This is a genomic window from Jejuibacter sp. L23, assembly GCF_050815825.1.
Taxonomy (GTDB): domain Bacteria; phylum Pseudomonadota; class Gammaproteobacteria; order Enterobacterales; family Enterobacteriaceae; genus Jejubacter; species Jejubacter calystegiae.
This window is the reverse complement of the sequence record NZ_CP138199.1, coordinates 1,495,569-1,726,254: the sequence shown is the minus strand read 5'-3', so window position 1 is coordinate 1,726,254 and position 230,686 is coordinate 1,495,569. Positions and strand designations below refer to the sequence as shown.

Here is a 230,686-nt window from a genome sequence, read left to right as displayed (position 1 = left end):
TAGGCCAGCTTGCTGCCATCCGGCGACCAGGCCGGCGACATCAGCGGCTGAGCGGAGCGATGCACCACAAACTGGTTATAGCCGTCATAGTCGGAGACCCGCAGTTCGTAAGGGAACTGACCGCCGTTGGTCTGTACCACGTAAGCGATACGGGTGCGGAACGCCCCTTTAATGCCGATGAGCTTTTCAAAGACCTCATCGCTGGCGGTGTGCGCCGCATAACGCAGCCACTGCTTATTCACCTTATATGAGTTCTGAGCCAGTACCGTGCCCGGGGAGCCGCCGGTATCTACCAACTGATACGCAACGGTGTAGCCGCCATCCGGATTCGGTGTAACCTGCCCGACCACCACGGCATCAATACCCAGCGCGGACCAGGCCTGAGGCTGAACTTCCTGAGCAGAGCCCGGCTGCTGCGGCAGACGCGCGCGCTCCAGCGGATTAAATTTACCGCTGTTACGTAGATCCGCTGCCACGATCTCGCCGATGTCTTCCGGCGCGGCGCCCTGGCCGGCCCACTTAAATGGCGCAACGCCGATAGGACGCGCGGAGTCCACCCCCTGGGTGATCTCAATTCGAACTTCCGCGTGCAGGACGGCTGCCCACAGCATCAGAAAACTTAATGCGACTCGTAATGCCTGCTTCATCTTATCTCCCTTATCCGGGCCAGAAACCCACGATAATTTAGCAGAAGGTTAACAAACCGGTGTAGTGATAACGCTCAAATCCTGCGCTTTATCAGAAGGCGACGACAGCGTTCTGCTGATGTCGGATCTGGCGCATCCCCGAAGCCCTGCCCCGGGGATGCGCATCTGTCGCCACCTGAATTATGCAGGATGATATCCGCTTGCGCTGTCCTCAGGGCTTAAAGTCCAGCGGCGCGTTTTTAAATACCTCATAAACGGCCTGACTGGGTGGCTTAGGCATATGCGCCTGACGCGCCGCCGCTACGGCTGCACGGCACAACGCAGGATCCCCCCCCTCAGACTGCACATCCAGTAACAGCCCGTCTGGCGCCAGCTTCACGCGCAGCGTACAGGTCTTGCCGGCATACGAAGAGGCATCGTAAAACTTGCTCTCGATCGCTGACTTGATCTGCGCTGCATAGCTGTTGATCTCCGCGCCCGATGCGCCGTTATGCTTATTATTCCCCTGCCCGGCCGGCGCAGCATTATTTCCCTGCGCGCCGCCGCCGGTTTTCGGCGCATTCTTACTCGAGCTCAAATCGCCCAGTAGATCGTCCACGCCCTGCGCCGACGCGGCTTTTTCAGCAGCGGCTTTCTTCTCGGCGGCGGCCTTCGCTTTTTCCGCTGCGGCCTTCTTCGCGGCAGCGGCTTTTTCAGCCGCGGCTTTTTCGGCGGCGGCTTTCTTCGCTGCTTCCTGCTCGGCCTTACGTTCGGCTTCCTGCTGGGCTTTCTTCGCCGCCTCTTCCTGCGCCTTTTTCTGGGCCGCAGCCGCTTTTGCAGCTTCTTCTTCAGCCTGTTTCTTCGCTTTAGCCGCAGCCGCCTTCGCTTCTGCCTCGGCTTTCGCCTTTGCAGCGGCGGCGGCCTCTTCGGCCTGCTGTTTTTGCTGTTCAGCGCGCTTCGCCGCTTCCTCAGTCTCTTTCTGCTGCTCGCGGGCCTTTTCCTGCGCCTCCAGCCGCTCTTTCTCCAGCTGTTTCAGACGCGCCTGTTCAGCGGCCTGCTTTTGGCGCAGCTCTTCCGCCTGCTGCTGAGCCTGCTTTTCACGCTGCTCGCGAGCGCGGCGGGCGCTTGCCTGCTGCTGCTGTTCACGATTGTACTGCTGCACCACGGCACCGGGATCGACCATCACGGCATCGATAGCCCCTCCGCCGCCGCCTGCGGACTCATCGATATGTTCATCGAATGAACTCCAGATCAGCAGCGCAATCAGCAGAATATGCAGCACCACTGAAACGATAATCGCCCGCTTCAGCTTCGCATTTTCTTCGCTTGCCTTTGACACTCCAGGTTCCCCAAAACTGTTCGGTTAAGACAGCCGCTCATCAGATAGGCTGGGTCATTAACCCGACGGACTTAACACCTGCCTGATGCAGCAGATTCAAGGCCTTAATCACTTCGTCGTAAGGCACCTCTTTGGCGCCGCCAATCAGGAAGACCGTCTTCGGGTTTTCCTGCAGACGACGCTGCGCTTCCGCCGCCACCTGCTCTGAAGGCAGCTGATCCATACGATCTTTACCTACGACAATGCTGTATTGCCCGACGCCCGCCACCTCGACGATCACCGGCGGTTCGTCCTGGGTGCTGACTGTTTTCGAGTCGGTCGCATCCGGCAGATCCACCTCAACGCTCTGGGTGATGATCGGCGCCGTTGCCATAAAGATCAGTAACAGCACCAGCAATACATCCAGAAGTGGAACGATATTGATTTCAGACTTCAGCTCGCGCCGACGCCGTCCACGTATTCTGGCCATGGTTTACCCCTTGCTGCTTTCGCTGGTACTGAAAGCCTGACGGTGCAGGATGGCGGTGAACTCCTCCATAAAGTTGTCATAATTCAGTTCCAGCTTGTTCACCCGCTGGTTGAGACGGTTGTACGCCATCACGGCCGGGATCGCGGCGAACAAACCGATCGCGGTCGCGATCAGCGCTTCGGCGATACCCGGCGCCACCATCTGCAGGGTGGCCTGCTTCACGGCCCCCAGGGCGATAAAGGCATGCATAATCCCCCATACGGTACCAAACAGACCGATATATGGGCTGATAGAGCCTACGGTGCCAAGGAACGGAATATGGGTTTCCAGATTTTCCAGTTCACGGTTCATGGAGATACGCATGGCGCGCGACGCCCCTTCCACGACCGCTTCTGGCGCGTGGCTGTTGGCGCGATGCAGACGAGCGAACTCTTTAAAGCCGGAATAAAAAATCTGTTCGGAGCCCGCAAGATTGTCACGGCGCCCCTGGCTTTCCTGATAGAGCCGTGAAAGCTCAATACCGGACCAGAATTTGTCTTCAAAGGCTTCAGCTTCACGCGCCGCCGAATTCAGGATACGGGTGCGCTGGATAATGATTGCCCAGGAGGCAATGGAAAAACCAATCAAAATCAACATGATGAGTTTGACCAGCAGACTTGCTTTCAGAAACAAGTCGATGATATTCATGTCAGTCACTGCTTAAACTCCGCGACGATAGACTTGGGAAGCGCTCGGGGCTTCATAGTGGTTGGATCAACGCAAACGATCAGGACCTCAGCTTCATTCAGGGTTTTGCCGTCGGCGTTAACAATTTTCTGTGAGAATACGAGCGATGTGCCGCGCATGGAAACGATGTGGGTCTGAATCTCCAGCATATCGTCCAGTCGGGCGGGAGCCAGGTACTCCAGGTTCATTCTGCGCACAACAAAAGCCACCTGCTCTTCCAACAGCACCTGCTGACTAAAGTGGTGGTAGCGCAACATCTCGGTACGCGCTCGTTCATAAAAGGCAACGTAACTGGCATGGTAAACCATGCCACCGGCATCGGTGTCTTCGTAATAGACACGAACCGGCCATCGAAATAGCTCAACGTTCACTTTACATCCCGGTAATGCCAATAAACGTAGCTACTATACGCAAGCGGAACAGGGTTGGGAATGGGGGGAAGCCTGGGAAGCGTAAATATATTTATGGGCTGGTTACAGCCCATAAATGCGGCCTGAGGCCGCTTCACGAAAAGAAAAACGCAATGCCGATTAACAGCACGGGAAGTGCGATTATTGGACAAAAAACGCCCTTCCAGAGCGCCTTTTTCGGACGAAACCCTACTCCATGGATCACACCAGCACAGACGGCCCACATAAGCCCAAAGCCGTGCCAGATGGAAAGCGCACTGGTCTTCGCGGCAAACCGGGAAGGATCCCAGAAAATACAGCCTGCCAGAACCAGCGCCAGAAGCAGGGAAAGGGCCCGTAACGGGCCCCTGTCCATTATCGCGTAAAGTCGGGTAACGGCTGACTCAATCACGATTTTTCTTTAACGTCTTTTGAAGACTCGGCCTGCTCAATGGCCAGTGCGGTGACGATCCCAAAGGCACAGGCCAGCAGCGTCCCCAGAATCCATGCAAAATACCACATGCTTAACTCCTTACTCAGTACAGAGAGTTGCTGTTGCTTTCAATATGCTCTTTGGTGATGCGGCCGAACATCTTCCAGTAACACCAGCTGGTGTACAGCAGAATAATCGGGACAAACACGATAGCAACATAGGTCATCAGGTTCAGCGTCAGCTGGCTGGAAGTGGCATCCCACATTGTCAGGCTGGCGTTCATCATAATGCTGGACGGCATAATGAACGGGAACATGGCGATACCCGCGGTCAGAATTACACAGGCCAGCGTCAGAGAAGAGAACAGGAAGGCCCAGGCCCCTTTCTCCATGCGCGAGCACAGCACGGTCAACAGCGGCAGCACCACGCCCAGCGCCGGGATAGCCCACAGCGCAGGCATATTCTGGAAGTTCACCAGCCAGGCGCCGGCTTCGCGAGCCACTTCTTTGGTCAGCGGGTTAGAAGCCGCATGGGTATCGATGGTCGAGTTCACCACGTAACCGTCGATACCATAGACCACCCACACGCCTGCCAGGATGAAGCAGACCATCATCACCAGCGCGGTTACCTGCGCAGTCGTACGGGCGCGCAGGTGCAGCTCACCGGTGGTACGCATCTGCAGGTAGGTCGCCCCCTGAGTCAGGATCATTGCCACGCTGATAACGCCAGCTAACAGACCAAACGGATTCAGCAACTGGAAGAAGTTACCGGTGTAAGTCAGACGCAGGTATTCATCCACGCTGAAAGGCACGCCCTGCAGCAGGTTACCGAAGGCCACGCCAATCACCAGCGGCGGTACAAAGCTACCGATAAAGATGCCCCAGTCCCACATGTTGCGCCAGCCGTTGTCTTCAATCTTAGAACGGTAGTCAAAACCGACCGGACGGAAGAACAGAGAGGCCAGAACCAGAATCATCGCGACATAGAACCCGGAGAAGGCTGCGGCATAAACCATCGGCCAGGCGGCGAACAGCGCCCCCCCGGCGGTGATCAGCCATACCTGGTTACCATCCCAGTGCGGCGCGATGCTGTTAATCATCACGCGGCGCTCGGTATCGCTACGCCCCAGGAAACGGGTCAGCATGCCGACCCCCATGTCGAATCCATCGGTGACCGCAAAACCAATCAGCAGAATGCCGATCAGCAGCCACCAGATAAAACGTAATACTTCATAATCGATCATTTCTCGACTCCTGTCTTATCGTGCCGGCTGAGAGGCAGCGCTGGACTGTTCAAAGTGATAGCGTCCGGTTTTCAGGCTGCTCGGCCCAAGACGCGCAAATTTGAACATCAGGAACAGTTCAGCCACCAGGAACAGCGTATAGAGGCCGCAGATCAGCACCATGGAGAAGATCAGGTCGCCCGCGCTCAGGGTTGAGTGGGCCACCGCCGTCGGCAGTACCTCACCTATCGCCCAGGGTTGACGACCGTATTCCGCGACAAACCAGCCGGCTTCTACCGCTATCCAGGGCAGCGGCAGACCATAAAACGCGGCACGCAGTACCCATTTTTTCTCGCCCACGCGGTTACGCAGTACCGTCCAGAACGAGGCGGCAATGATTATCAGCAGCAGGAAGCCACAGGCCACCATGATACGGAAGGCGAAGTAGAGCGGCAGTACGCTGGGAATAGAGTCTTTGGTCGCCATCTGAATCTGCTCTTCCGTCGCGTCACTGACGTTTTCGGTATAGCGTTTCAGCAGCAGGCCGTAGCCCAGATCGTTTTTCACGGCGTTAAAGCGATCGCGCACGCCCTGGTCGGTAGAGCCGGCACGCAGCTCTTCCAGCAGCTTGTAGGCAGTCATCCCGTTACGGATACGTCCTTCATGCTGCTCCATCAGATCTTTCAGGCCAGTGACCTGCTTATCCACGGAGCGAGTAGCAATCAGGCCCAGCGCGTAAGGAATCTGAATCTGGAAGCGGTTTTCCTGCTTTTCCTGATCGGGGATGCCGAACAGTGTGAAGGCCGCTGGCGCAGGTTGAGTTTCCCATTCGGCTTCAATAGCAGCCAGTTTAGTCTTCTGCACGTCGCCCATTTCGTAACCAGATTCATCACCCAGCACGATAACCGACAGCACCGCAGCCATACCGAAGCTGGCGGCAATGGCGAAGGAGCGTTTAGCAAAAGCGAAATCGCGCCCTTTCAGCATGTACCAGGCGCTGATAGCCAGGACGAACATGGCGCCAGTGACATAGCCAGATGCAACGGTGTGAACGAATTTCACCTGTGCAACCGGGTTCAGCACCAGCTCGGAGAAGCTGACCATCTCCATGCGCATGGTTTCGAAGTTGAAGTCAGAGGCGATGGGGTTCTGCATCCAGCCGTTGGCGACCAGGATCCAGAGAGCGGAAAGGTTGGAGCCCAGCGCAACCAGCCAGGTGACCGCCATGTGCTGCACCTTGCCCAGCCGATCCCAGCCAAAGAAGAACAGCCCCACAAAAGTGGACTCAAGGAAGAAGGCCATCAGACCTTCGATTGCCAGCGGAGCGCCAAAGATGTCGCCCACATAGTGAGAGTAGTAGGACCAGTTGGTTCCGAACTGGAACTCCATGGTCAGACCGGTTGCAACCCCCAGAGCGAAGTTAATCCCGAATAACTTGCCCCAGAACTTGGTCATATCTTTATAGATTTGTTTGCCGGTCAGCACGTAGACCGTTTCCATGATGGCCAACAGGAACGCCATACCCAGCGTCAGCGGCACAAACAGGAAGTGGTACATCGCGGTCAAGGCAAACTGTAAGCGCGACAGTTCGACTATATCAAACATCTTGACTCCTTGCTCTTCGCATGAAGACTCCGAACGCAGCACACCGGATAGCCGGTACGCCACAACGCATGCCCCAATGGAAATACATTCGCTCCCTAACCCAAGGCGTCATCCATAGTGAAAAGGATAAGCGCCAGGAGAAAGTTTACAAATACGTTAAAAAAAATACCAAATAGATCCGCAATATATTACGCCGCAAAAACCTTACGATAAATAGGTTTTTGCTGGTAGAAATTTGCATTTCTCGACGGTGATCAATATATAGCGAATTTAACCGATAAGAGCCAGTTTGATCTGGCGCAAATACGACGTTTTTTTACTCCTTTGCAACGCCTTGTGCATTGATTTAGCGCAAATTATTTCACCACTGTTAACGCAAAACACATTTTTAATCCATGCGGTAAAATGAGTGTTAAATTTATGTTTCTTCGATACTGCGTTTCGGTTTCTGGAAATATCTGTAGAGCGCACGGAATGGGTTTATTTAACCTGAATTGCGGATTCACTTACTCGTGGATAATCATGAAAATTATAACGACTATCACAGTAATTTTTCTTTTTACTTCTCCTGATGTTTATTTATAACAATAAGCATACCTTTTGGCTTCATTTTCAATAACAAGCCATTAGCAAAACTCGGCTTTGTCCCCTCCCCTGTTGCGATCTTACCGGTCAGCAGCCATAAAAAAGGCCACCCAGAGGTGGCCAACCATGTCGAATTTTATCTTATTAGTAGAATAAATTACTGCGGTAGTACGGTTTTCAGCGCTTCGCCGATATCTGCCAGGCTACGAACAGTCTTCACGCCTGCGGCTTCCAGCGCGGCAAATTTCTCGTCAGCGGTACCTTTACCACCGGCGATGATCGCGCCCGCATGGCCCATGCGCTTGCCTTTTGGCGCGGTAACGCCAGCAATGTAGGCCACAACCGGTTTAGTGACGTTCTCTTTGATGTAAGCAGCGGCTTCTTCTTCCGCGCTGCCGCCGATCTCACCGATCATCACAATCGCTTCGGTCTGCGGATCGTCCTGAAACATTTTGAGAATATCGATAAAGCTGGAGCCCGGGATCGGATCGCCGCCGATACCGACGCAGGTAGACTGACCGAAGCCGTAGTCGGTGGTCTGCTTAACCGCTTCATAGGTCAGGGTACCGGAGCGGGAAACGATGCCCACTTTACCCGGCTGATGGATGTGGCCCGGCTGGATACCGATCTTGCACTCGCCCGGCGTGATAACGCCAGGGCAGTTCGGACCAATCATCCGTACGCCAGCTTCGTCCAGTTTTACCTTCACGGTCAGCATATCCAGAGTCGGAATACCTTCGGTGATGGTGATAATCAGTTTAATACCTGCATCAATGGCTTCCAGGATGGAATCTTTGCAGAACGGAGCCGGAACATAGATAACGGACGCGGTGGCGCCAGTCTGCTCTACCGCCTCACGCACGGTGTTAAACACCGGCAGGCCCAGATGGGTGGTGCCGCCTTTGCCCGGCGTTACGCCGCCGACCATCTGAGTACCGTATGCGATCGCCTGTTCGGAGTGGAAGGTACCCTGACTGCCGGTGAAGCCCTGGCAGATCACTTTGGTGTTTTTATCGATCAAAATGGACATTATTTCCCCTCCACAGCAGCGACAACCTGCTGCGCCGCATCGGTAAGACTGGTTGCTGCAATGATGTTCAGACCGCTTTCGGCCAGCTTCTGGGCGCCCAGGTCGGCATTGTTGCCTTCCAGACGTACTACAACCGGTACGCTCACGCCCACTTCGGCAACGGCGCCGATGATGCCGTCGGCGATCAGATCGCAACGGACGATACCGCCGAAGATGTTCACCAGAACGGCCTTCACATTGTCGTCAGACAGGATGATCTTAAAGGCTTCGGTAACGCGCTCTTTGGTCGCGCCGCCGCCGACATCCAGGAAGTTAGCCGGCTGACCGCCGTGCAGTTTCACGATGTCCATGGTGCCCATCGCCAGACCGGCGCCGTTTACCATGCAGCCGATGTTGCCATCCAGCGCCACGTAGTTCAGCTCCCACTGAGCCGCACGCGCTTCACGCTCGTCTTCCTGGCTCGGGTCATGCATTTCACGCAGTTCCGGCTGGCGGAACAGCGCATTGCTGTCAACGCCCAGTTTGCCATCAAGGCAGATCAGATCGCCCTGGGTGGTGATCACCAGCGGGTTGATCTCAACCAGCGCCAGATCGCGCTCCAGGAACAGCGTCGCCAGGCCCATGAAGATCTTGCTGAACTGCTGAACCTGCTTGCCTTCCAGACCCAGTTTAAAAGCCAGTTCGCGGCCCTGGTAAGGCATCGGACCGGTTAACGGATCCAGCGCCACTTTATGGATCAGGTGCGGCGTCTCTTCCGCCACTTTTTCGATCTCCACACCGCCTTCGGTAGAGGCCATAAAGACCACGCGACGGCTGCTGCGATCGACAACGGCGCCCAGGTACAGCTCTTTATCGATATCGGTCGCGCCTTCAACCAGGATCTGGTTAACCGGCTGGCCGTTAGCATCGGTCTGGTAGGTGACCAGATTTTTGCCCAGCCACTGCTCGGCAAAATTGCGAATATCTTCTTTGCTGTTAACCACTTTTACGCCGCCCGCTTTACCGCGACCGCCGGCGTGTACCTGACATTTAACGACCCACGGACCGGCACCAATTTTGGACGCCGCCTCTTCCGCTTCGCGCGGAGTGGTACAGGCATAACCCACCGGAGCCGGCAAGCCATACCGGGCAAACAGCTGTTTCGCCTGATATTCGTGTAAGTTCATGTGTTCTATCCATTAAGGCTAAGGAGCATTAGCGCTCGGAGTACTGAATACCGCCCCGTTCGCGGGGCGGCCTGTTACGGCGGGCGTCTTGCCCTTATACGTCCAGCAGCAGACGCGTCGGATCTTCCAGCATCTCTTTAATTGCGACCAGGAAGCCTACGGATTCACGGCCATCGATCTGACGGTGATCGTAGGAGAGCGCCAGATACATCATCGGCAGGATTTCGACCTGGCCGTTGACCGCCATCGGGCGTTCTTTAATGGCATGCATGCCCAGAATCGCGCTCTGAGGCGGGTTGATGATCGGCGTGGACATCAGGGAGCCGAATACCCCACCATTGGTGATGGTGAAGTTACCACCGGTCAGTTCGTCCACGGTCAGCTTGCCGTCACGCCCTTTCACCGCCAGCTCTTTAATGCGTTTTTCGATATCGGCCATGCCCAGCAGATCGACATCTTTCAGCACCGGCGTCACCAGACCACGCGGAGTGGAAACAGCGATGCTGACGTCAAAGTAGTTGTGGTAAACCACGTCTTCGCCGTCGATGGAAGCATTCACTTCCGGGTAACGCTTCAGCGCTTCCACTACTGCCTTAATATAGAAGGACATAAAGCCCAGACGCACGCCGTGACGCTTCTCGAAGACTTCGCCGTACTGCTTACGCAGGGTCATGATCGGCTTCATGTTCACTTCGTTGAAGGTGGTCAGCATCGCGGTGGAGTTTTTGGCTTCCAGCAGACGTTCGGCCACGCGCTTACGCAGGCGAGTCATCGGCACGCGCTTCTCGGAGCGGTTACCCAGCTGCGGCTGTGCGGCCGGCTGTTCTGCGGCCGCTTTGCTGCCGCCGGACTGCTGGGCCAGGTGCTTCTCGACATCTTCTTTGGTCAGACGACCGCCAACACCGCTCCCTTTAATGGCTGCGGCATCCAGGCTGTGCTCCGACAGCAGACGGCGAACCGCCGGGCTGAGCGCATCGTTGCTCTGCTCTTCCAGAGAGGCAGAGTGACGCTGAGCCGGGGTGGACTCTTTGGTGTCCGCTTTGGCGTTGCTCTCTTTACCGCCGCTGTCGCCTTCACGCAGGCGTCCCAGCGCCTGACGAGAGGTGACGGTCGCCCCCTCTTCTTCCAGGATGGCTTCCAGCACCCCGTCGGAAACGGCAGGCACTTCCAGCACGACTTTGTCGGTTTCAATTTCTACCAGCACTTCATCACGCTGGACGCTGTCCCCCGGCTGCTTGTGCCAGGTCGCCACGGTGGCGTCGGCAACAGACTCAGGAAGATCGGGAACAAGAATATCTACGCTACTCATTATTTATCCTTTGAATTAATCGACGTTCAGCGCGTCGTTGACCAGATCCTGTTGTTGTTTCTGGTGAACTGACATATATCCAACCGCAGGCGATGCCGATGCGGGGCGACCTGCATAACGCAGCGTGGCCTGTGACGGAATCGCTTCACGGAAGTGGTGTTGGCTACAGTACCAGGCGCCCTGGTTAAGCGGCTCTTCCTGACACCAGACAAAATCGCGTACGTGGGCGAACGGCTTCAGTACTTCCTGCACCACCTGGTGCGGGAACGGATAGAGCTGTTCGATGCGCACGATGGCAACATCTTTCTGATCGTTCTTGCGGCGCTGTTCCAGCAGGTCGTAATAGACCTTCCCGGAACAGAAGACAACGCGCTTAACGGCCTTCGGATCCAGCTCGTCAATTTCACCGATAGCCGGCTGGAAGGTGCCGTTGGCCAGCTCATCCAGGCTCGAAATCGCCAGCGGATGACGCAGCAGAGACTTGGGCGACATCACCACCAGCGGGCGGCGCATACCGCGCAGCGCCTGACGACGCAGCATGTGGTAGACCTGAGCCGGAGTGGAAGGCACGCAGACCTGCATGTTCTGCTCGGCGCAGAGCTGCAGATAGCGCTCCAGGCGAGCGGAGGAGTGTTCCGGCCCCTGACCTTCATAGCCGTGAGGCAGCAGCATCACCAGGCCACACATCCGGCCCCATTTCTGCTCGCCGGAGCTGATGAACTGGTCGATCACCACCTGGGCGCCGTTGGCGAAGTCGCCGAACTGGGCTTCCCAGATAGTCAGGGTGCGGGGCTCTGCGGTGGCATAGCCATATTCAAAGGCCAGAACCGCCTCTTCCGACAGCACCGAATCCCACACTTTGAAGTCACCCTGGCCGTTGTGAACGTGGGCCAGCGGGGTCCAGGTGGAGCCGTTAGTCTGATTGTGAATGACCGCATGACGGTGGAAGAAGGTCCCGCGACCGGAATCTTCACCGGAGATACGTACCGGAATGCCTTCATCCACCAGGGTGGCGTAGGCCAGGTTTTCCGCGGCGCCCCAGTCGAACGGCTTATCGCCGTTGGCCATGGACTGACGGTCGTTGTAGATTTTCGCTACCCGCGACTGCATCGCGATGGTGTCCGGCACGCTGCTGATGCGCTTAGCCAGCTCCTGCAAACGCTTCATCTCTACCTTGCTCGGGTAGTTTTCGTCCCACTCATGGTTCAGATACGGGGACCAGGTGAAGGAGTGCATATTCATCGGACGCCACTCGTCCACCACGCATTCGCCAGCATCCAGCTTATCGCGATAAACGTTGACCATTTCGGTGGCATCTTCCAGGGTGGCGATCTTCTGCTGCTCCAGACGATCGGCGTAGATCTTACGCGGCGTCGGGTGCTTTTTGATCTTTTGATACATCAGCGGCTGAGTCGCGCTCGGCTCATCGGCTTCGTTATGGCCGTGGCGGCGATAGCAGACCAGATCGATAAAGACGTCACGCTTAAAGGTGTTACGGAAATCCAGCGCCAGACGCGTTACGAAGGCGACCGCTTCCGGATCGTCAGCATTGACGTGGAAAATCGGCGCCTGAACCATCTTACCGATGTCGGTGCAGTACGGGGTGGAGCGCGCATCTTCAGGATTCGAGGTGGTAAAGCCCACCTGGTTGTTAATCACAATGCGTACCGTGCCGCCCACTTCATAACCGCGAGCCTTGGACATGTTCAGGGTCTCCTGAACCACGCCCTGACCGGTCACGGCCGCGTCGCCGTGGATGGTGATCGGCAGTACCTGATTGATGCCAGGCTGGTCCAGACGATCCAGACGCGCACGAACCGAACCAATCACCACCGGGCTGACGATCTCCAGGTGCGAGGGGTTAAAGGCCAGCGCCAGGTGAACCAGACCGCCTTCGGTCTCGACGTCGGAAGAGAAGCCCATATGGTACTTCACGTCACCGGTGCCGAGATGCTCTTTATGCTTGCCGGCAAACTCATCGAACAGATCCTGGGGCTTTTTACCCAGCACGTTGACCAGCACGTTCAGACGACCGCGGTGCGCCATGCCCAGCACCACTTCACGGGTGCCGCTCTTGCCTGCGTGACGAATCATATCCTTCAGCATCGGCACCAGGGCATCGCCCCCTTCCAGCGAGAAGCGCTTGGCTCCCGGGAATTTGGCGCCGAGGTAGCGCTCAAGGCCTTCGGCGGCAGTCAGTTCGCTCAGGAAAAGTTTCTTCTCTTCTTCGCTAAAGTTCGGCTGCCCGACCACCGACTCGATACGCTGCTGAATCCAGCGCTTCTCTTCGGTGTTGGTGATATGCATATACTCAGCGCCGATAGAGCCGCAGTAGGTCTGCTGCAGGGCTTCTATCAGATCGCCAAGCTTCATGGTCTCTTTGCCGATGGCAAAGGAGCCTACGTTAAAGCTTTCCTGGAAATCGGCGTCCGTGAGGTTGTGGAAAGCGGGGTCCAGATCCGGCACCTTGTCCTGTTTCCACAGGCCGAGCGGGTCAAGGTTCGCCTGCTGATGGCCACGGAAACGGTATGCGTTGATCAGCTGGAGAACCTTGACCTGCCTGGCGCCGGTATCGGGATCGGTAATCGAGGTGGAGGAGGTATAACGTGAGGCATCCTTCGCCAGACGACGGAAATAATCACGTGTTTTTGAATGAAATTGATCCGGTTTGGTTCCGCTGCCGGGAAGCTGCTGGAACATGGTACGCCATGCGACGTCCACTGAGTCAGGATCGGTTAAGTAGTCTTCATAGAGTTGCTCTATGTAGGACTGATTTGCGCCCGCCAGCCAGGAGGAGTCCAGCCAGGGCTTCATCGCGCCTTTCTGCATCGTGATCCCTTAAGCAATATTTTGCTTATTTCGCCGTGGATAACTACTACGCGCGCTCTCACACGCGTGACCCGCGATCCCTCTCTGCGAGCTTGAAACCTGGCTCGCGAAGGAACCTTTAAAAACTGTCTACGTGGCAGTTTTTAAAGGCTTCCTGAACTACCGGGGGCACTAGCCCCCGGTAGAAACCGTCAAGCGCTGCGCTGTAACAACATGGACTTAATATGGCCAATGGCACGCGTCGGGTTCAGTCCCTTAGGACATACGCTGACGCAGTTCATAATGCTGTGACAGCGGAATACGCTGAAAGCATCGCTCAGTCCTTCCAGACGGTTATCGGTTTCCGTATCGCGGCTGTCGATCAGGAAGCGATACGCGGCCAACAGGCCTGCCGGGCCGATAAATTTGTCCGGATTCCACCAGAAAGACGGACAGGAGGTCGAGCAGCAGGCGCACAAAATGCACTCATACAACCCATCCAGTTTTTCACGCTGATCGGGGCTCTGTAAATGCTCCCTGGCAGGTGGATTTGTTCCATTATTCAACAAGTAAGGCTTAATCTTCTCATATTGAGCGTAGAACTGCCCCATGTCTACCACCAGATCCCGAATAACCGGCAATCCAGGTAGCGGTCGGATCACAATTTTCTGTTTTCCATTGCCCAGCGCCGAAATTGGCGTGATACAGGCCAGACCATTCTTACCATTCATGTTCACGCCATCGGAGCCGCAGACCCCTTCACGGCAGGAACGACGGAATGACAGGGTCGGATCCTTCTCTTTCAGCTGAATTAGCGCATCCAGCAGCATCATGTCGCGCCCTTCTTCCGCCTCAAGAGTGAACTCCTGCATACGCGGCGCATCGTCAACGTCCGGGTTGTAACGATAGATAGAAAATTCGAGTTTCATCACCTTGCCTCCGCGATTAATAGGTACGTATTTTCGGCGGGAATGCCGGACGCAGTTTGGGTTCCATGTTGACCTTACGGCGCGTCATGGTCTCATTCTGCGGCTGGTACAAGGAGTGACACAGCCAGTTTTCATCATCGCGATCCGGATAGTCGAAGCGGCTATGGGCGCCGCGGCTCTCGGTACGGAAGTTGGCCGAATGTGCGGTGGCGTAAGCCGTTTCCATCAGGTTATCCAGCTCCAGGCACTCCATGCGCTGGGTGTTAAATTCGCTGGAGGTATCATCCAGACGGGCATTTTTCAGACGCTCGCGAATCTCTTTAAGCTCGGCCAGCCCTTTAGCCATCGCATCCCCTTCGCGGAACACCGAGAAGTTATGCTGCATGCAGGCCTGCAGCGCCTTACGGATCTGAACCGGATCCTCACCGCTGCGGGTGCTGTTCCAGCGGTTAAGACGTTCCAGCGAACCTTCCACGTCGGAGTCGCTGGCGTCGCGCAGGGCGCCCTGCTCTTCAATGGATTCGTGCAGATGCACACCCGCAGCACGACCGAAGACCACCAGGTCAAGCAGCGAGTTACCGCCCAGGCGGTTAGCACCGTGGACCGATACGCAGGCAATTTCACCTACGGCGAACAGACCAGGAATCACCACGTCTTCGCCCTTCTCGTTCACCGTCAACGCCTGGCCGGTGACTTTGGTCGGAATACCGCCCATCATGTAGTGGCAGGTTGGGATAACCGGAATCGGCTCTTTAACAGGGTCAACGTGGGCGAAGGTACGGGACAGCTCCAGGATACCCGGCAGGCGGGATTCAAGAACCTCTTTACCCAGGTGGTCGAGTTTCAGTTTGGCGTGCGGGCCCCACGGACCATCGCAGCCGCGACCTTCGCGGATTTCGATCATGATGGAGCGCGCCACCACGTCACGACCCGCCAGGTCTTTCGCATTGGGTGCGTAACGCTCCATAAAGCGTTCGCCGTGCTTGTTCAGCAGGTAGCCGCCTTCGCCGCGGCAGCCTTCGGTCACCAGAACACCGGCGCCGGCAATGCCCGTTGGGTGGAACTGCCACATTTCCATATCCTGAACCGGTACCCCGGCGCGGATAGCCATGCCCACGCCGTCGCCCGTATTGATATGCGCGTTGGTGGTGGACTGATAGATACGACCTGCGCCGCCGGTAGCCAGTACGGTGGCGCGGGCTTTAAAGTAAACCACTTCGCCGGTTTCCAGGCACAGAGCGGTACAGCCTACGACTGCGCCGTCCTGGTTCTTGACCAGATCCAGGGCATACCATTCGGAGAAGATGGTGGTGTGGTTCTTCAGGTTCTGCTGATACAGGGTATGCAGCAACGCATGGCCGGTACGGTCAGCGGCCGCCGCGGTACGGGCCGCCTGCTCACCGCCGAAGTCTTTCGACTGGCCGCCGAACGGGCGCTGGTAGATGCGTCCATCATCCAGGCGTGAAAACGGCAGTCCCATATGTTCGAGCTCCAGAATCGCTTCCGGGCCGGTCTTACACATATATTCAATGGCGTCCTGGTCACCGATATAGTCGGAGCCTTTTACCGTGTCGTACATGTGCCACTCCCAGTTATCTTCATGGGAGTTACCAAGGGCGACGGTGATGCCCCCCTGGGCGGAAACAGTATGGGAACGGGTAGGAAACACTTTCGACAGCAGGGCGCAGGTCTGCCCGCTTTGCGAAATCTGTAGCGCCGCGCGCATACCTGCGCCGCCTGCGCCAATAACAACAGCATCAAACTCTCTGACTGGCAATTTCATCACACACCCCACACCACAACGAATCCATAAATGACGTAAACCAGCAGCGCCACAACGATGGCCAGCTGCAGCACCAGACGCAGTGCCACGGGTTTAACGTAGTCGGTCAGTACCTGCCACATGCCAATCCAGGCATGGATCAATACCGAGAACAGCGCCAGAAGAGTAAAGACTTTGGTAAATCCGCTGCCGAAGAAGGCGGTCCAGGATTCCCAGGTCAGCTCACCGCTGGTGGCGAAGAAACCGATCATGTAGATGATGTAAAGGGCGATTACGATGGCGGTAGCACGTACCAGCAAAAAGTCATGTACCCCATTGCGACCCAATGCGGAAGCGTTGCTTACCATACGAGGACTCCTGCAAGAATTGAAAGCACGACGGTGATGATGAAGGAGACTCGCGCGGAGCTAACGCCCGCTTCCAGGGTCTCTTCCAGCCAGCCAAAATCCATCAGCATGTGGCGGATACCAACGACAACGTGGTAAGCCAGTGCGGTGAGGATGCCCCACATAATGAACTTGACGATGAAGCTATCCATGATTGAGGAGGCAACCAGGAAGCCTTCGGGCGAGGATAGCGACAACCCCAACAACCAGAGCAGGATACCGACGGCCACAAAGGTGATCACGCCGGAAACGCGGTGGAGGATGGAGGCTATAGCCGTTACGGGAAACCGGATCGTAGTCAGATCCAGATTAACAGGTCTTTGTTTTTTCACGGTTTTGCCCACATGCTGTTCTTATTGTTTCCTATCCTCCGGATTTCTGCAGGCGGGTCAGACAGCGCTCATTTTCTATAACTCTGCGTCATGCAAAACAACTGCGTCCAGATGTTAAATCGACGGGTTACTACGCTGGGTGGCTCGGGATAGCAGAGTGTTCCGGAGACCTGGCGGCAGTATAGGCCGTTCACATTATCATTACAATTAACACACATAATCTTTGGCACGTTTTGCCCCGAACAGTGATCCGCATCACGATTTTAACAATAACTTAAATTCACATCATCTAATTTGACAAATATTAAACAATATTGTTACATCCATGTGTGAGAAAGGCCGTATAATTCGTAAAAGTTATGGAGCCACTCTTTCACACGCATACAAGTTATGTAACAGTGTTCGCTATTGACCGAAGTCATCTGGCCCGGTATTAGTGGTACCAGGTATTAAGTATATGAATTGCTAACACACTGATTTATTGTAGTTTCATCTGTACCCTATGGTTGCCCGCTAGCCTCCTGGTGCTCTGTCCCCTGGTTTCCTCCACCGATACAGAGCTGCGCACCACACAACAAACTGGCAACATGTAAAATAGCTGTATGAAACCGAAATCAGACGCCGGCAGTTCTGTCAAAATAAGGCGCTAAGGAGACCGCAAATGGCTGATAAGAAAGCTACCCTCACCTATAATGGTGAAGCTGTTGAGCTGGACGTGCTACAAGGCACGCTCGGTCAGGATGTTATTGACGTCCGTACCATTGGTTCCAAAGGTGTATTCACTTTTGATCCCGGCTTTACCTCCACCGCATCCTGCGAATCCAAAATCACTTTTATCGACGGCGATGAAGGCATTCTTCTGCATCGCGGCTACCCGATCGACCAACTGGCGACCGAATCCAACTACCTGGAAGTGTGCTACATCCTGCTTTACGGCGAAAAACCGACCCAGGCAGAGTATGACGAGTTTAAAACCATCGTCACCCGTCACACTATGATTCACGAACAGATCACCCGTCTGTTCCACGGCTTCCGCCGTGACTCTCACCCAATGGCGGTGATGTGCGGCGTCACCGGCGCGCTGGCGGCCTTCTATCACGATGCCATGGACGTAAATATTCCGCGCCATCGTGAAATCGCCGCGTTCCGACTACTATCTAAAATGCCGACCATGGCCGCGATGTGTTACAAGTACTCCATCGGCCAACCCTTTGTTTATCCCCGTAATGACCTCTCCTACGCCGGCAACTTCCTCCACATGATGTTCTCCACTCCCTGTGAAGAGTACAAGGTGAATCCGGTACTGGAGCGCGCCATGGACAGGATCCTGATCCTGCATGCGGATCACGAGCAGAACGCCTCGACCTCGACGGTGCGTACCGCAGGCTCTTCCGGCGCGAACCCCTTTGCCTGTATCGCGGCGGGTATCGCCTCGCTGTGGGGACCGGCGCACGGCGGCGCCAACGAAGCCTGTCTGAAGATGCTGGAAGAGATCAACTCCAAAGAGCACATTCCGGAATTCGTACGTCGCGCCAAGGACAAAAACGACTCCTTCCGTCTGATGGGCTTTGGTCACCGGGTATATAAAAACTACGACCCACGCGCCACCGTGATGCGTGAAACCTGCCACGAAGTGCTCAACGAACTGGGCATGAAGGACGACCTGCTGGAAGTCGCCATGGAGCTGGAGCACATTGCGCTGAACGACCCCTACTTCATCGAGCGTAAGCTGTACCCCAACGTCGACTTCTACTCCGGTATCATCCTGAAGGCGATGGGCATCCCTTCTTCCATGTTCACCGTTATCTTCGCCATGGCACGTACCATCGGCTGGATCGCGCACTGGAGCGAGATGCACGACGACGGCATCAAAATCGCCCGTCCCCGCCAGCTGTACACCGGCTACCAGAGCCGCGACTTTAAATCCGACATCAAGCGATAATCTGACGTCCGGACACCAAAAAATTAATGGAGAGCGCCGAAGGGCCTCTCCGTTTTTATTAACCCCGATATCCCCACATCCAGACCCCCTCGATCCGGTTCGCAAAACAGACATCTCGACGCCATGACATATTGCGGGTTATTCCTTTTTAAGCGAAGGTGCCTGCTGCTAAACCACCGTTTTTAGATAACCCATATGTGCAACAGGAGTGCGAACGCATCGGTATATCAGGGAGCGATCATGGACAAAAATCAGGCGCAGCAACTACTTCAGACCGCACTGGCAGACCCAAATGCCCAATTTCGTGATGGTCAGTGGGAGGCGATCGATGCCTTAGTCAACCGGAATCACAAGCTATTGGTGGTGCAACGCACCGGCTGGGGGAAAAGTTCGGTGTATTTTATTAGTACCAAAATCTTTCGTGACAGGGGACTCGGCCCCACGATTATTATCTCTCCCCTACTGGCGCTAATGCGCAACCAGATCGAATCCGCGGCCCGTCTGGGCATTGTAGCGGAGACGATGAACTCCGCGAATACCGCAGACTGGCAGGCCGTAACCCAACGTATGCGGGATAATCAAATCGACTGTCTGCTGATTTCCCCTGAACGTCTGGCGAACGACACCTTTATTGAAACGGTATTACACCCTATCGCTGACCGCATCGCGCTGATGGTCATCGACGAAGCCCACTGCATTTCCGACTGGGGACATGATTTCCGCCCTGATTACCGGCGAATTGTCAGCATCCTGCGCCAGATGCCACCGGGGACTCCAGTGCTCGGGACAACGGCGACCGCCAACAACAGAGTGCTGGATGATATCAAAACGCAACTCGGTGATATCGCTATCCAACGGGGCTCGCTGTCTCGCGAAAGCCTTGCACTACAGACACTGATACTTCCCGATCAGGCATCACGTCTGGCATGGCTGGCCCAGGTGATTCCGGCTCTCCCCGGGACAGGTATTGTCTACACATTAACGGTCCGTGATACGGAGCAGGTTGCTGACTGGTTAAATAGTCGGGGGATTAATGCCCGTGCCTATCATGGCAGCATTGAGGCCGCAGGCTTCGAAAATAGCAGTATTTATCGCCAGCATCTTGAAGAGTTGCTGCTCAACAATCAGATAAAGGTTTTAGTCGCAACCACGGCTTTGGGCATGGGCTATGACAAACCGGACTTAAGTTTTGTCATTCACTACCAGGCGCCCGGCTCTATCATCGCATACTACCAACAGGTGGGACGTGCGGGGCGAGGTATCGATCGTGCGATCGGTATTTTGATGTCGGGTGTGGAAGATCGGGATATCCATGAGTTTTTCAGAGAGTCTGCGTTTCCATCACAGGAGCAGGTGAATGATATTCTTCATGCACTGGAAGAGAGTGACGGACTGACCCTCCGCGAAATTGAAGCACAAACTAACCTGAGTTTTAGTCAGATCGAAAAGGTGCTGAAGCTGTTAAGCGTAGAGAACCCTGCCCCCGTTCTCAAGGACCACCGTCGCTGGGTAAGGACGCCGGTACATTATCAAATGGATCATGCCCGTATCAGGCATCTCATCCAGCAACGGGCTGTGGAGTGGGCGGAAGTGCAAAACTACCTGACCGATGCGAACTGCAAAATGGCCTTTCTACGCCATGCCCTGGACGACCCGAATCCAACGCCTTGCGGAAAATGTTCAAGCTGTATGGGGAAACCCGTTATCAATCAGTCTCTTGAATCCAACCTGGTTCATCAGGCTGGCACATTTTTAAAGCGTGCTGAAATGGTCATAGAGCCCAAAGCCCAGGTTGCTGCCGGAGCCTTTGTGGAATATGGTTTTAAAGGTAACTTACCGCAATCATTACGGGCTCAGGAAGGCAGGGTATTATCCCGCTGGGGGGATGCCGGCTGGGGGCGAATCGTCGCACAGCATAAACGCGCCAGATACTTTGGTGAGGAGCTGGTAGAAGCGATGGCTGAAATGATCCAACAGCGCTGGCTGCCCAATCCCGCCCCACAGTGGGTGTGCTGCGTACCATCACGTCAGTATCCGGACCTGGTACCTGATTTTGCCCGGCGATTGGCCGCCCGTTTAGGACTCCCTTTTGTTGATGCTATCAGCAAAATCAAAGACAATCAGCCGCAGAAAAACCAGCAAAATCGCTTCCATCAATGCAGAAATCTGGATGGCGCCTTTGCGGTTAGCCAGAACTTACCTGAAACACCTGTTTTACTGATCGATGATATTATCGATTCCGGCTGGACGCTCGTCGTTATCTCAGCGTTATTGCAACAGGCAGGCAGCGGCGTTGTGTATCCCACTGCCCTTGCTCATTTTCGGTGAAAAACGCATGAATTTATCCCCCACAGCCCAGGCGACATTACTACTGACCAGCTATTTTTCTACGTCAGGTAGTGAAGATACCCGCCCGCTTTCGAATACCGAGTGGGGCCGGTTTGCCTTGTGGTTGAAAGAAAAGTCGACGACGCCCGCCGATTTACTGCTCTCTGAACCAAAAGCATTGCTCACCAGTTGGCACGATCCCCGGATCGGTGCGGATCGAATATTGCGATTATTGAGCCGGGGACACAGCCTGGCACTGGCTATAGAAAAATGGCAAAGGGCCGGTCTTTGGATTGTTACCCGTTCCGATCCTGAATATCCCGGGCGCTTAAAACAGCGGCTCAAAACAGACTCGCCGCCGGTACTGTTTGGATGTGGCAATAAGGCTCTGTTAAACGCCGGGGGGCTGGCGGTGATCGGTTCCCGAAATGCCAGTATTGCCGATCTCTCTTTTGCCGAACTAGTGGGCACCAAAGCCGCAGCCGAAGATACCGCTATCGTGTCAGGGGGGGCCCGCGGCGTTGATGAATCGGCAATGTCGGGGGCGATGCATCAGGGGGGGATTGTGATTGGGGTGCTGTCCGACGGCCTGTTAAAAGCAGCGACCAGTGTGAAATGGCGCAACGGGTTGATGAGCGGCAATCTGGTTCTGATATCGCCTTTTTATCCCGAAGATGGATTTAATGCCGGTAACGCCATGGCTCGCAATAAATATATCTACTGCCTGGCGGACAGTTCTTTGGTGATTCACGCCGGTAAAAAAGGGGGCACGCTAAACGGCGCGCAAGAGAATCTGAAAAAAGGCTGGGTCCCCTTATGGGTAAAACCCACCTCTGATGATACTACCGCCAATACAGAGCTTGTTGCTCAGGGAGGTCACTGGTGTGAATCAGATATCCAGCGTCTGATGCTGTCCAGCCTGTTCGAAAATACCCCAACCGGTAAGAAAGAAGAAAGACAGATCGATCTCTTTTCCCTGCACGAACAGCCTGAAATCTTCGCTGGCGGGATGGCGGAAAGCCGCCATGAACAGACCGACGAGAAGCCATTATCGCAGCAGATTGATTTCTACCAGTTGTTCATAACCGAACTGTACCGGCTTGCCGCAACCCCTGTAACGGTTGATTATCTGGTGGAACACACCGGGCTGCATAAATCGCAGATCAATGACTGGTTAAAACGGGCAACAGAGAGCGGTCTTATCAAAAAGCTCAGGCAGCCGGTACGCTATCAAATACAGTAGAAAAGCGCCCCCGGCGTTTTTTTATGGCTGACGTTCAGCGCTGACAGTGTGGACACCAGTAAAAAGGCCGCGATGAGAGCATTCCGCGCTCAATCAGGTTGCCGCAGCGTTCACAGGGCTCACCGTCGCGGTGAAACACCCGAAACCGGAAGGTGGCGCCGTGGTGTCGATTTTCATCCTCCCGTCCCCGGGTCTGGTACGACAGGCGCGGTATCGCCAGACAGGCCTGAGCCAGTTCGGTCAACTGGCTATCCGTGAGATCGACCGGGCGGTGCTGCGGAGCCAGCCGCACCTGCCACAGAATCTCGACCCTCAGATAGTTTCCCAGACCGGCCAGAAACGCCTGATCCAGCAGCAGCCCGCTCAACTGACGGCGGCAAAACGGCTTTGACAGCAGCCTGGCCTTCACCTGCTCCAGGGTCAACGTCATATCCAGCACGTCCGGCCCGACCCGTAATAAGAACGGGTGACGCGCCAGCCCCGCCTCATCGAGGATCTCGATATCCGAAGCGCTGTACAGCAGTATTGCCCGTCTGCTCGTTGCCAACCGTACCCGCAGACTGCGTTTACTCTCCTGCGGGAGAGCTCCCGCTTCGGCTACCCGCCAGACGCCATAGAGCTGGTTGTGCGAATAGAGCGTCAGTAGGTTGGAAAAATGGGTCAGCATCGCCTTACCGCGCGTTTCGATACGCTCGATGCGCTGACCGGTCAGAATAGATTCAAACGGCTTAAGGTGAGGAAAGGCGAACCAGACTTCCGTCAGCGGTTCGCCAAGAACGGCATGTTCCAGCCGATCCGCCGCACGACGGATCTCCGGCCCTTCAGGCATAACAAACTCCCTGCCCCGCTACTGCGCGTCTGCCTCCTGCTGCAGGCGCCATGCGAGTTGATCCAGATAAAGCCGCTGGTCATGGCGCGCTTTCAGCGCCTCTTCCAGCGTACACTGTACAAAATGGATGGGTTCCCCCAGACGGATCTGCGCCAGGTGGTACAGATCGGCTTCAATGATCGCAGCGATACGCGGATAGCCCCCCGTGGTCTGAGCGTCGTTCATCAGTACGATCGGTTGCCCATTATGCGGAACCTGGATCACGCCAGGTAGCAATCCGTGCGATAGCAGCTCCCGCTGTTCGGTTCGCGCCAGTACCTGTCCCTGGAGGCGATAGCCCATGCGGTTGCTCTGTGGGCTCAAATGCCAGGGCAGACGCCAGAAATCATCACGGGACTGTTCGCTGAACTCATGGTACTCAGGCCCAGGCAGCGCCCGAATTCGGTTGCCCCACAGCAGTTGCTTTACCCCGGCAGAGTCATGGAATTCATGGCGCGCATCGCCAATGGCAATCGCATCACCATCCGCCAGCTGGCGCCCCTTAAAACCACCGAAGCCTCCTTTCAGATCGGTGCTGCGTGATCCCATCACCTCGGGCACTTTCAGCCCCCCCGCCACCGCCAGATAGCTACGCATGCCATGGCGCGGCAATTTCAGCTCCAGACGCTGGCCGTTATGGTACGGCAGCCGCCAACCGGTCCAGACCGGGTGGCCATCCAGTACGGCATCGCAGTCAGCGCCGGTTAACGCAAACCAGCCGGCGCCGCGAAACTCAATCACGCAATTGCCGAGCGTGACCTCCAGACCAGCTGCATCACGGGAATTGCCCACCAGCGCATTGGCGATAATCATCGATGGCGTATCCAGCGCTCCGCTGCGGCTAACCCCGGCCAGCCGGTAACCGAAACGCCCGGTATCCTGCACCGTGGTCTGCATCCCGGCACGAATAATCTTTAGCACACGCCCTCCTTCTGTGGCACAAAGCGCACGTAGTCACCAGGGCTCAGCAGCGCTGGCGACTCGCGCTTAGGATCAAACAGCCTCAGGGAGGTCCGGCCAATCAGCTGCCAGCCCCCCGGCGTTGCCAGTGGATAGATACCGGTATGGCCGCCGCCAATGCCTACTGAACCGGCGGGCACCTCCAGTCGGGGGTCGGCCCGACGCGGTACCGCCAGCGCCTCCGACAGCCCCCCCAGATAGGGGAACCCTGGCTGAAAGCCCAGAAACCAGACCACATAATCCACCGAGGCGTGCATCTCCACGGTCTGAGACTCCGTCAGGCCTGCCTGGCTGGCGACCCAGGGGAGATCCGGCCCAAATTCGCCGCCATAGATAACCGGAATCTCTATTCGATTCGGCGTGGGCTCCAGCGCTTCGCTCTCTTCCCACCAGCGCTGTAAACGTTCGAGAGCATCCAGCACCATAGTCTGGGGATCGCGCAGGATAACGGTGATGTTATTCATGCCAGGGATGGCTTCAGTCACCTCCGGCATCGTCGCCAGGCGCTGCGCCAGGCTCCAGATTCGCTTTTGACTTTCCAGGGAGACCGGCGGCTCCAGTTCCAGAACCGCCGCACACTCCCCTAACAGATAACAGCGCGCTCTTTGCACATTTCCCTCTCTTGCAGAACTCAGGCAGGGTTAGGAATATCGACGAAAGTCACGTCGAGGTCGGTATTGGCCGACAGCCAGTCACCCAGAGCTCGCACGCCGCCGCGTTCGGTGGCGTGGTGGCCAGCCGCATAGAAGTGCAGCCCCTGTTCACGGGCAGAATGGATGGTCTGTTCGGATACTTCGCCGGTAATAAACGCATCCACACCAAAGCGGGCAGCGGCATCAATAAAGCCCTGACCGCCGCCGGTGCACCAGGCCACGCGCTGAATTTTTTCCGGCCCGGTATCACCGCACCACAGCGGCTTACGGCCGAGTCTGGCTTCCAGCCAGGAGGCCAGCTCCAGCCCGGGAACGGTCATATTCAGCTCCCCCCACGGCACCAGAGGTTCGATTTCACCTTTCACCTCAATGCCCAACAGCGCCGCAAGCTGCACGTTGTTACCCAGCTCCGGGTGTGCGTCCAGCGGCAGGTGCCAGCCATAAAGGTTGATATCGTTAGCCAGCAGGGTTTTCAGCCGGTTACGCTTCATGCCGCGAATCACCGGGTTTTCATTTTTCCAGAAGTAGCCGTGGTGTACGATCACCGCGTCCGCCTGCTGGCGCACGGCTTCATCAAGCAACGCCTGGCTGGCGGTAACGCCGGTGATCACTTTTTTCACCTCGTCGCGCCCTTCGACCTGCAGACCATTCGGCGCATAGTCGCTGAAGGCAGCGCTGTTCAGCTTCTCATTAATCAGCGTTTCCAGTTCAAAATTTTTCATCGTGATGACTCCTTGTTGCGGGCTGCCTGATACGCAGCGAGGGTCGTCTCGCGCGCCTGCTTATGATCAACGAGCGGGCGGGGATAATCCAGTACCATTCCTTGCTTATCCGCCCATTCCCAGGGCGCATGCAGCGCGCTGCCGGGCACGGCGTCGAGCGCCGGTAGCCAGTGGCGAACAAATGCGCCGCCGCGATCAAACTTCTGCCCCTGGGTCGTAGGATTAAAAATACGAAACCACGGCTGAGCATCGCATCCCGTAGAGGCCGCCCACTGCCATCCGCCATTATTAGAGGCCAGGTCGCCGTCGATCAACTGAGACATAAAATAGCGTTCTCCCTGGCGCCAGTCGATACGCAAATCCTTTATCAGAAAACTTGCCGCAATCATACGCAGGCGGTTATGCATCCAGCCTGTGGCGTTGAGCTGGCGCATCGCGGCATCCACAATCGGAAAGCCGGTTCTCCCTTCACACCAGGCCTGGAATCCCTGCGGATCGTCACGCCAGTCAATCGCCGCCGTCCAGGGAATCAGCGGCTGGTAGCGACTCATCTCCGGGCGCGCCACCATCACCTGGCGATAAAAATCCCGCCAGATGAGTTCTTTGAGCCAGACGGCGCCCGGGCCCCCTGTCAGCGCATCGGGGTGGTTTTCAAGGAGCTGCACCAGACACTGACGTGGCGACAGCGCCCCCACGGTAAGCCAGGGCGAAAGACGACTGGTGCCCGGTCGCGCCGGAAAGTCGCGCTGCGCATCATATTCTGCCGCAGGCTGATGGCAAAACGCCGCCAGCCGCGCCTGTGCAGCCACCTCTCCAACGGGAAAGTCCGCCTCCGATACCCTCTGTTCGGGATAGTCAAAATCCGGGATATCCGGCGCCCTCAACGGCGTACCGCAGGCCGATGGCGGCGCCACGCATTCGGGCAGCGCCTGGCTCAGACGACGAATCACCGCCCGGCTAAATGGGGTAAAGACCTGATATGACGTACCGCTCCCGGTGGTGACGCTGCCAGGCGCCAGCAGTACGCCGTCATCAAAACCCTGACACGTCACTTTGCCATCCAGCGCCCGCTCCAGTACCGCATCACGCCGTCGCTCATCCAGTTCGTACTGGTAGTGATAGAACAGCTCCGTCACCCGGTGCCGCTGACAGAACGCATCAATCCAGTCAACGCTGGCGCGGTAGTCCGGCACCACGGCAACCTGGAGCGGAATACCGAGTTCCGCCAGCGAACGCCCTAACGCCGCGACATGCTGGCGGATAAACCAGGCCTGGCGTGGTGCCATGGAATGCTGCTCCCACTGTTGCGGCGTCGCAAGATAGAGCGCAATAACGCGTGCGCCATCCCCGCGGCAGGCCGCCTTTAGCGCCGGATTATCGTGAATACGCAAGTCGCGGCGAAACCAGACCAGCCGGGTCGTCATGGCCGCCCTCCACTCAACTGAGCCAGCGCCGGGGGCAGCGGCTGCAGATAACGCTGCTGCGCCAGATACTCATCCGGGGAAAGCGCCAGATACTGTTGAATGAGCGCCACAGGCTCGGCAAGCGAGCGTCTCCCTTCCCGATAATCCAGAATCTGTTGCGTCAGCGCCTGACGCTGCGTCGCGTCTAACTTTCCCCTAAAATAGCCCTGCATATGCATCAGGGCATTGGTATGATCGCCCCGGCTCGCAGGTTGGGCCAGTAGCGCCATGAGTCGCTTGCGATACTCCACAAAAAACGCCTGTGGATCGCGCCAGCGGCTGAATCCGGCCACAAAGGGGCCGATTTCACGATACAGCGGCTGAGAGTGCGCCAGTAATAACAGCTTGTAGCGGCGATGGAATGCGGTTAACGCACCACTGCCGGTTCCCGCGGCCTGCAGCTGATTAAGTTCAGATAACGCCAGCACTCGTCGGCAAAAGTGCTCCCCCACCGCCGTCTGGGCTACCGCCGGAAGCCAGGGAATCTGAGCAGCGATCTGCTCTGCCTCCGCTGTGCTGGCGCTGATAAAACCGCACAGGGAGTCTGCCTGTTGCTGTAACCGATCCGGGCTCAGGCAAATAAAATGCAGCCCGGGTAGCCGAACGTCATATGACTCGTCATCCACGCCGATTAACATGATGTGATCCATCCCTTCTCCCAGGTGAGGATACCGTTAAGTGTAGCCAGCCCATGTCAGGCCGTTCGTTAACCCGCTTTTGCCATTACGTTCACAAAATCGCAACCTTTATCTTGTCCGGCGTCGATAAATTTGTTTGCATGTGCAAACAAATTATTAAGTCGATGAGAGGCGTTATGGCAAAGCAGCAGCAGGCAAGGGCCTTCCCGCTGGGGATTCATCTGGATGTCACCACCCGCCTGTGGCGTACCGCCATTGAGCGTGCACTCCCCTTTACCCATATCAACCGACCGCACTGGCTGGCGCTGAGTGCCATTGAAGAACTGGGCGACGGCTGCAATTTGAAAGCCATCGTCGGTCATCTGAATAGCGAAGTCTCCACCATCTCCCGGGCTCTGAAGTTTCTGGAACAGAATCAGCTGATCGTTCGCAGTAGCGGCGGCAAGGATCGCCGGGAAAAAGGCGTCTGTTTGACATCAGACGGCCGCGCTGTTCTGGCCCGACTCGACAGGGAAGCCGAACGCGTACGCCAGCAGCTGCTGGCAGAGATTCCGGCGGACGATCTCGACACCTTCTATCGGGTGCTCGGCGCCATCAAAGGCAATGCACTGACGCTTATCTACGGCCAGGCCGTACCCGAGGAGTTCCGTACTGCGGAGACCAGCGATGAGAAGAAAGGCTAAGTTGCTGACCTGCCTGCTCCTGCTCGCCGTCACGCTATCTGTCCGGGCAGAGCTTTCCCGTGAAGATAAGCAAGCGCTGATACACGGCGAATACCTGGCAAAAGCCGCCGACTGTGCCGGATGCCACCGGGGCAGTGAACCCGGCGCAGCCCCATACAGCGGCGGGCTGGCGATAGCAACACCGATGGGCGCCATCTTCTCTACCAATATCACGCCTTCCATACGCTACGGCATTGGCGCATGGAGCGAAGCCGAATTCCGTCAGGCGCTCACCGAAGGCCGCCGTCGGGACGGCGCCCTGCTCTGGCCCGCCATGCCATACAGCGCTTATAGCGGGATGTCTGAATCCGACCTCCATGCGCTGTGGATCTACTTTCGTTACGGCGTTGCGCCGGTAGAGCACTCTGCCCCCGAAACCCGGCTGGACTTTCCCTTCAACTGGCGTGGCGTGATGTGGATATGGAATCAGCGCTACCTGAAAGTCCCTGTCCCCATCGCCCCTGTCGTCACGCCAGAACAAAAGCGCGGCTATTACCTGGTCGAAGTGCTGGGCCACTGCTCCGCCTGTCATTCACCGCGTGACGCGCTACAGGGTGAAGTCAGCGACCATCGCTTCTCCGGCGCCAGCGTGGCCGGCTGGCACGCGCCCAATATCACGGCGGACCCCATCAGCGGCATCGGCGACTGGCGCGACGACGAACTTATGAACTACCTGCGCCACGGCCACGCCCCCGGCAAAGGCAGCGCCTCCGGAGGAATGGCGGAAGCCGTCAGCTACAGCCTGCGCTGGCTTAATGACGACGACCTGCGGGCGATGGTGAGCTATCTGCGCCTGATCCCGGCCCAACACGATGCCCGGGACCGGCAAGCCGCCTGGCGCTACGCCGGTAACGCCGATGCCCCCCTTAGCGCAAGCAGCCGGGCTGGTGAAACGCTGTGGAGGAGCGCCTGCACCATCTGCCACCGCGATGACGGTGCAGGATCCATGGAGGGTCGCTTCCCGACGCTGCGCCATAACACCACCAGCGGCGCCAACCGACCGGATAATCTGGTGATGACCATTCTGGAAGGCACCCGACGCCAGAACGGTCAGGCGGAAAGCGTTATGCCTGCTTTTGGTCACAAGCTGAATGACCAGCAGATCGCCGATTTAACCAACTACGTCCGCACCCGCTTCGGCCAGGGCGACCAGGCGCAACCGGTCAGCGCCGCCTTTGTTGCCCAACAGCGTGCAGGCGGAGAAAAACCGCTGCTGCTGCGTGCGCTCCCCTGGCTGACAGGGGGCATCGTCGCACTGGTCATCCTGATTACCGGCGGATGGCTGTGGCGCAGGACACAACGGGCCAGGGATCATCAGTGAGGTCAGCATGAAATTTATTCTGAATGGAAACGCCGTTAACTTCCAGGGTGAAACCGATACACCACTGTTATGGGTGATTCGGGAACATTTCCGGCTTACCGGCAGCAAGTTCGGCTGCGGTATTGGCGCCTGCGGAGCCTGTACCGTGCAGGTAGATGGCAAGGCGGTACGATCGTGCTGCTATCCGTTACGCCTGGTGGAAGGCTGCCACGTGGTCACCATCGAAGGACTGGGGGCGGAACGCCGTCATCCGGTGCAGCAGGCGTGGATTGACGAAGACGTTCCGCAGTGCGGTTACTGCCAGTCTGGCATGATTATGGCCGTCAGCGCCGCTCTGGCCCAGAAACCGCGACCAACAGAACAGCAGCTCATCCGCCAGATTAGCAACCTGTGCCGCTGTGCCACCTATCACCGCATTCGCGCTGCGGTTAAGCGTCTGACTCAGGAACCGGAGGTATAAGATGGCCCTTACCCGTCGCGAACTGCTGAAATACGGCGCCGCCGGTACCCTGTCGCTACTGCTGCCCATTGGCATCGGCGCCCGGGCCGCCGTGGTTTCTCAGGCTGCCACGCCGCCTGAACTGAACGAAATCAACGACTGGATCTGGGTTAGCCCCGATAATCAGGTCGTTATCGGCGTCTCTCAGTGTGAGGTCGGCCAGGGCATCTATACCGGTCTTGCCAGCGTGGTCGCCGCTGAAATGGATGCCGACTGGGAGCAGGTTAGCGTCCGTTTCGTCACCGGCCGTGACGCCTACCGGCAATCTTCCGGCGGAGAGCCTTTTCCTCAGCAGTTTGTCGCCGCATCAACCTCTATGACCCAGTTCTGGGAGCGTACCCGACTGGCTGGCGCCCAGGCTCGCGATCTGTTTATTCGCGCTGCGGCGCGTTACTGGCAGGTCGATGCCGCCACGCTGCGTACCCATAAGGCTGAGGTGCTGGACGACGCGCACCGGCGTCGGGTCACTTACGGGCAACTGATTCCACTGACCCGGGAACTGACGCTAAATCCCCGACCTCATTTGAAAAACCGCAGTGAAGAGCAGCAGACCGGTATGATCGGTACCGCCCTTTCCCGAGTCGATACGCCAGAAAAAGTGGACGGATCGGCACTCTTCGGTATCGACATCGCGCTCCCGGAGATGCTAACAGCCGTGCCCTGGATGGGCCCTTCGCTCAACGGCAAAGTAGGCGCCCTGCGCAACGAAACTGAGATTCGCGCCATGCCCGGCGTGGTGGATCTGATACTCAGCCGTCACTGGTCGACCATGAATATGGTAAAACGGGATCCGGACCTCTCCCCCAACACCGTACTGGTGGTGGCGAAAAGCTTCTGGCAGGCGAAAAAAGCGGCCGAAAAGCTGGATGTGGCGTGGATCTACAGCGAAAAAGACAACTTTTCCAGCCAGACCCTGAATGAGGATAACCAGCGGGCGCTGAACCGTAATCAACCGATTATCGCCACTGACCGCGGCGATGCGCCTGGCGCTATTGCTGCGGCCAGAGCGAGCGCATGCTACCACGAGGCGCGCTATCAAACCGAATATGTCACCCATGCCACCCTGGAGCCCTGTAACGGTACCAGCCTGGTTGAATCGGATCGGATCACGGTATGGGGGCCGTTTCAGGGACAGGATCTGACGCGTATCGTGCTGGCAAAAATGTTTGGTCTGAAACCGGAAGATGTCACGCTGAATAATACCCTACTCGGCGGCAGCTACGGACGGAAATATCTGCCCGATGCCGTGATGCATGCAGCGACGGCCTCGAAGGCGACCGGAAAACCGGTAAAGGTGATCTATCCCCGGGCTATCGATATTCGCCACGGCTATTACCGCCCCGGCGAACTGGCTCACTACCAGGCGGTCCTGAAGCCGGATGGCTACCCCCAGGCGCTACGCGCCCACTGCGTGGGGCACGGCCTGTTCGCCCAGCTGCATCAGCACCGGGTGGAAGAGCTCGGCGGCTGGGATGAAACCATGGTGGAGTGCCTGTACAACACTCGCTACTCCATTCCCGAGCTGCGGGTGGAAAATACCCTGGTACCACAGCCCATCTCACTGAGTTTTTTGCGCGGCGTTGGCAGTGTCGCCAGCCTGTTCTGCCTGGAAAGTTTTATCAGCGAACTGAGTGATAAAGCGGGCATTGATGAATATCAGTATCGCTACAACCTGTTGCATGAGGCGCCAGAGATGCAACGCGTCCTGAAAGCCACGGCAGACGCAGCCAACTGGTCGACGCCGCTGCCGGACAACCACTATCGCGGTCTGGCGGTTAATATCTGGGTGGCGCGCGACGAGGCTTTCGTCAGCTATGTGGCACTGGCGCTGGAAATTGCGGTTAACGGCAGCGACTACCAGGTCACGCGAGCGGTGTGCGGTATCGACTGCGGAAAAGTCATTAATCCCAACCTGATCCGCTGCAATATTGAGGGGGGAATCGGCTTTGCGCTGACCGGCGCCTGGTACAGCCATCTGCACTTTGAACAGGGCGGCGTGGTAGAAAGCAATTTTGATGATTACGGACTGCTGCAACTGCATGAAATGCCGGAGATTGAGGTGGTTATTCTGGAAAGCGATCGTCCGCCTCAGGGATGTGGCGAGGCCTCTACCGCCGTTGTGGCACCTGCGCTGGCCAGCGCGTTACGCAAAGCAACCGGTCGCCCGTGGCGTGAGTTGCCGCTACCGCGGCGGTTAAGCTCAACATAAGAAACACATTGATGATAAAACCCGTACGCCCATACAGCCACCGGCTGACGTTAATGATTAATAAAAATCGTGAGCAGCCAGTTCCGCCTGCTCCATCCATACCGGCTTGTCGCTGGTCTTCGACCAGTAGCGATGCAGCCAGCTATAGAAGCGGGCGCGATCTTTCCACAACAGCATTGCAGGCAGCGCCAGCAATCCAACAAGCACCGCCAGGGTACGTCGCAACAGAATTTTCCACACGGGATAACGTTTATACAGCGCCATTTTCCCTCCTCAATGAGCTGGCCGGGCGGAACGCCCGTATAAAAACGAAATGGTAACTGAGGAAAATAATACCGCGCCGGCTGAAAATTTACTACTCATCCGACCAGATAATCGTGCTGTTTTGCCGCTTATGCCGCTCAAAACGGTAATTTAGTTACAGAATAGTTAAAATAATACTAACTATAAGTAAATTCGCACCCGCCTGTTTTTATAGTTTTTTTACACGCCCCGCCCCGATTTTTGCACCTTCTTTGCGGCGTAACTCCTACTCTCACGGCACACCATAAAAAGCCACGGGAGGTGGAAGATGAGTCTGGGTGTTATTGCCGGCGTGATGCTGGTTCTGTTACTGCTGGGCTACCTGTTTTACGCCCTGATTAACGCGGAGGCATTCTGATGGCCGCCTCCGGATTGTTACTGATAGTTGGCTTTCTGGTGGTGCTGTTCGCTCTGGCACGACCATTGGGCCTGCTGCTGGCCCGGCTGATTGACGGGGAGCCGCTGCCGGTACTGGGAGCCATTGAGCGCCCACTCTGGCGGCTACTGGGCGATACTGACCGCGAAATGGACTGGCGCCGTTACCTGCTGGCGCTCCTGCTGTTTAACGGACTCGGGCTGGGACTGCTGTTCGCCATCCTGCTCGCCCAGGGCTCGCTGCCCCTGAATCCGCAGCATCTGGCGGGTCTGAGCTGGGATCTGGCCCTGAACACCGCCGTCAGTTTTGTCACCAATACCAACTGGCAAGCCTATGCGGGGGAAATCAGCCTGAGCGCCTTTAGCCAGATGGCGGGCCTTGCGGTACAGAACTTCCTGTCGGCTGCGACCGGCATCGCGGTGGCTTTCGCGCTCATTCGTGGACTGACCCGACGTAACGCCAGTGCGCTTGGCAACGCCTGGCGCGATCTGGTTCGCGTGACGCTGTGGGTCCTGTTGCCCATCGCGCTGATCATTGCGCTGGTCTTTATTCAACAGGGCGTCCCGCAAAATTTTTCCGCTTCGCAGCCCATAACCACCCTGGAAGGCCTGAAACAGATGCTGCCGATGGGGCCCGTCGCCTCTCAGGAAGCCATTAAAATGCTGGGCACCAACGGCGGCGGCTTCTTTAACGCCAACTCGGCCCATCCTTTCGAGAACCCCACGGCGCTGACCAACGCCATTCAGATGCTGGCCATTTTCCTGATACCCGCCGCGCTCTGTTTCGCCTTTGGCGAACAGTGCAACGATCGCCGCCAGGGGCGCACGTTGCTGTGGGCGATGACACTTATCTTCGCACTGTGCGCCGCTCTGGTGATGTGGAGCGAAGTTCAGGGTAACCCGCATCTGCTGGCGCTGGGCGCTGACAGTAGCCTGAATATGGAAGGCAAAGAGAGTCGCTTCGGCATCCTGGCCAGCAGCCTGTTCGCCACCGTCACTACCGCCGCCTCCTGCGGTGCGGTCAACGCCATGCACGACTCCTTTACCGCCCTGGGCGGCATGATCCCCATGTGGCTGATGCAGATTGGTGAAGTGGTGTTCGGCGGCGTCGGTTCTGGCCTGTACGGTATGCTGCTGTTTGTGCTGCTGGCGGTTTTTATCGCCGGATTAATGATTGGCCGCACCCCGGAATATCTGGGCAAGAAAATCGATGTCCCGGAGATGAAAATGACTGCGCTGGCAATTCTGGTCACCCCGGCCCTGGTGCTGGCGGGCAGCGCCCTGGCCATGATGACCGATGCCGGTCGCAGCGCCATGCTGAATCCCGGCCCTCACGGCTTCAGCGAAGTGCTCTACGCCCTGTCTTCGGCCTCAAACAATAACGGTAGCGCCTTCGCGGGTTTGAGCGCCAATACGCCGTTCTGGAACCTGCTGCTGGCGCTCTGCATGCTGCTGGGGCGCTTCGCCGTTATCGCGCCGGTGCTGGCAATTGCTGGCTCGCTGGCCCGCAAGCAGGCTCAGCCTGCCTCACCGGGGACCCTGCCCACTCACGGCCCCCTGTTTATTGGCTTGCTTATCGGCACTGTCCTGCTGGTAGGCGCCCTGACCTTTATTCCCGCCCTCGCCCTTGGGCCAGTGGCTGAACATCTTGCTCTACTGCACGACCTTCCGGAGAAACAGCTATGAGTCGTAAACAACTGGCGCTGCTGGAACCGGCGCTAACCCGCCAGGCCATCAAAGAGGCCCTGGTTAAACTGAATCCGGCCCTGCAGTGGCGCAACCCGGTGATGTTTGTGGTCTGGGTGGGAAGTCTGCTGACCACCCTACTGGCCGTCGCCATGGCAGCCGGACGCCTGCCCGGCGATGCGATCTTCACCGGCGCTATCAGCCTGTGGCTGTGGTTTACCGTGCTGTTCGCCAATATGGCCGAAGCGCTGGCGGAAGGACGCAGTAAAGCTCAGGCCAGCGCCCTGCGCGGCGTAAAAAAAACCGCCTTTGCAAAACGGCTACAGGCGCCCCGGCGCGATGCCGCTATCGATCATATCCCCTCGGCCGATCTGCGTAAGGGCGATGTGGTACTGGTGGAAGCCGGAGATATCATTCCCTGCGATGGCGAAGCGATAGCCGGTGGCGCCTCGGTGGATGAAAGCGCCATTACCGGCGAATCGGCACCGGTGATCCGAGAATCCGGCGGCGATTTCGCCTCGGTCACCGGCGGAACCCGCATTCTGTCGGACTGGCTGGTGATTCAGTGTAGCGTTAATCCGGGCGAAACCTTTCTCGACCGGATGATCGCCATGGTGGAAGGCGCCCAGCGTCGTAAAACCCCTAACGAAATCGCACTCACCATTCTGCTGGTGGCGCTGACCATTATTTTCCTGCTGGCGACCGCCACTCTGTGGCCCTTCTCGCTCTATGGCGGCACCGCGGTCAGCGTTACCGTGCTGGTGGCGCTGCTGGTTTGCCTGATCCCCACCACTATTGGCGGCCTGCTGTCGGCCATTGGGGTTGCCGGGATGAGCCGGATGCTGGGCGCCAACGTCATCGCCACCAGCGGACGGGCAGTAGAAGCCGCCGGGGATGTCGATGTGCTGCTGTTGGATAAAACCGGCACCATCACCCTGGGTAACCGCCAGGCCAGCGAATTTCTGCCAGCGCCTGGCGTGGAAGAGCGGGTCCTGGCCGATGCCGCCCAGCTTGCCTCGCTGGCGGACGAAACGCCGGAAGGGCGCAGCATTGTGGTGCTGGCCAAACAGCGCTTCAATCTGCGCGAGCGCGACCTGCAGAGCCTGCAGGCCACCTTCGTGCCCTTTACCGCCAGCACCCGTATGAGCGGCATCAACCTGCACAATCGCCTGATTCGTAAAGGCTCGGTGGATGCGATTCGCCGCCATATTGAAGCCAACGGCGGCCAGTTTCCGGGAGCTGTGGACAGCCTGGTTGAACAGGTGGCGCGTCTGGGCAGTACGCCGCTGCTGGTGGCCGAAGGCAACCAGGTTCTGGGGGTGATTGCCCTGAAAGATATCGTCAAGGGCGGTATTAAAGAGCGCTTCGCCCGGCTGAGGCAGATGGGCATCAAAACCGTGATGATCACCGGTGATAACAGCCTGACTGCCGCCGCCATCGCAGCTGAAGCCGGTGTCGATGACTTCCTGGCCGAAGCCACGCCGGAAGCGAAACTGGCGCTGATTCGCCAGTATCAGGCCGAAGGTCGACTGGTCGCCATGACCGGAGACGGCACCAACGACGCCCCCGCGCTGGCCCAGGCCGATGTGGCCGTGGCAATGAACTCCGGCACCCAGGCGGCCAAAGAGGCCGGTAATATGGTGGATCTTGACTCGAACCCCACCAAGCTTATCGAGGTGGTGCATATCGGCAAACAGATGCTGATGACCCGGGGATCCCTGACCACCTTTAGTATCGCCAATGACGTGGCAAAATATTTCGCCATCATCCCGGCGGCCTTTACCGTCACTTATCCGCAACTGAACGCTCTGAATGTGATGCACCTGCACTCCCCCGCTTCGGCGATCCTGAGCGCGGTGATCTTCAATGCGTTGATCATCATCTTTCTGATCCCGCTGGCGTTGAAGGGGGTGAGCTACCGGCCGCTGAGCGCCGCGGCCATGCTGCGCCGCAATCTTTGGCTCTACGGTCTGGGCGGACTGATCGCGCCCTTTATCGGTATCAAGCTTATCGACCTGCTGCTCACCCCCCTGCTTTAAGAGGACTCTCACATGGCTATTTTACGTCCCGCTATAATGACACTGCTGTTACTGACCATCGTAACCGGCGGGCTCTATCCGCTGGCGACCACGCTGCTCGGTCAGTGGTGGTTTCCCGCCCAGGCGGGCGGATCGCTGATAACCCGGGATGGCGAGGTGCGCGGTTCAGCGCTTATCGGTCAGCCATTCCATCAGGCCCGCTACTTTCAGGGGCGCCCCTCTGCGGGCAGCAGCGATCCCATGGCTTCAGGCGGCAGCAATCTGGCGCCGGGGAATCCCGAACTGGATAAACAGTTTGCAGAACGCATCGCGGCGCTACGGGCCGCTAACCCGGAGTCCAGCCGTCAGGTGCCGGTGGAACTGCTCACCGCGTCCGGGAGTGGCCTGGATGGACAGCTGAGCCCCGCCGCCGTAGCGTGGCAGATTCCGCGCGTCGCCAGAGAACGTGGCCTGACGGCTGAGCAACTCAGCCGCCTGGTGGCGGCGAACACCGAAACACCGCTTCCCGGCTTCCCCGGCCTGCCGGTGGTCAATATACTGAAGCTTAATCTGGCGCTGGACGCACTCAGGAGTAAGTAATGACAGAGGAACCCGGACGCCCCGATCCCGACAGGCTGCTGCAACAGGCGCAGCCCGGGCGTCGCGGTCGGCTGAAAATCTTCTTTGGCGCCTGCGCCGGGGTGGGCAAAACCTGGTCGATGCTTCAGGCAGCCCGCCGCCTGCGCGACGAAGGGCTGGATATTCTGGTGGGGGTAGTGGAAACCCACGGCCGTAAAGAGACCGCGGCCCTGGTGGAAGGGCTACCGGTTTTGCCCCCCAGGCGCATTCACCATCGGGATCGCACCCTGTGGGAGTTCGATCTCGACGCCGCGCTGGCCCGGGCTCCGGCCCTGATTCTGATGGATGAACTGGCCCACAGTAACGCTCCCGGCTCGCGTCATCCCCGACGCTGGCAGGATGTGGAAGAGCTGCTCGAAGCCGGGATCGATGTATTTACCACCGTTAACGTACAGCACCTGGAAAGCCTGAATGACGTGGTCAGCGGCGTTACCAGCATCCGGGTACGGGAGACCGTGCCGGATCCGATCTTCGACGGTGCCGACGAGGTGGTCCTGGTGGATCTGCCGCCGGACGATCTGCGCCAGCGCCTGCGGGAAGGCAAGGTTTATATCGCCGATCAGGCCGAACGGGCCATTGAAAACTTCTTCCGTAAGGGGAACCTGATCGCCCTGCGCGAGCTGGCGCTGCGCCGTACCGCTGACCGGGTAGATGAACAGATGCGCGCCTGGCGCGACCGTCAGGGCCAGGAGAAGGTGTGGCACACCCGCGACGCCATTCTGCTGTGTATCGGCAGCAGCGACGGCAATGAAAAGCTGGTGCGCACCGCCGCACGCCTGGCAGCCAAACTCGGCAGCGCCTGGCACGCGGTCTATGTCGAGACGCCACATCTGCATCGCCTGCCGGAACACCAGCGACGCGCCATTCTGCGGGCATTGCGCCTGGCCCAGGAGCTGGGCGCGGAAACCGCGACCCTTTCCGATCCGGAAGAGGAAAAAGCGGTAGTACGCTATGCCCGTCAGCATAATCTGGGCAAGATCCTGATTGGCCGCCGCAACGCTCACCGCCGCCCCGCCTGGCTGCGGCGTAGCTTTGCCGATCGTTTGGCTATGCGCGCACCGGATCTCGACCTGGTGGTGGTGGCGCTGGAAGAGTCCCCCCGAGCCGCCCTCCCCCGCTCGCCGGATCCGCGCAGCTTTGCGGAAAAATGGCGGGCACAGCTCCGCGGCTGTCTGGTGGCCGTTGCCCTGTGCGCGTTGATTACCCTGGTCGCCAGCCACTGGCTTGCCGGTTTCGATGCCGCAAACCTGGTCATGCTCTATCTGCTGGGCGTGGTGGTGGTGGCGCTGTTTTACGGACGCTGGCCTTCGGTGCTGGCCACCTTTATCAACGTTCTGAGTTTCGATCTCTTTTTTATCGCCCCTCAGGGAACGCTGGCGGTCTCCGACGTTCAGTACCTGTTAACCTTTGCGGTCATGCTAAGCGTGGGGCTGGTGATTGGTAATCTGACCGCGGGCGTGCGCTACCAGGCTCGGGTGGCCCGCTACCGCGAGCAGCGTACCCGCCATCTGTATGAGATTTCCAAAGCGCTGGCGATGACCCGTACCCCGGGAGAGATCGCCGCCACCAGCGCCCATTTTCTCAGCAGCAGCTTTGCCGCCCGTAGCCAGTTACTCACCCCGGATGATCAGGGGCGACTCCAGCCGCGCCACGGCGGTGATGGCATTAGCCACTGGGACGAAGCCATCGCCCGCTGGAGTTTCGAAAAGGGGCAACCGGCCGGTGCCGGGACCGACACGCTTCCCGGCGTTCCCTACCAGATTCTGCCTCTACGGGCGGCAGGCATCAGCCTGGGCGTGCTTATCATCGAACCCGCCAGCCCGCGCCAGTTGATGATTCCGGAACAGCAGCGGCTGCTGGAAACCTTCACGCTGTTGGTCACTAATGCGCTGGAGCGTCTGGCATTGAGCGCCAGAGAAGCCCAGGCGCGGCTGGCTTCCGAACGTGAACAGGTCCGCAATTCGCTGCTGGCCGCGCTTTCCCACGATCTGCGTACGCCGCTGACCGTGCTGTTCGGCCAGGCGGAAATTCTGACCCTGGACCTGGCCACTGAAGGCTCAAAACATGCCCCTCAGGCCAGCGAAATTCGTCAGCAGGTGCTGAACACCACCCGTCTGGTCAATAATCTGCTGGATATGGCGCGTATCCAGTCTGGCGGCTTTAATCTGAAGCGCGAGTGGCTGACCCTGGAAGAGGTGGTGGGTAGCGCGCTGCAGATGTCGCAACTGGCTATTGGCTGCCGACATATCGATGTCGAACTGGCGGACCCTCTCAGTTTGATCCACGTAGATGGCCCGCTGTTCGAACGGGTACTGATTAACCTGCTGGAAAATGCGACCAAATACGCAGGCCCCGATGCGCAGATCGGTATTCACGCCACCCGTCATCCGGATACCCTGACGCTGGAGGTCCGGGACAACGGGCCCGGGATTCCCCACGGGCAGGAACAGGCGATTTTTGATAAATTCGCCAGAGGAACCAAAGAGTCGGCCATTCCTGGCGTGGGGCTGGGCCTGGCTATCTGTCAGGCGATTGTCAGCGTCCATGACGGCACCATCTATGCGGAAAACCGCCCTCAGGGAGGCGCCAGTTTTCACTTAGAGTTGCCCCAGGAGCCCGCGCCGACGCTGGATGAACTGAGTGAGGCACTGTGATTAATCTGCTGGTTGTGGAAGATGAAAAAGCCATTCGCCGCTTTCTGCGCAGCGCGCTGGAAGATGAAGGGATACGGGTTCATGAAGCAGAGACGCTGCAGCGCGGTCTGATCGAGGCCGCTACCCGTAAGCCGGAATTGGTGATTCTGGACCTCGGCCTGCCGGACGGCGACGGAGTCGATTTTATTCGCGAAGTCCGCCAGTGGAGCGCCATGCCCATTATTGTACTGTCGGCACGCAGCGACGAGCAGGACAAGATCGCGGCGCTGGACGCCGGGGCCGACGACTATCTGTGCAAGCCCTTCGGCATTGGCGAGCTTCAGGCGCGCCTGCGGGTGGCGCTACGCCGCTGCGGTGGCGAGCAGCCCGCACCGGTCTGGCAGTTTACCGATATCCGCGTCGATCTGGCCGCCAGGCGTATCACCCGCGGCGATGCGGAGATTCACCTGACCCCCATCGAATTCCGGCTGCTGGCGACATTGCTGAATAACGAAGGCAAGGTACTCACCCAGCGCCAGTTGCTTAATCAGGTGTGGGGCCCTAACGCCGTGGAACACAGCCACTATCTGCGCATCTATATGGGGCACCTGCGCCAGAAGCTGGAGCAGGACCCGGCGCGCCCGCGCCATCTGCTGACCGAAACCGGTATCGGTTACCGGTTTATCTCCTGATGCCGTTCGGCGGCAAAATTCAGCGCCTGCTGACGTTTTTCTGCCGGTAGCGCCAGCAGATCCATCTGTCCTGCCCGTGGCGGCACCACCCCCAGCGGCGCCGCCACAAACATCCAGTTGATGGCGTGGAAAATACCGCGCCAGCCGTTGATGGCGTAGCTTTCCACATCCAGCAGGCGCGGCGTGCGCTCCTGCCAGCACTCACGCAGCGCGCGATAGCTTTCCGGATAAGGCGACTCAGATACCGCCTGCCACAGCGGCGTGTCGCGACGGGTGTTGTCGTAGTGCATCCGCAGGAAGTCGCGAATCCCCAGCCAGGACTGGAAGTTAGCCTGGTTAAATTCGCGGATCGTTTTATCAGAAATAATCCCCTGGCTGTGCACCAGTACCCGCTCAAAGCTGTACAACTGCTCCAGCATCTGACCAATAGAAGTGGCTTCCAGCGGCTCGACAAAACCGCTGGACAGACCCAATGCCATGACGTTGCCGACCCACACCTCTTCAAAGCAGCCGGGATCGAAACACAGAGTTTTATGGGGCGTGATGGCATAGCCCAGCCGCTGTTCGATCTCGGCAATTGCCTGCTGTTCGGAGATATGCTTGCTGCTAAAGACATAGCCAGCCCCCACCCTGTCGATCAGCGGGATCTGCCACATCCAGCCTGCATCCATGGTGATAGCCCGGGTCACCAGCATCGGGTTTTCATGGGGATGCGGCATATAAAAGGGAATGGCGGAATCCATCAGCAGGTAGTCGCTGAACGAGTGCCACTTGCCGCCCATGCTCTTGCCCAACACCTTGCGCGACAGGCCGCTGGCGTCGATCAGGAAATCAACGTCTATAGTGCGATTATCGGCGCAGCGCAGCATACGGGCATGGCCCTGCTGGTCGAAAACCACCTCTTCCACCACCGTATCCAGATGCATCACCCCACGCGACAGCGCCACCTTTTTCAGGTAGGTCGCCAGTTTGTAGCTGTCGAAGTGGAAGGAAGGAACAATATCCCCACCGTTGGCTTTCAGTAGCGCACTAGCCTGGTCCTGGGGCGTATTGGCTTTAATCAGCGGGCTGGCCGCCAGATAGCTTTCCAGCGGGATGTTCTGACCGATCATGGCCGAAAGGCAGGGATAGAAACCGCGCTCGCTCCAGCGTGAAACCGGCGTCTCCTGGGAGGCGAACAGGTGATAAAAGCGGTCGTCTTCGCCGCCGGTTCGCCAGCCTTCATAGCTGAATCCCCACTTCCATGCAGCACCGGTTTCGCGAACGAACTCATCGATATCAATCTGGTAGCGTTGCAGGGCGTTGATGAAATTAAGTAATCCGCCTTCCCCCACGCCGACAATGCCGATCGAAGAGGATTCAATGACCTGAATGTCCACCTTCGGGCTAAACAGCCTGCGCAGGGCAATGGCCGCGAACCAGCCAGCGGTTCCCCCACCAAGCACCACAATACGTTGGGGGGCGGGGCTACGTAAGTTCAGCATCTTATCTCTCCTTGAGAAAACGCCTTGGGATTATTCCTGGCCCCAGAAAATACCACTCCGGGATGGAACTGACGGTACCTTTTGAGCGATTTGCGGACAAAAAAAATCCACCTGCCAGGCAGATGGATTTTTTGTGAGACAGACAGCGATTATTTAGCGTCTTTCAGCACCTGGCTGACGATCTCTACAGCCTCTTTTTCAATCTGCTGACGATGCTCCGCGCCCTGGAAGCTTTCACAGTAAATCTTGTAGGCATCCTCGGTACCGGACGGGCGAGCGGCAAACCAGCCGTTATCGGTCATCACTTTCAGACCACCGATGGAGGCTCCGTTACCCGGCGCCGCGGTTAAACGCGCGGTAATAGGGTCACCCGCCAGGGTACTGGCGCTCACCATTTCCGGAGACAACTTCGACAGCGCCGCTTTCTGTGCTGAGGTGGCCGAAGCCTGTATACGGTTATAGCTCGGGGCGCCGAAGCGAGCCGCCAGTTCGTCATAGTGCTGCTGCGGGTTTTTACCGGTGACGGCGGTAATTTCCGCCGCCAGCAGACACATGATGATACCGTCTTTATCGGTGGACCACGGCGTGCCATCGAAGCGCAGGAACGATGCCCCGGCGCTCTCTTCACCACCAAAGCCGAAACTGCCGTCGTGCAGACCGTCCACGAACCACTTAAAACCGACCGGCACTTCCACCAGCTTGCGACCCAGGTCGTCGACCACCCGGTCGATCATCGCCGAGGAAACCAGCGTCTTACCAACGGCCACTTCGTTGCCCCACTGCGGACGGTGGCGGAACAGGTAGTTGATGGCCACGGCCAGATAGTGGTTAGGATTCATCAGGCCGACCGGCGTGACAATGCCGTGACGGTCATAGTCGGGATCGTTGGCGAAAGCCAGGTCGAACTTATCGCGAAGCGCCAGCAGCCCCGCCATGGCGCACTCCGAAGAGCAGTCCATACGGATAGCGCCGTCTTTATCAAGGTGCATAAAGCGGAAGGTCTGATCCACCTGATCGTTCACGATGGTGAGATCAAGTTGATAGTGTTCGGCGATGCGCTTCCAGTATTCAATACCAGAGCCGCCCAGAGGATCGACACCCAGCTTCAGGCCTGCTTTACGGATGGCATCCATATCTACGATGGTCGCCAGACCTTCGATAAACGGCTGTACCAGATCCAGCTCGCGCACCTGACCGCTGGCCCAGGCCTGATCAAGAGACTGGCGCTTCACGGACTTTAACCCTTCAGCCAGAAGCTGGTTGGCGCGATCTTCGATAACCTTCGTGACGTTGGTATCGGCCGGGCCGCCGTTGGGCGGATTATACTTGATACCGCCATCTTCCGGCGGGTTGTGAGACGGCGTGATCACAATGCCGTCCGCCTGAGAGCCCGCCTTCTTATTGTGCTCCAGAATGGCGTTAGACACCGCAGGCGTCGGCGTAAAGCCGTTATCCTGCTGAACAATGACCTCGACGCCGTTGGCGCTCAGCACTTCCAGAACCGAGATAAACGCCGGTTCAGAGAGCGCATGAGTATCTTTGCCCACATAGCAGGGGCCGGTAATGCCGTTAGCGGCACGGTTTTCCGCTATCGCCTGGGCAATGGCCAGAATGTGCGGCTCGTTGAAACTGTGACGGGCAGCGCTGCCGCGGTGGCCGGAAGTGCCAAATTTAACCGCATGTTCAGGATTGCCCGTTTCCGGCTTCAGCACGTAGTACTGCGCCGTCAACTGCGCGACATTAATCAGATCGCTCTGCTGTGCAGGTTGCCCTGCGCGTTCATGGTTAGCCATTGTCCTGATCCTTCTGACATCAGAGTTAGATGGTGCCGCAAACTTTCTCGATCAGCTCCGCGGGGAACTGCATGCTCTGCATAATATGTTCAATCATGCTGCATTTGCGGCCTGTATTGGTATTGGTAATCACCCAGTACGGCGTGCCGGGAACCGCTTTCGGCTTGGTCTGGTTGCCGCTCTTAAGCAGGGTGCGCTCATCAGTCGCGAAGTAAACGCGGGTGCGACCGTGCAGGGATTCTGTCGCTTCGACAAAGGCGGCGGCATCCAGAGAATAGAGCGTGGAGAGTACCAGCATAAAACGATTAACGGCCTTCTTCTGCTCGGCATACTCATCAGAGAGCAGCAGTTCACGCACCGCGCGTACGCGCTCGCGGGTGCCTTTCACCATCGGTTTCGGCTCCGCGCTGACGCTGGCCACAGGCGCCTGGGGTTTTGCTGAAGTGGTCTGTGCAGGCAGGGCGGCGGAAACTTTCAACATACGCCGCAAAATGTCGGACGCGCTCTCGCCAATGTGCAGGGTGTGGCTGGCAATATAGCGATACAGCTCGTCATCAACTTCAATCGTTTTCATCTTAATCCAGTGCAATATCTTTCTGAATACAAGTCGTTGGGATTATAAAGACAAATCTCAACAGCGGATAGCGTCAAACCAGGATAGCGGCAAAAGTCGGAATTAACCGGAAATTGCCACCGCACGGCAGAATGCCGAACATGATACCCTAACCAGACGAACTCAAAAAAAGAACTTTGCGATGAAACTCAATACCCGCCTGCAAACTGCACAATCCAGGGACGACCATGCGCCCGTCGTCCTGATTCACGGCCTGTTCGGCAGCCTGGACAATCTTGGGGTGCTGGGACGCTCTCTGGTGCAAGATCGCACGGTGCTGCAGCTCGATCTGCGCAATCACGGTCTCTCCCCGCGAAGCGATAGCATGACGTACAGGGAAATGGCGCAGGACGTGCTGGATACTCTGGACGACTGTCAGCTTGATAAAGTGACGCTGATCGGCCACTCCATGGGCGGTAAAGTGTCGATGGCGCTGAGCGCCCTGGCTCCGGAGCGCATCGAACAACTGGTGATGATTGATATTGCACCGGTGGCCTACCCGGTGCGCCGCCATGATGCCATCTTCGCCGCTGTGCGCGCAGTGACCGACAGTGGCGTTACCCGCCGCCACGATGCCGCGGCGATAATGCGCGAACACATCGAGGAAGAAGGCGTTATCCAGTTCCTGCTGAAATCCTTCGCCAGCGGCGAGTGGCGCTTCAATGTGCCGGTGCTCTGGGATCAGTACGACAATATCACCGGTTGGGAGCCCACGCCCCCCTGGCCGCACCCGGCGCTGTTTATCCGCGGCGGCGATTCACCTTATATTCAGGCTTCCTCACAGGCGGAGATTGCCGCACAGTTCCCCCAGGCCCGCGCGCACGTCATCGCCGGTGCCGGACACTGGGTCCACGCGGAAAAACCCCAGGCGGTACTGCGGGCCATTGATCGCTTCCTTACTTCTGATTAAAAACCCATCGTCCGGTCGCCAGATACGCTCCAGGCGTTGGCGCACCGGATGGCACTAATGTATGATGGCGCGCTGTAAAAATCCGCTCCCGTAGCCTTTTCCCTGTCCAGCAGCAGCAAATCATGGCAAAAGAACAAACGGACCGCACGACGCTCGATCTCTTTGCGAACGAGCGCCGCCCGGGTCGACCCAAAACCAATCCGCTGTCGCGTGACGAGCAACTGCGCATCAACAAGCGCAATCAGCTCAAACGTGACAAAGTCCGCGGCCTGAAGCGCGTTGAGCTCAAACTCAATGCCGAGGCGGTGGATGCGCTCAATGAGCTCGCCGATGCGCGTAACATCAGCCGCAGCGAGCTTATCGAAGAGATTCTGCTGAGCCAGCTCGCCCAGCTCCGGGGCTAAGACCGCCCCTTACGCCGTCAGGTATGTTGCATACTGTGCACCCTGCGGCGAATAGCGGTTTCCGCACTCGAAGGGCTTCTGCTATGATTGCCCTATCCGTGGGCATTACGCAGCCACCATACTTTTTTAGATTCAAGAGGTTACTTTACTCATGGCAATCGTAGGCATTTTTTTCGGCAGCGACACCGGCAATACCGAAAATATCGCAAAAATGATTCAGAAACAGCTCGGTAAAGAAGTTGCTGAGGTGCATGATATTGCTAAAAGCAGCAAAGAAGACCTGGAAGGCTTCGATATTCTGCTGCTTGGTATCCCGACCTGGTACTACGGTGAAGCACAGTGTGACTGGGACGACTTCTTCCCCACGCTGGAAGAGGTAGACTTCAACGGTAAGCTGGTTGCGCTGTTTGGCTGCGGCGATCAGGAAGACTATGCGGAATACTTCTGCGACGCGCTGGGTACCATTCGCGATATTATCGAACCGAACGGCGCCACCATCGTGGGTCACTGGCCGACCGAAAGTTACCACTTCGAAGCGTCGAAAGGGCTGGCCGATGATGACCACTTCCTGGGTCTGGCTATCGATGAAGACCGTCAGCCGGAGCTGACCAACGAGCGCGTTGAGAAATGGGTTAAGCAGATCTCTGAAGAGCTGCATCTTGATGAAATCATCAACGCCTGATGATAAGTTGTTGCGGCGCGATCTGCGCCGCATTAATAGATATAACCGATAGTAATAATTGATACATTTCCTTAACTTTGCCCCACTAAGTTGTACAATAAGCCCGGTAAATTGGGCATCGGTGCCGTATCTGGCATAATTTTTCCCACTTTTTTATTCACATTTTTGCAGGTTGAACGCGGTTTTCATTTACCCTTCACGGTTCTATAATGAGACGCATTCATCTTTTTCATGAATTCTATGCAGTGCTCCAGAGGAGCTAAGTCATTAAGCAACAGGACATATTCCGCATGACTGACAACAATACCGCATTAAAGAAGGCCGGCCTGAAAGTCACGCTTCCCCGGTTAAAAATCCTGGAAGTGTTACAGGAGCCTGAAAATCACCATGTCAGTGCGGAAGACTTGTACAAGCGACTGATCGATATGGGTGAAGAGATTGGTCTGGCCACGGTTTACCGCGTGCTGAACCAGTTCGACGATGCAGGCATTGTCACCCGTCACAACTTCGAAGGCGGAAAGTCTGTTTTTGAGCTGACGCAGCAGCATCATCACGATCACCTTATCTGCCTGGATTGCGGCAAGGTGATTGAATTCAGCGATGATTCTATTGAAACTCGTCAGCGCGAGATCGCCACCCGGCACAATATCCGCCTGACCAACCACAGCCTCTACCTGTACGGCCACTGCGCTGAAGGAGACTGTCGGGAAGACGATGGCGCCCATGAGGCCAGCAAGAAGTAAGCGAGTCTACGCCACAGCCAAAAAAAACCGGAGATCGCTCTCCGGTTTTTTGTATAGAGAATAAAACCCCGGCGCAGAGGCCGGGGTTTTACTTATGGCGATTCAGGCGCGCAATATTAGCCGCCCATTTTCGCCCAGGTATCACGCAGTCCAACGGTGCGGTTAAATACCGGCTTATCGGCGCTGCTGGTCAGCCCATCAAGACAGAAGTAGCCTTCACGTTCGAACTGGTACGCATTTTCCGGCTGTGCCGCCTTCAGGCTCTGCTCGCCGTAGCCCTGCTTCACCACCAGCGATTCTGGGTTAACGGTAGAAAGGAAATCCTCCGCCGAGCCCGGGTTCGCCACGCTGAACAGACGGTCATAGAGGCGGATTTCAATGGGCAATGCGTGAGCGGCGCTGACCCAGTGAATCACCCCTTTCACCTTGCGGCCATCGGCCGGATCTTTGCTCAGGGTATCAGCATCGTAGCTACAGCGAATCGCGGTGATATTGCCATCGGCGTCTTTTTCCACCTCTTCGGCTTTGATCACATAGGCGTTACGCAGACGTACCTCTTTGCCCAGCACCAGACGCTTATACTGCTTGTTCGCTTCTTCACGGAAGTCAGCGCGATCGATCCAGATTTCACCGCTGAAAGGCACCTCGCGGTTACCCATCTCCGGACGGTTCGGATGATTCGGCATGGTCACCATCTCGCTCTGCCCCTGCGGGTAGTTGGTGATGATAAGCTTAACCGGATCGATAACCGCCATCGCACGCGGCGCATTCTCATTCAGATCTTCGCGAATGCAGGCTTCCAGCGACGCCATCTCAACGGTGTTGTCCTGCTTGGTCACGCCGATACGTTTGCAGAATTCGCGGATAGAGGCCGCAGTGTAGCCACGGCGACGCAGACCGGAAATGGTCGGCATACGCGGATCGTTCCAGCCTTCCACTATCTTCTCGGTCACCAGCAGATTGAGTTTACGCTTGGACATAATGGCGTATTCCAGATTCAGGCGCGAAAACTCGTACTGACGCGGATGAGCCGGAATGGTGATATTGTCCAGCACCCAGTCATACAGGCGGCGGTTATCCTGGAATTCCAGGGTACACAGCGAATGGGTGATCCCTTCCAGCGCATCGGAAATGCAGTGGGTGAAATCATACATCGGGTAGATGCACCACTTATTGCCGGTCTGGTGATGATCGGCAAATTTAATGCGGTACAGCACCGGATCGCGCATCACCATAAACGGCGATGCCATATCGATCTTCGCACGCAGGCAGGCGGTGCCCTCGGCGAATTCACCGGCACGCATCTTTTCAAACAGCGCCAGGTTCTCTTCCACGCTGCGATCGCGATACGGGCTGTTCTTGCCCGGCTCGGTCAGAGTGCCGCGGTATTCACGAATTTGCTCCGGCGTCAGTTCATCAACGAAAGCCAGGCCTTTGTTGATCAGTTCGATGGCGTAGTGGTACAGCTGGTCGAAATAGTCAGAGGAGTAACGCACGTCACCCGCCCAGTGAAAGCCCAGCCACTCGACATCCTGCTTAATGGAGTCCACATACTCGATATCTTCTTTAACCGGGTTAGTGTCGTCGAAGCGCAGATTGCAGGTGCCCTGGTAATCCTGAGCGATGCCGAAGTTCAGGCAGATGGATTTCGCATGGCCGATATGCAGATAGCCGTTCGGCTCAGGAGGGAAACGCGTGCAAATGGTGGTGTGTTTGCCGCTGGCCAGATCCTCATCAATAATCTGGCGAATAAAGTTAGTTGGGCGGGCTTCAGCCTCACTCATCTCTTAATACCTCAAAGCGTTTTTAACTCGGTTAACGTGGAATGATCTTACAAGCCGTCGCCGGACACAACCCTTAGTTACAGAAATTCGCACAGCTTTGGCGCGGGAATAAAAAAACGGCCGGGTTCTCACCCGGCCGCTCTCAGAGATATCGTCCGACAGACGTTATTTCTTCGCTTTAATCTCGTACAGCGGGGTTTCGCCAGCCACCAGAGTACCGGTCGCTTTCACCACCAGACCGCTGTAGTCGTCGATGTTGCTGCAGACCACCGGGCTAATCATCGAGCGCGCATTGGCGTTCAGGAAGTCAAGATCCATCTCCAGCACCGGCTGACCGGCAGCAACAGAGGCCCCCTCTTCTACCAGACGCTTAAAGCCTTTACCTGCCAGCGCCACGGTATCGATACCCATGTGCACCACAATCTCAGCGCCGTCATCGGTCTCCAGGCAGAAAGCGTGGTTGGTATTAAAGATTTTCACCACGGTGCCTGCCGCCGGAGCCACGACCGTCTTATCGCTGGGCTTAATCGCTACGCCGTCGCCTACCGCTTTGCTGGCGAAGGCTTCGTCCGGCACCTCGTCCAGCGCCACCAGTTCGCCGCTAACCGGCGCCACCAGGGTCAACAGCGTCGGCAGGTCGTTGCGCACCGCCTGAGGCCTGGCCTGTGCGGCAGGCGCCGACTGAGCTGCGTCAGACTGTGAGGCTGCAACCGGTCCCGTGGTCTTCATGGCGTTGGCGATCTTCTCAGCTACAAAGCCAACGATGATCTGTACGCTGGTCTTGTTCAGGCGAATCACGCCGCTGGCGCCAAGGCGCTTAGCCAGTGCGTCATCCACCACCGCAGAATCTTTCACCGACAGACGCAGGCGAGTGATACAGGCATCGATACCGGTCAGGTTATCGGAACCCCCTACCGCTGCGATGTACTGACGAGCCAGTTCGGCGACGTCCTGCTTCTCACCGCCGCTGACATTGGTGTCCTGACCATCGGCTTCGCTACCGGCCACGGCCAGCTCGCGCCCCGGCGTCATCAGGTTAAATTTGGTGATGGTGAAGCGGAACACCAGATAGTAAATAACGAAGAACACCAGGCCCTGCGGAATCAGCATGTACCACTGCGTGGCCAGCGGGTTACGCGAAGAGAGCACCATATCCACCAGACCGGCGCTGAAACCGAAACCGGCAATCCAGTGCATGCTGGCGGCGATGAAAACAGAGATACCGGTCAGTGCGGCGTGAATCACGTACAGTACCGGCGCAACGAACATGAAGGAGAACTCCAGCGGCTCGGTGATACCGGTGAAGAAGGCGGCGAACGCCCCCGCCATCATGATACCCATCACCTTCGCTTTGTTTTCGGGGCGTGCGCACTGGTAAATCGCCAGCGCCGCACCAGGCAGACCGAACATCATGATCGGGAAGAAGCCCGCCTGATAGCGACCGGTGATACCCACAACCGCTTTACCCGCCTCGATAGACTGAGCGCCGCCCAGGAAGTTAGGAATATCGTTGATACCCGCGACATCGAACCAGAATACCGAGTTCAGCGCATGGTGCAGGCCTACCGGGATCAGCAGACGGTTAAAGAAAGCGTAAACCCCGGCGCCAATGGAACCCATTTTCTGGATATATTCGCCGAACTCCACCAGGCCGCCAAAGATCACCGGCCAGACGTACATCAGTACGAAGGCGACAGCAATCATCACGAAGGAGGTCAGAATCGGCACCAAACGGCGACCGCTAAAGAACGACAGCGCTTTCGGCAACTCCACGCCGCTGAAGCGGTTATACAGCTCAGCCGAGATGATACCCACCAGGATACCCACGAACTGATTATTAATTTTCGCGAAGGCGGCAGGAACTTCCGCTTCCGGGATGCTCTGGATCATGGAGACCGCGGCAGGTGAACAGAGCGTGGTCAAAACCAGAAAACCGACAAAGCCGGTCAGCGCCGCTGCACCGTCTTTATCTTTGGACATGCCGTATGCAACACCGATGGCGAACAGCACAGACATGTTATCTATGATGGCGGCACCGGACTTGATAAAGAAGGCAGCGAGCGCATTATCGCCCCCCCAGCCGACCGGATCGATCCAGTAACCGACACCCATAAGGATGGCGGCGGCGGGCAGCGTGGCCACCGGCACCATCAAAGCGCGCCCTACGCGCTGTAAGTAGCCTAGAATACTCACTTTATTCCCCCTAGAAGACCCCGAGTGAAGCCTCGTAACTCTTTTTATAGTGCGATCGGCCCGGGCTACGGGCTAATCCATACGGCAAATGTCATATCGCAGCAGAGTGTGTGGAAATTTAATTCGCTTCGCAAATTAAAACCCTGCTTTTTGTGAATTCAATCACCAAATTTCGTATCTTGCCTGGCATCTCTATGGCTATCTTATAAAACTTATTTTATTATGCAAAATATCAGGACGGATAAACGCCGCCGTGCGGCAAATCTGGGTTAATCTTTACTTCAGTATAAGCGGCAATCCGGCCAGCACGTTTAACTTAACTTTTATAGAGGTGAATGATGAGACTGATTCCCCTGACAACGGCTCAACAGGTCGGTAAATGGGCAGCCCGCCATATTGTAAACCGTATTAACGCCTTTAAGCCTACCGCAGACCGCCCTTTCGTTCTGGGTCTGCCGACTGGCGGCACGCCGCTGGAAGCCTACAAGGCGCTGGTGGAACTTTATAACGCAGGTGAAGTTAGCTTCAAACACGTCGTTACCTTCAATATGGACGAGTACGTCGGCCTGCCGAAAGAGCATCCGGAAAGCTACCATAGCTTCATGCACCGTAATTTCTTTGACCACGTCGATATCCCGGCGGAAAATATCAATCTGCTGGACGGTAATGCGCCAGACGTTGATGAAGAGTGCCGCAATTACGAAGAGAAAATCCGTGCCTACGGCAAAATCCATCTGTTTATGGGCGGCGTGGGTAACGACGGCCATATCGCCTTTAACGAACCGGCCTCTTCGCTGGCTTCCCGCACCCGTATCAAAACTCTGACCCATGATACCCGGGTCGCCAACTCCCGCTTCTTTGGCGGCGATGTCAATCAGGTTCCGAAATACGCTCTGACCGTTGGCGTAGGTACCCTACTGGACGCTGAAGAGGTGATGATCCTGGTGCTGGGCCACGTCAAGGCGCAAGCGCTGCAGGCTGCAGTCGAAGGCAACGTAAACCATATGTGGACCATCAGCTGCCTGCAATTGCATCCGAAAGCGGTTATCGTCTGCGACGAGCCTTCTACCATGGAGCTGAAGGTCAAAACGCTGAAGTACTTCAACGAGCTGGAAGCTGAAAGTATTAAAGGTCTTTAAGTCATATCTATTCCGGGGGTAACTATGTATGCACTAACCCATGGCCGTATCTTTACCGGTCACGACGTTCTGGACGACCATGCGATTATCATCGCGGACGGTTTCATTGACCGCATCTGTCCGCAGGCAGAGCTGCCGCAGGATATCGCCACGCGCAATATGGGTGGTGCCATTATCGCCCCGGGATTTATTGACGTTCAGCTAAACGGCTGCGGCGGCGTCATGTTTAACGACACCGCCGACGCGGTAAGCGTGGAAACCCTGGAAATCATGCAGAAGGCCAACGAGCGCTCCGGCTGTACCAGCTTCCTGCCGACGCTTATCACCTCCAGCGATGAGTTAATGATGCATGCGGTTAACGTGATGCGTGAATACCTCGACAAGCATCAGAACCAGGCGTTGGGGCTGCATCTGGAAGGTCCGTGGTTGAGTCTGGTGAAGAAAGGGACCCACAACCCTGAGTATATTCGCAAGCCGGATCCCAGCCTGGTGAACTTCCTGTGCCAGAATGCCGACGTCATTACCAAAATCACCCTCGCCCCGGAAGAGGTCGATCCGGCCGTGATTCGCCAACTGGTGGATGCCGGTATCCGCGTTTCCGCTGGCCACTCTAACGCCACCTGGCAGGAAGCGAAGCGCGGCTTCCGCGCGGGCATCAGCTTCGCAACTCACCTGTATAACGCCATGCCTTATATTACCGGTCGTGAACCGGGCCTGACCGGTGCCATTTTCGACGATCCGGATCTGTACTGCGGGGTTATCGCTGACGGGCTGCACGTCAGTTACGCCAACGTTCGCACTGCGAAAAAACTGAAAGGCGAAAAGCTGTGCCTGGTGACCGATGCCACCGCAGCGGCAGGTTCCGATATTGACCAGTTCATTTTTGCTGGTAAAACAATATACTACCGGAATGAACTGTGCGTGGATGAGAACGGAACCCTGAGCGGCTCGGCGCTGACTATGATCGAAGGGGTGCGTAATCTGGTGGAGCATGTCAACATCGCGCTGGATGAAGCCCTGCGTATGGCAACGCTCTACCCCGCCAGGGCCATGGGCGTGGCGGACCGTCTGGGCACACTGGAAGCGGGCAAGGTAGCAAACCTGACCGCGTTCAGCCGCGACTTTAAAATTATCAAGACCATCGTTAACGGAGACGAGGTCTCAATCGGATAAACGGGTATGACGACTGGCGGACAAGCGCAAATAGGTAATGTTGATCTGGTCAAACAGCTTAACGGAGCGGCGGTTTACCGTCTGATCGATCAACAGGGGCCGATATCGCGCATCCAGATCGCCGAGCTAAGCCAGCTTGCCCCCGCCAGCGTCACCAAAATCACCCGCCAGCTGATCGAGCGCGGTTTAATTAAAGAGGTCGATCAGCAGGCATCCACCGGCGGACGCCGGGCTATCTCCATCGTTACCGAGACCCGCGGCTTTCAAGCCATCGGCGTGCGTCTTGGCCGTTACGACGCAACCCTGACGCTTTTCGATCTCAGCGCCAGGGCGCTGGAAGAACGTCATTATCCATTGCCGGAACGACGTCAGGATGCGCTTGAAATCGCCCTGCTGGCGGCTATTGAAGATTTTATTAGCCACTGTCAGCGCAAGATTCGCGAACTGATTGCGATCTCCGTGATTCTGCCTGGCCTGGTGGATCCTGAAAGCGGCGTGGTGCGCTATATGCCCCATATCGAGGTCGATGACTGGCCGCTGGTGGAAAAACTGGAACAGCGCTTCGGCTTTGCCTGCTTCGTGGGGCATGACATTCGCAGCCTGGCGCTGGCGGAGCACTACTTCGGCGCCACCCGGGACTGCGAAGATTCTATTCTGGTGCGCGTCCATCGCGGTACCGGGGCCGGTATTCTTTCCGGCGGACAGATCTTTATTGGCCGCAACGGCAATGTCGGTGAAATTGGCCATATTCAGGTCGATCCGCTGGGCGAACGCTGCCACTGTGGCAACTTCGGCTGCCTGGAAACCATTGCCGCTAACGCAGCCATCGAGCAACGGGTACGGCAGTTGCTTTCCCAGGGCTACCAGAGCCGACTGGACCCGGACAACTGCCGAATCCAGGATATTTGCCGTGCCGCCAACCGCGGCGACCCGCTGGCCAGCGAGGTGCTGGAGCAGGTTGGACGCCATCTGGGCAAGGCTATCGCCATTGCCATTAATCTGTTTAATCCCCAAAAGGTCGTGATCGCCGGCGAAGTGATGGAGGCGGAGAAAATCCTGCTGCCTGCCATTGACCGCTGCGTCAATACTCAGGTGCTGGAAGCCTTTCGCCGCAATCTGCCGGTCGTCCGCTCCCATCTTGATGACCGTTCAGCCATCGGCGCCTTCGCTCTGGTAAAGCGCGCTATGCTTAACGGAGCACTCCTGCAGCGACTGCTGGAAGAGTAACCCCGGACCATGACGGCGGCGCGGGATTTTACTTCCGGATAACGCCGCCGCTGGTTACCATAGCGATTCAGGCCCAGGCCATCTTCCGTAAATCATCCGACTGACTATGACGATAAAAAATGTAATTTGCGATATCGACGGCGTGCTGATGCACGATAACGTCGCCGTTCCAGGCGCCGCGCAGTTTCTGTCCGGACTGCTGGAAAAAGAGATTCCGGTGGTGCTGCTCACTAACTATCCGTCCCAGACCGGTCAGGATCTCGCTAACCGTTTTGCCTCTGCGGGCGTTGATGTGCCGGATAGCCTGTTCTATACCTCCGCCATGGCCACCGCAGATTTCCTGCGCCGCCAGGAGGGGAAAAAGGCCTATGTGGTGGGCGAAGGCGCTTTGATTCACGAGCTGTATAAAGCGGGTTTTACCATTACTGATATCAACCCCGACTTTGTTATCGTCGGCGAAACCCGCTCCTACAACTGGGATATGATGCATAAGGCGGCCTGGTTTGTAGCGAACGGCGCGCGCTTTATCGCTACCAACCCGGATACCCACGGCCACGGTATGGTGCCGGCCTGCGGCGCGCTGTGCGCTGGTATTGAGAAGATCTCCGGGCGTAAACCTTTTTATGTCGGTAAACCCAGTCCGTGGATTATCCGCGCCGCCCTGAACAAAATGCAGGCCCACTCCGAAGATACGGTGATCGTCGGTGACAATCTGCGCACCGACATTCTTGCCGGTTTTCAGGCGGGGTTGCAGACCATTCTGGTGCTGTCCGGCGTTTCAGCGTTGAACGATATTGACGATATGCCGTTCCGCCCCACCTGGATTTACCCCTCCGTCGCAGAGATCGACGTTATCTGATCGGCAACGCGCCTTAACCGGCGCGTCCTTCCATTCAATAAAAAAGCATAAAAATTGCCGATTCGTTAATAATCGCGTGTAAAAGATAGCCATTTTTTACTATTCGGCAAGGACCATTGATTTTTTCAATATCTGACCGGTAATTCGCTTGCCAGGACACCGTATTCTGGGGCATTGTCCTTACCATGACAGGCAGTAACAGCGGTAATAAAACAACGCAACCGCTGCTCGCTTTAGCACAACAGCATCTGTGACGGAGAAGGTTATGTGTTCGATTTTTGGTATTCTGGATATTAAAACTGACGCGGGTGAGCTGCGTAAAAAGGCGCTGGAGATGTCGCGCCTGATGCGCCATCGTGGCCCCGACTGGTCCGGCGTTTATGCCAGTGACCGCGCTATTCTCGCCCATGAACGCCTCTCCATTGTCGACGTTAACGCCGGTGCCCAGCCTTTATATAACGAAAATCAAACCCATGCGCTGGCGGTTAACGGTGAAATCTACAACCACCAGGCCCTGCGCGCCGAATACGGCGATCGCTACGCATTCCAGACTGGCTCTGACTGCGAAGTCATTCTTGCCCTGTATCAGGAAAAAGGTCCGGCATTTCTTGACGAGCTACAGGGAATGTTCGCCTTTGCCCTGTATGACAGCGAGCAGGACGCTTATCTGATTGGCCGCGACCATATCGGCATCATCCCTCTTTATATGGGGCATGATGAACACGGTAACCTGTATGTCGCTTCTGAAATGAAAGCGCTGGTACCGGTGTGCCGCACGATTAAAGAGTTCCCGGCGGGCAGCTATCTGTGGAGCAAAGACGGCGAGATCCGCCGCTACTACCAGCGCGACTGGTTCGAGTTCGACGCGGTTAAAGACAACGCAACCGATAAGAACGCCCTTCGTCAGGCGCTGGAAGAGGCGGTGAAAAGCCACCTGATGTCGGATGTCCCCTACGGCGTGCTGCTTTCCGGCGGTCTCGACTCCTCGATTATTTCCGCTGTCACCAAGAAGTTCGCCGCACGCCGGGTGGAAGATCAGGAGCGCAGCGAAGCCTGGTGGCCTCAGCTTCACTCCTTCGCAGTTGGCCTGGAAGGCTCTCCGGATCTGAAAGCCGCTCAGGAGGTCGCTAACCACCTGGGTACCGTACACCACGAAATCCACTTTACGGTGCAGGAAGGGCTGGATGCGATCCGTGATGTTATCTACCACATCGAAACTTACGATGTGACCACCATTCGTGCCTCTACCCCGATGTATCTGATGTCGCGTAAGATCAAAGCGATGGGCATTAAAATGGTACTGTCCGGAGAGGGTTCCGACGAAGTGTTTGGCGGTTACCTTTACTTCCACAAGGCGCCGAACGAGCGTGAATTCCACGAAGAGACAGTGCGTAAACTGCTGGCGCTGCATATGTTCGACTGCGCCCGCGCCAACAAGGCGATGTCCGCCTGGGGCGTTGAGGCACGCGTACCTTTCCTGGACAAGAAGTTCCTGGATGTGGCGATGCGCCTTAACCCTCGCGATAAAATGTGCGGCAACGGCAAAATGGAAAAGCATATTCTGCGTGAATGCTTCGAATCCTACCTGCCGGCGAGCGTCGCATGGCGCCAGAAAGAGCAGTTCTCAGACGGCGTGGGCTACAGCTGGATCGACAGCCTGAAAGAGGTGGCGGCTCAGCAGATTACCGATCAGCAGATGGAGACCGCCCACTTCCGCTTCCCGTATAACACGCCCGGCTCTAAAGAAGGCTATCTGTACCGGGAGATCTTCGAAGAGCTGTTCCCGCTGCCCAGCGCCGCCGAATGCGTGCCTGGAGGCCCCTCGGTGGCCTGCTCTTCGGCCAAAGCCATCGAGTGGGACGAAACCTTTAAGTCGATGAACGATCCTTCTGGCCGTGCCGTAGGGGTTCATCAGGATGCCTACAAGTAATCGCCTGAAGTAAAACTGCAAAAAGCGGGCCACCAGCGCCCGCTTTTTTGATCATCTCTTACGGACAGATTACCCTTAACATCATCGGGATAAGTGGAGAAATAGCCTGTTTTTGCCGATTATTAAAGCAAGCTGTTCATAAGCCAGTCAAACGGAACGCCAGAGCCACTTTTCGACAAAAAAGGTGTTGACGCTACGGGGCCCAATACGCATAATGCGCCCCGCAACGCCGATAAGGTAACGCGAAAAGATGGCTACGTAGCTCAGTTGGTTAGAGCACATCACTCATAATGATGGGGTCACAGGTTCGAATCCCGTCGTAGCCACCATAATTTTGCGGGAGTGGCGAAATTGGTAGACGCACCAGATTTAGGTTCTGGCGCCGCAAGGTGTGCGAGTTCAAGTCTCGCCTCCCGCACCATTTATTTTCGTGGCGTTGTCAGGTGGGGTATCGCCAAGCGGTAAGGCACCGGTTTTTGATACCGGCATTCCCTGGTTCGAATCCAGGTACCCCAGCCATTTTTTATGATAAACGCAGTTGTTTTGCGGTTATCTGAAGAGAAGACACTATTGGGGTGTCGCCAGGCTGTAAGCAGTGGATCTGAGTTCAGCATCAGGCACCAACAATCAGTTAAGCAAAGACACTATTGGGGTGTCGCCAAGCGGTAAGGCACTGGATTCTGATTCCAGCATTCCGGGGTTCGAATCCCTGCACCCCAGCCAACTTTCTTTTAAGTTGGTCTGCGCTAAAATCTATGGCTACGTAGCTCAGTTGGTTAGAGCACATCACTCATAATGATGGGGTCACAGGTTCGAATCCCGTCGTAGCCACCATATTTTTAGAGTACTGCCCGGCAGATTTAATCGCAGCGCGCGGTAACGGAAAAGACTATTGGGGTATCGCCAAGCGGTAAGGCACTGGATTCTGATTCCAGCATTCCGAGGTTCGAATCCTCGTACCCCAGCCAAATTTTAGAAAGACACTGTTGGGGTGTCGCCAGGCTGTAAGCAGTGGATCTGAGTTCAGCATCAGGCACCAACAATCAGTTAAGCAAAGACACTATTGGGGTGTCGCCAAGCGGTAAGGCACTGGATTCTGATTCCAGCATTCCGGGGTTCGAATCCCTGCACCCCAGCCAATAAAATGAGAAGCCCGCGCAAGCGGGCTTTTTCATATCTGCAATTCCCATAACCCAAAAACCCGCCAGCGCGGGTTTTCTCTGTTTACAGACCCAGGGCGTATTTCAGCGCCTGTCGCTTAGCCACTCCGGCGCGATCCGCCGCCATCAATCCCAGATTACGTATGACGCGTAGCGGCCCAAGATTGTTGCTGAATCCGGCGTAGAACAGATCCATACCGCTCTGCATCGCCAGGTTATCCAGACGCCTGCGGTTCTGGTAGCGTTTTAGCACATCGTAGTCGCTCCACGCCTCGCCGCGCTCGCGGGCATTGCCCAGCACCTCCAGCAAGGCTTCAGCATCGCGATAGCCCAGATTTACCCCCTGCCCTGCCAGCGGATGAATGGTATGGGCCGCATCCCCTACCAGCGCCACGCCAGGTTGAACGTATCGGAGCGCATGGCGGCGCACCAGCGGGAAGCTACCGCTGGCCTGCGGCGTCACTTCGCCGAGCCGGGACGGGAAAGCCTGATGGATCTCCGGGGCAAGCTGCGGCATCGTCATCGCCTGCAACTGGCGAATCCGTGACGGTGAGTCGTACCACACCAGCGATGCCCAGTCATCAAACAACGGCAGGAAAGCGTGCGGGCCATTAGGGGTAAAATGCTGCCAGGTGCAATCCCCCGGCGCCTGCTCGCAACGGGCGGTAATCAGCATACAGGACTGGGGATACTGCCAACCCTGTATGCCAATACCACTCCATTCCCGAACCCGGGAATGGGCGCCGTCGGCACCTATCACCAGTTGTGCGGTCATCTGCTGGCCGTCATCAAAGCAAAGTCGGGTCTGGCCCTGCTCGCGCGTCATACTGCTCAGCCGCCCGGGGCAGATAATCTGTACCCCGGAATGGACCTGCAACGCCTGCCACAGCGCCAGCTGCAACACCCGGTTTTCCACCATATAGCCCAGTTCCGACAGCTTCAGCTCCGCGGCATCAAAGGTCACATGGGCGCTCTCCCACTCCCAGGTTTCCAGCCGCCGCCAGGGGTGACAACGCATCGCCTGTACCGCACGCCAGACGCCCAGCGATTTCAGCAACCGCACCGAAGCGCAGCTAATCGCCGAAATCCGCACATCGGGCGCACTGCCTGCCTCAAAGGGCGCTGGCGCTTCATGCTCGATCAGCGTGACGGAAAATCCGCGCTGCGCCAGGCCCAGCGCAACCGCGGCGCCCACCATGCCTCCGCCGACAACGGCGACTTCAGTTGGTTGAATTGTCATCGTCATATATCCTTAAACCACGAATCCCTCAAGTCTACCTGATTTTTGGGTGGCGCGCGGCAGGCTCGCTCCACTGGTCACGAAGGCGTCAAAGCATTACAATACGCGCCCTGCATTTCCGGCATTAACTGAAGCAATATGGCAAGCCAATGACAAAAAAACTGCATATCAAAACCTGGGGCTGTCAGATGAACGAGTACGATTCATCTAAGATGGCCTCCCTGCTGAACTCCACCCACGGCTTTACGTTAACCGACGTGGCGGAAGAGGCGGATGTTCTGCTGCTGAATACCTGTTCGATCCGCGAAAAAGCACAGGAGAAGGTTTTCCATCAGTTAGGTCGCTGGAAAACATTAAAGGAAAAGAATCCCGAGCTGATTATCGGCGTCGGCGGCTGCGTGGCCTCACAGGAAGGTGAACACATTCGCGGTCGCGCCCACTATGTGGACATTATCTTCGGGCCGCAGACGCTACACCGCCTGCCGGAAATGATCAACCGGGTTGCCGGCGATCGTAGCCCGGTGGTAGATGTTAGCTTCCCGGAGATCGAGAAATTCGACCGCCTGCCGGAGCCGCGCGCCGAAGGGCCGACCGCCTTCGTTTCCATTATGGAAGGCTGCAACAAGTACTGCACCTACTGCGTAGTGCCTTATACCCGTGGCGAAGAAGTCAGCCGCCCGTGCGACGACATCCTGTTCGAAATTGCCCAGTTGGCGGCTCAGGGCGTACGTGAAGTGAACCTGCTCGGCCAGAACGTGAACGCATACCGGGGCCCCACGTTCGACGATGGCGTATGTTCCTTCGCCGAACTGCTGCGCCTGGTGGCGGCCATCGACGGTATCGATCGCATCCGCTTTACCACCAGCCACCCGATTGAGTTCACCGATGACATTATCGAGGTGTACCGCGACACGCCGGAGCTGGTGAGCTTCCTGCATCTGCCGGTGCAGAGCGGCGCTGACCGGGTGCTGAACATGATGGGCCGTACCCACACCGCGCTGGAATATAAGGCGATTATCCGCAAGCTGCGCGCCGCGCGACCGGATATTCAGATCAGTTCCGACTTTATCGTCGGTTTCCCGGGCGAAACCGACCAGGACTTCGAACAGACCATGAAGCTGATTGCCGACGTCAACTTCGACATGAGCTTTAGCTTTATCTTCTCTGCCCGTCCAGGCACACCGGCCGCCGATATGGTGGATGACGTACCGGAAGAAGAGAAAAAACAGCGTCTCTATATTCTGCAGGAGCGTATTAACCAGCAGGCCATGGCCTGGAGTCGCCGTATGCTCGGCACAGTACAGCGTATTCTGGTGGAGGGGACTTCCCGCAAGAACATCATGGAGCTGTCAGGACGCACCGAAAATAACCGCGTGGTTAACTTTGAAGGCAGCCCGGATATGATCGGCAAATTCGTCGACGTGGAAATCACCGATGTCTTCCCTAACTCCCTGCGCGGTAAAGTAGTACGTACCGAAGAGGAGATGGGACTGCGAGTGGTCGAGTCGCCGGAATCGGTAATTGCCCGTACCCGTAAAGAGGATGAACTCGGCGTGGGTACTTACCAGCCATAATCCCCTTCGCTGCCGGAGCGCTATTGCACGCTTCGGCAGCATTCTCACTACCACCCCTTGCATTCTGAAGCCGTCACCCAAATATCATTTTCGGTGCTTGCGCCATGGGTTTACGCCGTGAATAATTCCGGTATAGCCTGACGTCAGGCATTTATTTACCCTAACCGGCCCTGTGCTCCGTAAGAGGAAAATCTTGAATATCGAAACACGTGAAATCACGCTGGAGCCGGCGGACAACGCCCGTCTGCTGAGCCTGTGTGGCCCCTTTGATGACAATATTAAACAGCTGGAGCGTCGGCTGGGCATTGAGATCAACCGCCGCGACAGTCACTTCAAACTGACCGGACGCGCCCTGTGCGTCAATGCCGCCGCCGACATTCTGCGCCATCTGTACGTAGATACGGCCCCCATGCGCGGCCAGATTCAGGATATCGATCCGGAACAGATCCATCTTGCGATCAAAGAGTTCCGGGTACTTGAACAGGCCGCAGAAAGCGTGCCGGAGTACGGTAAGGCGGTTAATATCAAGACCAAACGCGGCGTGATTAAACCGCGAACCCCTAACCAGGCGCAGTACATCGCCAATATTCTGGATCATGATATTACCTTCGGTATCGGCCCGGCCGGTACAGGTAAAACCTATCTGGCGGTTGCAGCCGCAGTGGATGCCCTGGAGCGCCAGGAAATCCGCCGTATTCTGCTGACCCGCCCGGCGGTAGAAGCAGGCGAAAAGTTGGGCTTCCTGCCTGGCGATCTAAGCCAGAAGGTGGACCCTTATCTGCGCCCGCTGTACGACGCCCTGTTTGAAATGCTGGGCTTCGAGAAGGTCGAAAAGCTTATCGAGCGTAACGTGATTGAAGTTGCTCCCCTCGCCTATATGCGCGGACGTACGCTGAACGATGCCTTTATCATCCTTGACGAGAGCCAGAACACCACCATCGAACAGATGAAAATGTTCCTGACCCGCATCGGCTTTAACTCTAAAGCTGTCATTACCGGTGACGTCACCCAGATAGACCTGCCGCGTAACGCCAAATCGGGCCTGCGCCATGCCGTTGAGGTACTGTCGGACGTCAACGAGTTAAGCTTCAACTTCCTCCACAGCGAAGATGTGGTTCGCCACCCGGTGGTTGCCCGTATCGTCAATGCCTATGAGGCCTGGGACGAAGCCGAACAAAAGCGTAAAGCCGCCCTCGCTGCCGAGCGCAAACGCGAAGCTCAGGAAGCCCACGGTCCCCAGGAGAATTCATGAGTCAGGTCATTCTCGATCTCCAGATCGCCTGTGAGGATACCGCCGGACTGCCCACGGAAGAACAGATCCAGCGCTGGCTTGATGCCGCCATCCTGCCCGCCCAGCCGGAAGCCGAAGTTACGGTCAGGCTGGTAGACGAAGCGGAAAGCCACGAGCTGAATCTGACGTACCGCGGTAAGGATAAATCGACCAACGTGCTCTCATTCCCCTTCGAGGCGCCGCCCGGTATCGAACTGCCGCTGCTGGGCGATCTGGTCATTTGTCGCCAGGTTGTCGAACGCGAAGCGCAGGAGCAGGCGGTGACCCGGGAGGCCCACTGGGCCCATATGGTGGTGCACGGCAGCCTGCACCTGCTGGGTTACGACCATATCGAAGATGATGAAGCCGAAGAGATGGAGTCTCTGGAGACAGAGATAATGCTTGCCCTCGGCTACGGCGATCCGTACATTTCCGAGAAAGAATAGCAATAACCATGATGCCGCATCACCGATGCGGCAACTCATTAACTAACACGAGAAACCAATCCATACGCCATGAGCGACGACAATTCACACAGTAGTGACACATCCGGTAAAAAGGGCTTCTTCTCTCTGATTCTGAGCCAGCTGTTCCACGGCGAGCCCAAAAACCGCGATGAATTACTCACGCTAATCCGTGATTCCGAACAGAATGAGCTTATCGACCAGGATACCCGCGATATGCTCGAAGGGGTGATGGATATCGCCGACCAGCGGGTCCGCGACATCATGATTCCCCGTTCACAGATGATTACCCTGAAGCGTAACCAGAGTCTGGACGAATGCCTCGATGTCATTATCGAATCCGCCCACTCCCGCTTCCCGGTGATCAGCGAAGATAAGGATCACATTGAAGGGATACTGATGGCTAAGGATCTGCTGCCCTTTATGCGCAGCGACGCCGAGCCATTTAGCATGGAGAAAGTGTTGCGTCCGGCGGTGGTCGTGCCGGAAAGCAAGCGGGTCGACCGCATGCTCAAGGAGTTTCGCCAGCAGCGCTATCATATGGCCATCGTTATCGATGAATTTGGCGGCGTCTCCGGCCTGGTAACCATTGAAGACATTCTGGAGCTTATCGTCGGCGAGATCGAAGACGAATACGACGAGGAAGAGGATATCGATTTCCGTCAGCTCAGCCGCCACACCTGGACGGTACGCGCTCTGGCGCCGATTGAAGACTTTAACGAAACCTTCGGTACGCACTTCAGCGATGAAGAGGTCGATACCATTGGCGGTCTGGTGATGCAGGCCTTCGGCCATCTTCCGGCCCGTGGCGAAACCATTGAGATTGATGGTTATCAGTTTAAAGTCGCCATGGCGGACAGCCGCCGGATTATTCAGGTACACGTCAGGATCCCGGACGATTCCCCCGAGCCGAAAGTAGAAGAGTAATCGCATGGAGCTAAGCTCACTGTTGCAACGCCAGCGCATACGCCTGCTGCTGGCGCTGATTTTCGGGGCCAGCGGCACGCTGGCCTTTTCTCCTTATGATTTCTGGCCCGCCGCCCTGCTCTCTCTGGTGGCACTTCAGGGGCTCACCTTTAATCGCCGACCGTTACAGAGCGCCGCCATCGGCTTTTGCTGGGGGCTGGGGCTGTTCGGCACCGGTATTAACTGGGTCTACGTTAGCATCGCGCAGTTTGGCGGTATGCCCGGGCCGATTAACGTTCTGCTGGTGGTTTTGCTGGCGGCGTACCTCTCGCTTTATACCGGCCTGTTCGCTGGATTGCTGAATCGCCTGTGGCCGAAAACGAGCTGGTGGCGCGTGGCCATCGCCGCACCGGCTCTCTGGCAGGTCACCGAATTCCTGCGCGGCTGGGTGCTAACCGGCTTCCCGTGGCTGCAATTTGGCTACAGCCAGATAGATGGGCCGCTAAAAGGCGTTGCCCCAATACTGGGCGTAGAAGCCATTAACTTCCTGCTAATGGCCATTGCCGGCCTGGTTGCTTACGCCATCGCGCAGCGTCAATGGCGTCCGGCGTTGATAGCCCTGCTGTTACTGGCGTTGCCCTGGCCGCTGCGTTATATCCAGTGGGATCAGCCCCAAAACGATCGCCGCCTGACCGTAAGCCTGGTGCAGGGCAATATTCCGCAGTCTATGAAGTGGAATGAAGATCAGTTGCTGAACACCCTGCGTATTTACCTCGAACAGACTCGTCCGCATCTGGGTAAATCGCAGTTGATAATCTGGCCCGAATCGGCAGTGCCCGATCTGGAAATTAACCAGCAGCGCTTCCTGAAAGAGCTGGACGGCCTGCTGAGCCAGAATGACAGCTCGCTGATTACCGGTATCGTCGATGCCCGGCTTAACGGCCACAATCGCTACGACACCTACAACACCATCATCACCATGGGGGCCGACAATCCCTACCGTTACGACAGCACCAATCGTTACAACAAGAACCACCTTGTCCCGTTTGGCGAATTCGTTCCGCTGGAGTCGATTCTGCGCCCGCTGGCCCCGTTCTTCGATCTGCCGATGTCTTCATTCAGTCGTGGTCCTTACCACCAGCCGCAGCTTAGCGCCCATGGCATGAAACTGACGGCGGCCATCTGCTACGAAATCATTCTGGGCCAGCAGGTCCGGGATAACTTCCGCCCGGATACCGACTATCTGCTAACCATTTCGAACGATGCCTGGTTCGGCCATTCCATCGGCCCCTGGCAGCACTTCCAGATGGCGCGGATGCGCGCGCTGGAACTGGCGCGCCCGCTGCTGCGCAGCACCAATAACGGAATTACCGCAGTGATTGCCCCCAACGGCGACGTGCAGTCAATGATCCCGCAGTTTACCCGCGAGGTGCTGACCACCCAGGTGACTCCGACCCGCGGCATGACACCTTACGCCCGCTTCGGCGGCTGGCCGGTCTGGATCCTGACGCTGTTAGCCGGCGCTCTGGCCAGCGTTCTGGCTCGTAAACACCGTTAATCCCCTTCCCCCTCCGCCCGGAGGGGGGCTCCATCATTTCTGGCACAGCAGTTGCAACAGATAACGTTGTCTGGCCCGGGCATCCTCCTGGACTGATGCGCCTGATGTTCTGTTGCACCGCAACAGGCACCTGTCGTGTGCAACCCAGGTTTATCGCCCCGGAATGGTGCGGCGCATCTCGCAAAATCCAAACGATTTGATAGCAAATTTTTTACATTAGGCCAGACTGACAAGCAGTGGCGAGAAAGTAATCGCCTGATTTTGCAGCACGCACAACAAAACCAAAAAAACAGCACACAACCGACTGGTATTCACGCCAATGCTTTACAACGAGTATTCCGGCGAGCCAATAAAGGAGTTGATATGCAATTACGTAAGCTGACCGCAGCAATGATGATCGTGGGAATGGGTGCCGGGTTAACCTCGGTGGCTCAGGCCGCCCCGGAAAGCGCCACTCTGGCGAAAATCGACAAGAACGGCGTTATCGTGGTGGGGCACCGGGAATCCTCCGTTCCCTTCTCTTACTACGACGGCCAGCAAAAGGTGGTGGGTTACTCTCAGGACTACTCCAACGCCATTGTGGAAGCGATTAAAAAGAAACTGAATAAGCCGGACCTGCAGGTCAAACTGATTCCCATTACCTCTCAGAACCGGATACCGCTGCTGCAAAACGGCACCTACGATTTCGAATGCGGCTCCACTACCAATAATCTGGAACGTCAGAAGCAGGCCGCCTTCTCGGATACCATCTTTATCGTCGGCACCCGGTTATTAACCAAAAAAGGCAGCGATATTAAAGATTTTGCCGACCTGAAAGATAAAAGCGTGGTCGTGACATCGGGAACCACTTCGGAAGTGCTGTTACACAAGCTGAACGACGACAAAAAGATGGATATGCGCATTATCAGCGCCAAAGACCACGGCGACTCCTTCCGCACGCTGGAAAGCGGTCGTGCTTACGCCTTTATGATGGATGACGCGCTACTGGCCGGAGAGCGGGCGAAAGCCAAAAAACCAGATAGCTGGGAAATTGTCGGCACCCCGCAGTCAAAAGAAGCTTACGGCTGCATGATGCGTAAAGAAGATCCCGAATTTAAACAGCTGGTTGACGATACCATCGCTCAGGCACAGACTTCCGGTGAGGCCGCGAAATGGTTCGACAAATGGTTTAAAAACCCTATTCCTCCCAAGAATCTTAACCTGAACTTCGATCTCTCCGAAGATATGCAGACCCTGTTTAAATCACCCAACGACAAGGCTCTCGATTAAAAAAACCCATGCATCGCGGGAATAATAAGGGCGGCGCTGCGTCGCCCAATGATTGACGAGGACAGAAGCCGGACAGACAGGCCCCGCCCGGACGTTCCCCGGGCGGGGAGAAAACAACAGGCTTCTCATCAATCTTAGGGGTAGCGCTGCTGCCCCCTTTCTTCGGAGTTAACTATGTCTATAGACTGGAACTGGGGGATCTTTCTACAGTCCGCCCCGTTCGGCAACACCACCTATCTGGGCTGGATCTGGAGCGGTTTCCAGGTCACCGTGGCCCTTTCGATTTGTTCGTGGATTATCGCCTTCCTGGTCGGATCTTTCTTCGGCATTCTACGTACTCTGCCCAGCCGACTGCTGTCGGGCATCGGCACCTGCTATGTAGAACTGTTCCGTAACGTCCCGCTTATCGTACAGTTTTTTACCTGGTATCTGGTGGTGCCGGAACTGCTGCCGCCGGACCTCGGGATGTGGTTTAAGGCCGATCTCGATCCCGACAAGCAGTTTTTTATCTCCTCAGTACTCTGCCTGGGGCTGTTTACCGCCGCCCGCGTCTGCGAACAGGTGCGTGCCGCAATCCAGTCCCTGCCTCGGGGACAAAAAAACGCCGCGCTGGCCATGGGGCTCACGCTGCCCCAGGCCTACCGCCACGTTCTTCTGCCCAACGCCTACCGGGTCATTGTTCCGCCCATGACCTCGGAAATGATGAACCTGGTGAAAAATTCCGCTATCGCCTCGACCATTGGTCTGGCCGATATGGCGTCTCAGGCCGGTAAGCTGCTGGACTATTCGGCCCACGCCTGGGAGTCGTTTACCGCCATCACCCTTGCCTATGTGCTGATCAACGCCGTGATTATGCTGGTGATGCATCTGCTGGAGCGCAAAGTGCGCTTGCCTGGCAATATGGGAGGGAAATAAGCCATGTATGAATTTGACTGGAGCTCTATTGGCCCCTCCCTGCCATGGCTGCTCAACGGGATGGTCATCACTCTGAAGATCACCGTGATAGCCATTATTGTCGGTATCATCTGGGGCACCCTGCTGGCGGTCATGCGTCTGTCGAGTTTTAAACCCCTGAGCTGGTTTGCCAGTAGCTACGTTAACGTCTTCCGTTCGATTCCGCTGGTGATGGTGCTGCTCTGGTTCTATCTGATCGTCCCCGGCTTCCTGCAGCGGGTGTTGGGGCTCTCTCCGCAGACCGATATCCGACTGATCTCCGCCATGGTGGCCTTTTCTCTGTTCGAAGCCGCCTACTATTCGGAGATTATTCGCGCCGGGATCCAGAGCGTCTCTCGCGGCCAGTCCCATGCCGCGCTGGCGCTGGGTATGACTCACTGGCAGTCGATGCAACTGATTATTCTGCCTCAGGCCTTTCGGGCCATGGTGCCGCTGCTGCTGACCCAGGGCATCGTTCTGTTCCAGGATACCTCGCTGGTTTATGTCCTGAGCCTGGCGGACTTCTTCCGCACCGCCACCACCATCGGCGAACGCGACGGTACTCAGGTGGAGATGATTCTGTTCGCTGGCGGTGTCTACTTTATTATTAGCCTTAGCGCCTCGCTGCTGGTCAGCTGGCTGAAAAAAAGGACCGTTTCATGATTTCCCTGAAAAATGTTTCTAAATGGTATGGCCACTTTCAGGTTCTGACCGACTGCTCCACGATCGTTCAAAAGGGCGAAGTGGTGGTGGTCTGCGGCCCCTCCGGCTCCGGAAAATCCACGCTGATTAAGACCGTGAACGGCCTGGAGCCAGTACAGAAAGGCGAGATTGTGGTTAACGGCACCCAGGTCAACAGCAAGCGCACCAATCTGGCTCAGTTGCGCGCGCATGTGGGTATGGTGTTTCAACATTTCGAGCTGTTTCCCCATCTGACCATTATCGAAAACCTGACCCTGGCCCAGGTCAAAGTCCTGAAACGCGGGAAAGCGGAAGCCCGCCAGAAAGGCGAAAAACTGCTGGAACGGGTAGGACTCACCGCGCATGCCAGTAAATATCCGGCCCAGCTTTCCGGCGGCCAGCAGCAGCGTGTGGCTATCGCCCGGGCGCTGTGTATGGATCCTGTCGCTATGCTGTTCGACGAACCAACATCGGCGCTGGATCCGGAGATGATCAACGAAGTGCTGGATGTCATGGTCGAGCTGGCCCAGGAAGGCATGACCATGATGGTGGTCACTCACGAAATGGGCTTCGCCCGTAAGGTGGCGAATCGGGTCATCTTTATGGATGAAGGAAAGATCGTGGAAGACGCGCCGAAGGATGCCTTCTTCGATAATCCCAAATCACCACGCGCCCGGGATTTTCTGGATAAGATTCTGCACTGATGGGCTAAAAAAGCCGACCTCACCCGTCGGCTTTTTTACGTCTGAAACACGCTTACGGCTCAAACGGCTGGCGCTGGAACTGGTTATGGCCGCACTTCGGACATACCGGCAGCACCTCCGGTGTATAAAACGCCAGCCGGTGATGGCATTTCTCGCACACCAGATTCCCTAACCCAACCACCTCTCCGCTGTGATACACGCCGTGGTGGCTCAGATCCTTAAACACTTCGCGCCACTCCAGTTGGGTTTTATCGGTGATATCCGCCAGCTCCTGCCACAGGCTCTCTTTAATCACCCGGGCGAAGACGCTTTCCTCTTCTTCCTGCTGGCTCTCCTGATAGCTCAGGGCAAACTCTTCCAGATCGCGGCGTACCGCACGCGTTATCTCATCGATTTCGTTACGGGTCAGTTCCCCCGCTTCGGTAATTTTTTTATGCGCATCCCTAACCAACGCATCGATATCCCTCTCGCCGTTACGCAGTCGTTCGCTGAGCGTGGAGAGCAGTTCACGGTAGTACTGAGCCACCTTGTTCATCGCATTCCCTCCGAAAATCGGTAACATCATGGAGCCGCAGGCATCCCGGCCCCTTACGCTTAACTATAGCTACTGCCTGATAATAGACGCTAATTCCGCCGTGCTGTGTTATCCAGACCACGGGTCGTGTAAATTACGGTAAGGGAGCGGAGAACTGCGGGATTTGCCGCCGTCTGGCGCTTAAGTACTGTTGTAGCGCTTTGCGATAGGCTATGCTATCGCCTGCCCAAAAACTTTAGTTAACGCTACCTTATGTAGCGGTGTATTCATCACAGGATTACAGGCTGCCATGCAAGAGCAATATCGCCCGGAAGAGATAGAGTCAAATGTCCAGCGCCTCTGGCAAGAGAAGCGCACCTTTGAAGTAAAAGAAGACGAGAGCAAAGAGAAGTATTACTGCCTGTCGATGCTTCCCTATCCTTCTGGTCGACTACATATGGGCCATGTCCGTAACTACACCATCGGTGACGTTATCGCCCGCTATCAGCGTATGTTGGGCAAAAATGTCCTGCAGCCTATTGGCTGGGACGCATTTGGTCTGCCTGCCGAAGGCGCCGCGGTCAAAAACAATACCGCACCGGCCCCCTGGACCTACGACAACATCGATTACATGAAGAACCAGCTGAAAATGCTGGGCTTTGGCTATGACTGGAGCCGCGAACTGGCGACCTGTAAGCCGGAATATTATCGCTGGGAGCAGAAATTCTTCACCGAGCTCTATAAAAAAGGGCTGGTGTACAAGAAAACCTCCGCAGTGAACTGGTGCCCGAACGATCAAACCGTTCTGGCCAACGAGCAGGTCATCGACGGCTGCTGCTGGCGCTGCGACACCAAAGTCGAGCGCAAAGAGATTCCTCAGTGGTTCATTAAAATCACCGACTACGCCGAAGAGCTGCTCAACGACCTGGACACGCTGGATCACTGGCCGGACACCGTTAAAACCATGCAGCGCAACTGGATCGGTCGTTCCGAAGGGGTGGAGATCACCTTTGACGTAGAGAACAGCGACCAGAAACTGACGGTCTATACCACGCGCCCCGACACCTTTATGGGCGCCACTTACCTGGCGGTAGCTGCGGGCCATCCGCTGGCGGCCCAGGCTGCGCTGAACAACCCGGATCTGAACGCCTTTATCGACGAATGCCGCAACACCAAAGTGGCGGAAGCCGAAATGGCGACCATGGAGAAGAAAGGCGTCGCCACTGGCTTTAACGCCATCCACCCGCTGACCGGTGAGTCAGTTCCGGTGTGGGTTGCCAACTTCGTGCTGATGGAATATGGCACCGGCGCCGTAATGGCGGTTCCCGGCCACGATCAGCGCGACTGGGAATTCGCCACCAAATATAACCTGCCGATCAAAGCGGTGATTCTCGATAAGGATGGCAACGCGCCGGATCTGAGCGCCGCGGCGATGACCGAGAAAGGGGTGCTGTTCAACTCAGGCGAGTTCGACGGTCTCTCCTTCGAAGCCGGATTTAACGCCATTGCCGATGCCCTGGCCGCGAAAGGCGTGGGCGAGCGTAAGGTCAATTACCGCCTGCGCGACTGGGGCGTTTCGCGCCAGCGTTACTGGGGTGCGCCGATCCCAATGGTCACTCTGGAAGATGGCACCGTTATGCCGACGCCGGACGAACAACTGCCGGTTGTACTGCCGGAAGATGTGGTCATGGACGGCATCACCAGCCCCATCAAAGCCGATCCCAACTGGGCGAAGACCACCGTTGAGGGTCAGCCTGCGCTGCGTGAAACAGATACCTTCGACACCTTTATGGAGTCCTCCTGGTACTATGCGCGCTATACCTGCCCGCAGTACGACAAAGGTATGCTGGACTCCGAGGCCGCCAACTACTGGCTGCCGGTCGACATCTATGTCGGCGGTATCGAACACGCCATTATGCACTTGCTCTACTTCCGCTTCTTCCACAAGCTGATGCGCGATGCAGGCATGGTGAACTCTAACGAACCTGCGAAACAGCTGCTGTGTCAGGGCATGGTGCTGGCAGACGCCTTCTGGTACACCGGCAACAACGGCGAGCGTATCTGGGTTTCGCCGGTTGATGCCATTGTCGAGCGCGACGAAAAAGGGCGTATTGTTAAAGCCACCGATGCTGAAGGCCATGAACTGGTCTACGCCGGTATGAGCAAGATGTCCAAGTCCAAGAACAACGGCATCGACCCGCAGGTCATGGTAGAGCGCTACGGCGCAGATACCGTGCGCCTGTTTATGATGTTCGCGGCCCCGGCGGAAATGACCCTCGAATGGCAGGAATCCGGCGTTGAAGGGGCTAACCGCTTCCTGAAGCGCGTCTGGAAACTGGCCTGGGAGCACGCGCAGAAAGGCGCTGCTCCGGCGCTTAACGTCGAAACCCTGAACGAAGATCAGAAGGCGCTGCGCCGCGATCTGCACAAAACCATCGCCAAAGTGACCGACGATATCGGCCGCCGTCAGACCTTCAATACCGCTATTGCAGCGATTATGGAGCTGATGAACAAACTGGCAAAAGCGCCGCAGCAAGAAGATCAGGATCGCGCACTGATGCACGAAGCGCTGATCGCCGTGGTGCGGATGCTCTATCCGTTCACCCCACATGTCTGCTTCACTCTGTGGCAACAGCTTGGCGGCGAAGGCGATATCGACAACGCTCCCTGGCCGCAGGCTGATGAGAAAGCGATGGTCGAAGACACTCGCCTGGTCGTGGTGCAGGTTAACGGCAAAGTTCGCGGTAAAATTACCGTTCCGGCAGACGCCACCGAAGATCAGGTGCGTGAACGTGCGGGGCAGGAGCATCTGGTGGCCAAGTATCTTACCGGCGTCACCATTCGCAAAGTCATTTACATACCGGGCAAATTGCTGAACCTGGTGGTTGGCTAAGCACAGCAGGAGGAAGCGTGCGCTATCTGTTCACTCTGTTAGTCAGTCTGGCGGTGCTGGTCACCGCCGGGTGTGGTTTTCATCTGCGCAGCACCACCCAGGTGCCGCATCAGCTACACACCCTGATCCTCGATTCCAGCGATCCATACGGACCGTTGACCCGTGCGGTGCGCAACCAGTTGCGCCTGAACGGCGTTGAGATCGTTGATAAGGACCCGCTGCGTCAGGATGTCCCGTCGCTGCGACTGGGCGGCGCCAGCATCGGTCAGGATACCGCATCCGTCTTCCAGGACGGGCGTACCGCGGAATACCAGATGATTATGACGGTAAGTGCCCACGTGCTGATCCCGGGTCACGATATCTACCCGATCAGTACCAAGGTCTATCGCTCCTTCTTCGACAACCCGCAGGCCGCACTGGCCAAGGATGCCGAACAGGAGATGATTATCAAAGAGATGTACGATCGTGCCGCGGAACAGCTGGTACGTAAGCTGGTTTCGGTACACGTCGCCGACGTACAACGAACCGAAGAGGCCCAGGAGACTGCCAAACCCGATGAAGCCGCTGACGCCACAGAGAACAGCAGCAACGGCGAACGCGTCTCCAGCACCCTGATTCCTGCCGGTAACTGATGTTAAAACTCTGGCCGGAACAGCTCCGCGCGCAGCTCAATGAAGGGCTGCGCGCGGCTTATCTGCTACTGGGAAACGACCCCCTACTGCTTCAGGAGAGTCAGGACGCGGTGCGCCATGTCGCCGTGGAGCATGACTTTACCGAACATCACAGCGTGGCAATCGATGCCTCTACCGACTGGCAGGCGCTATTTGCGCTAAGTCAGGAACTGAGCCTGTTCGCCAGCCGCCAGACCCTGCTGTTACAGCTTCCGGACAACGGCCCCAATGCCGCCATCGCCGGACATCTGGAAAAGCTGACAGGGCTGTTACATGACGATTTGCTGCTGATTGTGCGCGGCAACCGCCTGACCCGCGTTCAGGAAAATGCCGCCTGGTATAACGCCCTGAGCAAAAACGCAGTGCAGGTCAACTGCCAGACCCCAGAACAGGCCCAGCTACCGCGCTGGGTCGCCAGCCGGGCCCGGCAGATGAATCTTAGCCCTGATGAAGCGGCTATCCAGTTACTGTGTTACTGCTATGAAGGCAACCTGCTGGCGCTGAATCAGGCGTTGGAGCGCCTGTCGCTGCTGTGGCCGGACGGAAAACTGACGCTTCCTCGTATAGAACAGGCCGTCAACGATGCCGCCCACTTTACCCCCTTTCACTGGGTGGATGCCCTGCTGGCGGGAAAAAGCACCCGGGCGCTGCATATTTTGCAGCAGCTACGACTGGAGGCGAGCGAGCCGGTAATTCTGGTGCGCTCGATACAGCGCGAACTGCTGCAACTGGTCAACCTGAAACGTCAGTCAGCCCAAACCCCGCTGCGTACGCTATTCGATCAACAGCGGGTCTGGCAGAATCGTCGGCCGCTGATTAGCGAGGCGCTTAATCGCCTCAGCGCGGAACAGCTGTGGCAGGCCGTACGTCTGCTGAACCAGATAGAGCTCACCATCAAACAGGATTTCGGTCAGTCCGTATGGGCCGAGCTGGAAAGCCTTTCCCTGCTGCTTTGTCATAACCGGTTGCCGGATCTTTTTATCCATGACTGATTTGTATGCGGTATATGGCGGTACTTTCGACCCTATCCACTACGGTCATCTGCGACCGGTAGAGGCGCTTGCCGGGATAGTCGGGCTAAAGCAGGTCATCATTATGCCCAATAATGTGCCGCCCCATCGTCCTCAGCCCGAGGCAAGCAGCGCTCAACGCCGCGATATGGTGCAACTCGCCATCCGCAACCGCCCGCTGTTCCGGCTTGATGAACGCGAGCTACAGCGCACAACGCCGTCCTGGACCGTGGAAACGCTGGAAGCATTAAGAGACGAACTGGGCCCTCAGCGGCCGCTGGCCTTTATTATCGGTCAGGACTCCCTGCTCGGGCTCCCCGGCTGGCATCGTTATGAATCACTGATGAACCTGTGCCATCTGCTGGTGTGCCGCCGCCCGGGCTATGCGCCGGAGATGCCGAACGCCAGCCACCAGTCCTGGCTTAACCGCCATCTGACCCACAGTGTCGACGAACTGCACCAGCTTCCCGCAGGCCGCATTTTTATGGCCGATACGCCGCTATGGGACATCTCCGCCACCGAGATTCGTCAGCACCTGGCCGCGCGTCGCGACTGCGAAACGCTTATCCCCGCACCGGTGCTGGACTACATCAACCAGGCGGGACTCTACCGCTAACGGCCTGGGGCCATTGACACCGCCTCTCAGGCTGTTATTCTCCGCAGCCATACTGCGCCCATCGCGGCGTCTTTGATATTGTTTTACAAAAATGGCGATGCAATCACCCGCTGCCGATGGGATGATAGCCCACGCAGGCATTCGTCGCGCCCGGCGCACGATAAACGACGGGGTTGATTGCGGCTGACTCAAGGGGAAAAACTTGCAGGGTAAAGTACTTCAGGATTTTGTTATCGACAAAATCGACGATCTTAAAGGCCAGGATATTATTGCTCTGGACGTCCAGGGAAAATCCAGTATCACCGACTGCATGATCATCTGTACCGGTACTTCCAACCGTCACGTGGTCTCCATTGCCGATCACGTCGTTCAGGCCTCTCGCGAAGCCGGACTGATGCCGCTTGGCGTTGAAGGTGAAAATGCCGCTGACTGGGTGGTGGTCGACCTGGGCGATGTGATCGTCCACGTTATGCAGGAAGAGAGCCGTCGCCTGTACGAGCTTGAAAAGCTCTGGAGCTGACGAGTGAAGTTACAGTTGGTCGCCGTTGGCACCAAAATGCCCGATTGGGTACAAACCGGTTTTAACGAATATCTGCGCCGCTTTCCTAAAGATTTACCGTTTGAGCTGCTGGAGATCCCGGCGGGTAAACGCGGAAAGAACGCGGATATTCGTCGTATTCAGGATAAAGAAGGCGAACTGATGCTCGAAAGCATCGGTAAGGGGAATCGTATCGTCACGCTCGATATTCCCGGTAAGCCATGGGATACGCCAAAACTTGCCCGGGAACTGGAACGCTGGAAACAGGATGGCCGCGACGTCAGCCTGCTGATCGGCGGCCCCGAAGGTCTGGCCCCGGCCTGCAAGGCCGCAGCGGAACAAAGCTGGTCGCTCTCGCCCCTGACCCTACCCCACCCTCTGGTGCGGGTACTGGTGGCCGAGAGCCTGTATCGCGCGTGGAGCATTACCGCCAACCACCCCTATCACCGAGAGTAAAGGTTTACCAGGCAGATTACGCAGCGGATGAAATTACAGAAGAACTCTTTTCGTGACTACTCGGCCGAGTCCGCGCTTTTCGTGCGCCGGGCGCTTATCGCCTTTTTGGGTATTCTGCTGCTGACCGGCGTCCTTATCGCCAACCTCTATAATCTGCAGATCCGTGGCTTTAACGTCTATCAGACTCGCTCCAACGAGAACCGAATCAAGCTGGTCCCCATTCCCCCCACCCGCGGCGTCATTTATGACCGTAACGGCATTCCGCTGGCGGTAAACCGCACCATCTACCAACTGGAGATGATGCCGGAAAAAGTAGACAATGTGCAGGCGACGCTGGACGCCCTGCGTCCCATCGTCGATCTGACTGATGAAGATATCGCTGCATTTAAGAAAGAACGTCTGCGTTCACACCGTTTCACTTCAATACCGCTGAAGATCAACCTGGACGAAGTTCAGGTGGCGCGTTTTTCGGTCAATCAGTATCGTTTCCCCGGCGTTGAGGTTAAAGGCTATAAGCGACGCTACTATCCTTATGGTTCAGCGCTCACCCACGTTATCGGCTATGTGTCGAAAATTAATGACCGGGACGTGGCCCGCCTTGAAAAAGAGGGCAAGCTTGCTAATTACGCCAACACCCATGATATCGGCAAGCTGGGTATTGAGCGTTCCTACGAAGATGTACTGCACGGTCAGACCGGCTACGAAGAGGTTGAAGTTAACAACCGCGGTCGGGTGATTCGCCAGCTTAAAGAAGTCCCGCCGCTGGCCGGTCACGATATTCAGCTCACTATCGACCTTAAACTCCAGCAGTATATCGAAACGCTTCTGGCAGGAAGCCGCGCGGCGGTAGTGGTTACCGACCCGCGCAGCGGCGGTATTCTGGCGCTGATTTCTACCCCCAGCTACGACGCCAATATGTTCGTCAACGGGATCTCCAGCAAAGAGTATTCCGGGCTGTTACAGGATCAGAACACGCCGCTGGTGAACCGTGCCACCCAGGGGATCTACCCGCCGGCCTCGACGGTAAAACCCTATGTCGCCGTTTCGGCGCTCAGCGCTGGGGTCATTACACGTCATACCAGCCTGTTCGACCCAGGCTGGTGGCAACTGCCTGGCTCGGAAAAACGCTATCGTGACTGGAAAAAATGGGGCCACGGCCATCTGAATGTCACCAAGGCCCTGGAGGAGTCAGCGGATACTTACTTCTACCAGGTCGCCTATGATATGGGGATCGACAGACTCTCCTCCTGGATGAGTCGATTTGGCTACGGCCACTCGACCGGTATCGACATCAAAGAAGAACGTACCGGCAATATGCCGACCCGAGAATGGAAAATGAAGCGCTACAAGAAGCCCTGGTATCAGGGAGACACCATTCCCGTAGGTATCGGCCAGGGCTACTGGACCGCCACGCCGGTACAGATGAACAAAGCGCTAATGATCCTGATTAACGACGGTATCGTGAAAGTGCCCCACTTCCTGATGTCCACAACGATCAACGGTCGTAAGGAACCCTGGCAGCAGCCGCACGAGCCGCCGGTGGGCGATATTCATTCCGGTTTCTGGGAGATAGCCAAAGACGGTATGTACGGCGTGGCTAACCGCCCGAACGGAACCGCGCACAAATATTTCCAGAGCGCGCCTTATAAAATAGCCGCCAAATCAGGTACTGCCCAGGTCTTTGGCCTGAAGGCAAATGAAACCTATAACGCCCACAAAATAGCCGAACGACTGCGCGACCATAAGCTGATGACCGCCTTCGCCCCCTACGATAAACCTCGGGTGGCCGTGGCCATGATTCTGGAAAACGGCGGCGCCGGTCCGGCGGTGGGTACTATCATGCGACAAATCCTCGACCATATCATGTTGGGGGACAACAACACCGACCTGCCCGTGGCAAACCCGGCGGTCACGGCGGCGGAGGATCACTAACATGACCGATAACCCCAATAAGCGGTCGCTGTGGGACAAAATCCATATCGACCCCACCTTTTTGCTGACGGTGCTGGCCCTGCTGTTCTACAGCGCCCTGATTATCTGGAGCGCCAGCGGCCAGGATCCCGGCATGACCGAACGCAAAATCGGTCAGATTCTTATCGGCCTGACCGTAATGATCGTGATGGCCCAGGTGCCGCCGCGCGTCTACGAAGGCTGGGCGCCATGGTTTTATATCATCACTATCATCCTGCTGGTGGCGGTGGACGCCTTTGGTGCTATCTCTAAAGGGGCTCAGCGCTGGCTGGACCTGGGTATCATACGCTTTCAGCCCTCGGAACTGGCCAAGATTGCCGTCCCCTTGATGGTGGCGCGCTTTATCAACCGCGATGTCTGCCCGCCATCGCTGAAAAATACCGGTATCGCCCTGGTGCTGATCTTTATGCCGACCCTGCTGGTGGCGGCTCAGCCTGACCTGGGTACCTCCATTCTGGTGGCCTCTTCTGGTCTGTTCGTGCTGTTCCTGGCCGGGCTAAGCTGGCGACTGATCGGTATTGCTATCCTGCTGCTGGCGGCTTTTATCCCGATACTCTGGTTCTTCCTGATGCACGACTACCAGCGACAGCGCGTGATGATGCTACTCGATCCAGAAAGCGATCCGCTGGGGGCGGGCTATCATATTATTCAGTCCAAGATTGCCATCGGCTCCGGCGGCCTGCGCGGTAAAGGGTGGATGCATGGTACCCAGTCGCAGCTGGAATTCCTGCCCGAACGCCACACCGACTTTATCTTCGCGGTGCTGGCCGAAGAGCTGGGCATGGTCGGCGTGCTGATTCTGCTCACACTCTATCTGCTGTTGATTATGCGCGGGCTGTGGATTGCCGCCCACGCGCAGACCACCTTTGGCCGGGTCATCGCCGGGGGGCTGATGCTGATTTTATTTGTCTACGTCTTTGTGAATATCGGGATGGTGAGTGGTATCTTACCCGTCGTTGGGGTGCCGTTACCGCTGGTCAGTTACGGGGGGTCGGCCCTGATCGTCCTGATGGCTGGATTCGGCATTATTATGTCGATCCATACTCACAGAAAAATGCTATCGAAGAGTGTGTAAGGGGTATGAGGATGCGTAAACAGTGGATTGGAGTCTGCGTTGCGGCAGGATTACTGGCAGCATGTAGCACCGATAACAACAACAGCCAGCAGGCCAATACCGCCCCTCAACCGGCGGTGTGCAACGGACCGAATGTTGAAATTACCGGCGTGGATCCGCGCCCGGAAGCGCTAAGCCCAACGGCGAATCAGGATTATCAACGCGACGGTAAGCAGTACCGTATCGTTCAGGATCCTTCCCAGTTCAGTCAGACCGGCCTTGCGGCCATTGATAATAGCGGCGCCCGTACGACCGCCACCGGCGAAACCTGGGACACGGGACAGCTGACCGCAGCGCATCCGACGCTGCCAGTTCCGGGCTACGCGCGTATCACTAACCTCGCTAACGGGCGGATGATTGTGGTACGTATTAACGATCGCGGCCCGTACAGCAACGAGCGGATTATCACGCTGTCCCAGGCCGCGGCGGACCGCCTGAACACCTCGAACAACACCAAAGTTCGCGTCGATCCTATTATTGTGGCCCAGGACGGGACGCTCTCCGGCCCGGGTACGGCCTGTACCACTATCGCTCGCCAGACCTATGCCCTGCCGGCCCGTCCGGACCTGAGCGGCAATGGCGGCGGCGCGCAGCCAGCCGCTCAGCAGAACGAAGTGAACGGACAGGCCCCGCAGCAGCAAAATATGGCTCAACCTGCAGGTGTCGACCAGCAGCAGCCAGACACCGCGCAACCTGCCGCTCAGGGCGCGCAGCAGCCCGCCACTCCCGACTATCAGACCGCCACCGGGGAACATAACGCGCCGGTAACTGCGCCGGGTTCAATCCAGGGCGCATCTTCAACCAGCGGAAGCTATGTGGTCCAGGTCGGGGCTGTCAGCGACGGCGCACGCGCTAATCAGTGGCAGCAGCAGCTCAGCCAGCAGTATTCGGTACCGGGGCGCGTGGCCCAGAACGGTCCAGTATGGCGCATTCAGTTAGGACCATTCGCCACCCGTGGCGAAGCGGTAGAGATTCAGCAGCGCCTGCTGAGCGCCGGACAGCCCCAGAGTTTTGTGACCAGCGCCCAGTAACGGCATCAGATATCCGATTTTGCGTCAATTTATGTAAACACCGGTAATAAATCCTGCGCAAAGTCGGGTGTCTCTCCCCAGGGCATTTGTTATAGTAAACCACTTTTTCATTCCATCACGGATGTTGCCAGTTCAGACCATGACCAGATCTCTATCGACTCGCTTTACCCGGCGCCTGGCGATTGCCGCCACCGTTGCGCTGACCACCATTTCCGCTGCTCAGGCCGAAGATATCAATATCAAGACCATGATTCCGGGGGCGCCGCAGATCGATGCCGAATCCTGGGTCCTGATTGATTACAATTCCGGTAAAGTTCTGGCCGAGCACAACGCCGACGCCCGCCGGGATCCCGCCAGTCTGACCAAAATGATGACCAGCTATGTTATCGGTCAGGCCATGAAGGCCGGTAAATTTAAAGAGTCCGATCAGGTCACCATTGGCAAAGACGCCTGGGCCACCGGCAATCCGGTATTTAAGGGCTCTTCGCTGATGTTCCTGAAACCGGGGATGGAAGTGCCGGTTTCCCAGCTGATTCGCGGTATCAACCTGCAGTCCGGTAACGACGCCTGCGTCGCGATGGCCGATTATGTGGCCGGTAGCCAGGACGCCTTTGTCAGTCTGATGAATAACTATGCGGGCGCGCTGGGTCTGAAGAATACCCACTTTGAAACCGTGCACGGTCTGGACGCTGAGGGTCAGTACAGCTCGGCCCGCGATATGGCGAAAATAGGCCAGGCGCTGATTCGTGACGTCCCTAATGAGTACTCCATCTACAAAGAGAAAGAGTTCACCTTTAACGGCATTCGCCAGATGAACCGCAATGGCCTGCTGTGGGACAAAAACCTCAACGTCGATGGCATCAAAACAGGCCACACCAGCAAGGCAGGCTACAACCTGGTCGCTTCCGCTACCGAAGGCCAGATGCGCCTGATCTCAGCCGTCATGGGCGGTCGTACCTTTAAGGGCCGCGAGTCCGAAAGCAAGAAGCTGCTGACCTGGGGCTTCCGCTTCTTCGAAACCGTGAACCCGCTGCGCGCCGGTAAAGAGTTCGCCTCTGAACCCGCCTGGTTCGGTAACAGCGATCGCGCCTCCCTCGGGGTGGATAAAGATGTCTATCTCACCATTCCGCGCGGCCGTATGAAAGATCTGAAGGCCAGCTATGTGCTTAACAGCGGTGAGCTGAATGCTCCGCTGCATAAAAACCAGGTGGTAGGTACCATCAACTTCCAGCTGGACGGTAAAACCATTGAGCAACGCCCGCTGGTGGTGCTGAAAGAGATCGACGAAGGCAACTTCTTCAGCCGCATCATCGACTATATTAAGCTGATGTTCCATCGCTGGTTCGGCTAAACGTCGGCCCCTTGATATTGCCGCGAACGGCCCCATATTATCTGTATCAACCACTCCCGCCCCTGGCGGGAGTGATTCTTTTGTTATGCTGGAGCAACCATGAAAACCAAACTGAACGAGCTACTTGAATTCCCCTGTCCTTTCACCTACAAAGTGATGGGTCTGGCGAAACCGGAGCTGGTTGATCAGGTGGTAGAGGTGGTGCAACGCCACGCCCCGGGCGACTATACCCCGCAGGTAAAACCCAGTTCGAAAGGGAATTATCACTCGGTCTCCATCACCATTACCGCAACGCATATCGATCAGGTAGAGACCCTGTACGAAGAGCTGGGCAACATCGAAATCGTTCGCATGGTACTGTAATTCTGCTTCCCGGCTCCTCCGGGCCGGGTCATCCTCCCCCACTTTCCCGCTGTGATATACTCCCTGCACCGTTGATCAGCCGGAGACGCTGTTTTGTCTCAAGATACCGATACCATACTGATACGCCAGCTTGGGCTACAGCCCTGGGAACCCGTTTCTCAGGCGATGCACGAATTCACCGATACCCGCGACGAACAGAATCCGGACGAGATCTGGCTGGTTGAACATCCCCCGGTCTTTACGCAGGGCCAGGCAGGTAAGGCCGAGCATATTCTGGCGCCTGGCGATATCCCAGTGGTACAGAGCGACCGTGGCGGTCAGGTCACCTATCACGGACCGGGTCAACAGGTAGTCTATGTGCTGCTAAACCTGCGGCGCCGCAAGCTGGGCGTCCGCGAGCTGGTCACCGTGCTGGAACAGACGGTGGTGATCACTCTGGCTGAGCTGGGTATTGAGGCCTACGCCCGTCCTGATGCGCCAGGGGTCTATGTGGAACAGCGTAAAATCTGCTCGCTGGGTCTGCGTATCCGCAAGGGCTGTTCATTCCACGGCCTGGCGCTCAATGTCGCTATGGATCTCTCCCCTTTCCAACGCATCAATCCCTGCGGCTATGCGGGTATGGAGATGACGCAGGTTTCACAATGGGTGCCTGATGCCACCCCATTGCAACTGGCGCCGCGGCTGGTAGAGAATATGATGAAGCTACTGGATAACGCGCCGCACCGCTGGTTAGCGAACTAATTCCGGCGCCGTCAGAACGCACAAAATAACAAATTTTTTACATCTTTTTGGCGCTTTCCGGCGGGGCACGACTGCTTTCCAGGTTTCATAAATGATATACTCCGGTAAACAAATTCAAAAATAGTTGATAAATACGTCTACATCTTGAATTTGAAGCTTTTTGTCCCATCACCCACTGCTGGACTGGAATACGCACGCTATGAGTAAACCCATTGTGATGGAGCGCGGAGTCAAATACCGCGACGCCGATAAAATGGCCCTGATTCCGGTGAAAACCGTAGCAACCGAGCGTCAGGAGCTGCTGAGAAAGCCGGAATGGATGAAGATCCGCCTGCCTGCCGACTCCTCCCGTATCCAGGGTATTAAAGCGGCGATGCGCAAAAACGGCCTGCACTCCGTCTGTGAAGAAGCCTCATGCCCTAATCTGGCGGAGTGTTTCAACCACGGTACGGCCACCTTTATGATCCTGGGGGCTATCTGTACCCGCCGCTGCCCATTCTGTGACGTCGCCCATGGCCGTCCGGTCGCGCCCGAAGCCGACGAACCCCGTAAACTGGCTCAGACCATTTCAGATATGGGGCTGCGCTATGTGGTCATCACTTCGGTGGATCGCGACGATCTGCGCGACGGTGGTGCCCAGCACTTCGCCGACTGCATCAGCGCCATCCGCGAAAAGACCCCCAGCATCAAGATCGAAACCCTGGTTCCTGACTTCCGCGGTCGTATGGATCGGGCGCTGGATATTCTGAACGCCACCCCGCCGGACGTCTTCAACCACAACCTGGAGAACGTGCCGCGTCTGTACCGTCAGGTTCGCCCGGGCGCCGACTACTCGTGGTCACTGCGCCTGCTGGAGCGCTTTAAAGAGGCACATCCGGAGCTGCCAACCAAGTCTGGTCTGATGGTCGGGCTGGGGGAAACCAACGAAGAGATTATCCAGGTCATGCGCGACCTGCGCAGTCATGGGGTCACCATGCTGACTCTGGGCCAGTATCTGCAGCCGAGCCGCCACCACTTACCGGTGCAGCGCTACGTCAGCCCGGACGAATTTGAAGAGATGAAAGCGGAAGCGCTGGCCATGGGCTTCACCCATGCGGCCTGTGGCCCCTTCGTGCGCTCTTCTTATCACGCCGACCTGCAGGCCAAAGGCGAAGAGGTGAAATAACAGCTGTAACCTTTAGTTACACCTTTTTTGCCTGATAATAAAAAACCGGCCCGCATGGCCGGTTTTTTTATCGGTATAAGACCCGGAAATTACTCTTTATGAGAGAGTCGCTCTGCCGACGCTTCGTTGTTCGCAGCGGGCTTCTCATCGTCATTCATGGCCTTCTTAAATCCCTTAATGGCCGCTCCGAGATCGCCGCCCAGGGTGCGTAACTTCTTAGTACCAAACAGTAATACGATCAGTACACCGACCACCAGCAGCTTGGTAATGCTAATCTCGCCCATAGTTACCTTCTTAATTCAAAACTAACCGAAAAAAACCTGAGGTTATTAACGGTCATTATTCGCCGCGACACAATAGCAATCTGTAACAGGGTGAATCAAGCCAGACGACGAAAATTATACCAACCGGGGGGCAGCAAAGCGGCGGTTAGCCAGGACCGGCAGGCTGGCACGCACTTCCGCCAGCCGTTCCTGGCTCAGGCTGGCGCACACCATGCCCGGCTGCTCGCCAAGACCTGCCAGCGTCACCCCTAACGGGTCCACGACCCGACTCAGCCCAATATTGCGGGCACCACACTCATCTGCCGCCGCCACGTAACAGGTGGTATCCAACGCTCGTGCAGCCAGCAGAAGTTCCCAGTGACGCTCTTTATGGCCACCGCGCACCCAGGCCGCCGGTAGCGCCAGCACCTGTGCTCCGGCCAGCGCCAGACTCATCGCCAGTTCGGGAAAGCGTAGATCGTAGCAGGTCAGCAGTCCCACCTTCATGCCCGCCACCTCAATGAGCGGCGCCACGCTCTGACCGGCATCCACCTGCAGAGATTCCTGTATCTTAAAGGCATCGTAGAGATGGAGTTTCTGGTAGCTTGCCACAATCTCACCGTTACGCAGCGCCACCAGCGTATTCGCGGCACGCCCATTCCCGGTCGGCACATGCAGGGTCAGTACCGTAGTCAGCGATGAGCCCCGCCCTGCCGCCAGCAGTCCGCTAACAAAGTGCCCTTCCAGCGGCTGCGCCGCCTTTACCGCCAGACTGCTATCGCTGTCGCTACGGGCCAGTACCGCCTCTGGCAACACCAGCAGATCCACCTGCTGTGCATCAGCCTGCGCCATCCAGCCACAGCAGGCCGCCAGATTCGCTTCAACGTCTGGTGTTACCGCAAATTGCCCAACCGCTACCTTCATCGCTCCCCCGGTTTTTGTATTGCAAACTTCCCGTTAGCCCCCTGACGGCGCTACACTCTCACTACTTTAGTCATATTTACGGGAAGTGTGTGTGTTACAGATGTCATTAGCCGTATTTATCGGCGGGGGAATCGGCAGCCTGCTGCGCTGGATGCTGAGCATGCGGTTGAATCCGGTGCATAGCGCCATTCCTGTCGGCACCCTAACAGCCAACCTGGTGGGAGCTTTTATTATTGGTGCAGGGCTGGCCTGGTTCAGCCGTATGACCCAGATCGATCCCATGTGGAAGCTGCTGATTACAACCGGCTTTTGTGGCGGTCTGACCACTTTTTCAACCTTTTCGTCCGAAGTGGTATTTCTGCTACAGGAAGGGCGTCTGGGTTGGGCAGCCCTGAACGTGCTGGTTAATCTACTGGGCTCTTTTCTGATGACGGCCATTGCCTTCTGGCTGTTTTCTGCCGCTTCATCCCATGCCTGAGGGAATACAGCGATGAAAGCGCGGCTAAACGGCCTGGTTGCCGTGGGTGCCAGTATTGCCATTGTATGCTGGTTTCTTTACGGCTATCTGATTAGCTGGTAGCAAAAAGGCATAAAAAAAACCCGCCTTTAGGGCGGGTTTTACAATTCTGTCTGACTGCTAACTTACAGAGCGATTACGTTAGCGGCAGAAGGGCCTTTGGCACCGTCAGTGATTTCGAACTCTACGCGCTGACCTTCAGCCAGAGTTTTGAAACCGTTGCTCTGGATAGCGGAGAAGTGTACAAACACGTCTTTGCTGCCATCTTCCGGAGTAATGAAACCGAATCCTTTGGATTCATTAAACCACTTAACGTTACCTTTAATCTTAGACATCAAAATTACCTTTACATGAAAAAACGACACAAATACCGTGTCGGGTACCAGTACATCAATTGTGGTGGCTTTTGTCCAGTCGAACTTTGATAAAAAGTGATAAAAGTCGCTAACTTTTTAGTACAGCCGCCCTTATTGCTTGTTTTTAAACGAGGTAACCCCCTCACTGGCCATTACCTCGTTTTTACTCAAAACTGAAAGCGGAACCAAGCGAAGTAGACGTTACCGTTGTTATAGGTGCCAGGAATGTAGGTCATCTGGAAAGTCGCAGGACCATAACCGATGGACGCCAGCGGCAATACCAGCGGAATAGGAATGTACTTCCAGTTATCGCGCGCCGTTACGCCCGCCGTATAGCCGAGCCCAAGGTGGAAGTTATCGTCCGCCAGCGGACGCCAGGTGGCTTCCCAGCCGTAACCGGCGATCGGCTCCCATTTATTATAGGAATCCTTAAAGGCCATGACGTAAAGACCGTGCCAGTTGCCTTTTTCATCCCAGCGGGATTGCCCGATCCCTGCCCCCCACGGACGTTCGTTGTACTCATCGGTCTTGTCCTTGTCGTAAGCAAAACGCGCGTGCCAGGTAATGGCAGGAATATAGAGGTCATAGTGCTCAGGCTCATGCCAGGTCTGGGAGACATTATCGGTAAAGGTGTCAAACCACCCTTTGCCGCCGTCCTGTGCCAGTGCCGTTGCGCTAATGAATAATGGGCCCACTGCCGCAATAAAAAAAATAAAATAGTTGCGTAATGATTTCACGTTTTCATCTACCACATTCAGAGATCGGTGACATGATAAGCAAGTCTAGCTGAATGAAAGCTAAATGCCTGTCACCAGGGCTATCCATTATTTTATTTGCCAGGCCGCCATAGCGTCTATGAAAAGACCCGCTATTCAGGACATATCCTAATAATCTCTGGGGAAATGCTCAGAAAAACAGGCGATATTCATTCACTTCATAAACAGAATCGCCTTCCCCGGATGGCTCAGGCGACTATAAGCCTGGCATCATCTGGCTTTTCTTTGTCCATAAACTGACTGATTATTAAGCAATAACTCACAGTTTTTTTACATTCTCTCCGCCAGTTATTGCGCTGGCTCACTCTGTGTGAAAAATGCCAGGAATTTATTTTGTATTTCCCCCAGCTACCGTCAAAATGGCTATCTTTAGACTTGCGCTCGCCGTGCGCGTGCGTCATTCAGCCCCAGAACATTGACTATCAGGCCTGAAGCTTGTCTCAGCGCCTGCTATAGGTATTTGTTTTCACCGCTAATATGTCACGCCGGATTAATACCGGCCCGCTGGGAAAATTATGTTAACGATATTTGAGCTGTTATTTGGAGCCGCGGTTATTATCGGCGTGGCCTGGTACATCATAAAAGGTTATTCCGCCACTGGCGTATTGCTGCTCGGTGGCCTGATACTGCTAATCGCCAGCGCCATTATGGGCCATCCGGTTCTGCCTGCCGGTACCCAAAGCACCGGCTACAGCGCCACGGATATTCTGGAATATGTCAAAGTCCTGCTGATGAGCCGCGGTGGCGATCTCGGTATGATGATCATGATGCTGTGCGGTTTTGCGGCCTATATGACTCATATCGGCGCTAACGATATGGTGGTAAAGCTGGCTTCCCGCCCGTTACAGTACATCAACTCGCCCCATCTGCTGATGGTGGTGGCTTACTTCCTTGCCTGCCTGATGTCACTGGCGGTCTCCTCCGCCACCGGGCTGGGGGTGCTACTGATGGCAACCCTGTTTCCGGTCATGGTCAACGTCGGCATCAGCCGCGGCGCAGCCGCCGCTATCTGCGCCTCACCGGCAGCGATTATTCTGTCCCCCACCTCTGGCGATGTAGTTCTGGCCGCCAGGGTTGCCGATATGCCTCTGGTCGATTTCGCCTTTAAAACCACTCTGCCGATCTCCATCGCCGCCATTGTCTGCATGGGCATCGCACACTATTTCTGGCAGCGCTGGCTGGATAAAAAAGAGCATATCAACACCGAAATGTTGGACGTCAGCGAAATCCAGACCAAAGTTCCTGCTTTTTACGCCATCCTGCCCTTCTCCCCGGTCATTGCGGTACTGATTTTCGACGGGAAATGGGGCCCGCAGCTGCATATTATTACGCTGCTGGTGATGTGTATTCTGCTAACGGCCATCATCGAATTCCTGCGCAGCTTTAATACCCGCAGCGTATTTGAAGGGCTGGAGGTTGCCTGGCGCGGTATGGCGGACGCTTTCGCGACCGTGGTCATGCTGCTGGTCGCCGCCGGGGTCTTTGCCCAGGGGCTAAGCGCCATCGGTTTTATCCAGAGCCTGATCTCTATCGCAACCTCCTTTGGTTCCGCCAGTATCGTCCTGATGCTGGTACTGGTGATTCTGACCATGCTGGCGGCGATGACCACGGGTTCCGGTAATGCCCCTTTTTATGCTTTCGCAGAGCTGATCCCTAAACTGGCCGCTCAGTCGGGCGTGAATCCGGGGTACCTGGTGATTCCGATGCTGCAGGCCTCTAACCTCGGGCGGACCATCTCTCCGGTTTCCGGCGTGGTCGTCGCGGTAGCAGGCATGGCGAAGATCTCGCCGTTCGAAGTGGTTAAACGCACCTCGGTGCCAGTACTGGTCGGCCTGCTGGTAGTGATTATCGCCACTGAAGTATTGATGCCTGCCAGCTGACGCGGGCACACTCACACGCGAAGGGGACCTGCGGGTCCCCTTTTTGTGGTTAAATAACGCGGATATAACGCGAACCATCGGAAATCACATGAAAAACTGGATAGCTTACGCGCTGCTGACTGGCACGCTTGCCAGCGGTTATGCCCATGCCGAACCATTGAAGGCAACGCAGTATGACGACTTTGACCGCTACGTGCTGGCGCTCTCCTGGCAGAGCGGCTTCTGTCAGAGCATGCATGAACGCAATCGCAAACTTCCCGCCGAATGCCGGGAGCAGGACTCCCCGGAAAACGGCGCACAGATGCTGACGGTACATGGGCTATGGCCCGGTCTGCCGCGTTCCATCGCGGCACGCGGCGTGGATGAGCGGCGCTGGATGCGTTACGGTTGCGCCACCCGCCCGATTCCCAATATGCCAGAAGCTCGCGCTTCACGGAAATGCGCCGCCCCAGGGGTTGACCTGAGCGACACCATGGCGCAGAAGCTGGGCGAAGTGATGCCCGGCGCTGGCGGCAGTTCCTGTCTGGAACGCTATGAATTCGCCAAGCACGGCGCCTGCTTTGGATTTAATCCCAATGCTTATTTCGGCACCATGGTGCGCCTGAATCAGGAGGTGCGCGACAGCGCCTTCGGACGTTTCCTGGCCGGTCATTACGGAAAGATCGTCAGCCGCAAGGCATTTAACGAAGCGCTGGCGCGTAGCTGGGGTAAAGAGAGCGTGAAAGCGGTGAAGCTGACCTGTCACGGAAATCCGGCTTATCTGGCCGAAATGCAGATCGGCCTGAAGGCGGAAGCCATCAACCAGCCCCTGAGCTCACAGAGCTTTACTCCGGGAGCGCATCCGGGTAACTGCGCAAAAACCTTCCGTCTGGATGCCGTCGGTTTCTGAGTCGTATCCGGGTCAGGGCCCTATAAAACCTGAAGAATAAAAAGCATTCCATCCGTTTTTGTTCCGTGTTTACCACGCCACACTCTGGCTAAGTAAACCAGCAAGAGGAATGGAATATGAGCAAAACCGACTCATGGCTCCAGGAAATGCAGACGATGTTTCTTCGTCAGCCGCTCCCCCGGCGTTTTCCGGCCTGGCTATGGCTAACGCCCCGACAGCGTAGCGCCATATTATGTGAGCTGTTACAGCCGCTGGCTCGTCGTCAGTAAACCGCAGCCCTTCATTTCCCCCGGCAGCAACGCTGCCGGAAACCACAGATAATGATACGAACCTCATTTTTTAGAAAATCGCGCATTTAACAAACATTTTTTGTGATGTATATCATGAAATTCAATCAATTAGCACGCACGCCATCCCGTTTTTTCCCTTCTGTACCTTTACGTAACGGCTCCCTGGTAACTACGCTGAGTCAATCCCCCGGATGGGGAGTTTGTTTCCAATGTTTGAACCTCATCTCAAAATGTAAATAACGTGGTCAATTCCTATAACAGCCTGGTGAATGTTACCAGTATCATGTTACCGGTATCAGAAAGAGCGGCTCGCCCTCTTCCCTGGATTGATAAGTAGAGGAACCAGACAATGACGGAAATGACATACGCTTATGGTGCCGGAACGCTGTTAGGCATTGCCGCTGGCGCGGTTGCCCTGCTGCTGGTGCTGATTATGCGCTTTAAGGTGCACGCCTTCCTGGCACTGACGCTGGTCAGTATCATCGTTGCGCTGGTCACCAAAGTCCCATTCGATAAGATCGTCCCCACGCTGCTAAGCGGTTTTGGCAGCACCCTGGCAGGCGTTGCATTGCTGGTGGGTCTGGGCGCGATGATAGGACGCATGCTTGAAATCTCCGGCGGCGCGAAAGTGCTGGCGGACACCCTCATCAATAAATTCGGCTCTCACCGTGCGCCGCTGGCGCTGGGCGTCGCCTCGCTAATGTTCGGCTTCCCGATCTTCTTCGACGCCGGTCTGGTCGTGATGCTGCCGATTATCTTCAGCGTCGCCAAACAGTTTGGCGGCTCCACCCTGAAATATGCACTTCCTGCTGCGGGGGCCTTTGCGGTAATGCACGCCCTGGTGCCGCCGCATCCGGGCCCGGTTGCCGCTTCCGAACTGCTGGGCGCTAACATCGGTCTGCTGGTGCTGGTTGGCCTGGTGATTGCCATCCCCACCTGGTATCTCGGCGCCTACCTGTATGGCCTGTACGCCGGTAAAAAATTCGACATCAAGCTTCCCACTTCCTTCCTGGGCGAAGTAGAAGCAGATCCTAACCATCGTCCGCCCTCTTTCGGCACCGTGATGGCGATCCTGCTGCTGCCGCTGGTTCTGATTTTCCTCGATACCGGTCTGAGTACCGCCATCGTTCTGGGCTGGGTCGATGCCGACAGCACCCTGGTCAACTTCCTGCGTATGCTGGGCAAAACCCCGGTAGCGCTGCTAATCACCACCTTCTTCGCCCTGCTGGTTTTCAGCCGCGATCACAGCCGCCAGCATCTTGAAAAAGTGTGTGACGGCGCCCTTGGTCCCATCTGCGGCATCATTCTGGTCACCGGCGCTGGCGGTATGTTTGGCGGCGTACTGCGCGCCAGCGGCATTGGCGACGCACTGGCTGGCGTGCTTTCCGATACCGGCATGCCGGTGATTCTGGCGGCCTTTGTTATCTCTACCGCGCTGCGCGTGGCGCAGGGCTCTGCGACGGTCGCACTGACCACCACCGCAGCCCTGGTGGCGCCAATGGTGCAAAGCGCTACCGGCCTGAGCGAGTTCGACCTGTGCTTTATCGTTATCGCTATCGCGGGCGGTGCTACCGTACTTTCCCACGTGAACGACTCCGGCTTCTGGCTGGTTGGCCGCTTCCTGGAAATGGACGAGAAGACCACTCTTAAAACCTGGACCGTTATGGAAACCCTGCTGGGCAGCATTGCCTTCCTGCTGGCAGCGCTGGGCAGCATGATTCTGTAGCCCTACCGCACCGAGTGTGAAGCAGTTCACTGTACTCGCACAACGGGCACCGCTATTATCATCAGGTCAACCCTCATCACTCCGATGGTGAGGGTTTTCTTTTGGGGTCTCTCATATCCGGCAAAGGGCCGGATGATTAACATGGAGTCTGTGATGTCCCGACCTGCAATTATCATTAACGAACTCGACGCGGAACGTATTGATCGGCTGCTGGAACAGCCCGCGTTCGCCGAACTCCCGGTCGCCGAAGCGCTCAATGCCGAACTCGATCGCGCGCAAATGTGTAAGCCGGAGGAGATACCGGCCGATGTCGTTACCATGAATAGCCGGGTGAAATTCCGCAATCTGAACAGCGGTGAAGAGCACCTGCGTACCCTGGTCTATCCGGCTAACCTGACCGATACCGCCAGCCAGCTTTCGGTACTGGCGCCGGTGGGTGCCGCACTGCTGGGGCTGCGGGTTGGAGACCATATTCGCTGGGCGCTGCCGGGCGGCATCGAAACCCATCTGGAAGTGCTGGAGCTGCAATACCAGCCCGAGTCCGCCGGGGAGTATCATCGCTGAACCGCGTTCTGGAGGATGCCTGGCATCCTCTTTCTGTTTAACGACCTGTGAAAACCTTCACAGTTTCCACTCTCCCACTCCAGCCTGCGTCACACTTCTTATTACTGCCCCACTAAAAACCTAAAAACCCGTGTTTTATTAAGGAAAATCTTATCATTAAATGGAGGTTGCTTTATGTACCAGACGATCCTGATGCCAGTTGATGTCTTTGAAATGGATTTATCAGATAAGGCCATTCGCCACGCCGAATTTCTGGCGCAACAGGATGGCAGGATTCACCTGCTACACGTGATGCCGGATGCTTCCGCTATGATGTTCCGCGGTTTTGCCTCCGAGATGCGCCGCTTTGAGGATCACCTGCGTCAGGAGGCGGAAGATAAGCTTAAAACCCTGGCCAGCCACTTCCATATTGCGCCGGAGCGCGTCATTACCGAAACCCGTTTCGGTAACGTGCGCGACGAGGTCAACGCCGCCGCCAAAGAGCTTCAGGCCGATGTCATCGTCGTTGGCTCCCGTAATCCCTCTATCACTACTCATCTGCTGGGCTCCAACGCGGCCAGCATTATCCGCTATGCCCGTATTCCGGTGCTGGTGGTGCGTTAGCCTTTTGATGCAGGTAAAAAAAAGAGGCTACCCGCAGGTAGCCTCTGGTGTTTTTGCTGTGTGTGTCTTTGAACCTCTCCCAATGGGAGGGCCTTTTTTATTATGCCGTTTTGGTGCGGATCAGGTAGTCAAAGGCGCTGAGTGACGCTTTCGCCCCTTCGCCGGTGGCGATAATGATCTGCTTGTACGGCACGGTGGTGCAGTCCCCTGCAGCGAAGATCCCCTTCACGCTGGTTTCACCGCGGGCATCAACGATGATTTCGCCCATACGGTTGCGCTCTACGGCGCCTTCCAGCCAGTTGGTATTCGGCAGCAGGCCAATCTGAACGAAGATCCCGGCCAGTTCAAGGCTATGAGTGGCACCGGAGACGCGATCCTGATATTCAAGACCCGTCACGCGAGTGCCGTCGCCCTTCACCTCGGTGGTCTGGGCATTCAGAATAATATCGACATTGCTCAGGCTGCGAACTTTATCCTGCAGGACCTGGTCCGCTTTCATTTCCGGTGCGAACTCCAGCAGGGTAACGTGATCCACCACGCCCGCCAGATCGATAGCCGCTTCCACGCCGGAGTTACCGCCGCCGATCACCGCCACGCGTTTGCCTTTAAACAGCGGGCCGTCGCAGTGCGGGCAATAGGTGACGCCGCGGGTACGGTACTCATCTTCGCCCGGCACATTCATATTGCGCCATTTCGCCCCGGTGGCGATGATGATGCTGCGCGCCTTCAGCGTCGCGCCTGAGGCGGTTTCAATCTGGTGTAGTCCGCCTTCGTTGGCGGCAGGCACCAGGCGGGAAGCGCTCTGGGTATCGATAACATCCACGTCGTAGTCGTCAACGTGCGCCTTCAGGGCGCCCGCCAGCTTCTGACCTTCGGTCTTCGGCACCGAGATGTAGTTTTCGATGTCCACGGTATCCAGAACCTGACCGCCGAAACGCTCGCCCATCAGGCCGGTGCGAATCCCTTTACGGGCTGCATAGATCGCCGCAGCGGCACCCGCAGGGCCGGAGCCGACAATCAGCACATCGTAGGCCTCACGCTGGTTCAGGGCCTCCGCCGCGCGTTTTTCCGCGCCGGTATCCACCTTGCTGACGATCTCCGAAAGCGTCATACGCCCCTGACCGAACTCTTTACCGTTCAGGAACACCGCCGGTACGCCCATCACGTTGCGCTCGCTGATCTCATTCTGATAAGCGCCGCCGTCAATGGCCGTATGTTTGATGCGCGGGTTGAGCACCGCCATCAGGTTCAGCGCCTGGACCACGTCCGGGCAGTTGTGGCAGGAGAGCGAATAATAAGTCTCAAATTCAAAATCACCGTCGAGGTCGGCTATCTGCTCCAGCAGCTCTTTCGCCTCTTTAGACGGATGCCCACCGGTCCACAGCAGCGCCAGAACCAGTGAGGTAAATTCATGGCCGAGCGGCGAACCCGCAAAACGCGGTCCCTGCTCCGAGCCGGGGTTGGTAATCAGAAAAGAGGGTTTACGAACCGGCAGATCGTTGCGCTCCGTAAAAGAGACTTTATCTGACAGCTCAGCGATTTCTGCCAGAAGTTCCCTGATTTCCGATGACCGTGCGCTGTCATCCAGCGTGGCAATCAACTCAACAGGCTTTGTCAGTTTCTCAAGATAGGCCTTGAGCTGTGTTTTCATCGTAGTGTCGAGCATGGTATCTCCCTGGTGCTGGCAAGAAAAACGGGTGCAAATGCACCCGCGAGAATAGGTACGCGCGTTTCACACCGTAGTGAATAATCCAGTAGCGATATTCAGGGCGCCTGCGGCATGAAAGAGACGCGGGTCGCTTATACCGCGGGACGCACCCGCGGCCTAAGAGACAAAGGGGGTTTAGATTTTACCCACCAGGTCCAGAGACGGAGCCAGAGTCGCTTCGCCTTCTTTCCACTTAGCCGGGCACACTTCACCCGGGTGGGAAGCAACGTACTGAGCCGCTTTCACTTTACGCAGCAGGTCAGTAGCGTCACGGCCGATGCCTTCAGCAGTCACTTCAACAGCCTGGATGATGCCGTTCGGGTCAACCAGGAAGGTACCACGGTTGGCCAGACCTTCGTCTTCACGCAGGATTTCGAAGTTACGGGACAGCGCCATGGTCTGGTCGCCCAGCATTGCGTACTTGATCTTACCGATGGTGTCGGAAGTCTCGTGCCACGCTTTGTGGGTGAAGTGGGTGTCGGTAGATACGGAGTAGATATCCACGCCCAGCTTCTGGAATTCATCGTAGTGATCCGCCAGGTCACCCAGCTCGGTCGGGCAAACAAAGGTAAAGTCAGCCGGGTAGAAGAAGAAGACGCTCCAGCGACCTTCAACGTCTTTCTCGGTAACTTCTACGAATTCACCGTTTTTGAAAGCCTGTGCTTTAAAAGGTTTGATTTTGGTATTAATTAAGGACATCTATTACTTCCTCCGTGGTTTCGATGGGGTATAAGGTATCGAATCTCTGCCGCTTCATCCAATCCGTTTGTGTTATTGAATTGATAAGCGATATCTATCAGCTAGTCAGTAATTCATTGGTGACGACAGGGAATGCTCGCGCAGCCTTACCATCCAGCGTAAAGCAAAAGGGCCACCCGCGGTGGCCCTGGCACCCGTCCTGTCTGAATCTTCGACAACAGGTGTATTACTGACCCGGCGCGAAACAGAGTACAGCCTCCGGATTTAACCACCGCTCAGAGCTACGGGTCAACGTGAAAACCGTAAGGTATTGTCTATAGATCTGATAGGGGAATGCTATAGCCTGACAAAAAACAAGGACTTTCATATTTTATATCGCAAAAATTGCACAATATAGGCCAGTTAGCCTGCATAAATAGCCATTTTCCTGCTTTTAATGCTCGCCAGATTCTGAATAACGACTTTTCCCGACAGCCCCCCTTCCCCCCCAAAACATGCAGCACCTGCCTGTTATTCGATCATCCATATCAAATAAACCACCCCATTGAAAAGGTTTTATGAATACCGGGCCGCCATACCCCACAATACCTGACATCATTTTTTGCACACATGAATACAGAAGTGAAACCTGGGTCACAAAATCATATTGGACAGCAGAATCATCCATCTCTACGCCGTTTTCCCCCTCCCGACTAACGCAGACAATCTCTTAACGTAATGGATAACAGATTTTCCTAATCCCCGGAGATGAAGTATGTCGTATGTGAGTGATACCCCCAGGCTCGAGACCCCACAGGAGCGGCGCGCCAGGCGAATGAACCTGTTCGTTGCCATTTCTGCCGCCGTCGCCGGTCTGTTGTTCGGCCTGGACATCGGCGTTATCGCTGGCGCCCTGCCCTTCATTACCGACCACTTTACCCTCAACAGCCATCAGCAGGAGTGGGTGGTCAGCAGCATGATGCTCGGCGCCGCCATCGGCGCACTGTTTAACGGCTGGCTCTCCGCCCGTCTGGGCCGCAAGCTTAGCCTGCTGGCTGGGGCCATTCTGTTTATTGTCGGCTCACTGGGGTCGGCTTTCGCCCATAATCTTGAAGTGCTGCTAATCGCCCGTGTGGTTCTCGGTATCGCTGTAGGTATTGCTTCTTATACCGCTCCGCTCTATCTGTCTGAAATGGCGTCGGAAAACGTACGCGGTAAAATGATCAGCATGTACCAGCTGATGGTCACCTTAGGGATCCTGCTCGCCTTCCTGTCCGACACCGCCCTGAGCTACAGCGGCAACTGGCGCGCCATGCTCGGCGTGCTGGCTCTGCCAGCGGTGGTTCTGCTGGCTATGGTGGTTTTCCTGCCCAACAGCCCACGCTGGCTGGCCGCAAACGGCAAGTCAGACCAGGCGGAACGGGTGCTCAGAATGCTACGCGATACCTCGGAAAAAGCCCGCGAAGAGCTGGAAGAGATTCGCGACAGCCTGAAGGTGAAACAGGGAGGCTGGGCGCTGTTCCGCTCGAACCGTAACGTGCGTCGCGCAGTGTTTCTGGGCATGTTGCTGCAGGCAATGCAGCAGTTCACCGGGATGAACATCATCATGTATTACGCGCCGAAGATTTTCGAAATGGCGGGTTTCAGTAGCCACCAGGAACAGATGATCGCCACCGTCGTGGTGGGACTGACCTTTATGCTGGCCACCTTTATCGCCGTCTTCACCGTCGATAAATCCGGCCGTAAACCGGCCCTGAAGATAGGCTTTACCGTGATGGCGATCGGCACTCTGATTCTGGGCTACTGCCTGATGCAGGTGGACAACGGTAACCTCTCTACCGGCATCTCCTGGCTCTCTGTCGGCATGACCATGATGTGCATTGCCGGTTACGCCATGAGCGCCGCGCCGGTGGTCTGGATCCTCTGTTCAGAAATCCAGCCTCTGAAGTGTCGCGACTTTGGCGTCACCTGCTCCACCACCACCAACTGGATCTCCAACATGATTATCGGCGCCACCTTCCTGACGCTGCTGGACAGCATTGGCGCCGCCGGTACCTTCTGGCTCTATACCGCCCTGAACCTGGTGTTCGTCGCCATCACCTTCTGGCTGATTCCGGAGACCAAAAACGTCACCCTGGAGCACATCGAGAAGAACCTGATGTCCGGCAAGAAGCTGCGCGATATCGGGAGCTAACGCTTCCCTGCATCGATAGAAAAAGACGGCGCAATGCCGTCTTTTTGATTAGTGAACCTTCACCCCACCTTTTACCACGGCCCCGCTCCCCATATGGCGCGCATAGAGTGCGGTAATCACCGGTACCAGTACCGACGTGACAATCACGCTGGTGGCCACCAGCGCTGTGGCGGACTGGGCCACCGGGGCGAACGCCGGGTTCATCTGAGCGATTATCACCGGATTCGCCACTGCCGCCCCCGCCGACGACGAAGCGGCAATGCCCGCGGTGCCGTTTCCGCCACCGATGAAGCGATCCGCCAGTATCAGCGGAATTCCGGTAATCACAATCACCGCGGCCCCCAGAAACACACCGAGAAGACCGGTATCCAGAATCACGCCCAGATTGATGGTATTCCCCAGCGCAAAGCCGAAAAACGGAATCAGCGTCGTGGTGGCTTTACCAAAGAATTCACGCAGATCGATATCCAGATTGCCCAGCACAAAGCCCACCAGGAACGGCAGTACCGCGCCGATAAAGTGCTGAGGCTCAAAGGTGGCCAACCCGGCAGAGCCCAGGATCACCATGGTCATCAGCGGGCCGGACTCCAGCGACATCAGCACGAAAGCGCCAGCCTCCTCTTTGGTGCCATACTGGTTCATCAGGCTGGCGTACAGGCCGCCGTTGGTCATATCCATCGCTGAAACAATCGCCAGCACCGATAGCCCGGCAAAGACACCGCTGGTGATACCGTGCTCCGGTATCACCATGGCGGCGAGCATCGCCACGCCCCAGGCCGTCGCAATCTTGGTGACCACCAGGGTTCCGGATTTGCGCAGCACCCTACCGGTGGCCCGCAGTTCAATGGAAGCGCCAATACAGAAAAACCAGACCGCCAGTATCGGTACCGTACCGCCGATCATCCCTTTGGTGAAGGAGCCGAAATACTCCCCGGTTCCCGGCGCCATGGTGTTAAGCAGCGCGCCAAGCAGTAACGGCACCAGCATCATGCCGCCAGGGATCCTTTCGATCGCAGATTTAATTTTCATTGTCGCTCCCGCTTATTGGTCGGTGACTCAATAACCATTAGCACAACAAAACTGCGATCGATAAAAGATGAAATGACATTTCATTCGAATTTGTGAACCGCTGACAATTTGGTCAACGGCGTCACTATCGGGCAGGCCAGAGCTTCACCAGACGCTCCGCAGCGGCACTCAGTGTTTCCGGCGCTTTGGCAAAGCACAGGCGAATCAGGGTGTGAGGGAAGGGATCGGCACAGAATACCGAGAGCGGAATGGCGGCAACGCCCACTTCCGTCGTCAGCCAGCGGCAGAAGCTCACGTCATCGCTGTCTGAAATCGCGCTGTAGTCCGCCAGCAGGAAGTAAGTCCCTTCGCAGGGTAGTAATTCCAGGCGCCCGGGCGCGAGCGCCTGGACAAAGGCATCGCGCCGCTGGCGATAGAAATCAGGCAGTTCGCGATAGTGCTCCGGCTCAGCGCGCAGCATATCGACCAGGGCAAACTGTGCCGGGGTATTCACCGAAAAGGTCAGATACTGATGTACCTTGCGCACCTCCGCGCTCAGTGCTTCCGGCGCCACGCAGTAACCCACCTTCCAGCCGGTCATATGGAAGGTTTTACCAAACGATGAAACGGCGATAGATCGCTGACGCAGCGAGGCATGTCCCAGCACGCTGGTATGGCCCTGGGGATCGAAGCAGATATGCTCATAGACTTCGTCGCTCAGCACGTAGATCTCATAAGGCGCGATAGCCTGCCACAGCGCCGCGAAATCCTCCTCGCGCCAGACCGTGGCCGTCGGGTTGTGTGGGGTATTGATAATCACCAGTCGGGTACGTTCCGATACCCGTTCGCGAAACGCCTGCCAGTCTACCCGGAAATGCGGCGGAGCCAGCGGCAGACGTTTCAGAACGCCTCCGGCTAACTGGACTGCTGGCGCGTAGCTGTCGTAACTGGGATCAAAGCAGATAACTTCATCTCCGGGGCGCACCAGCGCGGTAATTGAAGCAAATAGCGCTTCGGTAGCGCCCGCGGTCACCGTGACTTCGGCGTCGGGATCCGGCTGCCAGCCATAAAGCTCCCGGGTCTTATCGGCAATCGCTTCGCGCAGCGCCGGAACGCCAGCCATAGGAGCATACTGATTGGCGCCGCGCGCCACGTGGTGCGCCAGGCGTTCCTGTAATAAACGCGGTCCGTCAAAATCCGGAAATCCCTGGGAAAGATTAATGGCCTGATGCTGAACCGCCAGCGCGCTCATCTGAGTAAAAATTGTGGTGCCCAGCGCCGGCAGGCGGCTCTGGGGTTTAAGAGGGGTAATACTGTTCATTATACTGCCCTTTCGCTCAATTCGACGGGCCTGTTTGTAACAGGTATGTTGCTGCCACTATAGCACGGTGTTAATATTTGGCAATCAAGACGCTTAGACGTCCAGACAGAGACGGAGTCCACGATGCCTTATCAGCCACTCAACGCCCTGGTCGATGCCTGCCGCTGGATAGGCGCCCGGGGTTGGGCCCCCGCCACCGGCGGTAATATGTCACTGCGCGAAGACAGCGAACACTGCTGGATTAGCCAGTCCGGTAAGGACAAAGGCAGCCTGACCGCCGACGACTTCCTGCGGGTGGAAATCGCCACCAATCGCGCCCCCTGCGGCGGCCGCCCCTCGGCGGAAACCGGCCTGCACACCCTGCTCTATCGCCTGTGGCCCGAAGCGGGCGCGGTACTCCACGTGCATACCGTTAATGCCACCGTGCTGTCGCGGGTGATCCGTGAACCGGTTATGGAACTCACCGGCTATGAAATGCAAAAATCGCTGCGCGGCCAGCAGAGTCACCAGCAGCGCGTGGCGATTCCTGTGTTCGACAATGACCAGGATATCGACGCCCTGGCCGGGCGGATAGGCCGCTACGGCGAACAGCATCCCCTGCACTATGGGTTTCTGCTGCGCGGTCACGGCCTCACCTGCTGGGGCCGCAACGTCGACGAAGCCCGCCGCCACCTGGAAGGGCTGGAGTTTCTGTTCCACTGTGAAATGCAGCGCCGACTGCTGGAGAGAGTATGATTCGCGCCATTGTGACCGATATTGAAGGCACCACCAGCGACATTCGTTTCGTCCACGATGTCCTGTTTCCCATGGCCCGCCAGCGTATGGCGGAATTCGTCAGCCAGCAGCAGTCCCGGGAGCCGGTGAGTTCGCTGCTCGACGACCTGCGGCAGGAAATCAATCAGCCCGAAGCCAGCGCCGACCAGCTTGTCGCCACTCTGGAAGACTTTATGGCGCAGGATCGCAAATCCACGGTCTTAAAGGCGCTACAGGGCATGATCTGGCGCGATGGCTACCTGAATGGCGATTTTAAAGGCCACGTTTATGAAGATGTCCCCCCGGCGCTTATGCGCTGGCAGGCACAGGGGATCGCCCTGGGGGTTTACTCTTCAGGGTCGGTAGAGGCCCAGAAGCTACTGTTCGGTTACAGCAGCGCCGGAGATCTCAGCCCGTTCTTCAGCGTCTGGTTCGATACCCACGTGGGCGCCAAACGGGAAGCCGACGCCTACCGCACCATCGCCGGACAGCTTGTTCTGGCTCCGGATGAAATTCTGTTTCTGTCCGATATCCACCAGGAGCTGGATGCCGCACAGGAGGCTGGCTGGCATACCATCCAGCTTATTCGCGGCGAACAGGATCCTTTAAGCCGTCACCCACAGGTCCAGCGATTCGACCAGATTTCCCCGGAGAACATGTCATGAGCGCACTGACTATCTATGCCAGCCACAACGCCACCACGCCCGAATGGCACAGTACAGCAGGCCAGGCCATCGCCGGACAGTTGGCGCAGCAGGGCGTGCGCTTCGAACGCTGGCATGCCGACCACGACCTGGGCGATGCCCCGACGCCGGAAAGCACCCTTGCGGCTTACCAGCACGCCATTGACCGGCTGGTGGATGAAAAAGGCTACCAGAGCTGGGACGTCATCAGCATGCGCGCAGACCATCCTCAAAAAGCGGAAATGCGCGAAAAGTTCCTTCAGGAGCACACCCACGGCGAAGACGAAGTGCGTTTTTTTGTGGAAGGGCGCGGCCTGTTCTGCCTGCATCTGGACCAACGCATTTACCAGGTACTGTGCGAAAAAGGCGATCTGATCTCGGTTCCGGCCGGAACCCCGCACTGGTTTGATATGGGATCCGAGCCGCACTTCACCGCCATTCGTATCTTCGATAATCCCGAAGGCTGGATAGCGAAATTTACCGGCAACGACATCGCCGAGCGCTTTCCGCGCCTGGGATAATCCATTAACGCGACGTTCGGCCCTGAACGTCGCGTGCTCTCCGCTTCAGCGCAACGCGCCGTTAGCCACGTCCAGAGGCGTGATGACGCCGCTGTCCAGCACCCAACCGCTAATCAGCTCCGCCGGTGTGACATCAAAGGCCGGGTTGTAGACGGCAGCCTGCTCCGGCGCCCAATGAACCGAACCAAAACTGCCCGCCACGCCGGTGACTTCTGCCGCTGCACGCTGTTCCACCGGAATGGCGGCGCCGTCCTGGCAGTCAGGGTCGAGCGTGGTGCGCGGCGCTGCGACATAGAAAGGAATTTTGTGCCAGCGCGCCAGCACCGCCAGTCCGTAGGTGCCAATCTTATTGGCGACATCACCGTTAGCGGCAATACGATCGGCGCCGACCCAGACCGCATCCACCTCCCCTTTCGCCATCAGGCTCGCCGCCATGGAGTCGCAAATCAGCCGGTAAGGAACCCCCAACTCTCCCAGTTCCCAGGCGGTCAGACGCCCGCCCTGCAGCAGCGGCCGGGTTTCATCCACCCACACCTGCTGAACCTTGCCCTGGCGCCAGGCGTGGGTGATAACCCCAAGAGCGGTCCCCACACCGGCAGTGGCTAACCCGCCGGTATTGCAGTGGGTCAGCAACCGACTGCCCGGCGTCACCAGTTCGCTGCCCGCGCTGGCGATGCGATCGCACAGTTGGCGATCTTCTTCCACCAGCGCCAGAGCTTCACGCGCCAGCGCATCGCGATAGTTATCTGCCGCCAGCGCAAGGCGCATGCGATCCAGATTATTCATCAGATTCACCGCCGTGGGTCTTGATGCCCGCAGGGTTTCCAGCCCTTTCTCCAGCTCTTCCCGCTGCGTCTCACGCTGTGCCAGTAGCGCCAGCAGCAGGCTGGCAGAAAGGCCAATCAGCGGTGCGCCGCGTACTTTCAGGGCCTGAATACAGGCCACCAGCTCATCGACGCTGTCCACCGCCAGCCAGTCGCTGCGGGCAGGTAACGCCTGCTGATCGAGAATCCATAACCGGTTATCCACCACCCGCAGGCTGGTCGTCTGTAATGTCTGCATAAAGTTAAATCCGTGTTGCGTTGATGTGTCACATTGTGGCAGGATGCAATCCAGAAGTATAGACGTCTGAACGGCTTTGTATCGGTAACAGAATGAGGACTGGAAGCATGTCGCACTATCACACCTTTACCCCCACAGATGCGCTGGCTTATGCCCGGGAGCACGCTGGACTGGCGGATCCTTCGGTCCTGGTTTCTGCCAGCGAAGTAGGCGACGGTAACCTCAATCTGGTATTTAAAATCCTCGACAGTGATGGCATCAGCCGCGTTATTGTGAAACAGGCTCTGCCCTGGGTGCGCTGCGTGGGAGAATCCTGGCCGCTGACGCCAGATCGGGCGCGGCTTGAAGCCCAGACCCTAATTGAACACTATCGCCACGCTCCCCGGCATACCGTGAAAGTGCTGTACCACGATCCTGAACTTGCCACCATCGTGATGGAAGATCTCTCTGACCACCAAATCTGGCGTGGTGAACTGATTCAGGGCCGTCACTACCCTCAGGCTATCGATCAACTGGCGGAATATCTGGCGCAAACCCTGTTTCACACCAGCGATTTCTGGCTGCCACCCCACGATAAAAAGCGCCAGGTGGCCAACTTTATCAATCCGGCGATGTGTGAGATCACCGAGGATCTGTTCTTTAACGATCCTTATCAGGAACATCCGCGCAATAACTATCCTGAACAGCTGGAGTCAGAGGTAGTGCAACTGCGTGAAGATGAGCCGCTGAAAGTGGCCGTCGCGGGTCTTAAGCATCGCTTTCTGACCCACGCAGAAGCCCTGCTCCACGGCGATATTCACAGCGGTTCGCTGTTTGTGGCCAACGACAGCCTGAAAGCCATCGATGCCGAATTCGGCTATTTCGGTCCCATAGGCTTTGATTTGGGCACCGCCATGGGCAACCTGCTGCTGAACTACTGCGGTGCGCCGGGGCTGTTAGGCATCCGTGAAGCGGCGGACGTTCGCGAGCAGCGACTCCTGGACCTGCGCGCGCTATGGCTCGGCTTCCACCAGCGCTTTCTGGCTCTGGCCCACGACAAGAGCCGGGACGCAGCGCTGGCCAGCCCCGGCTACGCCGAAGCTTTCCTGCAAAAGGTCTGGTTCGACTGCATCGGTTTTTGCGGTACAGAACTGATTCGCCGCAGCGTGGGGCTTTCTCACGTGGCGGATCTGGAAGGGATTCAGGATGAGCGGATGCGACTGGCCTGTATCAGCCACGCGATTACGCTGGGACGGACGCTGATTGTGCTGGCCGACAGGCTGGACAACGTGGACGAACTGATTGCCCGTATCCGCCAGTACAGTTAATGACGAGCGCGGCCCCGACTGACTTCGGGACCGCATTATTATTACGCCGCTGTCGCCGCAAACCCGGCGCGCAGTTCATCAACCGGCAGATAGCGGCCGATAATCACCAACCGGGAAAAGGCGCCGTCTGGCGATTCCCACTCTGCGCCATAGTCGAAGCCCACCACCTTGTGAACCCCCTGCACCACCAGGCGCTGTGAGTTATCCGCGATAGCCAGCACCCCTTTATAACGCAGCATATCGTTGCCGTACGTTTCGATGCACTGCTCCATAAAGGCGCCAATCTTTTTCAGATCCAGCCTTCCGGCTTCGAACACATGGGCCTGAATAGCGTCATCCCAGGAGCGCTGCCCCTGAGGCGCCTGACGGAACGGCATAAAGCGCTGAGGCTGTTCGGCACCGGCGCGAATAATGTGAAACCCTTCGCTGACCGGATTTGCATCGCTCAGTTCAAAAGCGCCGATATCCAGCCACAGCTCCGCCGGACATTCGCCGTTGGTAATGTGGAGAATCTCCGCCTTGCTGTTAATGCGATGGATACGCGCCAGCGCCGCCTCGACCTGCGCCTCGTCACACAGGTCCGCTTTGGTCAGCAGAATACGGTCGGCGAAACCAATCTGGGCCGCCGCCACCGGATGCTCATCCAGCTGGCGCTGGACATGCTGGCAATCGGCCAGCGCAATCACCGCATCCAGCCGCATGGCTTCACGCAGTCGCTCATCGACAAAGAAGGTCTGGATCACCGGCCCGGGATCGGCGAGCCCGGTGGTTTCGACAATCAGCCGATCAAACTGAATATCGCCCCAGGCGCGCTTATCCAGCAATTCGTTCAGGGCGGCGCTGAATTCACCGCGCACGCTACAGCAAACGCAGCCGTTGGAGAGTTCCACCACATTCACGCTGTCGCCGCCGCGCAGTAGCGCGCCGTCGATATTGACGGCGCCGAATTCGTTTTCCAGTATCGCGACGGGGGCGTCGCCGTGGTGGGTCAGAAAATAGTTGAGCAGGGTTGTTTTACCTGCGCCGAGAAAGCCGGTCAGTATGGTGACCGATACCACATCATTCATATCAGGGTCCTTCAGAAACGACACATCAGCAGCAGCGCGCGCCGCCTTTACCGCCGTATCGCGCGTCCTGGCGATCGCGGAAAAACTCTTCATAGGTCATCGGCGTCTGCTCCGGGTGGTTCAGACGCATATGCTGTACGTAATTATCGTAGTCGGGTACGCCTACCATCAGCTTTGCCGCCTGACCGAGGTATTTACCCGCTTTTGCCAGAGAATCAAACATCTGTTGTTACCTCCATATTCCACCCTCTCCCAGAGGGAGAGGGGAAAAACCGGGGAGCTTTGCCCTCATCCCTTTGGGAGAGGGGAAAAAAACCGGTGACCTTTGCCCTCGTCCCTTTGGGAGAGGAGAAAAACGGGTGACTAACTGCCCCCTCTCCCCTTTGGGGAGAGGGACGGGGTGAGGGGATTCACCAGAGCGCTCTGAAGTGCTCTCACCCTAACGAACCAGCCTCCCACGAAGGAGAGGCTTTGACAATATTTAGTGCGCGTTTTTCGCCTGGGCTACGATCTGGTCGACATTTTCCGACATTGGCTGGTACGGCGTTTCACGCGCCGTCGGGCTTTCACTCTTCAACGCCTGACGCGCGCACTTCAGCGAAAATAGCGCCAGCACCACGACCACCACCATAAAGTACAGGGTCAGACCGGCGTCCAGACGGTTATTAAACACCAGTTGGCTCAGCTGCGACTGGGTGTACTGGGCCGGGATATTACCGCTGTCGATCATCGCCTGAAACTTATTGGCCACCGCCAGGAAACCGACCCGGGCATCGGTACTGAACACTTTCTGCCAGCCCGCGGTCAGGGTACAGACCAGCAGCCAGGCGGTGGGTAGCAGCGCCACCCAGGCATAACGCTGACGCTTCATCTTAAACAGCACCACCGCGCACAGCAGCAGAGCCATCGCCGCCAGCATCTGGTTGGCGATACCAAACAGCGGCCACAGGGTATTGATGCCGCCCAGCGGATCCACCACCCCCTGATGCAGGAAGTAACCCCAGGCCAGCACGCACAGCGCGGTCGCCAGCAGGTTGGCAGGCAGCGATTCGGTACGCTTCAGCGACGGGGAGATTGTTCCCAGCAGATCCTGCAGCATAAAGCGGGCGGCACGGGTACCGGCATCCACCGCGGTCAGAATAAACAGCGCCTCAAACAAAATCGCGAAGTGATACCAGAAGGAGACATCCATCAGGCCACCCAGCGCCCCGTGCAGAATATAGGCCATGCCTACCGCCAGGGTAGGCGCCCCGCCAGCGCGGGAAATAATGCTCTGTTCCCCCACCTCTTCGGCAATACGATGCAGAATATCCGGCGTCACCGAAAAGCCCCAACCACTCACCACCTGAGCCGCAGAAGCCACTACATCGACGGTTCCCGCCGGTGCCAGCATCGCCATCGGGCTATTCATGGCAAAGTAAACGCCGGGATCGATAATACAGGCCGCCACCAGCGCCATAATCGCTACGAAGGACTCCATCAGCATACCGCCATAGCCAATCAGGCAGGCCTGATTTTCGTTAGCCAGCATCTTCGGCGTGGTGCCGGAAGAGATCAGGGCATGGAAGCCGGAAACCGCGCCGCAGGCAATGGTAATAAACAGGAACGGGAACAGATCCCCTGCCCACACCGGCCCGGTACCGTCAACAAATTTGGTGATCGACGGCATGGTCAGGGTCGGGCGCATAATCAGAATGCCGATCGCCAGACCGACGATGGTGCCAATCTTCAGAAAGGTCGAAAGGTAGTCACGCGGCGCCAGCAGCAGCCATACCGGCAGTACCGCCGCCACAAAGCCGTATCCCACCAGAATCCAGGTCAGCTGAACGCCGGTAAAGTCAAACCAGGAGGTATATTCGCTCTCGGCTACCCAACCGCCAGAGATAATGGCGAAAATCAGCAGCACCAGACCGATAATCGACACCTCGCCAATGCGACCGGGGCGCAGATAGCGGGTGTAGATCCCCATAAAGATCGCCAGCGGAATGGTAAAGGCTACGGTATAAGTGCCCCAGGGGCTGTGGGTCAGCGCCTTCACCACAATCATCGCCAGTACCGCCAGAATGATCACCATAATCATAAAGCAGGAGACCAGCGCGATAACCCCCGCGACCTTGCCCATCTCTTCTTTCACCAGCTCTCCCAGGGAGCGACCATCGCGGCGAGTGGAGACAAACAGCACCATAAAGTCCTGCACCGCACCAGCCAGGACCACACCGGCCAGGATCCAGATCATCCCCGGCAGGTAGCCCATCTGGGCTGCAAGCACCGGCCCCACCAGCGGCCCGGCACCGGCGATAGCGGCAAAATGGTGGCCGAACAGCACTTTTTTATCGGTCGGTACATAGTCAAGGCCATCGTTATGGCGCACCGCAGGCGTCATTCGGGTGGCATCCACCGACAGCACGCGCCTGGCTATCCAGATTCCATAAAAACGATAAGCGATCAGATAAACGCAGACCGCCGCCACCACTATCCATAGCGCGTTAATCTGCTCCCCGCGATTCAGGGCGATATAGCCGAGCGCAAAAGCCCCCAGCAGTGAAAGCCCTCCCCACAGAAGGTATTTCCCTAGATTATTCATTGTCTTATCCGTTGTGTTGGTCAAAAAAGAGGAAGATGTATGTCAATTTGTATCTATAACACGCAGCGTGATTTAACAATGTTGAAACCAGATAAAACAGCCTGGCTACCCGGCATTTACATGACATTGCTAGCGAGATCACTAAGCTGGGCCTGGCGTGGTGGAATCTTGCACACTCAATGTGGGAAAAGGGCCTCCGGTTAAACCAGGAGGCCCTTTATAAAGACGCTTGTGGCTATGCCAGCCAACATCCCCTGAAAAGGCAGGGTCGCCCCTGCCTCCAGGTGCTACTTACCGGATTCGTAAGCCATGAAAGCCGCCACCTCCCGAACCCCATCCCGGTATCGAATTTCGCATAGCGATTTCCGGGTCAGGTACGTAAATATCAACAGTGTGAGACACAGGATACAAACGCACCAAATTAGGGTGTCGCGTGGTAGCTTCATTGCCTTCTTCTCCTTGCCTTTCGGCGGGTAAGAGGCTACTCTGATGCTGTTTGGACATAGGGTAAGCCTCGGGTTAATTGAAAAATGACTCGGGGCTTTCTTCTTTCTGCCGCACAACAAACCTTGCAGCCGTCATGAGGCAAAAGCCTCAAGCGCCGCGCCGATAATAACGAATAATGTCTCGCCAGGTTGCCTGGATATGCAGCGGTGCGATTAAGACAGAGAAAAAATGCAACGCCCCGTGGAAGGATGCATATTTGCAGGAATAACGCCCGCCCTCCTCCCTGAGAGCAGGCGTATCTGGTGAAATTAACCGATAACCGCCGTGGAAAGACGGCAGGTGCAGCTACGCTTGCCGCGCGCATCGAAGATGGCAATCTCCCAACACTGACTGCTGTTGCTGAGGTGCAGCGGGCGACAAACGCCCCGCACCTTACCGGAAGAGACGGCGCGGTGATGAGTGGCGCTCAGTTCTGTGCCAACCACGCACTGTCCCTCTTTGCTGGTTAGAAACCCGGCCATCGAGCCCATGGTTTCAGCCAGCGCTGCCGACGCCCCGCCGTGTAACAACCCAAACGGCTGAACGGTGCGGTGATCGACTTCCATCTCCGCCTCCAGTTCGTCGTCACCGATGTGTGTAAAAATAATCCCAAGATGCCCTACCATGGTCTGTCCGGCCATCTGGTTCAGCGCGTCCAGCGTTATCTCCCGTTTCCAGATCATCTCAGGCCCCCAGGGTTGAGCCGCCATCCACCACAATATCCTGTAGCGTGATATGGCTGGCCTGCTTAGAGGCAAGGAACAGGATGGTGTCAGCTATCTCCTGCGGGCGGGCTATCTTGCCAAGCGGTACGCCCAGCTTAAACTGCTGGGGATAGCCCTGAATACGCTTCTGTTCGGCGTCCGGCGTGGTCCACATCCCGCGCTGCATATCGGTATCGGTCGAACCCGGCGACACCAGGTTACCGCGCACGCCGTATTCAGCCAGCTCCAGCGCCACGGTCAGCGCCAGGCTTTTCAGCGCCGCTTTCGACGCGCCATAGGCCGACATGCCGATACGCGGAGTATGGGCCGCGTCAGAAGCTACCGTGACCAGCGCTCCACCCTGCTGGGCACGGAACTGCGCCATAGTGGCGCGGAAGAAGTTAAAGGCGCCGCCGACGTTTACCGCAAAGGTGTCCTGCCAGTCATTCAGCGGCAGCTCGTCGGTAGCGCCCATCCGCAGAATCCCTGCGGCGTTCACCAGAACATCCAGTCGATCGGTATCTTTTAACAGCCGCTGACAGACCTGCTCTACCTGTGCGGCGTCAGCCACATCCACCTGCTCGGTGGAAAAAGGGTAATCCGCCTGCTCAAAGGCGCGATCGAAGCCCACTACCCGGGCACCGGCTTCATGAAACGCCAGCGCGGTGCTGTAGCCAATACCCCGACCCGCGCCGGTCACCCACACCGTCTGGCCGTGAAAATCTGCCTTCATGACTTCGGCTCCCGGCTCAACAGCGCCCACCAGGCGTCCAGAGTCGGCTCTTTGGCGAGCATCACAAAATCGATATCGCCGTGCACCTTACGCCAGCGCGCCGCCAGCGCCATCATGCGCACCGAATCCAGACCGTAGTCGATCAGGTTTTCGTCATCTTCCGGCTCGTCGGATTCATCCAGCAGCGGCAGGATCAGGGCGCGCAGTTGCTCCTTGCTCTGGGGAACCGGCAGCAGATCCTCGGTCATCACCACGCGCCCGCTGCGCCCGGCGGTATATTTCAGCGCCATCAGGTGCTCTTCACGGCTGAAATCAGCCAGCGCATCCGCCACCATAAAGGGTTTGATATCGCGCATAAAAGCGTCGGTAGCGGTGGTCATACAGCCGATATGGGCATAGACGCCGCAGATGATCAGCTGATCGCGCCCGGTCTCCTTCAGCGCCTGCTCCAGCGGCGAACGGATAAAGGCGCTGTAACGCCACTTCACCAACACGGTATCCTGATCATCCGGCGCCAGCTGCGCCACCACGCCCTGTTGTTCGGGATGATTATTGATCCCCGGTCCCCACATATCGTTAAGCAGCGCGCGATCCTCGTCGCTCTGCTCTTTCGGCTGGGCTGTGTAGTAAACCGGAATATTGTTCTGCTTGCAGTAGTCGCGCAGCGCCGCAATATTGGCGATCACCTGGTCGATCATCGGGCAGTTGTCGCCCCAGAAATTGATGAAGTAATCCTGCATATCGTGGATCAGCAGCGCGGCGCGCTCCGGCTCAAAGGCCCAGCTCACTTTGTTTTCCGGGATATCCGCCGCAGTCGGCAGCGCATAGGCGTTCAGTTTTGGAATGGCCATTTTCGTTCTCCTTTTATTTTGTGGTCAGCCGACGTTCGGCAATCAACTGGCGCAGCCGCTTTTTATCGGGTTTGCCGACGTGGGTCAGGGGTAATTCGTCGACGATCTCCACCTTGTCCGGCAGCTTATAGTCCGCCACGCCCAGCTCACGCAGCCAGCGGCGTAGCGCCACCGGGCGTACCGGGCTGCGGGCCACGATAAAGGCGCAGCTCTTTTCGCCCATCAGCTCGTCTTCCATTGAAACCAGGGCGGCATGGAGCACGGCTTCATGGCGATGCAGCAGGTTTTCGATCTCTTCGGCGGCGATCTTCTCGCCTCCGCGGTTGATCTGATCTTTTTCTCGCCCCACCACCTTGATATAGCCCTGCTCGTCAATGACGATCAGATCGCCGGAGCAGTAAAAGCCGTTGGCGTCGAAGGCTTTCGCATTGGCTTCCGGGCTCAGGTAGTAACCGCGGAAGGTGTACGGGCCGCGGGTCATCAGGCGCCCCACTTCACCGGCCGCCACCGGGTTGCCTTCTTCGTCGGCAGCCCAGACTTCATCGTCCGGGCACATCGGGCGTCCCTGAGTGGTGAAAATGTGTTCGTCATCGTCGTCGAGCGCCGTGTAGTTCACCAACCCTTCCGCCATGCCGAACACCTGCTGTAGCTGGCAGCCAATCTCCGCCGGGATACGGCGCGCCAGGGCTTCCGGCAGGCGGGCACCGCCCACCTGCAACAGGCGCAGCGAAGCGAGCTGCCTGTTGTTACCCCACTCACGAATCGCCTGTAACCACAGGCTGACCGCTGGCGGCACCAGCGCAGCTACATCTACCTGGTAGCGCTCGATAAGCGGGAAGCACAGATTGGCGCTCGGATCCGCCGCCAGTACCACACAGCCCTCGCCGTAAAAGACCCCCAGCGAGCCCGGCGAACTCATGGCGTAGTTATGGGCGGCCGGAATGGCGCACAGGAAGCGGGTATTTTCATCGAAGCGGCAAATTTCCACGCTGCGGCGAATACTGTAGTAGTAGTCGTTGTGAGTGCGGGGTATCAGTTTCGGGGTGCCGGTACTGCCGCCGGAAAGCTGGAAAAAGGCCACTTCATCGGCGGCCGAGGGGGTCGCGACAAAGTTATCTTCCGGGGCTGCGATCAACCCTTCCAGCGAACGTTCACCGCTGTCGCCACGCAGAATAGCGGTGGTCAGCGACGGAAAGCGCGCCACCAGCGTCATCAGATAGTCGTCGTCGCGAAACAGGGCATGTTCGCGGTCGGCAATCAGCAACTTCGGCGTAATCTGGCTGGCGTAGGCTTCCAGCTCGGTTTTCTGATGACTGAACAACGCATTCACTGGCGCAACGCCAATCTTCAGCAGCGCGAAGAAAACAATGTAGAGCTCGGCTACGTTACCCAACTGCACCAGCGCGGTATCGCCGGTGGTCAGTCCCTGGCGTTGTAGCGCGCCCGCCAGCCGAGTCGCCGCCTGTTCCAGTTCGCGATAGCTGAAATGGCGCTCGCCCTCAATCACCGCGCAGCGATCGCTCTCAGCGTGGCGGCTCAGGATGTCGGTCAGCGGAACATCAATCCAGTAGCCCTTTTCGCGGTAACCTGCGGCCAGCTCTTCCGGCCAGCGATTAAAAGGAATCGTCATACCCTTTCCTCAGTTCAGTCCAAATACGTTGAGCATTGTCGATAGCTTGGTGCCGGTCTCATTCCACTCCGAAGTCGGGGATGAATCAGGCACGATGCCTGCCCCTGCGAACAGCCGAATCTGCTGTTCATACAGGCGCGCGCAGCGAATAGTCACCACCCACTCGCCGTTACCGGCGTCGTCGCACCAGCCGACAATGCCGCCAAAAAGTTCGCGGTCGAAGGGCTCCAGTTCGCCTATCAGACGCTGGGCCACATCGTTCGGGAAACCGCTCAGGGCCGGGGTTGGATGCAGCAGGCAGGCCAGCGACAGCGCATTCTCGCGACCATCGCGCACCTGGCCCTCAATGGGGGTCGACAGATGCCACAGCTGCGGCGTGGTTATCAGTTCCGGCCGGTCCGGCAGCGCCAGATAAGAGACTCGCGGCGCCAGCACGTCACGCATGGCATCGGTCACCAGTTGATGCTCATGGCGATCCTTGCGGGAGTTCATCAGAGTCTGACCCACCGCTTTATCCTGTACCGGATCTGCGACTCGCTTCGCCGATCCCGCCAGCGGCAGCGAGCTAAAAGCATTGCCGTTCATCCGCAACAGCAGTTCCGGGCTGGCGCCCATCAGCGCCCCGCCGTCGGCCAGCGGCACGTGGAAGTTATAACTGGCAGGGTTCAGCGCAATCAGGCGCTGCATCAGCGCTTCCCGATCGACAGCGCTTTCGGTAGTAATGTCGATCAGCCGCGACAGCACCACTTTATCGATACCGGGCTGGCTGGTGGCATAAGCGCCGCGCGCCACCATCTCTTCAAAGACCGGTTGTTCCGGGATCTCCTTGCGCCCCGTCACCGCCGGTGCACAAAAAGCCGCCGGATCCCTTTTCTGGTAATTCGCGCGAGAGAACGTCGTCACCTGCTCCGGAATAAACAGCGATGACGGCTTACGGGTATCAAAGGGAATGGCGCCAACCGCGATGGGTCTGGCAATACCGGCAGCCCGCGCCGAGGCAAAGGCCTGGGCCAGGCGACGCTGGAACGCGCCTCGCGGATCCGCACCGTCGGCGGCGGGAAGCTCGAGAGAGGCGAAATGGCCGGATGTCGCCAGGCTTTTCCAGGGCGACATAAAGAAAAATCCATCGGTTGCTGGCACTGCAACCACCTGCTGCCTCTCCTCAGCCACGATAGTTTCCATTCAATCCTCCGTAGAAATGATAAGGAATTTGATAATTATTATCATTTGTATTTTGATGCGTAAGCTACGTTCTGAAACTCCGTCTGTCAACAAAGGTAAAAAATTTTTAACATTCCCATCCCTTGCACGCCGTCGCGCTTAGCATGAAAATGAGAAACATTATTAACAACAGCCACAGGATGCCCTTACCGTGAAATACACCCTTGCCGCTATGCTTGCGGTCTTGCAGATAACGATTGGCCTTTTCGCTGTCACCTCAAGCGCCAGCGCCGCTGTCTGGCCGCGTGAAGTGACCGATATCCGCGGTACTCACACCCTGTCCCAGGCGCCGCAGCGCATCGTCTCGACCAGCGTGACCCTGACCGGCTCGCTGCTGGCCATTGATGCTCCCGTGGTCGCCAGCGGCGCCACCACGCCCGGCAACCGCTTCGCCGATGCCCAGGGTTTCCTGCGTCAGTGGAGCAGCGTTGCGAAAGCCCGCCAGATCCAGCGTCTGTATATCGGCGAGCCCAGCGCCGAAGCGGTAGCGGCCCAGATGCCGGATCTGATCCTGATTAGCGCCACCGGCGGCGACTCCGCCCTGGCGCTCTACGATCAGCTTTCCACCATCGCCCCCACGCTTATCGTTAACTATGACGATAAGAGCTGGCAGGCGCTGCTGACCGAACTGGGACAGATAACCGGCCACGAACAGCAGGCCAAAGCGCGCATCGACAGCTTCAACCAGCGGGTGGCGCAGCTTAAACAGCAGATAACACTGCCACCCCAGCCAGTGAGCGCGCTGGTCTTCAACCCGGCAGCCCATAACGCCAATCTGTGGACCCCCGCTTCGGCCCAGGGACAACTGCTCAGCCAGTTGGGATTTACCCTCGCCACGCCGCCAGCCAGCCTGCATACCAGCCAGAGCCAGGGAAAACGCAGCGATATCCTGCAACTGGGTGGTGAAAACCTGGCCAATGGCCTGAACGGCCAGAGCCTGCTGCTGTTCGCCAACGACGAACAGGACGCCGCGGCGCTGATGAAGGATCCGCTACTGGCGCATCTGCCAGCGGTGCAGCACCATCGGGTATGGCCGCTTGGCACCGAAACCTTCCGCCTCGACTACTACAGCGCCAGCCACCTGCTTGAGCGACTGGCGCAGCAGTTCAAATCATGATGCTTCTTCTACCGGCGTCTGGGCAGGCGCCTGGTAGAAACGCCGCAACTGACTGAACAGCAGCAGCACCAGTATCCCCGCCAGCGCTAACGCAAAACCGCTTACGCTGGCGGAACTGACCGGCGTCAGCGCCACGCCCATGCCCCCTAACAGCGCAGCGCCAATCGCATCGCCAGTCACGTTTTGCGCCGTCCACAGACCGTTAATACGGCCCAGCATCTGGTCCGGCGTCTGGGTCTGAATCAGGGTGTACTGCAACAGCGAACTGATGGCGCTCAGATAACCGAACAGCGCCAGACAGAAAGCGCCGCCCGCCCAGACCGGCATCAAGCTGAACAGCCCGACGGCCACAAAGGAGGCGATGGTCGCCCCCATCATCACCAGCCCCGGTCGCGCACAGTGGGCAATAGACCCGCTGGTCAGCGCCCCGATAGCCGCGCCGAGCGGCACCGCCGCATACAGCAGACCAATCTGCGATTCGCTCATCGACCAGTGTCCGGCCAGCGCCGGATAGAGCACCCGCACCGCGCTGGCCATGGTCAGCAGCGCGCCAATCAGCGCTACGCCCCCGACCAGCGGGTGGCTTAACAGAAAACGCAACCCTTCCACCAGCGACCGCAGCGGATGCTGACGCGGCTGTTCCGGCGGCGGCTGGCGTGGCAGGCTCAGCAGCGGCAATAGCGTGATAAAGGTGCCCGCCGCCGCCAGACCATAGTTCCAGGCCACACCGCCCCAGGCGAGCAGCAGACCGCCGAACATCGGCGAGATCACTGACCCCAGGCGCACCGTCAGCATGGTGATGGCCCCGGCCTGCATCAGGTTTTCGCGCCCCACCAGGCCAGGCGTCGCCGCCAGCAGCGCCGTCACGCCAATCGAGGCGAACAGCCCGTCCCAGATCCCCAGCAGGTAGATGGCGACCAGCGAGGGCTCCGGCAACATGGCATTCAGGCACAATCCAATAAAACCGATGCCGCAGGTGCTGCGGGCCAGCAGAATTAACCGCTTACGCTCATAGCGATCCGCCAGAACGCCGCCCGTCATCAGTCCCACAAACATCGCGCTGCCGGTAAGGGTGACAGCCAGCCCCACCTGCAGTGTGGAGCCCGTAAGCTGTTGGATCTGCACCGGCACGGCCACGCCGAGCAGTCCGAGAGAGAGAATAGAGATAAAACGCGCCAGGAATACCGCGCGGAAGGCGGGATGGCTTTTCAACAGGCTGAGATTCAGCCATAGAGAATGTTTAGAATTTTGCTTCATTACATGGCCTTATATAATTTTCCTTACCCGCTCCAGGGCCGCTCATGCTAACATAAACGAACAAGAGTGATAACGATAATAACTATCATTATCGAATTTTCAGGATTTGCGTTTATGTCGGCTTCTCGCTTGTCAGCACGCGGCGTTGTGCTGTTGAGCCTGGTAATAGTACTGGTGTTGATGGCGGCCCTGAGTCTGCTGATTGGCGCCCGTCCCCTCTCCCCTGATGTGGTATTACAGGCACTGGGCGGCCAGTGCCGCAGCGCCGATTGCGTTGTGGTGCTGGACGCCCGTCTTCCCCGTACCCTTGCCGGTTTGCTGGCAGGCGCTGCGCTGGGCGTCGCTGGCGCCTTAATGCAGACGCTTACCCGCAACCCGCTGGCCGACCCTGGCCTGCTGGGGGTCAACGCCGGCGCCAGCTTCGCCATCGTGCTGGGCGCCGCCATTGGGGGGATGTCCTCGCCCATGTCGTTACTGGGCCTTGCTTTCGGCGGTGCGCTGCTGGCCTCTGTTGTGGTAGCCCTGACCGGCAGCCAGGGCGGCGGTCAGCTAAGCCCGGTACGTCTGACCCTGGCGGGCGTGGCCCTCGCCGCCGTGCTGGAAGGCTTAAGCAGCGGTATCGCGCTGCTCAATCCGGTAGTTTACGACCAGTTACGCTACTGGCAGGCCGGTTCACTGGATATTCGTACCTTTTCCACTCTCAGGATTATTGCCCCAATGGTGGCCCTGGGGCTGGTCATGGCGATGCTGCTGGCCCGTGCGCTTAACAGCCTGAGTATGGGCAGTGATACCGCCACCGCCCTTGGCAGCCGGGTGGCGCGTACTCAAATCTTCGGACTGTTAACCATCGCCCTGCTGTGCGGCAGTGCCACCGCCCTTGTCGGCCCGATTGCCTTTATTGGTCTGATGATGCCCCATATGGCGCGCTGGCTGATCGGCCCCGATCACCGCTGGTCGCTGCCAGTGACCCTGCTTGCCACCCCGTCGCTGTTGTTGGGCGCCGATATTCTGGGGCGCCTGCTGGTGCCCGGTGAGCTTCGGGTATCGGTGGTCAGCGCCTTTATCGGGGCGCCGGTATTGATCTGGCTGGTCCGCCGCAGGCGGTCGGGAGCGGCCATGTGAATCGTCTCTCTCCTCGTCTTATCGCCATACTGGTCCTGCTGGCCGCCCTGAGTCTGGGCATGGGGATCTGGAGTCTCGCCAGCGGCGCGGTTCCGCTTAGCGCCCGCCAGGTGCTGGATGCCCTGCTCGGCCAGGGGGCGCGTAATGTGTCGCTGGTAGTGGTGGAATGGCGTCTGCCGCGCGTGCTGATGGCGCTACTGGTCGGCGCGGCGCTTGGCGTGAGCGGCGCTATCTTCCAGTCGCTGCTGCGCAACCCGCTCGGCAGCCCGGACGTCATGGGCTTTAATACCGGCGCCTGGAGCGGCGTACTGGTGGCGATGGTGCTGTTCGGCAATCACTACACCGCCATTGCCTTTGCCGCCATGGCGGGCGGTATTCTGACCTCGCTGGTGGTCTGGCTGTTCGCCTGGCGCAACGGCATCGAAACCTTCCGCCTGATTATTATCGGCATCGGCGTGCGCGCCATGCTGGTGGCCTTTAATACCTGGCTGCTGCTTCAGGCTTCGCTGGAAACCGCCCTTTCTGCTGGCCTCTGGAACGCCGGTTCCCTGAACGGCCTGACCTGGGGAAAAACCCTGCCCGCAGCGCCGCTGATTATTCTGATGCTGGTGGCAAGCGCCCTGCTGGTACGCCGGATGCGAATTATGGAGATGGGCGACGATACCGCCAACGCGCTGGGAGTTTCCGTTGAACGTTCGCGTGTACTGCTGATGCTGGTGGCGGTTCTGCTTACCGCCAGTTCCGTAGCGCTGGCCGGGCCAGTCTCCTTTGTGGCGCTGGTGGCCCCCCATATCGCCCATCGACTGAGCGGCACCGCCCGCTGGGGATTACTGCAGGCCGGGGCCTGTGGCGGCGTGCTGCTACTGGCGGCGGACTTGTGCGCCCAGCGCCTGTTTATGCCCTACCAGCTTCCTGTGGGTGTGGTCACCGTCAGTATCGGCGGCCTCTACCTTATTGCCTTGTTGATTCAGGAGTCCCGCAAAAGATGACCACAGCAACCCGACTGCGCGGCGAACAGCTTCGGCTGGGCTACGGTAAACAGATTGTGGTGGATAACCTTAGCGTCACCATTCCGGAAGGGAAGTTTACCGCCATTATCGGCCCTAACGGCTGCGGTAAATCGACGCTGCTGCGCACCCTGAGCCGCCTGATGAAGCCGATGCACGGCCATGTCTGGCTCGACGGCGAGCAGATCCAGAACTTCAATACCAAAGAGGTGGCCCGGCGTATCGGCCTGCTGGCCCAGAACGCCAGCGCGCCGGGCGATATCAGCGTACGCGAACTGGTCGCCCGCGGGCGCTATCCCCACCAGCCGCTGTTTTCACGCTGGAGCCAGAAGGATGAAGAGGCCGTGGTTCAGGCCATGCAGGCCACTGCCATAGAGTCACTGGCCGATCAGCCGGTGGATACCCTTTCCGGCGGCCAGCGCCAGCGCGCCTGGATAGCCATGGTACTGGCCCAGCAGACCGAAATCATGCTGCTGGACGAACCCACCACCTGGCTCGATATCAGCCACCAGATCGATCTGATGGAACTTCTGAGCGAGCTTAACCGCAATCAGGGCTACACCCTGGCGGCGGTACTGCACGACCTGAACCAGGCCTGCCGCTACGCCACGCACCTTATCGCCCTGCGCGAAGGGGCCATCATCGCCGAAGGAGCGCCGAAAGAGATCGTCACCGCAGAACTTATCGAGCGCATCTATGGGCTACGCTGCATGATTATCGAGGATCCGGTGGCCGGTACCCCTTTGGTGGTGCCGCTGGGGCGGGGGTAATTTCCCCTCCTGGCAGCAACGGCTAATCTCAACCACACTTACCCCATGGGTAAAAAGAGAGGGTCAGCCATGCCATACCAGACCAAAAGCGACTTACCGGACAGCGTTCAGAACGTGCTGCCCACCCACGCGCAGGAGATCTACAAAGAGGCTTTTAACAGCGCCTGGGATCAGTACAAAGACCCGGAGGATCGTCGCGGCGATGCCAGCCGGGAAGAGACGGCGCATCGCGTCGCCTGGGCTGCGGTCAAAAACGATTATCAAAAGGGCGATGATGATAAATGGCACAAGAAAAAGTAATCGATAAAAAACGGGCGGCCTGAGCCGCCCGTTTTGCCAGTGCTGCCGGGTCAATCCAGCGCCAGTACCTTTTGCAGTACCGGGCCGATATGGGTAAAGGCATCCGGGGCGATGATATCCACATGGGCGCAGTCTACCGGGAAGACGGCCAGCTCACTCACCCACGGCGCCCAGGCTGCCTGGGGCTCAAGGCCCGGCGTCAGGGTTCGTTCGGCGACAAACAGCGTCGCTTTACCGTCGAAGTGCGCGCTGTGGGCGCTGGTCAGCAGACGCACCGCATCGCCGTAGTTGCCTTCTATGGCCGCAAACAGCGCATCAGATCCCTGCCCCTGCTGGGCGGCGATAAAGGCTTCACGCTCGCGCTCAATCTCCGCCAGTACAGCGGGATCCAGTTCGTTTGCCCCTTTCTCTTCCCAGTTCTGAGTCTCCGGCGGCCAGGTATCAAGCAGCCCCAGGAAGGCCACCTCTTCCCCCGCCTGCCGCAGGCGTGCGGCAATGCCCTGCGCCAGGGTTCCCCCCAGCGAGTAGCCCATCAGGTAATAAGGCCCCTGGGGCTGACTGGCGCGCAGGGTCTGTAAATGCTGCTCGCAGACCTGATCCAGATTCGCCGCCTGCTGCATCGGCCCTTCCGGGCGCGGCGACTGAATACCCATAATCGACCAGCGCGGATCCAGCCAGCGCGTCAGCACGCTGAACTGCCAGGCAAAGCCGGAAGCCGGATGGAAGCACCACAGAGTCGGGCCATCTGCCTTGCGCAGCGGTAACAGGGTCTCGAAACCGGCGCGACTGGCCTGCTCTTCATCCTGTTCTGTAAGCAACGCGGCCAGCCCTTCCACCGTCGACGCCACCATCACCTGCCCCACGGTCACCGGACGACCCAGCTCGCGCTTAAGCTGCGCCGCCAGCCGCATCGCCAGCAGTGAATGGCCCCCCAGGGCAAAGAAATCGTCCTGGGCCGAATTGACCTCGCATTCCAGCAGACGGGCGAAGGCATCCGCCACCGTGCGCTCCAGACCGGGCGCTGGCGCCCGACCGCCACTGCTTTGGGCCAGTTGAGGCAGCGGCAGCGCTTTCCTGTCCAGCTTACCGTTAGCGCTGAGCGGGAAGGCATCTAACTGCACCAGCGCCACCGGCACCATATGGGGCGGCAGTTGCTGCTGTAGCTGTTCGCGCAGCGGCCCGACATCGAGCGTCGCGCCAGAAGCCGACACCAGGTATCCCACCAGCTGTCGGGCATCGCCGCCGCTGGCCGCCCCCGGGTTCAGCACGCAGGCGTGGGTCACGGCCCGGGCGACGTCCGGCAGTCCCTGCATCACCCGATCGATCTCGCCCAGCTCAATACGCTGACCGCGCAGCTTAAGCTGATCGTCGCTACGCCCCAGATACTCCACGGCGCCATTCGGCAACCAGCGCGCCACATCGCCGGTTCGGTACATCCGCTCGCCAGGAGAAAAGGGATCGGCGATAAAACGGCTGGCCGTCAGGTCCGGGCGCGACAGATAGCCCTGCGCCAGTTGAATGCCGGTCAGGTAGAGATCCCCGGCAATACCCGGCGCCACGGGCTGCATATCGCCATCCAGGATGCGCAGCCCGGTATTCCAGACCGGCCAGCCAATCGGCACGCTGCTGCCGCTTACCGCGGCAAGATGTTCGCCGTAAGCGGGATACCAGCTCACGTCCACCGCCGCTTCGGTCGGACCGTAGAGGTTATGCAGCGGCGCCCCGGTCAATCGCTCCCATTCGCGGCAAAGGTCGGCAGGTAGCGCTTCGCCGCTACAGAAGACCCGCCGCAGGCTGGCACAGCAGGCAATGGCCTGCTCATCACCCAGCGCCGCCACAAAGGCCGACAGCATCGACGGTACGAAGTGGGTTGTGGTGACCTGCCAGCGGGCGAACAGCTGCTGCAACGCCTGGGGATCGCGGTGCGCTTCCGGCGGCGCCATCACCAGCCGGGACCCCACCATCAGCGGCCAGAAAAATTCCCAGACCGAGACATCAAAGCTGCACGGCGTTTTCTGCAGCACCACGTCATCGGAACCCATCGGGTAGTGATTCTGCATCCACAGCAGGCGATTCACGATAGCCTGCTGCCCCACCATCACCCCTTTCGGGCGACCAGTAGAGCCGGAGGTGAAGATCACATAGGCCGTGTGTTCCGGACGTGACAATTCAAGCCGGTCCTGACTGACTTCGCCTCCGAGCGGCTGGGTCAGGCGCAGCGCCGTCAGCCCAGGCAGATCGGCGAAGCGCTCAGCCTGCAAATCATCGGTAATGATCAAACGCGGCGCGGCATCTTCCAGCATCATGCGCAGCCGCTCATCCGGATAGCCAGTATCCAGCGGCAGCCACGCGGCCCCCACTTCAACAATGGCCTGCAAAGCCAGCGACAGAAAGACCGAGCGCGGCTGTGCCACCGCCACGATATCGCCAGGCTGAACCCCCTGCTCAATCAACTGGTGGGCCAGCAGCAACACCTGCTGACGCATTTCACGATAGCTAAACTGCCAGTCATCATCCGCCAGCGCCGGTGCATCCGGCGTTAACTGCGCCTGACGGGCGATAAACTGACTCAGGGTGCCGGGTTCCAGCGTCTGTTCGGTGGCGTTCACCCGCTCAATCAGCGCTTTTTCATCGTCGTGCATCACCCCAGCCTGACGACAGGGTAGCTGCGGGTCCCGGGCCAGTTGCTTTATCAACAGCGGCAGACGCGCAATATGGCGCGCCAGAACGTCGGCGTCATAGCGCTGGTTATTGGCCAGGACTTCCATCGACAGTTCACCCTGCTCCCCCAGATACAGCGCGATCTCCAGATCCCGTACCGGGCCGGACGCAAGCTGGTGGGTAATCCCTTCAATACCGTCGAAATCCAGACGGTAGTCGAACATTTTCAGGTTAATCACCGGACCGTAGAGCGGTTCGCCATCCGCCACCCTTCCTGTATCGCGCTGTACCTGTTCGGCGTCGTAGCGCTGGTGGCGACGCAGTTTCTTCATCTGCTGCGCCAGGTCGGCGGCAAGGGAGGTCAGCGTGGCATCGGGGGCGATACGCACCGCATAAGGCAGCACGTTCAGCACCGGCCCGGTGGCGCACAGCGCCGCTGAACCAATGCGGCGCATAAAGATAAAACCGGCGGCGAATTCGGCCCGGTTGCTAAGACGCCCCAGCCACAGGGAAACCAGCGCCAGCGCTATATCGGCGCCGGAAAGCTGCTGGTCCTGGCCCTGGGTCGTCAGATGGCGGAAATCCTCATGATCGAAGGCTATCTTGTGGCGAATCAGTTGGGTGGTAGAGCCCTGACCGCTCAGGGGCAATTCAGACAGCGAGGCCGGTGGCGGCAACTGGCTTGTCTGTTCCGCCCAGAATGCCGCATCGCGCTGCCAGGCGGGAGCCTGACGGTAACGCTGATACTCCTCCACCACTTCACGGAACGGTATAAACGGTGAGGGTTCCGGCGCCTCCTGACGGCACAGCGCGCTATAGATATTGGCGATGCGCCGGGTGATGGCGGTAAAGCTAAAGCCGTCCACCACCATATGGTGATAGCGCTGATACCAGTACCAGCGCTGGTCGCCAATACGCAGCAGTTGGTGATGATAGAGCGGCTTACCGCTGGCGAGCCGTAAATCCGCAGAGAGATCCTGATGCATCCGCTCTCTGGCCGCGGCGATGGGATCGTCACAGCCGCGGAGATCCACAACTTCCGGCGCATCGAAACGGAAATCGTCATCAATCCACTGAATCGCCTCGCCGTCGCGCTCGCCAAAGCGCATGCGCAGGGTATCCGCCTCCGCCATACCTTCCAGAATCGCCCGGGACAGCAGCGCGCTGTTCACGTCACCGTTCAGTTCTACATAGTGAGCCACACTCCAGGCATTGGCCTGGGGCGAAAGCTGATCCGCCATCCAGATTCCAGGCTGGGCTGCCACCAACGGCATTTCATTTTGGGTAATCACGGGCGTAATGACCTCTGAGTCTGTCATGCGTTACCTCTACTGAAGCCGACGTGAGACAAAATGGGTGGGCTGCAAATCCTGCCAGTGGCTGTCGAGCCACTGATAGCACTGCTGCTGGCTCTGGGGACCGGTCACTGCGTGCCAGCCCATCGGCAGCGCACAGTGCGACGGCCACAGGCTGTACTGCATCAGATCGTTTGCGAGGATAAGAAATTGACCTGAGCGGTCGTCGAAGGGATTACTATGTTCCATGCCTTACTCCTGTCAAAAAAAGCGCTGGCGCGCCAGACGGCCAGACCGTCCCGGCGCTATGGAGATGGCGCGTCACGCCACAGGGCGCGTAGTCCATCAATCAGACCGCCGCGCCAGCAGAGCGCATCATGTCCGCCGTCAACCTCGCGCCAGAAAAGCTGCCGCTGTGTTTTTTGTAGTAATGGCACCAGTTGTTGGTGCGCCTGGTGAATCACAGGTTCACGCAGGCCAGCTTCCAGAAAAATTTTGATGGGTGACTGACCAATCGCCCCTTTACGCAGGCTTTCAACCAGCCAGCCGGGGGTATCGCCACCGCCACGATGCGGCCACCAGAACGAGCCAGACTGACTCAGGGCGCAGCCGAAACGCTCCGGCCAGTGCAGCACGGCATACAGCGCCGATAACCCGCCAAAGCTCTGCCCCGCCACCACGGTGGTCTCCGGCGCTTCATGCCACGTCTCAAAACGCCGCACCAGCGGTAACAGCTCTTCCTGAACCGCCAGCCAGAAATCGGGATTACAGGGCAGTTCACGCCCGCGATGCACATTATCGATAGCATCTATCAGCACATAGAGCGCTGGCGGCAGCTCGCCCGCCCGGGTCTGCGCCTGCAGCGCTGGCCAGACCGGCATGCTCTGCGCCCAGAACTGACCGTCGAGCAGAATCGCCAGGGGGCGCTGTTGCGGCTGCTGTTCCCCGGTGGCGAAAATCCAGACCCGACGCTGATTGCCCAGACGACGGCTGCGCCACTGAATACAGCGAGCTGACGCGGCGGCGGGGTGCGCCTCCTCCCACCCCGGTTGAGCGGGCGCCAGGGGCAGATGCAGCGCTGATACCGGATGACCGCGCCCGCCGCGCCAGCTATGGGGGTTAAAGGGATCGGCAATCGCCTGTGACAGCAGTTTGCGCCACCCTTCGCGCAGCGCCTGGCGGTCGGGCACCGCAGAGAGCGCCTCTGGCGAAAAATCCTGTTCCCGGGTGGAGGGAATCATACAGTAGCTGCCACGCCAGGTGGCGGGGAGCCGGGTGCTCCAGCGCCAGACGTCCGTACCGGGTATCCGGCTCAGACTCACGGGCTGAGAGCGCTGATGGTGATCGGTAACGCCGGTAATATAAAGCCAGACGTGGCGCACCCTGGAACGCTGTTCATCTCCTGCCGGGTCACGCCAGAAAAAACTGACCACGCATTGGGTGTCTCCCAACGGTTCCACCGTGGGGATTCCCTGCGCCTGTCTTGCCTGCCACCAGGCTTCACTTCCGGTTACCAGTGCGTCCACAAAAGCTTAACCTTATGTTAATCAAGGTAAAAAGAGACCGAGATCGAAAATAATAGATAATATTATTGATAATTATTTTCATTTGCAATAGCGTATTTCGGCGCAGCGGCCGGAAGAGCCCGCATGCAGGAAAAACAATAAATAAGCGCCTTACCGCCTTCCTGTTTTCAGGGGGGTGGATTTTGGCTGTATCAGGGCATTAGCCCCCTTCCCGCCCGGGACCCGGCAGCATGGAAGGGAGGCGGAGAAAAGCAGGACTCCAGATCAATGAACAAAAAGATTCAGTATTCACTGGCCATGCTGATTAACTTAGGAATCTACGGCGGCACGGTATCCGCACAGGCGGCAGAGCCCGCCGCGGCTGAAGAAAGCAGCACCGACGCGCCTGACGACGTCAATCAGGGCACCGCCACGGACAGCGCCTCTGTTAATGATGAAGACACCATGGTGGTCACCGCCGCCGAACAGAATCTGCAGGCGCCGGGGGTTTCCACCATCACCGCCGACGAAATCAAAAAGCGCCCACCGGCGCGCGACGTCTCTGAAATCATTCGCACCATGCCGGGGGTGAACCTGACCGGTAACTCCACCAGCGGCCAGCGTGGCAACAACCGTCAGATAGATATTCGCGGTATGGGTCCGGAAAACACCCTGATTCTGGTGGACGGCAAGCCGGTCACCAGCCGCAACTCGGTACGCCTGGGCTGGCGCGGCGAGCGCGACACCCGCGGCGACAGCAACTGGGTTCCGCCAGAGATGATCGATCGCATTGAAGTGATTCGCGGCCCGGCCGCGGTACGCTACGGCAACGGCGCGGCAGGCGGCGTGGTGAACATCATCACCAAACGCAGCGATAAAGAGTGGCACGGCAGCTGGAACACCTACTTCAACGCCCCCGAACACAAAGACGAAGGTTCAACAAAACGTACTAACTTCAGTCTGACCGGCCCAATGGGCGACGATGTCAGCTTCCGGCTGTGGGGTAACCTTGATAAAACCCAGGCCGATGCCCGCCTGATCAACGAAGGGCACCAGTCAGAGCGTACCGGGATCTATGCCGATACCGTACCCGCCGGGCGTGAAGGGGTGGAAAATAAAGCCATTAACGGCCAGCTACGCTGGGAGTTCGCTCCCATGCAGTCGCTGGAATTCGAAGCCGGCTACAGCCGCCAGGGCAACCTCTATGCCGGAGATACTCAGAATACCAACACCAACGATCTGGTGAAAGAGAAGTACGGTTCGGAAACCAACCGCCTCTATCGTCAGACTTACTCGGTCACCTGGACCGGCGCCTGGGATAACGGCGTCAGCACCAACACCTGGGCCCAGTATGAGCGTACCCGTAACTCGCGCATGGACGAAGGGCTGGCCGGGGGCACTGAAGGGATCTTCGCCAGCGACGACTTCGTGAATATCGACCTCAGCGATATTATGCTGCACAGCGAAGTGAATATTCCGTTCGACTATCTGTTTAATCAGACTCTGACGCTGGGTAGCGAATGGAACCAGCAGAAGATGAAGGATAACGCCTCTAATACCCAGAACCTGGCGGGTGGAGGGGTTGATGGCATCAGCGATAACCGCAGTCCCTACACCCAGGCCCAGATCTTCTCGCTGTTCGCCGAAGATAACATTGAGCTGACCGACTCCACGATGCTCACCCCGGCGCTGCGCTTCGATCATCACAGTATCGTCGGCAATAACTGGAGCCCGTCGCTTAACCTGACCCAGGGGCTGACCGACTCCCTGACCCTGAAGATGGGCATTGGCCGGGCTTACAAAGCGCCGAGCCTGTACCAGACCAACCCCAACTACCTGCTCTACAGTAAAGGCCAGGGCTGCTTTGCCAGCGGCACCCCCTGCTATCTGCAGGGCAACAGCGACCTGAAGGCTGAGACCAGCATCAATAAAGAGATTGGTCTGGAATTCAAACGCGACGGCTGGCAGGCCGGGGTGACCTGGTTCCGTAACGACTATCGCAACAAAATCGAGGCGGGTTACTCCCCTGAGTACACCAACTCTGCTGGCACCAATATCTACAAGTGGGAGAACGTTCCCAAAGCGGTGGTGGAAGGGCTGGAAGGTACCCTCAATATTCCGGTAAGCGATACCGTCACCTGGAGCAACAACCTGACCTGGATGCTGCAAAGTAAGAACAAAGAGACCGGCGATCGTCTGTCGATCATTCCGGAATACACCCTGAACTCGACCCTGAGCTGGCAGGTGCGCGAGGATCTCTCACTGCAGAGCACCTTCACCTGGTACGGCAGCCAGACGCCGAAGAAATACAACTATAAGGGTGAGCACGTTAGCGGCAGCGAGTCCGACAAGGTCAGTCCGTACAGCATTATGGGCCTGAGCGCCACCTGGGACGCCACCAAAAACGTCAGCCTGACGGCGGGGGTTGATAACCTGTTCGACAAACGCCACTGGCGCGAAGGCAATGCCCAGACCACCGGCGGCGATAAAGGCTATATGTCAGGCGCAGGCGCCGCGACTTTTAACGAGTCCGGCCGAACCTGGTATATGAGTATTAATACTCAGTTCTGATAGCATAAGGGAGAGCGTTTGCTCTCCCTTCTTCTTACCGTAAATGCTGTAAATGATTCATCTGCTGATGCAGGATGCGCGCTATCAGAATATCTGCATCACGCACGCGATAAAAAATAGTATGCTGCTGAAACTCAACGCGCATGACATCAGGAACAGCCGCGTAATTCCGCCCAATTTCAGGCATCCCGGACAGCGTATCAAAGAATGCCTCCAGCGCGTCAGTGTAGCGATCGGCCTGCTCTTCACCGAACTCCTTCAGCGTGTAATCATAGATCGCGCCAAAATCTTGAGCCGCGATCTCAGTAAGCCTATACACGATGCTTCCGCTTTCTTTGCGCTGCGATCTCCTTTAGCGATAACGGACTTTCTCCGCTTTCCAGGCCGGAAACCACAGCCTGGCGGACGGCTTCATCACGATCTTCCTGCTGTTGCAGCAAACGCAAAGCCGAGCGCATAACTTCGCTCACAGAGCCGTAGCGACCACTGTCGATTAACCGGCTGATAAAAGCGTCTAGCTGATCGCCAATAGTGACGCTGGTTGTCCTGGCCATAATGCCCCCTGTGTTAACTATTCATACAAAGATAAGGGCGCACACTCCCAGCGTCAATACCGGTAATGATATCCGGCGACCTCGTTACCCCAGCGCCACAATCTCCTGATAAAGCGCAGCGGGTATCGTCACCCCTTCCACTTCGCTGCTGGCCCGCTCCCGGTGGCGGCGTTCGCCGGGAATGCGCGCCCCCTGGGCAGTCATGGCGCTGAACAGCGTTTCACTTCGGGCCAGATGGGTGTCCGCTTCATCTCCCAGAAAACGTCGCGGATCCATGGCGATAATCAGTTCACCGCCGTAGGGCAGCCCCCCGGCGCCAGCGTCAAAGTCCAGCGACTCCTGGCTGGTCATATCGCCAATCAGCGGCCCGGCAATCAGCTCTACCATCGCCGCCAGCGCTGACCCTTTATGGCCGCCGAACGGCAGCATGGCCCCTTCCAGAATCCGGGCCGGATCGGTGGTTTCCCGCCCTTCGCTATCCAGCCCCCATCCCGGTGGAACCGATTTTCCGGCACGGCGATGCAGATCGATCTCGCCACGGGCCGCCGCGCTGGTCGCCATATCAAAGATAAAGGGCGCTTTACCCGGTCGCGGCCAGCCAAAAGCCAGCGGGTTGGTGCCAAACAGCGGCGTGGTGCCGCCGGCGGGCGCCACCCAGGCGTGGCTTGGGGTACAGGCCAGCGCCACCAGCCCCTGCTCTGTCAGCGGTTCAATATCGGCCCACAGCGCGGAAAAGTGCACGCAGCGATTAATCGCCAGTGCCGCAATCCCACCCTGCTGAGTCTTTTCTACCAGCAGCGGCAGCGCCTTTTCCCACGCCAGCAGCGAAAAAGCCCCCGCCGCATCGACCTTCACCACCGCCGGTGCCGAATCCTGTAACGTCGGCAGCGCATCGGGCGACACCTTGCCCGCACGCAGCGTCCGTACGCACCCCGGAATCCGGTACAGGCCGTGAGAAGCGCAGCCGTCACGCTCACCGTTCACGGTATTGCGGGCCACCGCCGCGGCGTGCAGTTCGCTAAAACCGCTGTGGCGCAGTACCCGGTACGCCAGGTCATAGGCTTCATCAAGGGTCAGGGTTATCTGTTCCATCTTGCTCCTTTATTACTCTTCTTCGTCCCCGCTAAAGTTGGCACGGGGCAGGCAGGTATGTACGCCCCAATAGTAAATAGCCAGCGACATCAGCGCCACGGCAATCGTATCCCACGGGTGGGGCAACACCCCAATACCGCCAAAGCTACCCAGCCAGGAAGCCAGCATGATCAGGGCATAAAAGGCGATCAGCCACAGCGATGACCACACCTGCTGACGCAGGCTAACGATACCGGTCGGCACCCGCTTGCGGCACAGCACATAGATAACAAACATCAGGATCTGCAATCCCAGCAGCCAGGAAAGCGTGGTCCACCCCGACCAGTAAACAATCAGCGCCGAAATCATAAATGACAGCGGCCCGATAATGGCAAAACCGCGCACCCGAAAGGGCCGTTCCAGATCCGGGGCATTACGCCGCAGCCCGCCAGCGGTCACCGGCGCTATCGCATAGCTCAACACCAGCGCCGCCGATACCACGCTAATCAACTGCTCCCAGGAGGGAAACGGCAGGGTCCAGAACACAGAGAGCCCGAAAGTCAGCCACAGCGCCGGGCGAGGAATACCGGACTGACTGTCGATACGGGTAAAAACTTTGTAGAAGGTCCCTGCCTTCGCCCAGCCGTAAATCACCCGCGGCGTGGCGTTCATATAAATGTTACCGGTGCCGCCCGGCGATACCACGGCATCGCATACCACCATAAAGGCCAGCCAGCCCAGACCCAGCGTCATGGCGATATCGCGATACGGCAGCGAAAACTGGCGACTGATATCCCCCCAACCACCGCTCAGCAGCTCGCCCGGAATACTGCCGATAAACGCCAGTTGTAACAGTACATAGATGATGGTGGAGAGCACCACCGACAGGATCAGCGCCACCGGAATGGTGCGCTGGGGCCGCTGAACTTCGCTTGCCACCGAGATAATCGGCGTCAGCCCCAGGTAGGCAAAGATAATGCCACCGGCGCTGATTGCCGCTTCCACCCCGGCCGCGCCGAACGGCGCCACGCCCTGAGCCGTAAGGTTTTCGGGCCGAAAAAAGGCGAACAGCGTCACGACTACCGCCAGCGGCACCAGAAACTTCAGCACGCTAATGATGTTGTTGGAACGGGCAAAGGTTTTCACGCTGTAGTAGTTCAGGGCGAAGAAGATACACAGCAAAATAAACTGCACGCCCCACCCCAACAGCGTAGGGTCACCGGAGCCGGGCTGACTCAGGGAAGGAAACCAGGCCGCAGCATACTGGCGGGCAGCGACAATCTCGATCGAAATCAGGCTGGAGAAGGCGATCAGGGTGATAAAGCCCAGCAGATAGCCCAACAGTTCACCGTGGGAAAAGACCGGATAGCGAATAATCCCACCGGCCCGGGGCAGCGCCGCCCCCAGTTCACAGTAAACAATGCCAAGTAGCAGCACCGCGAAACCGCCAATCAGCCAGGAGGCGATCCCGGCCGGGCCGGCGATAGAAGCCACATGGCTGGCGGCGAACAGCCAGCCGGAGCCAAAAATCGCCCCCAGGCCAATAAAGGTCAGATCGGTCAGCGTCAGTTGTTTTTTAAATTTCCCCTGCGCCGCCGCGGGGGCGGCGGCGCGGGCATCCGTCGTGTGAAGGGTCATAAGGTTTCGCCCTGTGATTAAGGCTGCACGGGATCGCGCGTTAGCGCGCCGTTAACCAACCGCAGCAGGTTGAGGGGATTGCCGTCCTGCAACGCAGGCGGTAGCAGCGCCGCCGGTACGTTCTGCAGACAGACCGGTCGCAGGAAACGATCGATAGCCAGAGTGCCCACCGAGGTCGTGCGGACATCCGAGGTCGCGGGCCAGGGGCCGCCGTGCACCATGGCATCGCACACCTCTACCCCGGTGGGATAGCCGTTAAACAGCAGCCGACCAGACCTGTCGCCAAGGAGCGGCATCAGGCATTGAGCCAGAGGCGCATCGGCCTCGTCGGCGTGCAGCGTGGCGGTAAGCTGCCCCTGAAGCGCGGCAAGCAGCGTCTTCAGATGGCGCTCGTCATCGGCTTCCAGCACCAGCGCCGACGGGCCAAACAGCTCTTCGTGCAACAACGCATCCCCCGCCAGCCAGGCGTTGGGATCGGCGCGCCACAGCCGGGCGCTGGCCTGACGATCTGCGGATGGGCCTTGAGCCAGCGGCGTCAGAGCGGGATAGCTCTCACGCCGGGTCACGCCCTGACGGTAGTGCTCCAGCGCAGCGGGGTTCAGCATGGTCTGAGGCGCACTCTGGCTGACCGCCTCTGCCAGGTGGCTCACAAAGTTCGGGGTTTCGCTACCGCGCATCACCACAATCAGCCCGGGTTTGGTGCAGAACTGGCCACAGCCCAGGGTAAAGGAGGCCACCAGCTCCCTGGCGATTTGTTCGCCGCGCGTTGCCAGGGCCTGCGGCAGAATCACCAGCGGGTTCACGGCGGACATTTCGGCGAACACCGGAATAGGCTGTGCGCGCTGTTGTGCCAGTTCAATCAGCGCCTTACCACCGCGCAGCGAGCCGGTGAACCCCACCGCCTGAATGGCCGGATGCTGCACCAGGCGCGCACCGATATGGCCGCCAAAAATCAGGTTAAACACGCCCGGCGGCATACCGCTACCTGCCGCCGCGCGCACTATGGCGCCAGCGGTCAGCTCCGCCGTCGCCATATGCCCTTCATGAGCCTTAAACACCACCGGACAACCGGCCGCCAGCGCCGCGGCGGTATCGCCCCCGGCGGTGGAGAACGCCAGCGGAAAGTTGCTGGCGCCAAAGACCGCCACCGGCCCCAGAGCCACCCGATACTGGCGCAGATCCGGGCGCGGCAGTGGCGTTCTGTCGGCCTGCGCCGTATCGATGCGCGGTGCGAAGGCATCGCCGCGCCGCAGTACCTGAGCGAACAGGCGCATCTGACCGCTGGTACGCGCCCGCTCTCCTTTTAGCCGTGCCAGCGGCAGCGCCGTTTCCTGATGCACGACATCGAAGAAATCCTCGCCGAAAGCGTCCAGCTCATCGGCTATCGCCTCCAGAAACCCGGCCCGCGCCTGTGGCGAGGTCTGCCCGTAATCGGCGGATGCCGCCTGCGCGGCGCTGGCGGCGGCGTCCGCCTCGCGCGGGCTTGCGGCATAGAAGCGCCAGCCGGTTGGCTGACCGTCCGCCGCCCGCAGACTGAGCAGCGTCGCCTCACCGCTGCCGGTACGTTCCGCGCCGATAAACTGCTGTCCGGTCAGATTAACCATGGTCACCTCCCGTTACAGACCGACATCCGGCAGCGCCGGGCGGTTGTCCAGCGCCTGCTGAACTATCTGCTCCACGTGGCGGCGATCGTCCCCTTCCAGCGCCAGGCGCGGCGGACGGGTAATTTCACTGCCACGCCCCAGCAGCGCTTCGCACAGCTTGATGCACTGCACCAGATCCGGACGCGCATCAAGGTGCAGCAGCGGCATAAACCAGCGATACAGCGCCATCGCCTCTTCGAAGCGCTGCTCCTTCGCCAGGCGGAACAGGGTTTCGCCCTCACGCGGGAAGGCGTTGGACATGCCGGAGATCCAGCCCTGAGCCCCCATGGCGACGCTTTCGACCACCACATCATCCAGCCCGGCAAACAGCACGAAGCGATCGCCTACCGCGTTGCGCAGATCGGTAAAGCGGCGGGTATCGCCGGAAGAGTCCTTAAAGCAGACGATGTTGTCACAGTCGGCCAGGGTCGCCAGAATTTCCGGGGTGACGTCGTTTTTATAGATTGGCGGGTTGTTGTAAACCATGATGGGCAGATCCACAGACTGCGCCACGCTGCGGAAATGGGCCGCCGTTTCGTGCGGCTTCGATGAATAGACCAGCGCAGGCATCACCATCACGCCATCGACACCCACCCGCTGCGCTTCGCGCGCCATCTTGCTGGCGAAAGCGGTGGTAAATTCCGCCACCCCGGCGATAACCGGCACCTTTCCCCCGGCGGCATCTTTAGCCACTTCAATAATCTGCACCTTTTCTTCGGTGGTCAGGGAGGTGTTCTCCCCGACGCTGCCGCACACCACCAGCCCGGAAACGCCGTCCTGTACCAGGTTTTTCATCACCGCGTGGGTGGCATCCAGATCCAGGCTGTAGTCGCTACGGAACTGGGTTGTGACCGCCGGAAATACTCCGCTCCAGCTAATCGCCTGTTGGCTCATGGTCGTTCTCCTTGTCGTCTGTTTGTTAATGTTTGGTGAATTTTTAGTGATTTCACGTAACAGATTGACGACTCCGAACCTGAACTGCTTGACGGTTTTCCCCCTGCACTGCGACGAAATTGGCACAGTAAACTAAAAATGTGCGCTCAGTTCGCTGCCCAACGTCAGCCGGAAATCCCGGGGCGTTGAGCCAGTCATGGCCTTAAACTGGCGGCTGAAAGCGCTGTGATCGGTGTATCCGCATTGCAGAGCGATATCGGTAATCGGCATATCGCTGGCCAGCAGTTCGGTGGCTTTTTCCAGCCGCACTTTGTGAATCATCTGGCGCGGCGTCAGGTGGAAGATGCGCTTGCAGTAGCGCTCGATCTGCGCCACCGACAGACCGCTCAACGCGGTGAGTTCCTCCATGGCGATCGACCGCCCGTAGTGAGTGCGGATATAGTCATCGATGGCCGCCAGTTGCTGCCAGGCAGGATGGCGGGCGCTGGCCTCCTGCAAATCATGGGAAATTCCCGCCATGCCGATCACCTGCCCGCAGGCGTTGCGCAGCGCCAGCTTCTGGGTCAGACACCAGCCGGTACGGCGACCGCTGTAGAAGTGCAGCTCCAGTTGATCGCGCAGCGTAATGCCCTCATTCAGCACTTTCAGATCCTGTTCGGTGTATCCCTGCCCCAGACGGCGTGGGAAAACATCCGCCGAAGTTTTGCCCAGCAGCGGCGCTACGCTTTGCAGCCCGCAGCGCCGGGCCAGGGTCAGATTAGCCAGCAGATAGCGCGCAGAGCAGTCCTTGACGAAAAACACCACCCCAGGAATGGCATTCAGCAGAGGCGCAATCAGCGCCAGGGCATTGAGCAGCGCCTGGATATTCTCCGGGCGCTGACGCGCCAGTCCTTCGCAAAACCGGCTTAGTTCAGCCGGGGCAAACTCTTCACTCACTACCGGGTTCGGGATCGCGGAATTCATGGCGGCACCTCCAGATGGATTTTGCGCATATTTATTAACTTGCGTTTAACAATACAAGCAACCGAGGAGAGAAATGGGATCGCGGCAAAACTTTACCGTGACGCAATCTGTTTACCCGACTCCAAATTTCCATGATGTATCACAATCATAATTTAATGATAAATAACAAATTAATATGAATACGCAAGACATAAACAATGCCGACTGTGCTGATTTCGCTATGGCGCGTTATGAAAACCATCAAGCCTGGGGGACTCTTCCTCATTCAGCATAAATCAACATGTGATTAACAATTCAGGAGTCGCCTGATGAATAACTCCCCTGCTTCCCTGCGTATTATCGATTCCCATACCGGCGGCGAACCCACCCGGTTGATTGTGGAAGGCTTCCCCGATCCGGGCCCGGGAACCATGGCACAGTTGCGCGATCGCTTCGCTCAACAGTTCGATCACCTGCGCCAGGCCACGATCCTGGAGCCGCGCGGCAGCGATGTGATGGTGGGCGCCCTGCTGTGTCGCCCGGCCAATCCTGCCGCCACGGCGGGGGTGATCTTTTTTAATAACAGCGGTTTTCTGGGGATGTGCGGCCACGGCACTATCGGGCTGGTCGCTTCGCTGGCCTGGCTGGGGCGAATACTTCCCGGTCAGCATCTGATTGAAACGCCAGTTGGCGACGTTCGCGCCACGCTTCACGACGATGACAGCGTTTCGGTGGAAAATGTGCCCGCCTGGCGCTGGCGTCAGGGGGTGCGGGTCGCGACCCGCTATGGCGACATCAGCGGCGATATTGCCTGGGGCGGCAACTGGTTTTTCCTGATTAACGATCATCCGCTCTGCATCGATACCGCCAGTCTGGCGGCGCTGACCGACTTCGCCACCGCCGTACGTCAGGGGCTGGATCAGGCGCAAATCCGCGGCGCTGACGGCGGCATCATCGACCATATTGAACTGTTCGGGCCGGACCCCGAAGCCGACAGCCGCAGCTTTGTGCTCTGCCCGGGCCTGGCCTGGGATCGCTCCCCCTGTGGCACCGGCACCAGCGCCAAGCTGGCCTGCCTGGCCGAAGATGGCCTGCTGGCTCCGGGCCAGATCTGGCGCCAGGCCAGCGTCATCGGCAGCCAATTCAGCGCCAGCTACCGCCGCCAGGGGCAGCATATTGTGCCGACCGTTCGCGGCACGGCATGGGTCTGCGCCGACACCCGGCTGCTGTTTGACGAGCGCGACCCCTTCCGCTGGGGCATCCGGCTATGAATGCCCCGGACGTTATCGTCGTCGGTGCGGGTATTGTTGGCGCAGCCTGCGCCTGGCGTCTGACTCACCGGGGACTGCGCGTGACGCTGGTCGACGACGGTCGCCCCGGCGCCACCGCCGCCGGAATGGGGCACCTGGTCTGCATGGACGATAACCCCGCCGAGCTGGCGCTGACGGCCTGGTCGCTGGCGTTGTGGCGCGATATCCTCCCCCGGCTCCCTGACAACTGCGCCTGGCGCGACTGCGGCACCCTGTGGCTGGCGCAGCATCCTGACGAGCTGGAAGAGGCTGAACGCAAGCGCCAGCGACTGGCGGATGTTCAGGTAGCCAGCGAACCGCTCTGCGCCTCTGCCCTTACCGCCCGGGAACCGGCACTGGGCGCCGGGCTGGCTGGCGGACTGTGGGTGCCGGGAGACGGCATCGTCTATGCGCCAAACGTAGCGCGCTGGTTTATCGAACAGGCCGGGGAGCGTCTGACCCATATCACCGGCGAAGTCATCGCGCTGGAAGAGCCCTGGCTCCAGCTACGTGACGGCCGTCGCCTGCGGGCACCGGCCATTCTGCTCGCCTGCGCCAGCGGCGCCAACAAACTGCTGGCAGAGCAATGGCTACGTATCAAGAAAGGGCAGCTCGCGATTACCGATCGCTACCCGGCGCGCCTTAGCCATCAACTGGTGGAGCTGGGCTACGCCGCCAGCGCCCACGCGCCGGACGGTAAATCGGTGGCTTTTAACCTTCAGCCGCGCCCGACCGGGCAGCTATTAATCGGCTCCTCCCGGGAATATGACAACCCCGACTCGCAACTCGATCCCGTCCTGCTGGCCGCCATGCTGCGCCGCGCCTGCGACTTTCTGCCCTGGCTCGCGGATCTCAACCTGATTCGCTGCTGGAGCGGCTTTCGCAGCGCCTCACCGGACGGTCAGCCGCTGCTGGGGCCCCATCCACATCGTCCCGGGGTCTGGCTGGCGCTGGGCCATGAAGGGTTGGGGGTCACCACCGCGCCGGGCACCGCCTGGCTGCTGGCCGATCAGATAACCGGCAACAAACCCGCCATTGATGCCGCGCCCTGGCTGGTCTCGCGGCTGAATCGACAAGAGGTAAACGCATGACGCAGACCATTAACCTGACTATCGACGGCGTAGCGATAACGGTCGTTGAGGGTACCAGCGTCGCTGCCGCGCTGGCCCGCAGCCCACTACCGGCGGCGCGGCTCTCCGTAAGCGGCCAGTTGCGCCCGCCGTTCTGCGGTATGGGCGTCTGCCAGGAGTGCCGCATCACCATCGACGGTAAACGTCGTCTGGCCTGTCAGACGCCGTGCCGCGCCGGAATGCGGGTGGAGCGGGATGCGAAATTCAGGAGTGACCAACATGACTGATTTACACTGCGATATCGCCATACTCGGCGCCGGTCCGGCCGGTCTGGCGGCGGCGCTCAGCGCGGCTGACAGCGGCAGGCAGGTCACCATTCTCGACGATAATCCCGTTCCCGGCGGCCAGATCTGGCGTGACGGACCGGGCGCCAGACTGCCGGAGGCGGCCCGTCAACGGCGCGCCGCAGTGGCCGGACACCCGAACATCCGCGTGCTGAGCGGAGCCCGGCTTATCGGCCGCCCGCAGCCCCGCGCCCTGCTGTTCGAGCGTGCGCATGACTGCGGCCTTCTTCACTGGCAGCGGCTGATACTGTGCTGCGGCGCCCGGGAACTTCAGCTCCCCTTCCCCGGCTGGACGCTGCCTGGCGTTACCAGCGCGGGCGGGCTACAGGCGCTGTTAAAACAGGGACTTTCCGTAACGGATGAGCGAATCGTTATTGCCGGTAGCGGCCCACTGCTGCTGGCGGTGGCCGCCAGCGTGCGTCAGGCGGGCGGCCAGGTTGTTGCCATCATCGAACAGACGCCGCTGCGCAGCGCCCTGAGATTCGCCGCCGGGCTATGGCGCTGGCCGGAAAAGGCCCGTCAACTGCCGGAGCTGGCGGATCACCACTGGCGGCCCGCCAGTCAGGTCAGTGCGGCGCTGGGCGACGATCGCCTGACGGCGGTACGCATCCGCCATGGAGGACGGGAACGGGAGCTGGCCTGCGATCGCCTGGCAACAGGCTATGGACTGATTCCCAATATCGAACCTGGCCTGCTGTTTGGCTGCCCGCTGGCGGGTACGGCCATCGCCGTGGATGATTACCAGCAGACCGGCATCCCGGATATCTTCGCTGCCGGCGAGTGTACCGGCGTGGGCGGCAGCGAACTGGCGCTGGCGGAAGGTGCGATTGCCGGTTACGCCGCCGCCGGAGACGTCGCCCGGGCGCGAACCGGTTTTGCCCGGCGCGAGCGCTGGCAAGGCTTCGCCCGGGCCGCAGAAGGCGCCTTTGCCCTTCAGCCGCAATTGGGCGAGATCTGTACGCCGGAAAGCCTGCTGTGCCGCTGTGAGGATGTCACCACCGGCGCGGTGGCAGGAGCCCCGGACTGGCGCAGCGCCAAAATGGCGCAGCGCTGCGGTATGGGCGCCTGCCAGGGACGTACCTGTGGCGCCGCTGCGCGCTGGCTGTGGGGATGGCCATTACCCACCCCCCGGGAGCCGCTGTCACCGGCCCGTATCGATACCCTGGCGCACAGGCCGCCACCGGCTAACTCGGAATAAACTTATGTTCCCGTAGGTGACTTTTCGCGGATGATAGCGCTCTGGCCGATTATTTTTCCGGCGCTATCATGGAGTTACCAATGAAGAAGCTTTACAGCTTAGTTGTGCTGGTTGCGCTTGGGGCGCTCAGCGGCTGCGTTTATCACGATCACGACCATCACCGCCGCGACGGCCATCGTCCGCCACCGCCTCACCACGGCGACTACGATCGGGGCGACAGAGGCGACCGCGACTATCGCCACCACCGCTAATCCTCCGCTGGCCATGCCTCGTTAAAGGCGGCCAGCAGTTTAGCCAGCACGGGCGGCGCCAGCTGTCCCGGTTTCCACAGTGCCACCATCAGTTGGGAAATGGTGCCATCCCCCATATCGGTATTCGCCCGTACCACGCCGGGCCAGCTATCGGCATTCATATGCTCGGGTAACCAGGCCCAGCCTTCCCCCGCACACAGCAGCGCCTGCAATATATCCTGCTGATTGACCCGCAGAATATCGTCAGCAATCTGCAAACGCCGCATCAGCCATTCGGGAAGATCCAGAAACGGCATTAGCTGGGTGCGAGATGCCAGATGAAACTGCGATACCTGTCCGGCGGGGAAAAAATCCTCCCGGGCATAGACCGCCAGCGAAATATTGCCGATCGCCCGCCAGTGCAGGCGATCGTTAATCGAACGGTTCATCGCCTGAAAGAGACCGACATCAGCACGGCCCTGCTCCAGCCAGCTCTCTGCCTCAATCCGCTCGCCAAGAATCGGCTCCAGCTGAATCTGGCTCGCATCCAGACTACAGCGCAGGCGCAGCAGGAAATCCCGAGGCGTGAAGGCATCGTAACAGAGCGTCAGGCGGGTGCCGATCTGCTGCGGGATCTGGCGCGCCAGTTGAGCAAATGACTGCGCTTCATGCAAAAACAGACGGCTCTGGCGCCACAGTCGCTCACCGGCCTCCGTCAGCGTCAGCGAACGCCCGGCACGCTCAAACAGCGGGTAGCCGAGATCGGCTTCCAGATAGGCCACCAGCTCGCTAACGGTGGTGCGATCCTTGCGCAGTTTTCTGGCGGCATGGGTCAGAGTACCGGTTTCGCAGACGCAGGCAAAAGCTTCGATCTGGGCCAGGGTAAAGTTGAGTGGTGTCATCGTCCCTCCTTTTTATATGGGGGATTTTCCCACATAAACCGACTCTTTCCGAGGGGAATCCGCTTTAATAATGATCTCTCAAACTCAACAAGGAGAAGATCAAAATGTCAAAACAGCCCCTCACCGCCGTGGCCGCTGGCGCCATACTGACCGTTGCACTCAGCGCCAGCGCCGATGCCTGTACCCGCGCCTTTGTGAATATGTTTCCGGGCTATATGGTCAGCGCCCGTAATCTGGACTTCTTTGGCCCCGTGGATCCTTCGCTGGTCATCACCCCACGAGGCGTGAAACGCGACGGTGGCGATGGCGACAATGTGGCCCACTGGACCAGCCGCTATGGCAGCGTAGCCATCTATGCCGATAACGTTTTCCCTATGGACGGGATGAATGAAAAAGGGCTGGCCGGTCATACCCTGTTTTATATGAACGGCAGCCAGCAACAGCAGGACAATCAGGACAAGCCGGTACTCGAAAGCCGCGCATGGCTGAGCTATATCCTGGATAACTACGCGACGGTGGATGAGGCCGTGAAAGGGATTCAACACAACGTACGGCTGGTAGCCAAAAAATTGCCGGTGGATTACGCTACCGATACCAAACATATCGCCATTGAGGATCTCAGCGGTGATTCCGCCATTATTGAAATCGATAATGGTCAGGTCCATGTTTATCACGATAAATCTTATCGGGTAATGACTAACCCCCCCTCTTATCAAAAACAGCTAGCGAATCTGGCGAAATATAAAAATGCCGATCGCAGTCAGATTCCCGGTGGTCTGGATGCCGATCAGCGTCTGGTTCGCGCCAGCTATAACCTGAAAAACCTGCCTCAACCGGATAATAAAAATCAGGCCCAGGGGTTTGCGCTCTCAGTGGTTAACAGCGTGGCTTATCCTGTCGGTATACCGGCAGAGCCCGACGAACAGAAAGTATCGGATATGTATCAGAAATACAGTAAACAGCCGCAGTACAATAAGGGGATCGGAACTTACTGGACCACGGTTGCCGATCTGAGCCATGGTGAATATCACTTTAAATCCACCTTCGCCGCCTCTCAGGTCCAGGTGAATCTGAAAGCGATTAATTTTAGCGCAGGTCAGCCGGTAACAAGGATCGACGATCTGAACAACTATGCGCAAAAAGGGTGGCAGGGCGACATTCTGCAGTACGCTCACTAACCTGAGGGTATCGGCCCGATAGCCATCGGGCCTCACGCATCAGAATAAAAAGCTATAGACACGTTAAAAATCTGAATTTAATTCTTTATAATTCATCATTCCATTTATATCTACCCTCCATCTCGCCTGACCTATCAGAATAGTCTCCAGTTTCCAGAGGTCTTCCGGCACCTCCTGTCTGACATCAGACAATGCAGCTGAAACAGGTATTACCATTAATTGGAAATGTCCACAGGTCGGTTAAAAAACGCTGCGGATATTTCATAAACTGATGACCCATTACTGGGTATTGAATTGCAGAATCCTCTGGGGATTACGCATATCTGTGGAATAACCAGCATTTATTCAGGATCCAATATTAACCATGACTACGCAGCCAAGAACTTTAATTTATATTTTTAGCGAGAATTACTATCTGTGGGTCGGTATTCGTATATCGCTGAGCTGGCTTCTGCCTTCCCGCCCGCTCTTTACCTGGATATCAACCCCTTCGCTTTCAGCGCTGGACGGGTTGGGAAAACAGCCGGGAAAAGATCTGCGCCGGGTACTGATCGCCGAAGCCGATCAGGTTGAAACCCTTAAGTTACTGGTGCCGAAAGATGTCCGGGTATTGCCGGATAACCAGCCACTGACCGAGCTGCTGGCACAGATTAATGCGCCGGTAGAAAATCAGCGCCGCGGTACTCACCTGACCCGCTCAGAGTGGCAGGTCTGTCTGTCAATAAGCCGGGGAGTTACCGCCCAGGAAATGGCGCGTAAACTCAATAAATCCCCCAAAACCATTAATGGCCACAAACGTAATGCCATGCAAAAGATGCGCTGTCATTCTAATGCCGACCTCTGGTCGAGAATAACCCAGTTCGTTTAATGGCTATTAATGACGTCATGTTATTCATAACCACTCTATTTTTAACTATGTCAAATTATTAACAGCAAGAATAAAAAACCACCTTCAGATATCAATACTGAAAGTTAGTATATACAGAATTTTATCATTGCCGTTACATTATCAGGAATTGCCCTGAGATTCTGTCCTTTTCCTTCTGATAAACAGATCGGAGTCGTTACGCTGTATCGGGTTAATACTCCATATTATTCAGCGGTCAGTAGTTACTACTGGCCGTTGCTTTTTAAAGGAAAGGTCATGAAAGGACAGTCCTTCGCCACCAAAAGCGCCCCACAGGTTCCTCTTGCCACAGGCAGGAACCCCGTCTCCGGTGTTGTTTCCCAATCAGCACAATGCCGGAATTAAGAATTTACCTATTGATGTGATAGCATCGCGATCGATGGCTGTGTTATAAGTGCAACCAGCGTATAATCTCCGAACTGCGCCAACATCACTGATGCATCCATAACAGATTCTTATTGCAGTCACACATTCACCTCTGCCCGTGTCCGATTCTTCTGTGACGGAACGTTTAATGAAATATCTGATAGCAAACGCCTTAATTTATCGCCCGGAAGACGGCGTGTTAATGCCACCGGGACGTGAAGAAGAACTCGTCACGCTTACCGCCACCGCTAACGCCATTTTGTCGCTGCTAGTCGAACGTCACGGCGTTGCCATTGAACGCGAAACCTTTTTGAGCGAAGTCTGGGATTCCCGCGGACTGCGTGGCTCCAACAGCTCGCTGAATCAGTACATCAGCATTCTGCGTAAGACCCTGGCAATTTTTGCGCCCGAACATCAGTTTATTATTACCGTGCCCAAAATCGGCTTTATGCTCAATTCGGAGCTGAGCGTACAGCGCCAGTCCAACGAAGATGAACGGCCCACGGTTAATGCACCACGGGCGACCACGAAGCCGAAAAAACAGCGCTGGCTGTGGCCGACCTTGCTGATCCTGATAACCCTGATCCATTTCGCCTTCGGCATGGGAAAACTGCTGGTGGAAAGCGCTGATACCCGGGTGGATGTCCTTCCGCTGACCAAAGTGGGGCAGTGCCCGATCTATACGCTGAGTCCGCTTCCCGAGGCCTGGCATGAGGAGGCGATCTCCATGGCGCACCGCATACTGCAAAGGGTCAGGCTACCGGCCTGCCAGCCCAATACCGTTTTCTATTTCTTCGTGCAGGACAGTATTTTCTATGGCGAAGGCGGCAGAGTCGTCCTCACCCGCTGTGTACGCAACGCCGGTAAAGCGGTGACCTGCCATACCCAGTATTACTATGAGTGGTGATGATGACCATGACGCTGCGCCGTACCCTTTTGCTGATTGTGATTATTAATCTCGTTATTTTGCTGACGACTGTCTGGCTGTATCGCCAGCAGACGCGTTTGAACATTGACTGTCAGGGTAATCTGACCATGGAAAACAAGCGCGGCAATAGTACCTTTACCCTGGATTCACTGGTATCAATGCACTTCACCCCTGACGGCCGGGGCGATTTTAATCTGACCGGCAACGTAGTCACGCCTCAGGGAAACTTCTCGGTCTCCCGCCAGGAGGGCTTTAAATGGCGGCGGATACGCAACACCATGTATGAAATTGAGATAGTTGAAGTCATGCGTTACGGACTGGATAACGTGCCCCCCGGCATTTTCGAACGCTATCTGCTGGGGATTGGCCTGAATCAAAAGCGGCTGGTGAAAATTAAATATACGCCGGACAACGGCATCGTTATCGGCAACCTCTATTCACCGCTGTTCATTTGCTCGAAATAGGTTCCAGATACGTGCCATAACGGTTGCCCCGGCCAGATAAACAGCTAAAATCAGCCAACAGTCTTTATCCTCTGTTATTTTCTGTTATCTGGTGAAAACATGGTTTGTAAGACTCACCGGCAGCTGGCCGGTATTGCGATTCTGTGCCCGGACGATCCCCTACCGCTGCCGATTCAGCAGGCCACGGAGGCGCTACGCCAGGGCGAGACGCTGGACCAGGTGATGATCCGCCTTAATCAACAGGGCATCCTCGCCTGGCGCCAGGCGCCCCCGACCGATCCCTTCTACGACAGCTGCTGGGTACGGCCTGGCAACGGCCCTCAGGTGCTGATAGCCTGCACCTGGGTGCCGGTTTCGGTACATTAATCAGCCGCCCGGCGCGGGCTCCAGGCGCCGGGCAACAAAGCGGCTCAGCGGCGGCCCCACCATCAGCACAATCAGAAATCGCCCGGTCTGCATCGCCATCACAAACGGCATATCCACCTGCCCGTCCGCAGCGATAATCGCCATCGAATCCGCGCCCCCCGGGCTGGTTGCCAGGTAAGCGGTCAGCGGATCGATACCGGCGAAATGGACCAGTCCCCAGGCCAGACCGCAGCACAGCAGCACCAGAGAGAGGATAGAAAGCAGCACCCGCGGAAAGGCCCGGGCCACGTGACGTAAAATTTCCCGGTTAAAGCGCAGGCCAATACTCCAGCCCACCAGCGTCCAGGCCATCAGCAGCAGCCAGGGCGGCAGAATAATCGGCGATAGCCCGCTGTCCTGCATTACCACTCCCAGTACCAGAGTAATCAGCATAGGTCCGGCAGGCAGGCGCAAAACCCTGGCCAGAACGAACCCCAGGACAATCAGCCCCAGCGTCATAGCGAAATGACCGCTATCCAGCGCCGGAAAAAAGGGCTGGCTCTGGGGGTCGGGAGCGCTTTCCAACCCGCCCCAGAAACGGGTGACCAGGGTGGCGATCAACACCACTATCACCACCCGAAGATACTGCATAAAGGCTACCAGTCGCACATCGGCGCCAAAGCTTTCCGCCATCAGCGTCATAGCCGAAGCGCCGCCGGGCGACGATCCCCAGATGGCGGTGGATCCGGGCAGTACCTTAAATCTGGCCAGCAGCCAGCCCAGAACCAGGCTAATGGCGATAACCGAAAAGATAGATCCCAGAAACAGCGGCCACTGACGCGCCATCTCCTGAAAGATCGACAGCGGAATAGCCCTGGCGATCATCGCGCCCACCACCGCCTGAGCCAGCGAAAATAGCGGCTTAGACACCTTTACCGGCTTGTCCAGAACGCTAAAAATAATTCCGGCGAGCATGGCCCCCATCAGAATCGCCGCAGGTATACTCAGCCACTCCAGCACAACCATCAGGACAGCGGAAAACCCTAACATAGCGCACCAGCGCAGCAGCATCGGCGACCGTTCGGCCATAAACCTCTCCTTAATTTTTTGCTTTATTCCCCGGTGAGGGTTTTACTGTCCGCAGGGACCTATTGTCAGACTCAGGATTAAAAACATGACGAAAAAAAGCGCACTGTTCAAATTTTTTCTTCCCGCACTGCTACTTGCCGTAATGGTGTTTCTGTTCTGGCGGCCAGAACCGGATCCCCAGGAACAGGCCTGGTATGTGTCGGTTTACTGCCGCGCGTCGGCGGGCAGTACCTCCAGCGAAAGTCTGCAGGCCGCCGTAGAAGGCACCCGGCCTGGGGCATCGCGTCAGCGCTTTAACCGTCAGGCCGCCAGCGAAGTTCTGGGCGCCTGGAAAAAGCTGGATAAAGAGCAACAGCGTATCGCTCGCCGTGACGAGACTCAGTGCCGCCGCCTGCTGCTGGATAAACTGGCACAGTAAGCGACTACTTCGGCTGTTGGCCTGCCAGCAGCCGATGCAGCTCATCGACCACCCGCCGGGCTCGTCTTGAGAGCGGCCATTCCGCACGCTGAATCAACCACAGGGTATCCACCACCCTCACCCCACAGTCCAGCACCCGAATAGCCTGCTGCTGGGCGAACGCCTGGCGCGCATAGCGCGGAATCACCGTAAAGCCCAGCCCCCGGGCCACAAACTCAAGAATCAGACCCACCTGGTTACTGAAGCCGCTCACCGGTAGCTGATGCAGGCCGGAATGCCCCGGAAAACGGCGGCTCAACAGACGCATCGCCATCGACTGGCCGTCCGGGTGGTCAATAAACCCCAGCGTCATCAGGCCGTCCCAGTCATACCCTTTATGGCCGTCAGGCACCACCAGTTCCAGTGGCTCTTCAGTAAAACGGGTAGCCTGAACGCGCGAATCATCCGGGCGCGTACTCATCACGCCGATTTCATAACGATTTTGTACTATCGCCTCCAGAACTTCGCCGTCGGGCGCAAAGCGGTGGCGCATCACCAGTTCAGGGCTGGCGCTCTGTAGCGCCAGCAGATGCGGAAAAATCATCAGACCAATACTACCCGGGGTGATAATGCTTACTTCCCCTTTGTCCGACTCGCCTTCGGTCAGCCGCAGGTTCAGGCGGCGACTGGCACGATCTAGCTCCTGACAATATTCCAGCAGCGCTTTACCGGCTGGCGTCAGATCCAGCAGGCGAGTTTTACGCACCAGCAGCGGCCCCAGTTGATTTTCCAGATGGCGAATATGCTGGCTGACCGCCGCCTGGGTAATGCCCAGCTGTTCGGCGGTGCGGGTAAAGCTGCCAGTTTCGGTCAGCGCCTGAAACGATCGTAGCCAGTGGGGGTTGTACATAACGAACTCTTATAATCTATATAACCAAATCATTATTTTCATTATACCCGTTTAGCGCGACCATGATGCTGCGACAGAACGGGAGACAGGAGAGACAATGAACGATAGCTATCAGGCCTAGTGGTGGCACGACGGAGCTGGGCCGCAGGCGCTGACTCAGGAGACCCGGCCGCTGCCGGTTCCGGCACCCGGCGAGCTCCTGGTACATAACCGCGCCATTGGTCTGAATCCGGTAGACTGGAAGGTGCTCGACAGCCAGCGAGGGAAAGTCCCCGGTGTGGATGGTGCAGGCGTGGTTATCGCCGTGGGGACTGGGGTATCGGAACACTGGCTCGGCCAGCGAGTGGCTTATCACCAGAGTCTGAAACGCCACGGCAGTTTCGCCAGCCACACGCCGCTGGCCGCCAGCGCCGCCATGCGTATTCCCGCCGGACTGGATAATATCCGCGCCGCCGCCTTCCCCTGCCCCGGGCTTACCGCCTGGCAGGCGCTGGAAAAAATTCCGGCGCGTCCGGGTGAACGAATACTGATTAGCGGTGCCGGCGGCTCGGTAGGGCACTGGTTGACACAACTGGCCCACCGGCGTGGTTTTATCATTGAAGTCATGTGCAATGCGCGCCATCGCGAACGTCTGCAGGGGCTGGGCGCCAGCGCCTGGCATCCTGGACCGCTGGTGAACGACACCCCCTTTCCCGAAGCGCTGCGCCACCGTTACTTCGCGGTTTTCGATGCCGTTAACGGCGAGCACAGCCTGCGGCTGGGCGATGCGCTACGCGCCAACGGTCATCTGATCAGCATTCAGGATCGCAGCATTGACTGGCCCTGCCCGCCGTTTGGCCGCGCGCTTTCGCTGCACGAGGTCGCCCTTGGCGCCCTGCATTTCCACGGCGACGACCATGACTGGCAACAGCTTACCCGTCAGGGAGAACGGCTGCTGGAAGCGCTGGCCGATGGCACACTGCACGGCGAATCAATTCTGGTTCATGACTTTGCCAGCCTGCCCGAACAACTGGAGGCGCTAAAACAGCGCAGCTTCAGCGGAAAACTGGTTATCAACCTATAGGGAACACTATGTCCGCACTCTTTACACCCTTTAAGCTAAAAGATGTCACCCTGCGTAACCGCGTGGCGATCCCCCCCATGTGTCAGTACAGCGCCGAAGATGGCATGGCCAATGACTGGCACCAGGTGCACTATGCAGGCCTGGCCCGCGGCGGCGCAGGCCTGGTGATTGTCGAAGCCACCGCGGTTTCGCCGGAGGGGCGGATTACTCCGGCCTGTTTGGGGATCTGGAACGACGAGCAGGCGGAAAAGCTGGCGCAGATCGCCCGTGATATCAAAGCCGCTGGCGCGGTTCCGGGTATTCAGATCGCCCACGCCGGGCGTAAAGCCAGCGCCAACAAGCCCTGGGAAGGCGATGACCATCTCCCGGATAGCGATCCGCGCGGCTGGCAGACTCTGGCGCCATCCGCCATCGCCTTTGGCGCAAACCTGCCGAAAGTGCCGAAGGCCATGAGCCAGCAGGAGATTCATCAGGTCACCGCCGACTTCGCCGCCGCCGCGAAACGCGCCCGGGATGCCGGTTTTGAATGGCTGGAGCTGCACTTCGCCCACGGTTATCTGGCGCAGAGCTTCTTCTCTACCCACTCTAATCAGCGCGACGACGAATATGGCGGTTCACTGGCGGGGCGTAGCCGCTTCCTGCTGGAAACCCTTGAAGCAGTACGCGGCGTCTGGCCGGAAAATCTGCCGCTAACCGCTCGCTTTGGCGTAATAGAGTACGACGGGCGGGATGAAGAGACGCTGGCAGAGTCCATCCAGTTAACCCGCCAGATGCGCCAGGGCGGTCTGGATCTGCTGAGCGTCAGCGTCGGCTTTTCCACCCCGGAGGCAAACATTCCCTGGGGCCCGGCCTTTCTTGCGCCAGTCGCACGCAAAGTCCGTGAGGAAGCGGACCTGCCGGTGGCATCGGCCTGGGGCATTGATAGCGCGCTGAATGCCGATCGCTGCGTGGCGAACCACGACCTCGATCTGGTGATGATTGGCCGCGCCTTCCTGGCTGACCCCCATTACACCCTGCGCCTGGCGCAGCAGCTTAAAGTCGAGCGCCCCACCTGGGTACTGCCTGCGCCTTACGCGCACTGGCTGGAACGTTATCGCCTGAGCGAATAAGCCGCTTGCGGTAATAAAAAATGGGGCCTTTACCAGGTCCCATTTTTTTCGTCAACCAGACGCCCTAACGCTATTGCCCCACCTTTTCGCAGGCGCCAAAAAACCCCCACGACATCAGGGAACGGGAAAATAACATATAACGGCGTTCGATTAACGAAAATCAGGTCTCTGATTTACTGAACAGGGCATTACAAAACGGGCAGATTAATTTTTTATTTTTCTGGACGCGCGGCGCGCTATGTTCGGAGGCTTTACTGCATTGCGGGCAGGTAATTTTCATTAGAAAAGATGAGTAGTTATTACTTTTTCGATTATGCGCCATAAGCATTTCCTGGGTAATGAGAGGCCGCTAGCCTACGCGATCCCACCACTAAAAGCCATGCTAATTCATCTTAAAAAACCGATAAATACGCTTTTAGCTGCTTTTAAAGGGAAAAATAAAAGTAATAGACAAAACGTGCGTTTAATGCATTGCGGCACCACTCTCAGTATGAAACAGATAAATCTCAGACGGCGACAGCCGGAGTAATGACAGGATATTTTGTGGTATCGCGCTTTTTAATCTCTGGCGTCGAACAAAAATAAAAAAGCGCACCGCACCGAATGACGGCATGCGATGCGCGTACGACAATGGAGATTATTCCATCGCGCTCAGTTCCGGCGCCCGGGCCAGCGAGTCGCGGGTAATTTCCGCAATGGATTTCGCGCCGGTCAGGGTCATAGCTACCCGCATCTCTTTATCGATTAGCGTCAGCAGGTTTTCAACACCGGCCTGGCCATGGGTCGCCAGCGCATACAGGAATGCGCGCCCCAACAGTACGGTATCCGCCCCCAGCGCGATCATCCGCACCACATCCAGTCCATTACGGATGCCGCTATCGGCCAGAATGGTCAGATCGCCCTTCACCGCATCGGCAATAGCGGGCAACGCCCGGGCTGAAGAAAGCACCCCGTCGAGCTGACGACCGCCGTGGTTAGACACCACGATACCATCGGCGCCAAAGCGCACCGCGTCTCTGGCATCTTCCGGATCCAGAATGCCTTTGATCACCATAGGACCATCCCAGAATTCGCGGATCCACTCCAGATCCTGCCATGAAATAGACGGATCGAAGTTTTTCGCCAGCCAGCCGATATAGTCCTCCAGCCCGGTGGGATGCCCGCGGTAGGCGGAAATATTGCCCAAATCATGAGGCCGCCCGTTCAGGCCAACGTCCCAGGCCCACTGCGGGTGCGTGGCCGCCTGCCAGTAACGGCGCATCGCGGCGTTAGGGCCGCTCATGCCGGAGTGCGCATCGCGATAGCGGGCCCCTGGGGTCGGCATATCGACGGTAAAGACCAGCGTGGAACAGCCCGCCGCTTTAGCGCGCTCCAGCGCATTACGCATAAAACCGCGATCTTTCAGCACATAAAGCTGGAACCACATAGGGCGGTTAATGGCTGGTGCGACCTCCTCAATGGGGCATACCGAGACGGTTGATAGGGTAAAGGGGATCCCTTTCGCCGCCGCTGCACGGGCGGCCTGCACCTCGCCGCGACGGGCATACATCCCGCACAGTCCTACCGGCGCCAGCGCCACCGGCATCGACAATTGTTCATCGAACAGCCGGGTTTCAAGGCTAAGATCCGACATATTGCGCAAAATGCGCTGACGCAGCGCGACGCCTGCCAGATCCTCAACATTACGTTTCAGGGTATATTCAGCGTAAGCGCCGCCATCCATATAGTGGTACAGGAAAGGCGGCAGCACGCGTTGCGCCGCGGCGCGGTAATCACTGGCAGCGGAAATTATCATGACGGAATGTCCTTACTGTTAACTTCATCATCCGGCAGCCTTGTAGCGCGGGCCTGCCGGGCGTGTTCTTCATCAAGGGTTTTAATGGTGGTGTAGACAAAGGCCAGGTGGTCCTGAACCTCGCGCCGGGCCCGGGCGGGATCGCCGTCCAGAATCGCCTGTAGCAAGGCCTGATGCTGTTCGGTTAGTCGCGCGAAGATAGGCGGTCGGGTATACATCCGCTGGCGGCTCTGCATCACCGAAGATTGCAGCAACTCAAAGAAGCCGCGCATGGTCTGAAGCAATACCAGGTTATGAGAGGCTTCAGCAATCGCCAGATGGAAGCGCACATCCGCCTGAGCGGCCAGATCCGGATCGTCGCTATCCTTAAGCTTAAGGGTGGCGTCAAAGCAGTAGCACAGTTTCTCTTTATCGGCCTCGGTGGCGCGTAACGCCGCATGCCAGGCCGTACTGGCCTCAATAGCGTGACGCGCTTCCAGAATATCGTAGCGGTAGTCAGGATCGCCGGCCATCAACCCCCGCAGCGGCTGAACGATATGGTTTTCCGACCAGGGTTCCGGCTGCCAGCGCACAAAGGTACCGCCGCCCCGGCGACTCACCACCACATTGGTACTGCGCAGTTCACGCAACGCTTCCCGTACCGTATTACGTGAAACGCCCAGTTCTGCGGCCAGTAATCGTTCGGAGGGCAGGCGCGTGCCTGCCTCCAGCTGTTGTTCTTGAATCAGCGCCCTGATACGTTCGACCGTCAGGTCCACAAGGCGCCGCGTTACGCTTTCTGTCACGGAATCATCCAGGTTAGCCAGTAAGCCTGAAGCGTCACCATTACACCGACCATACAGGTGAAGATCAGACTGTGTTTAACGGTAAAACGGAACAGCTCCGACTCCTTACCCACCAGACCCACCGCAGCGCAGGCAATAGCAATGGACTGCGGCGAGATCATCTTCCCGGTCACGCCACCGGCAGTATTCGCCGCCACCAGCAGCAGATCCGATACGCCAATCTGCTGCGCGGCTGTGGCCTGCAGGGAGGCGAACAGCGCGTTCGACGAGGTATCGGACCCGGTCAGAAACACCCCCAGCCAGCCCAGGAATGGTGAGAAGAAGGTAAAGGCGCTGCCGGTATGGGAAAGCGCCAGCGCCAGCGTCGAAGAGAGCCCCGAATAGTTCGAAATAAAAGCAAAGGCCAGCACCATCCCGATGGAGTAGATGGGCAGCGCCAGCTCCTTCAGGGTATCGCTGAAGGTTTCCAGCGCAACTTTCGGCTTCATACGCAGCCAGGCAATGGAGAGCAACGCCGCCACCAGGATGGCGCTACCGGTCGCCGAGAACCAGTCAAATTTGAAGATTGCCGCATAGGGAGTGCTTTCCGATACCACTGGCGGCATGCGAGCGACCAGGTTATCGAGCCAGGGCACGGAGATGCTGGCCACCCACCCCGCCAGCGGGCCACCGGCGCTAAACAACGCCTTAAAAGGCGGAATACTCCATAGCGTTACCGTCGCAGTCAGAAACAGGAACGGCGACCATGCCCGCACCACCTGGCGTAGCGTATAATTGCCGCGCGCCAGAGTCTGGTCGGTCATCGACGCGCCGACATCATTAAAGCGGAAGATGCGCTTCGGCTGCCAGCGACGCAGGAACAGCGTCAGACAGACCAATGACGCCAGTGACGAGATAATATCCGGCAGCTCAGGGCCGATGAAGTTAGAGCTCAGATACTGGGCGATGGCGAAAGAGCCCCCTGCCACCAGCACGGCTGGCCAGGTCTCCTTCACGCCGCGCCAGCCGTCCATAATCGCCATGATCCAGAACAGCACAATCATGGTCATAAAGGGTAGCTGACGGCCGACCATCTGCCCCACCTGGAAGCTGTCCAGCCCCGTCACCTGACCGGCGACGATAATCGGGATCCCCATGGCGCCAAAGGCCACCGGCGCGGTGTTGACAATCAGGCACAGCCCCGCCGCGTAGAGCGGCTTAAAACCCAACCCCACCAGCAGTGCGGCGGTAATCGCGACCGGCGCGCCAAAACCTGCCGCCCCTTCCAGGAAGGCGCCGAACGAAAAGCCGACAATCAGCATCTGCAGGCGCTGATCGGGCGTAATAGAGAGGATCGAGCTACGAATAATGTCGAACTGCCCGGTTTTAACCGAGATCTTGTAGACAAAAACCGCTGCAATAATGATCCAGGCGATAGGCCACAGCCCGTACAGGAAGCCATAAATCGCTGAAGCAAAGGCGTAGGCTACCGGCATGCGATACAGAAACAGCGCCACCAGCAGCGCCAGGATCACGGTGACGGTGCCCGCGATATACCCTTTCATCTTGAGTTTTATCAACGCAAAGAAGAAAAAGACGATGGGGATAACGGCAACCAGGCTCGAAAGCCAGATATTACCGAGGGGATCGTAGTCTTGTTGCCAGACTTGCATGTGTGTTCTCCAGAAGGTGAGTTCTTCTTTCAGTCCTTTAGCGGCGGTACATCCTGTTTCCAGGCGCGCCTGTTATTTGCCTCACAATTGGTTGGACCAACGGTGAACTGTAAGCTTTCTGGCAACAGATAGTTAATGCATTGTTAACTCAAAACAACGATTTTGTATTGATTTTTTGGGTTATGCGACAAGTCATCAGGATTCGGCCACAATTGGTTGGGCCACTTTAGAAAAAAGGAAACCTGGCCACGGGAGCCAGGTTCGCCAGGATGAGCGGAATGCGGCGGTGTCGGGGTTATCCCGCCATCTGGTTGTGGAGCAGGCGCAGGAGATGAACATCGGATTTACAGCCGGTCTTCTCCATAATCAACCGCTTATAGTGGCTAACGGTTTTTACTGAACGCTTGATGGTCTGGGCGATTTCACAGGGGGTCATCCCTCTGCGCATCAGCGCCAGGACTTCCTCTTCACGCCGGGTGAACAGCGTATCATAGTGACGTTTATGGTAACGGTAGCTGCGCTCGATATGGCTCTGGCTATCGCCGCTGTGCTTCACCATTCTGATCAGCTCTTCGGGTCGGCAGGTAGAGGGCACCAGCACAAAGCTCAGTTGCGGATAGTGGAAATTAATACATCTAAGCACTTCCTCATCCGCCATAATATACAGGACATCATATTCATGACTTGCGGAATTAATCAGATGATAATCCTGTGGTTGAAGAGTTTCTAGGTGAAATGAGCTAGTCTGCATTTCAGAAAAAGATTTTCTAAGTCCGTAACTCAGGTAACCGTCACGCGTAATAAGATAAAGTGCTTTGCGCATCTTCTGCTCTCCCTTTCAAGATAAGTAAATACTGACCAATGAGATGAGTCCAATTCACCTCACAAAGCACAGGCCGGGCCTGAGCCATTGCGACTAACGTGGCTAAAGCCGCCTGGTTACATAATTGTTACCCTGATGATAAAGCAATTCAGCGCTAAAAGGCACAAGGAGACGCACTAAACGATAATCCCGGACATTAAATCGCGTTTAGCGCTCAAAGGCCCCCGCTGGAAGATCCCTTAAGACTGGCGGTTACCGACTTCAGTCTGAGGCTCACAACCATTGTGAGTATGTCGATAATATGGCGATTATTCATGTAGGAATTTCCCTGGAAGTTAAATGAAATAATTCTCAGTCATCAGGCAATAATTTATTTTATAATAAAACCTTTAGCGGCAATAAAATTATGACCGGGGAAGATAATTTGCATTTATTCGTCTGCCTATTACTTTATATCCCATTAAAAATGGCTACGACAGCAGCCCCCCTCTGACAGGTACTTAACCTGAGCCAGACCAGAGATAAGCCGCATCATTCAGGCCATTATTTATCAGACTTTTTTCTATAAAAATTTTCCCCTCAACACCGATAAAACATTACGTCATTGGGAGTATTTGACTGGTCGTTATCTAATCAATTGGGGGTATTTTCCCGGTTATTTCTCTGTCGTTTGATTTCGCGCAAGATGCCCCCTCCGTTGATTGCTATTTTCGCTTCGCAATGTCATGCCAGAAATATAAAAGAGGTATCAATTGGACGTCAGCCGCAGAAGTTTTTTTAAAATCTGCGCCGGCGGAATGGCAGGAACAACGGTAGCGGCCCTCGGATTTGCGCCCACCACGGCGCTGGCGGAAGCTCGCAGTTATAAACTGCTGCGCGCCAAAGAGACCCGTAATACCTGTACCTACTGTTCCGTAGGCTGTGGTTTATTAATGTATAGCCTGGGAGATGGCGCAAAAAACGCCAAATCGTCAATTTTCCATATTGAAGGGGATCCGGATCACCCGGTAAACCGCGGCGCGCTGTGCCCGAAAGGGGCTGGCCTGCTGGACTATATCCACAGTGAAAGTCGCCTGCGCTATCCCGAATACCGGGCACCAGGCTCCGATAAATGGCAGCGCATCAGCTGGGAAGACGCCTTCGAGCGTATCGCTAAGCTGATGAAGGCCGACCGTGACGCCAACTTTATCAGCCAGAACAAACAAGGCACCACGGTCAACCGCTGGCTCACCACCGGTATGCTGTGCGCTTCGGCAGCCAGTAACGAAACCGGTATGCTCACCCAAAAATTCGTTCGCTCCCTCGGGATGCTGGCGGTAGATAACCAGGCGCGTGTCTGACACGGACCAACGGTAGCAAGTCTTGCTCCAACATTTGGTCGCGGTGCCATGACCAACCACTGGGTTGATATCAAAAACGCCAACGTCGTCGTAGTCATGGGCGGTAATGCCGCAGAAGCGCATCCCGTGGGCTTCCGCTGGGCCATGGAAGCGAAAAATAACAACGATGCCACGCTTATCGTGGTAGATCCCCGCTTTACCCGTACCGCATCGGTAGCGGATATTTATGCGCCGATCCGTTCAGGAACCGATATCACCTTCCTGTCGGGCGTACTCCACTACCTGATCACTCACAATAAGATCAATGCGGAATACGTGAAGCACTACACCAACGCGCCTCTGCTGGTGCGGGAAGACTTCAGCTTCGAAGACGGCCTGTTCAGCGGCTACGATGAGAACAAACGTCAGTATGATAAGAGCAGTTGGAACTATCAGCTCGACGAAAGCGGCTTTGCCAAACGTGATGACACCCTGAGCCACCCGCGCTGCGTCTGGAACCTGCTGAAACAGCACGTTTCCCGCTATACGCCGGAGGTAGTGGAAAACATCTGCGGTACGCCGCAGGCAGACTTCCAGAAGGTATGCGAAGTGCTGGCCTCCACCAGCGCCGTCGATCGCACCACCACCTTCCTCTACGCGCTGGGCTGGACGCAGCACTCCGTCGGTTCCCAGAATATTCGTACCATGGCGATGATCCAGCTGCTGTTGGGCAACATGGGGATGGCGGGCGGCGGCGTTAATGCACTGCGCGGTCACTCCAACATCCAGGGCCTGACCGATCTGGGTCTGCTTTCCACCAGCCTGTCGGGCTATCTGACACTGCCGAAAGAAGATCAACACGATCTGGAAAGCTATCTGACCGCCAACACCCCGAAAGCGACGCTGCCGGGTCAGGTAAACTACTGGGGCAACTACCCGAAATTCTTCGTCAGCCTGATGAAGACCTTCTGGGGCGATGCTGCCACCGCGCAAAACCAGTGGGGCTACGACTGGCTACCGAAGTGGGACCAGGCCTATGACGTCCTGAACTACTTCGACCGTATGGACAGGGGCGAAGTCAATGGCTATATCTGCCAGGGCTTTAACCCGGTGGCTTCGTTCCCGGATAAGAACAAGGTAGTCGCCTCCCTCAGCAAGCTGAAGTACATGATCGTTATTGATCCGCTGGTGACCGAAACGTCTAACTTCTGGCAGAACCACGGCGAATCCAACGATGTGGACTCGTCGCAGATTCAGACTGAAGTATTCCGCCTGCCCTCAACCTGCTTTGCCGAAGAAGATGGCTCTATCGTCAACTCCGGACGCTGGCTACAGTGGCACTGGAAAGGCGCCGACGCCCCGGGTGAAGCCCGTAACGACGGCGAAATTCTGGCCGGTATCTATCATCGTCTGCGTACCCTGTACCGCGAACAGGGCGGCGTCGCCAGCGAGCCCGTGCTCAATATGACATGGGACTACAAGCTGCCGGACGGACCAGAGTCGGAAGAGGTCGCCAAAGAGAACAACGGCTACGCCCTTGCCGATCTCTATGACGCCGACGGCAAGCTGCTGGTGAAAAAAGGCGAGCTGCTGGACTCCTTCGCTCAGCTACGCGACGACGGTACCACCGCTTCCGGCTGTTGGATCTGGACCGGTAGCTGGACCCGCAACGGTAACCAGATGGCGAAGCGCGATAACGCCGATCCGTCCGGTCTGGGCAACACCCTCGACTGGGCCTGGGCATGGCCGCTCAACCGCCGCGTGCTGTATAACCGCGCATCGGCCGATCCGGCAGGCAAGGCCTGGGATCCGAAACGCGTGCTGATTGAATGGAACGGTAGCAAGTGGGTCGGCAACGATGTGCCGGATTACAACACCGCCGCGCCGTCTCAGAACGTCGGGCCGTTCATTATGCAGCAGGAAGGCCTGGGCCGTCTGTTCGCGCTCAACAAGCTGGCTGAAGGTCCGTTCCCCGAGCACTACGAGCCGTTCGAAACGCCGCTGGGCACCAACCCGCTGCACCCTGCCGTTATCTCGAACCCGGTGGCGCGTCTGTATAAGGCCGATGCCGCACGTCTGGGCGAACACAAGGCGTTCCCGTATGTGGGCACCACCTATCGTCTGACCGAGCATTTCCACACCTGGACCAAACACGCGCGGCTTAACGCCATCGCTCAGCCGGAACAGTTTGTGGAAATTAGCGAAGGGCTGGCGAAGGCGAAAGGCATTGCCAACGGCGATACCGTGAAGGTCAGCAGCAAGCGCGGCTTCATCCGGGCCAAAGCGGTGGTCACCCGCCGTCTGCGTACCCTGGATGTCAACGGCCAGCAGGTGGAAACCGTGGGGATTCCGCTGCACTGGGGCTTTGAGGGCGCCACCCGTAAAGGCTATCTGGCCAACACGCTGACGCCGTCAGTAGGCGATGCCAACTCGCAGACGCCGGAGTACAAGGCGTTTCTGGTTAACATCGAGAAGGCGTAAGGGAGCGAACCTATGTCAATGCAATCTCAGGACATTATTAGAAGTTCGGCGACCAACGACCTGACGCCGCCGCCGCGGGCTCGCGACCACAAAGACGAAGTGGCGAAGCTTATCGACGTTTCCACCTGCATCGGCTGTAAAGCGTGCCAGGTGGCCTGCTCCGAATGGAACGATATTCGCGATGAAGTGGGCCACTGCGTCGGGGTTTACGATAACCCCGCCGACCTCAGCGCCAAAACATGGACGCTGATGCGCTTTAGCGAAACCGAGCAGAATGGCAAGCTGGAGTGGCTTATCCGTAAGGATGGCTGCATGCACTGTGAGGATCCGGGCTGTCTGAAAGCCTGTCCGTCCCCCGGCGCCATCGTCCAGTACGCCAACGGCATCGTCGATTTCCAGTCGGAAAACTGCATCGGTTGCGGTTACTGCATCGCCGGTTGCCCGTTCAATATCCCGCGTCTTAACCCGCAGGATAACCGGGTCTACAAGTGCACCCTGTGCGTCGATCGCGTCACCGTCGGCCAGGAGCCAGCCTGCGTGAAAACCTGCCCGACCGGCGCCATCCACTTTGGCACTAAAAAAGCCATGCTGGAAATAGGCGAACAGCGGGTGGCGAAGCTTAAGCAACGCGGCTATGCCAACGCCGGGGTCTATAACCCGGAAGGCGTGGGCGGCACCCATGTGATGTATGTATTGCACCACGCCGACCAGCCGACGCTGTACCACGGCCTGCCGGAAAATCCGCAGATCGACACGCCGGTCAACCTGTGGAAGGGGATCCTCAAGCCGCTTTCCGCCGCCGGGTTTATCGCAACCTTCGCCGGTCTGATCTTCCACTACGTGGGCATCGGACCGAACAAGGAAGTGGACGACGACGAAGAGGAGGATAGCCATGAGTAAGAAGAGCAAAATGATCGTCCGGACTAAATTTATTGACCGGGCCTGCCACTGGACGGTAGTGATCTGCTTCTTCCTGGTCTCGCTGTCCGGTATTGCGCTGTTTTTTCCCACGCTGCAGTGGCTGACCGAAACCTTCGGAACGCCGAAGATGGGGCGCATTCTGCACCCGTTCTTTGGGGTGCTGATCTTCGTGGCGCTGATGTTTATGTTCTTCCGCTTCGTGAAGCACAATATCCCGGACCGTCACGACTGGCCGTGGATCAAGGGCATCATCGAAGTACTGAAGGGTAACGAGCATAAAGTGGCGAAGGTCGGTAAGTACAACGCCGGTCAGAAGATGATGTTCTGGAGCATCATGAGCATGATTTTCGTACTGCTGGTGACCGGGGTCATTATCTGGCGCCCTTACTTCGCACCGATGTTCCCGATTAAATTAGTGCGCTGGTCGCTGCTGATTCACGCCACCTCGGCCATCATCCTGATCCACGCCATCCTGATCCATATGTATATGGCCTTCTGGGTGAAAGGGTCGATTAAAGGAATGATTGAAGGCAAGGTCAGCCGCCGCTGGGCGCGTAAGCACCATCCGCGCTGGTACAGTGAAGTGGAAGCGAAAGAAAAGCAGGAAGAGCAGCGCGGCGCCTGATAGCCTCGTTGTTTTAGCCTGACGCTAAAAAGCCGGTGGGGAAACTCACCGGCTTTTTTATCTCCCGAGCCAGCCTTATTTCTTCGGTGTATGCACCACCTGCCGGAACCCCTCCCCTTCCAGGGTCTCTTCAGGATCGGCAAAGAAATCGATATTAAACACCGTATCCTCAGTTAGCAGCTCAATGCGGTGCCAGTACTGCGGCGGGCTGATGCCAAACTGCCCGGCGTTAATCACCACACTCATCTCCGGCTCGTTTGCCTGCTCATCCTTAAAGCCGTAATACTTCACGGCGCCGTTCATCACCGACAACCGCCCGTAAACGCCTTTCTTGGTATTGTGATGCGTCAGCAGCGCCTGGGGAACCGTCTGTTTGGTCCAGAACGGCGTGGAGCGGGTGTGGCGAAAGTTTTCAGGAATACGGGAAGCCATAGTCGTACCTCGTCTTAATCATGTCTGTTGTGATATAAGGTATAGCAACCGCCGTGCCATATTTATAATATATTGATTTATATATATTTATAAATCTTCACCTGTCATGAACAGGTTAAAATGACACTACTCAACGCAGTCATTTTGACAACAAGAAAAGTCAAAATGACTAAATAACAGCGCCGGAAATCAAAGGCCGCCGTTGGCCAGAGCCGCCGACATCCAGGAATGAGTTTAGCGGCTCTGCGTTGGAGCAGGAAATCGCAGATAGATAATAGCGCCATCGGTGGGCACCGCTTCCCGTTCACTCACAGGAAAATACCGATCTTCCGGCTGGCTAAAGGTATCCACAGTGACCCGATTAACACGCCAGGGGGTCATATAGCTCACCAGCAGTCTGCCATCGCCGTTTGTGGTGGAACCGAACTGATTGTAGAACCCTACCCCGGACACATCCGGCACTTCGACCAGTGCCGGGGTGCTTCCCAGGGTCTGCCCCAGAGTAATGCCGCCGTCGAACAACAGGACGCTGCCGCTAACATCGGCGTGCAGGTCACGCTGACTTCCGCTACGCGCCAGACTGGCATTGATCTCACCGGCGTTATACTGCCAGCCCAGCGACGCTTCCAGCGCATCATTGCCATGCACCTGATGTTTCGCCGTCAGGTCGTAGCGCAGGCTGTAGTCGTCCAGCGCCGAACCATAGACATTCACTCCATGGCTGTCGTTGCCGTGACTGGCCAACTCAGAAACATAGCCCACATTAGCGGTGCGTTCTCCCAGACTCAGCGGAACGCTGATATTGATGCCGAGCGTACTCTCTCCCCGCGCCCCCGGATAACGCTGATAGCCGCCATACAGACTGACGTCCAGATCCCGCCAGTCATAATCCAGACTCAGCTCCAGGCTCTGGCGGCTCCCGACCCCGTTGCGCCCTTTGGTCCAGCCCCAGGAGAGGCTCAGGCTGGAGTCTTCGCCAATATTCTGATTAATCTCCAGTTGCCCCTGCATCGCCCGCCGGGTGGTGTCATCGTCAAATCCGTATGCCAACATCCCGGCCCGGCTGATCTTCTCTGCAAAAGTACGGTACTGGCTACCGTTGGGGTACCACTGCAGTCGGGCATTAAGGCTGGTCTGGGTACTCAAAAACGCCTTCGCATAACGCAGGCGCCACACCGAACCACGCTGGCTCTGGCGAGCCTGGGTATAGCGCGCGTGGCTGACATCCGCCGACAGCGCCCCCCAACTCCCCAGATTGCCCCCAATACCCGCTACCGGGCTGAGATAATGCTCTCCCTGTTGCAGACCGCCAAATAGCGTTAGCCGCGGCGCGGCGCCCCAGGAAAGCGTGGTTTGCCAGAAGCGATCGGTTTGTGACTCAATACCGTGATACGGCTTATAGCGCCCCGCCGCCAGCTCATAGCTAAACATGCCATGCTGCACCAGATTGGGCATGATCGAATAGGGCAACAGGCGCGTTCGCTCCGTGCCATCACTTTCCTGAATGGTGAGTTCCAGATTGCCCTGGGTGTCCGGCGGGTAGAAATCGCGAATGGTAAAGGGGCCGGGCGGTACGTGGATCCGGTACACCCGCTGGCCGTTCTGGTGAATGGTCACTTCCGCTTCAGTGCGGGCATAACCGTTAATCCATGGCGTCCAGGGGCGCCAGCTATCCGGAAACATCGCCTGATCGCTGGCGAGACTGATACCGCGAAAGGTAAAGGAGTCGAACAGATTAGCTGAGGTATTGCCATCGCCAAAGGTCAGGCGGGAGCGCAACGGCGTAATACTGCGCCACAGCGCAACGGAATCGCTGTATGAACCGTGCTGCCCGTCCCGCTCCCGCCAAAAAACGTTGCTGTAGCGCAGGCGCCACGGACCAACGTTCAGGCCGTTATCCAGCTTCAGCGTCGCATCAGTGCCCGGAGTGTCCCAGCTGTAGCGAGCCCGCTGATTATCGACATCAAGGCGATAATTCACGAACAGCGCCGTGATACCGTCATCCCAGCGACTGGTGCTGACTCCGTTCTGCTGTGCATTAATCGCCAGGGCGGGGAACAGAAGTGTCAGCAGGTCGGCATCCGGCTGATACCAGTATTGCAGATGATATTCTTGCGCCGATGACTCCGTCAGGCACCCACGGTTATCCCACCTCAGCCGGTCAAGCAGCGGCGTAATCACTCCCCACTCTTCCATCAGCGGGCGTGTCAGACAGGGTTGCTCACCGTAAAAGTCGAGGGAGATCCCCCCTTTGTAGTCGTTGTTGAGAATGATCCACGTACGCTCGCTGGCAAACACAGATAGCGTCAGCAGCATAAAGGGCAACGTCAGGAAAAGTCGGAGGGCCATAGGCAGGGCTGGCGCGACAAGAAGAAGCGGAGAAGGCATCAGAGCCTTCTCCGCCATGTTTCTCTGCGTTTCGGGAATCGCGCCCGGCAGAAACTTATTTCAGCGCAGCCAGTTCAGCGCGAGCCTGGTTCAGCTCCTGCTGAATTTCACGCAGATCGGCCTGTTTTTCCGCCAGCTTGCGCTGATATTTCGCGATCTTATCGGCTTTGCCCTTCGCCTTAGCTTCACGAAGATCGCTCTGTACTTCCGCGATATCATCGCGTTTCTCAGCCAGTTTCTTCTCCAGCTTCTGCACTTTCTTCTGTGCGTCAGCCAGCACGCTGGCGTCGGTGCAGTGCGCTTTGACTTCCGCCAGTGCCTGCTTCAGGCCAGCCACTTTATAGGCATTGCCATACTGCTCAGCGATCTTAATCTGCTTTTCCAGAGCCGCTTCTTTCGCGGCACAGCCCTGTGCGGCCTGCGCAGAAGCCATAACACCCAGAGAAGCAACAACTGCCAGAACGGTAACTAACTTTTTCATCACATAATCTCCTTTGTTGATGAAGCGCCAGGTCGTCAGATGACCGGCCCTCTTAATCGCCAAAAAAGCATATCGTGACCGTGCAGGTAGTTACGACGCTCCCCCTTCCTCATCTGGCTGTAGGACGGGACTCACCGGTTGTAGTCCTGTTTTCTGCCAGCGCTGCAATGTCTCTTTCAGCGCCCGAATCAGACTCTCCAGTTGCCGGATACCCGCTTCATCCACCGTCTGCTCCTGTTGGCGACATACCGCTTCCAGCTCGTGAACGCCCAGCAATTGAATACCGCCGCGCAGGCGATGCAGTACCTCGCGTAGCGGCGTCTGTTTCTGCGTATGCCAGCGTTCCAGGGCTACCAGGGTTTCATCCAGTACCGAAATCTGCAACGCCAGAAAAACGGCCAGGTTTTCGCCTTCCAGTAGTGCCGCCGGTAACATACCGGTATCGATCTCTATCGGGGATGGCGCATCCTCTCCGGCAGGCAGCGGCGCCAGCAGCGCTTCCAGCATATTCAGCGTCACTGGTTTAAACAGACAGTCGGTCATTCCGGCGCCGCGCGCCGCTTCCCGTACCGCCTCGCGCGCATCGGCGGTTACGCCGAATATCGGCAGTTCCGGATAACTCTGGCATAGCGTACGCGCCAACCTGTAGCCATCCATCCCCGGCATATTGCAGTCGCTGATCACCGCATCGACCCGTTGGCGCGCCAGCGTCGCTATCGCCTCTTCGCCGCCGCCACAGAGAAAAGTCCGGTGCCCCAACCAGGCCAACTGTTCCCCCATCAACATTCGTCCGGCGGGATTATCATCCACAACCAACAGCGTCAGCGCCGGACGCCGGTGGGGCTCAGCGATTTTCTGATGTTCCGGCTCCGGTAATGTCGCAAGCGTAGGAAGCGTCACGCTTACCCTGGCCCGGGTTCCTTCGCCTGGTCGGCTATCCAGAACAACATCCCCTCCCATCATCCGGGCGAGAGTACGACAGATATAGAGACCCAGACCGCTGCCCTGGGCCATACGATTATCCTGGCCCTGCTCAAAAGGCCGAAACAGGCGCTGAAGCGTGGCGTCATCGATACCCACCCCGCTATCTTCAACCTCCAGCCGCAACATCAGGCTGTCGCGATCTTCCTGCTCAGGCCAGGCCCGCAGCCTGACATGGCCGCTATCGGTGAACTTAATCGCGTTCCCCACCAGATTGACAATGATCTGCCGCAGGCGCGTAGCATCGACCAACACATCGACATTCAACCCGGCGTCAATCTCCAGCTCCAGCCGCAGTCCTTTGTTCCGCGCCAGCCCTTCCAGTAGCGCCGCCGACGAAGCGATAAGCGTACGCAGCGATGCCCGGGCCGGGCACAGCACCAGACGGCCGGATTCAATACGCGATACATCAAGAATATTGCCGATCAGCAGCAACAGAGACTGGGCCGCATCCCAGGCGATACGAATCGACTGCTGGTTCGCCTGCGCGTCATCACGACGCTGCATCACCAGTTCCAGCATGCCGATAATGGCACCGATCGGCGTTCTGATTTCATGACTCATGGTCGCCAGAAACGCGCTCTTCACCTGGCTGGCGCTGTCGGCACGCCGTTTTGCTCTACGCAGCGCCTGGAGAGTCCGCCGCTCGCGAGTCACATCCACCCAACCGCCAATGCGGTATGACTGTCCCGGTACCGGCGCCTGCCACAAACGCAGCAGCCGATTGTGGTGTGGAACAATCTGGCGTATCACACGCTGCGAAAGTTCAGATCCAGCGAACCAGTCCGCAAGCAAAGTACCGCGCAGCCCCGTAGCGCTAACGCCAAGCGCGTCGCGCAGCGCCTGATTACCGATTTGCAGCCGATCGCTGCGATCGCACAGATAAGCAGGAACCGGTAACGCCTCCAGCAACGCCGTCAGTTCTTTGCGACGCCGGTATCGCAGCCAGAACACGCCCCCCACCAGCAATAAAACCCCCACCACTGACGCGATAATCCAGAGACTACGACCTTCCCGTACCGGCTCCGACGAAAAACTGTTACCGGCATAGCCGCTGCGGGTCAGCGCATGCAGGTCTTCCGGGGGAATGTTAATTAACGCCTTATTCAGAATAGCGATGAGTGGCCAGGCCTGACGGGGAGCGCCAAAGGCAAAGCGCAGGGGCTCGGTATCAATACCAGCCAGAATCTTGAGTCCGGCAAACTCGCGCCGGGTAAGTTGCGCATTGGCGACAATCAGCGGCATCACCATCACATCACTGTCGCCCTTCGCCACTCGCAGAAGCCCTTCGCGCCAGCTTTCTACCCGCTCTACCTGACTGGTATCCTGGCGCTGTAGCCATGTCTGGGGCATCTCGCCATGCAGCCCCACCACCCGTCTGGCCGAGCCGGAGTCATGGTTGGCCCGTCCCACCATCACCCAGGAGTTATAGAGCCAGGAACGGGTAGTCAGCAGTCCGGCCCGCCAGATCCCTTCCTGAGCAGCGCCTGCCACCAGTTCACTGCGCCCCGCTTTTGCCGATTCCAGCGCCTCTTTCAGTGAAGGGAAACGCTGTACCTCGAAGGTGAAGCCGGTACGTAACTCAAGCGCGGTAAGAATATCGGCGATAATGCCGCGCAGATGGCCGGCATCATCGAACAGCGCCAGCGGCGCGTTATCCTGAGCCACGGCGACCCGAATATGCCGATTTTCAGCGATCCACTTCTGTTCCAGCGAAGTAAATACCGGCTGATGCTCGCTCAACGATAGCGGTATTCCGCCATTCCAGCGTCGGTGAATTTCCACGCCCGCGCTTTCCGGCAGTGCGGCGATGACCTTATTCAAAATCGTAATCCAGGTGCGCTGGGACGGCAGCGCCGCAAAGGAGAAACCAGCGGGCGACGGCGTCAGGGTGACGGGTCGCAAATTCAGGTTGCTGAGACTGGACTGACTCATCAGATAGCGTGCGGTAATGGCGTCACAAAAAAACAGATCTATTTTGCGAAACGCCAGCGATTCCATCGCATGGCGGGATGATGAAAAGCTGACTTCCCGGGCGCCGGGGTAGCGCGCCATAATCTGCGCCCGATCGTAAACCGGCGAGATCGCCACGCTGCGCACCTCATCGCCACGCTCGCTATCGGCGTTAACCACCTCTACCGCTGCGTTAGGGCTGTAAGGCGTGCTGAGCAGTAACCCATCCCGCCGTTGGTTATCACCAGCCTGAGCAAGAAATTCGGCATTCCCCTGACGCAGCGCCGCCAGCGCATCGGCGTAGTCCGGATAGCGGATAACCTGAATCTCCATCCCCAGGCTGGCAGCCGCCAGGCCAAGAAAGTCAGCGTTGATACCGCCATAATCATTCAGACCGGTGGTGATATCATAAGGCGGCGACATCGGTTGCCAGACGGCAAGCCGGAGCCGGCGATGTTCGCGTACCCAGCGCCATTCGGAGGCCGTGAGACCAGGATCGATAACGGCATCCTGGCTGCGGGCCAGCAGTTGCAACGATTTTGCCTGCTCCGCCGCCTGCCCGGGCAGCGCCAGCAACACCATCAGCAGCAAAATCAGCCCCCTCACGCATCGCCCTCGCTTGCCAGCATCTCAAAGAGCTGCGTCAGATCTTCAACGCCACTTTTCTTGAGCATCCGCGCCTTATAGGTACTGATGGTTTTATTACTCAACGCCAGACTGTCGGCGATCTCTTTATTGGTTCTCCCCTGCTTCAAATAGTTAAGCACGGCGATTTCCCGATCGGAAAAGCGCGCCAGCGGCCCTTGCGCATCACAGGCGTGCGCTTCCGGCGTTGCCAGACAGTCATAGACGCCGCCGGGAAAACAGTGATACCCGGCCATAATCAGGCGACATACCGACTCCACCGAATCCAGCGGCAGACTTTTATTTATAAAACCATCGGCTCCCGCCTGTAAGGTTCGGGTGGCATAAATCTGGGCCGATTGATTGGTAAATATCAGAATTTTCATTAATGGAAAATGCTGCTTAATTCGTGGCAGCAGATCCAGACCGTTAGCATTTTTCAGGTCCAGATCGAGAATCAGCAGTTGAGGCGTACTTCGGTGTAGCTGCGCAATAAGGTTTTCACCCGACGAGTCCGTAACAGCATATTCGCCACCTTTTTCCAGTAGCACTTTTAGCGCAAAACAGATCGCCGGATGATCGTCAGCAAGTAATACTGAAATCATCTTGTTTTCTCACTTCCCTGCCCAAACCCGGTAACAGTAGTGACTTTGCATGGCTGACAGAAAAAAGTAAACAGGCGCAGTCAGAAACCAGACAGTCCCCTACTCAAAGATAGGAATATTTCCTTTCAGGCTGTCGAATTCGATTATTTTCCGAATGAGATAACCCCATGGCACATATCATTTCTGAATAGCAACAAATCGCAAGAAAATAGAATAGAACGCACTGATATACCATTATCAATGCATGATAAAAATAGCGATAAAAAACTCCAGGTGCCCTCTTCCGTCGGGAAGAGGGCATAATGTCATGCCGGAACCATCATCTCTTCATGGGGCGTGACGTGAAAACGGCGGCGGAAATAGATTAAACCATGGCCCTCCTGAGCCACGCTGATATGGCGAATCTCCAGCAGATAAACAAAATGGGTGCCAATACTCTGGATTTCACGAATCTCCCCTTCCAGGCTCGCCAGCGCCTGGTGTAGTACCGGCTGGCCCAGGGCTCCCTCATGCCAGCCATCCAGGGCAAAGCGCTGCTCCATGGTCACGTCGGTCATTCCGGCAAAGTGGCGCGCCATCTCTTCCTGGGCGTGGCTCAACACGTTGATGCACATTTTCCCGTTGCGCTCGAAAACCGGATTCATGGCGCTGTTGCGGTTAATGCACACCATTAACGTCGGCGGCGTATCGGTCACTGAGCAGACCGCCGTGGCGGTAATGCCGCAGCGCCCCGCCTCGCCGCAGGTGGTCACGATATTCACGGCGGCAGGCAGATTCGCCATAGCGTCGCGGAAAAGTAAGCGCTGCTGTTCGGTATCAGACATGGTCACCTCCCATTACTTCGCAATGCCGTCGAGTTTGTTGATGTCATCGTTGTTGTGCAGGTGCGGCACTTTCCAGCCGTCGCGGTCGTAGTCCGCCATGCAGCGATCCACCATCTCCATCATGCTGTCCATATTGCCGCTACCGCGGGCGTGGCGCAGGCATTGCAGACGTACTTCGTCCTGACTACCGGCATAGTTGATCTCGTACAGTTCGTGGCGTCCGCCAAACTCGCTGCCGATGGCGTCCCACATCAGCTTGAGGATCTTAATCCGCTGTTCGTGATCCATACCGTTAGAGCCGCGCACGTACTGAGCCAGATAGCGGTCAATTTCCGGATTATTAAGATCGCGCACGCTGGAAGGCAGATAGATCAGGCCGCTGGTGACGTTGCTCTCAATAATGTTTTTGATTTTGCTGTAAGCCATGGGCGCCATTACGCGGTAGGTCTGCATGGCCTGCATATCCGGCAGCCAGGCGCCGTTGCGCCACTCGTGCGCCTGGGCCCACATGGCATCGCTCAGCGACCAGAACAGATTGCGCCAGGCCACCACTTCCCCCAGCGCAGCCTGCACGCCACGGAATTCAACGACGCCGGTGCACTCCAGGCTTTTCTGCAATAGCGCGGTCACAAAGTCGAGCTTCACCGCCAGGCGAACGCAGGCCTGCATCGGGTAAAGGCGCGCAAACCCGGCTTCTACGCTCCAGCGGCGACAGCGGTCGAAATCGCGATAGATAAGCACGTTCTCCCAGGGGATTAGCACTTTATCCATCACCAGAATGGCGTCATTTTCATCAAAGCGGCTGGAGAGCGGATAATCGAATGGCGATCCGGTCATCCCGGCCACCAGTTCATAGGAAGCGCGGGAAATAAGTTTTACACCGTTGGCATCCATGGGCGCGACAAACATCAGTGCGAAACGGGGATCGTCCCCCATCACCTGGGCGGAGCCGAAGCCGATAAAGTTGTAATGGGTCAGGGCCGAGTTGGTGGCTACCACCTTAGCGCCGCTGACGATAATCCCCGCATCGGTCTCTTTCTCTACCTGCACATAGACATCTTTAACCTCATCGCTGGGCTTATGGCGATCGATAGGCGGATTGACGATGGCATGGTTAAAGTAGAGCCCGGCCTCCTGGATGCGCTGATACCAGTTGCGGGCATTATCGGCAAAGTCGCCGTAGTATTCAGGATAAGCCCCCAGCGAACAGGCAAAGGCGGCTTTATAGTCCGGCGTGCGCCCCATCCAGCCATAGTTCAGGCGCGACCAGTCGGCAATGGCGTCACGCTGCTGGCGAATTTCAGCGCCGGAACGGGCAAAGCGGAAGGTGCGGTGGGTATAGCCGCCGTTGCCGGTATCGGTCTGCCAGCACAGGTTGTCGTGGCTCTCCGGGGCATGTAGCGCGTCATACAACGTCGCGACCGATCCTGCCGCATTGCGAAATGCCGGGTGAGTGGTGACATCTTTAACCCGTTCACCGTAAATATAGATCTCACGCCCGTCCTGCAGGCTTTTCAGGTACTCTTCGCCGGTAAAGGGGCGGTGAGTGGCGGCGCGATATTGTTCTGGTTTCATAATTGCCTCACGTCATAACGGAAATTTGTTAAAAATATGTTTTGTTTTGGTTAATCAAATTTAGGCGTGAGGGGCCAGAGTCGGAAGAGACTTTTCAGGCGTTCACCGGTACTTTTCCCCGGCAGACGGTAAAGTGCGATCGCGGTCAAAAAACGTGCTAATTTTGCAGGCGTGGCATCATTCAGGCACAAAAAAACCGCCGTAACGGCGGTCTTTTTGCGCTGGTCAGGTAAGCGCCTTTCCAGCAGGGCTGTGTTACACAACGTAACGCAGGCACGATCCAGTGATTGCATTCGCGGTGGCATCTCCGGTGGTTCCGTCGTGAAGCGGTCTGATGCAAGGACCGTACAATGAAACAGTACTTTTGTATTGTCATCGTTGTCTCTGGTGCGTTGATGTCTGTCGGGAACGGGGACTGGCGTATTTCACATAACTCGCTCTCGGTCATCATCAACACAGCAGGCAGGTAAGCCCGGTAACCGCTCCGTCAGGGGCGGTTACCTTATTTAGCGGCTTCGGTAACAGGTAGGGGAACATCCCTCCATCCGGTGGAAAAAACGGGCGAAATAGGCGGGATCTTTATAGCCCAGGCTCAGGGCTATCTGATTGACGCTACACGAGCTATAAAGCAGCATTCTCCGGGCTTCCCGGGCCATACGCTCCAGAATCATCCGTTTAGGCGACTGGTTGGAAAAACGGCGGCACAGTTCGGTCAGCCGCGATTCGCTAACGCCCAGCTGTCGGGCATATTCCGGTACTGTCAGGTGATGGCGAAACGCCTCGTCCACCAGCCGGTTAAAACGCTGGAACAGCCGCATTTCACCGCGCACGCTGCACAGCGACTCATCATTCGGCAGCGCCACCCTCAACAGTAACGTAAAAACTGCCTGAGCCATATTATTCAGTAGCAGATCCCTGCCCTGCTCCTTTCTTCGGAACTCATCAGCAATCAGCGGCCAGTAGCGATTCAGGGCTACCAGCGTCTGGGGCGATGATTCCAGCGACAGGCAGATTCCCCGGGCGTTGATCGCCTCGCTGCTGGCGGGCCACAGCTTTTCCACCAGCGACCAGACCAGCTCCTGGCGCACCGTCAGCACGTGACCGTCACTGTCCGGTTCGGTGAAAAACGCGTGCGGCACCGATGGCGGCGTCAGGACAAACAGCGGCGCCCGCACGGCATAGAAGTGATCGTCCAGTTGCAGGGTTATCTTGCCGGTGGCCAGAAAGTGCATCTGAAAATAGCGATCGTGCCAGTGGGGGCGCATATCACGCCCGAAGAAGTTCGCCAGCCTGGCAAAGGTTTCGTAGTGCACATCGTCACGGGCGTAGCGGGCATCGTACTCCTGACTGATATTGATATTTTCAAAGGTATGTAATCCGTGGCTTTCCATGGTTTCCATCCTCTGCTCCCGCCCTCTAATAGACCGATTTATCTGCGTGGATAACCGGCGTCGGTAGCGCGGTAAAACGGGCGGCCAGCGCCTCGGCGCTGCGAGCCAGTAGCGTGGTATCCACGCCAACGGCCACGAACAGCGCCCCCAGTTCCAGATAGCGCCGGGCCAGTTCTTCATTAGCCATCAGAATGCCGGGCGCTTTTCCCGCCGCCAGAATTTTTGCGATACAGGATTCAATCGTCGCCTGCACTTCAGGGTGTGCAGGGTTTCCGGCATGGCCCATATCGGCGCTAAGATCCGCCGGGCCGATAAATACGCCATCCACGCCCTCCACCGCCAGAATCGCCTCCAGGTTTTCTACCCCCTGACGGGTTTCTATCTGTACCAGCAGGCAGATCTGCTGGTCGGCGCGCTGAACGTAGTCCGCCACCCTATTCCAGCGCGACGCGCGAGCCAAAGCGCTGCCCACGCCCCGAACGCCATTGGGCGGATAACGACAGGCGCTGACCGCCCGGGCGGCATCGTCGGCATTCTGAACCATCGGAATCAGCAGGGTCTGGGCTCCGGTATCCAGAAGCTGTTTGATCACCACCGGATCGTTCCACGGCGGGCGCACCACCGGATGGCTGCTGTAGGCCGCGATGGCCTGAAGCTGTCCCAGAACCGAGCGCACGTCGTTAGGCGCATGCTCGCCGTCAATCAACAACCAGTGGAACCCGGCGCCGGCCAACAGTTCGGCGCTATAGCTATTCGCCAGCCCCAGCCATAATCCAATCTGCGGTTCGCGCTGACGCAGCGCCTGTTTAAAGGTGTTGGTAAACATCATGCCTCCTCAGACAAAGCGGCAGCTAATCGACCCCATATTCCCGTAATCCACCTGGAAGGTATCGCCCTTGCGGGCCGGAACCGGACGGGTAAAGGAGCCCCCCAGAATCACCTGCCCGGCCTCCAGTTGCACGTCATGGGGCGCCAGTTTATTGGCCAGCCACGCCACGCCATTGGCCGGGTGATTAAGCACCGCCGCCGCCACGCCGGACTCCTCGATCACGCCGTTGCGGTAGAGCAACGCCGAAATCCAGCGCAGATCCAGGGCATCGGGGCGAATGGGGCGGCCGCCGATCACCACCCCGGCATTGGCGGCGTTGTCGGAAATGGTATCGAACACCTTACGCGGACGACCGCTTTGCGGGTCGACGTTATGGCAGCGGGCATCGATAATCTCCAGCGCCGGAATGATGTAATCGGTGGCGTTATAAACATCGAACAGCGTGCAGTTCGGGCCGCGCAGCGGTTTCGCCAGAATAAAAGCCAGCTCCACTTCCACACGCGGCACGATAAAGCGCCCGAAAGGGATATCGCTACCGTCGTCAAAGAACATATCGTCCAGCAGCGCGCCGTAGTCCGGCTCGTCAATCTGCGAACTGGCCTGCATCGCCTTCGAGGTCAGACCAATTTTATGGCCTTTAAGCACCCGTCCTTCGGCGATTTTGTTCTGCACCCAGCGGCGCTGAACCGCATAGGCGTCTTCAATGGTCATCTCCGGATGGCGCAGCGATAGCTGGCGAATCTGCTCGCGCCCCTTTTCCGCCTGGTTTAATTCATCCGCCAGTTGCGCGACGGTTTGGTCATTCAGCATGCATCACTCCTTGCGAAACAGCGCATGGACGTTGTTCTGTTTAAAATTGAGCTGCGGATGGAGCTCTTCCACCGCCAGCGATAGCGCCAGATAGCGCCGCGCCATCAGGTCAGCGAAATGTTCACGAATGCAGGCGAACAGTTGCTCCATCACCGGCATAAGCTGCTGCTGACTGCGGCCGTGACCAATTTTCAGGGTCATATGGACAAAGGCGTAATCGTGAGCGCCGTCCGCCATCAGCCAGGTATCCACCCAGTGGGCGCGGCTGCGAATGCCGCCCAACGGAAAGAGGCCGCTTTCCGCCAGTAGACGGTTAACCTGCTGAAACAACCCCGGAAGATCCGCCTCTGTGCGAATATTTTCGCTGCATTCGGTAATAAAGTGCGGCATCGGTTATCCCTCCGCCCAAACGGGTTCAGGCTCTGACTGCGGGCATCCTTCCAGCGGGAACACGGCGTTCACCTGACCGGTGCCGGAGCTGGGGAACAGTTCGGTGATGAACTCCACGTGACCGGTGTAGCGATCCCAGCCCAGCAGCCCCATCAGCATCACGGTGTCGTGCATATTGCCTTCGCCATAGCAGTAGTCAGCGTACTCCGGCAGCATGCGGCAGAATTCGGCGAATTTACCTTCACGCCACAGCTTGACCACCCGCTTATCCATCTGCTCGTCGAATTCGCGGGTCCAGGCGTTCATCCCCTCTTCGGCACGCTGGTCGTCGATAAAGCGGTGCGAGAGAGAGCCGCTGGCCAGCACCGCCACGGTCCCGTCATATTTTTCAATAGCGCGGCGAACCGACTGTCCCAGACGGCGGCTGTCGGCAAAGTCATGAACGGTGCAGAATGCGGAGACAGAGACCACCTTAAAGTGGCGATCGCTGTTCATATAGCGCACCGGCACCAGAGTGCCGTACTCCAGGGTCAGGGATTCGATAGCGTGCGCTCTGGCGCGAACGCCCATCTCTACCGCCTCGTCAGCAATAAGCTGCCCCAGCGCCGGGTTGCCATCGCATTCATACTCCATATCGCGAATGAAGTGCGGCAGCTCGTGGCTGGTGTAAGTCCCCTTAAAGTGGCTGCCGCAGTTGATGTGATAGGCGCTGTTCACCAGCCAGTGGGTGTCGAAAATAATCAGGGTATCGACCCCCAGTTCGCGGCAGCGGCGACTGATCTCATGATGCCCGTCGATGGCCTGCTGGCGACAGCCGTGATGTTTGCCGGGCAGCTCAGAGAGATACATAGAGGGAACATGCGTTACCTTGGCTGCCAGCGCTAACTTACCCATAACTCACTCCTTTTGAGGATGAGGCTTATACGCCCCACTTCGGAATCGGATGGTCGCCAAACGAGATACAGACGTTTTTCTGCTCGGCAAAAACCTCGAAGCTGTATTCGCCCCCTTCCCGGCCGGTGCCCGATGCCTTAACGCCGCCAAACGGCTGGCGCAGATCGCGCACATTCTGGGTATTGACGAACACCATGCCTGCCTCAATGCCGCGCGACAGGCGCATCACCTTACTGACGTCCTGGGTCCAGATATAAGATGCCAGCCCGTACTCCACGTCGTTGGCGAGCCGCAGCCCTTCCGCCTCGTCCTTAAAGGGCAACAGGCAGGCTACCGGCCCGAAGATCTCCTCCTGCGCCACCCGCATCCGGTTATCGACATCCGCCAGCACCGTCGGGCGCAGAAAGTTACCGTGCTCCAGCCCCTGGGGTTTATCCGGACCGCCCGCCAGTAACCTTGCTCCCTCTTCAATCCCCAGACGGATATAGCCGGAAACCTTTTCCCAGTGTTGCGGGCTAATCAGCGCCCCCACCTGGGTATCGGGATCGGTAGGATTGCCCACCCGCAGTCGGTTAGCGCGCTCGGCAAAACGTTTCACGAATTCCGGATAGATGCTTTCCTGAATAAAGATGCGCGACCCGGCGGTACAGCGCTCGCCGTTCAGCGAGAAAATGGTAAACAGCGAAGCGTCCAGCGCCCGCTCGATATCGGCATCTTCAAACACCAGCACCGGCGACTTACCGCCCAGCTCCATAGAGAACTTCTTCAACCCGGCGTTCTTCACAATGTTGCGACCGGTTACAGTACCGCCGGTAAAAGAGACGGCGCGCACATCCTGGTGACGCACCAGGGCATCGCCAGCGCTGGCGCCGTAACCCTGCACCACATTCAGCACCCCGGCGGGGATCCCGGCTTCCAGCGCCAGTTCCCCCAGCCGGTCGGCGGTCAGCGGCGACAGTTCGGACATTTTCAGTACCGCGGTATTGCCCAGCGCAAGGCAAGGAGCGGTCTTCCAGGTGGCGGTCATAAAGGGAACGTTCCACGGCGACACCAGCGCGCACACACCCACCGGTTGCAGCAGGGTGTAGTTGAGCATCCGGTCATCCACCGGGTAGCTGCGGCCGTTCATCTGCTGACACACCTCGGCAAAGAATTCGAAGTTGTGCGAAGCCCGGGGAATCAGCACGTTTTTGGTCTGATGAATCGGCAGGCCGGTGTCGGCGGTTTCCATTTCGGCAATCTGCGGCACGTTATGGTCAATCAGTTCCCCCAGGCGGCGCATCAGGCGCGCCCTCTCTTTCATCGGGGTATTGGCCCACTTAGGAAAAGCGCGCTTTGCCGCCTCTACCGCCTGATTAACGGCCTGTTCGTCACCGGAGGCGACCTCCGCCAGCACCTCACCGTTGGCCGGATTTACCGTGGTGAAATAGTCGTTTTCCGCCACGTTTTTTCCGTCGATCCAGTGGTTAATCTTTTTCATTTCAGGCTCTCCTCAAACTGTTGCTCGCTGACGATCCGGTTGGTCAGGCGCCCCACGCCTTCGATCTCCACCACCACTTCATCGCCGGGCCGAACGTCGGCCAGCCCTTTCGGCGTGCCGGTGGCAATCATGTCGCCGGACTGTAGAGTCATAAACTGGCTGAGCCAGGAGACCAGGAAAGGCACATCGAACACCATGTCTCGGGTGGTGCCGCTCTGGCGCAGTTCGCCGTTGATAAAGGTCTTCAGGGTCAGACTCTGGGCGTCCGGCACCTGGTCGCGGGGCACCACGTTCGGGTGTAGCGGGGTCAGGGTGTCGCGGCTTTTTACCCGCAGATTGGGGCGATAGTAGTTTTCCAGATAGTCACGTACCGCATAGTCGTTACACAGGGTGTAACCGGCAACGTAATCCAGCGCCTGTTCGCGGGAAACATTGCGCGCCGTTTTGCCAATCACCACCACCAGTTCCGCTTCGTAATGCATGTAGTCGACATTGTCCGGACGCACGCTAACGGCGTTATCTCCGGTCAGGGTATTCGCGGCCTTGATAAACACCAGCGGCGATTCCGGCGCTTTAAAGTCAAGCTCGCTGGCATGGTCGGCGTAATTCAGTCCAAGGGCGAAAAAGGTGGGATGCCCCTGTTCCTGAGGCTGCGGCTGCGGCTGCGGCGTCTGTTCTGCGACGAAGCGGTTGACCAGCGCCGGCAGCCCGGTGGCCCGCACGACCACTTCGTCACCGGCTTCAACGGCGATACGCTGCTGGGGAGTGCCCATCAGAATGATATCGCCGGGCATCAGGGTGGCGAAGTCGCTGAGTGCCGCGACCAGTTGTTCTGCGCCACGCTGTAGCTCCGTTGTGGACCAGCGCTGGCGCTCTTCGCCATTCACTTCGGTGACAATCTCCAGCCCGTGGCTGTCGCTAAGCGGCGCCATCTCCCCTGTCGGGCAGAAACCATCCCGGCACTTCGCCTGGATGGCCGGACGATAGAAGCTCTCTTCGGCCAGGCTCAATTCGTTAGCTAACACAAAACCGGCAATATGCTGTGCGGCCTGAGCCTCAGTAACCCGGCGCGCTTTTTCCCCAATCACCAGCCCCACCGTAGCGCCGCTGAAGGTCTTTTCCCCCTCTGGCAGCGCAATGGTCTGATGGCTGGTACGCCAGGTGTTACGCGGCTTGATAAACCAGACCGGTGTTTTGGGCGGCGCCTGGTAGGGAGACTGGTGAAAGGCGGCGTTCCAGGCCTGAATCTGGCTCTGGTGGTTAAGCGCAACGGCAAAGATGGTTCTCTTCATGGCTCTCCCCTGAGATGTATTAATCATTAATATATTAATGAATGAGTAATAGATCGGTTTGCGGTCAGGAATCAAACGATTGTTATAGAAATGTGATCAAGGCAGCAGATTGGAAATCAGCGGAAGAAAGCGCATCTTTCAGCCAGAATAGATATAGCCTCGCACGCCGTAAGGCGGGAAACAAACGGAAACGACAGTTCATTAATATAAAAACAAAAAGCCGGCCACTTACGTGGCCGGCTTTCATTATGCAATGATGAGCGCTATCAGGTACGTGCGGTTTTCACCTCCGCCGCCTGCGTGTTTCCCCACAGCTCCTCCAGCTCTTCCAGAGAACGGCCGCGGGTTTCCGGTACAAACTTCCACATAAACAGCGCCGCCAGTATACCCATACAGCCGTAAATCCAGTACGAGAAGCCGTTATTGAAGTGCGACACCAGCCAGGAGTTCTTATCCATCATCGGGAAAGTCCAGGAGACGAAGTAGTTCGCCAGCCACTGGGCCGCCACCGCAATCGCCATCGCTTTGCCGCGAATCGCGTTGGGGAAGATTTCCGCCAGCAGCACCCAGCACACCGGGCCCCAGGACATGGCAAAGGCCGCCACGTAGAACAGCATTGCCAGCAGCGCCACCATGCCAGACCAGTGGGCATAGAACGCCGTGCCAAGGGCGAACATCCCTATCGCCATGCCCAGCGCGCCGATAATCTGCAGCGGCTTACGGCCAAACTTATCGACGGTCATAATCGCCAGCACGGTGAAGCTCAGGTTGATGACCCCAACGATAATGGTCTGCAACAGCGCCACGTCGGTACTGGCCCCCAGGGTTTTAAAGACTTCCGGCGCGTAGTAGAGCACGACGTTAATTCCCACAAACTGCTGGAACACCGACAGCATGATGCCGATGATAATCACGCCGCTGCCAAACATCAGCAGGCGGCCGCCGGTCCGTTTGCCGACCTCCAGAGAATGGCTTATCTCCTGCATCGCCACTGCGGCACGCGCCTGCCCCATAATCCGGGTCAGTACGCCCTGCGCCTGCTCGCTCTGACCGCGGGCCATCAACCAGCGCGGGCTTTCCGGTACGGTATACAGCAACCCGAAGAACAGTAGCGCCGGAATCGCCTCGGAAGCGAACATATAGCGCCAGCCGTCGGAATGCAGCCAGCTGGCATCACCGGAGCGGGCAATAACATAGTTGACGCAGTAGACCAGCAACTGGCCCAGAATAATGGCGAACTGGTTAAAGGAGACCAGCTTACCGCGAATATTGGCGGGCGCCACTTCAGCGATATACATGGGGGAAAGCATAGAAGCCAGCCCGACACCAATACCGCCGATAATACGATAAATAACAAAGTGAGGGACGTAACCAGAGAGATAATAAGGAATGCCGCCTTCTGGATTAATCTCGGAGAAGCCCATTTCCGGCCAGGCCGATCCTACTGCGGAAATAAAAAACAACAGCGCTGCAATTTTCAACGAATTACGGCGACCGAAGCGGTTACTTAAATAACCGCCCATCGCTCCGCCAATAATACAGCCAATCAGCGCGCTGGCCACGCAGAATCCCAACAGGGAGTTCGCGGCCCCTTCACTCAGCCCCTGTGGTTCAACAAACACCTTATTGAGTGACTCGACGGTGCCTGAAATCACCGCGGTATCATAACCAAAAAGCAGCCCCCCCAACGTGGCCACCAGGGTGATTGTAAACACATAGGAGGAAGAATTTTGCGTGGTCATCTTTACCTGCCCTTGTTCCCGAATATTATACCGACCGGCCCCGTTACGGGAGCTCATCTGCCGGCCCAGTAGAGTCCAATGGAATAGCCTCTACGCGGCCACTATCATCAGATGACCGTCTGGGGGGAACAATTGCTATTTTTGACAACCCGATTATGAATTATATTTTTTTTGATGCTTTTCAAACTTTATTAACATCTAACGATAAAAAACCATTAATGTGATTATTTTCACAATTACTCATTCTGGCGCCGGAAAAACCAAAAATCATAATTGCTTTAAAACGAAAATATTCAGCCTGATGGCCGCTTCATAAAGGCAAAGGCTTCACGCGCCATAAAGTCCAGTTCCCCGGGGGTGGAGTCCCGGCCCAGCACCGAATTACGGTGCGGGTAGCGGCCAAACTGCGCAATCAAAAAGTGGTGCTGACGCGCCGTGCGTAGCGTCTGCTCATTGCCAGGTATATCGAATAACCGCAGCGCCTGTGTCTGAATCACGGCCGATTCCGCATGCATAAACGGCATCAGAATAAAGTTGCGCCGCACACGCCCCAGCGCGCCAAAGTCCGGCTGGCGCAGCGCCTCCTGAGCCAGCACCAGTGCCATGCCATCCTGGGTAAAAGCCCGCGCGTCACGGCGCCACAGGTTACGGGAAAACTGGTCCAGCACCAGAATCTCCGCCAGCCGACCACTGATATTCTCCCGCCATCCGGCCAGTTCACCGCGCGTCGCGGCCTGCCAGACGTCAAAAAAACGCGTACGAATTCGGGAATCGGTACGGTTTGACTGGCGAAACCACTGGCCGGGTTTCAGCTCGCTAAACCAGAAATGCAGAATCTCGCGATAGTCCATGCCTTCCTCCAGCCCTTATCTAAGCACAGCGGCTTCCTGAGTATGATGCGTCACACGCATAAATCATTGCCCAAAATGCACTTATAAACGACGGTTTTTTGCGCCAGTCTCTTCGTTACAAAAATAAATACAGTCTAATAACAAATGGAGAACATCATGACCCCTGACCAGCCCCGTACCCTCCGGGCAAAGGCTGGCGCGATCCTGCGCGTCACCTCCGGCAATTTTCTTGAGCAATTCGACTTCTTCCTGTTTGGCTTTTATGCCACCTACATCGCCCACGCCTTTTTCCCGGCCGAAAGCGAATTCGCCTCGCTGATGATGACCTTCGCCGCCTTCGGCGCAGGGTTTCTGATGCGCCCGCTGGGCGCCGTTATCCTGGGGGGCTGGATCGACAAGGTGGGACGCCGTCGGGGACTTATTCTCACATTATCGATTATGGCCAGCGGCACCTTTCTGATTGTACTGGTGCCTGGTTATGAAACCATCGGACTGTGGGCGCCGGTACTGGTACTGATCGGCCGCCTGTTGCAGGGATTCTCGGCCGGAGCCGAACTGGGGGGCGTTTCTGTCTATCTGTCAGAGATAGCCACCCCAGGCCGCAAAGGCTTCTATACCAGTTGGCAGTCCGGCAGCCAGCAGGTGGCCATCATGGTGGCCGCCGGACTCGGTTTTGCCCTAAGCGAGTTTCTGGATGAAAGCGCCCTGCACAGCTGGGGCTGGCGTATCCCCTTCCTGGTGGGCTGCCTGATCGTTCCTTTTATCTTTATGCTGCGCCGCCGCCTGGAAGAGACCGAAGCCTTTAACCAGCGCCGCCATCACCCCTCGCTGCGCCAGATCTTCCAGACCCTGGTCAGCCACTGGAGCACCGTACTGGCCGGTATGATGATGGTGGCGATGACCACCACCGCTTTCTACCTGATCACCGTGTACGCTCCGACCTTTGGTAAGCGGGTACTGCACCTGAGCGCCTCAGACAGTCTGCTGGTCACCCTGCTGGTCGCCATCTCTAACTTTATCTGGCTGCCCATTGGCGGCGCGCTGTCGGACCGTTTCGGCCGCCGTCCGCTACTGATTGCCATGACCCTGCTGGCGATGCTGACCGCCTGGCCCGCCCTGTCGCTGCTGGCCGGTGCGCCCGGATTCGGCATGATGCTGGGGGTACTGCTGTGGCTCTCCTGCCTTTACGGCCTGTATAACGGCGCCATGATTCCGGCGCTGACCGAAATTATGCCGGTCGAGGTGCGGGTATCCGGCTTTTCGCTGGCCTACAGTCTGGCGACGGCGGTGTTCGGCGGCTTTACCCCGGCCATCTCTACGGCGCTGATTCAGTTTACCGGCGATAAAGCCGCTCCAGGCTACTGGGTGAGCTTTGCCGCCCTGTGTGCGCTGTGCGCCACGCTGTGGATTTATCATCGCAGCGCCCCACGCCTGCAACCTGCCACTAAATAAGGAGAGTGAAGGTGCGTATCGTAAAATTATGCTGTCTGATTGTGCTGCTGGCCGCAGGCCAGGTCAGCGCAGCACCGTTAACCGTGATGATCTCTGGCGGCTTCAGCGCCGCCCTGGATAAGCTGGCACCGGAATATAGTGACAGCCACGGAGATACCCTGAAAATCGTACATGGCCCGTCAATGGGACGTTCGCCCCAGGCTATCCCCAACCGGCTGGCGCGCGGTGAAAAGGCCGATGTGGTGATTATGGTGGGTTACGCGCTGGACGGCCTGATCAAGCAGGGAAAAATCATGCCCGGCACCCGAACGGAACTGGCGGATTCACGAATTGGCGCCGTAGTCCGCGCCGGTGATACAAAGCCCGATATCGCAAGCGTTGAGGCCCTGCGTCAGACGCTGCTGAACGCTAAATCGGTGGCCTGGTCCGACAGCGCCAGCGGCCGCTACGTGCAGGATACGCTGCTGAACCAGTTAGGCGTTAAGCAGGCGCTGAGCCAGAGGGGGCAGATGGTGGAACGCGTGCCGGTCGCCTCTCAGGTTGCCAGCGGCAAGTATCAGATAGGCTTCCAGCAGGTCAGTGAACTGCTGCCGGTGAAAGGCGTCACCTTTATCGGCAAGATTCCTGAATCAGTTCAGAAGGTGACCCGCTTCGCCGGTGCCGTGCCAGCCAACGCCGAACACGCAGACGAAGCCAAAGCGCTGCTGCGCTATCTTGCCTCTAAAGAGGTTCAGTCGCAGGTACGCTCCACCGGTCTGGATTCAGTTCCCGCCACCTGAGACCCTTTCATTTCAATCACCAGTGCTTCCAGCGCCGCGGCCAACGGAGTCAGCATCCGGCCGCGGCGTTTAATAATCCCCACCTGACGCACCACTTCCGGCTCCACCAACGGCACGCTGGTCAGAATCGGGTGAGCGCCGCCGGGTAGCGCCATGACCGGTACTGCCGCAATCCCCAGTCCGGCCTCGACCATACCGAGCATGGTGGTGACATGGCGGGTTTCACAGACGCTGGGGCGCGACGGCGTAGCATGCGCCAGCGCCTGATCCAACAGCAATCGGTTCCCCGACACTTTATCGAGCGAGATGTAGTCCCAGGCGTAGAAATCCGCCCAACTGACGCTGCGATGGCTGGCCAGCGGGTGGTCGCGGCGGCAGGCCGCCACATAGCGCTCCTGCACCAGCCACTCAAATTCAATATCGGGATCCAGACTACCGGAAAAGCTCAGCCCAAAATCGGCCTGACCATCCAGCACCGCCTGGCAGACGGTGCCAGCGCTGGTGTCCATCAGCCGGATATGCACTCCGGGATAGCGCTGTTTAAAGGTGGCAATCACCGTTGGCATAAAGTAGTAAGCGGCAGAAGGGACGCAGGCTACGGTCAGCCGCCCGTGGCGACCTGGCGCGTTATCGCTAACGCCAATCAGGGCGTCATCCAGTTCATTCAACAGTCGCTCCACCCTTGGTGCAAAGGTACGCCCCGGCGTGGTCAGCCGTACCCGGCGGGTGGTGCGCTCAAACAGCCGCACCCCAAGGGCGCTTTCCAGTTTATCGATACGGCGGCTCAGGGCCGACTGGGAGATAAACACCGCTTCCGCCGCCGCCCGGAAGCTGCCGTGCTCCACCAGCGCCCGGAAAGCCTGTAGATCGTTTAAATCAAAATTAATAGACATAGGTTGCTGCTACTGGTCAGTCGTTATACCCGTATAATACCGTTTTTAATTTACATTTCTTTAAACATACTGACGGAGAATTTGCAACCAAATAACAACATCACGCCCTGGCCGGACTTGACGCTATCGTCCGCGAAGACTGTAATAGGTTTTTTATACCGGAATAATAACAATGCGTAGTTTTATATTTCAGTTTTTCACTCTTTTCGCCCTCGCTCTGCCCGCGTTTGCCGCCATGCCTGGCAGCCGCGACACCACTAACCCGGAGTTTATGGCGCGCCCCTACAGCCAGACTTACCGCGACTGCATGGCACGCAGCGTCAGCACCCTGGATATGGTGGACTGCATGGAAAGCGAACGTGAACGCTGGGATCAGCGGCTGAATAAAGTCTGGGAAGAGATGTTCTCTTCGGTCATGAGCCCGCAGCAATGGCGCGACGCCCAGCGTAAATGGCTGGCTTTCCGTGACAGTCAATGCCTGGCCGTCACCGGCAAAGGAAGCGGCGGCGCCACAGACAGCGCTGGCTGCATGATGAATATGACGATTGAACGTACGCTACAGCTGGAAGACGCCAACTGGCCACTGAGCTGACACCGGTTGGCTAAAGCCACTTTTCTGGCAGCGCTTTCTGCTGGCGCCGCCAGGCCACCCGCCGCACGGAATAGCGAATAGCCAGCCAGATCAACACTGGCAGGGCATGTAAAACCGACCAGATGAGCAGCGCGGAAAAGATACGGATAGGGGAAGGTCCGCTCGCGCTCTCCTCGCCCAACTGGAAAGCCTGATAACACCAGAAAAACAGACCACCGACCAACCACAGCCAGGGCACAGACTGAACGCCAGGTTTCATCATTTTCTCCTTTCCATTTACGGGGCCACTCCCTGTGGCTACGACATCAAACGCTCCGTTTCACAGCCTCTGATCTAGCATAGTCAAAAACGCTGCCGGTGCGTTATTTCCGCCATAAATGGAAAAGATTAGGACGCCAGCATTTTGCGCAGCAGATAATCCAGCGCCACCCGCTCCGCCGGATTTAACTCCCCGTAAGCCAGTTCGGTGATCCCCCTGGCAGCGGGAATTACCTGATCCAGAAGCTCCGCGCCCGCGGACGTCAGCATCACAATCACCTTGCGCCCGTCTTCGGGATCCGGCCCCAGCTCAACCAGCCCCCGCGCCTTCAGGCGGGCGACTATCCCCCGAATCGTCGCCTGATCGACAGCGGTATAATCCACCAAATCGCGCTGGGCGCTGGGACCGCGATCGCGCAGTGCGCAAAGGGTGGTAAACTGCACCGCGGTCAGTTGCGGGTCGCCAATGTGATTCTGGAAAATAGCCACATAGCGCTGGTGGACCCTGCGCAGCAAATGCCCCACCTGACGAGTAAAGTCATATCCGTCGTCTTCCCTTTGCGATTTATCCTGCATCGTACTCATACTCCCGTGATTAATGGCGCTCCGCCCGGATTGCCTGTACCCGCTGCTCCAGGTTCGGCCACGCCGGCTGGCCCGCTACCTGCTGACGAATGAAGTTTAACAGGGCCGCAACCTGGCTATCATTCATATTGTGACGAAATCCCGGCATGGTGCCCAGCCCGTCGCTGGCCGGTTCGGTCACGCCATCAAGCACCGCGCGAATCGCGTTATCTGGCGTCGCCAGGTGAAACTGGGTCGCCTGCTGCAAAGAGGGCCGCACGCCGTGCATATCGGCACCGAGCGACTGGGCGTGGCAGGCCATACAGGCACCGCTATACAACCGCGCACCTTCGCTGTCCGTGGACCGCAGCGTAGCGCTCTCTATCGCCTTAACCGGCAGCAGCGGGCGATCGGTCCGATCCTTCTGCAATCCGGCGATATAAGTCGCTATCGCCCGCAAATCGCTCTCCGCCAGCGCCGAGGTGCCCTCTTTGATAACGGGCGCCATCGGGCCTGCCGTAGCGCCGTGACGCTGCGAGTAACCGGTTTTCAGGAACTGATAGAGATCCTCTTCCTGCCAGCGATGCGGCGCCGGGCTTTGGGCATTCAGGGCCGGAGCCACCCAGCCGTCAACCTCCCCGCCCCCCAGATGAGACTCGCCGCCCTTTTCGGCGAATAACAGATTGCGGGGCGAGTGGCAGGCGCTACAGTGGCCCAGTCCTTCCACCAGATAGCGTCCCCGCTCCCAGCGAGCCGGATCCAGACCTTCCGGCACCCGGGCGACCGGCAGTGGCCCCTTATCCAAAAACAGTTGATTCCACAGCCAGATCCCGCGCCGAATATTGAAAGGGAAACCAAGGTCAGTTTCCGGCGCCGCTTCATGCACTGCCGGGCGGGTCATCAGCCAGGCGTAGAGCGCCTTCAGATCTCCATCGCTAACGTGGGTATAGGCGGTATAGGGAAACGCCGGGTAGAGGTGGTTGCCTTCCCGGTCAATGCCTTCACGCATCGCCCGACGGAAGGCTTCGAACGACCAGCCACCAATGCCATATTGCGGATCGGGGGTGATATTGGTGCTATAGATAGCGCCCATCGGCGAGTTCAGCGCCAGACCGCCAGCGTCGCGTTTTCCACCAGGGCGAGTATGGCAAACGGCGCAGTCCCCCGCCTGATACAACTGCTGCCCGCGGGCTATCTCGTCATGGCTAAAGTGTCCGGCCTGCGGGGGCGATACGGGATCGATGGTGGAATGGGAAGTCAGAGCCATCCCCACAACGACGGCGATAACGGCCACTCCTGCCACACCGGCGCTCCATTTTTTGAGATTCATTGTGCTTTCTCCCTGTGATTATGCAGCGCCGCCAGCACCTGCTTCGGCGTAAAGGGCACCTCCGTCAGCCGGATACCGGCCGCATCGAATATGGCATTGGCGATGGCCGCCGCGCTGGGCACCGACGCTGACTCTCCGGCCCCCATCGGCGGCTGGTCCGGATTTTCAATCAGCAAAACGTCCACCTCGGGAAGTTCATCGAAACGCAGGATGGGGTAACCGCCCCAGTCGGCAGAGGTCACAGCGCCGCTGTTAAAGGAGACAAACTCCTTAAGCGCCCGGCTGGTGGACTGAATCACGTTGCCGTGTACCTGATGCCGTACCCCGGCCGGGTTAACCATCATGCCGCAGTCGTGGGCCACAAAAACCCTATCGACCGTCACCTGGCCAGTTTGCGTATCAACGCTGACATCGCAGATCCAGCTAGCCCAGGCGGCGCCGAATCCCGGAAACTTACTGTGAAAATAGCGTGCATAAGCGAATCCCCTGCCCTTCAGGATCCGCTGGTCGCGCGGGCGCTGCTGGTACGCCGCCCCCTCCTGCCAGTCGGCCCGTTTCTTTAATGCCGCAACCATGGCGATAGCCCGGGGATCTTTCAGGTAGCGCAGACGATAAGCGATGGGATCAACCCCCGCCATCCAGGCCACCTCATCAATCCAGGATTCATGGGCAAAAACGTTAGGCAACGCCGATACACCGCGCAGCCAGGAAGAACGCACCACCGGGGCCGCATCCTCGCAGACCACGTCCATCTTCGGATACTGATACTGGGGAATCGCGGTGCGATCCCCCATTTGCAGAACCACCGGCTGATTGTTCACCGCGCCGGTCAGCAAGAGCGCCAGGGTCGTCGAACCGTTGGAGGGATAGCAGGTTTGCATGCGGTAAACGTTCACCTCGTGGTTCTGCGTCAGCCCCCCTTGCAGGCGAATCAGTTGCCCGGTGCCCTTAGGCTCCCAGCCCATTTCCTGTTCGCGCATTAACTGTACGCGTACCGGTTTCCCCACCGCACGCGCCAGCAACGCCGCATCGGCAGTCACGTCGTCGGCGCAGTTACGTCCGTAGCAGCCAGAGGCTTCATGGCGATGAATCACAATCTGCGGCTCATCCATCTTCATCAGCGTCGCCAGCTCTTTACGCAGATCGTGCGGCGCCTGGCTGCCCGACCAGAGCTCCAGGTGCTGCGGGTCAGTAAAGTGAGCCACAGCGCAGGAAGGACCGATGGAGGCGTGCGCGTGAAACGGCCAGACATAATCCCGACTCAGCCGGACCGGCGACTGATTCCAGGCGTCGTCCGCGCCTTCATCCTTACGCAACTGGCGCGGAGTTTTTGGCAGGTCGGAGAGGGTCTGATGCAACCCTTTACGCGACAGATCCGGCAGCCCTGACCAGGGTTTCCATTCCACCTTAAGGGCATACATGGCGGCGATAGCCTGCTCCTCTCTTTGCGCCACGATGCCAATAAAGTCGCCGATCACCACCAGCTTCACGATACCTTTAATGTGGGCGATGGAGTCTTTATCCACCGACACCAGCGAATGGCCCAGGGGCGCGCTACTGTCTGCCCCCACATAAGGCGGCCTGACCACCCGGCCATGCAGCATGCCCGGTAACCGTATGTCGTGCACAAAAGCCGTGCCCCCGCTGACTTTAGCCGGAATATCAACCCGGGGTACGGGCTGGCCGATATAGCGACGCTCCCGGGTCAGGGGAATATCGCTATCCAGCGGCAGCACCAGCGACTGGCCCTGAACAATTTCGCCATAGCCAATGCTTTCGCCCGCCTTTCCAGCGGGATACAGCCTGCCGTCTTTTACCTCCATGTTCTGTACCGATACACCGAAGCGTTCGGCCCCCAACCGTATCAGCAGCATCCGTAGTTGAGCCGCCGCCTGACGCAGCGGAATAGCAGCGACCTGAATGGTGGCGCTGGCGATAGTCGGCCCCTGATCGGGCGTTTTATCGGTATCTCCCAGCACCATAGTGACGCTGTCAAACGCCACCGCCAGCTCGTCCGCCACCAGCTGCGCCAGTGCGGTACGGATGCCGGTTCCCAGGTCGACATGACCGCTAAAAGCGGTAACGCTGCCGTCCGGAGCAATCGCGATAAAGCTACTGAGCCTGTCGAGGGGTTTATCAAAGGCGCCATCGCTTTCTTGTGACGCGGCGGCCAGCAGGGGGGCCGGAATCGCGGAGCAGACCATCAGGATGCCCCCCATCTTCAGCATCTGCCTGCGGGTCATACCCATCTGGTTCATAGCGCACCTCCTTCCTGAGCGATAATGGCTTTCGCCCGTTCGGCGGCCTGGAGGATCTCCATATGAGTACCGCAACGGCACAGATTGAAAGCCAGCGCGCTTTTAATCTCGGCGCGGGTCGCATTCGGTTTTTCTCTGAACAGCCCGACCAGCGTCATGATCATGCCATTGGTGCAATAACCGCACTGCGCGGCCTGTTCATCAATAAACGCCTGCTGTACCGGATGCAGATGCGTTTCATCCGGCGCCAGCCCTTCCAGCGTCGTCACCGCCCGCCCTTCAAGGGTCGAGACCGGAAGCTGGCAGGCCCGGGCGGGTTTGCCATCCACCAGCACGGTGCAGGCGCCGCACTCGCCCAGCCCGCAGCCAAACTTTGCGCCGTTCAGCGCCAGATCGTTGCGCAACACATAGAGAAGCGGCGTTGAAAGTTCAACGTCATCAAGAAGATAGTATTTATTGTTTACCTGAAGTTTCATCCTGCTCACCTTGCCCGTCTTCCGTTTACATAACATACAATTAAAAGTGATGACGCTGTAAATTTCATATCGGACGGATTGGCCACCCGATAATAAACCCCACTCCATCGCCATGTTTTAGTTAATTTAGTGTTGCAGATAATACAAAATTGTTATTAATATTTTTAACTAAAAGTGTGTACACTTCTTTTTTGTTCAAAAAACCGCAAATGTGAGTTTTCGCCGCGACCCGATGCCGGAAACAGGCGTAGCATGGGGATCACTGGTCTGGAAGACTCCCGGATAACGACACCATGACGCAACCCATCGATATCGACATACTGAATAGCGCTATCCGCTGGCTGAAACAGGGCCAGCCCGTCTGGCTTTGTACAGTCATCGCCACCTGGGGTTCGGCGCCGCGCTCCCCGGGCGCCATGATGGCGGTGAATGAAAATGGTGAATATACCGGTTCACTGTCCGGCGGCTGCATTGAACAAAGCTTTCTGGCAGGACTAAACGACCCGCGCATGAAGCGCCCTTCTCAGCTCATTCGCTATGGCCAGGGCGGGCAGGAGCCCGACGTCGCCTTACCCTGCAATGGCAGCCTTAGCGTACTGGTGGAATACCTTCCGCCGGACAACCAGAGCCTTCAGGACTGTCAGCGCCTGCTGCTAACCCTGAGCGGCCAGGAAAACTATATTAAGCGCCTGATTCCCGGCGAGCGGGCCTGGCTTGTGCCTGCCAGTGGAGACGAAGCGGCGGGTGTGACCCAACATGAAAACGGCGCGCTCAGCCTCAGCCTACGCCCCCCGCTACAGCTGATCGTCTGCGGACTGTCGCCGGTGGCTTGCTACTGTATTGATTTCGCCCGGGCGGTGGGGATGGCGATTACGGTATGTGAACACCGGGAAGATATGCGCCAAAGCTTTGCGTCACGCTACCCCGATGCCGAACAGCAGAACATTGAATTGTGCCAGGAGTTTCCGGCCGCGTGGCTGGAACGCCATCCGCCGGGCCCGAACAGCGCCCTGCTCTCGCTGACCCACGATCCGCGTATTGACGATCTGGCGATGATGGAGGCAGTACAGGGGGAGAGTTTCTATATCGGCGTGATGGGCTCAGCGCGCAACAGCCAGCATCGGATGGCGCGACTGCGTGATACCGGTGGGCTGAGCGATGCGCAAATCGCCCGCATCCGAGCCCCGGTAGGACTGGATATTGGCAGTAAAACCCCGGCGGAAATCGCCATCGCCATCGTGGCCGATATTATTGCCAGCCGGAATAGCAAAACCCCCCGATAAACGGGGGGTTTTACCTGATATCGCGATTAATGCAGGTTCTTGCGTTCTCCGGCCAGCCGAAACTGCGTCATGGACTCCACCAGCTCCAGAGCTTTATCTTTCAGGTTATTCGACGTCGCGGCAATCTCTTCCACCATCACCGCATTCTGCTGGGTGGCCGCATCCATTTGGGTTACAGCCACGCCAATCTGATGCACCCCCGCCGACTGCTCCTGGCTGGCGGTACTGATTTTATCTATCATCACCGTCACATTCTGTACCTCTTCAATCAGCTGCTGCATCATCATTTCTGCCTTCAGGACCAGCTCAGTGCCTTTTTTAACCCATAGCACATTGCTATCGATAAGGTTTCTGATCTGCTGTGACGCATCGGCAGAACTCTGAGCCAGGCTGCGAACCTCTCCTGCCACCACGGCAAAGCCACGGCCATATTCTCCGGCACGCGCGGCTTCAACAGCGGCATTCAGCGACAGCAGATTGGTTTGAGAAGCAATGTTATCGATCAGGGCCGTAATATTAGCGATCTGACGTGAACTAGAATCAAGATCGTTCATCGTACCTGTCACCTCCTGCATAATTTCCCCACCATTCTGGGCTACCGATACCGCAATATGCGCAGCTTTTACCGCCTGGCTCGCGCTTTGGGCATTTAACTGCACCGTGGCCGATAACTCCTCCATCGCCGCCGCCGTTTGTCCCAGAGCGCCCACCTGCTCCTGGACGCGATCGGAGCAGTGATTATTGCCTTCGGCAATCTGCGTGGAAGCCACAGCAACGGCATGAGCCCCCTGATTCACTTTCCCGACGATACCTTCCAGATTGTCCTGCATAGCTTTCAGTCGGGCAATCAAACTGTCATCACTGATATTTTCCGGTAATCTGACCGGCACCGACAGATCGCCTTTAGCCACCCGCTGCGCCACCTCAACGGCCTGAGAAGGCTCAACGCCCAGGACCCGCAGAATACTACGCGAGATAATAAAGCTAAGGGTAACGCCAGCGAGCAAAGCAAAAAAAATTAAAGAGATAATAATATTTTTATTGCGCGCGAGGGTAGTCTGGCCATCCTCATACTCCATTCTTGTTTCTTCCAGCTGTAAATTCATCAGCTGGTCAAAGATCTTCATTAGAGGATCTATCGCAGGATAGAGTTCACGAGAGATAAATAAAGCGAGTCCTTCCTCGTCTTTCTCTGTCAGTATCTGTTGAAGACGCAGAATAGCGTTCTGGGCCCGGTTGTCCACCGAGTCAAGCTGAGTGACCAGTAGCTTCTCTTTTTCGGTCAGATAGCCTGAGATAAAGGCTCCCCAGTGTTCAGCAATCTCTTGCTTTGCCTCCTCAAGTACCTTTAGCCCCTGCTCCGGGGCCAACATTTTGTTCCTGACCTTATGGGCAGTATCAACGACATGAACCGCCCAGGCGTCTGACGTTAACTTTATTCGCTGTAGTGGTACGACACGCTCCTGATAAACGGCATCCAGACGTACCTGACTGCGCATGGCTCCCTGTAACCCGATGCCGCCAATAATAATGGCACACAAGCACAAAATCATCGATAACAAAACAATCTTCGTCGATATTTTGACTGGATCTTTCCTATTTTTAACTTCCATGCATGACTCCCTGCATTTTTCCTGGCGAGTTAATACAGCAATATTCCATTCCTTTAATGACAGAATCATTCATATTCCACAAGTTTATCTAAATATAATTATGTAAAAGAAGTTCAATCAAAAGTAATTATGTTGATTGATGTTCATTTTCCGTCGCAAATAACGGTGCTATAGCCAGTAAGCGGAAAATAATGAGTAGATAAAGACGAAAATAAAGGTGATAAACGGGGATTAACGCCCCGTATTTGGGGAATAAAAACTAACGCAGCGGCGCCACTTCGACCTTAACGCCCTCTTCCTGCATACGGCGCAGAGCCGGAATGGCGATGCCCTGGTTCACGATAACCGCATCAAACTCCGTCAACCGGGCGAAGCTGTACAGCGCCCGTCGCTCAAATTTGGTGTGATCGGCCAGCAGGATCCGGCGCTCAGCCGCATCGAACATCGCGCGCTTGGTCTCTACCGTCTCTGCCGACTGATGGAAAACCTGACCATCCATAATCGCCGACATACTGACGAAAAAACAGTCCGCCCGCAGTCCAGCGATGGCGCTACGGGTCATTTGGCCCATATAGGCATTGCACCAGTTATGGTACTGCCCCCCCAACCCCAGCAGCGTAATATCCCGGGCGTCTTTCAGTGAGTTCATCAGAGTCAGCGAGTTGGTGATAACCGTCAGGGGCGCTTTCGCCGGCAGGTAACGCGCCAGTTGAAGTACCGTCGTGGAATCGTCCAGAAACAGCGACTGGCCGGGCTCTATCCAGGCCGCCGCGTGACTTGCGATAGCCTGCTTTTCGGCCTGCTGACGGGTCGCGCGATAAAGATCGCTGGACTCCACCAGGCTTGTGGGCGCAGCCGACACCACGCCGCGGGTCTTGTGCAGTAACCCCCGCTCCACCAGATCGTCAATATCGCGATGAGCGGTCATCAGGCTAATGCCAAAGCGCCCGGTCAAATCTTCAATTCGCACCGCCCCCTCTGTCATCACGGCTTCAACGATAAGCTGACGCCGGGCCAGTTGCCGGGCCTGACGGCTGTCGCCCGGTAACCGTTCCGACATAAAACGTTCCAGAGAGTTATCCTGCACGGGTTGGGTCATTATCTTATCCGTAAAGACGCCCCGCCAGCATCATGACTGGCGGGGCGGATAGTCATTAAACGTAATTACTCCGACATTACAAAGGCCGACGTATACTTATCGACATTCTCTTTGGTGATGAGCACGCAGTCAAAGAGTTGTTTCTCACGATCGACGCCGGTCTTTCCGGTTTTCAGAAAGTTATCCGCCTGCTCGATGGCTTTTTTGGTGAACACCGCCACCGGCTGCATCACCGTGTAGGCCAGGGTTCCCTCTTTGACCGCCTCAACGGCGTCCGGCGTGCCGTCAAAGCCGCCTACCACCACGTTTTTCAGCTTACCGGCCTCTTTCAGGGCGGCAATCGCCCCCAGCGCCATCTCATCATTGCCGCTGATCACCCCTTTAATATCGGGATTGGCCTGGAGCAGCGACTGCATTTTGTTATAGCCCTGGGTACGGTCCCAGTTCGCCACTTCCTGACCCGCTTTTTTCAGATCCGGGTACTGAGAAAGCACCGTTTCGAAGCCGTTAGCGCGAGTGGCGGCGTTGTTATCGGAAGGGGCTCCGAACAGTTCGACATATTTGCCGGAATCCCCCGCCGCTTTCACCCACTGCATGGCGCCCAACGCGGCCCCCTGGGCGTTATTGGACACCAGTTGCGCCTTCGCCAGGCCGCTCTGGTTCAGCTCGGCATTAATGATAAACACCGGCACCCCGGCGGCGACCGCCTTCTTCACCGATCCCACCGAGCCATCGGCGTTGGCGGGATCCAGAATAATGGCTTTTGATTTATTGGTGATCGCCGTATCAATCAGGCGGCTCTCGGCATTGGTATCGCCCTTATGGGCACCGACGGTGGCGCTATAGCCCAGCTTCTGGGCCGTCTCTTTCGCCACCTGACCTTCGGTGTACCAGTAAGGGTTTGAGGGATCGTTAACGATAATGGTCATCAACCCCTTTTCCGCCGCCTGGGTGACGGGGGTAAAAGCGGTCGCCATCGCGGTCGCCGCGATCAATAACAGGCGTTTGCAGTTCAGCATGAGCGGGTTCTCCATCTGTAGGGTTCTTTTGTTATTTAATTACTTACTGCGTCGGCCGTACTGCAGAGTGTTGAGCAACACCGCCAGTACGATCACCGCGCCGGTAAATACGGTCTGCCAGTAGGCGGAAACGCCGATAATGACCAGCCCGTCCGACAGAAAGCCGATAACCAGCGCCCCCAGCAGCGTACCGCGCACGTTGCCGCGCCCGCCGGTCAGGGCCGCACCGCCAATGACCACGGCGGCAATAGCCGTCAGCTCATAGGTGGTTCCGGCGGTGGGCCCCGCGGAGGTTAACTGAGAAGAGAGCACCAACCCGGCCAGCGCCGCACAGATACCGGAAAGCACATATACCGTCACCTTAACCCGCTTTACCGGCACGCCGGAAAGATCGGCGGCCCGTTCGTTGCCGCCAGAGGCATAGAGCCAGCGGCCAAAGGCGGTGCGCGACAGCAGAAAACCACAGGCCAGCGCCACGGCAATCAGTACCAGCACGCCGACAGGAATATTGAACAGCCGGTTGAAGCCCAGCCAGTCGAAACCGGTATTACCCAGTTCCGGGCTGCCGGAAAGCTTGTTATAGGTCAGGCCGTTGGTCATCAGCAGCGCCACGCCTCGCGCCACATACAGGGTGCCCAGAGTCGCGACGAAGGCAGGCACCCGAAAGATGGCGATCAGCACTCCGTTCACCAGCCCCACCAGCGCGCCCATCGCCAGAGTCAGGATCGCCACGGCCCACACCGGCAGGTAGAGCACCACCCCCAGCGCTTCCAGATTGACGCCCTGCATCAGAAAGCCGGCAAACACCCCGGCCAGCCCAAGGGTCGAGCCCACCGATAGATCGATGCCGCCGTTCAAAATCACCAGCAACATGCCGATGGCAGGCAGCCCGAAGATCGCCACGTGGGAGGCCATGGTTAAAAAGTTGGCGCCGGTAAAATAGTTGGGCGACAGGAAAGAGAAGGTGGCGATAATCACCAGCAGCGCAAAGAAGGCGCGCCCTTCCAGCAGAAGATGAGAAAGGCTGAACCGCCGCTGGCCGCTGTCGCGCTTCACCGCCGGGGGCCTGGTTGCGGCCAGGACTTGTGTTCTGTCATTCATGATTTCGGCTCCGTTATCGGGGTTCAGGCGGCCACGGACTCACCGGAGGCGGCCATAATGCGTTCTTTAGAAACAGAGGAGTCAAAGACGGCGCTGATGCGCCCTTTACTCATCACGATGATCCGGTGCGCCACGCTCAGGCATTCGCCCACTTCCGAGGTGGAATAGACTACCGCCAGCCCCTTACGGGCATTTTCCGCCAGCAGACGAAACACCTCGGCCTTGGCGCCGATATCAATGCCGCGGCTCGGCTCGTCCAGCAGAATCACCTGCGGCCGGGTTGCCAGGATTTTGCCAATCACCACCTTCTGCTGATTCCCGCCGGAAAGTGACCCAATGGCCGCGCTGCCGCTGGCGGTCTTCACCGTGACGTTACGAATAGAGTCATCCACCAGCAGCTTTTCGCGGCGCGGCGACAGAACCAGGCTGCGGATAAATTCACTGATGCTGGCCAGCGACAGGTTCTCGCCCACCGACATGGTCTGTACCAGACCATCGCGCTGGCGGTCTTCCGGCACCAGCGCCAGCCCGCTTTCGATACGCCGGGCGATGCTGAAATCCGAGACATCTTCGCCCAATAGCTGCACGCGACCGTGACCGGCCCGCAGTTTTCCGGCAATGCACTCCATCAGCTCGGTACGACCGGCGCCCATCAGGCCGTAGATACAGACGATCTCCCCGGCCCGCACTTCCAGCGAAAGATCGTCCACCGCCATATGCCCGCCGGGGCCGGGAACGCTGAGCGACTCCACGCTTAGCGCCACCTCACCGAAGGGGTAGCCTTCCGGCGGCGCCCCCAGGTCGAAGTGCTCCCCCACCATATGGCGCACAATCCACTGCAGGTCGATTTCATTGCGGTTAGCGGAAGCGGTCATCTCACCATCGCGTAGCACTACCGCCCGATCGGTAATTTCGAGCGCCTCTTCCAGATGGTGAGAGATATAGACAATCGCCACGCCGCGGCTGGTGAGATCGTGGATTATCTTAAACAACACCTCGACTTCGGCGGCGCTAAGCGCCGAGGTGGGTTCATCCATAATCAGGATCCGGGCATTCACCGACAGCGCCCGGGCGATCTCCACAATCTGCTGCTGACCCAGGCGCAGATCTTCCACTGGCGTCAGAGGGTCAATCTCCTCTTCCAGCTCCGCCATCAACTGACGGGTCAGGCGCTCCTCTTCGGCAAAATCGACCCCGGTGGGCCCCATAATCTCCCGGCCGACAAAGATGTTGTCGCGCACGTTCATATTGGGCGCCAGGTTTAGCTCCTGATGAATAATCGAGATCCCCTGCTCCCGAGCCTGAGTGCTGGATGAAAAGGTCACCGGCTGGCCATCCAGCAGAATTTCACCGGAACTGGGAGTGATCACGCCAGAAAGCACTTTCATCAGCGTCGATTTACCGGCGCCGTTTTCACCGAACAGCGTGGTGACCTGGCCGCGACGAATATCGAAGTTGACTCCCTTCAGGGCGTGGGTCGAACCGTAAATTTTGCTGATATCCCGGGCTGCCAGTACCACATCGTCCCGGAAGTTATCGGATGACGTTAAGGTTGCCTGCATCATTGGATCTCCATCCTTACCGGCGTCACCAGCCAGCTATCGGGATTGAGCAGCCGGAAAACGCCGGTCACTTTGACGGTTTTTCCGCTCAGCGTTTCGCCATCCACCTTATCCAGCACCGCCTGTTTCATGGCCTGATTAAGAGCCGATCCGGCGTTTTGATACTCGATCTGGTTCTTAAAGTCGCCGAACTGGATTTCCCCGGTGGCATCGCGCAGATCGGTGCCGGACACTACCGGCCCGGTCTGAAGCCGAAGCTGGAACGAAGCGGGCATATCGTTCACCTGCACGGAATAAATTCCTTTCTTACCTTCGCCCACCACGCCGCTAAAAGTCACCGGAAAGACCGCCATCGGCGTACCGACGCCGTACTTTTCGGTCGCCTGCTGGCTGTCAGCTTTTAAGGCGCTGAACAACATTTTCGCGTTAACCGCCCGCTGCTCTACGCTGTGCTGAATTTTAGGGAAGGTTTCGGCGCCATATTTTTCAGGCGAAAAACCCTGTTCCTGAACATCTTCCGCCGACCCGTGCTTCACCACTTTGGTATCCAGCGCAATGCCGACCAACACAAGCACTGCGGCAACGCAGGCAATCATCGTTCCCTTATGGCGCCGGATACCGGATGGCGTAAATGCAGATGCATGACTCATGTTATCGACCTCACTTTCGTCGCAAACCGCGCTCCTGCGAATGGCGCATGATTCTTATCTGAACCACGTCGGATGTTATAAGTGTGATAATACATGTGATGAAAATGTTAGAAATATAATAGTCTGTCAACGCAGATGGCAGACTTTTTTCCCGGAGAGCGATCTGGATCTAACTCTGAGGATCTGGCGTGATTTTCATCACTTTCTGGCGCGACGCTTAATGTAACCAACATCAAAAAACAGATACAATAACCAATAAAAAACAATTAAAATCAATTAATTAAAAAACAAAACCGCCATTCGCTCAACGCTATTTCCGGATCCCAACCCTGCTGCTCACCTCGCTTTTTCCGTTGACTAAAATGTGATCCACATCGAATCCCCGAATGAAATTTATTACTTAAAAAGAAAAAAAATACGTCAATGGTGTTAAGTCAGTGAGATATGGTGTATCCGTTAAATATCATTTTCGTTACACGGAATTAACAACGAAACGTCAGGCCAGTTTCGTAATCGGAGGCAACACCATGCAGCAAGCCGCGCGCACCAACCGGAAGGAGAGTTCGCATGGACAACCGTGACATTATTTTGGGTATCGATTCCGGTACTTCGGTGGTTAAGGCCGTGGCCTTCAGCCTGGAAGGAGAACAACTGAGCTGCACCTCGGTGCGTAACCGCTACTGGCGCCAGCGCGACGGCGCCGCCCTGCAGGATATGCAGCAAACCTGGGACGACTGCTGTCAGGCCATGCGTATGCTTAGCGACGAGCTGCCCAATCTGGCTCAGCGGGTCGTGGCGGTCTCCGTCACCGGTCAGGGAGACGGCACCTGGCTTGTGGGGCGCGATAACCGCCCGGTGGGCGATGCCTGGATCTGGCTGGACGCCCGGGCCGCCGATACCGTGCATCAGCTCGAACAGCACGAACTGGCCCTGGCCCGCTTCCAGGCGACCGGCACCGGCCTGAATACCTGTCAGCAGGGGGCGCAGCTCGCCTGTATGGACAGCCGCTATCCTCAACTACTCGATGGCGCCGAAGTCGCCCTGCACTGCAAGGACTGGCTCTATCTGAACCTGACCGGCGTGCGGGCCACCGATCCGTCGGAAGCCAGCTTTACCTTCGGCAACTACCGCACCCGGCGCTATGACGACATCGTGATTGATGCGCTGGGGCTCAATCACCGCCGCGCGCTGCTGCCAGAGATTCTGGACGGCACGCAGACCCCCCATCCCCTGACGGAAGAAGCGGCCCGCGCCACCGGGTTACGTCCCGGCACGCCGGTCTGTCTGGGGTTTGTCGATATGGTGATGACCGCCCTCGGCGCGGGGGTGGATACCGGCGATGATGACACCGCCTGCTCGGTAATTGGTTCCACCGGCGTGCATATGCGCGCCGTCAGCGATCGGCAGGTCTGGCTGAACCCCCAGCGCACCGGCTACGTGATAACGCTCCCTTCCCCGGGGCGAGTCACCCAGGTGCAGACCAATATGGCCTCTACCCTGAACCTTGACTGGCTGCTGAATATGGCCCGTTCGCTGGTGGAACAGTTCGGCGGCAAGGCCGACCACGCCGATATGGTGGCGCGGCTGGACGACTGGCTGACCGCCGCACAACCTGGCGGCCTGATGTATCACCCCTATATCTCCATCGCCGGCGAACGCGGCCCCTTTGTTAATGCCAACGCCAGGGCCAGTTTCATTGGGCTGTGTTACACCCACGGTTTTGCCGATCTGGTGCGTGCGGTGATTGAGGGAATGGCGCTGGCCGCCCGGGACTGCTACCGGGCCATGGGCAGCGATGCGCCCCGGGAGCTCCGGCTTTCGGGGGGCGCCATCCGTTCGCCCCAGCTTCGAAGCATCGTCGCCGCCTGTACTGGCGCGCCGGTACGCAACAGCGCCCGGGAAGAGGCGGGAGCTGCCGGCGCCGCCATGATGGCTGCCGTCGCCATTGGCGCTTACCCCACCATGGCGAGCTGTGTCGATACCTGGGTGACGCCGCTACTGGGCGAGCAGGAACCGCCCTGCCCCGACCTGATGGCACGCTACAACACCCTGGATGTCAGCTACCAGCAAACCCGCGAGCTGCTGCCGCCTGTCTGGTCGGCGCTACAGCAGCTCGCGCAACAACCGGATTAGCGCAGGAGAGAATAATGCAAGAGTCATCGATACTGGATCTGTTGGTCATCGGCGGCGGAATCAACGGCGCGGGCATCGCGCGCGACGCTGCGGGACGCGGCCTGTCGGTCCTGATGTGTGAAAAGGACGATCTGGCCGAAGGCACCTCTTCCCGCTCCGGCAAGCTGGTGCACGGCGGTCTGCGATACCTGGAATATTACGAATTCCGCCTGGTGCGTGAAGCGCTTATCGAACGCGAAGTGCTGCTACGCTCGGCCAGCCATATTATCTGGCCGATGCGCTTTGTCCTGCCCCACAGCCCCACGGATCGCCCGGCGTGGCTGGTACGGCTGGGATTGTTTCTTTACGACCACCTGGGGGGGCGTAAAAAACTGCCCGGCACCCGCGCCCTGGACCTGCACCGGGATCCGGAAGGCGAGCCGCTGCTCGACCAGTACCAGCGCGGCTTTGAATACTCCGACTGCTGGGTGGACGACGCCCGTCTGGTGGCCCTGTGCGCACTGGACGCCAGTGAGCGCGGCGCCACCATCGCCACCCGCACCGCCTGCGTGGCGGCAGAGCGTCGGGACGACCACTGGGAAGTGACCCTGCTCGATACCGTTAGCGGTGGGCGCCGCCAGGTAAAAGCCAAAGCGCTGGTTAACGCCGCCGGGCCCTGGGTGTTGGATATCATCCACGACGTGACCCACAGCCGCTCTAATCGCCGGGTGCGACTGGTCAAAGGCTCCCATATTATCGTCCCCAAATTCTGGGAAGGTCAGCAGGCCTATCTGGTGCAGAATCCGGATAAGCGAGTCATCTTTATCAACCCCTATGAGGGCGATAAGGCGCTGATCGGCACCACCGATATCCCCTGGGAGGGCAAAGCAGAAGAAGTGGCTGCCATTGAGCCGGAGATCGACTATCTGATCAACGCGGTTAACCGCTACTTCAAGGTTGAACTGCGGCGCGACGACGTGCTAGTTCATTTTTCCGGCGTGCGGCCGCTGTTCGACGACGGTAAAGGCAACCCTTCCGCCGTCACCCGTGACTACGAGTTCGAACTGGACGCTCAGGGCCAGGCGCCGCTGCTGCACGTGTTTGGCGGTAAGATCACCACCTTTCGCAAGCTGGCGGAACATGCCATGCAGCAACTGGCCCCCTATTTTCCAGCCATGGGGCCGGACTGGACCGCCCGGGGCGTGCTGCCCGGCGGCGAGATCGAAAACGGCGACTTCGCCACCTTCCTGGGGCAGGTCAAAAAGCGCTGGCCCTGGCTACCGGCCCCCCTGCGCCGCCATTACGCCCGACTCTACGGCGCCCGCATGGAGCAACTGCTGGGCGATGCCCAACGGCTGGAGGATCTCGGCGAATGGTTCGGCAGTTGTCTCTACGAAGCCGAAGCCCGTTATCTGATAGACCATGAGTGGGCCCGTGAGCCCGAAGATGTGCTGTGGCGCCGCACCAAGCACCGCCTGCATCTGAATGAGCAGCAGATAACCCGTTTCAACCACTGGTTTGCCGCAAGCGCGACGCCATCGCGCCTGCATGCCGCCAGTTAGGGAGTCCATATGCCGCTAACGCTCTCGCTCAATACCAATCCGTTGGTTAACCGCATCGCCAGACCGGAAGCGTTGATTGACTGCATCGCCAGAGAGATTCGGCTACGCGATGTTCAGCTCACTCATGAATTTATCAATCCCGGCTGGCCCGCGCCGACCATTAACGCGCTGGTGCGCCGAACCAGGGTACGCCTGGCGCACACCGGGGTGCGCATCACCTCGGGCATGACCGGCCCCTATGGCCGCCTTAACCACTTTGGACATCCGGATCCGGCGGTACGCCGCTACTACATCGACTGGTTTAAAACCTTTGCCGATATTATTGCCGAGCTGGGCGGCGGCGCTGTCGGCTCGCAGTTCGCCATCTTTAGCTGGGAGGATTTCAACGACCCGGCGCGGCGCGAAGCCCAAATCACCTGCGCCATCGACTGTTGGGCCGAAGTAGCGGAGCACGCCAAAGCGGCCGGACTGCGATATCTGTTCTGGGAGCCGATGAGCATTGGCCGGGAATTCGGCGAAACCATTCCGGCAAGCATGGCGCTGCAAAACCGACTTAACGAGGCCGGGCTGGCGATTCCGTTGTGGATGATGGCCGATATCGACCACGGCGACGTCACCTCCAGCAGCCCGGACGATTACGACCCTTATGCCTGGGCTACAGCCGTACCGCGCTGCTCGCCCATTATTCATATCAAACAGAGTATGATGGATAAAAGCGGGCACCGACCCTTTACCGCCCGCTATAATGCCAACGGCCGTATCCAGCCACAAGCGCTGCTCGATGCGCTGGCCCGCGGCGGCGCCCGGGATAACGAACTCTGCCTTGAACTGAGTTTTAAAGAGCGCGAACCCGCGGACAGCAACGTCATTGCCGATATCGCTGAGAGCGTCGCCTTCTGGGCCCCCTGGGTAGAGACCGGCGCCAACGACCTGAATTAACGCAGAGGAGAAACAATGAGCACGGAAGAGTCACTGGTCCTGCGCGCCGCCTGGCTGCACTTTGTGGGCGGCCTGACCCAGGCCGAGGTGGCAAAACGTCTGGGACTCCCCTCAGTCAAAACCCACAGGATGATTGCCAGAGCGGTAGCGGAAGGCGCGGTAAAAGTCTCTATCGATGGCGACATCGTGGAGTGTATTGAACTGGAAAACCAGTTGCGCCAGCGTTACGGTCTGGCGGAGTGTCGCATCGCTCCGGATTTGGGGGAAACCGGCCTGCCGGAGCGCGCGCTCGGCATGGCCGGCGCCGAATACCTGAAATCGCTGCTGTCGCGCGGCGAACTGAAAACCCTGGGGCTGGGCCATGGCCGTACGCTGTCGGCGATGGTGCATCAAATGCCACGAATGGAAGTGCCCGATATCCAGGTGGTTTCGCTGCTGGGCTGTCTGACCCGCAACTACGCCCTGAATCCCCACGACGTCATGCACCGTATCGCCGCAAAGACCGGAGCCATGGCCTATATGATGCCGGTGCCCTTCTTTGCCAATACCGCTGAAGACCGCGAAGTGCTGCTGGCCCAGCGCGGCGTCAGCGAGGTATTCCGGATGGCAGCGGAAGCGGACTATAAGCTGGTAGGTATCGGCACCGTTGAACCTGCAACCCAACTGGTAGAATCCGGCATGCTGGAGCAGCGCGATATGCTGGCCATCGCCCGGGACGGCGGCGAAGGCGAGATCCTCGGCCATTTTGTGGACAGGCGCGGCAATATCCTGCACACCACCCTGACCGATCGCACCCTTGCCGTTCCCCTGTCGCTGCAACGCAAGGAGCGCATCGTCGCCCTGGCGGGCGGCCCCGGAAAGATCGGCGCTCTGCGGGCAGTGCTTAACAGCGGGCTGCTGCACGGGCTGATTACCGATGAGAAAAGTGCCCGGGCGCTGGTAGATAACGCGGAATAATCCAGGATCGCTCGTTTTGCCATGGCCAATTTTTCACCAGACGTTCAGAATATTCTGTAACTGCAGGAAGCAGTTCCAACAACATCCTGAACGGAGGGCTTATGGATCAAAGCAAGCGCATTCTGGAACTCAACCGCCGGCTCCCGCTGGTGACCTTTATTATTTGCAGCGTCTCATTCGCTGCAGCTTCACTGGTTTTACTGGTGTTTGGTTAATAACCCGCCCCGAAACAAGAACTCACTCTTTGTCCGGGGCGCCTTTCCCTGTCAACCTCATCACAACGGGCACCGCCATTGATATAAATTTGGAATAGTGCATTCTGAATGGCAACCACTGTTGGCCAGGCAAATCATTATCTTCACGTAGAATGGGATAGTTCTAATGAACGCTTTCTTTTCCTCCACGGCAAACTGCGATGTCCGCTGGCAGGATTTACCGGGAAGCGGCGCACCGCTTATTTTTATTCATGGTCTGGGATGCGCCTCTTCGTACGAATATCCACGTGTTGTCACAGACCCCATGTTCAGAGGTAGAAGAGCAATACTGGTCGATTTACCCGGTTGCGGGTATAGCCAAAAACCGAAGAATTATAGCTATTCGATTTCCGATCAGGCTCGGGTCGTGGCGGAACTGGTGGAATACCTGGGATTAGCACAATGCTTCCTGTATGGACACAGCATGGGAGGCAGCATCAGCATTGAGGCAGCCGAATACCTCGGAGAACGGTTATCAGGGCTGGTTGTCTCCGAGCCCAATTTTCATCCCGGAGGAGGATTTTTCAGCCAGCAAATCTGTAGCCACAGCGAAGATGAGTTTGTTAACGGAATCTGGCAGAGCATGATAACCCGGGATACCGGCCCATGGGCTGGAAGTCTGGCAGTAGATGCCCCCTGGGCAGTGTGGCGCGGTGCAGCCAGTCTGATAGCAGGCAGCAACTGGTACGAGCGTTTCGTTGCCCTGCCAGTGGCAAAACAGCTACTCGTTGGAGAACACTCTTTACCGGATGAGGATTTTGCCACTCTGACAGCTTCCGGAATATCAACGCTGATACTCGCAGACTGTGGGCATTGTATGTCATGGGAAAATCCGGAAGCGCTGGCGCATGCGCTGGCAAACTTCTGTCGATAAGCGATCCCGGTATGCCGTCGCGCAGAGCGGGCGACGGCGCGCCTGAGTCTCCGCCCACATATCGGGCGGAGGTGCCGCCCAGCTAATAAAACCATCAGAGGGCGAAACTGCAGAGGTACTGACTCAGGAGATAAACAGACTCAGCAGCAACACCATCATCAGCCCCACCACCGAGTTAATTAGCTCCAGCAGCCCCCAGGTTTTAAAGGTATCGCGCATCGAAATGCCGAAAGTCTCTTTAAACAGCAGGAAACCGCCGTCGTACATCAGGGTAATGGTATTGCTGCCGCAGGCCACCGCCAGACACATCAGCGCTGGATTCAGGTTAAAGGCGCCGACCATCGGGGAGACAATCCCAGCAGAAGTAATGGCCGCTACCGCGCCCTGACCGGTCAGAATACGAATGATGGCGGTGATAAGCCAGGCGATGATAAAGGGCGACAGATTCACGTGGCTCATTACTGTGACGATATGGTCGCCCACGCCGGAGTCGATAATCACCTGCTTCAGTATGCCACCGGCGCTGATCACAAACAGCACGTTGGCGATTTTCGCCACCGAATCGCTCACAAAGCCGTTAACCTGACCGGCGTTCATACCGCGACGGATGCCCAGCAGCCAGATGGCGGCACCGGTCGCCAGCAGCATGCTGATTTCGGCGCTACCCAGGAACTCAAAAAACTTCGCCACGCTGGACTCCGCTCCCAGCAGCGAATGAATCAGCGACGACGCAATCATCAGCAGGGCTGGAATCAGCGGAATCGAGATGCTGATAGCAAACGAAGGCAACTGGTGCGCCGGTTTTTCCTCCTGAGGTTTGATCATCGCGTTCAGCTTCATATCGCGAATGCCGGGCAGGAAGGCAGGCAACAGAATCCCGGCACAGAACAGCGCCGGAATAATCACCAGAACGCCATAGAGATAAACCTGCACGATATCAGCCTGGAAAGCGCTGACCAGCGCCACCGGGCCGGGCTGCGGCGGGAACAGGCTGTGGCCCATAGTGGCGCCCACAACCGTTGGGATCACCAGTTTCATCCAGGGAATATTCGCCTTACTGGCGATATTCAGCACCAGCGGCATGGCTATCAGGAACGCCACTTCATAAAACATGGCGATACCGAAGATAACGCCGATAAACATCAGGCCAACGGCCAGAAAACGGGTGCCACAATGCCTGATAACCGTATCGGCAATCTGCTGGCTGGCGCCCGACTCCGTCATAAATTTACCGATAATGGCACCGAAGATAATAATCAGCGCCAGGTGCCCCATAATACCGCCCAGCCCCTGCTGGACCATGGAGACGATTTTATCGAAAGGCACCCCTTCCATTATTGCCACAAATAATCCGGCAATTAACAACGCGAAGATATTATGAACCTTATATTTCACGTTCATAATAACCAGTAACCCAATCCCTACCAGAACCCAGAGCAAAGCCAAAGCTGGAGACATACTATCCTCCCGACAGTTCTATTATTATTTTAAAGCGCCGGGAAACCCGGCGCGAAAGAAGAGGGTTTATCAGGACTTCTGATTTTCCAGAGCTTCCCACAGCCCCAGCAGATAGGTAGCGCCAAGAGCGCGGTCATAGAGCCCATAGCCTGGGCGCCCGGTTTCGCCCCAGATAAAGCGACCGTGGTCAGGGCGAATATAGCCATCAAAGCCATTATCGTGCAGCGCCTGCATGACACGATACATATCCAGCGAACCATAACGGGTAGGATGCGCCGACTCATAAAAATCTTTATCTTTAATGATTTTGATATTGCGCACGTGAGCGAAATGAATACGGCCACGGCGGCTAAATTCGGCAAGAATTTCACAAACGTTATTTTGCGGCTCTTCGGCAATAGAGCCGGTACACAGCGTAATACCATTCGCCGGGGAGTCAACGGCATTACACAGCCAGTCGAGATCGTCGCGGTTTTTAATAATACGCGGCAGGCCAAAAATAGAATACGGCGGATCGTCAGGATGAATCGCCATCTTCACGCCAACCTCTTCACAGACCGGTATCACCCGCTCCAGGAAGTAGACCAGGTTTTCACGCAGTTTGTCGTCATCCACGTCTTTATAGCTGTCGAACAGCGCCTGAACCTGCGCCAGACGCTCCGGCTCCCAGCCCGGCAGCGCAAAACCGTTGGAGTTGCCCAGAACTTCGGCCACCACCTGCTCCAGGGTTTTATCGATGCCCGCCTTCTCAAAGGCCATCGTCAGGGAGCCATCTTCCAGGCGGTAGTTCATATCGGTCTTCATCCAGTCGAAGACCGGCATGAAGTTGTAGCAAATAACCTTAACGCCAAAGTCCGCCAGATTGCGGATAGTCTGCTGATAGTTGGCGATATAGCGATCGCGCTCCGGCAGGCCAATCTTGATAGCGTCGTGAATGTTTACGCTTTCGATCACTTCCATGGTCAGACCGGCGTTATGGGCCTGAGCCACCAGCGCCTGAATCTTCTCTTTCGGCCAGACCTCGCCGACGGCAACGTCGTATAACGCGCCAACAACACCTTCAACACCCGGCACCTGGCGGATCTGCTCCAGGGTCACTTTATCTTCATCTGGCCCGAACCAGCGCATCGTCATCTGCATGATTATTTTTGTCCTTACCGCTCACACTGAGAGATTAACTACCATACTAGTTAGTTCATAGCATACCGGGAGATCCCCTCTGCTTTTAGTGATCGAACTCACAAAACCAGGCAACGTGGAAGATTTATGGCGAATGGCGCGGCGGTGGGCTGTCCCGTTCACGTTGAGTGACTGCTTCTCTGCTGATGCACAGCCGGTGAACGGAACCTTTGCCAACGTGACATATTCCTCCGGGACACGGCACCGACGCAGAAAAATTTCCGCCCAATGAAACAACACCAGAAGGAAACTGGCTATCAGCCAGGTTACCCCGCCAGCACCTTATCTTTATCGATCCCCAGTCGTTTCATACGAGAAATCAGCGTGGTGCGCTTGAGCCCCAGACGCTGGGCCGCCCCTCTGGGACCAGCGATAACGCCATTGGTCTCTTTCAGTACCCGAACAATGCGCTGGTATTCATCTTCGCCTTCGCGTGGCGGCGCTTCTTCCGGCGGCGCATCGTGGCGCGCCTGGAACGGCAGCATCATCTCCGGCAGCGAAAGTTGTAGCACATTGCCCCGGGTCAGCAGCACCGCCCGTTCAATCACGTTTTCCAGTTCGCGCACGTTACCTGGCCACTCCATCCGGCTTAGCGTGCGCAGGGTCTCCGCCGGAATACTGTCGATGGTACGCTCCAGCCGCCGGGCGATTTTAAAGGTGAACGCCTTCACCAACAGTGGAATATCCTGGGGACGTTCGCGCAGCGGCGGCAGATGGATGGGGAAGACGTTAAGCCGATAATAAAGGTCGCTACGAAACGCTTTGTCGGCCACCATCTGCTGTAAATCGCAGTTGGTGGCGGCGATCAGGCGCACATCGGTGCGGATCACCTTATTGCTGCCCAGCCGCTCAAACTCCTGCTCCTGAAGCACCCGCAGCAGTTTGGGCTGTAGCTCCAGCGGCATATCGCCGACTTCATCCAGAAACAGCGAACTTTTATCCGCCAGCTCGAAGCGCCCGATATGCTGGGCGCTGGCGCCGGTAAAGGCGCCGCGTTCATGACCGAACAGATCGCTTTCCAGCAGACCGGCCGACATGGCGGCGCAGTTAAGCTTCACCATCCGCCGCCCGTTGCGCGCGCTCTGATTATGGATAGCCCTGGCGATCAGCTCCTTGCCGGTCCCGGTCTCCCCCAGAATCAGCACGGTGCTGTTACTCTGGGCCACCATCTCGACCTGGCGCATCACATCACGCATCGCCTGGCTCTGACCGATGATTTCGCCAAAATCGGCGGCGACGTTGTTAATCTGCTCGGTCAGCGCCAGGTTTTCATCGATCAGCCGCTCTTTCAGGCGGCGGATCTCCTGATAAGCCAGCGCGTTATCCACCGCAATGGCGATCCGCTCAGCAATCTGATGCAGCAGCTTCAGATTGGCGGTGGTGAAAATATGTTCCTGGCACTGGGCCAGCTTCAGTACCCCAAGGATATTATCGCCAGACATCAGCGGCAGCAGGCACAGGGTCTGAATTTGATTGCCCCACATATCGAACAACATACGTTCATAGGGGGCCAGGCTGTCGCGCTGATGCAAATTCAGCAGCAGCATCTTTTTACTGTTGAACACCCGTTCCGACAGCGTGCCCTGCTCGTTCACCTCGCTCTGGTCGTGAACCGGAGAATCGCGATCGATATAGTGGGTGGAATAGACCGTCAGCCGGTGACGCCGGTTGGCGCGCAGCACAATGCTGATGGAATCGATACCGAAATTATTGTGGATCTCATGGGCGATTTCGCTAATCAGCTCATCGAGATCCAGCTTTGACAGCACGGCGTTCGTAATGGCTACCAGCAGGCGAAAGTCATTACGCTCGCGGCACAGCAATTCATGATGCTGGTTGTCGTTCAGGCGGCTCTGGATCTGCTCCACCGCCAGCGCCACCACCTGGGCCAGCGATCGCAGCCGCGAACGCTCTTTTTCGCTCCATGGGCGATCGTCCAGCCGCAGTATCTCGCAGCCACCGACAATCTTGCCGCCCAGGGCCAGCGGCAGCATGCCGTAATAGCCAAAGGCAGGATACAGCCCGCTGGCGGCCAGGGTCGGCCAGACCTCGTGAAACTCTGCGGCTGCGCAGTGCAGCATCTCCGGGCGCGCCAGGATATGACTAACGGGACCGCCCGCCATCGCCAGCTCATCCACTTTGATAATGGCCTCGCCGCTATCATCCACGCCGAAATAGCGCACCTGGGGGTGCTGTTCATCCGCCGCCAGAACAATGGCGGCATGACAGGCCAGGTCGGCCTGTTGCAGATGCTGCGTCAGCGCCTGCGCAAGGGTGCAGAGATCCGGCTGCTGCAACAGCGTGCGCGTCAGATTAAAGAGCTGCTGCTCCTGGGGATCGCCCATTGATGTAAGAGACATTGCGTTATCCAGACGTTATTGAGTGCAGAGAGCGGCGGGAATCCCTGAGTTTAACAAATACGGGGTAGGGGTTCGGAATGCGGTAGATCAAGGGTACGTTGAACACCGTAAAATCCGGATAACCGGACACCCCGCTGCGCCACCACTTCGCCAATAATCGCGGCATCGCGCCCCAGCGGATGCGCCCGCAGCCGTTCCAGCAGCGTCTGCGCCCACTCCGCCGCCACGCCGATGACCAGCTTGCCTTCATTGGCAAAATTCAGCGCATCCAGCCCCAGTAATTCGCAAACGCCGCGCACCGCCGGTTTCAGGGGCAGCGCCTGCTCTTCCAGCTCAATGCCGCAGCCGCTGGCGGCGGCAAATTCGTGGGCCACGGCGTTTACCCCGCCCCGGGTGGCGTCACGCATGGCTCTGATACCCGGCACGTCGCGCAGCGCGGCAATCAGCGGCGCCAGCAGCGCACAGTCGCTGATGAGTTCCCCTTCCAGCCCTAACTGTTCACGCAGATTCAGGATGGTGGCGCCGTGATCGCCCAGGGTGCCGCTGACCAGCAGCCTGTCCCCGGGTTGCAGCCGGGCGGCCCCCCACTCCAGTCCCTCCGGAATCACGCCGATACCGGCGGTATTGATAAACAGCTTATCGGCGGTGCCGCGGGGCACCACTTTGGTGTCGCCGGTCACGATGGCGATGCCCGCCTCCCGGGCGGTGGCGGCCATGCTGCGCACCACCGACTCCAGCGTCGCCATCTCCAGCCCCTCTTCCAGAATAAAGCCGCACGAAAGCCAGCGCGGGGTGGCGCCTCCCACGGCGATATCGTTGGCCGTACCGCACACCGCCAGCTTACCGATATCTCCCCCCGGAAAGCTTAGCGGATCAATCACATAACTGTCGGTGGAAAAGGCCAGCCGATCCCCCGCTTCGCTCAACAGATGCAGCGGTATCCGCGCCTGATCCTCCTGAGTCGCCAGCAGCGGATTATCGAATGCCGCCATAAAAAGCGTGGCGATAAGCTTCTGCATCGCCCGGCCGCCGCTGCCCTGGGCCAGAGTCACTGTACTCATGCTTCCTCCTCCTGAAAGCGATACTGATACCAGGCGGCACAGGCTCCCTCTGAAGAGACCATCAGCGCGCCAAAGGCGTTGTCAGGATTACAGCGCTGACCCAGCAGCGGGCAGTCGACGGGCTTGCAGCGCCCGGTCAGCACATCGCCGCAGCGCGCTTCGGGGGAGTCGCACACCTGACGCCTGCGCGGCTGAAAGCGGCGCTCGGCATCAAACGACTGGTAAGGCGCCGTTAGCTGTACGCCGGATTCGGCAATGGTGCCCAGACCGCGCCACTCGCTGTCGCCGCTGATGGCAAACACTTCTGCCATCGCCTGGCGGGCCAGAGGATTACCGGCATCCGGCACCACCCGCCGGTACTGATTTTCTACCCGGCTAACCCCGGCGCAGATCTGCTCTACCAGCAGGATAACGCCCTGGAGCAGATCGAGCGGCTCAAAGCCTGCCACCACCAACGGCCGCCGGTATGCTTCGGCAATAAAATCGTAAGCGCCGGTACCGATAACCATGCTGACATGCCCCGGCGCCAGGAAAGCGTCGATACCATTTTCCGGCTGATCCAGCAGACTTTTTAGGGTGGGCAGCAGCGTGATGTGCTGACAGAACATAAAGAAGTTGTTGACCCCTTCGAGCCGCGCCTGACGCAGGGTAACTGCGGTAGCGGGCATGGTGGTTTCAAAGCCCAGGCCGAAGAACACCACCTCGCGCTGCGGGTTGTCCCGGGCAAGGGTAAGGGCATCCATCGGCGAGTAGACCACCCGCACATCGGCGCCGCGGGCTTTGGCATCCAGCAGCGATCCCTCTTTTCCCGGCACCCGCATCGCGTCGCCGAAGGTGCAAAAAATCACCCCATCATGACTGGCGATCTCAATGCAGGCGTCGATACGTCCCATCGGCAGCACGCAGACCGGGCAACCGGGGCCGTGGATAAATTCGATATTGTCCGGCAGTAGTTGGTCCAGCCCAAATTTGAAGATGGCATGGGTATGGCCGCCGCAGACCTCCATAATGCGCAGCGGCCGCCGGGCGTCGTAAGGCAAGTGCCGGGCACACGCTTTAAGCTGCTCAATTAACTGCATCACCCGTTCCGGGGCGCGATATTCATCAACAAAACGCATCAGCGCGCCTCCTCGCCATAAAGCAGCGGGCCGACGTCCGGCTCTACCTCAAACATATTTTGCAGCGCCTCCAGGGTGTCGAGCGCTTCGCGTTCATCGATGATGCTCATGGCAAACCCCACGTGCACCAGCACCCACTGCCCCACCCGGGAATAGCCCTCTTCGTCCTGCGCCCCCACCAGGGTTAAATCCACCTCGCGCTGAATGCCGCAGACTTCGACCAGCGCCGCCTGAGGCGACGGGATAGCGCGAATTTGCCCCGGAACGCCTATGCACATCGCTGCGCCTCCAGCCAGGCAAGCCAGGCATCCATCCCCTCGCCGGTGGTGGCGGAAATCGGCAGAATCTCGATATCCGGATTCACCTGGCGAGCGCTGGCGATACAGGCTGCCATATCGAAGTTGAGCCAGGGCAGCAGATCGACCTTATTTAGCAGCATCAGCGAAGCGGCGGCAAACATATGCGGATACTTAAGCGGTTTGTCCTCCCCTTCGGTCACCGAAAGCACCGCCACCTTATGACGCTCACCCAGATCGAAACCGGCGGGACAGACCAGATTGCCCACGTTCTCAATAAACAGAATGCCGCCAGGCGGAAGCGGTAAACGGCGGCTGGCGGTCTGAATCATCTGCGCATCCAGGTGGCACCCCTTACCAGTATTGACCTGAATCGCCGGGGTGCCGGTAGCGCGAATACGTTCGGCGTCATTCAGGGTCTGCTGATCCCCTTCAATCACGGCGCAGGGCACCTGCCCCTTCAGGCGCTTAAGGGTTTCGCTCAATAGGGTGGTCTTACCGGAGCCCGGGCTGGAAACCAGATTCAGCGCCAGCAGGCGACTGGCGGCAAAGGCGGCGCGGTTATCCCCGGCCAGCCGGTTGTTTTTATCCAGAACGTCGAGCTCCAGCTCCAGCATGCGGCGCTGCCCCATTCCCGGCGCGTGGGCCCCTGCCTCGCCGCAACCGTAATCCAGATCGCCATTTTGCGCGCGGCGAGGCTGAAACGACGTTGAGGTGACGCCCGTTATCCGCAGCCCCTGACGCGGCGCCGCGGCAAAGGGCGCGTGGGAATGATGATAGCCATCGCCTTCAATATGGAGATTGCCCTCTCCACAGCCACAGGTAGTACACATAGTTAACTCCTACTCTATTTCCAGGCGCTTAATCTGAAGACCGTCATCGGCCACGATGCGTAGCTCATCGCTCAGGCAGTCAGGGCAACGCCGCACCCGGCTGCTTAACAGGGTGACGTAGCGCTGGCAGCGCTGGCACCAGCATTCCGCTTCCTGCTGTTCGATATTGAGTTCGCAGCCTTCGGCCAGGGTTTCCCGGCACACCAGTTCAAAGCAGAACTCCAGCGCGCTGCGTTCCACGCAGGAAAAAGCCCCAATCGACAGCCACACGCCGGTCACCCGACGGGCGCCGTGGCTTTGAGCCTGCTGTTCAATGAGTTCAATCGCACGCTGGCAAAGTGTGATTTCGTGCATAGAGCGCCTCCGGATTCGTCACGATATTCCGTGACCATCCCGTCAATGCAACAACCATGCCATAAGAAAAATAACGGTGCGTCTGTGGTGACGAAGGCTGTCGAAATGACATGTCACCAGGCGACGATGGCGCGTCACCATGGAATAAAGTTGTTTAGTTTCAATCAAATAAAAACTGGCACAGAAAGTGCTAATGGAGAGGTATCCGTATCAGCAGGACATTATTCATGACCATTTCTGAGTTAAGTTATAAGGCGGCGTTTATTGCCGATCGCCGCCGCCAACTCCATAAACAGTGGCATACCTACTGCAATACCCTGATCCAGGCTGTCACTACCACCAAGCAGACGCTGCATCTGGAAATTCAAAGCTCCCCTGATGAAGGGCTGAACTTCTCGCTTTTCAACCAGTTCACTCTTCAGGTGACGCGAGATACCGGTTTCAACGATCGCGAAATCCACTACATTCTGAGCACCCGTGACGGCCAGCACCGTATCCCGCTGGCCAGCAGCCAGTTGGGCATCGACGGCTTACTTGACGGTCAGATCCGCAACACCGACCGCCAGGCGGTGCTGGAGCACTATCTGGCCCGGATTAGCTGTATTTACGACCACCTGTATCAGGCTATGCAGCAGGACATTCCGCTGACGGTAGAGGCGCTGGCCCCCGCTCTGTTACGTCCGTCCCAGGCCTGAATCACGCAGTGTCGAAAAGTGTCGAAAAATGACACCTGCGACGCTGCTTCGTCAAAAATGACCACTTCGAGGATGTCCGGGTGAACCGTTTTGTCATCGCCGATCCCAAACTCTGTATAGGCTGCCATACCTGCGAGGCCGCCTGTTCAGAGAACCATCGCCATCAGGGGCTGCAATCCATGCCGCGCCTGAAGGTGATGCTGAACCAAAAAGAGTCCGCTCCCCAGCTGTGCCATCAGTGTGAGGATGCCCCCTGCGCCCAGGTATGTCCGGTTAACGCCATTAATCGGGTAAACGGCGCGGTACAGCTGAATGAAAGCCTGTGTGTGAGTTGCAAACTGTGCGGTATCGCCTGCCCGTTCGGCGCCATCGAATTTTCCGGCAGCCGCCCGCTGGATATACCGGCCAACGCCAACAGTCCCAAAGCGCCACCGGCACCGCCCATGCCGCCCAAAGTCAGCACCTTTCTGGACTGGGTGCCCGGCATTCGCGCCATTGCCGTGAAGTGCGACCTCTGCGACTTCGACGAACAGGGCCCGGCCTGTATCCGCACCTGCCCAACCAAAGCGCTGCGCATCGTCAGCAACGACGATATCGCCGATTCCAGCCGCCGTAAGCGCGAACGGGCTATCGGTATGGACTTCGGCGCGCTATCGGCCTTTTCCAGCCATGGGAGAAACACACAATGACGCTGGTGACTCTGATGAATAACGCGCTGCTGCTGCCCGGAGCCGGAGCGCTCCTTTCGGCGCTACTGGCTTTTCATCGCCCCCTGAGCGGCCTGGTTGCCGGCATCGCCGGCGCGCTGGCCTGTCTCTGCGCGCTGGTTGGCGGCGTGCTGGCGCTGACCGGCCTGCCGGTGACGGTAGCGCTGCTTAGCGGCCGTCATACGCTGCTGCTGACGCCGCTGAATGCGGTCTGGCTTATCACCATCGGCCTGTGCGGCCTGTTTATCTGCCTGTATCACATTGGCTGGCAGCGCCATCCCGCTACCCGCATCACCGGGCCGCTGCTGCTTTTGGTGCTGACGGGCGCCCTGATGGCGGTAACGGCGGATAATCTTGCCACCCTGGTCGTCGGGGCGGAGATCGCAGCCCTGAGCGCCGTCTTTCTGACCGGTAATGCGCAGCAGGGCAAGCCGTGGTTCGTTCTGGGGCGCCTGGGCACGCTGCTGCTGGCTGGCTGCTGTCTGTTGTTGTGGCGGCAATACGGTACGCTGGACCTGGCCGCGCTGCACCGTCTGGCGGCGCTCGACGCGCCCGATGCCTTTACGCTGCTGACAGGTCTGGCGGGCTTTGGTCTGCTGGCAGGAATTATTCCTCTGCACGGCTGGGTTCCTCAGGCCCATGCCAGCGCAAGCGCTCCGGCCGCCGCGCTGTTTTCCGCCGTGGTGCTAAAAACCGGTATCTGGGGCCTGCTGAGCCTGGCTCTGTTGAGCCCGGTTCCGCCGCTGTGGTACGCCATTGCGCTTATGGTGCTGGGGATAATCACCGCCTTTATCGGCGGCCTTTATGCGCTGATGGAACACAATATTAACCGTCTGCTGGCTTACCACTCACTGGAAAATATCGGCATTATTCTGCTGGGGTTAGGGGCGGGCCTGACCGGCTACGCTCTGCATTCCCCTACGCTTGCGGCGCTGGGCATGGTGGGCGGTCTTTATCATCTGTTCAACCATAGCCTGTTTAAAACCACCCTGTTTCTTGGCGCAGGCGCCGTCTGGTTCCGTACCGGACACCGCGATATCGAAAAACTGGGCGGCATCGGAAAACGGATGCCGGCTATCTCGCTGGCCATGCTGGTTGGGCTGATGGCGATGGCTGCCCTGCCTCCGCTGAACGGCTTTGCCGGGGAATGGGTTATCTATCAATCCTTCTTCCGTCTCGGAGAACAGCCGCTGCTGCTGGCGCGTCTGCTCGGCCCGCTGCTGGCGGTGGGGTTGGCAATCACCGGCGCGCTGGCGGTGATGTGTATGGCGAAAGTCTACGGCGTGACCTTCCTGGGCGCGCCGCGCACCCCGGAAGCGGAGCTGGCCACCCCAGCCCCCTGGCTGATGACCCTGTGCGTTGTCGTACTGGCGCTGTGCTGCGTGGCAGGTGGCGTGGCTGCCCCCTGGCTGCTACCGCTGCTGGGCTCCGTGGTCGCCATTCCTGGCGACGCTTCCAGCAGCGTGGTATCTCAGCCGCTGATCGCTCTGCTGCTTATCGCCTCCCCGCTGCTACCGTTTATCGTCATGCTGCTGCGGGGCCATCGCCTGCCCGCGCGGCGTCGCGGCAGCGCCTGGGTATGCGGCTACGATCACGAGCCCGCCATGGTGATTACCGCCCACGGTTTCGCGGCGCCGCTGAAAAGCGCCTTTGGGCCCGTCTTCGCCCTGCGCCGGGTGCTCAACCCGCTTCCCCTGCTGCCGCTCTGGCAGCATCAGGCGCTGCCTTCCCTGTTCCGACGTCTGGCGGTGATCGAGCTGGGCATTCTGCTGGCCGTTGTGATGACCCGGAGTCTGTAAGATGAATACCCTGATTTTCGCCCTGATTCAGGCGCTGGCGCTGTTCGCGCTGGCGCCGCTGTTCGCCGGACTGACCCGCGTCACCCGCGCCCGCCTGCACTGCCGTCGCGGCCCTGGCCTGCTCCAGGAATACCGGGATCTGTTCAAGCTGCTGGGTCGCCAGAGCGTGGCGCCCGCCGACTCAGGCTGGGTCTTTCGCCTGACCCCTTTTGTGCTGACCGGCGTGATGCTGGCCATCGCCGCAACTCTGCCGCTGATTACGCCGCGCGCGCCGCTGACCGGACTGGGGGATCTGGTAACCCTGATCTACCTGTTCGCCATCGCCCGCTTCTTTTTCGCCATTGCCGGACTGGATACCGGTAGCCCCTTCACCGGCATCGGCGCCAGCCGCGAGGCCCTGCTGGGAGTGCTGGTGGAGCCCATTCTGCTGCTCAGCCTGTGGGTGGTGGCGCAGGTGGCCGGTTCCACCCATATCGATGCCCTGGTCGCCACCGTGCGCGCCTGGCCCGTGGCCCACAGTCTGACCCTGGTGCTGGCGTGGCTTGCCTGCGCCTTCGCCACCTATATCGAAATGGGCAAACTGCCCTTCGACCTGGCCGAAGCGGAGCAGGAGCTTCAGGAAGGACCGCTCTCTGAATACAGCGGCAGCGGCTTCGCGGTGCTGAAGTGGGGCATCAGCCTGAAGCAACTGGTGGTGCTGCAAATGTTTATCAGCGTGTTTATTCCCTGGGGGCAGATGAGCCACTTCTCGGCTGGCGCCCTTGTCCTCGCCATGGTACTGGCGCTGGTGAAACTCACGTTCGGCATTCTGATCATCGCGCTGTTTGAAAACAGCATGGCGCGCCTGCGTTTTATGGCTACCTCCCGTATTACCTGGACCGGCTTCGGCCTGGCATTTTTAGCATTCGTCACCCTGCTGGCGGCGTGACAGGAAGAGATTTTCGATATGTCTGAACAAAAATTGGGTCAACACTATCTGGCCGCGCTGCGCCAGGCCATGCCCGGCGCCGTGCTGGACGAAGCCTGGCAGACCCGGGACCAGCTCACCATCACCGTACAGCTCAACCGCCTGCCCGACGTTGTGGAGTATCTCTATTACCAGCAGGGCGGCTGGCTGTCGGTGCTGTTCGGTAACGACGAGCGCAAGCTGTGCGGCAATTATGCCATCTACTATGTGCTGTCGATGGAAAAAGGCGTTCGCTGCTGGATAACGGTCCGCGCCGAAGTGGACGCAAACAATCCCGAATTCCCCTCCGTCACCCCGAAAGTGCCCGCCGCGGTATGGGGCGAGCGCGAGGTGCGCGATATGTATGGCCTGCGCCCGGTGGGGCTGCCGGATGAACGTCGCCTGGTGTTACCGGATGACTGGCCGGACGAACTGTGGCCGATGCGCAAAGACAGCATGGACTACCGCCAACGCCCTGCTCCCACCAGCGACCGGGAAACCTATGAGTTCATTAACGAACTGGGGGATAAAAACAATAACGTGGTGCCGATCGGCCCGCTGCACGTCACGTCTGACGAGCCCGGCCACTTCCGGCTGTTCGTCGACGGCGAAACCATTATCGACGCCGACTACCGCCTGTTTTACGTCCACCGCGGCATGGAAAAACTGGCGGAAACCCGCATGGGCTATAACGAGGTCACCTTCCTTTCCGACCGGGTCTGCGGTATCTGCGGCTTCGCCCACAGCACGGCCTATACCACCTCGGTAGAGAACGCGATGGGCATTGTAGTGCCGGAACGGGCCCAGATGATCCGCGCGATTCTACTGGAAGTGGAACGCCTGCACAGCCACCTGCTGAATCTGGGGCTGGCCTGCCACTTCGTTGGTTTCGATTCCGGCTTTATGCAGTTTTTCCGGGTGCGCGAGCAGTCCATGAAAATGGCGGAGATCCTGACCGGCGCCCGTAAAACCTACGGCCTGAACCTGATAGGCGGCATCCGCCGCGATATGCTGAAGGACGATATGATCCAGACCCGCCAACTGGCGCAGCAGATGCGGCGCGAGGTTCAGGATCTGGTGGATATCCTACTCAGCACCCCCAACATCGAACAGCGTACCCTCGGCATTGGTCGTCTCGACCCTCAGGTAGCCCGCGACTACAGCAACGTCGGCCCGATGGTGCGCGCCAGCGGACATGCCCGCGACACCCGCGCCGACCATCCGTTTGTCGGCTACGGCTTGCTGCCGCTCGAAGTGTTCAGCGAACAGGGCTGCGACGTGATCTCACGCCTGAAGGTGCGCATCAACGAGGTGTTCTGTTCCCTTAATATGATCGATTACGGGCTGGATAATCTGCCTGCCGGGCCGCTGATGACCGAAGGCTTCACCTATATTCCCGGCCGTTTCGCCCTGGGCTTCAGCGAAGCGCCGCGCGGCGACGATATCCACTGGAGCATGACCGGCGACAACCAGAAGCTCTACCGCTGGCGCTGCCGGGCCGCCACCTACGCCAACTGGCCGACTCTGCGCTATATGCTGCGCGGCAATACGGTTTCCGATGCGCCGCTCATTATCGGCAGCCTCGATCCCTGCTACTCCTGCACCGACCGTATGACGGTAGTCGATGTTCGCAAGCGCAAAAGCCAGGTCGTGCCCTATAAGGAGATCGAGCGTTACGCCATCGAGCGTAAGAACTCGCCGCTGAAATAACACCGCGGCCCCGCCGCCGCGGGGCCTCTGGAGCAACCATGATTCCGTTTATTAAAAAAGTCCTGAAAACCGGCACCGTCACCACGCCTTATCCGCTGCAACCGGTGGAGGTGGATAAAAATTTTCGCGGCAAGCCGCAGCACAATCCGGCCCAGTGCATCGGCTGCGCCGCCTGCGTAAACGCCTGCCCGTCCAACGCCCTGAGCGTCGCGCTTACCGACACCCAAAACCGACTCGACTGGCAGTTCAATCTTGGCCGCTGTATCTTCTGCGGCCGCTGTGAAGAGGTCTGCCCCACCGCCGCTATCGCGCTGACCACTGAATACGAGCTGGCGGTCTGGCGCAAAGAGGATTTTCTGCAACAGGCCAGCTTTGAGGTTTGCCACTGCCGCAGCTGCCAGCGCCCCTGGGCGGTACAGAAGGAGATCGATTATGCCATCGCGCTGCTGAAACAGGGCGGCGACCAACGCGCCGAGCGGCATCGAGAAAGCTTCGAAACCTGCCCGGAGTGCAAGCGCCAGCAGGGTCTGGCGCCTTCCGCGCTTATCGATTTAACCCGTGAAATGAAGGAGGCCATCTGATGAGCCAGCTCCTGGGTCCGCGTTCGGCCTCTGGTCAGCCACTCCCCATGACGGTGGATGAGTCCATTGCCAGCATGAAGCAGTCGCTGTTGAAAAAAATTAAACGTTCTGCCTGGGTCTATCGGGTAGACTGCGGCGGCTGTAACGGCTGCGAAATTGAAATTTTCGCTACCCTTTCACCGGTGTTCGACGCCGAACGTTTCGGCATCAAGGTGGTGCCGTCGCCGCGTCACGCCGATATTCTACTGTTTACCGGCGCCGTGACCCGCGCGATGCGCTCCCCGGCCCTGCGCGCCTGGGAATCGGCGCCAGACCCCAAAATCTGTATCTCCTACGGCGCCTGCGGCAATAGCGGCGGCATCTTCCACGATCTGTACTGCGTCTGGGGCGGTACCGACCAGATCGTGCCGGTGGACGTCTATATTCCCGGCTGCCCGCCATCGCCCGCCGCCACGCTCTATGGTTTTGCCATGGCGTTAGGGTTGCTGGAACAGAAGATCCACGCCCGGGAGCCAGGTGAAAGCGACAACCAGCCTGCCAGCCTGCTGCATCCGGATATGGTGCAGCCGCTGCGGGTCCGCATCGACCGGGCCGCGCGACGTATGGCGGGCTATCGCTACGGGCGGCAGATCGCCAACGACTACATGCAGCATCTGGCAGAGGGCGACGGCGCCCTGGCGGGCTGGCTTAATGAACAGCAGGATCCGCGCCTTAATGAGATCGTCGCAGCGCTGAACGAAGTGGTTGAGCGGGAGCGAATCCGATGAGCGGGCGCGTTATCTTCAGCCAGTTGAGCCGTAAATTCGTTGATGAAAACGAAAATACGCCGGACCAGGCCCAACAGGTTGTCTACTACAGTCTGGCCATTGGCCACCATCTGGGGATTATCGACTGCCTGCAGGCGGCGCTGGTCTGTCCGCTGGAAGCCTGGCCGGCGTGGGTCGCCACGTTGCCCGAGGGCGAAGCGCAGCGCAAAATGACCGGCGTAACGCGCTTTGGCGAAATCGTTGTCGATCAGAGCCACGTGACCCTGCTGGCAACCGCTTTAGACGCGGCGCTGCCTCAGCAAACACCGCAGCAGCAGAACTGGAGTCGCGAATTGATGCGACTGCTCCGAATGATTCAACAGGAACCCGCAGTCTACCTGATGGTAAGGAGGCAAGATGACTGATGTATTGCTGTGCGTGGGCAACAGTATGATGGGCGATGACGGCGCCGGTCCGCTGCTGGCGGAAATGTGCCAGACCAGCCCGCGCGGCGAATGGGTGGTTATCGACGGCGGTAGCGCGCCGGAAAATGACATCGTCGCCATTCGCGAACTGCGCCCGGATCGCTTGCTGATTGTCGATGCCACCGATATGGGCCTGAACCCCGGCGAGATGCGGATTATCGACCCGGAAGATATCGCCGAGCTGTTTCTGATGACCACCCACAATATGCCGCTCAACTATCTGGTGGAGCAGCTACAGGACGATGTGAAACAGGTTATCTTCGTGGGTATCCAGCCCGATATCGTCGGCTTCTGCTACCCGATGACCGAACCGGTACGCCGTGCCGTGGAAGATCTCCATCGCCGCCTGGAAAACTGGCAGGAACAGGAAGGCATCTCGCAGCTTTAACCCGTCAGGCTACCCTCTTACGCCTTTGCATAGTATCTCTGTTTTTCCGCCGCCGCTGACTACGCGGCGGCCTGTTCAGGACGAAAAACGGAGGCAATGATGCCCGCGATACTACGCATATCCGGTTTCAGGTTCTTCTTTTACACCAATGAAGGACGACCGCTTGAATCACCCCACATTCACGTCATGAAAAGAGGAGATGAAGCCAAATTCTGGTTGACACCTGTAGTAAAATTAGCCAGAGATGACAATCTGGATTTCAGGGAACTGAGAACCTCAGCAGAGATCATTAAACAGAACCAGGTTTTATTTCTGGAGGCATGGTCTGATCGCCGATACCGTTAACGCCAGTCTGATGTCGGCGTTATCCCCCTTACTGACGACATGCCTACCGTGACGATATCCCTTCGTCAAAAGTGTCAATGCCACTCGCCCTTCAATATCATAATTAACAAAACATAATTATTTCAACAAGTTAAATAAATGGCACGCTTTATGCTTAACCAGGTCACGCATCTATAAACCAGAGCTGGAGAATATGATGAACCGCTTCATCATTGCCGATTCAAGCAAATGCATTGGCTGCCGTACCTGCGAAGTCGCCTGCGTGGTCTCTCACCAGCAGGATCAGGACTGCGCCGCCCTGACGCCGCACACCTTCCTGCCCCGCATTCACGTGATTAAAGGGGTCAATATCTCGACGGCCACCCTGTGCCGCCAGTGTGAGGACGCCCCCTGCGCCCGGGTATGCCCCAACGGCGCCATCAGTCGGGACAACGATTTTGTCCACGTCCACCAGGAGCGCTGCATCGGCTGCAAAACCTGCGTAGTGGCCTGCCCTTACGGCGCCATGGAGGTGGTGGTTCGCCCGGTGGTGCGCAACAGCGGCAGCGGTCTGAATGTGATGGCGGACAAGGCAGAAGCCAATAAGTGCGATTTATGTCATCACCGTAAGGAAGGCCCCGCCTGCCTGGAGGCCTGCCCGACTAACGCCATTGTCTGCATCGATCGCAATCGCCTCGAGCAGCTTAGCCTGGAAAAACGCCGCCGTGCGGCACTTGACGATATCACTGCGCTGACCCGCTGATATTCCCCTGCTTTCAACTCTTAACAGGTCTGTTATTGATGAAAAAAATCACCAGCGTTTGTCCGTACTGCGGTGCGGGCTGCAAACTGAAACTGGTTGTGGACAACAACCGCATCACCCGCGTTGAAGCGGCTAACGGCGTAACCAATCAGAATGAACTCTGCCTGAAGGGCTACTACGGTTGGGACTTCCTTAACGATACCCGGTTGCTAACCCCCCGGCTGAAACAGCCGATGATCCGCTACCGCAAAGATGGACCGCTGGAGCCGGTCACCTGGGACGAAGCCATTCGCTATACCGCAGAGCGCCTGAGCGACATTAAGGCGCGCTACGGCAGCCAGGCCATTATGACCACCGGCTCGTCCCGGGGAACCGGTAACGAAACCAACTACGTGATGCAGAAGTTTGCCCGCGCGGTGCTTAACACCAATAACGTCGACTGCTGCGCCCGGGTCTGCCACGGCCCGTCGGTGGCCGGCCTTCAGCAGACCCTGGGCAACGGGGCGATGAGCAACGCCATCGCCGATATCGAAAATTCCAGATGCCTGCTGATTTTCGGCTATAACTGCGCTGACTCTCACCCCATCGTGGCGCGCCGGGTGCTGAAAGCCAAACAGCGCGGCGCCCGGATTATCGTCTGCGATCCGCGCAAAATTGAAACGGCGCGTATTGCCGATCTGCACCTGCAGCTCAACAACGGCAGCAATATGGCGCTGGTTAATGCCTTTATCCACGTACTGCTGGAAGAAGAGCTCTACGATCGTGCCTGGGTGGCGCGCCATACCGAAGGGCTGGAGGCGCTGCGTGAAACGGTGAAAAACTACGCGCCGGAGTCGGTGGAAGGCATTACCGGCGTGCCCGCCGCGACGATACGCCAGGCCATGCGCCTCTATTGCGCAGCCCCCTCCGCTACCGTGATGTGGGGCATGGGCGTCACCCAATTTGGCCAGGCGGTGGATGTGGTCAAAGGGCTCTCCAGCCTGGCGCTGCTCACCGGCAACCTTGGCCGCGAGCACGTGGGCGTTGGCCCGGTACGCGGCCAGAATAACGTCCAGGGCGCCTGCGACATGGGCGTTCTGCCGGATCACTTCCCCGGCTATCAGCGGGTGGACGATCCCCGGATCCGTGCCAAATTCGCCGCCGCCTGGGGAGTCGATCCGGCCGCAATGGATAACAAAATCGGAGTACGCATCACCGATGTCCCGCATCTGGCGCTGGAAGGAAAGATTAAGGCGTACTACATCATGGGAGAAGATCCGCTCCAGACCGAAGCCGATCTGGGGCTGGTACGGCGTGGCATCGAAGCCCTCGACCTGCTGATCGTGCAGGATATCTTTATGACCAAAACCGCCGAAAAAGCCGATGTGCTGCTGCCCGCCACCTCATGGGGCGAGCACGGCGGTATCTTTACCTGCGCCGACCGGGGCTTCCAGCGCTTTGAGCAGGCGATTACCCCACGCGACGACGTTCGCCGCGACTGGCAGATAATCAGCCAGATAGCCAGCGCCATGGGCTACCCGATGCACTACGACAGTAATCAGCAAATCTGGGATGAGATGCGCGAACTCTGTCCGCTGTTCTATGGCGCCACCTGGGAGAAAATCGGCGAGATGGGACATCTGCAATGGCCCTGCCCAACCCTGGAACACCCCGGCACCCCGTGGCTGTACCAGGGCGGACGCTTCGATACCCCCAGCGGTAAAGGACAGCTTTATGCCGCGCCATGGCGGCCGCCCGCAGAGCAGCCCGATGCCGACTACCCGCTGGTGCTCTGCACCGTGCGGGAGGTGGGGCACTACTCCTGCCGCTCAATGACCGGCAACTGCGCGGCCCTGCAAACCCTGGCGGACGAGCCTGGCTTTGTGGCCATTCACCCTCAGGATGCCGCCCCGCTGGGTATTAAAGAAGGCCATCTGGTGCGGGTGGCTTCACGGCGCGGCGAAGTCTTTTCCCGAGCCCGCCTGAGCGAACGGGTCAACCCCGGCGCGGTATACATGACTTATCAATGGTGGATCGGCGCCTGTAATGAACTGACGCAGGACAATATGGATCCGGTCTCCCATACCCCGGAAACCAAATACTGCGCCGTCAGACTGCTGCCCATCGCCGATCAGGATCGGGCGGAAAGCGAGGTGCTTGCCGCTTATAGCGAGATGAAAGCGCGGCTGCGCGCGGCGGCGGAGCCGGTAATGCAGCCATAACAGACGCAAGGTTATGAATCTGACAGGAACGGAAATCCGCATACGCGGAAAAGTACAGGGGGTGGGCTTCCGCCCCTTTGTCTGGCAGCTGGCTCGCCAGCTTGGCCTGCGCGGCAGCGTCTACAATGACGGTGCCGGTGTCGCGATTCGCCTTGTGGAGAATGCAGCGCCGCTGCTGGCTCGTCTGAAAAGCGACTGCCCACCGCTGGCCCGCATCGATAGCGTGGAAAGTCGCCCGTACCGCTGGCGGCAGCTCCCTGGCGACTTTCAAATCCGGGACAGCGCCTGCGGCGCCATGGCGACCCATATCGCCCCGGATGCCGCCACCTGTCCCGACTGCCTGCGCGAAATGAATGACCCCGGCGATCGCCGCTATCGCTATCCCTTTATTAACTGTACCCACTGCGGCCCGCGGCTAACCATTATCCGGGCCATGCCCTACGATCGCCCCGCCACGGCCATGGCCGGTTTCCCCCTGTGCCCCGACTGCGCGCGCGAATACCGGGATCCGGCCGATCGGCGCTTTCACGCTCAGCCGGTGGCCTGCCCCCGCTGCGGCCCACAGATACGCTGGCGCGGCGCCGATGGCAGCCAGGCCGACGGCGAAGCGGCGCTACAGGCCACGCTCGACGCGCTACGGGCCGGGCTTATCGTGGCAATTAAGGGCGTGGGGGGCTTTCACCTGGCCTGCGACGCCACCAGCGAGGCGGCGGTACAGCGCCTGCGTCTGCGCAAAGGTCGCCCGGCCAAACCCCTTGCCGTGATGTTGCCCGATGTCCAGGCCCTCAGCGAACAGGTCGCGGCCCTGCTCGCCACCCCGGCGGCGCCCATCGTTCTGGAACAAAAACGCCTTCTGCCAACGCTGTGCGACAGCATCGCGCCCGGGCTAAATCAGGTGGGCGTTATGCTGCCTTCCACGCCGCTGCATCATCTGCTGATGCAGGAGATAAAGCGTCCGCTGGTGATGACCTCCGGCAACGCCAGCGGCAGGCCACCCGCGCTGGACAACGATCGGGCGTTAACCGAACTGGCTGACATCGCCGACGGCTGGCTGCTGCACGACCGTGCGGTACTGCAACGTATGGACGACTCGCTGCTTCAACGTGACGGACGGATAGTGCGCCGGGCCAGAGGCTTTGTACCGGACGCTATCGAACTGCCGCCGGGTTTCTCTGACGCGCCCCCCACCCTGTGCGTCGGCGCCGATCAAAAGAACACCCTGTGCCTGCTGCGCGAGCGTCAGGCGATACTCAGTCAGCATCTGGGCGATCTCAGTGATGATGCAACGCTGGCGCAGTGGCGCCAGATCCGGGATCGTCTGTGTCGGCTTTACGACTTTACGCCGCATCACGCGGTGGCCGACGCCCACCCCGACTACCTTAGCGTTCGGCTGGCACAGGAGAGCGGGCTGCCGCTGCTACGAGTGCGACATCACCACGCCCATGTCGCCGCCTGTCTGGCAGAGCACCGCTGGCCGCTGGAAGGCGGCCCGGTTATCGCACTGGCGCTGGACGGTACCGGCTGGGGGGAAGACAGGCTATGGGGCGGCGAATGCCTGAAGGTGGATTACCGCCGCTGCCAGCATCTGGGCGGGCTGCCCGCGGTGGCGCTTCCGGGGGGCTCCCTTGCCTCCCGTCAGCCGTGGCGCAACCTGCTGGCGCATCTCCAGGCCTGGGTGCCGGACTGGCAGCGATTGCCTGAGGCGCATGCGCTGCTGTCTCACCCCTGGCAGCCGCTGCTCAGAGCCTGCGAACGCGGCATTAACGCACCGCAGGCCTCATCCACCGGACGACTGTTCGATGCCGTCGCCGCTGCGCTGGCATGCGCGCCCGAAAAGTTGAGCTACGAAGGTGAAGCCGCCTGCCTGCTTCAGGCGCTGGCGGAACGCCACGGCCCGGTGACGCACCCGGTCACCCTGCCCCTGCGCGGTAACCGACTGGATCTGGTGACTTTCTGGCATCAGTGGCTGAACTGGCGCGCCGCGCCCGGCGCCCGGGCCTGGGCCTTTCACGACGCGCTGGCCCACGGACTGGCCATGCTTGCGCGCCATCATGCTCAAAGCTCAGGCCTGGATACCCTGGTCTGTACCGGCGGCGTCATTCATAACGCGCTACTGCGCACCCGGCTGACTTACTGGCTGGGCAGTCTGCGCTGTCTGTTTCCGGCGCAATTGCCTGCGGGCGATGGCGCCATTGCTTTTGGTCAGGCGGTGATTGCCGCCGCTCATTTTTCTTCACCACAGGATAAATCATGATGTTGACCCGACTACTGCGTCTTCCCCTTCGCGCCCGTCTGCTGCTGGCGGCGCTGGTTACGGCGAATCTGGCCGCCTGGGCCTGGGCTATTGCGGCCTTTCACCAGAATGGCGCGCTGATGGCGGCCAGTCTGCTGGCCTGGTGCTACGGGTTGCGCCATGCGGTCGATGCCGACCATATCGCCGCCATTGATAGCGCCACCCGTAAAATGATGCAGCAGGGTAACCAGCCCTGGGGGACAGGCGCCTGGTTTTCGCTGGGCCACTCCAGCATCGTGGTGCTGGCGACCCTGGCTATCGCCATTACCGCCACGGCGTTCCAGCACAATATGGCCTGGTTCCACAACGTAGGCGGCACTATCGGGACCGCCGTTTCGGCGCTATTTCTGCTGGCCATGGCGCTGGTCAATCTGGTGATTCTGCGCAGCGTGTGGCGCGACTTCCGCCGCCTGAAACACGGAGAATCGCTGGCGACAGAGGGAGAAGGCGCCCTGCACGGCGGCGCCATGCACTGGCTGTTCCGCCCGGCCTTTCGCCTGGTGAATAAGAGCTGGCATATGTATCTGGTGGGCTTTCTGTTCGGTCTGGGGTTTGATACCGCCACCGAAATCGGCGTGCTGGGCATCTCCGCTGCCGGGGCTTCCGGCGGCATGTCCATCTGGTCGATTCTGGTCTTTCCGGCACTGTTCACCAGCGGGATGGCGCTGATCGATACCCTGGACAATATGATTATGGTGGGCGCCTACGGCTGGGCCTTCCATAAGCCTCAGCGCAAGCTCTACTACAACATGACCATCACCGGTAGCTCCGTTGCCGTGGCGCTGTTTATCGGCGGCCTGGAAGCGCTGGGACTGCTGATGGATAAGCTGTCGCTGAGCGGCGGCTTATGGGATCTGGTGGCTGCGATCAACGATCGTCTGGGTAATGCCGGGTTTGTAGTAGTAGGGCTGTTTATCGTCTGGTGGCTGGTTTCGGTACTCAACTACCGCCGCAAAGGCTACGACGCCCTGAACACCCATTAATTCCCCTTCCGGCGCGCGCCTGCGCGCCGTTTTCCCTCGTCACTTCCCCCTTCCTCCGACACGTCACTTCTGTCGATGCCGTAGACATAACTGGTATAAACCTTAAAAAATCAATATATTAAAATATGGCATGGCTTATGCATTACAACCGGAGACGGTGTCTGTGACACCAGGACTGTTGACCGGAGCAAAGCGATGAAAAAAGTCATCACGGTTTGTCCCTATTGCGCGTCGGGTTGCAAGATCAACCTGTACGTCGATAAGGGCAAAGTCGTTAAAGCCGAGGCCGCCATGGGGGTAACTAACCAGGGCGATCTCTGTCTGAAAGGCTATTATGGCTGGGATTTTATTAACGATACCCAGATCCTGACCCCGCGCCTTAAAACCCCCATGATTCGCCGCAGCCGCGGCGGCAAGCTGGAGTCGGTAAGCTGGCAAGAGGCGTTGGACTACGTAGCGGATAAGCTCACCGCCATTAAAGCCAAATATGGTCCGGACGCGATCATGACCACCGGATCATCGCGCGGTACCGGCAACGAAACCAACTATGTGATGCAAAAGTTCGCGCGGGCCGTTATCGGCACCAATAACGTGGACTGCTGCGCTCGCGTCTGACACGGCCCTTCGGTTGCAGGTCTGCACCAGTCGGTCGGTAACGGCGCTATGAGCAATTCCATTATCGGTATCGAAAATGCCAGTCTGATCTTCGTTTTCGGCTACAACCCGGCGGATTCCCACCCTATCGTGGCGAATCGCGTGATTAAAGCGAAGCAGAAAGGCGCCAAAATTATTGTCTGCGATCCGCGCAAGATCGAAACAGCGCGCATTGCCGATCTCCACCTTCAGCTTCATAACGGATCCAACATCGCGCTGCTGAACGCCATGGGTCATGTGATTCTGGAAGAGGATCTCTACGATCGCGCCTTTGTGGCATCCAGAACGGAGGGACTTGAGGAATACCGTAAAATCGTCGAGGGCTACACCCCCGAATCGGTTGAGAAAATCACCGGCGTGTCGGCCGCCGATATCCGTAAAGCGGCACGCATGTACGCCGCCGCGGAAAACGCCGCCATCCTTTGGGGCATGGGTGTTACCCAGTTCTATCAGGGGGTGGAAACCGTACGTTCACTCACCAGTCTGGCGCTACTGACCGGCAACCTGGGTAAACCCAGCGCGGGCGTAAACCCGGTTCGCGGCCAGAATAACGTGCAGGGCGCCTGCGATATGGGGGCATTACCCGACACCTACCCGGGCTATCAGTACATTAACGATCCGGCCAACCGTGAAAAGTTCGCCGCCGCCTGGGGCGTGGATTCCCTGCCCGCTCATACCGGCTACCGTATCAGCGAGTTGCCGCACCGGGTCGCCCATGGCGAAGTGCGGGCCGCTTACATTATGGGGGAAGATCCGCTCCAGACCGATGCCGAGCTGTCGGCGGTGCGTCAGGCATTCGACGACCTGGAACTGGTGATCGTCCAGGATATCTTTATGACCAAGACCGCCTCCCGGGCCGATGTGATCCTCCCTTCCACCTCCTGGGGTGAGCATGAGGGGGTCTACACCGCGGCGGATCGCGGCTTCCAGCGCTTCTTTAAGGCCGTGGAGCCGAAGTGGGATCTGAAAACCGACTGGCAGATCATCAGTGAAATCGCGACCCGAATGGGTTACCCGATGCACTATGAGAACACCAAAGCGATCTGGGATGAACTGCGTCACCTGTGTCCGGAGTTCTACGGCGCCACCTACGAGAAAATGGGCGAGCTGGGCTTTATCCAGTGGCCGTGCGTGGATGAATCCGAAGCCGACCAGGGGACCGACTTCCTGTTTGAGGAGCGCTTCAGTACCCCGAACGGTCTGGGTCAGTTCTTCACCTGCGACTGGGTGCCCCCCATCGACCGCCTGACCGACGAGTACCCGATGGTGCTGTCGACGGTGCGCGAAGTGGGCCACTACTCCTGTCGTTCAATGACCGGCAACTGCGCCGCGCTGGCGGCCCTGGCCGATGAGCCCGGCTATGCGCAGATCCACGCAGAGGATGCCGCCCGATTGGGTATTCGCGACGAAGATCTGATCTGGATCTGCTCACGCAAAGGCAAGGTTATCACCCGGGCACAGGTCAGCGAGCGCCCCAATAAAGGGGCGGTCTATATGACCTACCAGTGGTGGATAGGCGCCTGTAACGAACTGGTTAGCGAAAACCTGAGCCCGGTAACCAAAACGCCGGAGTTCAAGTACTGCGCCGTGCGCGTGGAACCGATAGCCGATCAACGCAGCGCCGAACAGTATGTGATTGATGAGTACAGCAAGCTGAAAGCCCATCTGCGGGAAACCGCGCTGGGTTAATTCCCCTACTGCGGCCTGCCTTGCAGGCCGCAGACTCTCCCTAAAACGAATTCATCTTCTGCGGATTCAGGGCATTTATCGCGCTGCTCCAGGCAAGGCCGCCTCCCGCCAGCCAGCTATCGGGCAGAAAAGAGAGCGGAAAGTCGCTGTGGCGAAAGCGCGTTAAGCGGGTGAAGTCGTGATTCTTCCCCAGTACATCATCACTTATCGCCTTACCGATCCTGACGCTCTGCCCCACTCCGTGTCCGTTCCAGCCGTGTACCGCATATAGAGGACTGGACCCGGCGCTACGGGTACAAACCGGCATGCCCGAACGGGTGATATCAAACCTGCCGCTCCAGCACAGCGCGGCCCGTAGCTGCGGACACTGGGGAAACACCGATCTCAGACGGCGCTCAATCCGCCTGGCGGCAGCGTCATTCCCCATCCGCCGACCGGTGCCCAGGCCGCCAAACAACAGGCGATCCTCCCCATAGGCCCGGTAGTAATCAATCTGCACCCGGGTATCATAAACCGCCAGACCGCCGGGCAACAGCGAGTGGGAACCTTCCGGAATCGGCGTCGTCAGAGCCAGATAAGTATAGAGCGGTAGCGTTACGGCCCGGTGGGCGGGTAGTAGCGTCGGGGTATCGGCATGAACCGCCAGCACCACCGCCTTCCGGGCCAGCAGCCGCCCCGAAGGCGTGGTGATCATATAGCCGCGACGTTCGGGTTCAATCGACAGCGCCGGCGTGTGCTCATAAGTTCTGCCACCCAGCGCCTGGTAGCCCTGCCACAGTCCGTACAGCAGCTTCAGCGGCTGAATCTGCCCTCCCAGAGTATCCAGCAGCGCGCCGTGGTAGCCGCTGGCGTTGATATAGCGGCCGCACTCCCGGGCATCGATCAACCGCGTGGAATCATCCCCCAGAGCGGCGCGTGCCGCGCTTTCCTGACCGAGCGCCCGCAGATGACCCGGGTGTACTGCCGCAGTCAGGTGCCCCGGGCGGTATTCGGCATCAATGCGATATTGTTCCATGAGCGACGTCAGTAGCCCCATGGTTTCCATAGCGGCAAAGGACCATAGCCAGCGCGCTTCATCGGCGGGAAAGGTCTGCTGAATATCCTTTGCCTTCCAGCGCGCCAGCCCCGGCACCAGTTGACCGCCGTTACGGCCAGATGCGCCCGCCCCCAGAGTGGCTTTTTCCAGCAGCGCACAGGCGACGCCGGACTGCGCCAGATGCAGGGCGGTGGATACGCCCAGCAGCCCTCCCCCAATAATCGCCACTTCCGTTTCTGTCTCTTCCTCCAGCGGCACATTGCCGCAACCGGGCAGCAGATCGCAGGCGTAAACGCTGAAATCTGGCGCTGACGGCGGACGGTACGGCATCGATCCCCCTTAATCCGGAAAACATCAGGAATACTGATAGAAAAAAAACTGAATGCCAGAAACCTAAACGGTGATGGATGGATTAATCATAGTAAAAATGCCGGTTCGCTGCCTGAAAGCAGCCAATAACCGGCATCGTGAAGGATAAATAATATTGATTTATTAGCTCAAAGACTTCGCTTTACGGGCAGCTTCTACCAGCCCATCCAGCCACTCCTGATGACCGTTAATCATCGGATTGGGGCGGGTCGCCGCCAGTGCCTGAGCCGGTTTGCCGTTCTGAGTCTCCTGGGTCAGGATACGTACCCGACCACCGGGCAAATCTTCCAGTAGCCAGGCATGCAGCACGTCCAGACGGGTATCCCCTTCACCGTCCCAGCCGTGCCAGGCCAGACGCGCCGGTTGTCCGGCTTTCGGGGGAACACACTCGGTCACCTGCGATTCCACCGGAAAACCGAAGGTTTTAAAGAAGAAACGAACATCCTGCGCCAGCTCAGGGCCTTTATTATCGTAAAAGCGAACGTCCGACGCGTTGCTGTAATAGCCAGGCCACTTCGACGGGGTGCTGAGCAGCGGCCAGATATCCTGGACGCTCAGCCCGGCAACAATCATTTCGTTAGAAGCGAAGTTATCGCAGAAACCCGGTTCGAAGCCTTCCGGCCAGTGAATGGCGTTCATCATCATCATCTCCTCAAGCGGAGCCGGTCGCCGCAAAGGTGGTTGTACCGGCTTAATGGGTGACCATGATTATCGGCGCCATCAAGATATAAAACCAATCGCGATGAAAGATAAAGAGTATAATCAGAATTTATATCTTAATCCGCTGCGGGCTGGCATAGCGACACCAGCAGGCTGCGGATCCAGCGCTGGGCCGGATCGCGATGATTACGCTCGTGCCAGGCCATACTCTTGATAAAACCCGGTACTGCCAGAGGAGGCTCCAGCAGAGTGAGACCCTCTGCCTGTTGAGCCAGACGGCGCGGCACCATGGCTATCATATCGGTAGTACGCAGCACCTCCAGCACCACCAGAAAGCTGCTAACCGCCATGCCGACGCGCCGTTCACGCCCAATAACAGCCAGCGCATCGTCGGTGACTCCGTGGAAACTGCCGTGCCCCGACACCAGGATATGCTCAAGCTGACAAAAGCTCGCCAGTGAAAGTTCGCCTTCTGCCAGTGCCGGATGGCCGTTACGCAGCATGCAGACATACTGCTCCTGATAGAGCTCCCGACCGTGCAGCCCTTCCGGCGTAGTCTGGGGTGTAACCAGCGCCAGATCGATATCGCCGCGTTCAAACTGAACCGCCAGCCGGGCGCTGTCCACCGGAATGACCGCCACCCGAATGCCCGGCGCCTGCTGTTTCAGCGCCGCCATCAGCGGGACAATCACCGCCTTCAGGGCATAATCCGTGGCCGCGATGGTGTACGTCATTCGGGCCTGCTGCGGATCAAAGCGCGTCGGCGTCAGTAATCCGCTAATATCGGCCAGAATCTGTTTAACCGGCCCCGCCAGTTCCCGGGCGCGCAGGGTAGGCACCATGCCGTGGCGGGCCCGGACGAATAGCGGATCGTCAAAGTGATCGCGAAGCCTCGTCAGCATGCCGCTAACCGCCGGTTGGGTCAGCGCCAGCCGCCGGGCGGCCCCAGTCACACTGCCTTCATCGAGCAGTGCGTCCAACGCCTTCAGTAAGTTGAGATCCAGTTTCCTGATATCACTGTGCATAATGGCTAAATTGATACTCATAACAAAATCAGTGTTCATAGCCTGGCACATCGCCGCATTGCCGTATAGCGCCCCGCCAGCCTGGTAGGCACAGCCCCTTTCCGGTACAATAGATAGCCTGCTAACACACCCGATAATGAGGTGATATGCGTTTGAATATCCACGTTTTTTATACGGAACCCTGCCCCCTTTCATCCCCCGGAAAACGCTGATGGAAATCCTCTGGCTTTTCGGCGCGGCATTTATCGCCAGCGCCCTTGGCGGCGTTCTGGGTATGGCCAGCGGCATCTTTATCGTACCGATTCTGACGCTCTTCTTTCATACCAGCATTCATGCGGCGATTGGTGCCAGCATTGTGTCGGTGATCGCCTGCTCCTGCGCCAGCGCCGCCCCCTTTATCCGCAGCCGTCTGACCAATATCCGGCTCGCCATTCTGCTGGAAACCGCCACCACCCTTGGCGCCCTGAGCGGCGTCTTTCTGATCGGTCTGGTTTCCACCCGCTTTCTTTACGGGCTGTTTACCGCGGTACTGCTAATTTCCGCCCGTCAGATGCTGGCCCGACGCAGGGAGGCCGTTGTGGATGCAGCACCTTCTTCGGACTGTCTGGCCAGTCGACTACGGCTCCACGCCAGTTACCCCGAAAGCAGCGGCGCAGAGCGCACCTATCAGGTGGGCAATGTGCCGCTGGGGATGTCTCTGATGTACGGTGCCGGGCTGATTTCCGCACTATTGGGGATTGGATCCGGGGTGCTGAAGATTCCCGCGATGGATGCGGCGCTCCGGCTGCCG

General features: G+C 58.0%; 211 protein-coding genes, 7 tRNA genes and 1 pseudogene (2 of these 219 only partly in view). 110 read left to right on the top strand and 109 right to left on the bottom strand.

Features of this window, described 5'->3' with window-relative positions; translation table 11 throughout:
• The 17 genes from tolB to sdhC form a co-directional block, all read right to left on the bottom strand.
• Positions 1 to 647: the 5' portion of a Tol-Pal system beta propeller repeat protein TolB gene (gene tolB / locus SCU88_RS07880; protein WP_175339686.1), read on the bottom strand. Its footprint begins 646 nt before the window's first position; the window shows 647 of its 1,293 coding nt (coding positions 1-647); its start codon is at positions 645 to 647; its stop codon lies beyond the left edge, outside the window.
• Positions 648 to 858: 211 nt separating this feature from the next.
• A complete protein-coding gene (gene tolA, locus SCU88_RS07875) occupies positions 859 to 1,965 on the bottom strand; it encodes a cell envelope integrity protein TolA (protein WP_138096461.1) in 1,107 nt (368 codons plus the stop codon).
• 40 nt (positions 1,966 to 2,005) lie between these two features.
• On the bottom strand, positions 2,006 to 2,434 hold the full coding sequence (gene tolR, locus SCU88_RS07870; protein WP_138096460.1) for a colicin uptake protein TolR: 429 nt from the start codon (positions 2,432 to 2,434) through the stop codon (positions 2,006 to 2,008).
• Positions 2,435 to 2,437: 3 nt separating this feature from the next.
• Positions 2,438 to 3,130, bottom strand: a complete 693-nt coding sequence (tolQ, locus tag SCU88_RS07865) for a Tol-Pal system protein TolQ (protein WP_138096459.1) — start codon at positions 3,128 to 3,130, stop codon at positions 2,438 to 2,440.
• Positions 3,127 to 3,531 carry a tol-pal system-associated acyl-CoA thioesterase gene (gene ybgC, locus SCU88_RS07860; RefSeq protein WP_175339685.1) on the bottom strand — a complete coding sequence of 135 codons (405 nt, stop codon included), beginning with the start codon at positions 3,529 to 3,531 and terminating at the stop codon, positions 3,127 to 3,129. The genes tolQ and ybgC overlap by 4 nt, the downstream gene beginning before the upstream one ends.
• Before the next feature lie 133 nt (positions 3,532 to 3,664).
• Positions 3,665 to 3,925, bottom strand: a complete 261-nt coding sequence (gene ybgE / locus SCU88_RS07855) for a cyd operon protein YbgE (protein WP_241666642.1) — start codon at positions 3,923 to 3,925, stop codon at positions 3,665 to 3,667.
• Positions 3,926 to 3,957: 32 nt separating this feature from the next.
• Positions 3,958 to 4,071, bottom strand: a complete 114-nt coding sequence (gene cydX / locus SCU88_RS07850; protein WP_138096457.1) for a cytochrome bd-I oxidase subunit CydX — start codon at positions 4,069 to 4,071, stop codon at positions 3,958 to 3,960.
• A gap of 14 nt (positions 4,072 to 4,085) precedes the next feature.
• Positions 4,086 to 5,225, bottom strand: a complete 1,140-nt coding sequence (gene cydB / locus SCU88_RS07845) for a cytochrome d ubiquinol oxidase subunit II (RefSeq protein ID WP_138096456.1) — start codon at positions 5,223 to 5,225, stop codon at positions 4,086 to 4,088.
• 15 nt (positions 5,226 to 5,240) lie between these two features.
• Positions 5,241 to 6,809, bottom strand: coding sequence for a cytochrome ubiquinol oxidase subunit I (cydA, locus tag SCU88_RS07840; RefSeq protein ID WP_138096455.1), 1,569 nt, complete (start codon positions 6,807 to 6,809; stop codon positions 5,241 to 5,243).
• A 742-nt stretch (positions 6,810 to 7,551) separates the two neighbouring features.
• Positions 7,552 to 8,424 carry a succinate--CoA ligase subunit alpha gene (gene sucD, locus SCU88_RS07835; protein WP_138096454.1) on the bottom strand — a complete coding sequence of 291 codons (873 nt, stop codon included), beginning with the start codon at positions 8,422 to 8,424 and terminating at the stop codon, positions 7,552 to 7,554.
• Positions 8,424 to 9,590: an ADP-forming succinate--CoA ligase subunit beta gene (sucC, locus tag SCU88_RS07830; protein ID WP_138096453.1), complete on the bottom strand. Its 1,167-nt coding sequence runs from the start codon at positions 9,588 to 9,590 to the stop codon at positions 8,424 to 8,426. The genes sucD and sucC overlap by 1 nt, the downstream gene beginning before the upstream one ends.
• A 94-nt stretch (positions 9,591 to 9,684) precedes the next feature.
• Positions 9,685 to 10,899, bottom strand: coding sequence for a 2-oxoglutarate dehydrogenase complex dihydrolipoyllysine-residue succinyltransferase (odhB, locus tag SCU88_RS07825; RefSeq protein WP_138096452.1), 1,215 nt, complete (start codon positions 10,897 to 10,899; stop codon positions 9,685 to 9,687).
• A 15-nt stretch (positions 10,900 to 10,914) separates the two neighbouring features.
• Positions 10,915 to 13,728 carry a 2-oxoglutarate dehydrogenase E1 component gene (sucA, locus tag SCU88_RS07820; protein WP_138096451.1) on the bottom strand — a complete coding sequence of 938 codons (2,814 nt, stop codon included), beginning with the start codon at positions 13,726 to 13,728 and terminating at the stop codon, positions 10,915 to 10,917.
• A gap of 191 nt (positions 13,729 to 13,919) precedes the next feature.
• A complete protein-coding gene (locus tag SCU88_RS07815) occupies positions 13,920 to 14,636 on the bottom strand; it encodes a succinate dehydrogenase iron-sulfur subunit (protein WP_138096450.1) in 717 nt (238 codons plus the stop codon).
• 16 nt (positions 14,637 to 14,652) lie between these two features.
• A complete protein-coding gene (sdhA, locus tag SCU88_RS07810; protein ID WP_138096449.1) occupies positions 14,653 to 16,419 on the bottom strand; it encodes a succinate dehydrogenase flavoprotein subunit in 1,767 nt (588 codons plus the stop codon).
• Entirely contained in the window at positions 16,419 to 16,766 is a 348-nt protein-coding gene (gene sdhD / locus SCU88_RS07805; RefSeq protein WP_138096448.1) for a succinate dehydrogenase membrane anchor subunit, read from the bottom strand. The genes sdhA and sdhD overlap by 1 nt, the downstream gene beginning before the upstream one ends.
• On the bottom strand, positions 16,760 to 17,149 hold the full coding sequence (gene sdhC / locus SCU88_RS07800) for a succinate dehydrogenase cytochrome b556 subunit (RefSeq protein ID WP_138096447.1): 390 nt from the start codon (positions 17,147 to 17,149) through the stop codon (positions 16,760 to 16,762). The genes sdhD and sdhC overlap by 7 nt, the downstream gene beginning before the upstream one ends.
• A gap of 649 nt (positions 17,150 to 17,798) precedes the next feature.
• Here sdhC and SCU88_RS07795 point away from each other — a divergent pair.
• From SCU88_RS07795 to SCU88_RS07785, 3 genes are all read left to right on the top strand, one after another.
• Positions 17,799 to 19,079: a citrate synthase gene (locus tag SCU88_RS07795; protein WP_138096446.1), complete on the top strand. Its 1,281-nt coding sequence runs from the start codon at positions 17,799 to 17,801 to the stop codon at positions 19,077 to 19,079.
• 240 nt (positions 19,080 to 19,319) lie between these two features.
• A complete protein-coding gene (locus SCU88_RS07790) occupies positions 19,320 to 21,407 on the top strand; it encodes a RecQ family ATP-dependent DNA helicase (protein WP_175339684.1) in 2,088 nt (695 codons plus the stop codon).
• A 7-nt stretch (positions 21,408 to 21,414) separates the two neighbouring features.
• Complete coding sequence (locus tag SCU88_RS07785; protein ID WP_175339683.1) at positions 21,415 to 22,650, top strand: DNA-processing protein DprA; 1,236 nt, start codon at positions 21,415 to 21,417, stop codon at positions 22,648 to 22,650.
• Positions 22,651 to 22,684: 34 nt separating this feature from the next.
• Here the strand turns inward: SCU88_RS07785 and nei are convergent, their stop codons facing one another.
• Genes nei through SCU88_RS07755 form a run of 6 tightly spaced genes read right to left on the bottom strand, consistent with a single transcriptional unit; the run spans position 22,685 to position 27,966 of the window.
• Positions 22,685 to 23,479 (bottom strand): endonuclease VIII, encoded by a 795-nt coding sequence (gene nei / locus SCU88_RS07780; protein WP_175339682.1) that lies wholly within the window; start codon positions 23,477 to 23,479, stop codon positions 22,685 to 22,687.
• Positions 23,480 to 23,497: 18 nt separating this feature from the next.
• Positions 23,498 to 24,439, bottom strand: a complete 942-nt coding sequence (gene pxpC / locus SCU88_RS07775; protein ID WP_175339681.1) for a 5-oxoprolinase subunit PxpC — start codon at positions 24,437 to 24,439, stop codon at positions 23,498 to 23,500.
• Positions 24,433 to 25,089, bottom strand: coding sequence for a 5-oxoprolinase subunit PxpB (pxpB, locus tag SCU88_RS07770; protein WP_175339680.1), 657 nt, complete (start codon positions 25,087 to 25,089; stop codon positions 24,433 to 24,435). The genes pxpC and pxpB overlap by 7 nt, the downstream gene beginning before the upstream one ends.
• Before the next feature lie 20 nt (positions 25,090 to 25,109).
• A complete protein-coding gene (locus SCU88_RS07765; protein WP_138096440.1) occupies positions 25,110 to 25,853 on the bottom strand; it encodes a type 2 GTP cyclohydrolase I in 744 nt (247 codons plus the stop codon).
• Positions 25,850 to 27,277 (bottom strand): deoxyribodipyrimidine photo-lyase, encoded by a 1,428-nt coding sequence (phrB, locus tag SCU88_RS07760; RefSeq protein ID WP_175339679.1) that lies wholly within the window; start codon positions 27,275 to 27,277, stop codon positions 25,850 to 25,852. The genes SCU88_RS07765 and phrB overlap by 4 nt, the downstream gene beginning before the upstream one ends.
• Positions 27,274 to 27,966 carry a DUF1722 domain-containing protein gene (locus SCU88_RS07755; RefSeq protein WP_175339678.1) on the bottom strand — a complete coding sequence of 231 codons (693 nt, stop codon included), beginning with the start codon at positions 27,964 to 27,966 and terminating at the stop codon, positions 27,274 to 27,276. The genes phrB and SCU88_RS07755 overlap by 4 nt, the downstream gene beginning before the upstream one ends.
• Positions 27,967 to 28,130: 164 nt before the next feature.
• On the opposite strand from SCU88_RS07755, the gene SCU88_RS07750 reads away from it, so the two are divergent.
• From SCU88_RS07750 to SCU88_RS07735, 4 genes are read left to right on the top strand one after another with little or no spacing between them, the layout of a single operon-like run.
• Positions 28,131 to 28,637 carry a MarR family winged helix-turn-helix transcriptional regulator gene (locus tag SCU88_RS07750; RefSeq protein ID WP_168198799.1) on the top strand — a complete coding sequence of 169 codons (507 nt, stop codon included), beginning with the start codon at positions 28,131 to 28,133 and terminating at the stop codon, positions 28,635 to 28,637.
• A complete protein-coding gene (locus SCU88_RS07745) occupies positions 28,621 to 29,997 on the top strand; it encodes a c-type cytochrome (protein WP_175339677.1) in 1,377 nt (458 codons plus the stop codon). Before SCU88_RS07750 ends, SCU88_RS07745 begins: the two co-directional genes overlap by 17 nt.
• Positions 29,998 to 30,004: 7 nt before the next feature.
• Positions 30,005 to 30,457, top strand: coding sequence for a (2Fe-2S)-binding protein (locus SCU88_RS07740; RefSeq protein WP_138096436.1), 453 nt, complete (start codon positions 30,005 to 30,007; stop codon positions 30,455 to 30,457).
• Between the two features lies 1 nt (position 30,458).
• Positions 30,459 to 32,705: a molybdopterin cofactor-binding domain-containing protein gene (locus SCU88_RS07735; protein ID WP_175339676.1), complete on the top strand. Its 2,247-nt coding sequence runs from the start codon at positions 30,459 to 30,461 to the stop codon at positions 32,703 to 32,705.
• Between the two features lie 57 nt (positions 32,706 to 32,762).
• On the opposite strand, the gene SCU88_RS07730 is transcribed toward SCU88_RS07735, so the two are convergent.
• Positions 32,763 to 32,969: a DUF2517 family protein gene (locus tag SCU88_RS07730; RefSeq protein WP_138096434.1), complete on the bottom strand. Its 207-nt coding sequence runs from the start codon at positions 32,967 to 32,969 to the stop codon at positions 32,763 to 32,765.
• A gap of 307 nt (positions 32,970 to 33,276) precedes the next feature.
• On the opposite strand from SCU88_RS07730, the gene kdpF reads away from it, so the two are divergent.
• The 6 genes from kdpF to kdpE are packed head-to-tail and all read left to right on the top strand — an operon-like array spanning position 33,277 to position 41,051.
• Positions 33,277 to 33,366, top strand: coding sequence for a K(+)-transporting ATPase subunit F (gene kdpF, locus SCU88_RS07725; RefSeq protein ID WP_138096433.1), 90 nt, complete (start codon positions 33,277 to 33,279; stop codon positions 33,364 to 33,366).
• Complete coding sequence (gene kdpA / locus SCU88_RS07720; RefSeq protein WP_175339675.1) at positions 33,366 to 35,069, top strand: potassium-transporting ATPase subunit KdpA; 1,704 nt, start codon at positions 33,366 to 33,368, stop codon at positions 35,067 to 35,069. Before kdpF ends, kdpA begins: the two co-directional genes overlap by 1 nt.
• Positions 35,066 to 37,108, top strand: coding sequence for a potassium-transporting ATPase subunit KdpB (gene kdpB, locus SCU88_RS07715; protein ID WP_175339674.1), 2,043 nt, complete (start codon positions 35,066 to 35,068; stop codon positions 37,106 to 37,108). Before kdpA ends, kdpB begins: the two co-directional genes overlap by 4 nt.
• Positions 37,109 to 37,120: 12 nt before the next feature.
• Positions 37,121 to 37,687 (top strand): potassium-transporting ATPase subunit KdpC, encoded by a 567-nt coding sequence (kdpC, locus tag SCU88_RS07710; RefSeq protein ID WP_175339673.1) that lies wholly within the window; start codon positions 37,121 to 37,123, stop codon positions 37,685 to 37,687.
• Positions 37,687 to 40,380, top strand: coding sequence for a two-component system sensor histidine kinase KdpD (kdpD, locus tag SCU88_RS07705; protein WP_175339672.1), 2,694 nt, complete (start codon positions 37,687 to 37,689; stop codon positions 40,378 to 40,380). The genes kdpC and kdpD overlap by 1 nt, the downstream gene beginning before the upstream one ends.
• Positions 40,377 to 41,051, top strand: a complete 675-nt coding sequence (kdpE, locus tag SCU88_RS07700) for a two-component system response regulator KdpE (protein WP_175339671.1) — start codon at positions 40,377 to 40,379, stop codon at positions 41,049 to 41,051. Before kdpD ends, kdpE begins: the two co-directional genes overlap by 4 nt.
• Here kdpE and SCU88_RS07695 read toward each other — a convergent pair.
• From SCU88_RS07695 to seqA, 3 genes are all read right to left on the bottom strand, one after another.
• Positions 41,033 to 42,535, bottom strand: coding sequence for a tryptophan 7-halogenase (locus SCU88_RS07695; RefSeq protein ID WP_175339670.1), 1,503 nt, complete (start codon positions 42,533 to 42,535; stop codon positions 41,033 to 41,035). The genes kdpE and SCU88_RS07695 overlap by 19 nt on opposite strands.
• Positions 42,536 to 42,684: 149 nt before the next feature.
• Positions 42,685 to 44,328, bottom strand: a complete 1,644-nt coding sequence (gene pgm / locus SCU88_RS07690; protein ID WP_138096426.1) for a phosphoglucomutase (alpha-D-glucose-1,6-bisphosphate-dependent) — start codon at positions 44,326 to 44,328, stop codon at positions 42,685 to 42,687.
• 25 nt (positions 44,329 to 44,353) lie between these two features.
• Positions 44,354 to 44,902, bottom strand: a complete 549-nt coding sequence (gene seqA / locus SCU88_RS07685) for a replication initiation negative regulator SeqA (RefSeq protein WP_138096425.1) — start codon at positions 44,900 to 44,902, stop codon at positions 44,354 to 44,356.
• A 181-nt stretch (positions 44,903 to 45,083) separates the two neighbouring features.
• Here seqA and ybfF point away from each other — a divergent pair, with 181 nt between their 5' ends.
• The 4 genes from ybfF (at position 45,084) to fur (ending at position 47,680) form a co-directional block, all read left to right on the top strand.
• Entirely contained in the window at positions 45,084 to 45,851 is a 768-nt protein-coding gene (gene ybfF, locus SCU88_RS07680) for an esterase (RefSeq protein ID WP_175339669.1), read from the top strand.
• Positions 45,852 to 45,973: 122 nt separating this feature from the next.
• Positions 45,974 to 46,255: a LexA regulated protein gene (gene ybfE, locus SCU88_RS07675; RefSeq protein WP_138096423.1), complete on the top strand. Its 282-nt coding sequence runs from the start codon at positions 45,974 to 45,976 to the stop codon at positions 46,253 to 46,255.
• A 151-nt stretch (positions 46,256 to 46,406) separates the two neighbouring features.
• A complete protein-coding gene (gene fldA, locus SCU88_RS07670) occupies positions 46,407 to 46,937 on the top strand; it encodes a flavodoxin FldA (RefSeq protein ID WP_138096422.1) in 531 nt (176 codons plus the stop codon).
• 290 nt (positions 46,938 to 47,227) lie between these two features.
• Positions 47,228 to 47,680 carry a ferric iron uptake transcriptional regulator gene (fur, locus tag SCU88_RS07665; RefSeq protein WP_138096421.1) on the top strand — a complete coding sequence of 151 codons (453 nt, stop codon included), beginning with the start codon at positions 47,228 to 47,230 and terminating at the stop codon, positions 47,678 to 47,680.
• Between the two features lie 116 nt (positions 47,681 to 47,796).
• On the opposite strand, the gene glnS is transcribed toward fur, so the two are convergent.
• Together glnS and nagE are read right to left on the bottom strand one after the other, a co-directional pair.
• On the bottom strand, positions 47,797 to 49,464 hold the full coding sequence (glnS, locus tag SCU88_RS07660) for a glutamine--tRNA ligase (RefSeq protein ID WP_138096420.1): 1,668 nt from the start codon (positions 49,462 to 49,464) through the stop codon (positions 47,797 to 47,799).
• Between the two features lie 165 nt (positions 49,465 to 49,629).
• Positions 49,630 to 51,657: an N-acetylglucosamine-specific PTS transporter subunit IIBC gene (nagE, locus tag SCU88_RS07655; protein ID WP_138096419.1), complete on the bottom strand. Its 2,028-nt coding sequence runs from the start codon at positions 51,655 to 51,657 to the stop codon at positions 49,630 to 49,632.
• Between the two features lie 338 nt (positions 51,658 to 51,995).
• On the opposite strand from nagE, the gene nagB reads away from it, so the two are divergent.
• From nagB to SCU88_RS07595, 12 genes are all read left to right on the top strand, one after another.
• A complete protein-coding gene (gene nagB / locus SCU88_RS07650; RefSeq protein ID WP_138099195.1) occupies positions 51,996 to 52,796 on the top strand; it encodes a glucosamine-6-phosphate deaminase in 801 nt (266 codons plus the stop codon).
• A gap of 24 nt (positions 52,797 to 52,820) precedes the next feature.
• Positions 52,821 to 53,969 carry an N-acetylglucosamine-6-phosphate deacetylase gene (nagA, locus tag SCU88_RS07645; protein WP_138096418.1) on the top strand — a complete coding sequence of 383 codons (1,149 nt, stop codon included), beginning with the start codon at positions 52,821 to 52,823 and terminating at the stop codon, positions 53,967 to 53,969.
• 6 nt (positions 53,970 to 53,975) lie between these two features.
• On the top strand, positions 53,976 to 55,196 hold the full coding sequence (gene nagC / locus SCU88_RS07640; protein ID WP_138096417.1) for a DNA-binding transcriptional regulator NagC: 1,221 nt from the start codon (positions 53,976 to 53,978) through the stop codon (positions 55,194 to 55,196).
• A 106-nt stretch (positions 55,197 to 55,302) separates the two neighbouring features.
• Positions 55,303 to 56,055 (top strand): HAD-IIA family hydrolase, encoded by a 753-nt coding sequence (locus SCU88_RS07635; RefSeq protein WP_138096416.1) that lies wholly within the window; start codon positions 55,303 to 55,305, stop codon positions 56,053 to 56,055.
• A 265-nt stretch (positions 56,056 to 56,320) separates the two neighbouring features.
• Positions 56,321 to 57,985: an asparagine synthase B gene (gene asnB / locus SCU88_RS07630; RefSeq protein WP_175339668.1), complete on the top strand. Its 1,665-nt coding sequence runs from the start codon at positions 56,321 to 56,323 to the stop codon at positions 57,983 to 57,985.
• Positions 57,986 to 58,237: 252 nt separating this feature from the next.
• Positions 58,238 to 58,314, top strand: a tRNA-Met gene (locus SCU88_RS07625).
• A gap of 7 nt (positions 58,315 to 58,321) precedes the next feature.
• Positions 58,322 to 58,406 (top strand) — tRNA-Leu (locus tag SCU88_RS07620).
• Positions 58,407 to 58,429: 23 nt separating this feature from the next.
• Positions 58,430 to 58,504 (top strand) — tRNA-Gln (locus SCU88_RS07615).
• 129 nt (positions 58,505 to 58,633) lie between these two features.
• Positions 58,634 to 58,708 (top strand) — tRNA-Gln (locus SCU88_RS07610).
• 34 nt (positions 58,709 to 58,742) lie between these two features.
• A tRNA-Met gene (locus SCU88_RS07605) sits at positions 58,743 to 58,819 on the top strand.
• A gap of 59 nt (positions 58,820 to 58,878) precedes the next feature.
• Positions 58,879 to 58,953, top strand: a tRNA-Gln gene (locus SCU88_RS07600).
• Between the two features lie 96 nt (positions 58,954 to 59,049).
• Positions 59,050 to 59,124: transfer RNA gene (locus SCU88_RS07595), tRNA-Gln, on the top strand.
• Between the two features lie 85 nt (positions 59,125 to 59,209).
• On the opposite strand, the gene ubiF is transcribed toward SCU88_RS07595, so the two are convergent.
• Positions 59,210 to 60,385 carry a 3-demethoxyubiquinol 3-hydroxylase gene (gene ubiF / locus SCU88_RS07590; protein WP_175339667.1) on the bottom strand — a complete coding sequence of 392 codons (1,176 nt, stop codon included), beginning with the start codon at positions 60,383 to 60,385 and terminating at the stop codon, positions 59,210 to 59,212.
• A 149-nt stretch (positions 60,386 to 60,534) separates the two neighbouring features.
• Here ubiF and miaB point away from each other — a divergent pair, with 149 nt between their 5' ends.
• The 9 genes from miaB (at position 60,535) to SCU88_RS07545 (ending at position 69,744) form a co-directional block, all read left to right on the top strand.
• On the top strand, positions 60,535 to 61,959 hold the full coding sequence (gene miaB, locus SCU88_RS07585) for a tRNA (N6-isopentenyl adenosine(37)-C2)-methylthiotransferase MiaB (RefSeq protein WP_138096413.1): 1,425 nt from the start codon (positions 60,535 to 60,537) through the stop codon (positions 61,957 to 61,959).
• 193 nt (positions 61,960 to 62,152) lie between these two features.
• A complete protein-coding gene (locus SCU88_RS07580; protein WP_138096412.1) occupies positions 62,153 to 63,211 on the top strand; it encodes a PhoH family protein in 1,059 nt (352 codons plus the stop codon).
• Positions 63,208 to 63,675, top strand: coding sequence for an rRNA maturation RNase YbeY (gene ybeY, locus SCU88_RS07575; RefSeq protein WP_175339666.1), 468 nt, complete (start codon positions 63,208 to 63,210; stop codon positions 63,673 to 63,675). Before SCU88_RS07580 ends, ybeY begins: the two co-directional genes overlap by 4 nt.
• Before the next feature lie 69 nt (positions 63,676 to 63,744).
• The gene (corC, locus tag SCU88_RS07570) at positions 63,745 to 64,620 is read left to right on the top strand and encodes a CNNM family magnesium/cobalt transport protein CorC (RefSeq protein ID WP_138096410.1); all 876 of its coding nucleotides are present in this window, start codon (positions 63,745 to 63,747) and stop codon (positions 64,618 to 64,620) included.
• Positions 64,621 to 64,624: 4 nt separating this feature from the next.
• Positions 64,625 to 66,157 (top strand): apolipoprotein N-acyltransferase, encoded by a 1,533-nt coding sequence (gene lnt / locus SCU88_RS07565; protein WP_175339665.1) that lies wholly within the window; start codon positions 64,625 to 64,627, stop codon positions 66,155 to 66,157.
• A gap of 363 nt (positions 66,158 to 66,520) precedes the next feature.
• Positions 66,521 to 67,426: a glutamate/aspartate ABC transporter substrate-binding protein gene (locus SCU88_RS07560; RefSeq protein ID WP_175339664.1), complete on the top strand. Its 906-nt coding sequence runs from the start codon at positions 66,521 to 66,523 to the stop codon at positions 67,424 to 67,426.
• A 174-nt stretch (positions 67,427 to 67,600) separates the two neighbouring features.
• Entirely contained in the window at positions 67,601 to 68,341 is a 741-nt protein-coding gene (locus SCU88_RS07555) for an amino acid ABC transporter permease (protein ID WP_138096407.1), read from the top strand.
• A 3-nt stretch (positions 68,342 to 68,344) separates the two neighbouring features.
• The gene (gltK, locus tag SCU88_RS07550) at positions 68,345 to 69,022 is read left to right on the top strand and encodes a glutamate/aspartate ABC transporter permease GltK (protein WP_138096406.1); all 678 of its coding nucleotides are present in this window, start codon (positions 68,345 to 68,347) and stop codon (positions 69,020 to 69,022) included.
• Positions 69,019 to 69,744 carry an ATP-binding cassette domain-containing protein gene (locus SCU88_RS07545; RefSeq protein WP_175339663.1) on the top strand — a complete coding sequence of 242 codons (726 nt, stop codon included), beginning with the start codon at positions 69,019 to 69,021 and terminating at the stop codon, positions 69,742 to 69,744. The genes gltK and SCU88_RS07545 overlap by 4 nt, the downstream gene beginning before the upstream one ends.
• A gap of 52 nt (positions 69,745 to 69,796) precedes the next feature.
• Here the strand turns inward: SCU88_RS07545 and SCU88_RS07540 are convergent, their stop codons facing one another.
• Entirely contained in the window at positions 69,797 to 70,279 is a 483-nt protein-coding gene (locus SCU88_RS07540) for a zinc ribbon-containing protein (protein WP_138099194.1), read from the bottom strand.
• A gap of 289 nt (positions 70,280 to 70,568) precedes the next feature.
• Between SCU88_RS07540 and leuS the strand changes: the two genes are divergently transcribed.
• The 13 genes from leuS to lipA all read left to right on the top strand — a co-directional run bounded on the left by leuS (position 70,569) and on the right by lipA (position 84,178).
• Positions 70,569 to 73,151: a leucine--tRNA ligase gene (leuS, locus tag SCU88_RS07535; RefSeq protein WP_138096404.1), complete on the top strand. Its 2,583-nt coding sequence runs from the start codon at positions 70,569 to 70,571 to the stop codon at positions 73,149 to 73,151.
• A gap of 17 nt (positions 73,152 to 73,168) precedes the next feature.
• Positions 73,169 to 73,783: an LPS assembly lipoprotein LptE gene (lptE, locus tag SCU88_RS07530; RefSeq protein WP_138096403.1), complete on the top strand. Its 615-nt coding sequence runs from the start codon at positions 73,169 to 73,171 to the stop codon at positions 73,781 to 73,783.
• Positions 73,783 to 74,814 carry a DNA polymerase III subunit delta gene (holA, locus tag SCU88_RS07525; protein WP_175339662.1) on the top strand — a complete coding sequence of 344 codons (1,032 nt, stop codon included), beginning with the start codon at positions 73,783 to 73,785 and terminating at the stop codon, positions 74,812 to 74,814. The genes lptE and holA overlap by 1 nt, the downstream gene beginning before the upstream one ends.
• The gene (gene nadD, locus SCU88_RS07520) at positions 74,807 to 75,448 is read left to right on the top strand and encodes a nicotinate-nucleotide adenylyltransferase (protein WP_175339661.1); all 642 of its coding nucleotides are present in this window, start codon (positions 74,807 to 74,809) and stop codon (positions 75,446 to 75,448) included. Before holA ends, nadD begins: the two co-directional genes overlap by 8 nt.
• Before the next feature lie 202 nt (positions 75,449 to 75,650).
• Positions 75,651 to 75,968 carry a ribosome silencing factor gene (gene rsfS, locus SCU88_RS07515; protein ID WP_138096400.1) on the top strand — a complete coding sequence of 106 codons (318 nt, stop codon included), beginning with the start codon at positions 75,651 to 75,653 and terminating at the stop codon, positions 75,966 to 75,968.
• A 3-nt stretch (positions 75,969 to 75,971) separates the two neighbouring features.
• Positions 75,972 to 76,442, top strand: a complete 471-nt coding sequence (rlmH, locus tag SCU88_RS07510) for a 23S rRNA (pseudouridine(1915)-N(3))-methyltransferase RlmH (protein WP_175339660.1) — start codon at positions 75,972 to 75,974, stop codon at positions 76,440 to 76,442.
• Positions 76,443 to 76,469: 27 nt separating this feature from the next.
• On the top strand, positions 76,470 to 78,374 hold the full coding sequence (mrdA, locus tag SCU88_RS07505; protein WP_138096398.1) for a peptidoglycan DD-transpeptidase MrdA: 1,905 nt from the start codon (positions 76,470 to 76,472) through the stop codon (positions 78,372 to 78,374).
• 1 nt (position 78,375) lies between these two features.
• Positions 78,376 to 79,488 (top strand): peptidoglycan glycosyltransferase MrdB, encoded by a 1,113-nt coding sequence (gene mrdB, locus SCU88_RS07500; RefSeq protein WP_138096397.1) that lies wholly within the window; start codon positions 78,376 to 78,378, stop codon positions 79,486 to 79,488.
• 11 nt (positions 79,489 to 79,499) lie between these two features.
• Positions 79,500 to 80,558 (top strand): endolytic peptidoglycan transglycosylase RlpA, encoded by a 1,059-nt coding sequence (rlpA, locus tag SCU88_RS07495; protein ID WP_175339659.1) that lies wholly within the window; start codon positions 79,500 to 79,502, stop codon positions 80,556 to 80,558.
• Between the two features lie 139 nt (positions 80,559 to 80,697).
• Positions 80,698 to 81,909 (top strand): D-alanyl-D-alanine carboxypeptidase DacA, encoded by a 1,212-nt coding sequence (gene dacA / locus SCU88_RS07490; protein ID WP_138096395.1) that lies wholly within the window; start codon positions 80,698 to 80,700, stop codon positions 81,907 to 81,909.
• A gap of 99 nt (positions 81,910 to 82,008) precedes the next feature.
• Positions 82,009 to 82,272, top strand: a complete 264-nt coding sequence (ybeD, locus tag SCU88_RS07485; protein WP_138096394.1) for a DUF493 family protein YbeD — start codon at positions 82,009 to 82,011, stop codon at positions 82,270 to 82,272.
• 93 nt (positions 82,273 to 82,365) lie between these two features.
• Positions 82,366 to 83,013: a lipoyl(octanoyl) transferase LipB gene (gene lipB, locus SCU88_RS07480; protein WP_421804285.1), complete on the top strand. Its 648-nt coding sequence runs from the start codon at positions 82,366 to 82,368 to the stop codon at positions 83,011 to 83,013.
• Between the two features lie 199 nt (positions 83,014 to 83,212).
• Positions 83,213 to 84,178 (top strand): lipoyl synthase, encoded by a 966-nt coding sequence (lipA, locus tag SCU88_RS07475; protein ID WP_138096393.1) that lies wholly within the window; start codon positions 83,213 to 83,215, stop codon positions 84,176 to 84,178.
• An 89-nt stretch (positions 84,179 to 84,267) separates the two neighbouring features.
• Here lipA and tatE read toward each other — a convergent pair whose 3' ends face one another.
• Both tatE and SCU88_RS07465 read right to left on the bottom strand, forming a co-directional pair.
• Entirely contained in the window at positions 84,268 to 84,462 is a 195-nt protein-coding gene (gene tatE, locus SCU88_RS07470) for a twin-arginine translocase subunit TatE (protein WP_138096392.1), read from the bottom strand.
• A 114-nt stretch (positions 84,463 to 84,576) separates the two neighbouring features.
• A complete protein-coding gene (locus SCU88_RS07465) occupies positions 84,577 to 85,365 on the bottom strand; it encodes a deaminated glutathione amidase (RefSeq protein WP_175339658.1) in 789 nt (262 codons plus the stop codon).
• A 91-nt stretch (positions 85,366 to 85,456) separates the two neighbouring features.
• Between SCU88_RS07465 and crcB the strand changes: the two genes are divergently transcribed.
• Positions 85,457 to 85,843 (top strand): fluoride efflux transporter CrcB, encoded by a 387-nt coding sequence (gene crcB, locus SCU88_RS07460; protein WP_138096390.1) that lies wholly within the window; start codon positions 85,457 to 85,459, stop codon positions 85,841 to 85,843.
• A 164-nt stretch (positions 85,844 to 86,007) separates the two neighbouring features.
• Here crcB and cspE read toward each other — a convergent pair whose 3' ends face one another.
• Both cspE and pagP read right to left on the bottom strand, forming a co-directional pair.
• On the bottom strand, positions 86,008 to 86,217 hold the full coding sequence (gene cspE, locus SCU88_RS07455; protein ID WP_038627478.1) for a transcription antiterminator/RNA stability regulator CspE: 210 nt from the start codon (positions 86,215 to 86,217) through the stop codon (positions 86,008 to 86,010).
• Between the two features lie 188 nt (positions 86,218 to 86,405).
• Positions 86,406 to 86,942 carry a lipid IV(A) palmitoyltransferase PagP gene (gene pagP / locus SCU88_RS07450; protein WP_338324518.1) on the bottom strand — a complete coding sequence of 179 codons (537 nt, stop codon included), beginning with the start codon at positions 86,940 to 86,942 and terminating at the stop codon, positions 86,406 to 86,408.
• A 587-nt stretch (positions 86,943 to 87,529) separates the two neighbouring features.
• Between pagP and dcuC the strand changes: the two genes are divergently transcribed.
• From dcuC to uspG, 6 genes are all read left to right on the top strand, one after another.
• Positions 87,530 to 88,894, top strand: coding sequence for an anaerobic C4-dicarboxylate transporter DcuC (dcuC, locus tag SCU88_RS07445; protein ID WP_138096388.1), 1,365 nt, complete (start codon positions 87,530 to 87,532; stop codon positions 88,892 to 88,894).
• An 88-nt stretch (positions 88,895 to 88,982) separates the two neighbouring features.
• Entirely contained in the window at positions 88,983 to 89,783 is an 801-nt protein-coding gene (gene rna, locus SCU88_RS07440) for a ribonuclease I (protein WP_175339657.1), read from the top strand.
• Positions 89,784 to 89,899: 116 nt separating this feature from the next.
• Entirely contained in the window at positions 89,900 to 90,052 is a 153-nt protein-coding gene (locus SCU88_RS07435; RefSeq protein WP_168198798.1) for a hypothetical protein, read from the top strand.
• Between the two features lie 370 nt (positions 90,053 to 90,422).
• A complete protein-coding gene (locus tag SCU88_RS07430; protein ID WP_138096386.1) occupies positions 90,423 to 91,799 on the top strand; it encodes a GntP family permease in 1,377 nt (458 codons plus the stop codon).
• Between the two features lie 153 nt (positions 91,800 to 91,952).
• Entirely contained in the window at positions 91,953 to 92,363 is a 411-nt protein-coding gene (rnk, locus tag SCU88_RS07425; RefSeq protein WP_138096385.1) for a nucleoside diphosphate kinase regulator, read from the top strand.
• 174 nt (positions 92,364 to 92,537) lie between these two features.
• Positions 92,538 to 92,966, top strand: coding sequence for a universal stress protein UspG (gene uspG, locus SCU88_RS07420; RefSeq protein WP_138096384.1), 429 nt, complete (start codon positions 92,538 to 92,540; stop codon positions 92,964 to 92,966).
• A 100-nt stretch (positions 92,967 to 93,066) separates the two neighbouring features.
• On the opposite strand, the gene ahpF is transcribed toward uspG, so the two are convergent.
• Positions 93,067 to 94,632 (bottom strand): alkyl hydroperoxide reductase subunit F, encoded by a 1,566-nt coding sequence (ahpF, locus tag SCU88_RS07415; RefSeq protein WP_175339656.1) that lies wholly within the window; start codon positions 94,630 to 94,632, stop codon positions 93,067 to 93,069.
• A 177-nt stretch (positions 94,633 to 94,809) separates the two neighbouring features.
• Positions 94,810 to 95,373, bottom strand: coding sequence for an alkyl hydroperoxide reductase subunit C (gene ahpC / locus SCU88_RS07410; RefSeq protein ID WP_138096382.1), 564 nt, complete (start codon positions 95,371 to 95,373; stop codon positions 94,810 to 94,812).
• A 754-nt stretch (positions 95,374 to 96,127) separates the two neighbouring features.
• Here ahpC and SCU88_RS07405 point away from each other — a divergent pair.
• The gene (locus SCU88_RS07405) at positions 96,128 to 97,546 is read left to right on the top strand and encodes a sugar porter family MFS transporter (protein WP_175339654.1); all 1,419 of its coding nucleotides are present in this window, start codon (positions 96,128 to 96,130) and stop codon (positions 97,544 to 97,546) included.
• 48 nt (positions 97,547 to 97,594) lie between these two features.
• On the opposite strand, the gene kdgT is transcribed toward SCU88_RS07405, so the two are convergent.
• Both kdgT and SCU88_RS07395 read right to left on the bottom strand, forming a co-directional pair.
• The gene (gene kdgT / locus SCU88_RS07400; RefSeq protein ID WP_175339653.1) at positions 97,595 to 98,575 is read right to left on the bottom strand and encodes a 2-keto-3-deoxygluconate transporter; all 981 of its coding nucleotides are present in this window, start codon (positions 98,573 to 98,575) and stop codon (positions 97,595 to 97,597) included.
• Positions 98,576 to 98,699: 124 nt separating this feature from the next.
• Positions 98,700 to 99,875 (bottom strand): methionine aminotransferase, encoded by a 1,176-nt coding sequence (locus tag SCU88_RS07395; protein ID WP_175339652.1) that lies wholly within the window; start codon positions 99,873 to 99,875, stop codon positions 98,700 to 98,702.
• Positions 99,876 to 99,998: 123 nt separating this feature from the next.
• On the opposite strand from SCU88_RS07395, the gene SCU88_RS07390 reads away from it, so the two are divergent.
• Genes SCU88_RS07390 through SCU88_RS07380 form a run of 3 tightly spaced genes read left to right on the top strand, consistent with a single transcriptional unit; the run spans position 99,999 to position 101,832 of the window.
• Positions 99,999 to 100,610, top strand: a complete 612-nt coding sequence (locus SCU88_RS07390; RefSeq protein WP_175339651.1) for a methylthioribulose 1-phosphate dehydratase — start codon at positions 99,999 to 100,001, stop codon at positions 100,608 to 100,610.
• Entirely contained in the window at positions 100,607 to 101,293 is a 687-nt protein-coding gene (mtnC, locus tag SCU88_RS07385; RefSeq protein ID WP_175339650.1) for an acireductone synthase, read from the top strand. The genes SCU88_RS07390 and mtnC overlap by 4 nt, the downstream gene beginning before the upstream one ends.
• Positions 101,290 to 101,832, top strand: a complete 543-nt coding sequence (locus SCU88_RS07380) for a cupin domain-containing protein (RefSeq protein WP_175339649.1) — start codon at positions 101,290 to 101,292, stop codon at positions 101,830 to 101,832. The genes mtnC and SCU88_RS07380 overlap by 4 nt, the downstream gene beginning before the upstream one ends.
• A gap of 45 nt (positions 101,833 to 101,877) precedes the next feature.
• Here SCU88_RS07380 and mtnA read toward each other — a convergent pair whose 3' ends face one another.
• The gene (mtnA, locus tag SCU88_RS07375; protein ID WP_175339648.1) at positions 101,878 to 102,894 is read right to left on the bottom strand and encodes an S-methyl-5-thioribose-1-phosphate isomerase; all 1,017 of its coding nucleotides are present in this window, start codon (positions 102,892 to 102,894) and stop codon (positions 101,878 to 101,880) included.
• A gap of 107 nt (positions 102,895 to 103,001) precedes the next feature.
• On the opposite strand from mtnA, the gene mtnK reads away from it, so the two are divergent.
• Entirely contained in the window at positions 103,002 to 104,201 is a 1,200-nt protein-coding gene (gene mtnK / locus SCU88_RS07370) for an S-methyl-5-thioribose kinase (RefSeq protein WP_175339647.1), read from the top strand.
• A gap of 41 nt (positions 104,202 to 104,242) precedes the next feature.
• Here the strand turns inward: mtnK and SCU88_RS07365 are convergent, their stop codons facing one another.
• The 10 genes and pseudogenes from SCU88_RS07365 to SCU88_RS07320 all read right to left on the bottom strand — a co-directional run bounded on the left by SCU88_RS07365 (position 104,243) and on the right by SCU88_RS07320 (position 113,438).
• Positions 104,243 to 105,268, bottom strand: a complete 1,026-nt coding sequence (locus SCU88_RS07365) for a GTP-binding protein (protein ID WP_175339646.1) — start codon at positions 105,266 to 105,268, stop codon at positions 104,243 to 104,245.
• 25 nt (positions 105,269 to 105,293) lie between these two features.
• Positions 105,294 to 105,491, bottom strand: a complete 198-nt coding sequence (locus SCU88_RS07360) for a YbdD/YjiX family protein (RefSeq protein ID WP_138096372.1) — start codon at positions 105,489 to 105,491, stop codon at positions 105,294 to 105,296.
• A 258-nt stretch (positions 105,492 to 105,749) separates the two neighbouring features.
• The gene (gene cstA, locus SCU88_RS07355; RefSeq protein ID WP_175339645.1) at positions 105,750 to 107,852 is read right to left on the bottom strand and encodes a pyruvate/proton symporter CstA; all 2,103 of its coding nucleotides are present in this window, start codon (positions 107,850 to 107,852) and stop codon (positions 105,750 to 105,752) included.
• A gap of 287 nt (positions 107,853 to 108,139) precedes the next feature.
• Complete coding sequence (locus SCU88_RS07350) at positions 108,140 to 108,259, bottom strand: type I toxin-antitoxin system Hok family toxin (RefSeq protein ID WP_431810157.1); 120 nt, start codon at positions 108,257 to 108,259, stop codon at positions 108,140 to 108,142.
• A pseudogene (locus SCU88_RS07345) lies at positions 108,207 to 108,356 on the bottom strand (DUF5431 family protein); the annotation flags it as partial. The gene SCU88_RS07350 and the pseudogene SCU88_RS07345, both read right to left, overlap by 53 nt.
• Positions 108,357 to 108,607: 251 nt before the next feature.
• The gene (gene entH / locus SCU88_RS07340) at positions 108,608 to 109,021 is read right to left on the bottom strand and encodes a proofreading thioesterase EntH (protein WP_175339643.1); all 414 of its coding nucleotides are present in this window, start codon (positions 109,019 to 109,021) and stop codon (positions 108,608 to 108,610) included.
• A 1-nt stretch (position 109,022) separates the two neighbouring features.
• Complete coding sequence (gene dhbA, locus SCU88_RS07335; RefSeq protein WP_175339642.1) at positions 109,023 to 109,775, bottom strand: 2,3-dihydro-2,3-dihydroxybenzoate dehydrogenase; 753 nt, start codon at positions 109,773 to 109,775, stop codon at positions 109,023 to 109,025.
• On the bottom strand, positions 109,772 to 110,626 hold the full coding sequence (locus SCU88_RS07330; RefSeq protein WP_175339641.1) for an isochorismatase family protein: 855 nt from the start codon (positions 110,624 to 110,626) through the stop codon (positions 109,772 to 109,774). The genes dhbA and SCU88_RS07330 overlap by 4 nt, the downstream gene beginning before the upstream one ends.
• A 13-nt stretch (positions 110,627 to 110,639) precedes the next feature.
• A complete protein-coding gene (locus SCU88_RS07325; RefSeq protein WP_175339640.1) occupies positions 110,640 to 112,256 on the bottom strand; it encodes a (2,3-dihydroxybenzoyl)adenylate synthase in 1,617 nt (538 codons plus the stop codon).
• Between the two features lie 9 nt (positions 112,257 to 112,265).
• Positions 112,266 to 113,438, bottom strand: coding sequence for an isochorismate synthase (locus SCU88_RS07320; RefSeq protein ID WP_175339639.1), 1,173 nt, complete (start codon positions 113,436 to 113,438; stop codon positions 112,266 to 112,268).
• Between the two features lie 211 nt (positions 113,439 to 113,649).
• Here SCU88_RS07320 and fepB point away from each other — a divergent pair, with 211 nt between their 5' ends.
• Complete coding sequence (gene fepB, locus SCU88_RS07315) at positions 113,650 to 114,594, top strand: Fe2+-enterobactin ABC transporter substrate-binding protein (RefSeq protein ID WP_138099192.1); 945 nt, start codon at positions 113,650 to 113,652, stop codon at positions 114,592 to 114,594.
• Here the strand turns inward: fepB and entS are convergent.
• A complete protein-coding gene (gene entS, locus SCU88_RS07310; RefSeq protein WP_175339638.1) occupies positions 114,589 to 115,851 on the bottom strand; it encodes an enterobactin transporter EntS in 1,263 nt (420 codons plus the stop codon). The genes fepB and entS overlap by 6 nt on opposite strands.
• Positions 115,852 to 115,965: 114 nt before the next feature.
• On the opposite strand from entS, the gene fepD reads away from it, so the two are divergent.
• The 4 genes from fepD to chaB all read left to right on the top strand — a co-directional run bounded on the left by fepD (position 115,966) and on the right by chaB (position 119,050).
• Entirely contained in the window at positions 115,966 to 116,973 is a 1,008-nt protein-coding gene (fepD, locus tag SCU88_RS07305; RefSeq protein WP_175339637.1) for a Fe(3+)-siderophore ABC transporter permease, read from the top strand.
• A gap of 59 nt (positions 116,974 to 117,032) precedes the next feature.
• Positions 117,033 to 117,962: an iron-enterobactin ABC transporter permease gene (fepG, locus tag SCU88_RS07300; RefSeq protein WP_431810156.1), complete on the top strand. Its 930-nt coding sequence runs from the start codon at positions 117,033 to 117,035 to the stop codon at positions 117,960 to 117,962.
• The gene (fepC, locus tag SCU88_RS07295; protein ID WP_138096361.1) at positions 117,959 to 118,750 is read left to right on the top strand and encodes an iron-enterobactin ABC transporter ATP-binding protein; all 792 of its coding nucleotides are present in this window, start codon (positions 117,959 to 117,961) and stop codon (positions 118,748 to 118,750) included. The genes fepG and fepC overlap by 4 nt, the downstream gene beginning before the upstream one ends.
• Before the next feature lie 69 nt (positions 118,751 to 118,819).
• Complete coding sequence (gene chaB, locus SCU88_RS07290; protein WP_175339635.1) at positions 118,820 to 119,050, top strand: putative cation transport regulator ChaB; 231 nt, start codon at positions 118,820 to 118,822, stop codon at positions 119,048 to 119,050.
• A gap of 50 nt (positions 119,051 to 119,100) precedes the next feature.
• Here chaB and SCU88_RS07285 read toward each other — a convergent pair whose 3' ends face one another.
• The 3 genes from SCU88_RS07285 to fes are packed head-to-tail and all read right to left on the bottom strand — an operon-like array spanning position 119,101 to position 124,532.
• Positions 119,101 to 123,030 (bottom strand): non-ribosomal peptide synthetase, encoded by a 3,930-nt coding sequence (locus SCU88_RS07285; RefSeq protein WP_175339634.1) that lies wholly within the window; start codon positions 123,028 to 123,030, stop codon positions 119,101 to 119,103.
• A 9-nt stretch (positions 123,031 to 123,039) separates the two neighbouring features.
• The gene (locus tag SCU88_RS07280; RefSeq protein ID WP_138096351.1) at positions 123,040 to 123,255 is read right to left on the bottom strand and encodes an MbtH family protein; all 216 of its coding nucleotides are present in this window, start codon (positions 123,253 to 123,255) and stop codon (positions 123,040 to 123,042) included.
• A gap of 56 nt (positions 123,256 to 123,311) precedes the next feature.
• Complete coding sequence (fes, locus tag SCU88_RS07275; RefSeq protein ID WP_175339633.1) at positions 123,312 to 124,532, bottom strand: enterochelin esterase; 1,221 nt, start codon at positions 124,530 to 124,532, stop codon at positions 123,312 to 123,314.
• Positions 124,533 to 124,799: 267 nt separating this feature from the next.
• On the opposite strand from fes, the gene SCU88_RS07270 reads away from it, so the two are divergent.
• The gene (locus tag SCU88_RS07270; protein WP_175339632.1) at positions 124,800 to 127,082 is read left to right on the top strand and encodes a FepA family TonB-dependent siderophore receptor; all 2,283 of its coding nucleotides are present in this window, start codon (positions 124,800 to 124,802) and stop codon (positions 127,080 to 127,082) included.
• A gap of 34 nt (positions 127,083 to 127,116) precedes the next feature.
• Here SCU88_RS07270 and SCU88_RS07265 read toward each other — a convergent pair whose 3' ends face one another.
• From SCU88_RS07265 to SCU88_RS07235, 7 genes are all read right to left on the bottom strand, one after another.
• Complete coding sequence (locus tag SCU88_RS07265; RefSeq protein WP_138096348.1) at positions 127,117 to 127,401, bottom strand: type II toxin-antitoxin system RelE/ParE family toxin; 285 nt, start codon at positions 127,399 to 127,401, stop codon at positions 127,117 to 127,119.
• The gene (locus SCU88_RS07260) at positions 127,394 to 127,636 is read right to left on the bottom strand and encodes a type II toxin-antitoxin system ParD family antitoxin (protein WP_138096347.1); all 243 of its coding nucleotides are present in this window, start codon (positions 127,634 to 127,636) and stop codon (positions 127,394 to 127,396) included. The genes SCU88_RS07265 and SCU88_RS07260 overlap by 8 nt, the downstream gene beginning before the upstream one ends.
• A gap of 84 nt (positions 127,637 to 127,720) precedes the next feature.
• Positions 127,721 to 128,728 (bottom strand): Ldh family oxidoreductase, encoded by a 1,008-nt coding sequence (locus SCU88_RS07255; protein ID WP_175339631.1) that lies wholly within the window; start codon positions 128,726 to 128,728, stop codon positions 127,721 to 127,723.
• 12 nt (positions 128,729 to 128,740) lie between these two features.
• Complete coding sequence (locus SCU88_RS07250; RefSeq protein ID WP_138096345.1) at positions 128,741 to 130,345, bottom strand: APC family permease; 1,605 nt, start codon at positions 130,343 to 130,345, stop codon at positions 128,741 to 128,743.
• A gap of 17 nt (positions 130,346 to 130,362) precedes the next feature.
• Positions 130,363 to 131,949 carry an aldehyde dehydrogenase family protein gene (locus SCU88_RS07245; protein ID WP_175339630.1) on the bottom strand — a complete coding sequence of 529 codons (1,587 nt, stop codon included), beginning with the start codon at positions 131,947 to 131,949 and terminating at the stop codon, positions 130,363 to 130,365.
• Positions 131,950 to 131,961: 12 nt separating this feature from the next.
• Entirely contained in the window at positions 131,962 to 132,882 is a 921-nt protein-coding gene (locus SCU88_RS07240; protein ID WP_138096343.1) for a dihydrodipicolinate synthase family protein, read from the bottom strand.
• A 132-nt stretch (positions 132,883 to 133,014) separates the two neighbouring features.
• Positions 133,015 to 133,845: an AraC family transcriptional regulator gene (locus SCU88_RS07235; RefSeq protein WP_138096342.1), complete on the bottom strand. Its 831-nt coding sequence runs from the start codon at positions 133,843 to 133,845 to the stop codon at positions 133,015 to 133,017.
• 308 nt (positions 133,846 to 134,153) lie between these two features.
• Here SCU88_RS07235 and SCU88_RS07230 point away from each other — a divergent pair, with 308 nt between their 5' ends.
• From SCU88_RS07230 to SCU88_RS07210, 5 genes are all read left to right on the top strand, one after another.
• Positions 134,154 to 135,095, top strand: coding sequence for a 4-hydroxyproline epimerase (locus tag SCU88_RS07230; RefSeq protein ID WP_175339629.1), 942 nt, complete (start codon positions 134,154 to 134,156; stop codon positions 135,093 to 135,095).
• Entirely contained in the window at positions 135,092 to 136,204 is a 1,113-nt protein-coding gene (locus tag SCU88_RS07225) for an FAD-dependent oxidoreductase (protein ID WP_175339628.1), read from the top strand. Before SCU88_RS07230 ends, SCU88_RS07225 begins: the two co-directional genes overlap by 4 nt.
• The gene (locus tag SCU88_RS07220; protein ID WP_138096339.1) at positions 136,201 to 136,470 is read left to right on the top strand and encodes a (2Fe-2S)-binding protein; all 270 of its coding nucleotides are present in this window, start codon (positions 136,201 to 136,203) and stop codon (positions 136,468 to 136,470) included. Before SCU88_RS07225 ends, SCU88_RS07220 begins: the two co-directional genes overlap by 4 nt.
• The gene (locus SCU88_RS07215; RefSeq protein ID WP_175339627.1) at positions 136,463 to 137,725 is read left to right on the top strand and encodes an FAD-dependent oxidoreductase; all 1,263 of its coding nucleotides are present in this window, start codon (positions 136,463 to 136,465) and stop codon (positions 137,723 to 137,725) included. The genes SCU88_RS07220 and SCU88_RS07215 overlap by 8 nt, the downstream gene beginning before the upstream one ends.
• Before the next feature lie 80 nt (positions 137,726 to 137,805).
• Positions 137,806 to 137,976, top strand: coding sequence for a hypothetical protein (locus SCU88_RS07210; RefSeq protein ID WP_168198797.1), 171 nt, complete (start codon positions 137,806 to 137,808; stop codon positions 137,974 to 137,976).
• Here SCU88_RS07210 and SCU88_RS07205 read toward each other — a convergent pair.
• Positions 137,973 to 138,857, bottom strand: coding sequence for a LysR family transcriptional regulator (locus SCU88_RS07205; protein WP_175339626.1), 885 nt, complete (start codon positions 138,855 to 138,857; stop codon positions 137,973 to 137,975). The two genes, SCU88_RS07210 and SCU88_RS07205, sit on opposite strands and share 4 nt — an antisense overlap.
• A 104-nt stretch (positions 138,858 to 138,961) precedes the next feature.
• Here SCU88_RS07205 and SCU88_RS07200 point away from each other — a divergent pair, with 104 nt between their 5' ends.
• The 5 genes from SCU88_RS07200 to SCU88_RS07180 all read left to right on the top strand — a co-directional run bounded on the left by SCU88_RS07200 (position 138,962) and on the right by SCU88_RS07180 (position 143,066).
• Positions 138,962 to 140,035, top strand: a complete 1,074-nt coding sequence (locus SCU88_RS07200) for a linear amide C-N hydrolase (protein WP_175339625.1) — start codon at positions 138,962 to 138,964, stop codon at positions 140,033 to 140,035.
• Between the two features lie 364 nt (positions 140,036 to 140,399).
• Complete coding sequence (locus SCU88_RS07195) at positions 140,400 to 140,903, top strand: helix-turn-helix domain-containing protein (protein ID WP_138096335.1); 504 nt, start codon at positions 140,400 to 140,402, stop codon at positions 140,901 to 140,903.
• A gap of 553 nt (positions 140,904 to 141,456) precedes the next feature.
• Positions 141,457 to 142,215 (top strand): winged helix-turn-helix domain-containing protein, encoded by a 759-nt coding sequence (locus SCU88_RS07190; RefSeq protein WP_138096334.1) that lies wholly within the window; start codon positions 141,457 to 141,459, stop codon positions 142,213 to 142,215.
• Positions 142,215 to 142,700 carry a hypothetical protein gene (locus SCU88_RS07185; RefSeq protein WP_138096333.1) on the top strand — a complete coding sequence of 162 codons (486 nt, stop codon included), beginning with the start codon at positions 142,215 to 142,217 and terminating at the stop codon, positions 142,698 to 142,700. Before SCU88_RS07190 ends, SCU88_RS07185 begins: the two co-directional genes overlap by 1 nt.
• 99 nt (positions 142,701 to 142,799) lie before the next feature.
• Entirely contained in the window at positions 142,800 to 143,066 is a 267-nt protein-coding gene (locus SCU88_RS07180; RefSeq protein ID WP_138096332.1) for a hypothetical protein, read from the top strand.
• Here SCU88_RS07180 and SCU88_RS07175 read toward each other — a convergent pair whose 3' ends face one another.
• Entirely contained in the window at positions 143,067 to 144,134 is a 1,068-nt protein-coding gene (locus tag SCU88_RS07175) for an AbrB family transcriptional regulator (protein ID WP_138096331.1), read from the bottom strand.
• A gap of 85 nt (positions 144,135 to 144,219) precedes the next feature.
• On the opposite strand from SCU88_RS07175, the gene SCU88_RS07170 reads away from it, so the two are divergent.
• A complete protein-coding gene (locus SCU88_RS07170) occupies positions 144,220 to 144,552 on the top strand; it encodes a hypothetical protein (RefSeq protein WP_138096330.1) in 333 nt (110 codons plus the stop codon).
• A 4-nt stretch (positions 144,553 to 144,556) separates the two neighbouring features.
• On the opposite strand, the gene SCU88_RS07165 is transcribed toward SCU88_RS07170, so the two are convergent.
• Positions 144,557 to 145,441: a LysR substrate-binding domain-containing protein gene (locus tag SCU88_RS07165; RefSeq protein ID WP_175339624.1), complete on the bottom strand. Its 885-nt coding sequence runs from the start codon at positions 145,439 to 145,441 to the stop codon at positions 144,557 to 144,559.
• 244 nt (positions 145,442 to 145,685) lie between these two features.
• Here SCU88_RS07165 and SCU88_RS07160 point away from each other — a divergent pair, with 244 nt between their 5' ends.
• On the top strand, positions 145,686 to 146,504 hold the full coding sequence (locus SCU88_RS07160; protein WP_175339623.1) for an alcohol dehydrogenase: 819 nt from the start codon (positions 145,686 to 145,688) through the stop codon (positions 146,502 to 146,504).
• Positions 146,505 to 146,512: 8 nt separating this feature from the next.
• Complete coding sequence (locus SCU88_RS07155; RefSeq protein ID WP_175339622.1) at positions 146,513 to 147,613, top strand: NADH:flavin oxidoreductase/NADH oxidase; 1,101 nt, start codon at positions 146,513 to 146,515, stop codon at positions 147,611 to 147,613.
• Positions 147,614 to 147,773: 160 nt separating this feature from the next.
• Here SCU88_RS07155 and SCU88_RS07150 read toward each other — a convergent pair whose 3' ends face one another.
• The 5 genes from SCU88_RS07150 to SCU88_RS07130 form a co-directional block, all read right to left on the bottom strand.
• Positions 147,774 to 147,893 carry a YnfU family zinc-binding protein gene (locus SCU88_RS07150; RefSeq protein WP_241666637.1) on the bottom strand — a complete coding sequence of 40 codons (120 nt, stop codon included), beginning with the start codon at positions 147,891 to 147,893 and terminating at the stop codon, positions 147,774 to 147,776.
• A gap of 357 nt (positions 147,894 to 148,250) precedes the next feature.
• Positions 148,251 to 149,408 (bottom strand): FMN-dependent L-lactate dehydrogenase LldD, encoded by a 1,158-nt coding sequence (lldD, locus tag SCU88_RS07145; RefSeq protein ID WP_175339621.1) that lies wholly within the window; start codon positions 149,406 to 149,408, stop codon positions 148,251 to 148,253.
• Positions 149,405 to 150,193 (bottom strand): transcriptional regulator LldR, encoded by a 789-nt coding sequence (lldR, locus tag SCU88_RS07140; protein ID WP_175339620.1) that lies wholly within the window; start codon positions 150,191 to 150,193, stop codon positions 149,405 to 149,407. Before lldR ends, lldD begins: the two co-directional genes overlap by 4 nt.
• Positions 150,190 to 151,845, bottom strand: a complete 1,656-nt coding sequence (gene lldP, locus SCU88_RS07135) for an L-lactate permease (RefSeq protein WP_175339619.1) — start codon at positions 151,843 to 151,845, stop codon at positions 150,190 to 150,192. The genes lldR and lldP overlap by 4 nt, the downstream gene beginning before the upstream one ends.
• Before the next feature lie 295 nt (positions 151,846 to 152,140).
• Positions 152,141 to 152,488 (bottom strand): LuxR C-terminal-related transcriptional regulator, encoded by a 348-nt coding sequence (locus SCU88_RS07130; protein ID WP_175339618.1) that lies wholly within the window; start codon positions 152,486 to 152,488, stop codon positions 152,141 to 152,143.
• A 932-nt stretch (positions 152,489 to 153,420) separates the two neighbouring features.
• Here SCU88_RS07130 and fdnG point away from each other — a divergent pair.
• The 3 genes from fdnG to fdnI are packed head-to-tail and all read left to right on the top strand — an operon-like array spanning position 153,421 to position 158,014.
• Positions 153,421 to 156,468, top strand: coding sequence for a formate dehydrogenase-N subunit alpha (gene fdnG / locus SCU88_RS07125; protein WP_175339617.1), 3,048 nt, complete (start codon positions 153,421 to 153,423; stop codon positions 156,466 to 156,468).
• A 12-nt stretch (positions 156,469 to 156,480) separates the two neighbouring features.
• Entirely contained in the window at positions 156,481 to 157,368 is an 888-nt protein-coding gene (gene fdxH / locus SCU88_RS07120) for a formate dehydrogenase subunit beta (RefSeq protein ID WP_175339616.1), read from the top strand.
• Complete coding sequence (gene fdnI / locus SCU88_RS07115; protein ID WP_175339615.1) at positions 157,361 to 158,014, top strand: formate dehydrogenase-N subunit gamma; 654 nt, start codon at positions 157,361 to 157,363, stop codon at positions 158,012 to 158,014. The genes fdxH and fdnI overlap by 8 nt, the downstream gene beginning before the upstream one ends.
• Before the next feature lie 75 nt (positions 158,015 to 158,089).
• Here the strand turns inward: fdnI and SCU88_RS07110 are convergent, their stop codons facing one another.
• From SCU88_RS07110 to SCU88_RS07030, 17 genes are all read right to left on the bottom strand, one after another.
• Entirely contained in the window at positions 158,090 to 158,446 is a 357-nt protein-coding gene (locus SCU88_RS07110) for a DUF1971 domain-containing protein (protein WP_175339614.1), read from the bottom strand.
• A 234-nt stretch (positions 158,447 to 158,680) separates the two neighbouring features.
• Positions 158,681 to 160,852, bottom strand: a complete 2,172-nt coding sequence (locus tag SCU88_RS07105) for a fimbria/pilus outer membrane usher protein (protein WP_431810109.1) — start codon at positions 160,850 to 160,852, stop codon at positions 158,681 to 158,683.
• Between the two features lie 37 nt (positions 160,853 to 160,889).
• The gene (locus SCU88_RS07100) at positions 160,890 to 161,315 is read right to left on the bottom strand and encodes a DUF1090 family protein (protein WP_175339613.1); all 426 of its coding nucleotides are present in this window, start codon (positions 161,313 to 161,315) and stop codon (positions 160,890 to 160,892) included.
• 90 nt (positions 161,316 to 161,405) lie between these two features.
• Positions 161,406 to 164,855 carry an ATP-binding protein gene (locus tag SCU88_RS07095; protein ID WP_175339612.1) on the bottom strand — a complete coding sequence of 1,150 codons (3,450 nt, stop codon included), beginning with the start codon at positions 164,853 to 164,855 and terminating at the stop codon, positions 161,406 to 161,408.
• On the bottom strand, positions 164,852 to 165,478 hold the full coding sequence (locus tag SCU88_RS07090) for a response regulator (RefSeq protein WP_175339611.1): 627 nt from the start codon (positions 165,476 to 165,478) through the stop codon (positions 164,852 to 164,854). Before SCU88_RS07090 ends, SCU88_RS07095 begins: the two co-directional genes overlap by 4 nt.
• A gap of 305 nt (positions 165,479 to 165,783) precedes the next feature.
• Positions 165,784 to 166,302, bottom strand: a complete 519-nt coding sequence (hpaC, locus tag SCU88_RS07085; protein ID WP_175339610.1) for a 4-hydroxyphenylacetate 3-monooxygenase, reductase component — start codon at positions 166,300 to 166,302, stop codon at positions 165,784 to 165,786.
• A 12-nt stretch (positions 166,303 to 166,314) separates the two neighbouring features.
• Positions 166,315 to 167,877, bottom strand: coding sequence for a 4-hydroxyphenylacetate 3-monooxygenase, oxygenase component (hpaB, locus tag SCU88_RS07080; protein WP_138096315.1), 1,563 nt, complete (start codon positions 167,875 to 167,877; stop codon positions 166,315 to 166,317).
• 50 nt (positions 167,878 to 167,927) lie between these two features.
• The gene (locus SCU88_RS07075; protein ID WP_175339609.1) at positions 167,928 to 168,170 is read right to left on the bottom strand and encodes a hypothetical protein; all 243 of its coding nucleotides are present in this window, start codon (positions 168,168 to 168,170) and stop codon (positions 167,928 to 167,930) included.
• A 213-nt stretch (positions 168,171 to 168,383) separates the two neighbouring features.
• Positions 168,384 to 169,277 (bottom strand): 4-hydroxyphenylacetate catabolism regulatory protein HpaA, encoded by an 894-nt coding sequence (gene hpaA / locus SCU88_RS07070; protein ID WP_431810108.1) that lies wholly within the window; start codon positions 169,275 to 169,277, stop codon positions 168,384 to 168,386.
• Positions 169,278 to 169,293: 16 nt separating this feature from the next.
• On the bottom strand, positions 169,294 to 170,094 hold the full coding sequence (hpaI, locus tag SCU88_RS07065; RefSeq protein WP_175339960.1) for a 4-hydroxy-2-oxoheptanedioate aldolase: 801 nt from the start codon (positions 170,092 to 170,094) through the stop codon (positions 169,294 to 169,296).
• Positions 170,095 to 170,103: 9 nt separating this feature from the next.
• Entirely contained in the window at positions 170,104 to 170,907 is an 804-nt protein-coding gene (hpaH, locus tag SCU88_RS07060) for a 2-oxo-hept-4-ene-1,7-dioate hydratase (RefSeq protein WP_138096314.1), read from the bottom strand.
• A 3-nt stretch (positions 170,908 to 170,910) separates the two neighbouring features.
• The gene (locus SCU88_RS07055) at positions 170,911 to 171,297 is read right to left on the bottom strand and encodes a 5-carboxymethyl-2-hydroxymuconate delta-isomerase (RefSeq protein ID WP_175339608.1); all 387 of its coding nucleotides are present in this window, start codon (positions 171,295 to 171,297) and stop codon (positions 170,911 to 170,913) included.
• A gap of 3 nt (positions 171,298 to 171,300) precedes the next feature.
• Positions 171,301 to 172,191: a 3,4-dihydroxyphenylacetate 2,3-dioxygenase gene (hpaD, locus tag SCU88_RS07050; RefSeq protein WP_175339607.1), complete on the bottom strand. Its 891-nt coding sequence runs from the start codon at positions 172,189 to 172,191 to the stop codon at positions 171,301 to 171,303.
• A 25-nt stretch (positions 172,192 to 172,216) separates the two neighbouring features.
• Positions 172,217 to 173,671, bottom strand: coding sequence for a 5-carboxymethyl-2-hydroxymuconate semialdehyde dehydrogenase (hpaE, locus tag SCU88_RS07045; protein ID WP_175339606.1), 1,455 nt, complete (start codon positions 173,669 to 173,671; stop codon positions 172,217 to 172,219).
• Positions 173,668 to 174,963 (bottom strand): fumarylacetoacetate hydrolase family protein, encoded by a 1,296-nt coding sequence (locus SCU88_RS07040; protein ID WP_175339605.1) that lies wholly within the window; start codon positions 174,961 to 174,963, stop codon positions 173,668 to 173,670. Before SCU88_RS07040 ends, hpaE begins: the two co-directional genes overlap by 4 nt.
• Positions 174,964 to 175,229: 266 nt before the next feature.
• A complete protein-coding gene (gene xylE / locus SCU88_RS07035; RefSeq protein ID WP_431810107.1) occupies positions 175,230 to 176,705 on the bottom strand; it encodes a D-xylose transporter XylE in 1,476 nt (491 codons plus the stop codon).
• A gap of 293 nt (positions 176,706 to 176,998) precedes the next feature.
• The gene (locus tag SCU88_RS07030; protein WP_175339603.1) at positions 176,999 to 177,556 is read right to left on the bottom strand and encodes a DUF924 family protein; all 558 of its coding nucleotides are present in this window, start codon (positions 177,554 to 177,556) and stop codon (positions 176,999 to 177,001) included.
• Positions 177,557 to 177,712: 156 nt separating this feature from the next.
• Between SCU88_RS07030 and SCU88_RS07025 the strand changes: the two genes are divergently transcribed.
• Complete coding sequence (locus SCU88_RS07025; RefSeq protein ID WP_175339602.1) at positions 177,713 to 179,008, top strand: tricarballylate/proton symporter TcuC; 1,296 nt, start codon at positions 177,713 to 177,715, stop codon at positions 179,006 to 179,008.
• An 86-nt stretch (positions 179,009 to 179,094) separates the two neighbouring features.
• The gene (locus SCU88_RS07020; RefSeq protein ID WP_175339959.1) at positions 179,095 to 179,787 is read left to right on the top strand and encodes a substrate-binding domain-containing protein; all 693 of its coding nucleotides are present in this window, start codon (positions 179,095 to 179,097) and stop codon (positions 179,785 to 179,787) included.
• Here SCU88_RS07020 and SCU88_RS07015 read toward each other — a convergent pair.
• Positions 179,739 to 180,680 (bottom strand): LysR substrate-binding domain-containing protein, encoded by a 942-nt coding sequence (locus tag SCU88_RS07015; RefSeq protein ID WP_175339601.1) that lies wholly within the window; start codon positions 180,678 to 180,680, stop codon positions 179,739 to 179,741. The two genes, SCU88_RS07020 and SCU88_RS07015, sit on opposite strands and share 49 nt — an antisense overlap.
• Before the next feature lie 172 nt (positions 180,681 to 180,852).
• On the opposite strand from SCU88_RS07015, the gene SCU88_RS07010 reads away from it, so the two are divergent.
• Positions 180,853 to 181,272, top strand: coding sequence for a lysozyme inhibitor LprI family protein (locus tag SCU88_RS07010; RefSeq protein WP_175339600.1), 420 nt, complete (start codon positions 180,853 to 180,855; stop codon positions 181,270 to 181,272).
• Positions 181,273 to 181,282: 10 nt separating this feature from the next.
• Here SCU88_RS07010 and SCU88_RS07005 read toward each other — a convergent pair whose 3' ends face one another.
• The 5 genes from SCU88_RS07005 to SCU88_RS06985 form a co-directional block, all read right to left on the bottom strand.
• Complete coding sequence (locus SCU88_RS07005; RefSeq protein WP_175339599.1) at positions 181,283 to 181,534, bottom strand: hypothetical protein; 252 nt, start codon at positions 181,532 to 181,534, stop codon at positions 181,283 to 181,285.
• 125 nt (positions 181,535 to 181,659) lie between these two features.
• Entirely contained in the window at positions 181,660 to 182,115 is a 456-nt protein-coding gene (locus SCU88_RS07000; RefSeq protein WP_175339598.1) for a MarR family transcriptional regulator, read from the bottom strand.
• Positions 182,116 to 182,125: 10 nt separating this feature from the next.
• Positions 182,126 to 183,424, bottom strand: coding sequence for a c-type cytochrome (locus SCU88_RS06995; protein WP_175339597.1), 1,299 nt, complete (start codon positions 183,422 to 183,424; stop codon positions 182,126 to 182,128).
• Positions 183,421 to 185,682, bottom strand: coding sequence for a molybdopterin cofactor-binding domain-containing protein (locus SCU88_RS06990; protein WP_175339596.1), 2,262 nt, complete (start codon positions 185,680 to 185,682; stop codon positions 183,421 to 183,423). Before SCU88_RS06990 ends, SCU88_RS06995 begins: the two co-directional genes overlap by 4 nt.
• Complete coding sequence (locus SCU88_RS06985) at positions 185,679 to 186,158, bottom strand: (2Fe-2S)-binding protein (RefSeq protein ID WP_138096300.1); 480 nt, start codon at positions 186,156 to 186,158, stop codon at positions 185,679 to 185,681. Before SCU88_RS06985 ends, SCU88_RS06990 begins: the two co-directional genes overlap by 4 nt.
• Before the next feature lie 293 nt (positions 186,159 to 186,451).
• Here SCU88_RS06985 and SCU88_RS06980 point away from each other — a divergent pair, with 293 nt between their 5' ends.
• Positions 186,452 to 187,441: an XdhC family protein gene (locus tag SCU88_RS06980; protein WP_175339595.1), complete on the top strand. Its 990-nt coding sequence runs from the start codon at positions 186,452 to 186,454 to the stop codon at positions 187,439 to 187,441.
• A gap of 26 nt (positions 187,442 to 187,467) precedes the next feature.
• Here SCU88_RS06980 and SCU88_RS06975 read toward each other — a convergent pair whose 3' ends face one another.
• From SCU88_RS06975 to SCU88_RS06950, 6 genes are all read right to left on the bottom strand, one after another.
• Complete coding sequence (locus SCU88_RS06975) at positions 187,468 to 189,054, bottom strand: HAMP domain-containing methyl-accepting chemotaxis protein (RefSeq protein WP_431810106.1); 1,587 nt, start codon at positions 189,052 to 189,054, stop codon at positions 187,468 to 187,470.
• Between the two features lie 259 nt (positions 189,055 to 189,313).
• Positions 189,314 to 190,153, bottom strand: a complete 840-nt coding sequence (locus SCU88_RS06970; RefSeq protein WP_175339593.1) for a DeoR family transcriptional regulator — start codon at positions 190,151 to 190,153, stop codon at positions 189,314 to 189,316.
• 65 nt (positions 190,154 to 190,218) lie between these two features.
• On the bottom strand, positions 190,219 to 191,172 hold the full coding sequence (locus SCU88_RS06965) for a D-ribose ABC transporter substrate-binding protein (RefSeq protein WP_138096296.1): 954 nt from the start codon (positions 191,170 to 191,172) through the stop codon (positions 190,219 to 190,221).
• Between the two features lie 39 nt (positions 191,173 to 191,211).
• On the bottom strand, positions 191,212 to 192,273 hold the full coding sequence (locus tag SCU88_RS06960; protein ID WP_138096295.1) for an ABC transporter permease: 1,062 nt from the start codon (positions 192,271 to 192,273) through the stop codon (positions 191,212 to 191,214).
• A gap of 23 nt (positions 192,274 to 192,296) precedes the next feature.
• The gene (locus SCU88_RS06955) at positions 192,297 to 193,835 is read right to left on the bottom strand and encodes an ATP-binding cassette domain-containing protein (protein ID WP_175339958.1); all 1,539 of its coding nucleotides are present in this window, start codon (positions 193,833 to 193,835) and stop codon (positions 192,297 to 192,299) included.
• Positions 193,835 to 194,485, bottom strand: coding sequence for a DUF2291 family protein (locus SCU88_RS06950; protein WP_175339592.1), 651 nt, complete (start codon positions 194,483 to 194,485; stop codon positions 193,835 to 193,837). Before SCU88_RS06950 ends, SCU88_RS06955 begins: the two co-directional genes overlap by 1 nt.
• A 567-nt stretch (positions 194,486 to 195,052) precedes the next feature.
• On the opposite strand from SCU88_RS06950, the gene SCU88_RS06945 reads away from it, so the two are divergent.
• The 5 genes from SCU88_RS06945 to SCU88_RS06925 all read left to right on the top strand — a co-directional run bounded on the left by SCU88_RS06945 (position 195,053) and on the right by SCU88_RS06925 (position 201,183).
• The gene (locus SCU88_RS06945; protein ID WP_175339591.1) at positions 195,053 to 196,618 is read left to right on the top strand and encodes an FGGY family carbohydrate kinase; all 1,566 of its coding nucleotides are present in this window, start codon (positions 195,053 to 195,055) and stop codon (positions 196,616 to 196,618) included.
• A gap of 14 nt (positions 196,619 to 196,632) precedes the next feature.
• Complete coding sequence (locus SCU88_RS06940; RefSeq protein ID WP_175339590.1) at positions 196,633 to 198,159, top strand: glycerol-3-phosphate dehydrogenase; 1,527 nt, start codon at positions 196,633 to 196,635, stop codon at positions 198,157 to 198,159.
• Between the two features lie 9 nt (positions 198,160 to 198,168).
• Complete coding sequence (locus SCU88_RS06935; RefSeq protein ID WP_175339589.1) at positions 198,169 to 199,098, top strand: TIM barrel protein; 930 nt, start codon at positions 198,169 to 198,171, stop codon at positions 199,096 to 199,098.
• 15 nt (positions 199,099 to 199,113) lie between these two features.
• A complete protein-coding gene (locus SCU88_RS06930) occupies positions 199,114 to 200,055 on the top strand; it encodes a sugar-binding transcriptional regulator (RefSeq protein WP_175339588.1) in 942 nt (313 codons plus the stop codon).
• Positions 200,056 to 200,436: 381 nt separating this feature from the next.
• On the top strand, positions 200,437 to 201,183 hold the full coding sequence (locus SCU88_RS06925; RefSeq protein WP_138096290.1) for an alpha/beta fold hydrolase: 747 nt from the start codon (positions 200,437 to 200,439) through the stop codon (positions 201,181 to 201,183).
• A gap of 123 nt (positions 201,184 to 201,306) precedes the next feature.
• On the opposite strand, the gene SCU88_RS06920 is transcribed toward SCU88_RS06925, so the two are convergent.
• The 8 genes from SCU88_RS06920 to hypA form a co-directional block, all read right to left on the bottom strand.
• Positions 201,307 to 202,641: a gluconate:H+ symporter gene (locus tag SCU88_RS06920; RefSeq protein ID WP_175339587.1), complete on the bottom strand. Its 1,335-nt coding sequence runs from the start codon at positions 202,639 to 202,641 to the stop codon at positions 201,307 to 201,309.
• A 69-nt stretch (positions 202,642 to 202,710) separates the two neighbouring features.
• On the bottom strand, positions 202,711 to 203,781 hold the full coding sequence (uxuA, locus tag SCU88_RS06915; RefSeq protein ID WP_138096288.1) for a mannonate dehydratase: 1,071 nt from the start codon (positions 203,779 to 203,781) through the stop codon (positions 202,711 to 202,713).
• Between the two features lie 305 nt (positions 203,782 to 204,086).
• Entirely contained in the window at positions 204,087 to 206,180 is a 2,094-nt protein-coding gene (flhA, locus tag SCU88_RS06910) for a formate hydrogenlyase transcriptional activator FlhA (RefSeq protein WP_175339586.1), read from the bottom strand.
• 50 nt (positions 206,181 to 206,230) lie between these two features.
• Complete coding sequence (gene hypE / locus SCU88_RS06905) at positions 206,231 to 207,241, bottom strand: hydrogenase expression/formation protein HypE (protein ID WP_175339585.1); 1,011 nt, start codon at positions 207,239 to 207,241, stop codon at positions 206,231 to 206,233.
• Entirely contained in the window at positions 207,238 to 208,359 is a 1,122-nt protein-coding gene (hypD, locus tag SCU88_RS06900; RefSeq protein WP_175339584.1) for a hydrogenase formation protein HypD, read from the bottom strand. The genes hypE and hypD overlap by 4 nt, the downstream gene beginning before the upstream one ends.
• A complete protein-coding gene (locus SCU88_RS06895; RefSeq protein ID WP_175339583.1) occupies positions 208,359 to 208,637 on the bottom strand; it encodes a HypC/HybG/HupF family hydrogenase formation chaperone in 279 nt (92 codons plus the stop codon). The genes hypD and SCU88_RS06895 overlap by 1 nt, the downstream gene beginning before the upstream one ends.
• Positions 208,628 to 209,488 (bottom strand): hydrogenase nickel incorporation protein HypB, encoded by an 861-nt coding sequence (gene hypB / locus SCU88_RS06890; protein WP_175339582.1) that lies wholly within the window; start codon positions 209,486 to 209,488, stop codon positions 208,628 to 208,630. Before hypB ends, SCU88_RS06895 begins: the two co-directional genes overlap by 10 nt.
• Positions 209,489 to 209,497: 9 nt before the next feature.
• Positions 209,498 to 209,842 (bottom strand): hydrogenase maturation nickel metallochaperone HypA, encoded by a 345-nt coding sequence (hypA, locus tag SCU88_RS06885; RefSeq protein WP_138096282.1) that lies wholly within the window; start codon positions 209,840 to 209,842, stop codon positions 209,498 to 209,500.
• Between the two features lie 227 nt (positions 209,843 to 210,069).
• Here hypA and SCU88_RS06880 point away from each other — a divergent pair, with 227 nt between their 5' ends.
• The 15 genes from SCU88_RS06880 to fdhF (SCU88_RS06810) all read left to right on the top strand — a co-directional run bounded on the left by SCU88_RS06880 (position 210,070) and on the right by fdhF (SCU88_RS06810) (position 226,806).
• Positions 210,070 to 210,537 (top strand): transcriptional regulator, encoded by a 468-nt coding sequence (locus SCU88_RS06880; protein WP_138096281.1) that lies wholly within the window; start codon positions 210,070 to 210,072, stop codon positions 210,535 to 210,537.
• An 80-nt stretch (positions 210,538 to 210,617) separates the two neighbouring features.
• Entirely contained in the window at positions 210,618 to 211,226 is a 609-nt protein-coding gene (locus SCU88_RS06875; RefSeq protein WP_138096280.1) for a 4Fe-4S dicluster domain-containing protein, read from the top strand.
• Positions 211,223 to 213,043, top strand: a complete 1,821-nt coding sequence (gene hycC, locus SCU88_RS06870; protein WP_175339581.1) for a formate hydrogenlyase subunit 3 — start codon at positions 211,223 to 211,225, stop codon at positions 213,041 to 213,043. The genes SCU88_RS06875 and hycC overlap by 4 nt, the downstream gene beginning before the upstream one ends.
• 1 nt (position 213,044) lies before the next feature.
• Positions 213,045 to 213,971, top strand: coding sequence for an NADH-quinone oxidoreductase subunit H (locus SCU88_RS06865; protein ID WP_175339580.1), 927 nt, complete (start codon positions 213,045 to 213,047; stop codon positions 213,969 to 213,971).
• An 18-nt stretch (positions 213,972 to 213,989) separates the two neighbouring features.
• Entirely contained in the window at positions 213,990 to 215,699 is a 1,710-nt protein-coding gene (locus SCU88_RS06860) for an NADH-quinone oxidoreductase subunit C (RefSeq protein WP_175339579.1), read from the top strand.
• Between the two features lie 38 nt (positions 215,700 to 215,737).
• Positions 215,738 to 216,280 (top strand): formate hydrogenlyase complex iron-sulfur subunit, encoded by a 543-nt coding sequence (locus SCU88_RS06855; RefSeq protein WP_138096276.1) that lies wholly within the window; start codon positions 215,738 to 215,740, stop codon positions 216,278 to 216,280.
• Complete coding sequence (locus tag SCU88_RS06850; RefSeq protein WP_175339578.1) at positions 216,280 to 217,047, top strand: NADH-quinone oxidoreductase subunit NuoB; 768 nt, start codon at positions 216,280 to 216,282, stop codon at positions 217,045 to 217,047. Before SCU88_RS06855 ends, SCU88_RS06850 begins: the two co-directional genes overlap by 1 nt.
• A complete protein-coding gene (locus SCU88_RS06845; RefSeq protein WP_175339577.1) occupies positions 217,044 to 217,451 on the top strand; it encodes a formate hydrogenlyase maturation protein HycH in 408 nt (135 codons plus the stop codon). Before SCU88_RS06850 ends, SCU88_RS06845 begins: the two co-directional genes overlap by 4 nt.
• The gene (gene hycI, locus SCU88_RS06840) at positions 217,444 to 217,899 is read left to right on the top strand and encodes a hydrogenase maturation peptidase HycI (RefSeq protein WP_138096273.1); all 456 of its coding nucleotides are present in this window, start codon (positions 217,444 to 217,446) and stop codon (positions 217,897 to 217,899) included. The genes SCU88_RS06845 and hycI overlap by 8 nt, the downstream gene beginning before the upstream one ends.
• 99 nt (positions 217,900 to 217,998) lie before the next feature.
• Positions 217,999 to 218,244, top strand: coding sequence for a DUF4160 domain-containing protein (locus SCU88_RS06835; protein ID WP_175339957.1), 246 nt, complete (start codon positions 217,999 to 218,001; stop codon positions 218,242 to 218,244).
• Positions 218,245 to 218,440: 196 nt separating this feature from the next.
• Entirely contained in the window at positions 218,441 to 218,986 is a 546-nt protein-coding gene (gene hydN / locus SCU88_RS06830) for an electron transport protein HydN (RefSeq protein ID WP_138099183.1), read from the top strand.
• Positions 218,987 to 219,024: 38 nt separating this feature from the next.
• Positions 219,025 to 221,187 carry a formate dehydrogenase subunit alpha gene (gene fdhF, locus SCU88_RS06825; RefSeq protein ID WP_175339576.1) on the top strand — a complete coding sequence of 721 codons (2,163 nt, stop codon included), beginning with the start codon at positions 219,025 to 219,027 and terminating at the stop codon, positions 221,185 to 221,187.
• Positions 221,188 to 221,200: 13 nt separating this feature from the next.
• Positions 221,201 to 223,441, top strand: a complete 2,241-nt coding sequence (gene hypF / locus SCU88_RS06820; RefSeq protein ID WP_175339575.1) for a carbamoyltransferase HypF — start codon at positions 221,201 to 221,203, stop codon at positions 223,439 to 223,441.
• On the top strand, positions 223,441 to 224,463 hold the full coding sequence (locus SCU88_RS06815) for a HoxN/HupN/NixA family nickel/cobalt transporter (protein ID WP_138099182.1): 1,023 nt from the start codon (positions 223,441 to 223,443) through the stop codon (positions 224,461 to 224,463). Before hypF ends, SCU88_RS06815 begins: the two co-directional genes overlap by 1 nt.
• A gap of 195 nt (positions 224,464 to 224,658) precedes the next feature.
• Positions 224,659 to 226,806 carry a formate dehydrogenase subunit alpha gene (gene fdhF, locus SCU88_RS06810; protein WP_175339574.1) on the top strand — a complete coding sequence of 716 codons (2,148 nt, stop codon included), beginning with the start codon at positions 224,659 to 224,661 and terminating at the stop codon, positions 226,804 to 226,806.
• 40 nt (positions 226,807 to 226,846) lie between these two features.
• Here the strand turns inward: fdhF (SCU88_RS06810) and SCU88_RS06805 are convergent, their stop codons facing one another.
• The 3 genes from SCU88_RS06805 to SCU88_RS06795 form a co-directional block, all read right to left on the bottom strand.
• Positions 226,847 to 228,172, bottom strand: a complete 1,326-nt coding sequence (locus SCU88_RS06805; protein WP_175339573.1) for an FAD-dependent oxidoreductase — start codon at positions 228,170 to 228,172, stop codon at positions 226,847 to 226,849.
• A gap of 162 nt (positions 228,173 to 228,334) precedes the next feature.
• A complete protein-coding gene (locus SCU88_RS06800; protein ID WP_138099181.1) occupies positions 228,335 to 228,850 on the bottom strand; it encodes an SRPBCC domain-containing protein in 516 nt (171 codons plus the stop codon).
• A gap of 137 nt (positions 228,851 to 228,987) precedes the next feature.
• Positions 228,988 to 229,896, bottom strand: a complete 909-nt coding sequence (locus SCU88_RS06795; RefSeq protein ID WP_175339956.1) for a LysR substrate-binding domain-containing protein — start codon at positions 229,894 to 229,896, stop codon at positions 228,988 to 228,990.
• Between the two features lie 211 nt (positions 229,897 to 230,107).
• Here SCU88_RS06795 and SCU88_RS06790 point away from each other — a divergent pair, with 211 nt between their 5' ends.
• On the top strand, positions 230,108 to 230,686 hold the 5' portion of the coding sequence (locus tag SCU88_RS06790; RefSeq protein WP_175339572.1) for a TSUP family transporter. It continues 270 nt past the right edge of the window; only the first 579 of its 849 coding nucleotides appear in the window; it begins with the start codon at positions 230,108 to 230,110; its stop codon lies off the right edge, out of view.

Excerpts from the sequence above, each read along its gene's own strand:
- kdpC (WP_175339673.1), top strand. The coding sequence starts at position 37,121 with ATGGCTATTTTACGTCCCGCTATAATGACACTGCTGTTACTGACCATC.
- SCU88_RS07195 (WP_138096335.1), top strand. The coding sequence starts at position 140,400 with ATGACTACGCAGCCAAGAACTTTAATTTATATTTTTAGCGAGAATTAC.
- SCU88_RS06855 (WP_138096276.1), top strand. The coding sequence starts at position 215,738 with ATGATTCCGTTTATTAAAAAAGTCCTGAAAACCGGCACCGTCACCACG.
- mtnC (WP_175339650.1), top strand. The coding sequence starts at position 100,607 with ATGATTCGCGCCATTGTGACCGATATTGAAGGCACCACCAGCGACATT.
- hpaC (WP_175339610.1), bottom strand. The coding sequence starts at position 166,302 with ATGTCTGATACCGAACAGCAGCGCTTACTTTTCCGCGACGCTATGGCG.
- SCU88_RS07175 (WP_138096331.1), bottom strand. The coding sequence starts at position 144,134 with ATGGCCGAACGGTCGCCGATGCTGCTGCGCTGGTGCGCTATGTTAGGG.
- SCU88_RS06975 (WP_431810106.1), bottom strand. The coding sequence starts at position 189,054 with ATGGAAGTTAAAAATAGGAAAGATCCAGTCAAAATATCGACGAAGATT.
- SCU88_RS07200 (WP_175339625.1), top strand. The coding sequence starts at position 138,962 with ATGTCAAAACAGCCCCTCACCGCCGTGGCCGCTGGCGCCATACTGACC.
- SCU88_RS07750 (WP_168198799.1), top strand. The coding sequence starts at position 28,131 with ATGGCAAAGCAGCAGCAGGCAAGGGCCTTCCCGCTGGGGATTCATCTG.
- rna (WP_175339657.1), top strand. The coding sequence starts at position 88,983 with ATGAAAAACTGGATAGCTTACGCGCTGCTGACTGGCACGCTTGCCAGC.
- SCU88_RS07790 (WP_175339684.1), top strand. The coding sequence starts at position 19,320 with ATGGACAAAAATCAGGCGCAGCAACTACTTCAGACCGCACTGGCAGAC.
- SCU88_RS06960 (WP_138096295.1), bottom strand. The coding sequence starts at position 192,273 with ATGAATGACAGAACACAAGTCCTGGCCGCAACCAGGCCCCCGGCGGTG.
- fepB (WP_138099192.1), top strand. The coding sequence starts at position 113,650 with ATGCTTGCGGTCTTGCAGATAACGATTGGCCTTTTCGCTGTCACCTCA.
- SCU88_RS07100 (WP_175339613.1), bottom strand. The coding sequence starts at position 161,315 with ATGAAAAAGTTAGTTACCGTTCTGGCAGTTGTTGCTTCTCTGGGTGTT.
- fepC (WP_138096361.1), top strand. The coding sequence starts at position 117,959 with ATGACCACAGCAACCCGACTGCGCGGCGAACAGCTTCGGCTGGGCTAC.
- mrdB (WP_138096397.1), top strand. The coding sequence starts at position 78,376 with ATGACCGATAACCCCAATAAGCGGTCGCTGTGGGACAAAATCCATATC.
- pgm (WP_138096426.1), bottom strand. The coding sequence starts at position 44,328 with ATGGCTAACCATGAACGCGCAGGGCAACCTGCACAGCAGAGCGATCTG.
- SCU88_RS07365 (WP_175339646.1), bottom strand. The coding sequence starts at position 105,268 with ATGAATGATGTGGTATCGGTCACCATACTGACCGGCTTTCTCGGCGCA.
- nagB (WP_138099195.1), top strand. The coding sequence starts at position 51,996 with ATGAGACTGATTCCCCTGACAACGGCTCAACAGGTCGGTAAATGGGCA.
- SCU88_RS07360 (WP_138096372.1), bottom strand. The coding sequence starts at position 105,491 with ATGTTTGATTCTCTGGCAAAAGCGGGTAAATACCTCGGTCAGGCGGCA.
- odhB (WP_138096452.1), bottom strand. The coding sequence starts at position 10,899 with ATGAGTAGCGTAGATATTCTTGTTCCCGATCTTCCTGAGTCTGTTGCC.
- hypD (WP_175339584.1), bottom strand. The coding sequence starts at position 208,359 with ATGCGTTTTGTTGATGAATATCGCGCCCCGGAACGGGTGATGCAGTTA.
- SCU88_RS06795 (WP_175339956.1), bottom strand. The coding sequence starts at position 229,896 with ATGCACAGTGATATCAGGAAACTGGATCTCAACTTACTGAAGGCGTTG.
- hpaE (WP_175339606.1), bottom strand. The coding sequence starts at position 173,671 with ATGAAAAAGATTAACCACTGGATCGACGGAAAAAACGTGGCGGAAAAC.
- SCU88_RS07075 (WP_175339609.1), bottom strand. The coding sequence starts at position 168,170 with ATGCAATCACTGGATCGTGCCTGCGTTACGTTGTGTAACACAGCCCTG.
- ybgE (WP_241666642.1), bottom strand. The coding sequence starts at position 3,925 with ATGGACAGGGGCCCGTTACGGGCCCTTTCCCTGCTTCTGGCGCTGGTT.
- ubiF (WP_175339667.1), bottom strand. The coding sequence starts at position 60,385 with ATGACAATTCAACCAACTGAAGTCGCCGTTGTCGGCGGAGGCATGGTG.
- sucD (WP_138096454.1), bottom strand. The coding sequence starts at position 8,424 with ATGTCCATTTTGATCGATAAAAACACCAAAGTGATCTGCCAGGGCTTC.
- SCU88_RS07015 (WP_175339601.1), bottom strand. The coding sequence starts at position 180,680 with ATGTCTATTAATTTTGATTTAAACGATCTACAGGCTTTCCGGGCGCTG.
- ybfE (WP_138096423.1), top strand. The coding sequence starts at position 45,974 with ATGGCAAAAGAACAAACGGACCGCACGACGCTCGATCTCTTTGCGAAC.
- kdpA (WP_175339675.1), top strand. The coding sequence starts at position 33,366 with ATGGCCGCCTCCGGATTGTTACTGATAGTTGGCTTTCTGGTGGTGCTG.
- SCU88_RS07170 (WP_138096330.1), top strand. The coding sequence starts at position 144,220 with ATGACGAAAAAAAGCGCACTGTTCAAATTTTTTCTTCCCGCACTGCTA.
- fldA (WP_138096422.1), top strand. The coding sequence starts at position 46,407 with ATGGCAATCGTAGGCATTTTTTTCGGCAGCGACACCGGCAATACCGAA.
- ybfF (WP_175339669.1), top strand. The coding sequence starts at position 45,084 with ATGAAACTCAATACCCGCCTGCAAACTGCACAATCCAGGGACGACCAT.
- SCU88_RS07190 (WP_138096334.1), top strand. The coding sequence starts at position 141,457 with ATGAAATATCTGATAGCAAACGCCTTAATTTATCGCCCGGAAGACGGC.
- SCU88_RS06980 (WP_175339595.1), top strand. The coding sequence starts at position 186,452 with ATGACGCAACCCATCGATATCGACATACTGAATAGCGCTATCCGCTGG.
- SCU88_RS06935 (WP_175339589.1), top strand. The coding sequence starts at position 198,169 with ATGCCGCTAACGCTCTCGCTCAATACCAATCCGTTGGTTAACCGCATC.
- SCU88_RS07180 (WP_138096332.1), top strand. The coding sequence starts at position 142,800 with ATGGTTTGTAAGACTCACCGGCAGCTGGCCGGTATTGCGATTCTGTGC.
- SCU88_RS07250 (WP_138096345.1), bottom strand. The coding sequence starts at position 130,345 with ATGACCCTTCACACGACGGATGCCCGCGCCGCCGCCCCCGCGGCGGCG.
- SCU88_RS07730 (WP_138096434.1), bottom strand. The coding sequence starts at position 32,969 with ATGGCGCTGTATAAACGTTATCCCGTGTGGAAAATTCTGTTGCGACGT.
- SCU88_RS07815 (WP_138096450.1), bottom strand. The coding sequence starts at position 14,636 with ATGAAACTCGAATTTTCTATCTATCGTTACAACCCGGACGTTGACGAT.
- SCU88_RS07285 (WP_175339634.1), bottom strand. The coding sequence starts at position 123,030 with ATGACAGACTCAGAGGTCATTACGCCCGTGATTACCCAAAATGAAATG.
- SCU88_RS06940 (WP_175339590.1), top strand. The coding sequence starts at position 196,633 with ATGCAAGAGTCATCGATACTGGATCTGTTGGTCATCGGCGGCGGAATC.
- SCU88_RS06860 (WP_175339579.1), top strand. The coding sequence starts at position 213,990 with ATGTCTGAACAAAAATTGGGTCAACACTATCTGGCCGCGCTGCGCCAG.
- fur (WP_138096421.1), top strand. The coding sequence starts at position 47,228 with ATGACTGACAACAATACCGCATTAAAGAAGGCCGGCCTGAAAGTCACG.
- SCU88_RS07545 (WP_175339663.1), top strand. The coding sequence starts at position 69,019 with ATGATTTCCCTGAAAAATGTTTCTAAATGGTATGGCCACTTTCAGGTT.
- SCU88_RS06965 (WP_138096296.1), bottom strand. The coding sequence starts at position 191,172 with ATGCTGAACTGCAAACGCCTGTTATTGATCGCGGCGACCGCGATGGCG.
- phrB (WP_175339679.1), bottom strand. The coding sequence starts at position 27,277 with ATGACGACCCGGCTGGTCTGGTTTCGCCGCGACTTGCGTATTCACGAT.
- cydA (WP_138096455.1), bottom strand. The coding sequence starts at position 6,809 with ATGTTTGATATAGTCGAACTGTCGCGCTTACAGTTTGCCTTGACCGCG.
- ahpC (WP_138096382.1), bottom strand. The coding sequence starts at position 95,373 with ATGTCCTTAATTAATACCAAAATCAAACCTTTTAAAGCACAGGCTTTC.
- SCU88_RS07785 (WP_175339683.1), top strand. The coding sequence starts at position 21,415 with ATGAATTTATCCCCCACAGCCCAGGCGACATTACTACTGACCAGCTAT.
- entH (WP_175339643.1), bottom strand. The coding sequence starts at position 109,021 with ATGATCTGGAAACGGGAGATAACGCTGGACGCGCTGAACCAGATGGCC.
- SCU88_RS07235 (WP_138096342.1), bottom strand. The coding sequence starts at position 133,845 with ATGAATTCCGCGATCCCGAACCCGGTAGTGAGTGAAGAGTTTGCCCCG.
- SCU88_RS07765 (WP_138096440.1), bottom strand. The coding sequence starts at position 25,853 with ATGAAAAATTTTGAACTGGAAACGCTGATTAATGAGAAGCTGAACAGC.
- nagC (WP_138096417.1), top strand. The coding sequence starts at position 53,976 with ATGACGACTGGCGGACAAGCGCAAATAGGTAATGTTGATCTGGTCAAA.
- flhA (WP_175339586.1), bottom strand. The coding sequence starts at position 206,180 with ATGTCTCTTACATCAATGGGCGATCCCCAGGAGCAGCAGCTCTTTAAT.
- SCU88_RS07010 (WP_175339600.1), top strand. The coding sequence starts at position 180,853 with ATGCGTAGTTTTATATTTCAGTTTTTCACTCTTTTCGCCCTCGCTCTG.
- tatE (WP_138096392.1), bottom strand. The coding sequence starts at position 84,462 with ATGGGCGAGATTAGCATTACCAAGCTGCTGGTGGTCGGTGTACTGATC.
- kdpF (WP_138096433.1), top strand. The coding sequence starts at position 33,277 with ATGAGTCTGGGTGTTATTGCCGGCGTGATGCTGGTTCTGTTACTGCTG.
- SCU88_RS07090 (WP_175339611.1), bottom strand. The coding sequence starts at position 165,478 with ATGATTTCAGTATTACTTGCTGACGATCATCCGGCGATCTGTTTTGCG.
- SCU88_RS06925 (WP_138096290.1), top strand. The coding sequence starts at position 200,437 with ATGAACGCTTTCTTTTCCTCCACGGCAAACTGCGATGTCCGCTGGCAG.
- SCU88_RS06950 (WP_175339592.1), bottom strand. The coding sequence starts at position 194,485 with ATGAGTCATGCATCTGCATTTACGCCATCCGGTATCCGGCGCCATAAG.
- nagA (WP_138096418.1), top strand. The coding sequence starts at position 52,821 with ATGTATGCACTAACCCATGGCCGTATCTTTACCGGTCACGACGTTCTG.
- SCU88_RS07280 (WP_138096351.1), bottom strand. The coding sequence starts at position 123,255 with ATGGAACATAGTAATCCCTTCGACGACCGCTCAGGTCAATTTCTTATC.
- mrdA (WP_138096398.1), top strand. The coding sequence starts at position 76,470 with ATGAAATTACAGAAGAACTCTTTTCGTGACTACTCGGCCGAGTCCGCG.
- cydX (WP_138096457.1), bottom strand. The coding sequence starts at position 4,071 with ATGTGGTATTTTGCATGGATTCTGGGGACGCTGCTGGCCTGTGCCTTT.
- SCU88_RS07000 (WP_175339598.1), bottom strand. The coding sequence starts at position 182,115 with ATGAGTACGATGCAGGATAAATCGCAAAGGGAAGACGACGGATATGAC.
- SCU88_RS06955 (WP_175339958.1), bottom strand. The coding sequence starts at position 193,835 with ATGCAGGCAACCTTAACGTCATCCGATAACTTCCGGGACGATGTGGTA.
- lldP (WP_175339619.1), bottom strand. The coding sequence starts at position 151,845 with ATGCAAGTCTGGCAACAAGACTACGATCCCCTCGGTAATATCTGGCTT.
- sdhD (WP_138096448.1), bottom strand. The coding sequence starts at position 16,766 with ATGGTAAGCAACGCTTCCGCATTGGGTCGCAATGGGGTACATGACTTT.
- hycC (WP_175339581.1), top strand. The coding sequence starts at position 211,223 with ATGACGCTGGTGACTCTGATGAATAACGCGCTGCTGCTGCCCGGAGCC.
- SCU88_RS07435 (WP_168198798.1), top strand. The coding sequence starts at position 89,900 with ATGAGCAAAACCGACTCATGGCTCCAGGAAATGCAGACGATGTTTCTT.
- SCU88_RS07380 (WP_175339649.1), top strand. The coding sequence starts at position 101,290 with ATGAGCGCACTGACTATCTATGCCAGCCACAACGCCACCACGCCCGAA.
- chaB (WP_175339635.1), top strand. The coding sequence starts at position 118,820 with ATGCCATACCAGACCAAAAGCGACTTACCGGACAGCGTTCAGAACGTG.
- cydB (WP_138096456.1), bottom strand. The coding sequence starts at position 5,225 with ATGATCGATTATGAAGTATTACGTTTTATCTGGTGGCTGCTGATCGGC.
- cstA (WP_175339645.1), bottom strand. The coding sequence starts at position 107,852 with ATGAATAATCTAGGGAAATACCTTCTGTGGGGAGGGCTTTCACTGCTG.
- hypA (WP_138096282.1), bottom strand. The coding sequence starts at position 209,842 with ATGCACGAAATCACACTTTGCCAGCGTGCGATTGAACTCATTGAACAG.
- lldD (WP_175339621.1), bottom strand. The coding sequence starts at position 149,408 with ATGATAATTTCCGCTGCCAGTGATTACCGCGCCGCGGCGCAACGCGTG.
- SCU88_RS07695 (WP_175339670.1), bottom strand. The coding sequence starts at position 42,535 with ATGCTGAACTTACGTAGCCCCGCCCCCCAACGTATTGTGGTGCTTGGT.
- SCU88_RS07240 (WP_138096343.1), bottom strand. The coding sequence starts at position 132,882 with ATGAGCCAACAGGCGATTAGCTGGAGCGGAGTATTTCCGGCGGTCACA.
- SCU88_RS07210 (WP_168198797.1), top strand. The coding sequence starts at position 137,806 with ATGAAGAAGCTTTACAGCTTAGTTGTGCTGGTTGCGCTTGGGGCGCTC.
- uxuA (WP_138096288.1), bottom strand. The coding sequence starts at position 203,781 with ATGCAGATGACGATGCGCTGGTTCGGGCCAGATGAAGATAAAGTGACC.
- hpaB (WP_138096315.1), bottom strand. The coding sequence starts at position 167,877 with ATGAAACCAGAACAATATCGCGCCGCCACTCACCGCCCCTTTACCGGC.
- SCU88_RS07025 (WP_175339602.1), top strand. The coding sequence starts at position 177,713 with ATGACCCCTGACCAGCCCCGTACCCTCCGGGCAAAGGCTGGCGCGATC.
- SCU88_RS07165 (WP_175339624.1), bottom strand. The coding sequence starts at position 145,441 with ATGTACAACCCCCACTGGCTACGATCGTTTCAGGCGCTGACCGAAACT.
- SCU88_RS07560 (WP_175339664.1), top strand. The coding sequence starts at position 66,521 with ATGCAATTACGTAAGCTGACCGCAGCAATGATGATCGTGGGAATGGGT.
- hpaH (WP_138096314.1), bottom strand. The coding sequence starts at position 170,907 with ATGCTGAATGACCAAACCGTCGCGCAACTGGCGGATGAATTAAACCAG.
- fepD (WP_175339637.1), top strand. The coding sequence starts at position 115,966 with ATGTCGGCTTCTCGCTTGTCAGCACGCGGCGTTGTGCTGTTGAGCCTG.
- SCU88_RS07110 (WP_175339614.1), bottom strand. The coding sequence starts at position 158,446 with ATGGCTTCCCGTATTCCTGAAAACTTTCGCCACACCCGCTCCACGCCG.
- hpaI (WP_175339960.1), bottom strand. The coding sequence starts at position 170,094 with ATGTTTACCAACACCTTTAAACAGGCGCTGCGTCAGCGCGAACCGCAG.
- SCU88_RS07755 (WP_175339678.1), bottom strand. The coding sequence starts at position 27,966 with ATGGATCACATCATGTTAATCGGCGTGGATGACGAGTCATATGACGTT.
- fepG (WP_431810156.1), top strand. The coding sequence starts at position 117,033 with ATGGGGATCTGGAGTCTCGCCAGCGGCGCGGTTCCGCTTAGCGCCCGC.
- seqA (WP_138096425.1), bottom strand. The coding sequence starts at position 44,902 with ATGAAAACGATTGAAGTTGATGACGAGCTGTATCGCTATATTGCCAGC.
- sdhA (WP_138096449.1), bottom strand. The coding sequence starts at position 16,419 with ATGAAATTGCCAGTCAGAGAGTTTGATGCTGTTGTTATTGGCGCAGGC.
- SCU88_RS06930 (WP_175339588.1), top strand. The coding sequence starts at position 199,114 with ATGAGCACGGAAGAGTCACTGGTCCTGCGCGCCGCCTGGCTGCACTTT.
- SCU88_RS06850 (WP_175339578.1), top strand. The coding sequence starts at position 216,280 with ATGAGCCAGCTCCTGGGTCCGCGTTCGGCCTCTGGTCAGCCACTCCCC.
- kdgT (WP_175339653.1), bottom strand. The coding sequence starts at position 98,575 with ATGAAAATTAAATCTGCGATCGAAAGGATCCCTGGCGGCATGATGCTG.
- SCU88_RS07030 (WP_175339603.1), bottom strand. The coding sequence starts at position 177,556 with ATGGACTATCGCGAGATTCTGCATTTCTGGTTTAGCGAGCTGAAACCC.
- SCU88_RS07635 (WP_138096416.1), top strand. The coding sequence starts at position 55,303 with ATGACGATAAAAAATGTAATTTGCGATATCGACGGCGTGCTGATGCAC.
- xylE (WP_431810107.1), bottom strand. The coding sequence starts at position 176,705 with ATGACCACGCAAAATTCTTCCTCCTATGTGTTTACAATCACCCTGGTG.
- SCU88_RS07255 (WP_175339631.1), bottom strand. The coding sequence starts at position 128,728 with ATGGAACAGATAACCCTGACCCTTGATGAAGCCTATGACCTGGCGTAC.
- SCU88_RS06920 (WP_175339587.1), bottom strand. The coding sequence starts at position 202,641 with ATGTCTCCAGCTTTGGCTTTGCTCTGGGTTCTGGTAGGGATTGGGTTA.
- holA (WP_175339662.1), top strand. The coding sequence starts at position 73,783 with ATGTTAAAACTCTGGCCGGAACAGCTCCGCGCGCAGCTCAATGAAGGG.
- SCU88_RS06895 (WP_175339583.1), bottom strand. The coding sequence starts at position 208,637 with ATGTGCATAGGCGTTCCGGGGCAAATTCGCGCTATCCCGTCGCCTCAG.
- nadD (WP_175339661.1), top strand. The coding sequence starts at position 74,807 with ATGACTGATTTGTATGCGGTATATGGCGGTACTTTCGACCCTATCCAC.
- dacA (WP_138096395.1), top strand. The coding sequence starts at position 80,698 with ATGACCAGATCTCTATCGACTCGCTTTACCCGGCGCCTGGCGATTGCC.
- hydN (WP_138099183.1), top strand. The coding sequence starts at position 218,441 with ATGAACCGCTTCATCATTGCCGATTCAAGCAAATGCATTGGCTGCCGT.
- SCU88_RS06835 (WP_175339957.1), top strand. The coding sequence starts at position 217,999 with ATGCCCGCGATACTACGCATATCCGGTTTCAGGTTCTTCTTTTACACC.
- SCU88_RS06985 (WP_138096300.1), bottom strand. The coding sequence starts at position 186,158 with ATGAAACTTCAGGTAAACAATAAATACTATCTTCTTGATGACGTTGAA.
- ybeY (WP_175339666.1), top strand. The coding sequence starts at position 63,208 with ATGAGTCAGGTCATTCTCGATCTCCAGATCGCCTGTGAGGATACCGCC.
- SCU88_RS07395 (WP_175339652.1), bottom strand. The coding sequence starts at position 99,875 with ATGAACAGTATTACCCCTCTTAAACCCCAGAGCCGCCTGCCGGCGCTG.
- SCU88_RS06945 (WP_175339591.1), top strand. The coding sequence starts at position 195,053 with ATGGACAACCGTGACATTATTTTGGGTATCGATTCCGGTACTTCGGTG.
- SCU88_RS07020 (WP_175339959.1), top strand. The coding sequence starts at position 179,095 with ATGATCTCTGGCGGCTTCAGCGCCGCCCTGGATAAGCTGGCACCGGAA.
- SCU88_RS07205 (WP_175339626.1), bottom strand. The coding sequence starts at position 138,857 with ATGACACCACTCAACTTTACCCTGGCCCAGATCGAAGCTTTTGCCTGC.
- SCU88_RS06865 (WP_175339580.1), top strand. The coding sequence starts at position 213,045 with ATGAATACCCTGATTTTCGCCCTGATTCAGGCGCTGGCGCTGTTCGCG.
- SCU88_RS07040 (WP_175339605.1), bottom strand. The coding sequence starts at position 174,963 with ATGAAGAGAACCATCTTTGCCGTTGCGCTTAACCACCAGAGCCAGATT.
- lnt (WP_175339665.1), top strand. The coding sequence starts at position 64,625 with ATGGAGCTAAGCTCACTGTTGCAACGCCAGCGCATACGCCTGCTGCTG.
- hpaD (WP_175339607.1), bottom strand. The coding sequence starts at position 172,191 with ATGGGTAAGTTAGCGCTGGCAGCCAAGGTAACGCATGTTCCCTCTATG.
- fdhF (WP_175339576.1), top strand. The coding sequence starts at position 219,025 with ATGAAAAAAATCACCAGCGTTTGTCCGTACTGCGGTGCGGGCTGCAAA.
- sucC (WP_138096453.1), bottom strand. The coding sequence starts at position 9,590 with ATGAACTTACACGAATATCAGGCGAAACAGCTGTTTGCCCGGTATGGC.
- SCU88_RS06805 (WP_175339573.1), bottom strand. The coding sequence starts at position 228,172 with ATGCCGTACCGTCCGCCGTCAGCGCCAGATTTCAGCGTTTACGCCTGC.
- SCU88_RS07325 (WP_175339640.1), bottom strand. The coding sequence starts at position 112,256 with ATGACGATTCCTTTTAATCGCTGGCCGGAAGAGCTGGCCGCAGGTTAC.
- hypB (WP_175339582.1), bottom strand. The coding sequence starts at position 209,488 with ATGTGTACTACCTGTGGCTGTGGAGAGGGCAATCTCCATATTGAAGGC.
- SCU88_RS06815 (WP_138099182.1), top strand. The coding sequence starts at position 223,441 with ATGTTGACCCGACTACTGCGTCTTCCCCTTCGCGCCCGTCTGCTGCTG.
- fdnI (WP_175339615.1), top strand. The coding sequence starts at position 157,361 with ATGAGTAAGAAGAGCAAAATGATCGTCCGGACTAAATTTATTGACCGG.
- SCU88_RS06990 (WP_175339596.1), bottom strand. The coding sequence starts at position 185,682 with ATGAACCAGATGGGTATGACCCGCAGGCAGATGCTGAAGATGGGGGGC.
- SCU88_RS07430 (WP_138096386.1), top strand. The coding sequence starts at position 90,423 with ATGACGGAAATGACATACGCTTATGGTGCCGGAACGCTGTTAGGCATT.
- sucA (WP_138096451.1), bottom strand. The coding sequence starts at position 13,728 with ATGCAGAAAGGCGCGATGAAGCCCTGGCTGGACTCCTCCTGGCTGGCG.
- SCU88_RS06880 (WP_138096281.1), top strand. The coding sequence starts at position 210,070 with ATGACCATTTCTGAGTTAAGTTATAAGGCGGCGTTTATTGCCGATCGC.
- glnS (WP_138096420.1), bottom strand. The coding sequence starts at position 49,464 with ATGAGTGAGGCTGAAGCCCGCCCAACTAACTTTATTCGCCAGATTATT.
- corC (WP_138096410.1), top strand. The coding sequence starts at position 63,745 with ATGAGCGACGACAATTCACACAGTAGTGACACATCCGGTAAAAAGGGC.
- SCU88_RS07740 (WP_138096436.1), top strand. The coding sequence starts at position 30,005 with ATGAAATTTATTCTGAATGGAAACGCCGTTAACTTCCAGGGTGAAACC.
- tolR (WP_138096460.1), bottom strand. The coding sequence starts at position 2,434 with ATGGCCAGAATACGTGGACGGCGTCGGCGCGAGCTGAAGTCTGAAATC.
- SCU88_RS07155 (WP_175339622.1), top strand. The coding sequence starts at position 146,513 with ATGTCCGCACTCTTTACACCCTTTAAGCTAAAAGATGTCACCCTGCGT.
- dhbA (WP_175339642.1), bottom strand. The coding sequence starts at position 109,775 with ATGAAGGCAGATTTTCACGGCCAGACGGTGTGGGTGACCGGCGCGGGT.
- SCU88_RS07245 (WP_175339630.1), bottom strand. The coding sequence starts at position 131,949 with ATGGTTAATCTGACCGGACAGCAGTTTATCGGCGCGGAACGTACCGGC.
- dcuC (WP_138096388.1), top strand. The coding sequence starts at position 87,530 with ATGTTAACGATATTTGAGCTGTTATTTGGAGCCGCGGTTATTATCGGC.
- SCU88_RS07405 (WP_175339654.1), top strand. The coding sequence starts at position 96,128 with ATGTCGTATGTGAGTGATACCCCCAGGCTCGAGACCCCACAGGAGCGG.
- SCU88_RS07320 (WP_175339639.1), bottom strand. The coding sequence starts at position 113,438 with ATGGAAACTATCGTGGCTGAGGAGAGGCAGCAGGTGGTTGCAGTGCCA.
- SCU88_RS07230 (WP_175339629.1), top strand. The coding sequence starts at position 134,154 with ATGAATAACTCCCCTGCTTCCCTGCGTATTATCGATTCCCATACCGGC.
- lipA (WP_138096393.1), top strand. The coding sequence starts at position 83,213 with ATGAGTAAACCCATTGTGATGGAGCGCGGAGTCAAATACCGCGACGCC.
- SCU88_RS07215 (WP_175339627.1), top strand. The coding sequence starts at position 136,463 with ATGACTGATTTACACTGCGATATCGCCATACTCGGCGCCGGTCCGGCC.
- cspE (WP_038627478.1), bottom strand. The coding sequence starts at position 86,217 with ATGTCTAAGATTAAAGGTAACGTTAAGTGGTTTAATGAATCCAAAGGA.
- asnB (WP_175339668.1), top strand. The coding sequence starts at position 56,321 with ATGTGTTCGATTTTTGGTATTCTGGATATTAAAACTGACGCGGGTGAG.
- SCU88_RS07105 (WP_431810109.1), bottom strand. The coding sequence starts at position 160,852 with ATGGCGGAGAAGGCTCTGATGCCTTCTCCGCTTCTTCTTGTCGCGCCA.
- fdxH (WP_175339616.1), top strand. The coding sequence starts at position 156,481 with ATGTCAATGCAATCTCAGGACATTATTAGAAGTTCGGCGACCAACGAC.
- mtnA (WP_175339648.1), bottom strand. The coding sequence starts at position 102,894 with ATGCAGACATTACAGACGACCAGCCTGCGGGTGGTGGATAACCGGTTA.
- SCU88_RS07260 (WP_138096347.1), bottom strand. The coding sequence starts at position 127,636 with ATGGCCAGGACAACCAGCGTCACTATTGGCGATCAGCTAGACGCTTTT.
- SCU88_RS07555 (WP_138096407.1), top strand. The coding sequence starts at position 67,601 with ATGTCTATAGACTGGAACTGGGGGATCTTTCTACAGTCCGCCCCGTTC.
- hpaA (WP_431810108.1), bottom strand. The coding sequence starts at position 169,277 with ATGGAAACCATGGAAAGCCACGGATTACATACCTTTGAAAATATCAAT.
- ahpF (WP_175339656.1), bottom strand. The coding sequence starts at position 94,632 with ATGCTCGACACTACGATGAAAACACAGCTCAAGGCCTATCTTGAGAAA.
- hypF (WP_175339575.1), top strand. The coding sequence starts at position 221,201 with ATGAATCTGACAGGAACGGAAATCCGCATACGCGGAAAAGTACAGGGG.
- SCU88_RS07150 (WP_241666637.1), bottom strand. The coding sequence starts at position 147,893 with ATGAAAATTACCTGCCCGCAATGCAGTAAAGCCTCCGAACATAGCGCG.
- SCU88_RS06845 (WP_175339577.1), top strand. The coding sequence starts at position 217,044 with ATGAGCGGGCGCGTTATCTTCAGCCAGTTGAGCCGTAAATTCGTTGAT.
- SCU88_RS07540 (WP_138099194.1), bottom strand. The coding sequence starts at position 70,279 with ATGAACAAGGTGGCTCAGTACTACCGTGAACTGCTCTCCACGCTCAGC.
- SCU88_RS07390 (WP_175339651.1), top strand. The coding sequence starts at position 99,999 with ATGCCTTATCAGCCACTCAACGCCCTGGTCGATGCCTGCCGCTGGATA.
- SCU88_RS07465 (WP_175339658.1), bottom strand. The coding sequence starts at position 85,365 with ATGAAGGTAGCGGTTGGGCAATTTGCGGTAACACCAGACGTTGAAGCG.
- mtnK (WP_175339647.1), top strand. The coding sequence starts at position 103,002 with ATGTCGCACTATCACACCTTTACCCCCACAGATGCGCTGGCTTATGCC.
- entS (WP_175339638.1), bottom strand. The coding sequence starts at position 115,851 with ATGAAGCAAAATTCTAAACATTCTCTATGGCTGAATCTCAGCCTGTTG.
- SCU88_RS06970 (WP_175339593.1), bottom strand. The coding sequence starts at position 190,153 with ATGACCCAACCCGTGCAGGATAACTCTCTGGAACGTTTTATGTCGGAA.
- leuS (WP_138096404.1), top strand. The coding sequence starts at position 70,569 with ATGCAAGAGCAATATCGCCCGGAAGAGATAGAGTCAAATGTCCAGCGC.
- SCU88_RS07270 (WP_175339632.1), top strand. The coding sequence starts at position 124,800 with ATGAACAAAAAGATTCAGTATTCACTGGCCATGCTGATTAACTTAGGA.
- hypE (WP_175339585.1), bottom strand. The coding sequence starts at position 207,241 with ATGAGTACAGTGACTCTGGCCCAGGGCAGCGGCGGCCGGGCGATGCAG.
- kdpB (WP_175339674.1), top strand. The coding sequence starts at position 35,066 with ATGAGTCGTAAACAACTGGCGCTGCTGGAACCGGCGCTAACCCGCCAG.
- SCU88_RS07735 (WP_175339676.1), top strand. The coding sequence starts at position 30,459 with ATGGCCCTTACCCGTCGCGAACTGCTGAAATACGGCGCCGCCGGTACC.
- SCU88_RS07185 (WP_138096333.1), top strand. The coding sequence starts at position 142,215 with ATGATGACCATGACGCTGCGCCGTACCCTTTTGCTGATTGTGATTATT.
- nei (WP_175339682.1), bottom strand. The coding sequence starts at position 23,479 with ATGCCTGAAGGGCCGGAGATCCGTCGTGCGGCGGATCGGCTGGAACAT.
- SCU88_RS07330 (WP_175339641.1), bottom strand. The coding sequence starts at position 110,626 with ATGGCCATTCCAAAACTGAACGCCTATGCGCTGCCGACTGCGGCGGAT.
- SCU88_RS07795 (WP_138096446.1), top strand. The coding sequence starts at position 17,799 with ATGGCTGATAAGAAAGCTACCCTCACCTATAATGGTGAAGCTGTTGAG.
- kdpD (WP_175339672.1), top strand. The coding sequence starts at position 37,687 with ATGACAGAGGAACCCGGACGCCCCGATCCCGACAGGCTGCTGCAACAG.
- ybeD (WP_138096394.1), top strand. The coding sequence starts at position 82,009 with ATGAAAACCAAACTGAACGAGCTACTTGAATTCCCCTGTCCTTTCACC.
- SCU88_RS07745 (WP_175339677.1), top strand. The coding sequence starts at position 28,621 with ATGAGAAGAAAGGCTAAGTTGCTGACCTGCCTGCTCCTGCTCGCCGTC.
- hycI (WP_138096273.1), top strand. The coding sequence starts at position 217,444 with ATGACTGATGTATTGCTGTGCGTGGGCAACAGTATGATGGGCGATGAC.
- SCU88_RS07220 (WP_138096339.1), top strand. The coding sequence starts at position 136,201 with ATGACGCAGACCATTAACCTGACTATCGACGGCGTAGCGATAACGGTC.
- rnk (WP_138096385.1), top strand. The coding sequence starts at position 91,953 with ATGTCCCGACCTGCAATTATCATTAACGAACTCGACGCGGAACGTATT.
- SCU88_RS06800 (WP_138099181.1), bottom strand. The coding sequence starts at position 228,850 with ATGAACGCCATTCACTGGCCGGAAGGCTTCGAACCGGGTTTCTGCGAT.
- SCU88_RS06995 (WP_175339597.1), bottom strand. The coding sequence starts at position 183,424 with ATGAATCTCAAAAAATGGAGCGCCGGTGTGGCAGGAGTGGCCGTTATC.
- uspG (WP_138096384.1), top strand. The coding sequence starts at position 92,538 with ATGTACCAGACGATCCTGATGCCAGTTGATGTCTTTGAAATGGATTTA.
- rlpA (WP_175339659.1), top strand. The coding sequence starts at position 79,500 with ATGCGTAAACAGTGGATTGGAGTCTGCGTTGCGGCAGGATTACTGGCA.
- SCU88_RS07225 (WP_175339628.1), top strand. The coding sequence starts at position 135,092 with ATGAATGCCCCGGACGTTATCGTCGTCGGTGCGGGTATTGTTGGCGCA.
- SCU88_RS07005 (WP_175339599.1), bottom strand. The coding sequence starts at position 181,534 with ATGATGAAACCTGGCGTTCAGTCTGTGCCCTGGCTGTGGTTGGTCGGT.
- gltK (WP_138096406.1), top strand. The coding sequence starts at position 68,345 with ATGTATGAATTTGACTGGAGCTCTATTGGCCCCTCCCTGCCATGGCTG.
- miaB (WP_138096413.1), top strand. The coding sequence starts at position 60,535 with ATGACAAAAAAACTGCATATCAAAACCTGGGGCTGTCAGATGAACGAG.
- SCU88_RS07055 (WP_175339608.1), bottom strand. The coding sequence starts at position 171,297 with ATGCCGCACTTTATTACCGAATGCAGCGAAAATATTCGCACAGAGGCG.